General features: G+C 67.0%; 233 protein-coding genes and 5 tRNA genes (2 of these 238 only partly in view). 122 read left to right on the top strand and 116 right to left on the bottom strand.

Annotated elements, in window-relative coordinates; genetic code table 11:
* Positions 1–236: the 3' portion of a ferredoxin gene (locus LT970_RS12275; protein WP_232686764.1), read on the top strand. The gene continues 10 nt to the left of window position 1, outside the view; the window shows 236 of its 246 coding nt (coding positions 11–246); its start codon lies off the left edge, out of view; it ends in the stop codon at positions 234–236.
* A 303-nt stretch (positions 237–539) separates the two neighbouring features.
* On the opposite strand, the gene LT970_RS12270 is transcribed toward LT970_RS12275, so the two are convergent.
* Entirely contained in the window at positions 540–737 is a 198-nt protein-coding gene (locus tag LT970_RS12270) for a heavy-metal-associated domain-containing protein (protein ID WP_232686763.1), read from the bottom strand.
* Between the two features lie 327 nt (positions 738–1,064).
* Here LT970_RS12270 and LT970_RS12265 point away from each other — a divergent pair, with 327 nt between their 5' ends.
* Positions 1,065–3,800, top strand: a complete 2,736-nt coding sequence (locus tag LT970_RS12265) for a heavy metal translocating P-type ATPase (protein WP_232686762.1) — start codon at positions 1,065–1,067, stop codon at positions 3,798–3,800.
* A gap of 58 nt (positions 3,801–3,858) precedes the next feature.
* Here LT970_RS12265 and mdh read toward each other — a convergent pair whose 3' ends face one another.
* Positions 3,859–4,773, bottom strand: coding sequence for a malate dehydrogenase (gene mdh / locus LT970_RS12260; RefSeq protein WP_232686761.1), 915 nt, complete (start codon positions 4,771–4,773; stop codon positions 3,859–3,861).
* 162 nt (positions 4,774–4,935) lie between these two features.
* Here mdh and LT970_RS14680 point away from each other — a divergent pair, with 162 nt between their 5' ends.
* The 3 genes from LT970_RS14680 to LT970_RS12245 are packed head-to-tail and all read left to right on the top strand — an operon-like array spanning position 4,936 to position 6,721.
* Positions 4,936–5,661 (top strand): Sjogren's syndrome/scleroderma autoantigen 1 family protein, encoded by a 726-nt coding sequence (locus LT970_RS14680; protein ID WP_349292216.1) that lies wholly within the window; start codon positions 4,936–4,938, stop codon positions 5,659–5,661.
* A 24-nt stretch (positions 5,662–5,685) separates the two neighbouring features.
* On the top strand, positions 5,686–6,078 hold the full coding sequence (locus LT970_RS12250; protein WP_232686760.1) for a universal stress protein: 393 nt from the start codon (positions 5,686–5,688) through the stop codon (positions 6,076–6,078).
* Between the two features lie 16 nt (positions 6,079–6,094).
* Positions 6,095–6,721, top strand: coding sequence for a class I SAM-dependent methyltransferase (locus tag LT970_RS12245; protein ID WP_232686759.1), 627 nt, complete (start codon positions 6,095–6,097; stop codon positions 6,719–6,721).
* A 27-nt stretch (positions 6,722–6,748) separates the two neighbouring features.
* On the opposite strand, the gene LT970_RS12240 is transcribed toward LT970_RS12245, so the two are convergent.
* The 11 genes from LT970_RS12240 to LT970_RS12190 form a co-directional block, all read right to left on the bottom strand.
* Positions 6,749–9,232, bottom strand: coding sequence for a DEAD/DEAH box helicase (locus LT970_RS12240; protein WP_232686758.1), 2,484 nt, complete (start codon positions 9,230–9,232; stop codon positions 6,749–6,751).
* Between the two features lie 85 nt (positions 9,233–9,317).
* Positions 9,318–9,875 carry a diacylglycerol/polyprenol kinase family protein gene (locus tag LT970_RS12235; RefSeq protein WP_232686757.1) on the bottom strand — a complete coding sequence of 186 codons (558 nt, stop codon included), beginning with the start codon at positions 9,873–9,875 and terminating at the stop codon, positions 9,318–9,320.
* Positions 9,872–11,599 (bottom strand): glycine--tRNA ligase, encoded by a 1,728-nt coding sequence (glyS, locus tag LT970_RS12230; RefSeq protein WP_232686756.1) that lies wholly within the window; start codon positions 11,597–11,599, stop codon positions 9,872–9,874. The genes LT970_RS12235 and glyS overlap by 4 nt, the downstream gene beginning before the upstream one ends.
* Positions 11,592–12,449, bottom strand: a complete 858-nt coding sequence (locus LT970_RS12225) for a CBS domain-containing protein (RefSeq protein WP_232688706.1) — start codon at positions 12,447–12,449, stop codon at positions 11,592–11,594. Before LT970_RS12225 ends, glyS begins: the two co-directional genes overlap by 8 nt.
* A gap of 295 nt (positions 12,450–12,744) precedes the next feature.
* Positions 12,745–13,344, bottom strand: coding sequence for a DUF7529 family protein (locus LT970_RS12220; protein ID WP_232686755.1), 600 nt, complete (start codon positions 13,342–13,344; stop codon positions 12,745–12,747).
* A gap of 60 nt (positions 13,345–13,404) precedes the next feature.
* The gene (locus LT970_RS12215) at positions 13,405–13,842 is read right to left on the bottom strand and encodes a DUF7555 family protein (protein ID WP_232686754.1); all 438 of its coding nucleotides are present in this window, start codon (positions 13,840–13,842) and stop codon (positions 13,405–13,407) included.
* Positions 13,843–13,853: 11 nt separating this feature from the next.
* Positions 13,854–15,200, bottom strand: coding sequence for an ABC transporter ATP-binding protein (locus tag LT970_RS12210; protein WP_232686753.1), 1,347 nt, complete (start codon positions 15,198–15,200; stop codon positions 13,854–13,856).
* A complete protein-coding gene (locus LT970_RS12205) occupies positions 15,197–16,279 on the bottom strand; it encodes an ABC transporter ATP-binding protein (RefSeq protein WP_232686752.1) in 1,083 nt (360 codons plus the stop codon). The genes LT970_RS12210 and LT970_RS12205 overlap by 4 nt, the downstream gene beginning before the upstream one ends.
* On the bottom strand, positions 16,279–17,760 hold the full coding sequence (locus tag LT970_RS12200) for an ABC transporter permease (protein WP_232686751.1): 1,482 nt from the start codon (positions 17,758–17,760) through the stop codon (positions 16,279–16,281). Before LT970_RS12200 ends, LT970_RS12205 begins: the two co-directional genes overlap by 1 nt.
* A 3-nt stretch (positions 17,761–17,763) precedes the next feature.
* A complete protein-coding gene (locus LT970_RS12195; RefSeq protein WP_232686750.1) occupies positions 17,764–18,774 on the bottom strand; it encodes an ABC transporter permease in 1,011 nt (336 codons plus the stop codon).
* Between the two features lie 153 nt (positions 18,775–18,927).
* Positions 18,928–20,826 (bottom strand): ABC transporter substrate-binding protein, encoded by a 1,899-nt coding sequence (locus tag LT970_RS12190; RefSeq protein ID WP_232686749.1) that lies wholly within the window; start codon positions 20,824–20,826, stop codon positions 18,928–18,930.
* A gap of 229 nt (positions 20,827–21,055) precedes the next feature.
* On the opposite strand from LT970_RS12190, the gene LT970_RS12185 reads away from it, so the two are divergent.
* The 4 genes from LT970_RS12185 to LT970_RS12170 all read left to right on the top strand — a co-directional run bounded on the left by LT970_RS12185 (position 21,056) and on the right by LT970_RS12170 (position 26,504).
* Positions 21,056–21,229 carry a DUF7556 family protein gene (locus LT970_RS12185; protein ID WP_232686748.1) on the top strand — a complete coding sequence of 58 codons (174 nt, stop codon included), beginning with the start codon at positions 21,056–21,058 and terminating at the stop codon, positions 21,227–21,229.
* Positions 21,230–21,383: 154 nt separating this feature from the next.
* On the top strand, positions 21,384–21,803 hold the full coding sequence (locus LT970_RS12180; protein ID WP_232686747.1) for a PPC domain-containing DNA-binding protein: 420 nt from the start codon (positions 21,384–21,386) through the stop codon (positions 21,801–21,803).
* The gene (locus tag LT970_RS12175) at positions 21,803–25,894 is read left to right on the top strand and encodes a DNA-directed DNA polymerase II large subunit (protein WP_232686746.1); all 4,092 of its coding nucleotides are present in this window, start codon (positions 21,803–21,805) and stop codon (positions 25,892–25,894) included. The genes LT970_RS12180 and LT970_RS12175 overlap by 1 nt, the downstream gene beginning before the upstream one ends.
* A 271-nt stretch (positions 25,895–26,165) precedes the next feature.
* Positions 26,166–26,504 carry a TFIIB-type zinc ribbon-containing protein gene (locus LT970_RS12170; protein ID WP_349292215.1) on the top strand — a complete coding sequence of 113 codons (339 nt, stop codon included), beginning with the start codon at positions 26,166–26,168 and terminating at the stop codon, positions 26,502–26,504.
* 28 nt (positions 26,505–26,532) lie between these two features.
* Here the strand turns inward: LT970_RS12170 and LT970_RS12165 are convergent, their stop codons facing one another.
* Together LT970_RS12165 and LT970_RS12160 are read right to left on the bottom strand one after the other, a co-directional pair.
* The gene (locus LT970_RS12165; protein WP_232686745.1) at positions 26,533–26,892 is read right to left on the bottom strand and encodes a NifU family protein; all 360 of its coding nucleotides are present in this window, start codon (positions 26,890–26,892) and stop codon (positions 26,533–26,535) included.
* Positions 26,893–26,917: 25 nt separating this feature from the next.
* Complete coding sequence (locus tag LT970_RS12160; protein WP_232686744.1) at positions 26,918–27,250, bottom strand: DUF5783 family protein; 333 nt, start codon at positions 27,248–27,250, stop codon at positions 26,918–26,920.
* Between the two features lie 174 nt (positions 27,251–27,424).
* Between LT970_RS12160 and LT970_RS12155 the strand changes: the two genes are divergently transcribed.
* Entirely contained in the window at positions 27,425–28,159 is a 735-nt protein-coding gene (locus LT970_RS12155; RefSeq protein WP_232686743.1) for a plastocyanin/azurin family copper-binding protein, read from the top strand.
* A 671-nt stretch (positions 28,160–28,830) separates the two neighbouring features.
* On the opposite strand, the gene recJ is transcribed toward LT970_RS12155, so the two are convergent.
* The 9 genes from recJ to hemB form a co-directional block, all read right to left on the bottom strand.
* Entirely contained in the window at positions 28,831–30,237 is a 1,407-nt protein-coding gene (recJ, locus tag LT970_RS12150; RefSeq protein WP_232686742.1) for a RecJ family nuclease, read from the bottom strand.
* Positions 30,238–31,429: 1,192 nt separating this feature from the next.
* Positions 31,430–32,041 (bottom strand): hypothetical protein, encoded by a 612-nt coding sequence (locus LT970_RS12145; protein ID WP_232686741.1) that lies wholly within the window; start codon positions 32,039–32,041, stop codon positions 31,430–31,432.
* Between the two features lie 66 nt (positions 32,042–32,107).
* Positions 32,108–32,824 (bottom strand): uroporphyrinogen-III synthase, encoded by a 717-nt coding sequence (locus tag LT970_RS12140; RefSeq protein ID WP_232686740.1) that lies wholly within the window; start codon positions 32,822–32,824, stop codon positions 32,108–32,110.
* Complete coding sequence (gene cobA / locus LT970_RS12135) at positions 32,821–33,600, bottom strand: uroporphyrinogen-III C-methyltransferase (RefSeq protein WP_232686739.1); 780 nt, start codon at positions 33,598–33,600, stop codon at positions 32,821–32,823. Before cobA ends, LT970_RS12140 begins: the two co-directional genes overlap by 4 nt.
* Before the next feature lie 4 nt (positions 33,601–33,604).
* A complete protein-coding gene (gene hemC, locus LT970_RS12130) occupies positions 33,605–34,828 on the bottom strand; it encodes a hydroxymethylbilane synthase (RefSeq protein WP_232686738.1) in 1,224 nt (407 codons plus the stop codon).
* Positions 34,829–34,886: 58 nt separating this feature from the next.
* Positions 34,887–35,444 carry a hypothetical protein gene (locus LT970_RS12125; protein WP_232686737.1) on the bottom strand — a complete coding sequence of 186 codons (558 nt, stop codon included), beginning with the start codon at positions 35,442–35,444 and terminating at the stop codon, positions 34,887–34,889.
* Positions 35,445–35,867 carry a hypothetical protein gene (locus tag LT970_RS12120; protein ID WP_232686736.1) on the bottom strand — a complete coding sequence of 141 codons (423 nt, stop codon included), beginning with the start codon at positions 35,865–35,867 and terminating at the stop codon, positions 35,445–35,447. It lies immediately after the preceding gene.
* A 148-nt stretch (positions 35,868–36,015) separates the two neighbouring features.
* Positions 36,016–37,314 (bottom strand): glutamate-1-semialdehyde 2,1-aminomutase, encoded by a 1,299-nt coding sequence (gene hemL / locus LT970_RS12115; protein WP_232686735.1) that lies wholly within the window; start codon positions 37,312–37,314, stop codon positions 36,016–36,018.
* 84 nt (positions 37,315–37,398) lie between these two features.
* Positions 37,399–38,379, bottom strand: a complete 981-nt coding sequence (hemB, locus tag LT970_RS12110; RefSeq protein WP_232686734.1) for a porphobilinogen synthase — start codon at positions 38,377–38,379, stop codon at positions 37,399–37,401.
* Between the two features lie 132 nt (positions 38,380–38,511).
* On the opposite strand from hemB, the gene LT970_RS12105 reads away from it, so the two are divergent.
* From LT970_RS12105 to LT970_RS12085, 5 genes are all read left to right on the top strand, one after another.
* Complete coding sequence (locus LT970_RS12105) at positions 38,512–39,045, top strand: GNAT family N-acetyltransferase (RefSeq protein ID WP_232686733.1); 534 nt, start codon at positions 38,512–38,514, stop codon at positions 39,043–39,045.
* On the top strand, positions 39,045–39,638 hold the full coding sequence (locus LT970_RS12100; protein WP_232686732.1) for a GNAT family N-acetyltransferase: 594 nt from the start codon (positions 39,045–39,047) through the stop codon (positions 39,636–39,638). The genes LT970_RS12105 and LT970_RS12100 overlap by 1 nt, the downstream gene beginning before the upstream one ends.
* Positions 39,639–39,690: 52 nt before the next feature.
* The gene (locus LT970_RS12095; protein ID WP_232686731.1) at positions 39,691–40,269 is read left to right on the top strand and encodes a GNAT family N-acetyltransferase; all 579 of its coding nucleotides are present in this window, start codon (positions 39,691–39,693) and stop codon (positions 40,267–40,269) included.
* A 52-nt stretch (positions 40,270–40,321) separates the two neighbouring features.
* On the top strand, positions 40,322–40,957 hold the full coding sequence (locus LT970_RS12090; RefSeq protein ID WP_232686730.1) for a GNAT family N-acetyltransferase: 636 nt from the start codon (positions 40,322–40,324) through the stop codon (positions 40,955–40,957).
* A gap of 66 nt (positions 40,958–41,023) precedes the next feature.
* Complete coding sequence (locus tag LT970_RS12085; protein ID WP_232686729.1) at positions 41,024–41,392, top strand: spore germination protein GerW family protein; 369 nt, start codon at positions 41,024–41,026, stop codon at positions 41,390–41,392.
* Positions 41,393–41,452: 60 nt separating this feature from the next.
* On the opposite strand, the gene LT970_RS12080 is transcribed toward LT970_RS12085, so the two are convergent.
* Positions 41,453–43,588, bottom strand: a complete 2,136-nt coding sequence (locus tag LT970_RS12080; protein WP_232686728.1) for a (Fe-S)-binding protein — start codon at positions 43,586–43,588, stop codon at positions 41,453–41,455.
* 278 nt (positions 43,589–43,866) lie between these two features.
* Here LT970_RS12080 and LT970_RS12075 point away from each other — a divergent pair, with 278 nt between their 5' ends.
* The 3 genes from LT970_RS12075 to LT970_RS12065 all read left to right on the top strand — a co-directional run bounded on the left by LT970_RS12075 (position 43,867) and on the right by LT970_RS12065 (position 46,620).
* On the top strand, positions 43,867–44,577 hold the full coding sequence (locus tag LT970_RS12075) for a V-type ATP synthase subunit D (RefSeq protein WP_232686727.1): 711 nt from the start codon (positions 43,867–43,869) through the stop codon (positions 44,575–44,577).
* Between the two features lie 72 nt (positions 44,578–44,649).
* Positions 44,650–45,045 (top strand): DUF6276 family protein, encoded by a 396-nt coding sequence (locus LT970_RS12070; RefSeq protein ID WP_232686726.1) that lies wholly within the window; start codon positions 44,650–44,652, stop codon positions 45,043–45,045.
* Positions 45,046–45,087: 42 nt separating this feature from the next.
* A complete protein-coding gene (locus LT970_RS12065; protein WP_232686725.1) occupies positions 45,088–46,620 on the top strand; it encodes a DUF7282 domain-containing protein in 1,533 nt (510 codons plus the stop codon).
* Between the two features lie 530 nt (positions 46,621–47,150).
* On the opposite strand, the gene prf1 is transcribed toward LT970_RS12065, so the two are convergent.
* Positions 47,151–48,401, bottom strand: a complete 1,251-nt coding sequence (gene prf1, locus LT970_RS12060; RefSeq protein WP_232686724.1) for a peptide chain release factor aRF-1 — start codon at positions 48,399–48,401, stop codon at positions 47,151–47,153.
* Positions 48,402–48,484: 83 nt separating this feature from the next.
* On the opposite strand from prf1, the gene LT970_RS12055 reads away from it, so the two are divergent.
* Positions 48,485–49,642, top strand: a complete 1,158-nt coding sequence (locus LT970_RS12055; RefSeq protein ID WP_232686723.1) for a nucleotide-binding protein — start codon at positions 48,485–48,487, stop codon at positions 49,640–49,642.
* 192 nt (positions 49,643–49,834) lie between these two features.
* Here LT970_RS12055 and argS read toward each other — a convergent pair whose 3' ends face one another.
* The gene (gene argS, locus LT970_RS12050) at positions 49,835–51,592 is read right to left on the bottom strand and encodes an arginine--tRNA ligase (protein ID WP_232686722.1); all 1,758 of its coding nucleotides are present in this window, start codon (positions 51,590–51,592) and stop codon (positions 49,835–49,837) included.
* 95 nt (positions 51,593–51,687) lie between these two features.
* Positions 51,688–52,653 carry a WD40/YVTN/BNR-like repeat-containing protein gene (locus LT970_RS12045; protein ID WP_232686721.1) on the bottom strand — a complete coding sequence of 322 codons (966 nt, stop codon included), beginning with the start codon at positions 52,651–52,653 and terminating at the stop codon, positions 51,688–51,690.
* Positions 52,654–52,750: 97 nt separating this feature from the next.
* Between LT970_RS12045 and twy1 the strand changes: the two genes are divergently transcribed.
* The 4 genes from twy1 to LT970_RS12025 all read left to right on the top strand — a co-directional run bounded on the left by twy1 (position 52,751) and on the right by LT970_RS12025 (position 56,996).
* On the top strand, positions 52,751–53,728 hold the full coding sequence (twy1, locus tag LT970_RS12040) for a 4-demethylwyosine synthase TYW1 (protein WP_232686720.1): 978 nt from the start codon (positions 52,751–52,753) through the stop codon (positions 53,726–53,728).
* Between the two features lie 111 nt (positions 53,729–53,839).
* Positions 53,840–54,544, top strand: a complete 705-nt coding sequence (locus LT970_RS12035) for a CTP-dependent riboflavin kinase (RefSeq protein WP_232686719.1) — start codon at positions 53,840–53,842, stop codon at positions 54,542–54,544.
* On the top strand, positions 54,528–55,190 hold the full coding sequence (gene ribB, locus LT970_RS12030) for a 3,4-dihydroxy-2-butanone-4-phosphate synthase (RefSeq protein WP_232686718.1): 663 nt from the start codon (positions 54,528–54,530) through the stop codon (positions 55,188–55,190). The genes LT970_RS12035 and ribB overlap by 17 nt, the downstream gene beginning before the upstream one ends.
* Positions 55,191–55,304: 114 nt before the next feature.
* The gene (locus tag LT970_RS12025; protein ID WP_349292266.1) at positions 55,305–56,996 is read left to right on the top strand and encodes a Na+/H+ antiporter NhaC family protein; all 1,692 of its coding nucleotides are present in this window, start codon (positions 55,305–55,307) and stop codon (positions 56,994–56,996) included.
* An 11-nt stretch (positions 56,997–57,007) separates the two neighbouring features.
* Here LT970_RS12025 and arcD read toward each other — a convergent pair whose 3' ends face one another.
* Positions 57,008–58,462, bottom strand: coding sequence for an arginine/ornithine antiporter ArcD (arcD, locus tag LT970_RS12020; RefSeq protein WP_232686716.1), 1,455 nt, complete (start codon positions 58,460–58,462; stop codon positions 57,008–57,010).
* A 247-nt stretch (positions 58,463–58,709) separates the two neighbouring features.
* Positions 58,710–59,135: an OsmC family protein gene (locus LT970_RS12015; protein WP_232686715.1), complete on the bottom strand. Its 426-nt coding sequence runs from the start codon at positions 59,133–59,135 to the stop codon at positions 58,710–58,712.
* Between the two features lie 449 nt (positions 59,136–59,584).
* Here LT970_RS12015 and LT970_RS12010 point away from each other — a divergent pair, with 449 nt between their 5' ends.
* Both LT970_RS12010 and LT970_RS12005 read left to right on the top strand, forming a co-directional pair.
* Positions 59,585–60,517, top strand: coding sequence for a branched-chain amino acid transaminase (locus LT970_RS12010; RefSeq protein WP_232686714.1), 933 nt, complete (start codon positions 59,585–59,587; stop codon positions 60,515–60,517).
* Positions 60,518–60,585: 68 nt separating this feature from the next.
* Positions 60,586–60,918 carry a putative quinol monooxygenase gene (locus LT970_RS12005; RefSeq protein WP_232686713.1) on the top strand — a complete coding sequence of 111 codons (333 nt, stop codon included), beginning with the start codon at positions 60,586–60,588 and terminating at the stop codon, positions 60,916–60,918.
* Between the two features lie 37 nt (positions 60,919–60,955).
* Here LT970_RS12005 and LT970_RS12000 read toward each other — a convergent pair whose 3' ends face one another.
* The 5 genes from LT970_RS12000 to LT970_RS11980 form a co-directional block, all read right to left on the bottom strand.
* Positions 60,956–61,582, bottom strand: a complete 627-nt coding sequence (locus tag LT970_RS12000) for a DUF502 domain-containing protein (RefSeq protein WP_232686712.1) — start codon at positions 61,580–61,582, stop codon at positions 60,956–60,958.
* A gap of 114 nt (positions 61,583–61,696) precedes the next feature.
* On the bottom strand, positions 61,697–62,536 hold the full coding sequence (locus LT970_RS11995) for a proline dehydrogenase family protein (protein ID WP_232686711.1): 840 nt from the start codon (positions 62,534–62,536) through the stop codon (positions 61,697–61,699).
* Between the two features lie 443 nt (positions 62,537–62,979).
* Positions 62,980–63,681, bottom strand: coding sequence for a glycosyltransferase family 2 protein (locus tag LT970_RS11990; RefSeq protein ID WP_232686710.1), 702 nt, complete (start codon positions 63,679–63,681; stop codon positions 62,980–62,982).
* A gap of 46 nt (positions 63,682–63,727) precedes the next feature.
* Positions 63,728–64,084, bottom strand: a complete 357-nt coding sequence (locus LT970_RS11985; RefSeq protein WP_232686709.1) for a DUF7344 domain-containing protein — start codon at positions 64,082–64,084, stop codon at positions 63,728–63,730.
* Between the two features lie 97 nt (positions 64,085–64,181).
* The gene (locus tag LT970_RS11980) at positions 64,182–64,838 is read right to left on the bottom strand and encodes a helix-turn-helix domain-containing protein (RefSeq protein ID WP_232686708.1); all 657 of its coding nucleotides are present in this window, start codon (positions 64,836–64,838) and stop codon (positions 64,182–64,184) included.
* A 185-nt stretch (positions 64,839–65,023) separates the two neighbouring features.
* On the opposite strand from LT970_RS11980, the gene LT970_RS11975 reads away from it, so the two are divergent.
* The 9 genes from LT970_RS11975 (at position 65,024) to LT970_RS11935 (ending at position 71,045) form a co-directional block, all read left to right on the top strand.
* Positions 65,024–65,665, top strand: a complete 642-nt coding sequence (locus tag LT970_RS11975; protein WP_232686707.1) for a helix-turn-helix domain-containing protein — start codon at positions 65,024–65,026, stop codon at positions 65,663–65,665.
* Positions 65,666–65,780: 115 nt separating this feature from the next.
* Complete coding sequence (locus tag LT970_RS11970; protein ID WP_232686706.1) at positions 65,781–66,098, top strand: HalOD1 output domain-containing protein; 318 nt, start codon at positions 65,781–65,783, stop codon at positions 66,096–66,098.
* A complete protein-coding gene (locus LT970_RS11965) occupies positions 66,095–66,277 on the top strand; it encodes a hypothetical protein (RefSeq protein ID WP_232686705.1) in 183 nt (60 codons plus the stop codon). Before LT970_RS11970 ends, LT970_RS11965 begins: the two co-directional genes overlap by 4 nt.
* A gap of 125 nt (positions 66,278–66,402) precedes the next feature.
* The gene (locus LT970_RS11960; protein ID WP_232686704.1) at positions 66,403–66,948 is read left to right on the top strand and encodes a CDP-2,3-bis-(O-geranylgeranyl)-sn-glycerol synthase; all 546 of its coding nucleotides are present in this window, start codon (positions 66,403–66,405) and stop codon (positions 66,946–66,948) included.
* Positions 66,949–67,196: 248 nt separating this feature from the next.
* Positions 67,197–67,721 carry an orotate phosphoribosyltransferase gene (pyrE, locus tag LT970_RS11955; protein ID WP_232686703.1) on the top strand — a complete coding sequence of 175 codons (525 nt, stop codon included), beginning with the start codon at positions 67,197–67,199 and terminating at the stop codon, positions 67,719–67,721.
* A gap of 111 nt (positions 67,722–67,832) precedes the next feature.
* Positions 67,833–68,546 carry a phosphoribosyltransferase family protein gene (locus LT970_RS11950; RefSeq protein ID WP_232686702.1) on the top strand — a complete coding sequence of 238 codons (714 nt, stop codon included), beginning with the start codon at positions 67,833–67,835 and terminating at the stop codon, positions 68,544–68,546.
* Positions 68,547–68,761: 215 nt separating this feature from the next.
* A complete protein-coding gene (locus LT970_RS11945) occupies positions 68,762–70,201 on the top strand; it encodes an NCS2 family permease (protein WP_232686701.1) in 1,440 nt (479 codons plus the stop codon).
* 112 nt (positions 70,202–70,313) lie between these two features.
* Positions 70,314–70,559, top strand: coding sequence for a glutathione S-transferase N-terminal domain-containing protein (locus tag LT970_RS11940; RefSeq protein ID WP_232686700.1), 246 nt, complete (start codon positions 70,314–70,316; stop codon positions 70,557–70,559).
* A gap of 84 nt (positions 70,560–70,643) precedes the next feature.
* Positions 70,644–71,045 (top strand): DUF7347 domain-containing protein, encoded by a 402-nt coding sequence (locus LT970_RS11935; protein WP_232686699.1) that lies wholly within the window; start codon positions 70,644–70,646, stop codon positions 71,043–71,045.
* 45 nt (positions 71,046–71,090) lie between these two features.
* On the opposite strand, the gene LT970_RS11930 is transcribed toward LT970_RS11935, so the two are convergent.
* The 3 genes from LT970_RS11930 to LT970_RS11920 all read right to left on the bottom strand — a co-directional run bounded on the left by LT970_RS11930 (position 71,091) and on the right by LT970_RS11920 (position 73,792).
* A complete protein-coding gene (locus tag LT970_RS11930) occupies positions 71,091–71,798 on the bottom strand; it encodes an archaeal proteasome endopeptidase complex subunit alpha (RefSeq protein ID WP_232686698.1) in 708 nt (235 codons plus the stop codon).
* Entirely contained in the window at positions 71,798–72,553 is a 756-nt protein-coding gene (locus LT970_RS11925; RefSeq protein WP_232686697.1) for an Ntn hydrolase family protein, read from the bottom strand. The genes LT970_RS11930 and LT970_RS11925 overlap by 1 nt, the downstream gene beginning before the upstream one ends.
* Before the next feature lie 276 nt (positions 72,554–72,829).
* Positions 72,830–73,792 carry a transcriptional regulator gene (locus tag LT970_RS11920; RefSeq protein WP_232686696.1) on the bottom strand — a complete coding sequence of 321 codons (963 nt, stop codon included), beginning with the start codon at positions 73,790–73,792 and terminating at the stop codon, positions 72,830–72,832.
* Between the two features lie 241 nt (positions 73,793–74,033).
* On the opposite strand from LT970_RS11920, the gene LT970_RS11915 reads away from it, so the two are divergent.
* Positions 74,034–75,347 (top strand): tRNA(Ile)(2)-agmatinylcytidine synthase, encoded by a 1,314-nt coding sequence (locus tag LT970_RS11915; protein WP_232686695.1) that lies wholly within the window; start codon positions 74,034–74,036, stop codon positions 75,345–75,347.
* A gap of 156 nt (positions 75,348–75,503) precedes the next feature.
* The gene (locus LT970_RS11910) at positions 75,504–75,722 is read left to right on the top strand and encodes a DUF7511 domain-containing protein (RefSeq protein WP_232686694.1); all 219 of its coding nucleotides are present in this window, start codon (positions 75,504–75,506) and stop codon (positions 75,720–75,722) included.
* A 190-nt stretch (positions 75,723–75,912) separates the two neighbouring features.
* On the opposite strand, the gene LT970_RS11905 is transcribed toward LT970_RS11910, so the two are convergent.
* The 10 genes from LT970_RS11905 to LT970_RS11860 all read right to left on the bottom strand — a co-directional run bounded on the left by LT970_RS11905 (position 75,913) and on the right by LT970_RS11860 (position 84,471).
* Positions 75,913–76,344 (bottom strand): PTS fructose transporter subunit IIB, encoded by a 432-nt coding sequence (locus LT970_RS11905; protein ID WP_232686693.1) that lies wholly within the window; start codon positions 76,342–76,344, stop codon positions 75,913–75,915.
* Positions 76,341–78,038, bottom strand: a complete 1,698-nt coding sequence (gene ptsP, locus LT970_RS11900) for a phosphoenolpyruvate--protein phosphotransferase (protein ID WP_232688704.1) — start codon at positions 78,036–78,038, stop codon at positions 76,341–76,343. The genes LT970_RS11905 and ptsP overlap by 4 nt, the downstream gene beginning before the upstream one ends.
* A complete protein-coding gene (locus LT970_RS11895) occupies positions 78,035–78,313 on the bottom strand; it encodes an HPr family phosphocarrier protein (protein WP_232686692.1) in 279 nt (92 codons plus the stop codon). The genes ptsP and LT970_RS11895 overlap by 4 nt, the downstream gene beginning before the upstream one ends.
* Positions 78,310–78,774: a PTS sugar transporter subunit IIA gene (locus tag LT970_RS11890; protein ID WP_232686691.1), complete on the bottom strand. Its 465-nt coding sequence runs from the start codon at positions 78,772–78,774 to the stop codon at positions 78,310–78,312. Before LT970_RS11890 ends, LT970_RS11895 begins: the two co-directional genes overlap by 4 nt.
* Positions 78,775–78,813: 39 nt before the next feature.
* The gene (locus LT970_RS11885) at positions 78,814–79,950 is read right to left on the bottom strand and encodes a PTS fructose transporter subunit IIC (RefSeq protein WP_232686690.1); all 1,137 of its coding nucleotides are present in this window, start codon (positions 79,948–79,950) and stop codon (positions 78,814–78,816) included.
* 134 nt (positions 79,951–80,084) lie between these two features.
* Complete coding sequence (gene pfkB / locus LT970_RS11880; RefSeq protein ID WP_232686689.1) at positions 80,085–80,993, bottom strand: 1-phosphofructokinase; 909 nt, start codon at positions 80,991–80,993, stop codon at positions 80,085–80,087.
* Positions 80,990–81,757: an HTH-type transcriptional regulator GlpR gene (glpR, locus tag LT970_RS11875; protein ID WP_232686688.1), complete on the bottom strand. Its 768-nt coding sequence runs from the start codon at positions 81,755–81,757 to the stop codon at positions 80,990–80,992. Before glpR ends, pfkB begins: the two co-directional genes overlap by 4 nt.
* A 151-nt stretch (positions 81,758–81,908) precedes the next feature.
* The gene (locus LT970_RS11870; protein WP_232686687.1) at positions 81,909–82,427 is read right to left on the bottom strand and encodes an NUDIX domain-containing protein; all 519 of its coding nucleotides are present in this window, start codon (positions 82,425–82,427) and stop codon (positions 81,909–81,911) included.
* On the bottom strand, positions 82,424–83,515 hold the full coding sequence (locus LT970_RS11865; protein ID WP_232686686.1) for a threonine synthase: 1,092 nt from the start codon (positions 83,513–83,515) through the stop codon (positions 82,424–82,426). Before LT970_RS11865 ends, LT970_RS11870 begins: the two co-directional genes overlap by 4 nt.
* On the bottom strand, positions 83,512–84,471 hold the full coding sequence (locus LT970_RS11860) for a succinylglutamate desuccinylase/aspartoacylase family protein (protein WP_232686685.1): 960 nt from the start codon (positions 84,469–84,471) through the stop codon (positions 83,512–83,514). The genes LT970_RS11865 and LT970_RS11860 overlap by 4 nt, the downstream gene beginning before the upstream one ends.
* A 533-nt stretch (positions 84,472–85,004) precedes the next feature.
* On the opposite strand from LT970_RS11860, the gene LT970_RS11855 reads away from it, so the two are divergent.
* Positions 85,005–85,280: a DUF7536 family protein gene (locus LT970_RS11855; RefSeq protein WP_232686684.1), complete on the top strand. Its 276-nt coding sequence runs from the start codon at positions 85,005–85,007 to the stop codon at positions 85,278–85,280.
* 74 nt (positions 85,281–85,354) lie between these two features.
* A complete protein-coding gene (locus LT970_RS11850; protein WP_232686683.1) occupies positions 85,355–85,951 on the top strand; it encodes a hypothetical protein in 597 nt (198 codons plus the stop codon).
* Positions 85,952–85,987: 36 nt separating this feature from the next.
* On the opposite strand, the gene LT970_RS11845 is transcribed toward LT970_RS11850, so the two are convergent.
* Positions 85,988–87,208, bottom strand: a complete 1,221-nt coding sequence (locus LT970_RS11845; RefSeq protein WP_232686682.1) for a potassium channel family protein — start codon at positions 87,206–87,208, stop codon at positions 85,988–85,990.
* Between the two features lie 184 nt (positions 87,209–87,392).
* Between LT970_RS11845 and citZ the strand changes: the two genes are divergently transcribed.
* The 3 genes from citZ to LT970_RS11830 all read left to right on the top strand — a co-directional run bounded on the left by citZ (position 87,393) and on the right by LT970_RS11830 (position 90,967).
* Positions 87,393–88,529 carry a citrate synthase gene (citZ, locus tag LT970_RS11840; RefSeq protein ID WP_232686681.1) on the top strand — a complete coding sequence of 379 codons (1,137 nt, stop codon included), beginning with the start codon at positions 87,393–87,395 and terminating at the stop codon, positions 88,527–88,529.
* A 273-nt stretch (positions 88,530–88,802) separates the two neighbouring features.
* A complete protein-coding gene (locus LT970_RS11835) occupies positions 88,803–89,987 on the top strand; it encodes an ABC transporter permease (RefSeq protein ID WP_232686680.1) in 1,185 nt (394 codons plus the stop codon).
* Positions 89,987–90,967 (top strand): ABC transporter permease, encoded by a 981-nt coding sequence (locus LT970_RS11830; protein ID WP_232686679.1) that lies wholly within the window; start codon positions 89,987–89,989, stop codon positions 90,965–90,967. The genes LT970_RS11835 and LT970_RS11830 overlap by 1 nt, the downstream gene beginning before the upstream one ends.
* Before the next feature lie 3 nt (positions 90,968–90,970).
* On the opposite strand, the gene LT970_RS11825 is transcribed toward LT970_RS11830, so the two are convergent.
* Positions 90,971–92,284 (bottom strand): MATE family efflux transporter, encoded by a 1,314-nt coding sequence (locus LT970_RS11825; protein WP_349292265.1) that lies wholly within the window; start codon positions 92,282–92,284, stop codon positions 90,971–90,973.
* Positions 92,285–92,793: 509 nt separating this feature from the next.
* On the opposite strand from LT970_RS11825, the gene ilvA reads away from it, so the two are divergent.
* From ilvA to LT970_RS11800, 5 genes are all read left to right on the top strand, one after another.
* The gene (gene ilvA / locus LT970_RS11820; protein ID WP_232686677.1) at positions 92,794–94,023 is read left to right on the top strand and encodes a threonine ammonia-lyase; all 1,230 of its coding nucleotides are present in this window, start codon (positions 92,794–92,796) and stop codon (positions 94,021–94,023) included.
* Between the two features lie 52 nt (positions 94,024–94,075).
* Positions 94,076–94,459, top strand: coding sequence for a Rid family detoxifying hydrolase (locus LT970_RS11815; RefSeq protein WP_232686676.1), 384 nt, complete (start codon positions 94,076–94,078; stop codon positions 94,457–94,459).
* A 2-nt stretch (positions 94,460–94,461) separates the two neighbouring features.
* Positions 94,462–94,668, top strand: coding sequence for a DUF7981 family protein (locus tag LT970_RS11810; protein ID WP_232686675.1), 207 nt, complete (start codon positions 94,462–94,464; stop codon positions 94,666–94,668).
* 46 nt (positions 94,669–94,714) lie between these two features.
* Positions 94,715–94,796, top strand: a tRNA-Ser gene (locus LT970_RS11805).
* A 368-nt stretch (positions 94,797–95,164) separates the two neighbouring features.
* The gene (locus LT970_RS11800) at positions 95,165–95,446 is read left to right on the top strand and encodes a hypothetical protein (protein ID WP_232686674.1); all 282 of its coding nucleotides are present in this window, start codon (positions 95,165–95,167) and stop codon (positions 95,444–95,446) included.
* Here the strand turns inward: LT970_RS11800 and LT970_RS11795 are convergent.
* Positions 95,443–95,682 (bottom strand): DUF8593 domain-containing protein, encoded by a 240-nt coding sequence (locus LT970_RS11795; RefSeq protein ID WP_232686673.1) that lies wholly within the window; start codon positions 95,680–95,682, stop codon positions 95,443–95,445. The genes LT970_RS11800 and LT970_RS11795 overlap by 4 nt on opposite strands.
* Before the next feature lie 387 nt (positions 95,683–96,069).
* Between LT970_RS11795 and thsB the strand changes: the two genes are divergently transcribed.
* Positions 96,070–97,737 carry a thermosome subunit beta gene (gene thsB, locus LT970_RS11790; protein ID WP_349292214.1) on the top strand — a complete coding sequence of 556 codons (1,668 nt, stop codon included), beginning with the start codon at positions 96,070–96,072 and terminating at the stop codon, positions 97,735–97,737.
* A 423-nt stretch (positions 97,738–98,160) separates the two neighbouring features.
* Here thsB and lrp read toward each other — a convergent pair whose 3' ends face one another.
* Positions 98,161–98,619: an HTH-type transcriptional regulator Lrp gene (lrp, locus tag LT970_RS11785; protein WP_232686672.1), complete on the bottom strand. Its 459-nt coding sequence runs from the start codon at positions 98,617–98,619 to the stop codon at positions 98,161–98,163.
* Positions 98,620–98,743: 124 nt separating this feature from the next.
* Between lrp and glnA the strand changes: the two genes are divergently transcribed.
* Positions 98,744–100,111, top strand: coding sequence for a type I glutamate--ammonia ligase (gene glnA, locus LT970_RS11780; RefSeq protein WP_232686671.1), 1,368 nt, complete (start codon positions 98,744–98,746; stop codon positions 100,109–100,111).
* 62 nt (positions 100,112–100,173) lie between these two features.
* Here the strand turns inward: glnA and LT970_RS11775 are convergent, their stop codons facing one another.
* From LT970_RS11775 to LT970_RS11765, 3 genes are all read right to left on the bottom strand, one after another.
* Positions 100,174–101,040, bottom strand: a complete 867-nt coding sequence (locus LT970_RS11775; RefSeq protein WP_232686670.1) for a phosphatase PAP2 family protein — start codon at positions 101,038–101,040, stop codon at positions 100,174–100,176.
* Positions 101,037–102,209, bottom strand: a complete 1,173-nt coding sequence (locus tag LT970_RS11770; protein ID WP_232686669.1) for a YihY/virulence factor BrkB family protein — start codon at positions 102,207–102,209, stop codon at positions 101,037–101,039. Before LT970_RS11770 ends, LT970_RS11775 begins: the two co-directional genes overlap by 4 nt.
* A 171-nt stretch (positions 102,210–102,380) precedes the next feature.
* Positions 102,381–103,496: a tRNA (guanine(26)-N(2))-dimethyltransferase gene (locus LT970_RS11765; protein ID WP_232686668.1), complete on the bottom strand. Its 1,116-nt coding sequence runs from the start codon at positions 103,494–103,496 to the stop codon at positions 102,381–102,383.
* A 193-nt stretch (positions 103,497–103,689) separates the two neighbouring features.
* Here LT970_RS11765 and LT970_RS11760 point away from each other — a divergent pair, with 193 nt between their 5' ends.
* Both LT970_RS11760 and LT970_RS11755 read left to right on the top strand, forming a co-directional pair.
* Positions 103,690–104,028 (top strand): hypothetical protein, encoded by a 339-nt coding sequence (locus LT970_RS11760; protein ID WP_232686667.1) that lies wholly within the window; start codon positions 103,690–103,692, stop codon positions 104,026–104,028.
* Between the two features lie 255 nt (positions 104,029–104,283).
* Positions 104,284–104,481 (top strand): hypothetical protein, encoded by a 198-nt coding sequence (locus LT970_RS11755; protein ID WP_232686666.1) that lies wholly within the window; start codon positions 104,284–104,286, stop codon positions 104,479–104,481.
* A gap of 25 nt (positions 104,482–104,506) precedes the next feature.
* Here the strand turns inward: LT970_RS11755 and LT970_RS11750 are convergent, their stop codons facing one another.
* Positions 104,507–104,959: a GNAT family N-acetyltransferase gene (locus LT970_RS11750; RefSeq protein ID WP_232686665.1), complete on the bottom strand. Its 453-nt coding sequence runs from the start codon at positions 104,957–104,959 to the stop codon at positions 104,507–104,509.
* Between the two features lie 82 nt (positions 104,960–105,041).
* The gene (hisH, locus tag LT970_RS11745) at positions 105,042–105,698 is read right to left on the bottom strand and encodes an imidazole glycerol phosphate synthase subunit HisH (protein WP_232686664.1); all 657 of its coding nucleotides are present in this window, start codon (positions 105,696–105,698) and stop codon (positions 105,042–105,044) included.
* 224 nt (positions 105,699–105,922) lie between these two features.
* On the opposite strand from hisH, the gene LT970_RS11740 reads away from it, so the two are divergent.
* The 3 genes from LT970_RS11740 (at position 105,923) to LT970_RS11730 (ending at position 108,767) form a co-directional block, all read left to right on the top strand.
* Positions 105,923–106,888, top strand: a complete 966-nt coding sequence (locus tag LT970_RS11740; protein WP_232686663.1) for a substrate-binding domain-containing protein — start codon at positions 105,923–105,925, stop codon at positions 106,886–106,888.
* Between the two features lie 104 nt (positions 106,889–106,992).
* Positions 106,993–107,751: a phosphonate ABC transporter ATP-binding protein gene (gene phnC / locus LT970_RS11735; RefSeq protein ID WP_232686662.1), complete on the top strand. Its 759-nt coding sequence runs from the start codon at positions 106,993–106,995 to the stop codon at positions 107,749–107,751.
* Between the two features lie 2 nt (positions 107,752–107,753).
* On the top strand, positions 107,754–108,767 hold the full coding sequence (locus LT970_RS11730; RefSeq protein WP_232686661.1) for a PhnE/PtxC family ABC transporter permease: 1,014 nt from the start codon (positions 107,754–107,756) through the stop codon (positions 108,765–108,767).
* A gap of 26 nt (positions 108,768–108,793) precedes the next feature.
* On the opposite strand, the gene LT970_RS11725 is transcribed toward LT970_RS11730, so the two are convergent.
* The 3 genes from LT970_RS11725 to LT970_RS11715 form a co-directional block, all read right to left on the bottom strand.
* Positions 108,794–109,381 carry a uracil-DNA glycosylase gene (locus tag LT970_RS11725; protein WP_232686660.1) on the bottom strand — a complete coding sequence of 196 codons (588 nt, stop codon included), beginning with the start codon at positions 109,379–109,381 and terminating at the stop codon, positions 108,794–108,796.
* Positions 109,382–109,405: 24 nt separating this feature from the next.
* A complete protein-coding gene (locus tag LT970_RS11720; RefSeq protein ID WP_232686659.1) occupies positions 109,406–109,954 on the bottom strand; it encodes an endonuclease dU in 549 nt (182 codons plus the stop codon).
* A 96-nt stretch (positions 109,955–110,050) separates the two neighbouring features.
* On the bottom strand, positions 110,051–110,230 hold the full coding sequence (locus LT970_RS11715; RefSeq protein ID WP_232686658.1) for a DUF5786 family protein: 180 nt from the start codon (positions 110,228–110,230) through the stop codon (positions 110,051–110,053).
* A 74-nt stretch (positions 110,231–110,304) separates the two neighbouring features.
* Between LT970_RS11715 and LT970_RS11710 the strand changes: the two genes are divergently transcribed.
* On the top strand, positions 110,305–110,916 hold the full coding sequence (locus LT970_RS11710; RefSeq protein WP_232686657.1) for an MBL fold metallo-hydrolase: 612 nt from the start codon (positions 110,305–110,307) through the stop codon (positions 110,914–110,916).
* Between the two features lie 62 nt (positions 110,917–110,978).
* Positions 110,979–111,515 carry a GNAT family N-acetyltransferase gene (locus LT970_RS11705; protein WP_232686656.1) on the top strand — a complete coding sequence of 179 codons (537 nt, stop codon included), beginning with the start codon at positions 110,979–110,981 and terminating at the stop codon, positions 111,513–111,515.
* Between the two features lie 49 nt (positions 111,516–111,564).
* Here the strand turns inward: LT970_RS11705 and LT970_RS11700 are convergent, their stop codons facing one another.
* The 3 genes from LT970_RS11700 to LT970_RS11690 form a co-directional block, all read right to left on the bottom strand.
* On the bottom strand, positions 111,565–111,708 hold the full coding sequence (locus LT970_RS11700; RefSeq protein WP_232686655.1) for a 50S ribosomal protein L40e: 144 nt from the start codon (positions 111,706–111,708) through the stop codon (positions 111,565–111,567).
* Positions 111,709–111,959: 251 nt separating this feature from the next.
* Entirely contained in the window at positions 111,960–112,874 is a 915-nt protein-coding gene (locus LT970_RS11695; protein ID WP_232686654.1) for a glycosyltransferase family 2 protein, read from the bottom strand.
* 82 nt (positions 112,875–112,956) lie between these two features.
* Positions 112,957–113,457 (bottom strand): DUF367 family protein, encoded by a 501-nt coding sequence (locus tag LT970_RS11690; RefSeq protein ID WP_232686653.1) that lies wholly within the window; start codon positions 113,455–113,457, stop codon positions 112,957–112,959.
* 299 nt (positions 113,458–113,756) lie between these two features.
* Here LT970_RS11690 and LT970_RS11685 point away from each other — a divergent pair, with 299 nt between their 5' ends.
* On the top strand, positions 113,757–114,080 hold the full coding sequence (locus tag LT970_RS11685) for a nuclear transport factor 2 family protein (RefSeq protein WP_232686652.1): 324 nt from the start codon (positions 113,757–113,759) through the stop codon (positions 114,078–114,080).
* 38 nt (positions 114,081–114,118) lie between these two features.
* Here the strand turns inward: LT970_RS11685 and LT970_RS11680 are convergent, their stop codons facing one another.
* A complete protein-coding gene (locus tag LT970_RS11680) occupies positions 114,119–115,087 on the bottom strand; it encodes a TIGR03557 family F420-dependent LLM class oxidoreductase (protein ID WP_232686651.1) in 969 nt (322 codons plus the stop codon).
* Positions 115,088–115,340: 253 nt separating this feature from the next.
* Complete coding sequence (serS, locus tag LT970_RS11675; protein ID WP_232686650.1) at positions 115,341–116,729, bottom strand: serine--tRNA ligase; 1,389 nt, start codon at positions 116,727–116,729, stop codon at positions 115,341–115,343.
* Positions 116,730–117,285: 556 nt separating this feature from the next.
* On the opposite strand from serS, the gene LT970_RS11670 reads away from it, so the two are divergent.
* The 5 genes from LT970_RS11670 (at position 117,286) to LT970_RS11650 (ending at position 124,109) form a co-directional block, all read left to right on the top strand.
* On the top strand, positions 117,286–118,455 hold the full coding sequence (locus LT970_RS11670) for an inorganic phosphate transporter (RefSeq protein WP_232686649.1): 1,170 nt from the start codon (positions 117,286–117,288) through the stop codon (positions 118,453–118,455).
* Between the two features lie 70 nt (positions 118,456–118,525).
* A complete protein-coding gene (locus LT970_RS11665) occupies positions 118,526–119,440 on the top strand; it encodes an MBL fold metallo-hydrolase (RefSeq protein WP_232686648.1) in 915 nt (304 codons plus the stop codon).
* 5 nt (positions 119,441–119,445) lie between these two features.
* Positions 119,446–121,428, top strand: a complete 1,983-nt coding sequence (locus tag LT970_RS11660) for an AMP-dependent synthetase/ligase (RefSeq protein ID WP_232686647.1) — start codon at positions 119,446–119,448, stop codon at positions 121,426–121,428.
* A 447-nt stretch (positions 121,429–121,875) separates the two neighbouring features.
* The gene (locus LT970_RS11655; RefSeq protein WP_232686646.1) at positions 121,876–123,738 is read left to right on the top strand and encodes a cation:proton antiporter domain-containing protein; all 1,863 of its coding nucleotides are present in this window, start codon (positions 121,876–121,878) and stop codon (positions 123,736–123,738) included.
* Between the two features lie 80 nt (positions 123,739–123,818).
* Positions 123,819–124,109 carry a hypothetical protein gene (locus tag LT970_RS11650; RefSeq protein WP_232686645.1) on the top strand — a complete coding sequence of 97 codons (291 nt, stop codon included), beginning with the start codon at positions 123,819–123,821 and terminating at the stop codon, positions 124,107–124,109.
* Between the two features lie 59 nt (positions 124,110–124,168).
* Here the strand turns inward: LT970_RS11650 and LT970_RS11645 are convergent, their stop codons facing one another.
* From LT970_RS11645 to LT970_RS11635, 3 genes are all read right to left on the bottom strand, one after another.
* The gene (locus LT970_RS11645) at positions 124,169–124,660 is read right to left on the bottom strand and encodes a GtrA family protein (RefSeq protein WP_232686644.1); all 492 of its coding nucleotides are present in this window, start codon (positions 124,658–124,660) and stop codon (positions 124,169–124,171) included.
* Positions 124,657–125,421 (bottom strand): glycosyltransferase, encoded by a 765-nt coding sequence (locus tag LT970_RS11640; RefSeq protein ID WP_232686643.1) that lies wholly within the window; start codon positions 125,419–125,421, stop codon positions 124,657–124,659. Before LT970_RS11640 ends, LT970_RS11645 begins: the two co-directional genes overlap by 4 nt.
* 247 nt (positions 125,422–125,668) lie before the next feature.
* On the bottom strand, positions 125,669–126,811 hold the full coding sequence (locus tag LT970_RS11635) for a thiolase family protein (RefSeq protein ID WP_232686642.1): 1,143 nt from the start codon (positions 126,809–126,811) through the stop codon (positions 125,669–125,671).
* A gap of 364 nt (positions 126,812–127,175) precedes the next feature.
* Between LT970_RS11635 and LT970_RS11630 the strand changes: the two genes are divergently transcribed.
* From LT970_RS11630 to LT970_RS11615, 4 genes are all read left to right on the top strand, one after another.
* Positions 127,176–128,849, top strand: coding sequence for a flippase activity-associated protein Agl23 (locus tag LT970_RS11630; protein WP_232686641.1), 1,674 nt, complete (start codon positions 127,176–127,178; stop codon positions 128,847–128,849).
* A gap of 76 nt (positions 128,850–128,925) precedes the next feature.
* A complete protein-coding gene (locus tag LT970_RS11625) occupies positions 128,926–130,275 on the top strand; it encodes an ATP-binding protein (protein WP_232686640.1) in 1,350 nt (449 codons plus the stop codon).
* 174 nt (positions 130,276–130,449) lie between these two features.
* Complete coding sequence (locus LT970_RS11620) at positions 130,450–131,496, top strand: outer membrane protein assembly factor BamB family protein (RefSeq protein ID WP_232686639.1); 1,047 nt, start codon at positions 130,450–130,452, stop codon at positions 131,494–131,496.
* Between the two features lie 59 nt (positions 131,497–131,555).
* Complete coding sequence (locus LT970_RS11615) at positions 131,556–132,374, top strand: MBL fold metallo-hydrolase (RefSeq protein ID WP_232686638.1); 819 nt, start codon at positions 131,556–131,558, stop codon at positions 132,372–132,374.
* A 60-nt stretch (positions 132,375–132,434) separates the two neighbouring features.
* Here LT970_RS11615 and LT970_RS11610 read toward each other — a convergent pair whose 3' ends face one another.
* Positions 132,435–133,502 carry a DUF5787 family protein gene (locus LT970_RS11610; RefSeq protein WP_232686637.1) on the bottom strand — a complete coding sequence of 356 codons (1,068 nt, stop codon included), beginning with the start codon at positions 133,500–133,502 and terminating at the stop codon, positions 132,435–132,437.
* 39 nt (positions 133,503–133,541) lie between these two features.
* Positions 133,542–134,546 carry a lysylphosphatidylglycerol synthase transmembrane domain-containing protein gene (locus LT970_RS11605; protein WP_232686636.1) on the bottom strand — a complete coding sequence of 335 codons (1,005 nt, stop codon included), beginning with the start codon at positions 134,544–134,546 and terminating at the stop codon, positions 133,542–133,544.
* A 224-nt stretch (positions 134,547–134,770) separates the two neighbouring features.
* Between LT970_RS11605 and LT970_RS11600 the strand changes: the two genes are divergently transcribed.
* From LT970_RS11600 to rdgB, 10 genes are all read left to right on the top strand, one after another.
* Positions 134,771–136,009 carry a translation initiation factor IF-2 subunit gamma gene (locus LT970_RS11600; protein ID WP_232686635.1) on the top strand — a complete coding sequence of 413 codons (1,239 nt, stop codon included), beginning with the start codon at positions 134,771–134,773 and terminating at the stop codon, positions 136,007–136,009.
* A gap of 11 nt (positions 136,010–136,020) precedes the next feature.
* Positions 136,021–136,386 (top strand): type II toxin-antitoxin system VapC family toxin, encoded by a 366-nt coding sequence (locus tag LT970_RS11595; RefSeq protein WP_232686634.1) that lies wholly within the window; start codon positions 136,021–136,023, stop codon positions 136,384–136,386.
* Entirely contained in the window at positions 136,387–136,950 is a 564-nt protein-coding gene (locus LT970_RS11590; RefSeq protein WP_232686633.1) for a DNA-directed RNA polymerase, read from the top strand.
* Positions 136,951–137,148: a transcription elongation factor subunit Spt4 gene (spt4, locus tag LT970_RS11585; protein WP_232686632.1), complete on the top strand. Its 198-nt coding sequence runs from the start codon at positions 136,951–136,953 to the stop codon at positions 137,146–137,148. It abuts the gene before it with no gap.
* Positions 137,148–137,684, top strand: a complete 537-nt coding sequence (locus LT970_RS11580; RefSeq protein ID WP_232686631.1) for a GTP-dependent dephospho-CoA kinase family protein — start codon at positions 137,148–137,150, stop codon at positions 137,682–137,684. Before spt4 ends, LT970_RS11580 begins: the two co-directional genes overlap by 1 nt.
* A gap of 102 nt (positions 137,685–137,786) precedes the next feature.
* A complete protein-coding gene (locus tag LT970_RS11575; RefSeq protein WP_232686630.1) occupies positions 137,787–138,098 on the top strand; it encodes a 30S ribosomal protein S24e in 312 nt (103 codons plus the stop codon).
* Positions 138,098–138,229, top strand: a complete 132-nt coding sequence (locus LT970_RS11570) for a 30S ribosomal protein S27ae (protein WP_232686629.1) — start codon at positions 138,098–138,100, stop codon at positions 138,227–138,229. The genes LT970_RS11575 and LT970_RS11570 overlap by 1 nt, the downstream gene beginning before the upstream one ends.
* Before the next feature lie 8 nt (positions 138,230–138,237).
* Positions 138,238–139,827, top strand: a complete 1,590-nt coding sequence (locus LT970_RS11565) for a bifunctional N(6)-L-threonylcarbamoyladenine synthase/serine/threonine protein kinase (RefSeq protein ID WP_232686628.1) — start codon at positions 138,238–138,240, stop codon at positions 139,825–139,827.
* A gap of 48 nt (positions 139,828–139,875) precedes the next feature.
* Positions 139,876–140,145: a DUF5808 domain-containing protein gene (locus tag LT970_RS11560; protein WP_232686627.1), complete on the top strand. Its 270-nt coding sequence runs from the start codon at positions 139,876–139,878 to the stop codon at positions 140,143–140,145.
* Positions 140,146–140,226: 81 nt separating this feature from the next.
* Entirely contained in the window at positions 140,227–140,775 is a 549-nt protein-coding gene (gene rdgB / locus LT970_RS11555; RefSeq protein ID WP_232686626.1) for an RdgB/HAM1 family non-canonical purine NTP pyrophosphatase, read from the top strand.
* Between the two features lie 17 nt (positions 140,776–140,792).
* Here the strand turns inward: rdgB and LT970_RS11550 are convergent, their stop codons facing one another.
* The 4 genes from LT970_RS11550 to LT970_RS11535 form a co-directional block, all read right to left on the bottom strand.
* Positions 140,793–141,275, bottom strand: a complete 483-nt coding sequence (locus LT970_RS11550; protein ID WP_232686625.1) for a DUF7384 family protein — start codon at positions 141,273–141,275, stop codon at positions 140,793–140,795.
* A complete protein-coding gene (locus LT970_RS11545; protein WP_232686624.1) occupies positions 141,268–141,444 on the bottom strand; it encodes a hypothetical protein in 177 nt (58 codons plus the stop codon). The genes LT970_RS11550 and LT970_RS11545 overlap by 8 nt, the downstream gene beginning before the upstream one ends.
* Before the next feature lie 25 nt (positions 141,445–141,469).
* On the bottom strand, positions 141,470–142,237 hold the full coding sequence (locus tag LT970_RS11540) for a DUF6517 family protein (RefSeq protein WP_232686623.1): 768 nt from the start codon (positions 142,235–142,237) through the stop codon (positions 141,470–141,472).
* Positions 142,238–142,675: 438 nt separating this feature from the next.
* A tRNA-Thr gene (locus LT970_RS11535) sits at positions 142,676–142,747 on the bottom strand.
* Between the two features lie 176 nt (positions 142,748–142,923).
* On the opposite strand from LT970_RS11535, the gene LT970_RS11530 reads away from it, so the two are divergent.
* Entirely contained in the window at positions 142,924–144,066 is a 1,143-nt protein-coding gene (locus LT970_RS11530; protein ID WP_232686622.1) for a GNAT family N-acetyltransferase, read from the top strand.
* A 65-nt stretch (positions 144,067–144,131) separates the two neighbouring features.
* Here LT970_RS11530 and LT970_RS11525 read toward each other — a convergent pair whose 3' ends face one another.
* Entirely contained in the window at positions 144,132–144,785 is a 654-nt protein-coding gene (locus tag LT970_RS11525; RefSeq protein ID WP_232686621.1) for a DUF7114 family protein, read from the bottom strand.
* A 59-nt stretch (positions 144,786–144,844) separates the two neighbouring features.
* On the opposite strand from LT970_RS11525, the gene LT970_RS11520 reads away from it, so the two are divergent.
* Entirely contained in the window at positions 144,845–145,561 is a 717-nt protein-coding gene (locus LT970_RS11520; protein WP_232686620.1) for an enoyl-CoA hydratase/isomerase family protein, read from the top strand.
* Between the two features lie 40 nt (positions 145,562–145,601).
* On the opposite strand, the gene LT970_RS11515 is transcribed toward LT970_RS11520, so the two are convergent.
* Complete coding sequence (locus LT970_RS11515) at positions 145,602–146,408, bottom strand: NAD+ synthase (RefSeq protein ID WP_232686619.1); 807 nt, start codon at positions 146,406–146,408, stop codon at positions 145,602–145,604.
* 244 nt (positions 146,409–146,652) lie between these two features.
* Here LT970_RS11515 and LT970_RS11510 point away from each other — a divergent pair.
* Both LT970_RS11510 and LT970_RS11505 read left to right on the top strand, forming a co-directional pair.
* A tRNA-Gly gene (locus LT970_RS11510) sits at positions 146,653–146,723 on the top strand.
* Between the two features lie 156 nt (positions 146,724–146,879).
* Positions 146,880–147,284, top strand: a complete 405-nt coding sequence (locus LT970_RS11505; protein WP_232686618.1) for a DUF7988 family protein — start codon at positions 146,880–146,882, stop codon at positions 147,282–147,284.
* Positions 147,285–147,354: 70 nt separating this feature from the next.
* On the opposite strand, the gene LT970_RS11500 is transcribed toward LT970_RS11505, so the two are convergent.
* From LT970_RS11500 to LT970_RS11480, 5 genes are all read right to left on the bottom strand, one after another.
* Complete coding sequence (locus LT970_RS11500) at positions 147,355–147,618, bottom strand: glutathione S-transferase N-terminal domain-containing protein (protein WP_232686617.1); 264 nt, start codon at positions 147,616–147,618, stop codon at positions 147,355–147,357.
* A gap of 60 nt (positions 147,619–147,678) precedes the next feature.
* Positions 147,679–148,407: an Nmad3 family putative nucleotide modification protein gene (locus tag LT970_RS11495; RefSeq protein ID WP_232686616.1), complete on the bottom strand. Its 729-nt coding sequence runs from the start codon at positions 148,405–148,407 to the stop codon at positions 147,679–147,681.
* A complete protein-coding gene (locus tag LT970_RS11490; RefSeq protein WP_232686615.1) occupies positions 148,404–148,664 on the bottom strand; it encodes a DUF7577 domain-containing protein in 261 nt (86 codons plus the stop codon). The genes LT970_RS11495 and LT970_RS11490 overlap by 4 nt, the downstream gene beginning before the upstream one ends.
* A 146-nt stretch (positions 148,665–148,810) precedes the next feature.
* Positions 148,811–149,725: an acyltransferase gene (locus LT970_RS11485; RefSeq protein WP_232686614.1), complete on the bottom strand. Its 915-nt coding sequence runs from the start codon at positions 149,723–149,725 to the stop codon at positions 148,811–148,813.
* Between the two features lie 63 nt (positions 149,726–149,788).
* Positions 149,789–150,205 (bottom strand): hypothetical protein, encoded by a 417-nt coding sequence (locus LT970_RS11480; protein ID WP_232686613.1) that lies wholly within the window; start codon positions 150,203–150,205, stop codon positions 149,789–149,791.
* A 349-nt stretch (positions 150,206–150,554) separates the two neighbouring features.
* Between LT970_RS11480 and LT970_RS11475 the strand changes: the two genes are divergently transcribed.
* Positions 150,555–151,664, top strand: coding sequence for an aldo/keto reductase (locus LT970_RS11475; protein ID WP_232686612.1), 1,110 nt, complete (start codon positions 150,555–150,557; stop codon positions 151,662–151,664).
* A 189-nt stretch (positions 151,665–151,853) separates the two neighbouring features.
* Here the strand turns inward: LT970_RS11475 and LT970_RS11470 are convergent, their stop codons facing one another.
* The 3 genes from LT970_RS11470 to LT970_RS11460 form a co-directional block, all read right to left on the bottom strand.
* Positions 151,854–152,372, bottom strand: a complete 519-nt coding sequence (locus LT970_RS11470; protein WP_232686611.1) for a hypothetical protein — start codon at positions 152,370–152,372, stop codon at positions 151,854–151,856.
* An 80-nt stretch (positions 152,373–152,452) separates the two neighbouring features.
* Positions 152,453–152,989 (bottom strand): hypothetical protein, encoded by a 537-nt coding sequence (locus tag LT970_RS11465; RefSeq protein WP_232686610.1) that lies wholly within the window; start codon positions 152,987–152,989, stop codon positions 152,453–152,455.
* 258 nt (positions 152,990–153,247) lie between these two features.
* Positions 153,248–154,747: a heme-binding protein gene (locus tag LT970_RS11460; protein ID WP_232686609.1), complete on the bottom strand. Its 1,500-nt coding sequence runs from the start codon at positions 154,745–154,747 to the stop codon at positions 153,248–153,250.
* Positions 154,748–154,861: 114 nt separating this feature from the next.
* Here LT970_RS11460 and LT970_RS11455 point away from each other — a divergent pair, with 114 nt between their 5' ends.
* A complete protein-coding gene (locus LT970_RS11455; RefSeq protein ID WP_232686608.1) occupies positions 154,862–155,374 on the top strand; it encodes a PadR family transcriptional regulator in 513 nt (170 codons plus the stop codon).
* A gap of 303 nt (positions 155,375–155,677) precedes the next feature.
* Here the strand turns inward: LT970_RS11455 and LT970_RS11450 are convergent, their stop codons facing one another.
* From LT970_RS11450 to pyrH, 3 genes are all read right to left on the bottom strand, one after another.
* Positions 155,678–157,495 carry a site-2 protease family protein gene (locus tag LT970_RS11450; RefSeq protein WP_232686607.1) on the bottom strand — a complete coding sequence of 606 codons (1,818 nt, stop codon included), beginning with the start codon at positions 157,493–157,495 and terminating at the stop codon, positions 155,678–155,680.
* A gap of 360 nt (positions 157,496–157,855) precedes the next feature.
* The gene (lysS, locus tag LT970_RS11445; protein WP_232686606.1) at positions 157,856–159,502 is read right to left on the bottom strand and encodes a lysine--tRNA ligase; all 1,647 of its coding nucleotides are present in this window, start codon (positions 159,500–159,502) and stop codon (positions 157,856–157,858) included.
* Entirely contained in the window at positions 159,503–160,222 is a 720-nt protein-coding gene (pyrH, locus tag LT970_RS11440; protein ID WP_232686605.1) for a UMP kinase, read from the bottom strand.
* 118 nt (positions 160,223–160,340) lie between these two features.
* Between pyrH and LT970_RS11435 the strand changes: the two genes are divergently transcribed.
* From LT970_RS11435 to LT970_RS11420, 4 genes are all read left to right on the top strand, one after another.
* Positions 160,341–160,598 carry a hypothetical protein gene (locus LT970_RS11435; RefSeq protein WP_232686604.1) on the top strand — a complete coding sequence of 86 codons (258 nt, stop codon included), beginning with the start codon at positions 160,341–160,343 and terminating at the stop codon, positions 160,596–160,598.
* A 40-nt stretch (positions 160,599–160,638) separates the two neighbouring features.
* Complete coding sequence (locus tag LT970_RS11430; protein WP_232686603.1) at positions 160,639–161,403, top strand: molybdopterin synthase; 765 nt, start codon at positions 160,639–160,641, stop codon at positions 161,401–161,403.
* 233 nt (positions 161,404–161,636) lie between these two features.
* Positions 161,637–161,888 (top strand): DUF7123 family protein, encoded by a 252-nt coding sequence (locus tag LT970_RS11425; protein ID WP_232686602.1) that lies wholly within the window; start codon positions 161,637–161,639, stop codon positions 161,886–161,888.
* A gap of 300 nt (positions 161,889–162,188) precedes the next feature.
* Positions 162,189–163,298: a site-2 protease family protein gene (locus tag LT970_RS11420; protein ID WP_232686601.1), complete on the top strand. Its 1,110-nt coding sequence runs from the start codon at positions 162,189–162,191 to the stop codon at positions 163,296–163,298.
* Positions 163,299–163,376: 78 nt separating this feature from the next.
* On the opposite strand, the gene thiL is transcribed toward LT970_RS11420, so the two are convergent.
* Complete coding sequence (gene thiL / locus LT970_RS11415) at positions 163,377–164,237, bottom strand: thiamine-phosphate kinase (protein WP_232686600.1); 861 nt, start codon at positions 164,235–164,237, stop codon at positions 163,377–163,379.
* Between the two features lie 214 nt (positions 164,238–164,451).
* On the opposite strand from thiL, the gene LT970_RS11410 reads away from it, so the two are divergent.
* The 4 genes from LT970_RS11410 (at position 164,452) to LT970_RS11395 (ending at position 167,416) form a co-directional block, all read left to right on the top strand.
* Complete coding sequence (locus LT970_RS11410; protein WP_232686599.1) at positions 164,452–165,471, top strand: lysylphosphatidylglycerol synthase transmembrane domain-containing protein; 1,020 nt, start codon at positions 164,452–164,454, stop codon at positions 165,469–165,471.
* Between the two features lie 37 nt (positions 165,472–165,508).
* Positions 165,509–165,964: a 30S ribosomal protein S19e gene (locus LT970_RS11405; protein WP_232686598.1), complete on the top strand. Its 456-nt coding sequence runs from the start codon at positions 165,509–165,511 to the stop codon at positions 165,962–165,964.
* 501 nt (positions 165,965–166,465) lie between these two features.
* Positions 166,466–166,822, top strand: a complete 357-nt coding sequence (locus LT970_RS11400) for a DNA-binding protein (RefSeq protein ID WP_232686597.1) — start codon at positions 166,466–166,468, stop codon at positions 166,820–166,822.
* Between the two features lie 3 nt (positions 166,823–166,825).
* Positions 166,826–167,416, top strand: a complete 591-nt coding sequence (locus tag LT970_RS11395; RefSeq protein ID WP_232686596.1) for a DUF7411 family protein — start codon at positions 166,826–166,828, stop codon at positions 167,414–167,416.
* A 125-nt stretch (positions 167,417–167,541) separates the two neighbouring features.
* On the opposite strand, the gene LT970_RS11390 is transcribed toward LT970_RS11395, so the two are convergent.
* Genes LT970_RS11390 through ahaH form a run of 8 tightly spaced genes read right to left on the bottom strand, consistent with a single transcriptional unit; the run spans position 167,542 to position 175,482 of the window.
* Complete coding sequence (locus LT970_RS11390; RefSeq protein WP_232686595.1) at positions 167,542–168,960, bottom strand: V-type ATP synthase subunit B; 1,419 nt, start codon at positions 168,958–168,960, stop codon at positions 167,542–167,544.
* Positions 168,960–170,711, bottom strand: a complete 1,752-nt coding sequence (locus LT970_RS11385) for an ATP synthase subunit A (protein ID WP_232686594.1) — start codon at positions 170,709–170,711, stop codon at positions 168,960–168,962. Before LT970_RS11385 ends, LT970_RS11390 begins: the two co-directional genes overlap by 1 nt.
* Positions 170,708–171,043: a V-type ATP synthase subunit F gene (locus LT970_RS11380; protein WP_232686593.1), complete on the bottom strand. Its 336-nt coding sequence runs from the start codon at positions 171,041–171,043 to the stop codon at positions 170,708–170,710. The genes LT970_RS11385 and LT970_RS11380 overlap by 4 nt, the downstream gene beginning before the upstream one ends.
* The gene (locus tag LT970_RS11375; protein WP_232686592.1) at positions 171,040–172,098 is read right to left on the bottom strand and encodes a V-type ATP synthase subunit C; all 1,059 of its coding nucleotides are present in this window, start codon (positions 172,096–172,098) and stop codon (positions 171,040–171,042) included. The genes LT970_RS11380 and LT970_RS11375 overlap by 4 nt, the downstream gene beginning before the upstream one ends.
* Positions 172,095–172,682, bottom strand: coding sequence for a V-type ATP synthase subunit E (locus LT970_RS11370; RefSeq protein ID WP_232686591.1), 588 nt, complete (start codon positions 172,680–172,682; stop codon positions 172,095–172,097). The genes LT970_RS11375 and LT970_RS11370 overlap by 4 nt, the downstream gene beginning before the upstream one ends.
* Before the next feature lie 22 nt (positions 172,683–172,704).
* Positions 172,705–172,968: a F0F1 ATP synthase subunit C gene (locus tag LT970_RS11365; protein WP_232686590.1), complete on the bottom strand. Its 264-nt coding sequence runs from the start codon at positions 172,966–172,968 to the stop codon at positions 172,705–172,707.
* Between the two features lie 5 nt (positions 172,969–172,973).
* Entirely contained in the window at positions 172,974–175,163 is a 2,190-nt protein-coding gene (locus tag LT970_RS11360) for a V-type ATP synthase subunit I (protein WP_232686589.1), read from the bottom strand.
* Positions 175,150–175,482: an ATP synthase archaeal subunit H gene (gene ahaH / locus LT970_RS11355; protein WP_232686588.1), complete on the bottom strand. Its 333-nt coding sequence runs from the start codon at positions 175,480–175,482 to the stop codon at positions 175,150–175,152. The genes LT970_RS11360 and ahaH overlap by 14 nt, the downstream gene beginning before the upstream one ends.
* A 129-nt stretch (positions 175,483–175,611) precedes the next feature.
* On the opposite strand from ahaH, the gene LT970_RS11350 reads away from it, so the two are divergent.
* Positions 175,612–176,250 (top strand): methyltransferase domain-containing protein, encoded by a 639-nt coding sequence (locus tag LT970_RS11350; RefSeq protein ID WP_232686587.1) that lies wholly within the window; start codon positions 175,612–175,614, stop codon positions 176,248–176,250.
* Positions 176,251–176,439: 189 nt separating this feature from the next.
* Here the strand turns inward: LT970_RS11350 and LT970_RS11345 are convergent, their stop codons facing one another.
* Both LT970_RS11345 and LT970_RS11340 read right to left on the bottom strand, forming a co-directional pair.
* Positions 176,440–176,892 (bottom strand): type IV pilin, encoded by a 453-nt coding sequence (locus LT970_RS11345; RefSeq protein WP_232686586.1) that lies wholly within the window; start codon positions 176,890–176,892, stop codon positions 176,440–176,442.
* A 90-nt stretch (positions 176,893–176,982) separates the two neighbouring features.
* The gene (locus LT970_RS11340; RefSeq protein ID WP_232686585.1) at positions 176,983–178,188 is read right to left on the bottom strand and encodes a DUF7096 domain-containing protein; all 1,206 of its coding nucleotides are present in this window, start codon (positions 178,186–178,188) and stop codon (positions 176,983–176,985) included.
* Positions 178,189–178,289: 101 nt separating this feature from the next.
* Between LT970_RS11340 and LT970_RS11335 the strand changes: the two genes are divergently transcribed.
* The 3 genes from LT970_RS11335 (at position 178,290) to LT970_RS11325 (ending at position 181,343) form a co-directional block, all read left to right on the top strand.
* The gene (locus LT970_RS11335; protein ID WP_232686584.1) at positions 178,290–179,405 is read left to right on the top strand and encodes a helix-turn-helix transcriptional regulator; all 1,116 of its coding nucleotides are present in this window, start codon (positions 178,290–178,292) and stop codon (positions 179,403–179,405) included.
* Between the two features lie 107 nt (positions 179,406–179,512).
* Positions 179,513–180,313, top strand: a complete 801-nt coding sequence (locus LT970_RS11330) for an electron transfer flavoprotein subunit beta/FixA family protein (RefSeq protein ID WP_232686583.1) — start codon at positions 179,513–179,515, stop codon at positions 180,311–180,313.
* A gap of 58 nt (positions 180,314–180,371) precedes the next feature.
* Positions 180,372–181,343 carry an electron transfer flavoprotein subunit alpha/FixB family protein gene (locus LT970_RS11325; RefSeq protein ID WP_232686582.1) on the top strand — a complete coding sequence of 324 codons (972 nt, stop codon included), beginning with the start codon at positions 180,372–180,374 and terminating at the stop codon, positions 181,341–181,343.
* A 31-nt stretch (positions 181,344–181,374) separates the two neighbouring features.
* Here the strand turns inward: LT970_RS11325 and LT970_RS11320 are convergent, their stop codons facing one another.
* From LT970_RS11320 to LT970_RS11310, 3 genes are all read right to left on the bottom strand, one after another.
* Positions 181,375–181,722, bottom strand: a complete 348-nt coding sequence (locus tag LT970_RS11320) for a hypothetical protein (RefSeq protein ID WP_232686581.1) — start codon at positions 181,720–181,722, stop codon at positions 181,375–181,377.
* Positions 181,723–181,808: 86 nt separating this feature from the next.
* The gene (locus tag LT970_RS11315; protein ID WP_232686580.1) at positions 181,809–183,029 is read right to left on the bottom strand and encodes an acyl-CoA thioester hydrolase/BAAT C-terminal domain-containing protein; all 1,221 of its coding nucleotides are present in this window, start codon (positions 183,027–183,029) and stop codon (positions 181,809–181,811) included.
* A gap of 212 nt (positions 183,030–183,241) precedes the next feature.
* Positions 183,242–184,051, bottom strand: a complete 810-nt coding sequence (locus tag LT970_RS11310; protein WP_232686579.1) for a DNA polymerase sliding clamp — start codon at positions 184,049–184,051, stop codon at positions 183,242–183,244.
* Positions 184,052–184,227: 176 nt separating this feature from the next.
* On the opposite strand from LT970_RS11310, the gene LT970_RS11305 reads away from it, so the two are divergent.
* The 3 genes from LT970_RS11305 to LT970_RS11295 are packed head-to-tail and all read left to right on the top strand — an operon-like array spanning position 184,228 to position 186,462.
* Complete coding sequence (locus LT970_RS11305; protein ID WP_232686578.1) at positions 184,228–184,791, top strand: DUF8102 family protein; 564 nt, start codon at positions 184,228–184,230, stop codon at positions 184,789–184,791.
* Between the two features lie 54 nt (positions 184,792–184,845).
* On the top strand, positions 184,846–185,592 hold the full coding sequence (locus LT970_RS11300) for a class I SAM-dependent methyltransferase (protein ID WP_232686577.1): 747 nt from the start codon (positions 184,846–184,848) through the stop codon (positions 185,590–185,592).
* A gap of 27 nt (positions 185,593–185,619) precedes the next feature.
* Positions 185,620–186,462: a polyprenyl synthetase family protein gene (locus LT970_RS11295; protein WP_232686576.1), complete on the top strand. Its 843-nt coding sequence runs from the start codon at positions 185,620–185,622 to the stop codon at positions 186,460–186,462.
* A gap of 27 nt (positions 186,463–186,489) precedes the next feature.
* Here the strand turns inward: LT970_RS11295 and LT970_RS11290 are convergent, their stop codons facing one another.
* Positions 186,490–187,572, bottom strand: a complete 1,083-nt coding sequence (locus LT970_RS11290; RefSeq protein WP_232686575.1) for a DUF373 family protein — start codon at positions 187,570–187,572, stop codon at positions 186,490–186,492.
* A 112-nt stretch (positions 187,573–187,684) separates the two neighbouring features.
* Here LT970_RS11290 and LT970_RS11285 point away from each other — a divergent pair, with 112 nt between their 5' ends.
* The 5 genes from LT970_RS11285 (at position 187,685) to LT970_RS11265 (ending at position 191,105) form a co-directional block, all read left to right on the top strand.
* A complete protein-coding gene (locus tag LT970_RS11285) occupies positions 187,685–188,098 on the top strand; it encodes an SPW repeat domain-containing protein (RefSeq protein ID WP_232686574.1) in 414 nt (137 codons plus the stop codon).
* Between the two features lie 109 nt (positions 188,099–188,207).
* Positions 188,208–188,480, top strand: a complete 273-nt coding sequence (locus LT970_RS11280) for a hypothetical protein (RefSeq protein ID WP_232686573.1) — start codon at positions 188,208–188,210, stop codon at positions 188,478–188,480.
* Between the two features lie 170 nt (positions 188,481–188,650).
* Entirely contained in the window at positions 188,651–189,646 is a 996-nt protein-coding gene (locus tag LT970_RS11275) for a radical SAM protein (RefSeq protein ID WP_232686572.1), read from the top strand.
* An 87-nt stretch (positions 189,647–189,733) separates the two neighbouring features.
* Positions 189,734–190,297: a GrpB family protein gene (locus LT970_RS11270; RefSeq protein ID WP_232686571.1), complete on the top strand. Its 564-nt coding sequence runs from the start codon at positions 189,734–189,736 to the stop codon at positions 190,295–190,297.
* Between the two features lie 340 nt (positions 190,298–190,637).
* Positions 190,638–191,105: a TRAM domain-containing protein gene (locus LT970_RS11265; protein WP_232686570.1), complete on the top strand. Its 468-nt coding sequence runs from the start codon at positions 190,638–190,640 to the stop codon at positions 191,103–191,105.
* A gap of 16 nt (positions 191,106–191,121) precedes the next feature.
* Here LT970_RS11265 and LT970_RS11260 read toward each other — a convergent pair whose 3' ends face one another.
* Positions 191,122–193,206: a hypothetical protein gene (locus tag LT970_RS11260; protein WP_232686569.1), complete on the bottom strand. Its 2,085-nt coding sequence runs from the start codon at positions 193,204–193,206 to the stop codon at positions 191,122–191,124.
* A 117-nt stretch (positions 193,207–193,323) separates the two neighbouring features.
* On the opposite strand from LT970_RS11260, the gene LT970_RS11255 reads away from it, so the two are divergent.
* From LT970_RS11255 to LT970_RS11245, 3 genes are read left to right on the top strand one after another with little or no spacing between them, the layout of a single operon-like run.
* Positions 193,324–193,797 carry a Tfx family DNA-binding protein gene (locus LT970_RS11255; RefSeq protein ID WP_232686568.1) on the top strand — a complete coding sequence of 158 codons (474 nt, stop codon included), beginning with the start codon at positions 193,324–193,326 and terminating at the stop codon, positions 193,795–193,797.
* 56 nt (positions 193,798–193,853) lie between these two features.
* Positions 193,854–194,636 carry an SDR family oxidoreductase gene (locus LT970_RS11250; protein WP_232686567.1) on the top strand — a complete coding sequence of 261 codons (783 nt, stop codon included), beginning with the start codon at positions 193,854–193,856 and terminating at the stop codon, positions 194,634–194,636.
* A complete protein-coding gene (locus LT970_RS11245; protein ID WP_232686566.1) occupies positions 194,633–195,355 on the top strand; it encodes a Dph6-related ATP pyrophosphatase in 723 nt (240 codons plus the stop codon). Before LT970_RS11250 ends, LT970_RS11245 begins: the two co-directional genes overlap by 4 nt.
* On the opposite strand, the gene LT970_RS11240 is transcribed toward LT970_RS11245, so the two are convergent.
* Positions 195,347–196,393: a mannose-1-phosphate guanylyltransferase gene (locus LT970_RS11240; RefSeq protein WP_232686565.1), complete on the bottom strand. Its 1,047-nt coding sequence runs from the start codon at positions 196,391–196,393 to the stop codon at positions 195,347–195,349. The genes LT970_RS11245 and LT970_RS11240 overlap by 9 nt on opposite strands.
* Entirely contained in the window at positions 196,390–196,665 is a 276-nt protein-coding gene (locus LT970_RS11235) for a DUF7091 family protein (protein WP_232686564.1), read from the bottom strand. The genes LT970_RS11240 and LT970_RS11235 overlap by 4 nt, the downstream gene beginning before the upstream one ends.
* 134 nt (positions 196,666–196,799) lie before the next feature.
* On the opposite strand from LT970_RS11235, the gene LT970_RS11230 reads away from it, so the two are divergent.
* A complete protein-coding gene (locus tag LT970_RS11230) occupies positions 196,800–197,033 on the top strand; it encodes a SelT/SelW/SelH family protein (RefSeq protein WP_232686563.1) in 234 nt (77 codons plus the stop codon).
* Between the two features lie 29 nt (positions 197,034–197,062).
* Here the strand turns inward: LT970_RS11230 and LT970_RS11225 are convergent, their stop codons facing one another.
* Entirely contained in the window at positions 197,063–197,425 is a 363-nt protein-coding gene (locus LT970_RS11225) for a winged helix-turn-helix transcriptional regulator (RefSeq protein ID WP_232686562.1), read from the bottom strand.
* Positions 197,426–197,467: 42 nt separating this feature from the next.
* A complete protein-coding gene (locus LT970_RS11220; protein WP_232686561.1) occupies positions 197,468–198,382 on the bottom strand; it encodes a bile acid:sodium symporter family protein in 915 nt (304 codons plus the stop codon).
* A 304-nt stretch (positions 198,383–198,686) separates the two neighbouring features.
* Between LT970_RS11220 and LT970_RS11215 the strand changes: the two genes are divergently transcribed.
* From LT970_RS11215 to LT970_RS11205, 3 genes are all read left to right on the top strand, one after another.
* Positions 198,687–199,619 carry a replication factor A gene (locus tag LT970_RS11215; protein WP_232686560.1) on the top strand — a complete coding sequence of 311 codons (933 nt, stop codon included), beginning with the start codon at positions 198,687–198,689 and terminating at the stop codon, positions 199,617–199,619.
* The gene (locus LT970_RS11210; protein WP_232686559.1) at positions 199,620–200,243 is read left to right on the top strand and encodes an RPA family protein; all 624 of its coding nucleotides are present in this window, start codon (positions 199,620–199,622) and stop codon (positions 200,241–200,243) included.
* A gap of 91 nt (positions 200,244–200,334) precedes the next feature.
* Complete coding sequence (locus LT970_RS11205) at positions 200,335–200,739, top strand: DUF8146 domain-containing protein (protein WP_232686558.1); 405 nt, start codon at positions 200,335–200,337, stop codon at positions 200,737–200,739.
* 25 nt (positions 200,740–200,764) lie between these two features.
* Here the strand turns inward: LT970_RS11205 and LT970_RS11200 are convergent, their stop codons facing one another.
* The 5 genes from LT970_RS11200 to LT970_RS11180 all read right to left on the bottom strand — a co-directional run bounded on the left by LT970_RS11200 (position 200,765) and on the right by LT970_RS11180 (position 203,845).
* Positions 200,765–200,947: a hypothetical protein gene (locus LT970_RS11200; RefSeq protein WP_232686557.1), complete on the bottom strand. Its 183-nt coding sequence runs from the start codon at positions 200,945–200,947 to the stop codon at positions 200,765–200,767.
* Positions 200,948–201,014: 67 nt separating this feature from the next.
* Entirely contained in the window at positions 201,015–201,467 is a 453-nt protein-coding gene (locus tag LT970_RS11195) for a DUF5814 domain-containing protein (protein ID WP_232686556.1), read from the bottom strand.
* Positions 201,468–201,772: 305 nt separating this feature from the next.
* Positions 201,773–202,192 (bottom strand): arsenate-mycothiol transferase ArsC, encoded by a 420-nt coding sequence (locus LT970_RS11190; RefSeq protein WP_232686555.1) that lies wholly within the window; start codon positions 202,190–202,192, stop codon positions 201,773–201,775.
* A gap of 115 nt (positions 202,193–202,307) precedes the next feature.
* Positions 202,308–203,390: an ACR3 family arsenite efflux transporter gene (arsB, locus tag LT970_RS11185; protein ID WP_232686554.1), complete on the bottom strand. Its 1,083-nt coding sequence runs from the start codon at positions 203,388–203,390 to the stop codon at positions 202,308–202,310.
* Positions 203,387–203,845, bottom strand: coding sequence for an ArsR/SmtB family transcription factor (locus LT970_RS11180; protein WP_232686553.1), 459 nt, complete (start codon positions 203,843–203,845; stop codon positions 203,387–203,389). The genes arsB and LT970_RS11180 overlap by 4 nt, the downstream gene beginning before the upstream one ends.
* 154 nt (positions 203,846–203,999) lie before the next feature.
* On the opposite strand from LT970_RS11180, the gene LT970_RS11175 reads away from it, so the two are divergent.
* A tRNA-His gene (locus tag LT970_RS11175) sits at positions 204,000–204,072 on the top strand.
* Positions 204,073–204,456: 384 nt separating this feature from the next.
* On the opposite strand, the gene LT970_RS11170 is transcribed toward LT970_RS11175, so the two are convergent.
* Together LT970_RS11170 and LT970_RS11165 are read right to left on the bottom strand one after the other, a co-directional pair.
* On the bottom strand, positions 204,457–206,706 hold the full coding sequence (locus LT970_RS11170) for an AAA domain-containing protein (RefSeq protein WP_232686552.1): 2,250 nt from the start codon (positions 206,704–206,706) through the stop codon (positions 204,457–204,459).
* 80 nt (positions 206,707–206,786) lie between these two features.
* Positions 206,787–207,956 carry a CBS domain-containing protein gene (locus LT970_RS11165; RefSeq protein WP_232686551.1) on the bottom strand — a complete coding sequence of 390 codons (1,170 nt, stop codon included), beginning with the start codon at positions 207,954–207,956 and terminating at the stop codon, positions 206,787–206,789.
* A gap of 136 nt (positions 207,957–208,092) precedes the next feature.
* On the opposite strand from LT970_RS11165, the gene LT970_RS11160 reads away from it, so the two are divergent.
* The 5 genes from LT970_RS11160 to LT970_RS11140 all read left to right on the top strand — a co-directional run bounded on the left by LT970_RS11160 (position 208,093) and on the right by LT970_RS11140 (position 213,207).
* The gene (locus LT970_RS11160) at positions 208,093–208,359 is read left to right on the top strand and encodes a hypothetical protein (protein WP_232686550.1); all 267 of its coding nucleotides are present in this window, start codon (positions 208,093–208,095) and stop codon (positions 208,357–208,359) included.
* Positions 208,356–209,219, top strand: a complete 864-nt coding sequence (locus LT970_RS11155) for a beta-keto acid cleavage family enzyme (protein WP_232686549.1) — start codon at positions 208,356–208,358, stop codon at positions 209,217–209,219. The genes LT970_RS11160 and LT970_RS11155 overlap by 4 nt, the downstream gene beginning before the upstream one ends.
* Before the next feature lie 25 nt (positions 209,220–209,244).
* Complete coding sequence (locus LT970_RS11150) at positions 209,245–209,625, top strand: cupin domain-containing protein (protein ID WP_232686548.1); 381 nt, start codon at positions 209,245–209,247, stop codon at positions 209,623–209,625.
* 283 nt (positions 209,626–209,908) lie between these two features.
* Positions 209,909–211,069, top strand: a complete 1,161-nt coding sequence (locus LT970_RS11145) for a PGF-CTERM sorting domain-containing protein (RefSeq protein ID WP_232686547.1) — start codon at positions 209,909–209,911, stop codon at positions 211,067–211,069.
* An 83-nt stretch (positions 211,070–211,152) separates the two neighbouring features.
* Positions 211,153–213,207, top strand: coding sequence for a DEAD/DEAH box helicase (locus tag LT970_RS11140; RefSeq protein WP_232686546.1), 2,055 nt, complete (start codon positions 211,153–211,155; stop codon positions 213,205–213,207).
* 175 nt (positions 213,208–213,382) lie between these two features.
* On the opposite strand, the gene LT970_RS11135 is transcribed toward LT970_RS11140, so the two are convergent.
* A complete protein-coding gene (locus tag LT970_RS11135) occupies positions 213,383–213,652 on the bottom strand; it encodes a pro-sigmaK processing inhibitor BofA family protein (RefSeq protein ID WP_232686545.1) in 270 nt (89 codons plus the stop codon).
* A gap of 131 nt (positions 213,653–213,783) precedes the next feature.
* On the opposite strand from LT970_RS11135, the gene LT970_RS11130 reads away from it, so the two are divergent.
* Positions 213,784–213,856: transfer RNA gene (locus LT970_RS11130), tRNA-Pro, on the top strand.
* 704 nt (positions 213,857–214,560) lie between these two features.
* On the opposite strand, the gene LT970_RS11125 is transcribed toward LT970_RS11130, so the two are convergent.
* Positions 214,561–214,911 carry a hypothetical protein gene (locus LT970_RS11125; protein WP_232686544.1) on the bottom strand — a complete coding sequence of 117 codons (351 nt, stop codon included), beginning with the start codon at positions 214,909–214,911 and terminating at the stop codon, positions 214,561–214,563.
* A 172-nt stretch (positions 214,912–215,083) separates the two neighbouring features.
* Here LT970_RS11125 and LT970_RS11120 point away from each other — a divergent pair, with 172 nt between their 5' ends.
* The 7 genes from LT970_RS11120 to LT970_RS11090 form a co-directional block, all read left to right on the top strand.
* Entirely contained in the window at positions 215,084–215,806 is a 723-nt protein-coding gene (locus LT970_RS11120; RefSeq protein WP_232686543.1) for a HalOD1 output domain-containing protein, read from the top strand.
* A gap of 151 nt (positions 215,807–215,957) precedes the next feature.
* Positions 215,958–218,603 carry an ATP-binding protein gene (locus LT970_RS11115; RefSeq protein ID WP_232686542.1) on the top strand — a complete coding sequence of 882 codons (2,646 nt, stop codon included), beginning with the start codon at positions 215,958–215,960 and terminating at the stop codon, positions 218,601–218,603.
* Positions 218,603–218,881 carry a DUF7854 family protein gene (locus LT970_RS11110; protein ID WP_232686541.1) on the top strand — a complete coding sequence of 93 codons (279 nt, stop codon included), beginning with the start codon at positions 218,603–218,605 and terminating at the stop codon, positions 218,879–218,881. The genes LT970_RS11115 and LT970_RS11110 overlap by 1 nt, the downstream gene beginning before the upstream one ends.
* A gap of 47 nt (positions 218,882–218,928) precedes the next feature.
* On the top strand, positions 218,929–219,267 hold the full coding sequence (locus LT970_RS11105) for a DUF7855 family protein (RefSeq protein WP_232686540.1): 339 nt from the start codon (positions 218,929–218,931) through the stop codon (positions 219,265–219,267).
* Entirely contained in the window at positions 219,264–220,088 is an 825-nt protein-coding gene (locus LT970_RS11100; RefSeq protein WP_232686539.1) for a DUF7856 family protein, read from the top strand. Before LT970_RS11105 ends, LT970_RS11100 begins: the two co-directional genes overlap by 4 nt.
* Positions 220,089–220,114: 26 nt before the next feature.
* Positions 220,115–220,672, top strand: a complete 558-nt coding sequence (locus LT970_RS11095; protein WP_232686538.1) for a DUF7857 domain-containing protein — start codon at positions 220,115–220,117, stop codon at positions 220,670–220,672.
* Positions 220,669–221,194, top strand: partial view of a MinD/ParA family ATP-binding protein gene (locus LT970_RS11090; RefSeq protein WP_232686537.1) — the 5' portion only. It continues 146 nt past the right edge of the window; only the first 526 of its 672 coding nucleotides appear in the window; its start codon is at positions 220,669–220,671; the stop codon falls past the right edge of the window. Before LT970_RS11095 ends, LT970_RS11090 begins: the two co-directional genes overlap by 4 nt.

The raw sequence follows: 221,194 nt of genomic DNA, 5'->3' as shown, positions 1-221,194 counted from the left end.
AGTTCGACCGGGACACCTGCATCGGGATGTTCCAGTGCGTCGCGGAGTGGGACGCGTTCGAGGAGGACACGGACGCGGGGAAGGCAGTACTGGTGGACAGCGAGGAGGTCGAAGAGGACCTGTTCGCTCGCGAGGTGCCCGAGGACGCGGAACTGGACGCGAAGTTCGCGGCGCGTGCGTGCCCCGTGGACGCCATCACCGTCTACGACGACGACGGCGAGCAACTGATCCCCTGAGTCGGCCCGCTCCGCGTGTTCGCTGGTGACGCGGCCCAGCGGAGCAAACCTTTTGACGCCGAGGGGCGTATCGCGTGGTAGCATGTGTCATCCGTGGGAGGAGGTGCCCGTCTGGAGCGAGAGCGAGGACGCGGAGGCCGACGACGACGTCACGAGTGACGTTCAACAGGAGGTCGCGCCCTCGTAACTACTCGCCACGCCAGGAACCAGCACAGCGGCGGAGGGCACACCACGCGAGTAACGAGTCCGGAACGAGCGCTCGCAGAAGAACGAGATTCACAGCCGACGCGTTGGTTCTCGCCGTCAGGCCGACGCGTCGTACCCGGCGTCGTCGACGGCCCGGACGAGACTGTCGGAGTCCGCGTCCCCGTCGACTGTCACTGACTCGGTTTCGCGGTCGGCGTTCGCGCTCGTGACGCCGTCCACGCCCTCGAGTGCGTCCTCGACTGTCTGCTCGCAGTGCCCGCAGGTCATGCCTTCGACGGTGATTGTCTGCGTCATACGAGTTGTACGGGCGGCCGCTCTTTGTCACTTACTGCTTCGAAACCAAAGCCGAATGGCGCTGTAGGGTTCGAAAACCAACAGCGTTGGACAGTGGCGCCCGGTCTCGCGTTTCTCGGACGAAGCGGTCCACACGGCACCGACGCGACGGAAGCGTTTCTCACCGCCGCGGGCATCTCGACAGCGCAGATTCGAGGAGCGCAGCGGCACCTCGAAGCAAGAGGTGATAAGCCCGGATACGCTTTCGAATCCAAAATATATCTGGGGAAAACCACCGACATCGGAGTAGCAAACCCACTAAGGTAGGAACCCGTAGTACAGAACAAGATGGAATCGAGACGCGCGCACCTCGACATCACTGGGATGTCGTGTGCCAACTGCTCGGCGACGGTGGGGGACGCACTCGAGGCTCTCGACGGGGTTTCCGAGGCGAACGTGAACTTCGCCACCGACGAGGGCTCCGTCGAGTACGACCCCGAGGCGGTATCGCTGCAGGAGCTCTACGACGCCGTCGAGAACGCCGGGTACGGGGTGGTGTCGGAGACGGCGACCATCGCCATCACCGACATGACCTGCGCGAACTGCGCGGACACCAACGAGACCGCACTCGAGGCCGCGCCGGGCGTCGTGGACGCGGAAGTGAACTACGCGACCGACGAGGCACAGGTCACCTACAACCCCGCGGACATCTCCCTCGACAAGCTCTACGACGCCATCGAGGACGCGGGCTACTCGCCGGTCCGTGAGCACGCGAGTGGCGACGGTGAGGGCGACGGTGAATCGGGCGAGGACGCCCGTGACGCAGCGCGCCGAGCCGAGACCCGGCGACAGCTCCGGCTGACCCTGTTCGGCGCGGCGCTGTCGGCGCCGCTCCTGATCTTCCTCGTCGACTCGCTCCTGCTCGGCGGCGCGGTCGTCCCGGAGACCGTGTTCGGCGTCGAGTTCGGGTGGGTCGAGTTCCTGCTCGCGACGCCCGTCCAGGTCGCCCTCGGCGCGCCGTTCTACAGGAACGCGTACAACGCGCTCGTGAAGAACGGGCGCGCCAACATGGATGTCCTCATCGCGCTCGGCTCGAGCACGGCGTACGTCTACTCGGTGGCGGTGCTCGCGGGCCTGATCGCCGGGGGGCTCTACTTCGACACGGCGGCGCTCATCCTCGTGTTCATCACGCTCGGGAACTACCTCGAGGCGCGCTCGAAGAGCCAGGCCGGCGACGCGCTCCGCACGCTCCTGGAGCTAGAGGCGGACACGGCCGTGCTCGTCGACAGAGCGGCGTCGGAGACGCCGCATGCAGACGGCGAAGCCGTCGACGAGGACGGAGACGAGACGGAAGTCCCCCTGACGGACGTCGAGGTCGGCGACCGGATGAAGGTCCGGCCCGGCGAGCGGATTCCGACCGACGGCGTCGTCGTGGACGGGCAGTCGGCGGTCGACGAGTCGATGGTGACCGGCGAGTCCGTACCTGTCGAGAAGGCGGCCGGCGACGAAGTCGTCGGGTCGACCATCAACGAGAACGGCGTGCTCGTCGTGGAGGCGACGAAGGTCGGGGAGGACACCGCCCTCCAGCAGATCGTCCAGACCGTAAAGGAGGCCCAGTCTCGCCAGCCCGACATCCAGAACCTCGCAGACCGCATCTCGGCGTACTTCGTCCCCGCCGTCATCGCGAACGCCCTCTTCTGGGGCACCGTCTGGTTCCTGTTTCCGGAAGCACTGGCGGGGTTCGTCGGGTGGCTTCCGCTGTGGGGCCTCGTCGCTGGCGGCCCAGTGGTCGCGGGCGGCGCGGTCTCGGTGTTCGAGTTCGCCGTGGTCGTCTTCGCCTCGTCGGTGCTCATCGCGTGTCCCTGCGCGCTCGGGCTGGCGACGCCCGCCGCGACGATGGTCGGCACCACCATCGGGGCGCAGAACGGCGTCCTGTTCGAGGGCGGTGACGTCCTCGAGCGCGCGAAGGACGTCGACACGGTGGTCTTCGACAAGACCGGCACCCTGACCGAGGGCGAGATGGAACTCACCGACGTGGTCGTGTTCGGTGACGACGGCCAACCGGTTGCGGACGGTGGGGACTCCGCCGCTGATGCGGGTGAGCCGAGTGAAGCGAAGCGAGGCTCCTCGGACTTCCAGTCCGACGGAGGTCAACTGACTGCACGTGAGCGGCTCAGCGAGGACGACGTTCTGCGTCTCGCGGCGACCGCCGAACGCGGCAGCGAACACCCCCTCGCTCGCGCCATCGTCGAGGGCGCCGAGGAACGCGGCATCGACGTCTCCGACCCCGACGAGTTCGAGAACGTCCCCGGGCACGGCGTCCGGGCGACCGTCGACGGTAGTGAGGTCCTCGTCGGCAACCGGAAACTCCTCCGCGACAACGGCATCGACCCCTCGCCCGCGGCGGAGACGATGGAACGTCTCGAGAACGAGGGGAAGACGGCGATGCTGGTTGCTCGCGTGCCAGCCGACACGGACGAGGGCGTACTCGTCGGCGTGGTCGCCGACGCCGACACGGTCAAGGAGAGCGCGAAAGACGCGGTGAGCGCCCTCAGGGAGCGTGGCGTCGACGTGATGATGCTCACCGGGGACAACGAGCGAACCGCCCGGGCGGTCGCCGAGCAGGTCGGCATCGACCCCGGGAACGTCCGCGCTGGGGTGCTCCCCGAGGACAAGTCCGACGCGGTCGAAGCCATCCAGTCGGAGGGCCGCAAGGCGATGATGGTCGGCGACGGCGTCAACGACGCACCGGCGCTCGCAGTCGCGTACGTCGGCACGGCTATCGGGTCGGGGACGGATGTCGCCCTCGAGGCCGCGGACGTGACGTTGATGCGCGACGATCCCGTCGACGTGGTGAAGGCCATCCGCATCTCGGACGCGACGCTCGCGAAGATCAAGCAGAATCTCGTGTGGGCGCTGGGGTACAACACCGCGATGATTCCGCTGGCGTCGCTCGGCCTGCTCCAACCGGCGCTCGCCGCGGGAGCCATGGCGTTCTCGTCGGTGTCTGTGCTCACCAACAGCCTCGTGTTCCGGCAGTACACCCCGGACCACGACTACGAACTGCTCGGCCGGGTCCGCTGACCCGTCAGCCAGAACGTCCCGCGACCGCAGTGCCGCCCTGCGACCGCAGTCCGCGCCGCTACGCGATCTTGTCGTACTGCTCGCCCAGTTTCTCTCCCGCCTCGCCGAGCTGGTCGCGCTCGTACTCCGTGAGGTCCCACTCCACGACCTCCTCGACGCCGTTCGAGCCGAGTTTCACTGGGACGCCGAGGCCCACGCCCTCGAGGCCGTACTCGCCGTCGAGCACGACACTGCCGGGGAGCACCTCGCCGGTGTCCCGGAGGATGGCCTCGACCGTGTGGGCGACGCCCGTTGCCGGGCCCCACTGGGTCGCGCCTTTGCGCTCGATGACGTTCATCGCGGACTCCTGGAGGTCCGAGAGGATCTCCTCGCGCTCGCTGTCGTCGAACTCGGGGTCCACGCCGTTCACGCGCACCTTCGAGAACACGGGGACCTGTGCGTCGCCGTGCTCGCCGAGGATGGTCGCGTCGACGTTCTGCACGGGCGCGTCGAAGCGCTCGCTCAGCACGTACCGGAAGCGTGCGGAGTCGAGGCGGCCGCCGAAGCCGACGACCTTGTGGCGGTCGCGGTCGCCCGTCTCGTAGAGGTGGCGGTTCAGCAGGTCGACGGGGTTCGACGTGGTGACCGTGACGAAGTCGTCGTTGTGCTCGGCGATCGACGAGCCGATGTCCTCCATGATGGGGGCGTTGTCCTCTGCGAGGTCGAGTCGCGAGTCGCCGGGCGAGCGCGGAATGCCCGCAGTGATGACGACCACGTCCGAGCCCGCGGTGTCCTCGTACGAGCCCTGGTAGACCTCCGTGTTGGCGTCGTACGCGACGCCGTGGTTGGCGTCCGCAGCCTGGCCGATGGTCTCGTCCTCCTTGTCGGGGATGTCTACGAACACGAGTTCGTCGGCGACGTCGCGCAGCGCGAGGTTGTACCCCGCGGCCGCGCCGACCGTTCCGGCGGCACCCACGATGCTGACCTTCGTCATATCACGTAACAAACCACCTGGGAAGCCGTTAAGCGCTTCGATAGACCCCGTATTCCGCCCCTACGAGCCCACTACTACTGCCGACGCCCGCCGAACGTCACATCGACGAACGACGAACACGTCCCCGCAGGCTTTTCGACGCCGAAGCCCCAACCACTCGCCATGAGCGACACGGACGACGGCTTCGACGAGGAGGCCGCGCGCCGAGAACTCCGCGAGAAGTACGAGGACGAGCGCGAGGACCGCGAGCAGACCGCTCGCATGAGCGACCTCCTCCTGCAGGGCGCGACGATGACGAACCAGCACTGCGACCGCTGTGGCTCGCCCATCTTCCGGTACGAGGGCGAGGAGTTCTGCCCTACCTGCCAGCACGAGGCCGAGCAAGCCCAGCAGGCGGCTGGTCAGCAGTCCGAAGACCAACAGCCAGCGGACCAACAGCAGACAGCCCAGCGACCTGCGGAGCAGCGACCGGAAGCCCAGCAGTCGGCGAACCAGCAGCCCGCAGACCAGCAGTCGGCTGGACAGCAGGCAGACGGCCAGCAGTCGGCTGCGCGACGACCTGGTGGCCAGCAGACGACCGGCGAGTCGAACGCGCCGGCGGACGCTCACGTCTCCGCTGGCCGCCGCGCGCCCCCTTCGCAGGTCGACGCCGGGCAGTCGGACGCCGGGGCCAGCGACGCGCAGCGCGCGCCGTCCGTCGACCACACACAACAGCGCGGCGGCGGTCAGCGCCGGTCGGGAAGCGACGCCGAGGACGCACTCGAATCCTCGATCAGCGCGCTCGCGCGCCGCGCCGCCAGCGCCGACGACCCCCGGACCGCGACCGAGTACCTGGAGGCCGCACGGGAGGCCGCCGAAGCCCTCGCAGCGCTCCGCCACAACGCGTAAGCCCCCGCGCCCGGACACCCTATTATGCATATCCTCGTCCCCATCGACGGCTCCGACTGCAGTTTCCGCGCACTCGAGTTCGCCGCCAAGATGGCCGACCGCTACGACGGGTCGGTCCACGTCGTCCACTTCACGGACGAAGAGACCGAGGCGACGGACACCATCAAGCAGCGCGCCCGCAGCGTCCTCGACGCCCAGGGAATCGACGCCGACCCCGAGGTCAGCACCGACGTCGACATCGAGTTCCGGCCCGGCGACCGCGTCGGCGACGCCATCCTCGATCTCGTCGAAGCGGACGGCTACGACCACGTCGTCATGGGCCACAAGGGTTCGGGCACGGTCGAACGCGCTATCCTCGGCAGCGCCGCAGAGACCGTGCTGCGCTCGGAGCGCGTGCCCGTGACGATAATCCCCTGATTCGTCGACGTCACCCATGCGCGACAGACAGCACGTCCGGCGCGGCTACGACGAACTCGCGGGTACGTACGCCGAGAAACGCACCGCAGACGACCGCGAACTCACCGTCCTCGACCAGTTCCTCGACGATTCCACCCCGGAGCGCGTCCTCGACGCTGGCTGTGGACCTGGAACCCCGATTCTCCGCCAGTTGAGTGAGGAGACGACCGCGAGTGCTGTCGGACTGGATCTCTCGCGTGAACTACTCCGCATCGCCGCCGACGCGGTTTCCGCCGCGCCGCTCGTCCACGGCGACATGACACACCTCCCGTTCCAGGACGGCGCCTTCGACGTCGTGCTCGCGTTCGACTCGGTGATACACGTCCCGCTCGGCGACCACCAGACGGTCATCGACGAGTTCGCGCGCGTCCTCCACCCCGGCGGCCGAATCCTGCTCTCGGAGGCGCCGGAGGCGTTCGAGCGCTCGAAGGCGGACTGGCTCGGCGGCGGCGTCGAGATGGCGTGGCACATGGCCGGCGCGGAGACGACCCGCGAGCAGTTTCGGGCCGCTGGCTTCCGGGTCACGGACGAGTGGGAAGCACCGGCGGTCGAACCCGGCGAGAACCCGAAGCCGCCGTTCTTCGCCGCTCGTCTCGAGGGCTGACTTCGCCACGCACCCGAAGACCCGCCGCTACGGCTGGTAGTCGCTCGCGACGACTTCCCGAATCCGCTCGGCGGTCACGCTGCCGACGCCCTCGGCTTCGAGCAAGTCGTCCTCGGTGGCGGTCATCACGCTCTCGACGCTCCCGAAGTGGTCGAGCAGCGAGCGCGCGGTGACGGGGCCGATGTCTGCGATGGCCGAAACCACGTACTCCTGCTGTTCACCCAGCGTCTTCGCGGCCTTCTCGCCGTGTGAGCTCACTTCGCGGTCGTTGTCGGTCTGCTCGCGTTCCGCGATGGTCTCGAGCATGTCCGCGGTGTCGTCGGCATCCCGGGTGTGTACGATGCTGATACCCCAGTCCACCGCGAGGGACGCGAGCGCCGCGCGGATGGCGTTCGGGTGGACGTTCCGCTCGGCGTAGAGGTCGCCGTCGCCCTCCAGCAACAGGACGGGGCGCGTGTAGTGTCTCGTGAGGTCCTTGGCCTGCTCGAACAGCGAGCGGTCGCCGCCCAGCATCGTGTCGAGGAAGTCGCTGTGGGATTTGCGCTCGGCGGCGACGCGGTCCGAGAGCACGTAGTCCCCCACGTCGAGGGTCTCGAGGCGGGTGTCGACGCCGTCGCGCTTCGAGAGGTCGCGCGCGATGTGGCTGTCGAGTTCGCGCTGGTCGATGACGATTTCGACCGCTTCCTCCACGTCGTCCCCCTCGCCGGCGCGCGCGACGGTGGCGTCGTCCTCGGACTCCGTCCCCTCCACGTCGTCCGGGTCGGGCGCCTCGAAGTCCGAGAGCCCCGCTTGCGCGTCGCCCGCGTCGTCCACTTCTCCGCTCGCGCCCGCGGCCTCGCCGGTGTCGCTGGCGCTCCCGCCGTCCGCGCTCGCGGCGTCGTCGCTCACGCTGTCGGCGTTCGCTTCTCCCGCGTCCGCCTCGGCGTAGTCCCCGAGTGCCTGCTGGTCCTCACTCAGGTCCTCCTCGAGTTCGTCGGCGACGCCCTTCAGGGAGCGCAGTTCGTCCTCCATCTCCTGCTCGCGGCGGCGGGAGATCCAGAAGTACGCCTCGTCGCGCGTGTCCTCGGCCATCAACACGACCACGCGGCCCTCCGTCTGGCGGCCGGTCCGCCCCTTCCGCTGGACCGAGCGGATCGCGGTCGGCACCGGTTCGAAGAACAACACCAGGTCGACCTCCGGCACGTCCAGGCCCTCCTCGGCGACGCTCGTCGACACCAGCACCTCGAACTCGCCGTCTCGGAACTCGTCTAAGGTCTCGCGTTGCTCTTTTTGGGTCATCCCATCGGAGCCGTCGGCGTCGCCCTGCCCGACGAACCGCCGGGTGTCGAAGTGCCCACCGAGGAAGTCGGTGAGAGCCTCCGCGGTGTCCCTCGATTCCGTGAACACGATGATGCGCTCGCCGTCCTCGACGCCGAGGGTCTGGGCGAGCAACATCCGCGCGCGCCGGAACTTCGGGTGGAGACCGTCGAACTCCTCGGCGGTCCGCATCGCCTGCTTGACCTTCGGTTCGCTCACGAGGCGCTGGCTCGCCTTCGACGCGCCCGAGGAGCGCGCGGCGTTGCGCTGGCGCTCGAAGTACCGGCGAACCGACTCCACGCTCTGGGTTTCGACGAGTTCGACCGCGCGCCGCAACTTCATCACCTCCGCGTGGACGCTCATCCCCTGGTAGCCCTCGCTCTGGTCGTTGTCGATGAGCGACTGCAACTGCGCGCGCATCTTGTTCAGGTCCTTCTGGGAGACGTCCGGACTCGTCTTCCGCGTCACGCCGAGTTCCTTCAGTTTCTCCAGGCGCTCGGTGATGACCTCGTTCAGCGCGTCCCTGACCTCGAGAACGTCGTCGGGGAGGTCGATGCGCTCCCACTCGACGTCCGTGTCGTACGTGTACTCGCCGACGTCGGCGTCGTCCTCGGTCATCACCTCGACGTTCCGCACGCCGAGGTTCTCACACACCTGCTGGATGTCCTCCTCGTTCCCGCCCGGGGACGCGCTCATCCCCGTCGCGAGCGGCGTCGCGGCGTCCGCGTGGTAGCGCTCCGCGATGTACGTGTACGCGTAATCGCCGGTCGCGCGGTGGCACTCGTCGAACGTGCAGTGGACCACGTCACGCAGGCTGATGCGCCCGCCGACGAGGTCGTTCTCCACGACCTGGGGGGTGGCGACGACGACGCGCGCGCTCGACCACTCGGCCTCGCGGTCGTCCGGGCGCGTCTCGCCCGTGAACACGACCACCTCGTCGTCGGGCACGTCGAGGGCCTCCCGGTAGAACGCGGCGTGCTGCTCGACCAGCGGCTTCGTCGGCGCGAGCAGCAGGGACTTCCCGCCGATATCCTCCTCGAGGCGGTAGGCGGTGACGAGCAGGCTCACGGTCGTCTTCCCGAGACCCGTCGGCAGACAGACGAGCGTGTGGGTCTGTCGGGCGGCCGCCGCGAGCTGGAGCTGGTACTGCCGGGCTTCGATGACGTCCTCGGTCAGCATCGGATGGTCGACGTAGGACTGTTCGCCGGACGGCATTCGGTCGAGGGTTGGGCGCTCTGACGGTTAAGGGTTCGCGTGGCGCGGTGAAAGTGGAACCCGCTGTGCGGTCGTCACGGAACGGTCACACCGCGAGCGCCACCCACATCGCGACGCCCGCGCCGAGCGGAATCGTGAGGTTGTCGTCCACGACGTACCCCCCGACGACGGGCTTCGCGCCGTCAGCGAGCGTCGCCGCGAGCGCGCCGGCGACCGCCGGCAACAGGGGGACGGCGAGCAGGCTCGCGATGGCAAGACAGACGCCGAACGTCGCGAGCAACACCCAGCCGCGTTTCGTCCCGAGTTCCCCCCGCGACAGCAGGCCGCTGACGGGGTCCGCGATGGCGAGCATCAACATCGCGGGGACCGCGATGCCGGGGTCGAACAGCCACGCGGTCGCCGCCCACGCCACCGCGTACAGCGCGTAGCCCGCGGGGTTGTCCTGCTCGTACTCGCGTGTGAGCGCGTCGTAGATGCGCCAGTTCACGCGCCCGGAGAGCCGGAACGCCTCGAGAATCAGTGCGCCGACCGCGCCACAGACCAGCAGCCAGCGGAGCCACGTCCACGGCAGGACGCCCGCGAGGTACGCCAGGGGCACCACCGCGCCGCTCGCGTGCACCAGCCGCCGGCCGAGTTCGCTCACAACTCCTCGAAGCCCCGATCGCCGTCGACGAGCGCCGCCACCACGCTCGGCACGTCCTCGATGGCGATCCGGGCCTGCTCGGTGGAGTCGCGGTCGCGCAGCGTCACCGTGCCGTCCTCCAGGCTCTCGTAGTCCACGGTCACGCAGTACGGCGTGCCGACCTCGTCCTGCCGGCGGTACCGACGCCCGATGTTGCCCGAGTCGTCGTACGTCACGTCCAGGCCCGCCTCGCGCAGGTCACTCGCGAGGTCGCGTGCGGTCTCGCCCATGCCGTCCTTGTCCATCAGCGGGAACACGCCGACCGTCGTCGGCGCGACCGCCGGGGGCAACTGGAGCACCTGTCGCTGCTCGCCGTCGACCTCGTCGGTCTCGAGGCTGTGCGCGAGCGCCGTGTACACCGCGCGACCGACGCCGAACGCCGGTTCCACGACGTACGGGACGATGTGGCGGCCCGACTCGGTCTGCTCCTCCACCGAGAAGCCGGTCTGCTCGACGGGCACGGTGTACGCCTCGCCGTCGACCTCGACGGTGACCTCCTCGTCGTCAAATGCCGCCCTGTCGCGCTCTGCGAGCGCCTGGAGTGCGTCCGCGACCGCCGCCGCGTCGCCGCCGAACTCCGGCCCGAGGTAGCTCATGTCCGGGTCGACGGTCGCCCGCTCGACGGTCTTCGGCTCGTCGTACTGCTTGAACACGCTGAAGTTGCCGTCCGCGTGCTCGGCGTGCTTCGAGAGGTCGTAGTCCGTGCGGGACGCGATGCCCGCGAGCTCCTCCCAGTCGCCGCCGACCTCGCCCTCCGCGTCCCAGCAGTCCGCCGCGTAGTGCGCGAGCTCGCCGGAGAGGTGCTGGCGGAACCGGAACCGCTCTGCGTCCACGCCGACGCGCTCGAACCACTGCTTCGAGCGCGCGAGGAAGTACGCCACCCACTCGCCGTTCACGACGCCCTCGTCGAGGGCCTCCTGTGGCGTGAGGTAGACGTACTCCTCGCCCTCGGCGTTCTGGGCCTCGGCGCTGTACAGCGGCAACTCGACGTCCGCGACGGCCTCGAGGTCGGGCGCGTCGTCCTCGGGGTCCACGAAGTACTCCAGTTCCGCCATCGTGAACTCCCGGGTGCGCAACAGCGCGTTCCGCGGCGAGATCTCGTTCCGGTAGCCCGTACCGATCTGGGCCACGCCGAACGGCAACTGGTTGCGCGCGTACTCCTTGAGCCGCGGGAACTCCGTGAACATCCCCTGGGCGGTCTCCGGGCGCAGGTAGCCCGGCTGGCCGCTCCCCGGGCCGATCTCCGTCTCGAACATCAGGTTGAACTCCTCGACGGGCTGGCCGGCCAGCGGCGCGCCACACGACGGACACGCGAGGTCGTGCTCGGCGATGATGTCCTCGACCTTCTCCGTCGAGTACGTCTCGGCGTCCTCGATGTCCGTGTTGTCCTCGACCACGTGGTCCGCGCGGTGGCTCTCACCGCACTCCGCGCACTCCACGAGCATGTCGTCGAAGCCGTCGAGGTGGCCCGACGCCACGAACACGGGTTCGGGCGTCACCGTCGGCGCGTCGATCTCCATGTTCCCCTCGCGGGTGACGAAGCGGTCGCGCCACGCCTCCTCGACGTTGCGCTTCAGCGCCGCGCCCGCCGGGCCGTACGTGTAGAAGCCGGCGACACCGCCGTAGGCCTCGTTCGCCTGGAAGAAAAAGCCCCGGCGGCGCGCGAGTTCGCCTAACTCACTCATCTTGCAACCCCGCCAGCAGGTCGACGTCGCGCACGATGCCGACGAGTTCGTCGCCGGACACCAGCGGAATCTGCTCGATGTCGTTCTTGAGCATCGTCTGTGCGGCCTCGCGGGCGGTGCGCCGGCGCGTCACCGTCACCACCTCGTCGGTCATGAACCCGCGAACCGGCTCGACGGGAATCTCGACGTTCCGCGTCGGCAGGTAGCTGTTCCCGACGGCCTTGATGGACTCCCACTTCCAGTCGTCGTCGTCGTCCGCGATGGAGTCGCCGGTGTCGTCCTCGCCCTCCACGACGCGCGCGACGGCGACCACGTCGACCTCCGTCAGCATCCCCGACATCTCGCCCTCGTCGTCGAGCACGACCGTGTACGGCACCTGCGCGTAGGATATCTCGCGCTCCGCGACCGTCAGCGGCGTCTCCACGTACGTGGTGTTCACGTCCCGGCGCGCGAGTTCGCCGACCTCCGTGTCGCCGTCCTGCTCGCCGTCCGCTATCGCGCGCACCACGTCGGTCACCGTCACGATGCCCTCCAGTCGGCCGTCCTCCACGACCGGCACGCGCCGCGTCCCTGCTCGGACGATCAGGGCCGCGACCTCGGGGATCGAGGTCTCCGCGGTGGTCGTCGGGACGTCCCGCATCAGCATCGCGAGCTGGTCCTCCTCCGGGCGCTCGATGAGGTCGTCACGAGAGACGAGACCGCGGTACTTCTCGCCGTCGCCGTCGTCTTTCACCACGGGCACGGAGGAGAACGCCCGCTCCTGGAGGTATTCGAGGATGTCGTTCCTCGTCCCCGGAAGATTCACCGTCACCACGTCCTCGCGGGGCGTCATCGCGTCAGCGACGTTCATGTACCCACCGTACACCCCCACGCATTTGTAGGCTACGACACCACGTTAGAAGGTCTCACGTCCGAACGCGTCCGACTTCCAGACTCCCGAAGCCGGCTGTCCAGACCACTCTTCGTCCGCCTGCTCGCTCACGGTTCCCTACGGTCACCGCTCGCGTTCTCGTGGTTCTCACTCGCTCCCTGCGGTCGCTCGTTCCGAACCACGCACTCGCTCAGACCCTCGCTACTCGCGGCATTCGCCGCTCGCGTTCTCGTGGTTCTCACTCGCTCCCTGCGGTCGCTCGTTCCGAACCACGCTATTCGTCGAGCCACCCCTCCGGGTCCGGCATCCGGTCGGCCTCTGGGAAGAACTTCTCGTACCCGTCGTGGTGGATTCGGCCCAGCACCGTGCCGTCGAGTTTCTTGACGTGCGTGTACATCTCGCCCTCCTCACGGGCCGTGTACGCACACATCTGCCCGTCGTGCTGGAGGTACGCGCCGGCGATGAAGATGGCCTGCTCGGTGTCGGGGTCGCGTAGCTCCGTCACCATGAACACGTGCCCGAGTTGCGTCTGCCGATAGACGTCGTACACCGGGAACTCACCCTCCTCGAGCATCTCCTCGAACGTCGCGCCGTCGTCGGCGCCGACGACGTACGAGAGTCCGAACTCACCCTCGTCGTCCTGTGTGTCGCGCCCGATCGCCGCCGTGTCGCCCGCCGCAATCGTCAACACGTCCCATCCTTCGTCCTCGTACTCGTCAGCGAGCGCCTCCATGTCGTTCAGGGTGGCCTCCCACGCCTGCTTCTTATCGTCGGCCTTCTCGGCCTCCCGCTCCAGTCGTTCGGTCTGCTCCTCGAACTGGTCCTCCTCGCCCAGCAACTCGTCGTCGTCGTCTGTGATGCGTTTCTCTGGCATACCCGCGGGTTGGGTGTTCGCACTGAAGAAAGTTCCGCGCCGCTCAACCGTCTCACCGCGCTACGGGCCGATTCCGAACGCCTGCTCGAGGACGATGGAGGTCCCGAGCATCAGAAGCGACGCGAGGAACAGCCGAATGCCCGTCGGCAGGCGGTGGTTCGGCTGTATCCGCCTGAACCGCGCCGGCGGCAGGTCCTGCACGAGCGACTGGAAGCCGGTCTCTCCGTTCGGCGGAACGCCGAACGGGTCGCGGCCGTCGTCGTCGTCCTCCCACGCCTGCGTCGGAAACAGCAGGTAGGTCGCGTAGCCGAACGCCAACCACCCGAAGACGAACAGGCCGTACTTCACACCCGGCGCCACGCGTGATCCGACCGCGACGGCGAGCACCGCCGACGCCGCGACGAACAACAGCGTGGTCGCCACGACGTACGTCACGAGGTCGAACAACTGCCCGACCTGGTCGGCCTCCGCCTCGACGGACTCAGTCGCGGTGGACATCGAACGAGTGGTTATCGGCTGTACCCGTGCGATTTGAGGAACTCGCCGGGCTCCTCGTAGTCGTCCGTGTGCCGGTGGCAGTGACTGATTCGGCCGCCCTCGTCGACCACGTGGTTCTCCGGAACCTCCGTCTCGCAGACGCTCCCGAACGCCTCGCGCATCTCCTCGCGCGCGGCCTGGAAGTCGTCACGCTGGACGCACTCGAGAGCCGAATCGACGTGCTGCCTGACGTTCGTCGGCACGTCGTGGCCTTCGAACACGTCGTCGATGACCTCCTCGAAGTCGACGTCGCCGGTGTCAACCCCGAGCAGTTCCTTGACCCGTTCGGACACCGACTTCGAGGTGCTGCCGCGCTCGCGGAGCACCTCCCGCAGGATCTGGATGCCCTCCCAGACGCCGTCGTCCAAGTCGCGGTACTCCTCGGGGCGGATCTTCATCGGGCAGCGCGTCTGGAACACGCACCCCGATGGCGGATTCCGCGGACTCGGCGGCGTCCCGCGGAGCGTCATGCGGTCTCTCTCCAGCGTCGGATCCGGCTCCGGAATCGCCGACAGCAGCGAGTTCGTGTACGGGTTCGCCGGGTCCTCGAAGAGGTTATCCGCCGGCCCGAGCTCCATCACGTTGCCGAGGTACATCACGGCGACGCGGTCACAGATATGCTCGACGACCGAGAGGTCGTGGGCGATGATGAGGTACGTCAGCCCGAACTCCTCCTGGAGGTCGTTGAGGAGGTTCAGGATCTTCGCCTGCACGCTCACGTCGAGTGCGCTCACGGGTTCGTCGAGCACGAGGAAGTCGGGTTCGAGCGCGAGCGCGCGGGCGATACCGACGCGCTGGCGCTGCCCACCGGAGAACTGGAACGGGTAGCGGTAGTAGTGCTCCCGCTGAAGGCCTGCGGTCTCGAGCAGTTCTCGGACGCGGTTCCGGCGCTCCTTCGGCGTTTTCCAGTCGTGAACGTCGAGGGGTTCCCTGACGATCTCCCCGACGGTCATGCGGTCGTTCAGGCTGCCGTCCGGGTCCTGAAACACCATCTGAACGTTCTGGCGCCACTCCTTCAGGTCGGAGCCCGACAGCGTCGTGATGTCGGTGCCGTCGTACAGCACCTGACCGCCCGTCGCATCCTCGAGTTGCATCAGCGTGCGCCCGAGCGTGGACTTCCCACAGCCGGACTCGCCGACGAGACCGAGGGTCTCGCCGCGCTTGATGTCGAAGCTCACGCCGTCCACGGCCTTCACGGCGGACCCGCCGAGGAGTCCACCTTCCTTGCCGTAGTAGGTCTTCAGATCCTTCAACTCGACGAGCGTTTCGCCCGTACCGGCCGTCACATCGTCCTTCGTCTCCTGATAGAGCGTAGTCATTCTGACACCTCCTTCTCGGTGGTATCGGTGCGAGACTGATGCAACTCGACCGCCTCGTCCTGCGAGACGTCTTCCGGATAGAGCAGGCACGCCGCCGTGTGGTCGTCGACGCCCTCCGCAACCTCCACGTTCACCGGGTGAACCTGCTCGCAGTCGTCGAAGGCCTTCGGGCACCGCGGCGCGAACCGGCAGTACGTCGCCGGTTCGTTCGGCGTCGGCACCTCGCCCTCGATGGTCGTGAGCTCGTCGCTCTCGCTGTTTCCGGGGATGCTCTCTAGCAGTCCCTGCGTGTAGGGGTGCTTCGGGTTCTCGAACAGTTCCACGACGGGCGCGGACTCGACCATCTCGCCCGCGTACATCACGTTCACGCGGTCCGTGATCTCCGCGATCACGCCCATGTCGTGGGTGATGAACATGATGCCGAGGTCGTGCTCGGTCTTCAGGTCCTCCAGTAGCTCCAGAATCTGGGCCTGGATGGTGACGTCGAGCGCGGTCGTCGGCTCGTCGCAGATGAGCAGGTCGGGGTCGCAGGCCAGCGCCACCGCGATGACCGCGCGCTGGCGCATTCCACCGGAGAACTGGTGGGGGTACTCCTTCACGCGGCGCGGCGCGTCCGGGATGCCGACCGCTTCGAGGAGTTCGATGGCCTCTTCGGTGGCCTCCTTGCCCCGCATTCCCTGGTGGAGTCGCAGCGACTCCTTGATCTGGTTACCGACCGTGTACACGGGATTCAGGGAACTAAGCGGGTCCTGGAACACCATCGCGATTTCGCCCCCGCGGACGTTCTGCCACTCCTTCTCGGAGTTGTCGGTGAGCTCCTCGCCCTTGTAGCGGACGGACCCGCCGACGACCTTCCCGGGGTTGTCGATGAGCCCCGTGATGGAGCGCGCGGTCACCGACTTTCCGGATCCGGACTCGCCGACGATGCCGACCGACTCGCCGCGGTCGATGTCGAAGCTCACGCCGTCCACGGCGCGGATCGTCTCCTTGTCGGTGAAGAACGTCGTCTGGAGGTTCTCCACCTGCAGCAGCGGTTTCTGGTCTGTGCGCTCGTCTGCGGCGTATTCTTGCTGACTCATCAGGCACCACCCCCTGCGGCCGCGGTCTCAGCGGCAGCGTCGTCACCGCTGGACTGCGGGTCGATTGCGTCACGGATGCCGTCTCCGAACGCGTTGAACCCGAGCACGAGCAGCGTGATCGCGACGCCCGGGATGATGGAGATGTGCCACGAGCGGGTCTGGATGAGGCCCTGCCCCATCGCGATGGCGCGCCCCCACTCGGGCGTCGGCGGGAGGACGCCGAGCCCCAGGTACGAGAGGCCCGCCGCCCCGACGATGTACCCACCGAGGGACATCGAGAGGTAGATCAGCAGGTAGCTGATGATGTACGGCGCGACGTGCTTGCGCACGATGTTCCACGGGCGCTCACCGAACCCTTCGGCCGCGAGCACCCACTCGTTCTCCACGATCTGGAACGCGGGGCCACGGACCGCACGCCACAGGTACATCCACCCCCATATGCCGAACAGCAACGCGAGGAGGAACGCCCCACTGTAGATCTCCTTTATCCAGTGGTTCTTCAGCACCTCCAGGAGCATGATGAGCACGAGCAGCTGTGGCATCGCGGAGAACGCGTCGGCCGTCACGACCGCCGTCAGGTCAGCGAGGCCCTGGTAGTAGGCAGTGAGGAGCGCGAGCGAGAGCGCGATACCGCCCGCTATCGTCGACGCGAAGATGCCGATGAACAGCGATATCCGGGCGCCGTACGCCATGAACGTGAACAGGTCCTTCCCGGACGGTAACGTCCCGAACGGATGGAATCTGCCGAACTTGTCGGTCGTCCACGGCCCGACGTTGCTCTGTGCGCCCTTCGAGGTCGTCTGGATGTTCGCCAGACCGACCGTCACCGTGCGCGTGGTGTCGAGTTGGGCGTCGTAGTACGTAGTGTTGTGCCCGTACGGATTCATGATGTTCGCCTCCTGGGTGGTCGGGCTGACCGTCGGCGCGAACACCGCCATGATGAGGAAGATAGCGACGATGACGAGTCCGAACTGGCCCCAGCTGTGGCCGCGGAACCGGTCGACGATGTCGTCGGCGGGCGACCAGTCCGCGTACCGGTAGTGGCGGCGGAACACGAGGTAGCCGCGCCACGCCCAGTAGAGGAAGACGAACGCGTACACGTACACCAGTGCGACGCGGAGCATCCAGGCGTGCCGGGAGGACAGGCCGAGGAAGGTGTTCACCCAGCCCTGCTCGGGGTGGTAGTATCCCCGGTTCGGGATGAGCGACCGGTCGAGCAGCGTCGGCAGGTCGGCGAGTCGGTCACCGATGCCCGCGAACACCGACGCGATGGACGCGATGATGCTGCCGAGCACCGGAATCGCGTCCGCGATGGGGTTGACAATCGAACCCCACGGGACGGCCATCAACCCGCCCACGAGCGCGCCGAACTCGACGGCGATGAGGATGGCCATGACGGCCCCCCAACGCGCTGCGGGTCCGGGGTTGTTTCTGATTCGCTGTACGAGCGTCGTGTCTTCTCGTTCAGTCTCGTTTCGCATGTGTTATCCCTCGAACCCGACCCGTGGGTCGACGATGGTGTACAGGAAGTCCTGTGCGATGTTCATGCCCACGAGTAGGAGGATGAAGATGTACATCAGCGACCCTGCGAGCGGCAGGTCCCCACTCGTCACTGCGGTGAGGAACAGCCACCCGATGCCGTTGATACCGAACACCGTTTCGATGAGCACCGACCCGCCGATGAGCACGCCGGCCTCCGCGGTGATGACGGGGATCAGGGGCAGCAGTGCGTTCCGGAAGATGTGCTTCCAGACGATGGAGCGGCCGGGAACTCCCTTTGCGCGCGCCATCTCGACGTAGTTCGAGTTTCTGGCCTCGAGGAACGCGGTGCGCCCGATGCGCATCTCGTTACCCATCGACGCCGACCCGAGGACGAGCGCGCCGGGAATCACGAGCTTCGACGCCATGATGAAGTTCTTCGGTTTGAAGATGTTCTTCATGTCCGGCGCGCCCGCGACGTTCGTAGAGTAGATGAAACTCTCCCAGTCGAATCCGAAGAGGAACTGCTCCGAGCGGGACAAGATCATGAGCATCAGCACGGCGAGCCAGAAGTTCGGCATCGCCCGCCAGACGATGCCACCGAACGACGCGGTGTAGTCGCCGAGCGTGTTCGGATTGAGGCCCGCGTAGAAGCCCAGCGGGATACCGATGAACAGCGGCAGCAGGATCGCCCACGCGCCCATCAGGATCGTCCGGGGCGCGAACGCCAGAATGACCTGCATTGCGGGTGTGTCCGGGGAGATGACCCACGAATCCCCGAGGTTGAACAGGAACATGTCGATGACGTAGTCGATCCACTGCTCCCAGAGGGGTTGATTCAGGCCGAGTTGTCGGTGGATCCGAGCGACCGCTTCGGGCGTCGCTTTGATCCCGAGGATCGCGTACGCCGGGTCGATGGGACCCGCGTAGATGATGAAGAACGTCAGCGACGTTCCGAACAGTATCACCGGTATCGCGAGAACGAATCGCTTTGCGAAGTAGGTCCAGCGGCTCATGAGTATGTCCTACGAGTTGTGGTACTCGTTTGCATTCTTTTATGTCTGTTATGGTCGTTTAGGTCTTGCGTTTTGGGGGCTCTGCGCGTGGAAACTGGCTGGTTTCGTGTCCGAAAAAACGCCAGGGCGGCTGGTGGAGGGCTACTTAATTCGTTACTCGTACTGTCCGCGGTCGCCGATCTTGACGTTGTTCTCCTTCGACCGGGACGAGCCCATCGCACCGAAGCGCGGCGCCTCGATCCAATCGTAACTGTAGCTCTGGCGGATGCCGTGCTCGAACGGCAGGAGCACCGCGTCCTCCCAGTTCGCGCGCTCGATGGTGAGGTAGGCCTCGGCTCGCGCCTTGGCGGCCTCCTCGGAGAGACCCATGTTGTTCTCGATCTTCTTCCAGGCGTCCTTGGCGCGCTGGACTGCGTCGGTGTCGAGTGCGCCCCAGTTCGAGTAGGCCGACCCGTCGGGCGTCATCGTGTTCGGCGGGTTCATCAGCGAGATGAAGTTGTCTGCGCCGGGGTAGTCCGCGATCCACCCGAGGGTGAACATCTCGAAGTTCCCGTTGCGACCGCGCTGGAGGAACGTCGACCAGTCGGCCGTGCGGAGCTGCAGGTTGATGTGCGCCTGTGCGAGCTTGTCGCGGAGCAGCGTGTACGCCTGCTGACCCCAGCTAGACGCCAGACTGCTGTACATGTCGAAGTTCAGCGTGTACTGGTTGTCCGAGCTGTAGCCCGCGTCTTCCATGACCTGCCGGGCCTGCTGGATCTTGGCCTTCCCGCTGTACGGGTACTCGCTCTGGAGCTCGTTGTAGCGAGTCGCGCCGCCGGGGAACAGCGCCGGAGGCGTGAAGAAGTACGCCGGCTTGCTCGGCGTCGAGATGATCTGGTTGTTGATCGTCTCCTGGCTCATCGCGTACGCGACGGCCTTCCGGACCGGACCCGGGACCGCCGGGCAGTTGAACGAGTAGTAGTACGTGGACAGCGTCGCAACCTCGTAGTACTCCGCCGTCATGCCGTTCGGCTCGAAGGGACCGTAGGTGCCGTAGCGGCGGCCCTTGTCGTCGGTGCCCTCGAAGTTGCGGAGCTCGGGCTTGTAACGCGAGGACGGGATGACCGGGCCGTCCGCGTTGACGTTCACGGTCGCGTACGTGTACGCGGGGTTGATCTCCGTGAAGACGCTGACGTCCATCCCGGCGTTCATCACGTCGCCGCCGTGCCAGTCGTCGCGAGCGTCGATGCTGATGTTCGTCGCCTGCTGCCAGTCGGCGAGCGTGTACGGGCCCGCGCCGACCGGGTTCTTGGTGGCGAACTCGTCGTACGGCATCTTCGGGTCGCTGACCGACTCGAGGTCGCCGACGATGTTCTTCGGGACCAGCGCGAACGAGGAGTACGCGATCAGTTCGATGGCCGCGTAGAACGGCTGCTTGAGCTTGAGCGTAACCTCGTAGTCACCGTTGGGTTCGATGGCCAGCGTGCCCGGCTTGTACACCGTCTGGGGCTCGCTGCCGTCGTCGTCGTTGTCCGGCTGCTCCATCGTCTCGTGCTGGATGCCGAGGAAATTGAGCAGGAAGCCGGCGCGCCGCGAGTTGCTGGAGGCGGCGAGTCGCTCCCAGGAGTACACGACGTCGTCAGCGGTCACTTCGTCGCCGTTGTTGTACTTCGCGCCCTCCTTGAGCTTGAACGTGATCTGCTTGCCGTTGTTCGACGTGGTGTAGTCGGTGGCGAGCAGGTTCTCCGCGTTAGCCTCGCCGTTCGGATACGTGGTGAGGCAGTCGAAGATGTTCCGGATGAACCGACCGGAGGCGGTGTCGGTCGCCTTGATCGGGTCCATCGTGGAAGCCGTGCCGGTCATGACGCTGCGGTAGCGTCGGGACGGGTCGTACTGGAACTCCCCCTCGGTGGTCTGGTCGCCCCCGGTGGTCTGGTCGCCTCCGGTGGTCGGTTCTTCGGTGGTGTCGGGCTGGCTACCGCCATCGGTACAGCCGGCGAGGGCTGCGGCGGTCGCGGCGGCTCCCGTTCCTTTCAGGAAGCGCCGACGGGAAAGGTTGTCAGTGTCTGTCATCCATGCTCGGGTTACGAATCTATAGTGATAAACTTACCGCTCCTGACGGCCAGTCAAGAGAAATTTTCCTAACGACTGGGCCTGAACGCTTCCCTTTCGGCCTTCAACTGGTACTCAAGTCGCCTTCAACTGGGACCAGAATAGTTACCGCGTGCGCGCCACCCGGGTGCCGCGTGTGCGCATCAGTCCGGTGGAGTTAAGTACACGGTGTGATGTTATACCATACGTCATGGCGACTGATGCCGCGTGTCCGCCGACGCCGCGTGACTCCGGGACCGACGTGATGGCTTCCCTCGACGGTGACGGGTCGGATTCCCGACTCGTCATCGCCGACATCTCCCGCGACGAGGCGTGGGTATCGATGACGGCCAACGACGCCACACCGCTGCCGGCGTGGCGATAGGCCGACTCGCCGCCGCGTGCGCATCGACCCTTACTCCGTAGTTCTAACCGACCAGCGGTCCGCTTCGCTCGTCCGGTGACCGACCGCGCACTCGTTGCCGTCGCCCGCCGGTGAGACGGCAGGACTTTTCCTCCCTCGCAGCAATGACGTGGTCATGAACGTTCGCGAAGTCGAAACCGAACGCGAGTTCCTCGCACGCCTCGAGCACGGCGCCGACTGGCGCGAGGAACTCGAGGAACTGGCCGCCGCCGAGGACCTCGACGCGGCGTGGTTCACCGCCATGGGCGCGGTCCAGGACGCCGAACTCTGGTACTACGACCAGGACGACTTCGAGTACAAGGCCGCGCGCTTCGAGGAACCCCTGGAGGTCGCCGCCTGCGTCGGGAACATCTCGCTGCTGGAGGGGGAGTTGTTCGCCCACACGCACGCCGTTCTCTCGCGGCGCTCGGGGCAGGCGCTCGCCGGCCACCTCGACCGCGCGACCGTATTCGCGGGCGAGGTCTACGTGTGCGAACTCGACACCACACTGGAGCGCGAGCACGACGACGCCACCGACCTCGACCTCTGGCTCTGATGCGTCCGGAAGACGAGGCTTACTTCGAATCCCTGGAATCGCGACTCGAGAACGCCTTCGATGTCGCCGAGCGCGCGAAGTCCCGGGGAGAGGACCCGAACCCGGAGGTCGAGATTCCGGTCGCCCGCGACATGGCCGACCGCGTCGAGAACATCCTCGGCATCGACGGCGTCGCCGAACGCGTCCGCGACCTGGAGGGCGAAATGAGCCGCGAGGAGGCCGCCCTCGAACTCGTCGAGGACTTCGTCGAGGGCACCGTCGGCGACTACGAGACGAACGCCGGAAAGGTCGAGGGCGCGGTCCGCACGGCCGTCGCCCTGCTCACCGAGGGCGTGGTCGCCGCGCCCATTGAGGGCATCGACCGCGTCGAGGTGAACCAGAACGACGACGGGACCGAGTACGTCGCCGTCTACTACGCCGGTCCGATTCGCTCTGCCGGTGGTACTGCCCAGGCGCTGTCTGTCCTCGTCGCCGACTACGCGCGCTCGCTGCTCGACATCGAGGCGTTCCAGCCCCGCGACGACGAGGTCGAGCGCTACGCCGAGGAGGTCGCGCTCTACGACACCGAAACGGGCCTCCAGTACTCCCCGAAGGACAAGGAGACGAAGTTCATCACGAACAACTGCCCCGTGATGCTCGACGGGGAGGCGACGGGCAACGAGGAGGTGGATGGGTTCCGCGACCTCGAACGCATCGACACCAACTCGCCGCGCGGCGGGATGTGTCTCGTGCTCGCGGAGGGTATCGCGCTGAAAGCCCCGAAGATCCAGCGCTACACGCGGAACCTCGAGGAGGTCGAGTGGCCGTGGCTTCAGGACCTCATCGACGGCACCATCGGCGAGGACGACGGAAACGAGGACGACCAGGCGGAGTCGGCGGACGCGAGCGCCGACACCACGGGCGACGCGCCCGAGGCGGCCTCGGAGCCCGACGGACCGCCCCGCGTCGACCCCTCGAAGAAGTTCCTGCGGGACCTCATCGCGGGCCGCCCGGTCTTCGGGCACCCCTCACAGACGGGCGGCTTCCGTCTGCGCTACGGCCGCGCCCGGAACCACGGGTTCGCGACGGCGGGCGTCCACCCCGCGACGATGCACCTCGTCGACGACTTCCTCGCCACTGGCACCCAGATCAAGACCGAGCGGCCGGGGAAGGCGGCGGGCGTCGTGCCCGTCGACTCCATCGAAGGCCCGACCGTGAAACTCGCGAACGGCGACGTGCGCCGCATCGACGACCCCGAGGAGGCCCTCGAGGTGCGCAACGGCGTCGTGGACATCCTCGACGTCGGCGAGTACCTCGTGAACTTCGGGGAGTTCGTGGAGAACAACCACGACCTCGCGCCCGCATCGTACGCGCCCGAGTGGTGGATACAGGACCTCGAAGCAGCGGGCGCCGACGTGCAGGCGCTCCGGGACTCGCCGTACGCCGACCTCGAGAACCCGGACGCCGACCAGGCACTCGAGTGGGCGACCGAGTACGACGTACCGCTTCACCCCGCGTACACGTACCTCTGGCACGACGTCGAGATTCAGGGCTTCGTCGCGCTCGCAAACGCCGTCGCCGGCGCGACCGTCGAGGACGGAGCGGCGTCGTCGAGAGCGACCGACGAGTCCGCTGGCGACCTCGTCCTCCCGAATACTGAGGCCGTCCGCGAGGCTCTGGAGGCACTACTGGTCGAACACACGCAGAGCGAGCAGTCGATTCGCGTCCCCGACTGGCTCCCGCTCGCGCGCTCCCTGGGCGTTACGGAGAATCTCGACCGCGAGTGGGACGGCCTGAGCGACGAGGCCCGCGAATGGCCGAACGCGATGAAAGCCGTCCGTGAGGTGGCGCCGTTTGCGGTGCGGGAGCGCGCGCCGACCCGCATCGGCAATCGCATGGGCCGCCCGGAGAAGTCCGAATCCCGGGACCTCTCGCCTGCCGTCCACACGCTGTTCCCCATCGGCGAAGCCGGCGGCAGCCAGCGCGACGTCGGGAAGGCCGCGCGCCACGCCCCCGAGATGAGCGACACGCCCGGCGAGGTCGACGTCCGCCTCGGCGTCCGGGAGTGCCCGGACTGCGGCGAGGAGACGTTCGAACCCCGGTGTGAGGACTGCGGGACGTGGACCGACCCCCACTACGAGTGCCCGGACTGTGGCATCGCCGCGGAACCCGACGAGGCGGGGCGCGTCGAGTGTCCGCGCTGCGAGCGCGAACTCGACAACGTCGAGACCCAGACCGTCGACGTGCAGGCCGAGTACCGGGACGCCCTCCAGGCGGTCGGCGAGCGCGAGAACGCCTTCGACGTGTTGAAAGGCGTCAAGGGGTTGATGTCCTCGGAGAAGGCGCCCGAACCGATGGAGAAGGGCGTGCTCCGCGCGAAACACGGCGTCTCCTCGTTCAAGGACGGCACCGTGCGCTACGACATGACCGACCTCCCGGTGACGTCGGTGCGCGCGAGCGAACTCGACGTTACTGTCGACCAGTTGCGCGACCTCGGGTACACGGAGGACGTTCGCGGCGACCCCCTCGAACACGACGACCAACTGGTCGAACTCCGCGTACAGGACGTCGTACTCTCGGACGGTGCCGCCGAGCACATGCTCAAGACCGCGGACTTCGTCGACGACCTCCTCACGGAGTACTACGGTCTCGACCCGTTCTACGAGGTCGAGGACCGCGACGACCTGGTCGGCGAACTCGTCTTCGGGATGGCGCCCCACACGTCCGCCGCGGTGGTCGGACGAGTAATCGGGTTCACGAGCGCCGCCGTCGGATACGCTCATCCGTACTTTCACGCGGCGAAACGCCGGAACTGCTTCCACCCTGAGACGAAGGTGTGGTTCGAGGATGAACACGGTGAGTGGCACTACGACCCCATCGAGGCACTCGTGGAGGAACGCCTTGACCCCGAAACCGCCGACGAGGACGACTTCGGCACACTCGTACAGGAACTCGACGGCGACGTGCTCGTCCCATCGGTGACCGAGGACGGTGAGGAGACGCTTCAGCAGGTCGATGCCGTGTCGAAGCACGTGGCGCCCGACCATCTCGTCGAGGTTGAGACGAAGAGCGGGCAGGAACTGACCGTGACTCCGGACCACCCGCTCCTCCGCTGGAACGGGGAACAAACGGAGCGCGTCGACGCCCGAGACGTCGAAGCAGGCGATGCGCTGCCGGCGTACCCGGGGGAAGCTCCGGTGAAGACCGGAGCCTCGGCTTCTGCCATCACCGACGGTGGAAGCGTCGCCGCCGACGAAGTCTCGTCTGTGGAATTCGTTCGGAGTGATGTCGACGCGACCTACTCCATCACTGTCTCCGAGACGCACACGTTTGTAGCGAACAACCTGTACACCGCCAACTGCGACGGGGACGAGGACTGCGTGATGCTCCTGATGGACGGCCTCGTGAACTTCTCTAAGTCGTTCCTGCCGGACAAGCGGGGCGGCCGCATGGACGCGCCGCTGGTGATGTCCTCGCGCATCGACCCGACCGAGATCGACGACGAGGCGCACAACATGGACGTCGTCGAGCAGTATCCACGGGAGTTCTACGAGGCGACGCGGCGCATGGAGGACCCCGGCGACTGGGAGGACGAGGTCACCATCGCGGAGCAGAACCTTGGCACGGACCGCGAGTACACCGACTTCGCGCACACACACGACACGTCGAACATCGCGCTCGGCCCGGACCTCTCGGCGTACAAGACGCTCGGATCGATGATGGAGAAGATGGACGCCCAGCTCGAACTCGCGCGGAAGCTCCGCGCGGTCGACGAGACGGACGTCGCCGAGCGCGTCATCGAGTACCATTTCCTGCCAGACCTCCACGGGAATCTCCGGGCGTTCAGCAGACAGGAGACACGGTGTCTGGACTGCGGGGAGAAGTACCGCCGGATGCCCCTCTCGGGGGACTGCCGGGAGTGTGGCGGGCGCGTGAACCTCACCGTCCACGAGGGCTCTGTGAACAAGTACATGGACACCGCGATTCAGGTCGCGGAGGACTACGACTGCCGCCCGTACACGAAACAGCGCCTCGAGAAACTCGAGCGGAACCTCGAGAGCATCTTCCAAAACGACAAGAACAAGCAAAGCGGCATCGCGGACTTCATGTAGTACTTTTTGCTGCGGTCGTTCGGCGCTTACGCGCCTCACTCCCTGGCAAAAAGCTACGCCAAAAAGCGCTCCTCCCTCCTTCCGTCAGAGCAAGCTCTGACGACGTCACGTTCGCCTCCGGCCACGTGACTGTCGCGCTCACTTCGTTCGCGCGGTGGTCAGTCGTCGGCCCGCTCTCGCTCGCGGTGAGTTTCGTCGTCCTCACTGCACGAGACCGCACCCTCGCCGGTCGGCGATTGGATTTATGCCTGATGCCGGCGTAGTTCCCCGTATGAGTGGCCACGGTGAAACACCGTCGGAGGAAGGAGAGAAGGAGGCGAGCGAGGAGATCATGCAACTCGACCTCGGGCAGCCGGTCTACAACGAGGACGGCGAGAAGATCGGCAAGATACGGGGCTTCGAGCGCGGCGGCTTCTTCGTCACGACGCGTGAGGGCGTCGAGAGCCTGAGCGTCGAGCACGCCCGGGCGGGCCACGAGTACGGCGAGGCCGAGTTGATGTGGCGCTGTACGAACTGCGGGGAGATGGGCGAGATAGACGACGGGCTCCCGGATACGTGTCCGAACTGTGGCGTCGAGAAGGAAGAACTCTACTACTGGACCGAGGACTGAAGCGGACTAGGTCGAGGGCTGAGGCGGACTAGAACGGCGCCTGCGGGCCTTCGTCTTCGTCGCCACCGTCGTCGCTGGTCTCTTCACCGGGGAACGACGGGCTCATCCCACTGCTTCCCCCGTCGCCACCCATGCCGGCCTCGGCGTGGACGGTCTCGACCTCGGGGATCTCCTTGGTCATCCGGGACTTGATGGCCTGGATCGTCATCGGGGAGATGCCACACCCCGAACACGCACCGCCGAGCTGGAGGTGGACCTCCCCGCTCTCCCGGTCGATGCTCTGGATCGCGGCAGTGCCGCCGTGCATCTGAATCTGCGGGAAGTTCCGGCGCAGGAAGTTGTTGACGCGCTCCTCGAGGTCCGTCCCGTCCTGACTCTCGGTGCTCATAGGCGTGGGTTGGCGCTCGCGGTGCTTAGGCCTTTTCGTCGCCGACCCCGAAGATGCGACGGAGTTGCGTCCGGATCTCCTGGATGTACCGCTCGAGGACGGCGTCGACCTTCTCGTCGCTCGCGAGCACGCCGTCGAGTCGCTCGAGGGGGTCTTCGGGGAGGTCGACAGTGAACTCGCCGTCGCCCTCGTAGTGGGGTTCGCTCTCCGCGAGGATCTGCTGGTCGATGCGGTGGACGAGGTCCGAGTCGTACTCCTCGTTCATCTCGTTGAACGCGCGCTTGTACGCGGTCTGGAGCTTCGGGAAGTAGTCCACGTACTTCTCCTCCTCGAACGTTTCGGGCGTCAGGTCGGTCATAGATGGCGATTGGGTGGGCCGATTAAAGTCGTCGTCGGTCGGCACCGTCACTATCACCTTCCAGCCCCGGTATCACTCTGCTGACTTGTACGCCTTCAATCCACTACCACGCGACAACGAACCTGCACGTACGGTGCCACTATCCTTGTCCTTCTGTTGATAGTACGGTGTTCCATGGAACGACGCGCATTCCTCAAGAAGGGGTCACTCGTCGCGACTGCTGGTCTGGTCGGCATCGCCGGGTGTGGCAATCCGGAGGGCGACGGCGGTGGCGGAACCACGACTGGAGCGGGCGAGACGCAGACCACCACGGCCGGCACGACACAGGCTACGCAGACCACCCAGGCCACCGAGACGACGCAGGCGGGCACGACAGAAGGGGCGCAGACGACACAGGGCGAGACCACTCAGGGGAACCAGACGACACAGGGTGGGACGACGAACGAGACCGCTGGCGGAACCCAGACGGGGACGGCGGGCGGCGGCGCGGGCGCCACGAACACCGTACAGATGGTCACTGAGGGCGGGAACTACTACTTCAACCCGATCGGTCTGTACGTCGAACCAGGGGAGACGATTACGTGGGTGATCGATAGCGGAAGCCACTCGTCGACAGCGTACGCCAAGGGGACGGGTGGGGCGTCCGTGCGCCGCATCCCCCAGGACGCAGAACCCTGGGACAGCGGTATCCTGTCCGAGCAGGGAGCGTCGTTCGATCACACGTTCGAGGTGCCGGGCACGTACGATTACTTCTGTATCCCACACAAGTCACTCGGCATGATCGGTCGCCTCGTCGTCGGCGAACCTGGCGGCCCCGCGGAGGGAACCCAGCCTCCGGACGGCCAGGTCCCCGAGAGCCAGCGGATCGTCGAACAGGGCGCCATCTCGTACAGCGAGTTCCACGAGTAACTCTGTTCGCCGCTCGTCGACGAACCACCGCCAGAAAAATTCTATATCCCAAAATAGGATTCATTGACGTAATGTACTCGCCCCGACTTAAACGAAAGTGGGGTTCTCGATTCCGGTGTCGCGGGGCCAGTTCGGTGGAATGGTCCGGGCGGCCGCTCGGGGCCCTCGGACACTCCGCTGGAAATGGCCGACGTGCTCCCCAACGCGAGGCGCGTCGCGTAGCCTGCGGAGTCAATGGTTGCTGGGCTTCTGGATTCCTTCCAGTGTTGAGCCCAGCCCGCGGTAACATAGTGTCGTAGCGCTGGGCCGCGCGCACGTGATTGCTGAGTGAATCTTCTTCGGATCGTCCTCCTGAGAAGATCGATAGCTATCAGCACGAGAGGATGCTAGCACGAACTTCTACTGGTAACTGGCGACGCCTGGCGTCTCGGCGTCGCCGAATCACTCTTTCTCTCTTTGAACATCGGGATACCCCCTCCCTCTCGGATTCTACGGCTTCTAGTGCCCGAACAACTGATTTTCTGGCCCTCACTCACAATCGAAATCCGTCCCAATAAACTCTATGATGGGATATCAAAATCCAGGGGCGTGGCGAACTGTTGCCCACAGACGCCACGCTGTTCGCGGCTCGTCTACTGTATCAGCCACTTGCGCCGCCGAAAACGAGATTCTCAGCGCAGTTGGTCGTCGACGAGGTCGCTCGCAGCGTCGAGAAACGCTCGTTCCTGCCCCTTCGGCACAGTCGCCCCTGCAGCGACCGTGTGGCCGCCGCCGTCGCCGCCGACCGTCTGGGATGCTTCGCCCATCACTACCGAAAGGTCGAGTCCCTGCTTCACGAGCGCGGGTGTGCCGCGCGCGGACACTTTCACCTCCTCGTCGTTCTTGTTCCCGAAGCCGACGATCGGGCGGTCGCTCTCGACGCCCTCGGCGCCCATCGCCATCCCTGCGACGATGCCGACGATCGTCTCCCGGATGCGGTCCTCGGCGTGGAACCACTGGAGGTCCTCCTCGACGGTGACGCCCTCGTCTTTCACCCACGCCAGTCCCTCGGAGAGGTTTCGTCGGTGGGTCTGGAGCAGTTCGCGGGCGGCGTCGAGCGCCCCGTCCCGATTCCCGAGACAGACAGCTAACCCGACGTCTCCGCGCTCGTACCGAGCTGTCGCGTTCAGTAGCGTGGAGAACTCGCTCGCGTCACGGAGCTCGGTGCCAGGTGTCTCCTCGGTGAGCGTGTACGTCGTCCCAACGAGGTCCGTCACCTTGTCAGTAGACACGCCGTTCCGGACAGCGCGCTTGACGAGTCCGCTCACGACGGTCTGGCGCTCATCGACGTCGAGACTCGCCCACGTCCGCCAGTCCCCGCCGTCGTGCAAGTCCAGGTCGAGTGAATCGAGGAACCGCACCGCGCCGCCCTGGTCGTTCGTGATGCCGGGGACGTACACCTCGCTCGCGTACTCCAGCAGTTTCGGGAGCGGACGCGTCTGCGTGCCGTACAGCGCGAGGTCCTTCGCGGTGTCGAGAACGCCGGCTTCGACGCCTTCTGCGGCGATCTCGACGTTCGCGCCAACGAGCTCGCCTTCCTTTGTCTGCATGTCGCCGACGGCGCCGACCACCGCCAGCGCAGCGAGGTCGGTCGCGCTCTCGCCGAGCAACGCACGCGCGAGTACGTAACTCGCGCCGGCACCTGACAGCTCTTTCCCGCCGTCCACACCCTCCAGCAGCGGATTCAGGTGGAACTCGGTGTCCGCGTCCGCGGGCTGGTGGTGGTCTGCGATTACCGGCGTGAAGTCGCCGTCGTCCTCGTGTTCGGTGATCGTTTCCAGTTGCCCGCTTCCGAAGTCAGTGAACAGCACGGTCTCGTGGTCGTGGGCGGCGATGCCCGCGATCTCCTCGTCGTCCAGTTGCTTCGAGAAGACGACGTCGTGGGGGATCTCGGCGCGTTCGAGCGCCGTCGACGCGATGCCCGCGCTCGTGAGGCCGTCGGCGTCGATGTGCGAGGCCAACAGCACGCTGTCCGCGTCTTCGAGCGCGTCCGCGCAGGCGTTTGCGCGCGTTTCGAGTTCCGGAACCGGGGCGTCCATCGGGAGTGGATAGCGCGCTCTCCGGTATAAACTGCCGGCCTGCCGCCCGGACTCGTATCGAATAGCATCAGGTGTGCTGGCTGTCTCCTTCTGAGCACTGCCGTTCGAGAATTTTGTATCGCAGTATCTGGTTTATTCCTGTTGCGCGTTCTACTATGCCGGACACAGAGTTCGGCTAGACTCAGGCTGTATGATGCCCGGCGCGGACGTTTCCACATCACCTGGCCAGTAGAGCGGGCTCCTGCAGCTTATATCTCTTCTCGAGATCGAGACGGGGTCTTTTTCGTTCCTCCTTTGCGCTGATCGGTCTCTTCTGCCACGTCACTGGTTGCTGTGGTGTGTGGCGTACATTTTCGATTCAAAATTCGACTATCTCGGTCAATCCGGTCTCGAATCCGGGTTCGGCTGAGATCTAATCCCTGGTCTGTTCACGGATAGCAGCGTCGTCTGTTCAGCTGCCGAACCGCCACAGGAGGATAAATGGGTTGGTTCCGCCGAAATACCGGGTTTGGCGCTCTAACCGACACGTTTCTGTGTCCTCTACCTGCTCCACCACCACCTCCAATGAATCCTATTTCACTATACAAAATTCTGGCTAGTCGTCGTTGGGGCCTTCTGACTCTAACCCGGTCTTGTGCTGTGTTCTATGGGACTCCGGCCATTCGAGCATGTTCTGCCTTCGTTGACCGTGTGCTGTTTCTACCGACTCGGACACTCGACGGCCTCGCCGAGAACGAGGCCTGCACATCTAGCTTGGTGAGGGTGAATCCCCGTAACGGCCGATTGTTGTTCTTCGACTGCCACCGCCGATCCGAGAGTTCTCACCTCCATCATGGTGGCGACGACTGGGGCAGTCCGCCGAAGGATATGCGAGCGTAGCGATCGCGGAACAGTCGTTCGCTTCCGCGAATCTCGCCGCTGACCACTGACCAATCCACATCTGTCTGGCCGATCGTGAATTGCCATCGAACGAGCGTTTCCATTACCACTGATACAGCCCACCATCTGTGATTTGATATCGTGGTATAGGATTTACTGGCGTCGACATTCACCACGAAACCGGGTGCAAAAATCACGAGGCTGGCTTCTCAGAGCGCACGAGCGGCAAAACCAGGAAATGGTCTCTCAGAACACCGCTCTCTTCATCTACTGAACGCTCACAAACTCGCGCTTTACCCGCTTTTTACTTCACTCAAGGGCCGTCTGTCGTCCACAGCTGCTCGACGACGGCGTTCAGTACGAACACGGGATACTCCCGCGTGACTGACTTCCCGGCGATGGCGATGTCCGCGGTTACAGTGATACTGCTGGGCGTCGCTTCGACGAGTCGTGAGACGGATATCTCGGGTTCGTTGACGACGGTACCCGAATCATCGACTTCGGTACGGTGAACGACCTCGACGTAGGGCGTCGGTCGCTCGAAACTGCCGCTTCGGACCGACACGAACGCCGTGTTCTGCAGGCGCGTTTCGAGGAACTCTCTGGTTCCCCTCGCTGCGACGGTCTCCGCTTTGTTGTTGGCCCACTCGTCGAACGAGACGTAGTGATACTCATCGACGCTACCGCCAGAGGCTATCGCTGCGTATCGAACGGTGTCGTTCTCGGGGATGTACTCGTTGTCGGAGTCAGAGACAGTTCGCTCGACGCTGATCGGGTCGGCTTCGGCTCTCGCTCGTTCGTTGGCAGGGAGCGTCGTCGTGTTGGGGGTAGCGGGGTCACTACTAAAGTCAGGAGCAGCGTTGCAGCCAGCAGCTGCGGCCAGTGTGCTAGCGGCGAGACCGAGAACGCGACGTCTGGCGGACATGTGGAGCTAGTCCCTGCCAGCCGCGAAAAGTCTTCTGTGGGTTTGTGCCGTTCTCGAACGTAGATTTTACCGCTCGCCGCAGACTGCGCGCGCCAACTGCTCGAAGTCCGCGTCCTCGGGTACGACGTCGACGCTGACACCGCTCTTCTCGGCTGTCTCACGAGTCGGAGCGCCGATACAGCCGACGACGGCGTCGTTCAGGCCGGCGAGCGCCGCGTCCCGGACGCCGCGTTCGCTGGCGGCATCGAGCCAGTGTTCGACCGTGAGCGAGGACGTGAACAGTGCCGCGTCGAGGTCCCGGCCCACGGCCAGTTCGACCGATTCGCCCGCGCCGTTCGGCCGGACGAGTTCGTACAGCACGGTCTCGTGGACGAACGCGCCGGCGTCGTTCAGGCCGTCCGTGAGCACCACAGATCCGTGGTCAGAGCGCGCGACCTCGACGCGTCCGCCGTCGACGCGGTCTTCGAGCGCGGCGACGAGCCCCGAACTCGTGTACTCCTCGGGGACGAGGTCGACCGTCCAGCCGGCGTCGCGGCACGCCGCCGCGGTCGCGTCCCCGATGGCACAGAGCGTCGTTTCGCCGGGTTCCCACTCGGCGCCTGCGGCGAGTTCGCCGCCGGTCTTGCTCGTGAGGACGGTGAAATCGGCGTCGTCGCGGGGAACGGCTCCGGTGGGTTCGACAGCGAGCATCGGGTCGGCGATGGGGGTGGAGCCGAGCGATTCGAGGAGGGAGACGGCGTCCGCGAGGCGCTCGTCGTCGGGCCGGAAGACGGCGACGTTCATTCCAGCACCTCCGGCACGCCCGCGACGCCGCCGATGACCGTGACCGCGGGCGGTTCGATGCCGGCGTCGTCGCGCGCGTCGACGATGGTGTCGAGGGTGCCGCGAGCGACGCGCTGGCCGGGCCGCGTCCCCTTCTCGATGAGCGCGACCGGCGTCTCGGGGTCCATGCCGGCGTTCACGAGTTCCTGGGTGTACTCGGGGAGCTTCCCGACGCCCATCAGCACGACGATGGTGCCGCCGGTGTCCGCGAGCGCCCGCCAGTCCACCGCCGATCCGTCCTTCGTGGGGTCCTCGTGGCCGGTGACGAACGAGACGCTGGAGGCGTGCTCGCGGTGGGTGACCGGGATGTCTGCTGCGGCGGGTGCGGCGACGGCAGAAGTGATGCCGGGTACCACTTCGAACGGCACATCGTGGTCGGCGAGGTACACCATCTCTTCACCACCGCGACCGAACACGAACGGGTCGCCGCCCTTCAGTCGAACCACGTCCCTGCCTTCCTCGGCGAGCTCTACCAGCCGGGCGTTGATGTCGGCCTGCTCGGTTCGCTCGCCGCCGGCGCGCTTTCCGACGTCCTCGCGTTTGTCCTCGGGAATCGAGTCGAGGATTTCGGGGCCAGGGAGTTTGTCGTGGAGCACGACGTCTGCCTCCTCGAGGAGGCGCGTGGCCTTCACGGTGAGGAGTTCGGGGTCGCCCGGACCGCTCCCGACGAGGTAGACGGTGCCGAGCGATTCGTCGGTGGACAGTTCGTCGCCGGCTGGTTCGTTGGGCTCCGACATCGTCTCAGTCCTCCCGTTTGGCGGCCTCGATGAGGTCCGCGGCGCCGCGGTCGCGGAGGTCGTCGGCGAGGTAGCGAGCGTCGTCCGCGTAGTTCTCCACGTCCAGGTCGCGGCTCTCCCCGACCTGCTGGCCGCCGCTGCGGTCGAACACCTGCACGTCCGCGTGGACGGCGTCGCCCTGCACGACCGCGTGGACGCCGATGGGTGCGATGCAGCCGCCGCCGAGAGATTCGAGGACGACGCGTTCGGCTGTCACCTCGATCCGCGAGCGGACGTGGTCGAGCGCGTCCCGGATGGCGTCGGCAGTGTCGCTGTCGCGTTCGGCGGTCACACAGAGCGCGCCCTGGCCGGGCGCCGGGACGTGCGTGTCTGTCGGTAACTCCTCGGTGTTCACGTGGTGGATCAGGCCGGTGCGTTCGAGGCCGACCTGCGCGAGCACGAGCGCGTCGTACTCTGTGTCGATCTCGTGGCCGAGCGCGTTCCGCTGGAGTTCCGACAGCGAGTCGAACCACTCCTCGACGGTCTGGTCGTACTCGGCGTTCTGCCGGCTGCCGCCCTCCGAGGCCGACGTCGACGGCCCGTCGTTCGAGTCGTCCGCTTCGTTGTCGTCTGCGTCCGACGCGTCGTTCAGGTTCTCGACGCCGGCTTCGATGTCCGGGGTGTACTCGTCGCGTTGCTGTTCGCGCTCGTCGGCCTCACGTCTCTCGCGTTCGGCCTCCTGCCGGCGCTCGTGTTCGGCCTGGAGCGCGGGCGCGAGAAGTTTCTCGACGCGCGTGTCGACGTTCCCGCGGATGGGTTCGACCTCGAGGCTTGGGCGGTGCGCGCGGACCTGTGCGCCGCGACGAAGACTCGCCGTGCCGACGACGCTCCCCGACGGGAGGTCCTCGAGGCCGGTGCCGTCGGCCGTCACGAGCACGTCAGCGGGGTTCGCGCGCCGCGGCACCGCGGCGACGACGAGGTCGTTGGGCACGTCCGTTGGCACGTCCTTCATGGAGTGGACGGCGGCGTCCGCGTCGCCGTCGAGCACCTCGCGGTCGAGCGAGCGAACGAACGCGCCGGTCTTCCCGAGGTCCTGCACGAGCGCGTCCTCGAGGCGGTCGCCGGTCGTCTCGACCTCCACGAGTTCGACGTCGTGTCGCCGGTCCTCGAGCGCGGACCGCACTTCGCCTGCCTGCCGGAGCGCGAGCGCGGAGCCCCGTGTGGCGAGACGAATCGACTGTTTTGGCATACCTCTTACTCTGGGCGCGGGGTTGAAACCCCCTACGTTCCGCTCACGCCGACGCCGTTCACGCCGCCCGCAGTTCCTCGCGCCACTCCCGCAGCGACCGCGGCATCGCGACGTGTTCGCGGCGCTCGCGGACGTACCGCACGCAGACCAGGCTCCCGGCGGCGACGCCGACGAGGATGACCGCCATCCCGAGCAGGCGCTGTGGCGTCACGCCGAGCGGTTCGATATGCCTGACGCGCGGGCCGGTGAAGTCGAGCACCTCGAAGAACACCAGGACGCCAGCGACGATCACGGCGTCCGCGGCGGCCGCGAACTGCGCCGGCTGGCCGGGGTCCTCGGGCCAGTCGGAACCGGCGTCGCGGACGGCACGCGCGTCGACGAGGAGCGCGAACGGCAACACGAGGAACGCGACGAGCGCGGGCACGCCGAGGGCCACCGCGGGAATCGAGACGATGGCGCCGCCGGTGGTCGCGTTCGCCTGCGGGACGACGAGCACGACGCCGACGAGCCAGAGCGCGCTGAGCGCCCACAGCGCCGCGATTGTGGGGACGGCGACCACCCAGTACCACCACCGGGAGTCGACGTGCACCACGCCGTGGCGGACCGTCGACGACACTCAGGGCACCCCCACGGCCTCGTGGCGCTTGTAGAGGTAGTACACGCCGAGTGGAATCTGGAGGGGTTGAGCGACGACGCTGGCCAGGCCGAGCAGGCCGTACAGCGCGGGGTCGGGCTGCCAGGTCGTGTCGGCGTCCGCGAGCGCCTCCGCGTCGAAGTAGAGCGCGATGGGGAACGCGAGCGAGAGCACGAGGCCGACGAGCACCACCAGCAGGACGAGGCCGACGATGCCGACGACGCCGAACCCCACCGCAAGCTCCGAGCTCCCGGGGCCGCCGCCGACGCCACCAGTCACGCCGACGAGCGTGGCGACGAACGCGACGAACCCGACGACGAAACTGAGCACTGTCGCCAGCGCGTAGAACACCGGCACCGCGAGCACCAGGTACCACCACCTGCTGTCGGGAGCGGACGTTGACATGCGCGGACGTTGGGAGGGCGCGGGGAAAAAGCCACAGGAAGCCGGCGGCGCCGACGCGCGTCAACTCGTTCGCGTCGTTCCAGCGCGAGGTGTCAGGGATAGTGCGAGAGGGGTGACAGCGCGAAGTGGGCGTCAGTGCGAGGCGGTCCTACAGCACCGAACGGTAGGCGTCCAGCGTTCGCTCGACGTCCTCCTCGGTGTGAGCGTAGGAGACGAACTGGGACTCGAACTGGTTCTGGGAGAGCATCACGCCCGAATCGAGCATCTGCGGGCGGAACACGCGATTCCAGCGCTCGACCGCACCGGCGGCGACGTCGGCGGCGTTCCTCGGCCCTGGGTTGTCGTCACTACGGTCGGCATTCGCGCCGCGCGTGAACGCGACCTTGAACAGGCTGTCCGTGCCGACGACGCTGTACTCGGGCGCGCGCTCCGCGACGACGTCCTCGAGTCCCGTCCGCAACTGGCTGCCGAGGTCGTTGACGTGCTCGTAGACGTCGTTCTCCGCGGCGAACTTCAGGGTCTCGAGACCGGCGGCCATCGTCACGGGGTGGCCGGAGAACGTCCCCGCCTGGAAGACGTCGCCGACGGGCGTGAACTCCTCCATCAGGTCCGTGCGGCCGCCGATGGCACCCACGGGGAACCCGCCGCCGATGATCTTCCCGAACGTCGTGAGGTCGGGTGTGACGCCGTACTTCGACTGGGCGCAGCCGAGGCCGCCGACGCGGAAGCCCGTGATGACCTCGTCCCAGACGAGCAGTGACCCGTGTTCGTCGGTGAGGTCCCGGAGCGTCTCGTGGTAGCCCTCGACCGGTTCGACGATGCCCTTGTTGGCGAGCATGGGTTCGACGAGCACGCACGCGATGTCGTCGCCGTGGCGCTCGAACACCTCCTTCGCGGCTTCGGCGTCGTTGAACGGCACCGGGAGGGTGTGCTCCGCGAACGACTGCGGGATGCCCGCGCTGGAGGGGCCGGGGTGTTCGGCGTCGCCCTCCACGAGGGTGGATTCCTGGGCGCCGTGGTAGCCGCCCTGCATTACGACAATCTTGTTCCGGCCCGTCACGCCACGCGCGAGGCGCACGGCGGAGGTCGTGGCTTCGGTGCCGGAGTTCACGAAACGCACCATCTCCACGCTCGGGACGTGGCGCGCGAGGAACTCCGCGTGCTCGACCTCGAGTTCGGTCGGCATCCCGTACATCGGCCCCTCGCTCGCTCGCCGCTGGACGGCGGCCTGCACGGACTCGGGGAGGTCGTGGCCGAGCAGCAGCGGCCCGAGACCCATCACCCAGTCCACGTAGCGGTTGCCGTCCGCGTCCACGACGTGCCCGGCGTCGCCCTTCTCGACGAACGTCGGGTAGGGCTGCGGGGCGGCGCGCACCGAGGAGTTGACGCCGCCGACCAGCACGTCGAGCGCGCGGTCGTAGCGCTCCCGGGAGTTCTCGCGGTTCATGCCCCGCGCTTAGGGCGGTCCGTGAAAGAAGTTGTTGGGTCAGGCGTCGTCTGGACGGCCGCTCCGACGAGTGGTGTCGCGCGCTCAGAGCGACTCAGCCACGCTCTCCGCGAAATACGTCACGATGAGGTCCGCGCCCGCTCGCTTGATGGAGAGCAGCGACTCACGGGCCGTCGCCTCGACATCCAGCCATCCCTGCTCGCCCGCGGCGTGGAGCATCGCGTACTCCCCGGAGACGTTGTACGCCGCGACCGGGTGGTCGAAGTTCCGGCGCACGTCCGCGACCACGTCGAGGTACGGGAGCGCGGGTTTCACCATCAGCACGTCCGCGCCCTGTTCGGCGTCGAGTTCGACTTCGCGCATCGCCTCGCGGCGGTTCGCTGGGTCCATCTGGTAGTGCCGGCGGTCGCCGAACGCGGGCGCGCCGTCCGCGGCGTCCCGGAACGGCCCGTAGAACGCGGACTCGTACTTCGCCGCGTAGCTCATGATGGGCACGTCGGAGAAGCCCGCGTCGTCAAGCCCCTCCCGAATCGCGGCGACCATCCCGTCGGTCATCGAGGACGGCGCGACCATCTCCGCGCCCGCCTCGGCGTGCGAGACGGCGGTCTTCGCCAGCAGATCGAGCGTCTCGTCGTTTTCGACTGTGAGGTCGGGGTCGTCGCTGGCATCCGCTTCGAGCACCCCGCAGTGCCCGTGGCTCGTGTACTCGCAGAGACAGATGTCCGTGATGACGTAGGCGTCCGTTTCGCTCGTAATCTTCCGTGTGGCCTCTTGCACGACGCCGCTCTCGGCGTACGCGCGAGTGCCGCGCTCATCCTTCGATTCGGGGATGCCGAACAGCATCACGGCCTCCACGCCCGTCTCGAGCACCTCCTCGACGCGCGCCACCGCCTCGTCGAGCGGGACGCGTTCGTGGCCCGGCATCGACTCGATGGGCACGCGCTCGTCGGTCGTGGCGTCCACGAACACCGGCGCGACGAAGTCCGAGGGGTCGAGGCTCGTCTCCGAGACGAGGCCGCGCACGCCGTCCCGGCGCAGGCGACGCGGTCGGTTCGGCAGGTCCATGCCCGGGCCTCGGGGCCGCTCGACAAAAGGCTTCGCGGAAGCGGCCCGTGGCCGTCACGGGGAACGTATCGAACGCTAGACTGAAACGCGCTTTCGGGAACACCTATCCTGCTGTACGAGAAACCGCCGAGTATGCCCGGCCCCACGTTCGCGGAGGGCGACACAGTGACCCTCCGGACCGTCGAGGAGGAGGACCTCGAGTTCGTGCAGTCCGCCCGCAACGACCCGGCGGTGCGTCAGCCGCTCACGCTGAACCGCGCGGCGAACGCCGAACAGATCCACGAGTTCTTCGAGAACTCGTTCTCGAGCGCTGACAGCGTGAGTCTCCTCGCGTGCGCCGACGAGGAACCCGTGGGCATGGTGGTGCTCTTCGACGAGGACGACGTCACCGGCACCGCCACGCTCGCGTACTGGCTCGCGCCCGACCACTGGGGGAACGGCTACGCCATCGAGGCCGCCGGCCTGCTCTGCGAGCACGCGTTCGCGGACCGCCGCCTGAACAAGATCCGCGCGGACGTCATCGAGTCCAACGACGGCTCCCGCCGCGTTCTCGAAAAGCTCGGGTTCCAGCACGAGGGCGTGCTCCGCGAGGAGAAGTTCGTCCGGGGCGAGCACGTCGACGCCGACCGCTACGGCCTGCTCGCCGACGAGTGGGGTGGCGTCTGATGCCGGGCCCGGTCTTCGCGGCGGGCGAGAACGTGGCGCTGCACACCATCGAAGAGGACGACCTGGAGTTCATCCAGCGCGGCCGCAACCACCCTGACATCCGCCGTCCGCTCACGGACGTCGACCCGCAGAACGGCGAGCAGATACAGGAGTACTTCGAGAACGGCATCTCGGGCGACGGCGACGGGTTCGGCTTCCTGATCTGTCGAACGGACGACGAAGGGAGTGGTGCCGACAGTTCGAACGACGACGAAGCAGACCCCGAACCAGTCGGTGCCATCCACATTCCGTGGATTCGCACGAAACACGGCTCCGGAATGTTGATGTACTGGGTCGCGCCCGAGCACCAGGGCAACGGCTACGTCACGGAGGCGACGCGACTCGTCCTGGATTTCGCGTTCGAGGAGCGCCGCCTCGCGAAGGTGTACGCCGTCGTCCTGGAGTCCAACGTCGGCTCCCAGCGCGTCCTCGAGAACCTCGGCTTCGAGCGCGAGGGCGTCCACCGGAAGGAGACGTTCGTGGACGGCGAGCGCCGGGACAACTACCGCTACGGCCTGCTCGCCGAGGAGTGGCTGGACGCGTCGGGCGCCTGACTGAAACGCAGTTCAGCGAGCACATATGCTGCCTCGGGCCTGAGATTCGAGTATGCCTGGACCAGCGTTCACAGAGGGCGACACTGTTTCCCTCCACCCCATCGAGGAGGAGGATTACGAGTTCATCCAGCGCGGCCGCAACGACCCGAGCACGCGCGTCACGCTCGGAGACACGTCGATCCGTCGGCGCGAGGACGTGGCGGAACTGTTCGAGGAGGGCGCGGAGTACCACTTCCTCGTCTGCGTCGACGAGGGGGAGGCCGCGGAAGGAGGAGCGCCGACCGGAGAGAGCCGCGACCCCGAACCGGTCGGCGTCGTGGCGTTCGGGTGGGTGCGCGACGACGTGCGCATCGGGAGCCTGATGTACTGGATTGCCCCCGAACACCGGCGCGAGGGGTACGTCACGGAAGGGACCGCGCTCTTGCTCGACTACGCGTTCGCGGAGCGCAACTTCAACAAGGTGAACGCCAACGTCGTGACGTCGAACGAGGCGTCAATCAGGACGCTCGAATCACTCGGCTTCGAGCGCGAGGGCCACCAGCGACGGGAGTGTTTCGTGGACGGCGAGTGGGAGGACATGTTCACGTACGGCCTGCTCGCCGACGAGTGGCTGGACGCGTCGGATTCCTGAGTGAAACGCAGTTCAGCGAGCACATATCCTGTTGCGGTCCTAGGGTTCACTCATGCCAGGACCAGCGTTCACCGAGGGCGACACTGTTTCCCTCCACCCCATCGAGGAGGAGGACTACGAGTTCATCCAGTACGGCCGCAACCACCCCGACGTGCGGGTGCCGTTGACGGACACGACGATCCGGTCGAGCGACGACGTCGAAGAGATGTTCGAGGACGGCAACGACTACCACTTTCTGCTCTGCGCGGCCGAGCGAAGCGAGGACGTGGAAGATGCGAACGGTGAAGCCGCGAGCAGCGCGGCCGGAGGCTCGGAAGAGCGAAGCTCTTCCGGCGAAGCCGTGAGCAGCACTGACGACGGCGACGACCCGGAACCCGTGGGTGTCGTGGCGTTCGGGTGGATGCGCGACAACCTGAAGATTGGCAGTCTGATGTACTGGGTCGCGCCCGAGCACCAGGGCAACGGCTACGTCACGGAGGGGACCGAACTGTTCCTCGATTACGCGTTCCGAGAGTGCGGACTCCACAAGGCGAACGCTCGCGTGAACGCCTCGAACGGCGCGTCCGCAGCGGTGCTGGAGAACCTTGGGTTCGAGCGTGAGGGCACCCGACGGCAGGAGAGCATCGTCGACGGCGAATGGGACGACATGCACATCTACGGCCTGCTCGCCGACGAGTGGCTGAACTGACCCTCCGGAACTGGTTGGATGGGTGACTGGAAAACGGGTAAGCCGCTGGCCGCCGTAGCCAGCCCTATGGACGAAGACACCAGTAGCACGTTCAGCTCGATCGTCGAGCGCCTCGCGGACGCCGGCCACGTCGACTCGGTGTACGGAGAACCAATCGAACGCGGCGACCGTACCGTGATTCCGGTTGCGCGCGTCGCCTGGGGGTTCGGCGGCGGTGGCGGCGAGAGCGAACGCGAAGACGAGACGGCGGAGGGAGAAGAACGCGAACAGGGCGGCAGCGGCTACGGCGTGGGTGGCGGCGTCTCCGCGACGCCGGTCGGCGCACTCGAACTCGCCGACGACGACACGCGGTTCGTGCGCTACGGCGACAGGAAGAAATTCCTCAAGGCCGCCCTGCTGGCGTTCGTCGTGGGGTGGCTCGTGGGTCGGCGGTAGTCGCGTCCCGCCGATTTCCGCCGGTCGACGCCCCGCCGCTGTTCGTCGCGAGGCGCTGATTCAGTCCGCGGCGGCGGACGTGGTGTCGACCTCGCTGACACCCGCTTTCGCGTCGAGCGCCTCGACGACGAGTTCCGTGATGTCCACGACCTCGATGTCGTCCTCGTAGCCGCCGGTCTTCCGGCCGTCCTCGTACATCGTCATGCACATCGGGCACGCGACGACGAAGCGGTCGACGCCGTGGCCCGCGTCCGTGTCCTCTAAGGCCTCGCGCATGCGCTCCTCGCTGGGCTTCGGGTCCTCGTCGAACTCCATCCAGAGGCCGCCGCCGCCGCCGCCACAACAGAACGAGTCGTCGCGGTTGCGCGGCATCTCGTCGAGCGTGACGCCGGTCGCGCGGATGACCTCGCGGGGCGCCTCGAACTCGCCGTTGTACCGGCCAAGGTGGCAGGGGTCGTGGTACGTCACGGTGTCGTCGAGTTCGTTCCCGGAGAGGCCGAGGGCGCCCTGTCGCACGATGTCCTCGACGACCTGCGTGTAGTGGTAGACGGAATCCGCGTTCTCGAAGCCGAACTGGTCGTACTCGTTGCTGAACGTGTTGTACGAGTGGGGGTCCGTGCAGACGATCTTCTCGTAGTCACACTCCCGGAACGCCTCGATGTTGTCCTCCGCGAGCATCTCGAAGAGCCCCTCCTCGCCGACCCGGCGGATGTCGTTGCCGTCGTTCTGCTCGTCCTCGTAGAGGATGCCGTAGGAGACACCCGCCTCGTGGAGGACGCGGGCGAGCGACCGCGCGACGTGCTGATTGCGGTCGTCGTAGGAGGGGTAGTCGCCGACGTACCAGAGGAACTCGACGGACTCCTCGCGGGCGTCCGGAATCTCGAAGTCGAGTTCCTCGGCCCAGTCCGGGCGCTTCCGGTCTGGGTCGCCGAACGTGTTCCCCTTCTGGAAGACGTTCATCACGGCCTCCTCGACGTTCTTGTTCATCTGGCCGGACTCCGTGAGTCGGCGGTTCATCTCCGTGAACTGGGTGACGTGCTCGATGTCCACGGGGCAGGCGTCCATACACGCCATACAGCTCATGCAGGACTCCATGGTCTCCGCGTCGATGACGGAGGTGCCGCCGTCCGCGACGATGTCGACCTCCTCGGTTCGGCCGGCCTCCAGATCCTCTCGGTAGTTCTTCAGGTCGAGAATGACGTCACGCGGGTCGAGCGGGCGGCCCGACGCCTTCGCCGGGCAGACCGACGAACAGCGACCGCACTTCGTGCAGGCGTCGTGGTCGAGCAGTTGCTTCCAGGAGAAGTCCTCGATTTCGGAGGGGCCGATCTCCTCGGGGCTGGCGTCCTCCGGAACCTGCGGGAGGCGGACGCCGGCGTCCTCGTCGCGAGTGACGAGGTTCGCGTAACTCGATATCATGTGGAACGGCTTGGCGTACGGAATCGTGGCGACGAACGCCAGCGCGAGCAGGGAGTGACTCCACCACGTCACGGGGTAGACCGCGGCCGCCATCTCGGGCGTGACGCCCGCGACCTCGAGGACGTCCTTCACGAACCACCCGACGAACGAGACGGTCTCGAAGGAGACGGTCCGGGTTGCACTCGTTCCCAGGATGCGCACTCCCTCGGTGACGTAGCCGCCGACGCCAAGCAGGAACAGCGCCCACACGAACAGGCCGTCCTCGGCGCTCGTATGCTTTCCCCAGAGTCGGTCGTTGCGCTTCCAGTAGCGCTTGTACAGCGCCATCCCGACGCCGACGACGAACAGGAAGCCCATGGCGTCCATCACGAACGAGTACGCGAGGTAGAAGTCGCCGACGAAGAAGGACTCCTGGCCGAGGAGCTTCGTCCAGATGTCCATGTCGACGGCGAGGATGGTCGTCCCGATGAGCAGCGTGAGAAAGCCCCAGAGGATGAACGTATGCATCAGGCCGGCGGTGAGGTCGCGGTCGAACTGCTTCTCGTTCGACGCGACGAGTTTCGCGGCCCCGAGGACGCGTCCGGGCAGGTCGGTGAGACGGTCCATCGGGTCCTCGCTGCCCTTCGCGTACGTGGCGAACCGCTGGTAGACGCCGAACAGCAGGAATGCGATGGCGACGGCGGCGAGGTAGTAGAACAGGGCCTCCCCGACGTGGCCGATGCGCCAGAACGTGGGTCGCGTCGGCCCCTCGGCCTGCGCCAGCACGAACGGTTTCATACCAGAATGCCGGGGCAGGACGCGCTTAAAGGTTGCCAAGAACCGAGCGTGCGGCGCCGAGTGGCCGCCACTCGCCAGGCCCGACCTCGCGGTTCGCATTCGCTTTCCGCTCGCTCGTTCGCTTCGCTCACTGCGTTTGGGCCTCGCGGCTCACGGCTCGCTTCGCTCACCGTTCGCGTTAACGTGGTTCTCACTCGCTCCCTACGGTCGCTCGTTCCGAACCACGCACTCCGACTGAAAACGTTTACCTCCCTCCGACGACTAGCCACGACCAACAGATGGCCCAGGACGTCAAGCCAACCCGCAAGAACCTCATGGAGATCGAGGACCGCATCGAACTCTCCGAGCGGGGCCACGACACGCTCGAGCAGAAGCGAGACGGCCTCATCATGGAGTTCATGGACATCCTCGACGAGGCCCAGGACGTTCGCTCGGGCCTCGAGGAGGACTACGAGACCGCCCAGAAGAAGATCAACATGGCTCGCGCGATGGAGGGCGACATGGCGGTTCGTGGCGCCGCCGCGGCGCTCCAGGAACACCCCGAGATCACCGTCGAGTCGATGAACATCATGGGCGTCGTCGTCCCCCAGATCGAGTCCTCGAAGGTCAAGAAGAGCCTCGACGAGCGGGGCTACGGCATTCTCGGCACGAGCGCTCGAATCGACGAGGCCGCCGAAGCCTACGAGGAACTGCTCGACGCCATCGTGCTCGCGGCGGAGGTCGAGACCGCGATGAAGAAGATGCTCACGGAGATCGAGACCACCAAGCGCCGCGTCAACGCCCTGGAGTTCAAACTCCTCCCGGACCTCTACGAGGGCCAGGAGTACATCGAGCAGAAACTCGAGGAGCAGGAACGCGAGGAGATCTTCCGCATGAAGAAGGTCAAAGCGAACAAGGAAGAAGCCGAGGAGGAAGCGGAACGCGAGGCCGAGAAGCACGCCCTCGAGGAGGAAGGCCGCGCGGAGACGCAGACGCCCGGCGACGACTAACTGATTCCGTTCTACTGCAGTTCCGTCCTGTTCTCCGGGCCGCCTAAGTCACTCCCACCCACAGATACGGCCATGACGTGTCCGAACTGCGGGAGCGACCAGGTCGTCTTCCCCGTTCCCGACGCCGTCCACGACCACCTGCCGGACGACCGCCCCGCCGCCACGATCTGCACGCACTGCCTCTACGTCGGTCCGGCGGACGACGCGCCCGCGGACTACCCCGACCTCTCCTCGACGGTGAGCGACGCCTTCCCCGACGACGGCGAGACCGCCGCCGTTCTCGCGTCACTGCTCGCGCTCCTCGACCGTCTCGTCCTCCACCGCCAGGACGCTGATGCCGTCGCTACCGAAGCCGAATCTCACGGCGTCGACGTCCTCCTCTTCCTCGACCGTCTCGCCGCCGACGACACCCTCGACCCCCACTTCGACGTCACGCGACGGCGAGAACAACTTCAGCAGTTGATTTAGTCTGCCGAAAGCTTATCTCGGTTGTATCACTTTTCCGGAGTAATGTCCTCCACACGCTACTTTGCAGTGGCACTTGTCACACTCCTCACCATCGCTAGCTTCACCGCGAGCGGGGCCGCGATGGCGGGCGCGGACCGCGGGCAGCACTCGGTCGCGCGTTCGTCCCCCTCGACGTGTATCGGCTCAACGCCATCCTCGGTCGAAGACGGGAACATCTCCATGTCGGTGTTCACCGGGCCGACGGGAACGTACGCCGACTTGCAGAACGCCAGTGCCGTGAACGACGCGCGGGCAGCCGGCCGGCTCGTCCCCACCACGACAGGTACGGAGGACTCGGATTCCGTCGTCGCGATGGGTGACGTCGCGGTCGTCCGGATCGGTCTCGATGGCTCCGCTACGAGCCTGCTCGACCGCCTCACTGCACAGGACGAAGGGTCGCCGACCGCGAACTTCCGAGCGCTCGTCCAAGAGCGCGGCATCGAAGTAGAATTTGAGGGGCCGTCGGCGTGCCCGCCAACACTCGCGCTGAACGAGTCCATCGAGCAGGGTGCAATCCGCGCCGTGCCCGACGACCAGCGTGACACGCTGTATCTGGTCTTCGACACCGACCGGTTCCTCGTGGACCCGCCTGGGACGGATAGCGAACCGACCGCAACATCGTGGAAACTAGGTCGGAACCATCTCGATGTTAGGCTGAAGACGACATCTGGACTGGTCAGCGCGAGTACCACCTGGCAACTCTGGGATCGCGGCGTCGAGCTCGAAACAGACGTACACGAACTCGTTCGCGTGGGGGTTGCGAACGCCTCGCTAGATGGACGCACGGTGGCTGCGCCAGGAAACACCCTCACCGTCCGCCTCTATTCGCTCGATAGTAGTGTGACGCGAACGGTGTCGGCAACGGTCGACGGGAGTCGCGAGTTCACTGCGCCGGTGGAGCTTCCGCGCGGCGTCTACACGGTGAACGTGTTGAGCGCGTACAAGGGTAACTACTCTGTGAACGTCTCGAACGCGTACGATGGTGACACGCTGGTCGTCGCGGGCAACGCCACGGGCGCACTTCTCGGGTTCGCGGATCACGGACTGCACGAGGAAACGCTCCACGGGCTATCTACGACGACGACCGATGGCGGTTTCGTGGTCGTACAGAACGAGTCTGGGAGCACTGTCGCTGTGAGCAATCATTTCACCAGTGGTGGTCACGCTCCGAATCTTCGTCTGTCGAATCCGCTCCGAACTAACCAGACACTCACTGCTACGGTCTACCGCGACACAAACGGCAACGGAGCGTTCGACCCCGACGTAGACGAGCCGTATCGCGTAGACAGTGAGCCGGTGCGTGCGAGCACGAACGTTACTATCGACCAAACTCACCGGACAACCAGTGCACCGGAGCCGTCGACGAGTACGCTAGACGCGACAACCGACGTGAACGACCAGACAACACCGACGGACTCAGAGACACCGACGGATTCGACCACCGATGAAACCGGCGCATCCACGCCTGGATTCGGTGCGCTGACAGTGCTCGCGGCCCTGGCCGCACTGTCTGGACTCGCGGTGTGGCGTCCCTGACGCTTGCCAGTGTTCGACTGATTTCGGTGTAGTTGCGAACAGACGGCAACGATTCCCGGCAACTCGTTTCACTTCTCGATCCATTGCTCGGGAATCTCGTTATCGCAGGCCGGGTCGCCGTACTCGTGCCTCGGCCGACCTGCGCTGGCTATCAACTCACGGCCGGCGTTGGTCCCGCCCTCCTACTTGAACCTACGCCGCCGGTAGGGGTTGGCAGTCGACCCAGCCGGTAGCTACGAGCGTTCGTGGCGTGAGCGTTCACAAGAGCGAAGCTCTTGTGCAGCCCATCAGAACGCGAAGCGTTCTGAGGACGGTTCGAAGAACCCGAGACGCGCGATTCACCGCGAGCCTACGGCTCGCGGGCCGACGACTGAGGGGAGTGAGCGCAGCGAACGAACCGAAGGAGGAGTGCTTTTAGTGCAGGTTTTGCCGAGTTGAGCGGGACCTGTGGTCCCGCTAACCATGCGAACGGGCGCTACGCGCCCGTGAGCAGACGCGGCTTCGCCGCGCCGCAGCGCAAAACATGCGTTCTAGACGCCCGTGCTGTACCTGAGGAGTCCGGCGTAGCCGCCGAACGCCGTCAGCAGCTGTTCGCCTTTCTCGAAGTCCGTGGAGATGAAGTGGGTCTCGGTGCCTCGCTGGTCGGCGATCTCGATGAGGTGTTCGATGGCGTCTTCGCGCTCGACGACCTCGGCGTCTTCGCCGCATTCCGAGCACTCGTGGGCGGGGGTGTCGTGGCGCTGTTCGACGAGTTCACGTTCCTCGTGTTCGTTCGGGCATTCGTAGGTGACGACGTCCTCGCGGAGGTCCTCGGAGATGAGGAGGCGGTCGACGGCGCCCATGACGAGGTTCCTGCGCGTGGGTTCGAAGCCGTAGGTCGCGAGGTCGCCGCCGTTGAGCTCCTTGAAGAACTCGTCCATGTCGGATTTGTCCTCCATGAGCTCGGCGTCGGCGAGCGCCTCCTGTCCGACGTCGACGAGGTCCGAGAGGCCGGATTCGTCGGTGTAGGAGACGTCGAACTTCCCGAGGACTTTGTCCTGGAGTTCGTGGTGGAGGTAGTCGCCGTCGAGGAACTCGTCTTTCGTGGGCGAGGGGCCGCCGACGAGGATGCCGTCGAGTTCGTGGCGCTTGGGGACGAAGAGGTCGTCGGCCATCCCGGCGACCTCCTGGTAGAAGTTGTCGATGGCTTCGAGGCGGAGGCGCGCGAATCGCTGGGCTGACTGGCCGCCCTTGCGTTGTTTCCCGGGGACGAGCGAACTCGCTGACTTGACGGGTTCGACGCGTTTGCCTTTCAGCCAGCCGACGTTGGCTTCGCGGCGGTCGAGGACGATGAGTCCGTACAGGCCTTTGTCGCCGAGCATCTCCGCGAGTGGTTCGGTGAGGAACTCGCTGTCGCAGTGGTAGCGGAAGGACTCGATTGGCTGGGGCGGGGATTCGAGGACCTCGGTGACCATGTCGGTGCGGCCGCCGCCGGAGTCAACAGCACCGGAGAAGATGACGAGGCCGTTGTCCGGCGGGAACGTGTCGTAGTACCGGAGTCGGTCCTTGATGGACGTGAGGGCGTCCTGGACGTTCGTCCGGGTCTGCTTGGACTTGATGTTGGACGCCTCGGAGTGCTCCTGCGTGACGTGGGCGACGACGTCCGAGATCTGTTTGTCCGGGGGGACGTAGATGGTGACGAGTTGCGTGCCGCTCCCGGAGTATTCTTTGAGCTCCTCGATGAGCTTCTTGAACTCGTACTTGCGTTTGTCCTCGGACGGTGCGCCCTCCTGCTCGCTCATTACAAGGAAGTAGCCGACGGGCGGGTAAGTAACCTTTGACCCGTCGCCCAACGCTTTATACGCCGGTCTGTGTAGACGGGGATATGACAGGGCGCGTGTTCGCGGTCGCGAGCGGGAAGGGTGGCGTCGGGAAGACGACGACCGCCGTGAACCTCTCGGCCGCAGCGACGGAGGCAGAGCGGTCGGTGGTGCTCGTCGATTTCGACCTCGGGATGGCGAATCTCGGCGACGTGCTGGACGTCGAGGCGTCGTCGCCGACGTTACACGACGCGCTCGCGGGGGACGCCGACGCACTCGAGGCGACCCGAGAGGCGCCGGGCGGATTCGACGTGGTGCTCGGCGGGACGGACATCGAGGACTTCGGGCGAGCGGACCCGGCGGCGCTCAGGGACGCCGTGGACGCCCTGCGCGAGGAGTACGAGGTCGTCGTCGTGGACACGGGCGGCGGATTGACCCACGACACGACGGTGCCCCTGGGTGTCGCGGACGACGTGGTGCTGGTGTCGACGCCGACCGCGGCCGCACTGGAGAACACTGGGAAGACGAACGACCTCGTGGCGCGACTCGACGGTGAGGTACTGGGCGTAGTGTTCACGCGCGTCGGTGCCGGCGGCCAGGTGGACACGGCGGACGCGGGCGACGACATCGACGTGGACGTGCTCGGCAGCGTTCCGGAGGATCGCTCGGTGCCCGAGAGCGCGGCGGCCGGCGAACCGGTCGTGGAGCACGCTCCCGACAGCCCCGCCGGGGAGGCCTACCGGGAACTCGGCCACGACCTGCTCGGGGAGTCGGTGCCGTCGTCGTTCCGCGACGACGACGCGACCACGGACGAGGCGCCGGAACCGGCTGGTGGTGCGAACGAGGAACCAGCGCCGGTCGACAGCGAAGACGATGAGTCGGACCCAGCTGCCGGCGAAAGCGAGGAGCCGGACCCAGTTGCCAGCGGAAACGATGAGCCGGACCCAGCTGCCGGCGGAAACGATGAGCCGGACCCAGCTGCCGGCGGAAACGATGAGCCGGACCCAGCTGCCAGCGGAAACGATGAGCCGGACCCAGCTGCCAGCGGAAACGATGAGCCGGACCCAGTTGCCAGCGGAAACGAGGAAGCGGGGCCGGTTGGCGACGCGATCGTCGGAACGCTCGACGACGACGGTACCCAGGGCAGTGATAGCGACCAGAAAGACGGTGGCGACGGCGACCGGTCGCTCGTCTCGAAGCTCACGGGCGGCCTGCTCGGGTAGCGCCAGCGGCGGTTCGCCTGTCGCGACGCTCGTCTCGTCGCCTCGAACGGGAAGGACTAAGCGAACGGGCCGTCCGAGGGTTGCACATGGCAAGCGAGAACTCGATTTCGACCGGCTGGATACTCTTCTACGTCGTGCTGGTGCTCGTCGTGGTGTACGGCGCGCTGTCGTTCGTCGGCGCGTTCTGAGGCGTCACATCGACTCCGGCGCTTCGATACCGAGGACGTACAGCGCGTTCGCGAGCGTGTGCTGTGCGGCGGCGACGAGCGCGAGGCGGGCGTCACGCAGGTCGTCGTCCACGTCCTCGGCGAGCACCGGACACTCGCGGTAGAACGCGTTGAACGCGTCGACGAACGCGCGCGCGAACGTCGCGACCTGATGCGGTTCGAGGTCGTCTGCTGCCGCCTCGACGACCGCCGGGAAACGCGCGATCTCCTTCAGGAGCGCGCGCTCCGCGTCGGTGTCGAGCAGGCCCGCGTCGAGGTCGTCGAACTCGGCGGCCGCGCCGTCAGCTTCCGAGAGGATTCCGCTGGTCCGGGCGTGCGCGTACTGGACGTACGGCGCGCTCTGGCCTTCGAAGTCGAGTGCGTCCTCCCACTCGAAGGTGATCGCCTTCGTCGGCTGCTTCGAGACGATGTCGTAGCGGACCGCGCCGATGCCGACCTGGCGCGCGATGCGCTCGACGTCGTCTTCCGTGAGGTCGTCGTCGCGGATGCGGTCGTCCATGCGCGAGCGCACGGCGTCCTCGGCGCGGTCGACGGCCTCGTCGAGCAGGTCGTCGAGGTCGACGCCGGTGCCGGCGCGCGTGCTCATCTTCCCCTCGGGGAGGTTCACGTACGAGTAGACGAGGTCCTCGAGCTGGCTCACGTCGTTCCCGAGCAGGTCGAGCGTGGCGCGCAACTGGCCGGCCTGGAGTTTGTGGTCCTCGCCGAGCACCGTGACCGCGCGGTCGAACTCCTCGAACTTCCACTCGTGATGCGCGAGGTCTCGCGTGGTGTAGAGGCTGGTGCCGTCCGAGCGCAGGAAGACGAGTTTCTTCTCGAAGTCCTCGAGGTCGAGTTGCCACGCGCCCTCCTCGATGGCGGCGTTGTCCATCGCTTTCAGGCGCTCGGCGACGTCCTCGGTCGACCCGTCGAACATGAACCGCGTCTCCTTGACGAACTGGTCGAACTCCGCCGGGAGGCGTTCGAGGCACTCGCGCATCCCGCCGAGCACCTGGTCGACGACTTCCTCGACGCGCTCGTAGGTCGCCTCGTCGCCCGCCTCGAGGCCCTGGAGGATGGCGTCGACCTCGGCTTCCGCCTCCTCCACGTCCTCGGGGTCGCCGTCCTCGAGCACCTGATTCCCCTTTCTGTAGTAGCGCACGAGGTCGTACTCGATGCGGTCGCGCTCCGGGTCGCTGTCAAGGTCCTCCTCGTCGAACGTCTCGTACGCCCACGTGAACACCGCCATCTGGCGGCCCGCGTCGTTCACGTAGTACTCACGGGTGACGTCGTGGCCCGCGAAGTCCATGACGCGCGCGACAGCGTCCCCGAGGATCGGGTTCCGCGCCCGGCCGACGTGGACGGGGCCGGTCGGGTTCGCGCTCGTGTGCTCGACCACGACCGACTCGCCGGTATCCGGAAGGCGGCCGTAGTCGTCGTTCTGGCCCGCGTCGAGCGTTCCCTCGAAGTACGCCTCGCTCGGCGTGAAGTTCACGTACGGGCCCTGCGTGCTCGCGCTCGCGACGCGCTCGGCGCCCGCGAGGTCGATGGCGTCTGCAATTTCGCCCGCGACCTGCGGCGGCGGTGCCTGGGCCTCACTCGCGAGTCGGAACGCCACGCTAGACGCGAGCACTGCGGGTACGTCCTCGGGCGGTTCCTCGATGCCGAGGTCCCCGGTCGGGTAGCCGAGGTCGTCGAGCGCGGCCTCGATGGCCGCCTCGACTTCCCGGCGGAAGGCGATGAACATGTCCGAGCGGTGGACGTGGGCGGCAAAAGGTGTTCTGAATGTCTGAGAACGGACGGCACGGGCGACTCGGTGGTCGGCGGCGCCGACGCCGCGGCTTACGGCAGCGGCGCGGCCGCAATCGCCCGAATTTTGCCGTGCGACGGGCCGACCGGAATCCAGGTGTCGCCGCCGTCGTCCGTCGCGACGACCTCGCTCTCGCCGTCCTCGTCTCGCGCGTGGAACAGCGTGTCGCCGTGGGCCGCGAGCAGGTTACAGCCAGTGACCGAGACGTCCGGTACCCCCTCGAAGCGGTGCCACGAGTCGCCGCCGTCGTCGGTGTACGCGATGGTCGCGTCCGCCGACCCGCTGCCGGCGGTGGCGTCCACGTAGATTCGGTCGCCGACTTCGAGGAACTGCTCGACGTAGTCGTCCTCGAAGCCCACTATCCGGTCGAACTCTTCACCAGCATCGTCGCTCACCAGTAGGCCCTCGCCCGCCGCGACGAGCACGCGGTCGGTGCCCGGGACGACGGCGGTGTCGTGGACGTCGTAGCCCGCGAGCGAGTCGTCCCACGTCTCGCCGCCGTCGTACGTGAACACGAAGCCGCCGTGTTCGACGCCCGCGAACACGCGGTCCGGGTTTTCGGGGTCGATGGCGATGCCGTGGACGTGCCCCGCTTCGAACGGCTCGTGGAAGAACGTCCACTGGTCGCTCGATGGGAGGTCCGATATCGCGTCGAAGGATTCGAAGGATTCGCCGCCGTCCCGCGACCGGTACAGCATCGGCGGTTCGGTGCCGACGTAGACGGTGTCGGGGTCGGTGGGGTCCCGTTCGACGCCCCACACCCAGGACTCCTCGTACCCAAGCGATTCCCAGGACTCGCCCGCGTTCCGAGTGCGGTGCAGGCCCCACCCGCGGAGGCCGCACGCGACGAGCGCCTCCCGAGGGTCGTCGGGGTGGACCGAAATCTGTCGGACGGCGTTCCCGTCGAGGCCCGTGCCGACCTTCGTCGCTTTGCCATCCCGGAGTTCGTAGGCGTGGCATCTGGTGTCCGTGCCGACGTAGAGCAGGCAGTCGTCCATGCGTTCGTGTTCGGTGGCCAACACCCTAAGCGTTCAGTTGGCGGGACTGGCCCGAAGGAACGAACGTTTTAGGACTGGGACGCCTCGCGTTCACACGATGAGTGAGTCCGACGGTCCGAAGCAGGTGAGCGACCCGGACTACCACCACGAGAACCACACCGCGGCTCAGACCTGTGGGTGGACGGCGAACGCGCTCCGCGGCGAGGGGACGTGTTACAAGCACGCGTTCTACGGCATCCGCTCGCATCGCTGCATCCAGATGACGCCCGTTGTCCGGTGTAACGAGCGCTGCGTGTTCTGCTGGCGGGACCACGCCGGGCACACGTACGAACTCGACGGCGTGGAGTGGGACGACCCCGAGGCGGTGGTGGACGCCTCGATCCGCCTCCAGGAGAAACTGCTCTCGGGGTTCGGCGGGAACGACGAGGTACCCAGAGAACGCTTCGAGGAGGCGATGGAACCGCGGCACGTCGCCATCTCGCTGGACGGCGAGCCGACGCTGTACCCCTACCTCCCCGAGTTGCTGGAGGCGTTTCACGACCGCGGGCTGACGACGTTCCTGGTGTCGAACGGCACGCGGCCCGAGGTGCTGGCGGAGTGTGACCCGACACAACTCTACGTCTCCGTGGACGCGCCCGAACGCGCGACGTTCGACGACGTGGTCGGCGCGACGGAGGACGACGCGTGGGAGAATCTCGTGGACACGATGGACGTGCTCCGCGAGAAGGACGACACCAGAACGGTGCTCCGGACGACGCTCGTGAAGGGCGAGAACATGGCGAACCCGGACTGGTACGCGGGCTTCTTCGAGCGCGCGGACCCGGATTTCGTGGAGTTGAAGGCGTACATGCACGTCGGGCACTCGCGCGGGCGACTCGACCGTGAGTCGATGCCGAGCCACGAGGAGGTGGTGGCGTTCACGGAACGCGTACAGGCCCACCTCCCGGAGCACACTGTCCTGAAAGAACAGGAGGCCTCGCAGGTGACGCTACTCGCGCGCGAGGAAGACACCTGGGTGCCGAAACTCCGGCCGGACAGCGAGTTCTGGGCGGACGGGGCGGCAGACGCGGACTGACTGCGCGTCTGCCGTAGGCCGCCTCCTACCCGCCAGCAGACAGCAACTAACAGTTTTGGAACGCGTCTCACATCCGGAGGGCTTATGCGGGCGGCTCGAGTACCCCGAGATATGACACGCGCGACCGGCACGCGCGCGGTCGGGTTCGACGAACTCGCCGCGCTGAAACTGCTGGCGCTCGACGGCGCGCGACGCGGCGAGGTCAAGGTCTCTTGCGGGGACCTCGCCGACCGCCTCGACGCCTCCAACCAGACCGCCTCCCGGCGCCTCCAGGCCCTGGAAGACGCCTCGTTCGTGGAGCGGGATCTCGTCAGCGACGGGCAGTGGCTCACCATCACCGAGGACGGTGAGCGCGCGCTCGAACGCGAGTACGAGGACTACCGCCGCATCTTCGAACACGCCGGCGAACTCGACCTCCACGGCACCGTCACCAGCGGCATGGGCGAGGGCCGGCACTACATCAGCCTCCCCGGCTACATGCGCCAGTTCGAGGAGAAACTCGGCTACGAGCCCTACCTCGGCACGCTCAACGTCGACCTCGACGCCGAGAGCCAGCGCGCCCGCTCGGCCCTCGAGGCGATGGACGCCGTCCCCATCGAGGGGTGGGAGGACGAAGACCGCACGTACGGCCCGGCGTCCTGTTACCTCTGTACCGTCCACAGCGACGACGTGTCGTTCAGCCCCGTACACGTCATCGTCCCCGACCGCACGCACCACGACGAGAGCCAGGCGGAACTCATCGCACCCGAGAAACTCCGCGACGAGCTCGGCCTGCTCGACGGCGACGAGGTGACCATCAGTGTCGAAGAGCGATAGCGCGAGTCGCGTCGACGCCGCGGTCGCCGCGTTCCGCGACGGTGGCCCCGTGCTCGTCCACGACGCCGCGGACCGCGAGGGCGAGGTCGACCTCGTCTACCCCGCCGAGGGCGTCACGCCCGACGCCGTCGCGCGCATGCGCAACGACGCCGGCGGCCTCATCTGCGTTGCGCTCGCCGGGCAGGTCGCGGACGCCTTCGGGTTGCCGTTCGCGAGCGACGCCTTCGACCACCCCGCCGCCGACCACGACCACCTCGGGTACGACGAACGCTCGTCGTTCTCGCTCTCTGTGAACCACCGCGAGACGTACACGGGCATCACGGACAACGACCGCGCGCTCACCATCTCCGAACTCGGGCGCGCCGCCGCCGACCCCGACGCCGTCGAGTTCTCGGACGCATTCCGCGCGCCCGGTCACGTTCACTTGCTCCGCGCCGCGCCGTCGCTCGCGGACCGCCAGGGCCACACCGAACTCGCGATTGCGCTCGCCGAGGAAGCGGGCATCGCGCCCGCCGCCGTCGTCTGCGAGATGCTCGACGGCGAGACGAACGAGGCGCTGTCGGTCGCGGACGCGAAGGCGTACGCCGACCGCAACGACTTCGTCTACGTCGAGGGCAGCGACCTGCTCGACGCGTTCGGCGAGTAGAACGGCCGGCCGACCGTCTCCCCTCACTTTTTCACCGTCGGGTTACCACTCAGTGGCATGGCAGAGTACGGGCTGCTCGCACTGGCACCGCCACTCCTGGCCATCGTGCTGGCGATGACGACACGCCAGGTACTGGTGTCCTTGTTCGCGGGCGTCTGGGTCGGAGCATTGATCGTCGCCGACTGGAACCCGATTGCCGCGACCGCGTTGACGATGGACTGGCTCGTCGAGGTCGTCCGGTCGCCGTTCGACGCGAAGTTCATCCTGTTGATCCTGTTCATGGGTGCGGGGGCCGCGTTCATCTACAGGTCCGGCGGCGTTCTCGCCCTCCAACGCTGGATCGGTGACCGCGTGAACAACGCGCGCGAATCCCAGATTCTCGCCTGGCTCATCGGTGTGTTCATCTTCTTCGACTCCTACACCAGCACCGTCGTCACGGGGAACGCGACGCGTGAACTCGCCCAGGAGAACCACTCTTCTCGCGAGATGCACGCCTACGTGCTCGACTCGACGACGTCCCCGGTGACGACCTTCGGCCCGGTCTCGAACTGGATTGGGTTCCAGGTGTCGATGATCGTCGCGGGTTTCGAGGCGGCGGAGTTCACCGCCGCACAACTCGACGTGACGGCGTTCGGGCTGTTCCTGCAGAGCATCCCGTGGAACATCTACTGCTTCATGGCGTTCTTCATGGTCGGATTCATCGCGCTCACGCAACGATTCTTCGGACCGATGCTGGACGCCGAGTGGCGAGCGCGCTCGACCGGGAAGACGATCGACGAGGACGCGACGCCGCTGTCCGACGTCTCGGCCGACGTCGGTGAACCGAGCGAGAAGAACCCGTCACTCGTGAACTTCTTCGTCCCCATCCTCGCCCTGCTCGTGGTCGGTCTCGTCTCGATGTGGTGGCTCGGCGGCGGCTACCGACCGGGCGTGGGCGTGGCCACCGCCTTCCAGGAGACCGACGTGGCACTCGGCCTGCTGTACGGCGCGTTCGCCTTCATGGTCACCGGCTTCGCCGGCGCGCTGGTCTACCGGACGATGGACCTGGAGGAGGCCAGTGACACCATCATCGACGGTTTCAAGACGATGAACATCGCCATCGCCATCATCGTCCTCGCGTGGGCAATCGGCCTCGCCGCCGAGCGGGTCGGCACCGCGCAGTTCATCGTCGACACGATGGTTGGCAGCGGCGTCCCCGGTAGTTTCCTCCCGCTGATCATCTTCATCGCCGCGATGTTCGTCGCGTTCACCACCGGGACGTCGTGGGGGACGATGGCGATACTCACCCCGCTGGCGATTCCGCTCGGCTACCGGCTCGTCGGTCCGTCGATACTTCCCGTCCTCGTGGGAGTGTTGTTCAGCGGTGCCATCTGGGGGGACCACAGCTCGCCGATCAGCGACACCACGGTGATGTCCTCTATCTTCGCGGGGTCGGACCACATCGACCACGTCACCACGCAGATTCCGTTTGCGGGGACCGCCGCCGGCGTCACCATCGTCGTGCTGGTGTTGTTCGGACTTGGCCTGCAGTCGGCGTACATCGCGCTTCCGCTCGCGTTCGTTCTCACGCTCGTGGCGGTGCTCGCGCTCAACAAGTTCGACGCCAACCGCAAGGGACTGCCCGAAGTGATGCCCACGGCCGAGCAGATCGAGAGTGACGCGTTCGACGTCGAACGCGTCAATAACGGCGAGGCCGACGCGAACGAGGGGAGCTACGACTTCCTCTCGCTGGTGCCTGTCGTCGCGGTCGTCGTCGTCGTCGCGTATCTCGCGCTCGTGTTCGCGTTCGCGACACTCGGCGGATAGCCCTCCCCGCGTCAGTCGTCGGCGGGCGCGGCGGCGTCCGTGGCCGGGTTGCGCCGCGTGACGGCGTGCCCGCTCGCCGCCATGGCGAACAGCACGAGTGGGGAGAGGAATCCGAAGAAGTAGAACGGCGCCCACCACCACGAGATGGCGCCGGTTGCCTGCGGGTAGAGCACGCCGGTCATGTACACCGCGCCGGCGTGCCACGGGAACAGCGGCCCGGTCGGGGTGCCCGCGGCCTCCACCGCGCGCGAGAGGTCGCTGTTCTCGAGGTCGTACTCGTCGTAGAGGTTCCGGAGGCTGACGCCGGGGATGACGATGCTCATGTACTGCTGGGCGGAGAACGCGTTCGTCGCTATCGCGGCGGCGCCGGTGCCCGCGACGAGCGATCCGGGCGACCAGACGGCCTGCGTGAGGTGGTGGGTGAGCGTCGGGAGGATGCCGGTGCGCTCGAGGAGGCCGCCCAGCGAGAGCGCGGCGACGACGACGGCGATGGTCCACGCGGACCCGGAGACGCCGCCGGTCGTGAGCAGGCCGTTCACGAGTTCGTTGCCGGTCTGCGGGCTGGTACCGTTCAGGAACGCGTTCCACGTCGCGGTGAACGAGACGCCCTGTGCGAGCATGGCCGTGAACGCGCCGGCGAACACGCCCGCGACGAGCGACGGAAGCGCCGGGTAGCCCCGGACCGCGAGGCCGAACGTGACGACGAGCGGCAGGAACACGACCGGGCCGAGCGCGTACGTCGCGGCGAGCGGCCCTCGGATCGCGGCAGTGCTCGCGCCTGACCCGCTGACGGCGAGCACGCCGAGCGCGGCGTACGCGAGCACGGAGAGCCCGAACGCGATGGCGGTGCCGACGCGCATCGCGTTGATGTGGTCGTAGAGGTCCGTGTTCGTGACGGCGGCCGCGAGGTTCGTGGTGTCCGAGAGCGGACTCTGTTTGTCGCCGGCGTACGCCCCGGAGACGATGGCACCCGCGGTCATCGCGGTGGGGACGCCGAGGCCGTTCCCGATGCCGATGAACGCGACGCCGAGCGTGCCGACGGTGGTCCACGAGGAGCCGATGGCGAACGCGACGATGGCGGCGAGCACAGCGGTGACCGGCAGGAAGACGGTGGGCGAGAGCACGCCGAGGCCGTAGTACATCAGGCCGGGGATGGTGCCGGCGCTGGTCCACGTCGCGATGAGTCCGTAGATGATGAACAGGATGAGGATCGCCTGCAGGCCCATGTGGAGGCCGCTCTCGGCGGCGTCGTAGACGTCGCGCCAGTCGTAGTCGAGGTGGTATCTGGCGAACAGTCCGGCGAACGCGATGCTCCAGAGCAGCGGTGCGTGGGGCGCGAGGCCGAGGTAGCCCGAGCCGACGGCGAGGAAGACGACGACGGCGGCCACCGGCACGAGCGCCTCGAGGAGGCTCGGTCGCTTCGCCTCCTCGATGTCCTCGTACGCGAGCGGTGCGAACTCACTCATCACCTCCGTCTAATTCCCTCGAGTAATTAAGGGGCACGATTAAATTATCGTAGGAAATTCCTGCCGCGAGTCACGGCTGCCGGCAACGCTCGCCACTACTCGGTTCGCGGTCGAGAACGCTCGCTCTCGAGAACACCCGCCGTCGAGAACGTCCGCTGCCGAACTGTTCGCCGTCGGCAATCTCCGCCGCCGATAACCAACTCGTCGGTACTCCACCGACAGTTCGAGGGCGAACTGCGGCGTGGAGTTACCGTAACTCCGCGTCGAGGGTCTTCTCCACGCCGCCGAGCGCGCGCGACACCGGACACGTCTCCTTCGCCTGCTCGGCTATCTCCTGGAACTCGTCGTCGTCGACGTCCTCGATCTCCACGGTGGTGTCGAGGTGGCTGCGCGTGATGGTCCACTCGCCGTCCTCCTTCTCGAGGTAGACCGTGGCCGCCGTCTCGACGGAGTCGGGGTCGTAGCCCGCGCGCCCCAGGTCTCCCGCGAGCGCCATCGAGAAACACCCCGCGTGGGCCGCGCCGATGAGCTCCTCGGGGTTCGTCCCCTCGCCCTCCTCGAAGCGCGACTGCGCCGAGTACGCGCCCTCGAAGGCGCCGCTGCCGAACGCCATCGAGCCGTCTCCGTCGGAGAGCGAGCCATTCCACGTCGCCGTAGCGCTGCGTTCTGCCATCGGTGGTGTCACCACTGTTCTATTCGACAGCTAACTATTTCGGCGTTCGGGCTAGGAGTGGTGTCCGCCGCAGGCATTGGTACGCGGGTCAGTTACGGAACCACCTGAAAGCCCTCGCGCGGCTCGCGCACGCTGCGCGACATCCCACTCGCTCCCGCTGGTCGCTCGCGGGAACCCTGCCGCGCAGCGAGCAGGTAAACGCGAGCCGCGCTCGTGGTTCGGGAGCGCGAAGCGCTCTCGTCACCTCGGGAGACCAAGCGAAGCGACGGTCTCCCGGTGGCTCTTTCAATCCGCCAGGGTAGCGGTTGGTCAGTCAGCGGAGCGTTGCCGGCTGGCCAGGCGCGAACCGATTCGTGGTCGCGTCTCTCTTCGACCACCACCTTACGACCTGCACATTCGTTCGGGACCGACTGGGAAAACTGATTAGTCGGGCCTCCGTTGCCACACGTATGCCCGGCTTCGAGGACATGGACGTGGACACCATTTGGATGGACGGCGAGTTCGTAGACTGGGAGAACGCCCAGGTGCACGTGCTGACGCACGCGCTCCACTACGGTAGCGGCGTCTTCGAGGGTGTGCGCGCCTACGACACCGACAACGGCCCCGCCATCTTCCGCTGGGAAGAACACCTGGAACGGCTCTACGAGTCCGCCAAACCCTACGACCTGGACATCGAGTACACGCCCGCGGAACTCACCGAGGCGACCACCGAACTCCTCCGTCGCGAGGACCTCGCGTCGTGTTACATCCGCCCCATCGCGTACTACGGCTACCACGAACTCGGCGTCTCCCCCGGCGACTCCCCCACCGACGTCACCATCGCCGCGTGGCCGTGGGGCGCGTACCTCGGCGAGGAGGCTCTCGAGAACGGCGTCGAAGTGATGGTGTCCTCGTGGCGCAAGCACGCCTCCAGTCAGGTCCCCACGAACGCCAAGACCACCGGCCTCTACGTCAACAGCATGCTCGCCGGTGAGGAAGCCCGCCGCAACGGCTTCACGGAAGCCATCGTCCTCAACAAGGAGGGCAACGTCGCCGAAGGCCCCGGTGAGAACCTCTTCCTCGTGCGCGACGGCGAGATATTCACGCCCGGGCTCTCCGAGAGCATCCTCGGCGGCATCACCCGCGACACCGTCATCACGCTCGCCCGCGAGCACGGCTACACCGTCAACGACGACGTCTCCATCTCCCGCGGCGAACTCCACACCGCCGACGAACTGTTCTTCACCGGGAGCGCCGCCGAGGTCACGCCCATCCGCCAGGTCGACAACGTCGAGATCGGTTCGGGCACTCGCGGCCCCGTCACCGAGGAACTCCAGTCCGCGTTCTTCGACCTCGTGGAAGCCGGCGAGCGCGAGGAGTGGTTCCACTACATCGAACAGTAACACGCCCCCCGCCGAACAGTAACGCACCCACCCAACTGTTTTCTCGCTGTCCGCGAAACCATCGACCGATGTTCGTCGTGCACACGACAGTCCCGCTCGACCCCGACCACAGGGACGACGCGCTCGAACTCGTCGACGACCTCACGGCCGCCGCCCGCGACCTCCCCGGGGTCGTCAGGTACCGGCCGGCGGTGTCCCTCGAGGAGGACTACACACTGCAGTTCTTCGAGCAGTACGAGGACGGAGCGGCCGTCGCCGCGAAAGAAGGGCTCCCCGAGTACGAGGCGTTCGCGACGGCGCTCCCCGACCTGACCGACGGGCGAATCGAGACCGTCCAGGCCGAACTCGACGAGGCGCCAGCGGCGGTGCAGTTCGACGCCGAGGACGCCGTTCCCGAGTGAGGACGACGGCCACGCCAGTTCCGGGCTGACCCTGCCGTCAGTCCTCCGCCGTAACCCCGCGGTCGGGTTCGGACTCGTCGTCGACGAACTCCTCGACCGACGCTTCCTCCTTGTTCTCCCCGAATCCCGCGCTCAGAACGCGCGTCAGTGCGTCTTCGACCTTCTCGTCGGTGTCGATGAGGTCCTCGGACTCGACTTCCATGACGAACCCCGTGGTGATGTTCGGGGACGTCGGCATGAACACCACCTCGCGGTCGTCCTCGGTCGTCTTCCCGGTCTTGAACGCGGTCATCCGCATCCCCTCCCAGGGCTCGACCTTCACGGGCTTCTGGAACTCGCCCGTCCCGTCGGAGAGCACCGTCTCCACGGCCATCTTCGAGGCGTTGTAGATGATGCGCAGCACCGGGAGGCGGTTGATGAGGCCGTCGATGAGCCCCTCCGCGAAACTCCCGACCGCCGTCCGCATCACGTACCCGACGGAGAACACGAGCAACACGAACACCAGCAGCGTCAGCGTCACTGCGAGCACCGGGTCCTGGATGTTGGTCGCTATCAGGGCGAACCCCGCGATCTGAACGAACAGCCAGTAGATGACGTACAGGGTCACCAGAATCGGGACGAGCACCACGAGTCCGCTGGCGAAGTCCCGCTTCCACGAGCTCATGTCAGGACCCATTGAGCGAGGGATTATGAGCCTTCGCTATCGTCGCAGAACAAGCGAAACTGGCCGTCATCTGGAAACAACCGAAATGACCGGTCGCCGAGAGTAACTGAGCGCCTACCGCCCGAGCACCGCCCGCAACGCGAACAGCAGGTTCTCCTTTCGCTCCATCGCGCGCCGGTAGAAGTAGGAGAGCCACTTCCCGCCGTAGGGCACGTACTGCCAGACCTCGACGCCCTCGGCCGCGAGATCGTACTGCGCGTCGTCGCGCACCCCCATCAGCATCTGGGCCTCGTAGGGCGTGCCGTACTCGTCGTGGAGTTCGCGCGCGTACTCGAGCATCTCGGGGTCGTGGCTCCCCACTGCGACGCCGTCCTCGAACTCCCGGAACATGAACTCGAGGTAGTCGCGGTACGCTTCGTTCACGCGGGACTTCTCCTGGTACGCCAACTCCGCGGGTTCGTCGTACGCGCCCTTCACGAGTCGGACCTTCCCCGGCAGGTCAGACAGGCGCTCTAAGTCCTCGCCCGTCCGCTTGAGGTTCGCCTGCACGCAGATGCCGACGCCGCCGTCGTGCTCGGTCGTCAGGCGCTCGAAGGCGTCGAGCGTCGCGTCCGTCGTCTCGTGGTCCTCCATGTCGACCCACACGAACACGTCGTGCTCGTCGCCGGTCTCGACGACGTCCGCGAAGTTCTCCGCGAACACCTCCTCGCCGATGTCCAGTCCGATCTGGGAGGGCTTCACGGAGACACAGGCGTCCACGCCGCTCTGGTCGATGTCCTCGATCAGTGTCTGGTACGCCTGCGCGTCCTCGTCGGCGGGTGGCCGCTCGTGGTAGTGCTCTCCGAGCAGATTCAGGATGGCGTTCACGCCTCGCTCGTTCAACTCCTCGACGTGCGCTATCGCCTCCGCCGGCGTCTCTCCCGCGACGAACCGACTGGCGATGGGCGGTATCATGTTCGCGTGTGCGTCCTACCCTCCCTTAAGCGACGTGTCTCTCGGCTCGAGCGTGTCTAAGCCCTCGTTCTCTGGTACCCGTAGCTAAGAACACCCAGAAAGCCCTCGCGGCCATTGACTGAACCACTCCTGTGGACGCCCAGAAAGCCCCGAGTGGCTGCGCTCCCGCGGCTCGCTGCGCTCCTCACTCCCTCCGGTCGCTGTGGTGCTTGCGTCGTCCTCAGAAACGCGAAGCGTTTCTGATGTGCGAACGAGACGCCGGCGGCGTCTCGTTAACGCCGGGGTTCGCGCAGCCACCCGCCCCTTTCAGTCGCGCCCGCTACCGGTTTATCAGCCGGTGCGAGCGCGAGTGAGCTTTCTGAGTGGTACAGAAGCGACTGAGGTTACGACAGCCGGGGCTTTCCGGGTGTCGACAGAACGAGCACAACCCAAAACAGTCGAACTCAGTACTCGAAGAAGCCGTCCTCGTCGGGGTCGCGGCCGAGGAGATAGTACGAGACGTACGCACCGACGTAGGTGACGAACAGCGAGAGATACCCCTCACCTTCCTCGCGGCGCGCGGACGTCTCGACTTCCGTGTCTGTGTCGTAGACGACATCGCCGGCGTGGCGCACGCGCATAGAGAGTTCGGTGTCCTCCATCATCGGAATCGTCTCGTCGAAGCCGTCGTGCTCGTGGAACACCGACGTCCGGTAACTGCAGTTGAACGTCGGTTGCTGGACGAGGCCGAGCGGCCAGGAGACGCGGTACCACCAGTCCGAGAGCACCTTGAACAGGACACGATTCTTCAGGTCGTCTTCGATTGGCCGCGCCGGCCCGCCGACGCCGACGACGTTCCCGTCCGCGTAGTGCCGCAGGTGATTCCGCATCCAGTCCGACGGAACGACGGTGTCCGCGTCGGTGAACAGCACGACGTCGCCGCTCGCGGCGTCGACGCCGCGGTTCCGCGCCGCGCCCGGGCCGTTCTCCTCGTCCCGGACGAGCACGTCGACGGCGTCGTGGGCAGCCGCGAGTTCTCGGGTGCCGTCGTCGCCGCTCGCGACGACGACGAGTTCGGCGTCCTGGCCCGCGAGCGAGGAGAGGCAGCGCTCCAGCATCGCTGCCTCGTTGTGCGCGGCGACGACGACAGACGCTGAGCGTGTCACGCGCTTCTCTGGTCGCTCCTCGTAGAAAAGCCCCGCTATCGACAGTCTACTCGCGCGCTTCGTGAGCGGCTAGCACCGCCAGCAGTTCACGGCTCAGGTCGCCAGTCTGACTCTGAACTGTGTCGGTTTCGGGGTCACGGCGCACCATCCCGCACGACTCGAGTTTCGGGATGTGGGTGTGGTGGAGTGCGGTGCGGACTCGTCGCCGGTGTCTCCCGTCTGCTGGTTCGCCGTCCCGGACGCGTTCGGCGACTCGTTCCGTGAGTTCGTCGAACTCGAGTGTGTCGTCGTCGGCACGGTCGAGTGCGTTGATGACCGCCCGCTGCTGTTCGTTGGCGATGACCGAGAGAACCACGCCGGGAGCCACCGACGACTCGTTCTCGTACTTACCGTTCAAATCCACGTCCCCGTCCGTGTCTTGCGTCCGGCTTACGATTCACGCTGGTCTGTAATTGCGCAGTTCTTGTGGGGGTTTGGCCTGGTGTGCCAGGGTAGAATGCTTATCTCTCCTGCTCGGGCGGATCGAGTGTCGAGGTGGCGAGCGATACGATGGCGCGGCGGAGTCGCTCCGTCACGGCCTGGTCTGAGATCCCGAGTTCGGCGGCGAGTTCCTCGGTGGTGCAGCCTCGCGGGATGTCGTAGTACCCCATCTGCACGGCGAGGGTCAACGCTTCCCGCTGGCGCTCGGTGAGCCCGTACCAGGGTCCGGCGTCTGGTTCCGTCGGGTTGTACACGCGCTGCACTTCCAGTGAGATCTGTGCGTCCTCACAGTGCGTCCTGAACTCGGTGAGCGCGCCGTGACTCGGGAATCGAAGTTCGAACTCCCACCGTTCGGGCGTCCCGATGGCGCTCAACAGTTGTCCCTCGTGCTCTCTGATTCCGCGGAAGACGTGGTCCTGGTTCGCGTCCCAGTCGAGCGTGAACAGCGTCCGGTCCTCGAACACGTCCACCTCGGAGGCGCTGTTGACGGTCGGGTGGCGCTGGACGGAGTCGACGAACCGGTCCCGCGTCGAGTTGTGGATCCAGAACAGCGGAACGGTGGCACCACCGATCGGGACGAGACTCTCGAGTTCGATGGACGACATCCCGTCGACGCCGAGAATCCGTCCGAGTTCGAAGTCGGCAGCCGATATCTCCACCTCTACAACCACGCTCATTGTTCGGTTGGGGGAGCATGGTAAGCCATGCCCGTACAAAACTGGTGAGCCTGATACACCATGCCCAGCGGACTAGCCTTCCCCATTTCCGCCAGTAGTCCCCTCGGTCGGTGAGAACCAGCACCTCGTCGAAGCCTGGTTCACCACCCACGCCGATTATTGGTTTCCGGGGCGAAACTAGCGACATGAGCACTGTAATGGAGTTCACCAGTCCCGCAGACGAGTTCCCACTGGGGACGGTGTTCGAGAACCTGCCGTCGGTGACGGTGGAACTCGAGCGACTCATCCCGCACGAGACCCTGGTGATTCCGTACTTCTGGGTGCGCGGAGCGGAGGCCGAGGACATCGAAGCCGCGTTCGAGGCCCACGCCGGCGTAGTCAACCTCGAACTCATCGACAGCGTCGACGACGAGTATCTCATGCGTGCGGAGTGGGAGGGCGAGTACTACGGCATCCTGACCGCTCTCGCCGAGTCGAACATCTCCGTTCTCTCGGGCGTCGGAACGAAAGACGGGTGGAACTTCGAGGTCCGGGCAGAGGATCGGTCTGCCGTCAGCGAGTTCCGAACTGACTGCCAGGCCCACGGCATCCCCATCGAGATCACCGGCGTTCACCAGTTGCTCGCGGTGCACGGTGACGACTACGAACTAACCGACACTCAGCGAGAGGCCCTGGTGTTGGCCTACGAACGCGGCTACTTCGACTCGCCACGCGAGGCGTCACTCGAAGACGTCGCCGCGGAACTCGGCATCACCCAGCAGTCGCTCTCGTCGCGGCTTAGACGCGGCCATCGACGCCTCATCGCCGAGACGCTCGCCGATCCGTAGCCAGTTACGTATTAATACCTTCTGTACTATCAGTACCCTCGTTGAACCGGCGCAAGCCGCTACGACACTGTAGATTACTTTGATTGCTACACAGGTTGGTGTCGGGTTGGAGTCAGTGGAGTACTACGGGCAGCCGGAGACGCACCGGTTCAAGTTCGACCAGGGCGGGACGCCTCCGAGTCTGGCCGTCGTGGCGTCCCTGTCGGAAGTGACGGAACGGGACCCGATCGACATCGAACCGCTCAACACGGCTGTGGACCCCGACGCGCTCGACTCGCTGCTCCACTTCGACGACACGCCGGACGAGGGCGTCTCGGTTTCGTTCACCCTGGAGGCGTACACGGTGGCGGTGTACAGCGACGGCGTCGTCGAAATCACGCCCCCGGGATTCGACCGACTCGACGGTCCAGACGGAGGAGGTCGACACGAATGACCACCGAGGAATCGACGATGACGACTTCAACGGAGTTACACGCCGAATTGAAGTCGCTGCTCCGTCGAGCGCACACCAACGGAATCGACGTCGAAGGCGGGTGGGCGTGCCGGAACGATGCCGAACACCCGGACTGGGATATCGTCGTCACCGAAGTGCAAAAACAGGACGAAGCGTAACCGACGTCCACTCTGAAGCCCGTCCGACGAACCTGCCGCGCGTTCTTTTCGGGCACGTCGCGCCGTGTCGCGCTCGCTGTACAGAACCCGCGCCCTTTTTATTTTGAACGCGTGCACCGGCGTATATGAACCTCGTGGCCACCATCGCCGTCGCGTTCTGGGCGATGCTCCCGGCGTACGTCCCGAACAACGCCGCGGTGCTCGCGGGCGGCGGCCGCCCCATCGACGCGGGGCACACCTGGGGCGGTCGGCGCGTTCTCGGCGACGGCAAGACGTGGCGCGGCACGGCGGTCGGCATCCTCGCGGGCGTCGCGCTCGCCGTCGCGCTGAACGCCATCCGGCCCGCCGCCGTCGACGCACTCGGCGTCCCACTCCCCGAGTTCCCGATCGCCGCGATGCTCGCGCTCCCCGCCGGCGGGATGCTCGGGGACATCCTCGCGTCGTTCCTCAAACGCCGCACCGGCCGCGAGCGCGGCGCCGCGTTCCCCGTCGTCGACCAACTCGACTTCGCCGTGCTCGCACTCGCGCTCACCGCGCTCGCCGCCCCCGCGTGGTTCGCGGCGACGTTCACGCTCGGCGTGCTTCTGGTCGTCCTCGTCCTCACGCCGATTCTCCACGTCGTCACGAACGTCGCCGCCTACTGGCTGAATCTAAAAAGCGAGCCCTACTGAGGGCGCTTTTACTCTGCGGCGCGGCGAAGCCGCGCCTCGGTAAAAGCGACACCAAAAGCACTCCTCCCTCAGTCCGCTTCGCGTCCTTCGGTCGTCGGCCCGAGCGCTCGCTTTGCTCGCGCTCGGTGAATCGGCGACCTACCGGGTCCTTCGGACCACTCGGTCGCCGAATGCTCGTGTCGGTCGCTCCCCGGTCGTCGCGACAGAACGCGAATCGTTTAACAGCGCGTCCCGAGAGTCGAACAACGATGGCGAACGACGACCTCATCCAGTCCCTGCGGGACGCGGACGCCGTCAAGTACGGCGAGTTCGAACTCTCCCACGGCGGCACGTCGGAGTACTACGTGGACAAGTACCTCTTCGAGACGGACCCGGAGTGCCTGTCGGCCATCGCCGAGGCGTTCGCTGAGCGCATCGATGACGACACCAAACTCGGCGGCGTGGCGCTCGGCGGCGTGCCGCTGGCGGCGGCGACCGCGACCGAGGCCGGGGTACCGTACGTCATCGCGCGCAAGCAGGCCAAGGAGTACGGGACGGCGAACCGCATCGAGGGCCGCCTCGAGGAGGGCGAGGAGGTCGTCGTCGTGGAGGACATCGCGACCACCGGACAGTCCGCCGTGGACGCCGTCGAGGCGCTTCGCGACGCGGGCGCGGAAGTCAATCGCGCGCTGCTCGTGGTGGACCGCGAAGAGGGCGGCCGGGAGTTGCTCGCCGAGCACGGCGTCGAGATGGAGGCACTGGTGACGGCGAGCGACCTGCTCGACGCGGAGTGAGTGGCCTGCGAATGCGATAGGCCCGCAGGTCGTCCTGATGCGCTCGTTTGTGGTTGGTTCGCATGGAAACTGATTCGGGATATTCAAGTTTGTGGAAACGTGTGTACCGACATGAACCGAGCCGAGAAGGCCGCTCTGCAGTTGCAGGCGGTCGCCGTCCTGCGGACGCTGAAGGAGACGCGAACCTACGACGAACTCTCTGCGGACACCGGACTGCCCGCGGGGGACCTGAACCGCTACGTGAACGGCCACGTGCTGCCGAGCGCGGACCGCGCAGAGGCGGTCGTGGAGAACGCCGGTGCGGACCTGCTCCGGGAGGAACTGCGCTCCCGCGTCACCCTCGACGACGAGGGGTACGTGGACAACTCCAGCGTCGTCTTCGACCAGTCCTTCCTCGACCTCGTCGCGCCCGTCGCCGCCGAGACGTTCGACTTCGAGGTTCCCGACGTCGTGCTGACCGCGGCCACCGACGGCATCACGCTCGCCGCGGCGCTGGCGTCGTACTACGGCGCTCGCTGTGCGTACGCGAAGAAGTCCAAGGAGACCGCCGTTGAGGAGTTCATCGAGGCCCGCCAGCGCCTCGATTCCGGCATCGAGATCACGTACTACCTCCCGGCGTCCGCCGTCGATTCGGGCGAAACCGTGCTCGTCGTGGACGACCTCATCCGCTCCGGGGAGACCCAGGAACTCCTCCTCGACATCGCCGACACCGCAGACGCGGACGTGACCGGCGTGTTCACGCTCATCGCGGCGGGGGACGAAGGAATCGACCGCGCCCGCGAGCGCACCGACGCGCCGGTGGGCGCGCTCGTCGAACTCGACTGACGCCGCCGCGGACTCGTTCAGGTAGCGAACTCAACTGCAGTGACGGACCGAGCGAGGCCGCCACGACGTTGATCACGTCGCTCCCGACCCGAGATAGCCGATTTCTGTGCACGTCTGTGACTCCTCGACGAATCTCGAACCTGTTTCTCCACACGAAATTCGAACGTGCATAACAAGCCTTAATGTACTCTCTCATCTGTGCTCGGACGTGCATCATGGGGCTCGCTGACTACTTCGCACTCGACGAACACGACACCGACGTCCGCACGGAGGTCGTCGCCGGCATCACGACGTTCCTCACGATGTCCTACATCGTCGTCGTGAATCCCTCGGTCATGACCCAGATAACGCGGAACGGCGAGGTGGTCAAACCCGGTATCTCGCTCGCGAACTACAGCCACGACCAGACGGTCCAGATGCTCGCAGTCGTCACGCTGCTGGCCTCGGCCGTCGCGATGCTCGTGATGGCGTTCTACGCCAACCGGCCGTTCGGCCTCGCGCCCGGCCTCGGTCTCAACGCCTTCTTCGCGTTCACCGTCGTCGGCGCGCTCGGCATCCCGTGGCAGACCGCGCTCGCCGCCGTCGTCACGGAGGGCGTCCTCTTCATCCTCCTCACTGCCGTCGGCGCCCGCGAGTACGTCATCCAGTTGTTCCCTGAACCCGTGAAGTTCTCCGTCGGAACCGGCATCGGCCTGTTCCTCGCCATCATCGGCCTCCAGGCGATGGGCGTCGTCGTGGACGACCCGGCCACCCTGCTCGCGCTCGGAAATCTCGCGCAGAGCCCCGTCGCCGTGCTCTCGATCCTCGGCCTCCTGTTCACGTTCGCGCTGCACGCACGCGGCGTCACGGGAAGCATCATCCTCGGCATCCTCGGCACGGCGGCCGCCGGCGCGGTACTCACGCTCGCTGGCGTCGTCGAACCCGGCGTGCTCGCAGGCAATTTCGTCCGTAACGGCGGCTTCGCGCCGAGCAGGCTCCCGCAGGCCCAGTACGACATCACCCCGCTCGTCGGCGCGTTCGTCCAGGGCTTCCAGAACGCCGAGGCGTTCAGTTTCGCGCTCGTCGTCTTCACGTTCTTCTTCGTGGACTTCTTCGACACCGCCGGGACGCTCGTGGGCGTCGGCCACGCGGGCGGCTTCCTCGACGAGGACGGCGACCTGCCCGACGCCGACGAACCCCTGATGGCGGACGCCGTCGGCACGCTCGTCGGTGGCATGCTCGGAACCTCGACTGTCACCACGTACATCGAGTCCGCCGCCGGAGTCGAGGAGGGCGGACGCACCGGGATGGTCGCGCTCGTCGTCGCACTCCTCTTCATCGCGTCGCTCGCGCTCGTCCCGCTCGCCGCCGCCATCCCCCAGTACGCGAGCCACATCGCGCTCGTCGTCGTCGCCATTCTGATGCTCTCGAACGTCACCGCCATCGACTGGGACGACCTCACGCACGCCATCCCCGCCGGCCTCACCATCCTCGTGATGCCGTTCACCTACAGCATCGCGTACGGCATCGCCGCCGGCATCGTCTCCTACCCCGTCGTGAAGGCCGCCACCGGCGAGTACGACGACGTGAGCGCCGGCCAGTGGCTGCTCGCGGGCGCGTTCGTCGTCTACTTCTACGTCCGCACCAGCGGCGTCCTCCAGTCCGCTGTCGCGTAGCCGGCAGCGTCCGCCCTTCCGAGCCCTCCACTGTCGCGCAACGACCGACGCCTTCCGGACGACCTCGCCTGTTTCCCCGGCGCTCTTTAGGCAGAAGTCCCAACGAACTCACATGGCACTCGAACTCTACCGACTCGACGGCTGTCCGTACTGCGCGAAAGTCGAGACCAAACTCGACGAACTCGACATCGACTACGAACAACACGAGGTGCCGAGTTCCCGCGCCGAACGCGACGAAGTGAAGGAAGTGAGCGGTCAGGCCGGCGTGCCCGTGCTCGTGGACGAGGAGAACGGTGTCGAGGGGATGCCCGAATCCGACGATATCGTCGACTACCTCGACGAGCAGTACGGTTCGTAAGCATTCGCGCCCGCAGCACTCCCTGGATTCGAGTCCTGCCGGGACCTGTACGCTTTTTGGGTCGGCTACCTGATATCCGGAGTGATGACCGAGTCGAACCGCCGCGACGACGCGCTCCGCGGCCCGGCCGAGGCGCTGTCGATCTCGGCCACGGGCGGCGTTGACGACGCGGTCGACTACCGAACCGGCGGGGAGATGGCCCCGAGCGAGGCGTTCAAGACGCTCGCCAGCGAGGTCCGCGTCGCGGTGCTGGTCTCCCTCCTGCGGGCGGAACGCAGCAGCGACGACCCGCTCTCGTTCTCGGAGCTACAGTCGACCGTCGGCAGCGACAGTTCCGCCGGGTTCGCGTACCACCTCCGACAGCTCTCCGGGCACTTCGTCCGGAAGGAAGCGGACGGCTACGTTCTCACTGCCGCCGGCCGTCGCGCGGCGGCGGCGGTACTCGAAGGAACGTTCACCACCAGCGGCGACCAGCGGGCGAGTTAGAGACCGCCACAACCGCCCAGGTAGGGCCTATAGCCGATTACGGCGCTATTCTCGATCCTCGAAGACCGCCCGGAGTCGGTCCGCCGAGACGGGGCTGTGGCCGTCCTCGTCGACGACCACCGCGTCGACGTCCGCGACCGTCAGGTCCTCGACGGCGGCGGCGAGTCCGTCGAGTGCCAGTCCGAGTGCGTCCCCCACGGTGAGCGATGCGCGATACGACTCCTCGAAGTGTTCGAGAGCCGCGTCGGCGCCGCTACCGACGGCGTTGGCTTCCCACTCGCGGGTCGCGCCGGACGGGTCGATCTCGAAGAGACGCGGGTCGTCGTCGTGGCCGGCGACGAGCAGCGCCGTGCCGTACGGGCGGGTGCCGCCCGTCTGCGTGTACTCCTGGAGGTGGTCGGCCACCGCCGTCGAGAGCGATTCGACCGTCGCGGGTTCGCCGTACTGGAGTCGCTCGCGTTGTGCGCGCTCCCGGGCGAGGTCGACCAGGCGGCGGGTGTCGGCGGCGTGGCCGGCACTCCCGACGGCGACGCGGTCGTCGACGGTGGCGAGTTTCTCGCCGCGGCGCGTGTCCACGAGCGGCGACCGCCGGGAGCGGTGGGTCGCGAGCACCACGCCGTCGTCGCCGCGGACGCCGACCACGGGCGCGCCCTGCTTGACTGCCTCGCGAGCGTACTCCACCTGGTAGAGGCGGCCGTCCGGCGAGAAGATGGTGGTGCCGCGGTCGTAGGCCTGCTGGTCGGTTCCCTGCATCACGCCACCTCCTCTGTGGTCGCGTACTCGTCGGTCTCGACGCCCTCGGCGGTGACCGTGGCGATGGTGACGCCGTTTCCGCTGGCGGTGTCGCGTTCGCTCGCGCTGCCGATGGCTTCGGCGGCGACGGTCCGTGCCTCGGGCGCGGTGAGGCCGTCGTCGTACTGGCGTTCGAGCACGCCGTACGCGAGTTGCATGCCGCTCCCACCGGCCGCGTAGTCGTCCGAGAGCACGCCGCCACCGCCGTCGATCGAAAAGACGCGTGGTCCCGTCTCGCCGACGCCGCCGAGCACGGGTGTGATCTGCATCGGCGTGCTTCCGAGGACGTTCCCCGCCAACGTGGCGAGAGCGTCCATCGAGAGGTCCTCGCCGCGCCGGTCGCTGTAGAGGCGGGTCTCGGCGCGCATCGTCCGGACGAACTGCTGGATGTGGCCGACGGCCCCCGAGAGTGCGACGGCGGCCGTCGGGTGGATCTGCTCGACCTTCTGGACGGACTTGTTCGTCACGAACCGGCCGCCGAGGCTCGCGCGCTGGTCGGCGGCCACGACGACGCTGTCGTCCGCCTGGAGCGTGACGATGGTGGTTCCGGTCTCGACGACCTGCCCGTCTGCGGCGTCGCTGGCCGACTCGCCCGCCTGGGGCGCTGTTCTATCGTGCGGTGTTGCTCCGTGATCCGGTGTCGTCTCGTGGAGCGGCGTCCATCCCTGTCGATTCGCTGTCGTTCGCTCGGCGTTCGGCCGGCGGTCAGACACCATGGTGGATGCCAGGCACGCCACACCGAAAAGTGTTAGCTAAATAATATTTTAGCTGCTGGCTCCCGACACCCGTCCGAAGTAGTGAAACCCAGTGTAACCCCTTGACACCCGGTGCTGCACCCAGTCCCGTGCCCAGACAACTGTTGGCTGGGATGTGGTCCTATCGAACTTGTCAATACTGTAGGTGTTTGCTGTGCCGGTCAGGGAGCCAGGGCTGGCGGCGTACAGCAGCACAGTCCCGCGGTCAGACGTCTCGAAAATGGCGCTGGTCGGAAGTCAGGCTTCTTGTGGGTCGCCTCTGCCCTTCAGCAGCTCGCGGAGGTCCTCGGGGTCGTCGACGTTCTCGAGTTCCTCGCGCTCCACGATGGCGGTCGCGTCCACGGAGTCGCGCTTCGCCTCGTCCACGACGTAGACAGCGCGCGTGCGTGTAATCTCACCGAGCGAACTCATGATGCGAGCGCGCTTGAGCGCGGCCTCCGTGAACGAGGAGTGGCCGGTGAGCAGGTGGTCGGCGCGTGCGACGTCCTCGCCGACGGCCTTGAACGGCGCGCGCACCGTCGGATGCACCTCGAACCCGACCCGGGCGAGCACCGACAGCACGGGCACGTCCTCCGGGTCGGCCTCCGGGTCCTCCGGCGTCGGGTCGGCGTCCCGGACCTCCTCGGCGCCGTCCATCACAGAGACGGGCGACGTGAGGTCATCGCCGAAGCGCTCCTCGAGCGTGATTGCGACCTCGATGCTGGCGTTCATGCCGTCCTCGTACTTCGAGACGGTGCGCCGGGAGACGCCGAGTTCGTTCGCCAGTTGGCCGAGGCTCATCTCCTCCTCGTCGCGGCGGTCCGCCAGCACGTCGCCGTCGATGTTCACGTAGAGACCACCCGGCGCCGCGTAGATGAGCGGCGGCACGCCCTCCACGAAGAAGTTCATCGCGGTGTCCGGACTCATCACCGGGACGCCGTGCCGGAAGTAGACCACGCCCGGTTCCAGGTCCTCGTCGCGCGTCCGCAGTCCGATGACGATGGGGGTCGCCCGCAGGTACGTGCCGAGGCGTCGCATCTCCGCGCCCGTCGGCCCGTCCAGCGCGTCGATGTTCCCGAGAATCTTCACGAGCACGACGTCGTCCTCGCGGCGGGCCGCGACGTCGAAGCTCTTCGGCCGCGTCGCACAGCGGTCGCTCACCGAGAAACCCGCGTCTGACAGCATCGCGGTGACGTTGTCGATGAGAGCCGACCGTGACATACCACCACCTAGGCCGGTCGGTACATATATGCGTTGTGACGCCACGGCCGCGCTCGCCGGTGGTTTCGGGTTTGTGGGTCGTATGAGCTGTCCTGCGATGGTCGTGGCCAGACAGTGAGCCTTGGCTAACGAGCGTTCTACTCGTTCTGGGTGGTCACAGTAGGGGGCGCAGGATTGTTGCAAGCCACTCCTTCTAGCGACCGGAAGCGCGAAAAGCCCGTAACTCTAACCGCCACCCAGCATGACCGTCGTGGCGCTGGACGACACGGATTCCCGCGACCGCGGGATGTGCACGACGTACGCTGCGCACCTGTTGGCAGAGCGTCTTCGGGAGCGCGGCGCGAGCGTCGAGCGCCTGCTGCTGGTGCGCCTGAACCCCGCGGTGGAGTACAAGACTCGCGGGAACGCGGCGCTGGCGGTCCACACCGACGTCGACCCGGCAGTGGGGATGGAGACCGCTCGGGAAGTCGTGGGGGATGCGGCGGAGACCGCCGACCCCCGGACGAATCCCGGAGTCGTGGTCATACCCGGCGCGCCCGAGACACCGATTCCCGACGCCGTCGCCGAGTTCTCTCGACGCGCAATGCGGGAGGACCTCGACGCCGGGGAGGCGGAGTCGCTCGCGGCGGCCCACGGCTACGAGACGACGGCGTGGAAGAACGGGCGGGGCGTGGTCGGGGCGCTCGCCGCCGTCGGCGCGTGGGCGGCGTTCGAGGACTGGACGGTCGAGCGCATCGACTACCGGGAACCCGAGCGCTGGGGGACCGAGCGCGACGTGGACGACGCCAGCGTGTTCGCGGCGGCGGACGCCGCGTACCCGGATGCGTGGGACACCGTCGACCGCGTGGAGCGCGAGACCGTCTGCGTGCCCCATACGCCCGGCCCCATCCTCTACGGAATCCGCGGTGACGACCCGGAGGCGGTCGATTCGGTCGCCGAGGGCATCGAGAGTGAAACCGTCCACGCGAGCGAGCAGTTCGTCACGAACCAGGGCACCGACGCCCACGTTCAGCCTGCCGACCTCGCGGACGTCATTGACGGACGCGCGTACCGCGTGGACGTCACGGTGGCTGGCGACCCGGAGACCCGCCGCGGTGGGCACGTCTTCGTCCCCGTACGGGACGCCGAGAGCGCGCGCAGTGGCGGCGATACGGGTGCCGACGAGGGCGACGCCACGATGGAGTGTGCGGCGTTCGAGCCGACGAAGCGGTTCCGGGACCGCGTGCGGGCGCTCCGTCCGGGCGACCGACTCACCGTCTGTGGCGAGGCCGCGAGTGGGACGGTGAAACTCGAGAAGTTCGCAGTCCGCGAACTCGTCGAGTCCGAGCGCGTCACGCCGACGTGCCCGGACTGCGGGCGGCGCATGGAGAGCGCGGGCGCAGACCAGGGCTATCGCTGCCGGGACTGCGGAACGACCACCGCGGGGAAGGTAGAGCGCGGCCTCTCCCGGGACCTCGAACTGGGCTGGTACGAGGTGCCGCCGTGCGCGCGTCGACACGTCGCGAAACCGCTCGTCCGCGGCGAGTGGGACGCTCCCATTCATCCCGAGCGGTGATCGGTCGGCCCGCCGCCATCCTCGGGCGGTGGCCGGTCGGCGACCCTCCGTCTCGCCTGGCCGATGACCGGTCGGCGAACCGCCCACCCACGAAACACGTTATCACTTAACACTGTCGCACAATATTTTATTACTAATCGTGTCGTACTCTGAACCATGACCGTTGGCGACGACCCACGGCGCTCCGACACCGCCACCGCCTCCACGAACTCGGTCACGTTCGTCGAGACGAAACTCGACTGCCGGATCGAGGAGTACGACGACCGCGCGGAGTGCACACTGTTCCCGGCGGACGTCTCCGAGGACGACCTCGTGACGACGTGGGTCACCGCCGCGAACGACGACGCGTTCGTCGACCTCGAGACTGTCCGGTAGTTGGTCACTCCGATGGCCGGCCAATCCGACAGTCGGTAATCCCCGACAGTCGGTAATCCCCGACAGTCGGTCACCCTATTTTCCGGCCGGTGGCGTCGACCGAACACCGCCGCAGACAGCGCCAGACGACCCGCGAATAGGTGCTCGAAGACCCGCGGGCGTGGGTCACAGCACTCCCCCCTGTAGAGGGCTACGAGAACAGTCGCTTCAGGCGCGCGAACAGGCCCTTCGAGCGGTCACCGCCGCGCGACCGCGTGCTGGCGTTCTGGCGACTGCTCCGGGTGTCGCCGTCGGTCGCCTCGCCGTCTGTCTGACCGTCCGATTCGGCGGCGCTGGCCTCCTGGATGAGGTGTTCCGCGTCGTTCACTGCATCCTTTACCGTCCCCTTCATGAGCGGTTTGCCCTGGAAGCGGTCGCGCTTCACTGACGTGTCCGCCGCGATTATCACGGCGTCCGCGTCGTCGATTTCGTCCGCGGTGAGTTCGTTCTCGGTGCCCATGGCGCCCTGCACCTCGACCTTGATGTCGTGGCCGAGGCGGTCGGCGGTCTGTTCGAGGTTCTCTGCTGCCATCTGGCTGTGTGCGATACCTGTCGGACAGGACGTGACTGCGACGAGATTCATTGTGTGTTTGTTACGATGTCGGTTACTTGGTCTTTCGTGCTGGCCGCGAGCGCCCGCGCTGCGAGGTCGCTCGCGTCCTGACTGTCGGTCGCCGCCACGCCCGCCTTGACGGCAGGCGCGGTCACGGCACTCATGCTCAGTTCGTCGAGGCCGAGTCCCACGAGGAGTTCCGTGTAGGCCGGGTCGCCCGCCATCTCCCCGCACATGCCGACCCAGCAGTCGTGGGCGTGTCCCGCTTCGACGGTCCGCCGGATCGCCCGCAGGACGGCCGGGTGCGCGGGGTCGTGGAGCGCCGCGACGCGGTCGTTGTCCCGCGCGGCGGCCATCACGTACTGCGCGAGGTCGTTCGTGCCGATGGAGAGGAAGTCGACGCGCGCGCCGAGTTCGTCTGCGACCAGTGCGCCCGCCGGCGTCTCTATCATCGCGCCCAGTTCGGGCGTCGCGTACTCGATTCCCTCGTCCTCGAGGTCCCCGGCCACTCGCTCCACGGCGTCGAGTGCCGCCTCGAGTTCCCCGACGGTCGAGACCAGCGGGAACATGACGGCCAGTCCGTCGCCGTGTTCGCTGCCGGCGGCGCGGAGGAGCGCGCGGAGTTGCGTCTCGAAGAGGTCGGCGTCCGGGCCGAGCGAGCGGCGAACCCCGCGCTCCCCGAGGAACGGGTTCTCCTCGTCGGGCGCGTCGAGGTAGGGAATCGGCTTGTCGCCGCCGACGTCGAGCGTCCGGACGACGACCCGGTCGTCCGGGAACGCCGACAACACCGACTCGTACGCTTCGCGCTGTTCGTCCTCGGACGGCGGCGCCTCACGGTCCATGAAGAGGAACTCCGTCCGGAGGAGGCCGACGCCGTCAGCGCCGCGGGCGACGGCGCCCTCGATCTCCGCCGGCGTCCCGAGGTTCGCGGCCACCTCGACCGGTTTGCCGTCCGCGGTCTCCACGGAGCGCTCGATGACGTCCGCAGTGTCGGTTTCGGCGGCACGGGCGCGGGTCTCCTCGTCCGGGTTCGTCGTCACGAGGCCCCGCTCGCCGTCGACCACGACCGTCGCGCCGTCCTCGATTCCGTGCAGGTCGTCGCCAACGCCGACGACGGCGGGGATGGCGAGTGACCGAGCGAAGATAGCGGCGTGAGAGGTCCGTCCGCCCGTTGCGGTCGCGAAGCCGGCGACGCGCTCCGGGTCGAGGGCGGCGGTGTCGCTCGGCGTGAGTCGCTCCGCGAGCAACACCGCGTCCTCTGGGAGCGCGCCGAGGTCGACGCGCTCACCATCAGTGAGGATGCGGACGAGTCGGTCCCGGACGTCGCGCAGGTCGTCAGCGCGTTCTGCCATCCGGCCGTCCATCGACTCGAAGCGATCGACGTGCTCGCCGAGCGCCTCGTAGACGGCGTGTTCGGCGGGAAGACCGTCGTCGATGGCCGCTTCGACGCCGTCCGCGAGCTGGGGGTCCTCGACGAACTGCGCGTGGGCGTCGAACACTGCGGCCTCTTCCTCGCCGACGGCGTCGGCAGTCTGCTCGCGCTCGCGTTCGAGCTCCGCGACCGCCTGCTCCTGCGCCGACGCGAAGCGCTCGCGCTCCGTCTTCGGGTCGACGGTCGCCGGGTCGGGCGGGTCCCCAAGTTCACCGTCGTCCTCGTACCACACCACCGTCCCGACGCCCGCCAGCGGCGTCGTTCCGACGCCCTCCAGGGACCGCACCGTCAGTCGCCACCCCCGTTCTCGGGCGTGGAGAGGACGCCCTCGAGCGCGTCGATCGCCGCCTCCGCGTCCCCGCCCTCGGCGCTGATGCGGACGTCCTCGCCGGACTCGACGCCGAGGCTCGTGACGCCGAGCATACTCCGGGCGTCCACCGGGTCACCGTCGCCGACGGTCGCGATTCGGATGTCGCCGTCGAACTCGTTGGCGGTCTCTACAAACTCCGAGGCGGGCCGGGCGTGCAGGCCGGCCTCCGGGACGACGGTGACGACGCGGTCGGTCACGCCACCACCTCGCCGAGCGCGGCGCGCACGTCGGCCGGAGACTCGGTTTCGTGGAGTGATTCCCTCGTCTCGTCGTGGACAAGTGCGCGCGAGAGCGAACTGAGGATAGAGAGGTGTCGTTCGCCGGCGTCCTCGGGCACGAGAATCATGAACACGAGCGTTGCGGGTTCGCCGTCCATCGCGCCGAAGTCGACGCCCTCACTCGAACGGGTGAACGCGACGGACGGTTCGTCGACGCCGGCGGTCTTCGCGTGTGGGATGCCGACGCCGTGCCCGACGCCGGTCGTCGTCTGGGATTCGCGCTCCATGAGGTCCGCGAGCGCCTGCTCCCGGTCAGTGACGCGACCGGCGTCCACGAGCAGGTCGAGGAGGTACTCGATACACGCTGTCTTTTCGGCCGGTGGTTCAGCGAGCGATACGTGGTCGTCGGCGAGAATCTCCTGAAGTTCGGCGTCGTCCATTGTCGTGTGAATTTACGGGGAGCGGTAAGGGAGTGACGTTCAGTCGGTGGCTTCAGCGTCGGCGGCGACTTCCTCGGAGGCGACGCGGGCGTCGTAGTCGGGCTTGACGGCCGTTGCGACGACGGCGGTCACCAGGGAACCGAGGAGGATGCAACCGAGGAACACGAACGGCTTGTTCGAGAGCGGCACGACGAAGATGCCGCCGTGCGGGGCGGGCATCGTGACGCCGAGCGCCATCGACAGCGCGCCACCCACCGCACTCCCGGCGACGATGCTTGGGATGACGCGAAGGGGGTCGGCGGCCGCGTACGGGATGGCTCCCTCGGTGATGAACGAGGCGCCGAGGATGACGCCGCTCTTGCCGTTCTCGTACATCTCCTCAGCGTACTTGTGGGGCGCGACGAAGTTCGAGATGGCCATCCCGATGGGCGGAATCATCCCCCCAATCATCACGGCGGCCATCGGTCCGGCGACGCCCTCACTGAGGAGGCCGACCGCGAACACGTACGCGACTTTGTTGACGGGGCCGCCCATGTCGAAGGCCATCATCCCGCCGAGGATGGCGCCCACGACGAGCGCCTGTGAGCCCTGCATCCCCGAGAGGAAGTCGGTGAGTGCGGCGTTCGCCATTGCGACGGGAACGCCGAGCACGAACAGCACGATAGGGAACAGGATGGCCGTCGTCGCGACGGGGATGATGAGTACCGGCATCATCGGTTCGATGGCGCTCGGAACGTCGAGGTTCTTGATCGCGCGTGCGACGTATCCGGCGAGCAGGCCGGCGACGAGCGCGCCGAGGTAGCCGGCGCCCGCCTGGCCGCCACTGATGCCGACTACTTCGCCGGCGGCGGCGACGACGTTGCCCTGTTGGATGATGTACGCGAGCAGGAAGCCGGGTGCGAGGCCCGGTCGGTCCGCGATGGCGTACGCGATGTACGCGCCGAGGATGGGCACCATGATGGTGAGGCCCGCGACCCCCATCTGTGCGAGGAACCAGCCCAGCGAACCGGTGTTCGAGAACACCTGTTCCGTGTTCCCGACCGCGTAGCCGAGGGCCAGGAAGATACCGCCGATGGTGACGAACGGTATCATGAACGAGACCCCTGTCATGAGGTCCTCTTTCACTGACGTTACGTGTGAGGAAAGCGCGCTTTCCGCGGTGTCTCTCGCTGCCATTGATGCTCTATCACGGTAATTACTGACACATTCAAAAATACTTTCGAATACGTTTGTTTTTGACCGCATACGCTCGTAACATCGCCAAAAGCAGGTGGTTTCCAGTAGAAAACAGGAACCAGGCAGCCGTCTACTCAGTACTCAGAAACGGACACGCGTTCGACATCCCGCTCGATGCCGCCGAGTGTCGGCACGACTGTTCCCGGCACCGAGACGGCGCGCGCGGCGACGGCGACGCCGGTTTCGAGCGCCACCCGGTCGGACTCGCCCGCCACGAGCGCCGAGAGCACGCCTGCGAAGAGCGAGTCTCCCGCGCTCACGGTGTCCACGACGTCGACGTCGAGGGCCGGCGCGTAGTACGTGGCCGTCGGCGTCACCATCACGGCGCCGTCGCCGCCCAGGGACGCAACGACCCGCTCGAACCCGCGGGACTGGAGGTCCCTGGCGGCGGCGAGACAGCCCTCCAGGTCGTCGACGGCGCGGCCAGTCGCCGCCGCGAGTTCCTGCCGGTTCGGCTTACAACCCGCGTAGGACGCGTCCAGAGCCTGCATCGTCTCGCCGTCCACGTCCACGAACGTCTCCCAGTCGCCCGCGGCCGCGAGATGGTCGACGTCACTCGGGCTGACGCCCGGCGGGAGCGACCCCGCGACCACGACAACGTCGGGCGCCCACTCGGTCATCGTGTCGAGGAGGTCGTCGACCGCGTCTTCAGAGAGCGTCGGTCCGCGGTGGTTGAGTTTGTACTCCTCGCCGTCCGCGAGAACAGTCGTGTTCAGCCGCGTTCGGCCGTCCACGTCGACGAAGTCCGTCGGAACGCCGAGTTCCGCGAGGTTGCTCCGGAGGAACTCGCCCGTGAACCCGCCGACGGGACCGGTCGCCACGGTTTCGGTGCCGAGTTCGAGCAGGTACTCGGAGACGTTGATGCCCTTGCCGCCGGGGTCGAACTGGGCGTCGTCGGCGCGGTGTATCGCGTCCGGCGTGAGCGCCTCGTCGACGCGCGCCGTGTGGTCGACGGCCGGGTTGAGCGTGAGCGTAAGAATCACGGCTGGACCTCGTCGGCGATGGTCACGCCTGCCGATTCGAACGCCTCGCGTCGTTCGCCCGTGAGCGTCGCGTCGGTGACGAACAGGTCGAGGTCCGCCAGATTCGCGAACTGGACGAAACTCCGCTCGCCGAGTTTCGTCTCGTCGGCGACGAGGACGACGCGCTCCGCGCGTTCCACCATCTTTGCCTTCATCTGGGCCTCCTCTTCGTTGGGGGTGGTACATCCGGCGTCGCAGTCGACGCTGTTCGTGCCGAGGAACAACTGGTCGAAGTGCATCCGCTCCAGGAACCGCTCGGCGGACGGCCCGACGAGCGACTGGGTCTTCGGCCGGAGCGTTCCGCCGGTGAGTTTCACCGACGCGTCCGCCAGGCCGACTTCGAGCGCGAGCGGCGGCGAGTTCGTCACGCCGAGGAACGACCCGTCTTCCGAGGCGCGCTTCGCGACCTGCATCGTCGTCGTGCCCGCGTCGAAGAACACGACCTGTCCCTCCGATATCTCTTCGACGGCGCGGCCGGCGATGGCGCGCTTGATCTCCAGATTCTGGACCTCCTTCTGGCCGTACGTCTGCTCTTTCCCGATGGTCGTGACCGGGACGGCGCCGCCGTGGGACCGTTCGATGAGCTCGTCGTCCTCGAGTTCCCGGAGGTCGCGCCGGATGGTCGCCTTCGAGTATTCGAGGTCGTCCGCGAGGTCATCGACGGAACAGCCGTCGTGTTCTGACACCAGTTCGACGATCACCCGCTTGCGCTCGGCTGGAAGCATGTGTCAGTTGGTCTTCGCGAGTGTGATTGGTTCCCCCGCGTATGTATCTTCTCGTGCCTGCTGGTGATTGTTTCTGACCGATGTATCTGTAAATTCTGGGTGTTCGTGTAGTCTCCGCGGTTCTACGGGGGACGGTGGCCCGACCAGTCGCTCATTCAGTCTCGCAGACCGCGGCAACCGCCGCGTCCACTCGCCGCTCGACGTGCTGCCTGGTCTCCCGGCCATCGAGGTCCCCGCGTGCCACCCACTCGACTGCAGTCGCGTCGGAACCGGCGATAGCCGTCCCGCGCACCGCGTCCGCACCGACGGCGTACGCAGTCGACACGACGTGTTTCTCCCCGTACGGCTCGAGTTGTGTCGTCTCCAGAAGCGTCAGCGCGTCCGGTTCGGCGACCACACCCGTCTCCTCGCGCAACTCGCGGGCAGCACCGACGCGCGGTTCCTCGTCGACTTCCAGGTGGCCGCCGGGAATCGACCACTCGCCCTCGCCGGGCGGCACACCCCGTTGGACGAGCAGCGCACGCTCGCCGTCGACTACGGTGACGTCCCCGCACGGCACCGCGTTCCGGTACACCGGCCGCTCGCACGTCGAACACCACTTCCGCACGCGGCCCTCGACGTCCCGTTCGCCGAGTTCGGTCCCGCAGTGCGGGCAGTAGTCCGGAATCACGTCTTCAGTCCGCTCCCCGTGAGCGCCACGGAGACGTCCTCGTCCGGGTCGATGGCGCCGCGCTCGCGGTACGCCTCCAGGCCGGCGACGGCGACGGCGCTCGTCGGTTCGACGTAGAACCCGCGTTCCCCGAGCGCGGCGAGCGCGTCCTCGGTTGCCGCCTCCGAGCACGCGATGGCGTCGCCGCCAGTGTCCTCGATGGCGTCGAGCACCTGGTCCAGACGCGCCGGCTTCCGGATCTGGATGCCGTCCGCGGCGTCGTTCGCTGCCTCGTCGCTCCCCCGCCCCGCGCCGCCGTCGCGCGCATCGACGATGGGCGCGACGCCCTCGGCCTGCACACCAAGCAGTCGCGGCATCGAGTCCGTCCACTCGGCGTCGTGGAGCGCGCGGAATCCGCGGTACGCGCCGAGGAACAGCGTGCCGTGGCCCAGCGGCAACACGACTGCGTCCGGCACCGACCAGTCGCGCTGGGCCGCGAGTTCCAGCGCGAACGTCGCCGTCCCCGCGTAGAACGCCGGGTTCCACGCGTGGCTCGCGTACCACGCGTCCCCGCCGACGGATTCCTGGATGCACGCGTCCGTCACGTCCTGCCGACTCCCCTCGACCCGGACCGGTGTGGCGCCCGCCGCCTCGATGGCGTCGAGTTTCGAGGACTTGACCGACGCGGGCACGTATATTTCGGCGTCGATGCCGGCGCGCGCGGCGTACTGGGCGATGGCCGCGCCCGCGTTCCCCGAGGAGTCCTCGACGACGCGCTCGACACCCAACTCGGCCGCACGGGAGAGCGTGAGCGCCGCGCCGCGGTCCTTGAAACTCCCCGACGGGAACACGTAGTCGAGTTTGAACTGGGCGTCCCACTCCGGGGCGTCCGCGAGCGGCGTCCACCCCTCGCCGAGCGTCACCTCCTGGCCGACCGGCAGGAACTCGTCGAACGCCCACAGGCCGTCGCGTGGGTCGACGTTGGGTTCGCTGTCTGCTGGCAATGGACGCTCCGCGAAGTCGAGTGCGTGCCCGCACTCACAGCGCCACGGCTCGTCCGTGCCGGACTCGTACGTCCGACTACAGGCTCGACACTCGAGAGCGTTCATTCTACCCTGTCCACGTCCGTTCCGACCGAGCAGACGTACTCGCCGGTCGCGACCTGGGGCTTGCGGCGCGTCCGCCAGAAGATGCCGTCGTCGTCCGCGGTCACGGTTGCCTTCAGCGTCCCGAACACGTCGGTCACCTCGAACAGCGTGTCGCCCGCCTCCACCCAGTCCCCCAGGTCCGCATGGAAGTCGACGAGGCCGCCGACCAGCGAGCCGTACCGGTCGAAGTCCGTCGCGCGCGTCTGGGGTGCGGGCTCGGCGTCGCCGTCGAGGAAGCCGTAGTGGTGCAGGACGTTGAACACGCCCTCGACGCCGTACTGAATGGACTCCTCGTCCCAGCCCACCGCGCCGCCGAGTTCCGGGTCGATGGTCGGGACGCCGCGGTCCGGCGCGACGCGCGCGAGTTGGCCCTCCGGCCCCTTCTGGTCGAGGACGTACCCACAATCGAACACCCGCGCGAGTTCGAGGCACTCGTCGTGGAGTCGGTGGCGGCTGCCACACCGCACACGCACCTCGTTTATCATGCGCGACGTCGACCCCTGGTGGAGGTCGAGCACGAGGTCGGCGTCCTTCGCCACGGAGAACGTCGCGTGCGCGATGCGCTCGGAGGACGACCCGTTCGCGTTCCCCGGATACGCACGATTCATCTTCGTGTCGTCGATGGGGTTGCGGTGTTCTGCGACCTGAAAGCCGTAGAAGTTCGTGATGCCGACGACGAGTATCTCGCCAGCGATCTCCGCGGGGTCGAGTTGCGGGACGACGCGGCGAACCACGCCCACGCCGTTGAGTTCGTCGCCGTCGCTGGCTGCCTGCACGTAGAGGGTCTTCCCGTCGCGCTCGCCGTTCACGACCGCGACCGGAAGCCCGGCCGTGGTGCCGTCGCGCGTCTCACCGACCGTCAACCGCCCGGTGTCGAGTTCACCGGGGGCGGCCGACGCCGTGCCCAGAGTCGTCATTACGTACACAGGACGTGCCGGACGCCTTGAGTGGTTCGCTCCGAGGGTGCGCTTTCGATTGTTGGAACATTCTACAGGCAGTGGGATGGTGCTGGAAATTCCGGCTGACGGTAACTATACAACATTGAGAATACCCAGAGGGCCTCGCTGTCGTTGATACCACTGTTCCTGCGGACACCCAGAAAGCCCCGGACCGCTCGCGTCCGCTCGCTTGCTGCGCTCCTCACTCCGTTGCGGTGCTTACATCGCGAGCGAACAAGCATGCGCGAGCGGGCCGCCCCTTCCAGTCCACCCGGTAGCCGGCTGACCAGCCGGCATGAGGTGGGATTGAAAGGGGCAAGCGTCTCGACGAAGGCAGGCGACGTAAGCACTGCAGGCCACGAAGTGGCCGAAGCGCGCCACGAGCCTCCCGAGTAGAGACGCTTGGGGCTTTCTGGGTGTTCTCAGATGTGCTTTCGTCGTGTACGCCCTCTCTAACAAACCACACCACTAGAACCGACGAGGATTTGCGTTCCCCGCTCCAACGCTCGCGCATGCCAGAGCGTCCGGGAGTGGACAACCTCGTGGCCGCGCTCGACCTGCGAACGCAGGCGCTGCGCGGGTTCGCCGTGGGCGTGCTCGTCGCGGCAGCGGCGTACTACTTCTTCGTGGTGATGTCCGGCGGGTCACTGTACGACCCGTTCCTGGTCGCGCTCGCCGGCGTGCTCGCGTTCACCGCCGGGTTGCTCGCAACGCTCGCGTTCGCTATCGGTGCGGCAGTCCGCCTCGCGCGCAGTCTCGACCAGCCGCCAGCGCGAAACGTCGACTAGCCAGTGACCCGAAACGTCGACTGGTTGGCGCTCCGAAAAAAAGTACATACGACCGGGATTCCTGCGTCCGACGAATGGCGGGCGACGACTTCCCGACGCGACTCGCGGCGTTCACGGGCGACGACGACAGCGATAGCGACGGCCTGCCGTCTCCTGGTGCGGTGCTCGCGGGCGTGCTCTCGTCGCTGCGGGGCGCCGACCGATCGAGCGCGTCCGAGCGCTTCGACCCCATCGAAACCAGCCACGAGAACCACCGCTACGCGTTCGCGTGCCTGGTCGAGTTCGCGGGCAGCGAGTGCACCGCGCGCCTCGTCGTCCGCCGCGAGGACGGCTACGTGTACGCCCGATTCACCGTCCAACCACCCGACACCGGTGGCCTACTCGACCGCGTTCGTCGACGCACCGGGTACGACGCGCTGGGTGTGGACGCTTCCCTCGTCGACCGTCTCGCCGCCGTGCGCCGTCGGGTCGTCGCCCGCGGGATGGACACCCGCGTGACCACTGCGCGCACCACCGAGGATCCGGTCGGGTTCGAACTCCGCTTCGAGACCGCAGAGACCGGGCCGTCGCTGTCCGCGACCGACTACGACGACGGCCGGGACTACCTCGAGACGCCGCTGCCGGACCTCGCGTTGCGCGCCGTCGACGCCGAACGGAAGGTGCTCGACTGACGGCCCGCGCTACGCCTCTGAACTAGTCGTCCCGTGCTACGTCTCCGAGCCGGCCGCCAGTTCTCGGAGGCGGCCGGCGCCCGCCCGCGTTCCCTTCGCCAGCAGCACGTCGCCCGCCCGAATCTGGGTGTCCGGGCCGGGGTGGACGACCCACCGCTCGTCGTCGCTTGCGTGCTCGCCGGCACGTTCCGGGCGGCGCACCCCGATGACGCGCATTCCGGTCTCCGTCTTCACGGCGTGCCCGCCGAGCGTCGTGTCGTCGAGGCTACTTCTCTCGTCGACCGCGACGCGAATGATGACCTCGTCGGACTCCTCGACGGCCTCCTGGACGACAGCGTGCGTGTCCAGCCCCCGAAGCACGCCCTCGCTGATCTCGAGGGCGGCGTCGCTGATGACCTCCGTCGCGTTCGCAATATGGACGAGGCCGCGCAGCGACACGGGGTCTGGCACGTCCGCCGCCGCCCTGAGCGTCCACGCCTCGAAGCGCGACTGGAGCGCGTCGACCTCCGCCTCGAGTTCCAGCACCTCCTCGGCGAGGTCCGTGGAGTCGAACAGCACCGCGCCGTACGCGAGGTCGACCGCGAGCTCGCTCATGTTCTTCATCAGCACGACGGAGTCGACGGCGCGCTCCAGGTCCTCGATTTCGGGTTCCGGGACGTCGGGTGGTTCGTAGCGCTCGCCCGTCGCCGTCTCGTAGACCCCGCCGATAGCCTGGTCGGGGCCGCGCAACAGGAGCGCGTCGTCCGCCGCGAGTTCGGTGTCCGGGCCCGGGTTCAGGATCCAGTCGCCGCCGCGCCGGATGGCGATGACGCGCACGCCAGTCTCGGTCTCCATGTTCACGTCCTGGAGCGTGCTGCCCGCGTACGCCGAGTCCGCGGCGAGTTCCGCGCGCACCAGCGTCTCGACGGCCTCGGGGAGCGCCGCGCGCATCGCGTCCGGCACGCCGATGTCCTCCAGGACGACCTTCGCGATGTCGCCCGCGGCGTCGCTGACCTTCTCCGCCGCGCCGACGACGCCGAGCACGGGCGCGAGCGCCTCCGCGTCCTCCGTGGTTCGGGCGGCGAGCAGGAGGCTCATCCGCGCCCGCAACTGGAGGACGTCCATGCGTTCCTCGAGTTTCAACACTTCCTCGGCCACGCCGTCGCTGCCGTGGAGTACCGCCGAAAACGAGAGGTCGATGAGGAGTTCGGCGGTGTCCTTCATCTCCGCGAGCAGTTCTTTGACGCTCGCGGGTTCGTACTCGACGCGGCCTGCCATACCTCTCGGTTCTGCGCGCCACCCGAAAAACGTTCGCGTCAACCTGCCGTCCCGGCGCTGGTTCGTCGTCCCATCGACAGTTCGGTACTCCGCCGACGGCTCCCTGCGCGCGGAGGCGAGTTTTGCTGGTTCCGCGGTCGGTAAATCGATACCCATTAGGGACGACCGTGAACAACCGAACTGTATGGCTGACGAACTCAAGAAGGGCCTCGAGGGCGTGCTCGTCGCGGAGTCCGACCTGAGCTACATCGACGGCGACGCCGGGAAACTGGTGTACCGCGGCTACACCATCGAGGACCTGGCTCGCGACGCGAGCTACGAGGAGGTTCTGTACCTGCTCTGGCACGGCAATCTCCCGAATCGCGGGGAACTCGAGGACTTCGAGTCCGAGATGGCGGCCCACCGTGCTGTGCACGACGACGTGCTCTCGCTGGTGCGGGACCTCGCCGAGGCCGACGAGGAGCCGATGGCCGCGGTCCGCACCGCCGTCTCGGAGCTGTCGGCGTTCGACGACGACGCGGACGCCGACCCGACCGACCGCGAGGCGAACGTCCGGAAGGGCAAGCGCATCACGGCGAAACTGCCGACCATCGTCGCGGCGTTCACGCGCCTCCGCAACGGCGACGACGTGGTCGAACCGCGCGAGGACCTGAGCCACGCCGCGAACTTCCTCTACATGCTGAACGACGAGGAACCGGACGACGTGCTCGCGGAGGTCTTCGACCAGGCGCTCGTGCTCCACGCCGACCACGGCCTGAACGCCTCCACGTTCTCCTCGATGGTCACCTCCTCGACGCTCGCGGACCTCCACTCCGCGGTCACGTCTGCCGTCGGCACGCTTTCGGGGAGCCTCCACGGCGGCGCGAACGCGAACGTGATGCGGATGCTGAAGGAGGTCGACGACAGCGATAAGGACGCCCTGACGTGGGTGCAGGACGCCCTCGAGCGCGGTGACCGCGTGATGGGCTTCGGCCACCGCGTCTACAACGTCAAGGACCCGCGCGCGAAGATTCTCGGCGAGCAGTCCGAGGAACTCGGCGAGGCCGCGGGCGACACGAAGTGGTACGAGATGAGCGTCCAGATCGAGGAGTACATGCAGGAGGAAAAGGGCCTCGCGCCGAACGTGGACTTCTACTCGGCGAGCACCTACTACCAGATGGGCATCCCCATCGACATCTACACGCCCATCTTCGCGATGAGCCGCGTCGGCGGGTGGATCGCGCACGTCCTCGAGCAGTACGAGGACAACCGCCTGATTCGGCCCCGAGCCCGATACGTCGGCGAGGAGGACCAGGAGTTCACGCCGCTGGACGAGCGGTAGTAACGTAACGTCTCACCGAGCGCGAAGCGCTCGGGTCGACGACCGACGAAGTCGTTCGAGAGTTTTACTTTCTCGGCGTAGATTTTTGCCAGGAAGCGAGGCGCGTCAGCGCCGAGCGACTGCGGTTTCGAGGGAGTACGACCCACGCTCACCACGAAAGAGCGCGTAGCGCTCTTTCGAACGACAGCAAAACGGGGCGACCGAGCCACGAGACGTTGTACCTGCGATACATTTATCGTCCGTGACACTGATTGGCAGACGAATTTCGGACAGATGCCCTCCACCGACACCGACGTCCCCCGGTTCACCGCCATCGACTGGGACGACGAGTCGAGTCGCACAGTTCCGCTGCGCCCTCGCACCGTCGGCTTCGGGCTGGCGTTGCTCGCGGTCGCCGCGTTGTTCGCGTACGACCACGTGTACGTCACGACCGCGCTCATCGGCACCTGGAACCCGACGCGGATGGACTGGCTGTTCCTCGTCGCGGCGATGGTCACGGTCCGGTACGGCGTCGTCCCGCTGGTCTTCGACCGCGACCGGACCGCGACGTACGTCCGGGCGTTCCTCTCACACCCCCTCGGCGTGGCGAGTTTCGGCTACCTCCTCGTGCTCGGCGTGGTCGGTCTCGTCGGTCCGGACGTGTTCGGGATGGCCCGCGTCGACTACGCGGCGAAGATGCAACCGCCGGCGTTCACGAGCGTGTACGCGGAGAACATCCCGCTGCACAACTGCGTCGGCAGGGTAGTCGGTGAGTACTGCCACGGCACCCTGGCGTACCCACTCGGCACCACGAAGGTCGGCGAGGACATGGTGCGAGTCATCGTCTACGGGATGCACATCGGCTTCAAACTCGGCCTGAGTACGGCCGTCCTCCTCGTCCTCGTGGCAACCGCGGTGGGCACCACCGCGGGCTACGCCGGCGGGTGGGTCGACGACGTGCTGATGGGGTACGTCGACGTCCAGCAGGCCATCCCCGCCATCGTGCTGTACATCATTCTGGCGACGCTGTACCTCGGAAAGGGCCTGTTCGCACTCGCGCTCGTCTTCGGACTGTTCGACTGGGGCGGCATCGCGCGCCTCGTGCGCAGCGAGACGCTGAAGCGCCGCTCGTCGGGCTACGTGCGGGCGGCGCGCGCCGCCGGCGCGAGCGACCTCCACGTCGTCCGGCGACACGTCGTGCCGAACTCCACGGCTACCATCGTCACCGCGCTCACGCGCCAGATACCCGTGCTCATCCTCATCCAGGTCGCACTCGCGTACCTCAAACTGAACCGGGTCAATGTCCGGTCCCTCGGCGAGGTGTTGCTCCGAGGACTCGCGTCCACCCCGGTTCCCTGGTACCGGCGGTGGTGGGTCACCGTGTTCGTCGTCGCCACGCTGGCGGTGACGGTTATCGCGTTCAACGTCTTCGGGGACGTGCTGCGGGACGTCCTCGACCCCCAGGAGGGCGGTAACTGATGTCGCTGTTCACGTACGCGGTCCGCCGGGCAGTCGTCGGCGCCGTCGCGGCGTTCGTCGCGGTGTCGGTGACGTTCCTGCTCGTCGCGACCCACCGCTTCCACCCGGTCGAGGCCCCACTCTACGAGCAGTTCCTCGGGCACGTGGTCGGCATCCTGCAGTTCCAGTGGGGGTACTCCGAGTCGCTCGGCCGGCCGGTCGGTGACGTGCTCGCAGCGGCGATTCCGCGGACGCTTGCGTACGTCGTCCCCGCCATCCTGTTCACGTACGCGCTCGGCATCGCTGGCGGACTGATCGCGGCGTACGGCACCGACAACGTCGACGCGGGTGTCCGCGTGTTCGCGTACGCGCTGCTCGGCGTGCCGACGATGGTGCTGGGGAGCATGATCGCGTTCCAGTTGATGGGCCACGTCGACTGGGTCTCCGGCCCCATCTGGTGTACGAACCAGGGAATCGACCGCCGGTGCTGGCCACCATTCACCGCGTACAACAGCCCGTTCCTGCAGCCCGTGTACTGGGGGATTGCCGGGGCGTACGGGTGGCCGAACACGGTGCCGTGGCGCCACCTCAGCTACCGATACGTGCTCCCGGCGGCGGTGCTCTCGGTGGGCCTCGCCACGGGGCTGTTCCGACAGGCGCGCAGCGCGGCGCTCGAACACCAGTCCTCGCCCGTCTCGAAGATGCTGGCCGCGAAGGGCGCCCCGGACGTCGTGGACGCCCGCCACGCGGTGCGGAACGCCGCGCTCCCCCTGCTCTCGGTGTCGTTCGCGGAACTCATGTCGGTGTTCGCCATCTGGACGTTCGTCGTGGAGTCCGTCTTCCACGTTCCCGGCATTGCGGCGTTCGTCCAGATAGCGGTGCGCACGCGAGACCTCCCGCTGCTCGTCGGGACGACGACCGTGCTCGCGCTCGTCGGTGTCGCGTTCAGTTTCGTCCAGGACGTCCTCTACGGCGTCCTCAACCCGGAAATCGGGGAGTGATCGTCACTCGCCCGCCGCATCCGGGTCGCGTTTGGCCATCATGTCGGCGGCACGGGTCGCCCAGTCGCCGCTGTGAAAGCCCCCCAGAACGACGAGCGCCATCCAGACGTTCGTGAGCGCGACGCCCCAGTACGCGCCGGTGACGCCCCAGCCGAGGAGCACGCCCGTGACGTAGGAGAACCCGAGCAGGAACAAGCCCAGCGCGGACGCGCGGGCGACGAGCGGAACGCGCGTCTCGCTGGCGCCCTGGAGCGCACCGGAGAGTGCGACGAACACCACGAGAAACGGCGCGCTCAGGCCGTACGCGCGGGCGAACCAGACGCCGTACCGGATGGTGTCGAGGTCGCTCGCGAGGAGCGCAACGAGCGGGCGTGCGAACGCCGCGAGCAGGACGCCCACGACGCCGACGGTAGCGAGGCCGAGAGCTGTGACTGCCCAGCCCTCGAAACGCGCGCGGTCGGGGTCGCCCTCGCCGAGCGCCTGCCCGACGACGACGTTCGCGGCGACGCTGTACCCCCGTGAGAGTGGGCCGGTGACCTGCTGGTAGGCGCGTCGGCCGATCTGGAAGCCCGCGTTCACGCTCGTGCCGAACGCGAGCAGGAGCGCGTTGAACGGGAACTCCGCGAGCGCCGACACCATCCCCTCGGCGACCTTCGGTGCGCTGACCGCGAACAGTTGGCGGGTGATGACCATAGACTGCGGGCGCGCGAACCCGGCGTCGGTGTACGACGTCGCGGTGGCGGCGACGAGCGCGCTGGCGGTGAAGACGTTCGCGCCGGCGGTGGAGACGCCGACGCCGAACACGCCGAGCTCCGGGAGGCCGAAGTAACCGAGGCCGAGGCCGACGCTGCCGAGAATGTTCCCGACGTTCGCGACGGCGTTGACGTACATCGGCGTGCGGGTGTCGCCGGTGCCTTGGAGCGCGCGAGCGGCGATGAGCGCGACGTGGCGTGCGGGCGCGGTGGCGAGAATGACGCCGAGGTAGGTGGCGCCGAGGGCGACGGTGTGGGGGTCGGCGCCGAGCAGGCGGATGGCGGGCCGGCCGAACAGCAGCCCGAACGCGGCGAACGGGACGCCGGCGAGCGCGCCGACGAGGACGGCCTGCGTGATGGCTTCGTCTCGGGTACCGGCGGCGCCGCGGCCGGTGTCCTGACTGGAGAGGCTGATGGCGCCGCCGCCGAGGCCGAGGCCGACGCGCAGCGGGAAACGCGCGTAGAGGTCCGCGATACCGACGGCGACGACTGCGGCGGGCGAGATGGCGGCGGTGACGACCACGTCGACCGTCCGCATCAGCGTGCGGAGGGTCTGTTCGGCCATCACCGGCCACGCGAGGGCGAACACCCGTCGCCAGACGGACCGGAGTCGAGAGCGCACACCTCAGACTCATCGCGGCCGGGGACGGGCGTTTCGGTTCCGGCAGCCCGCCTCACCTCGCTCCGCCCCAGCCCACCTCGCCCTACTCCACTCCGCGCCAGCCTGCTCCGTTCTACTCCGCGCCAGCCCGCTCCGTTCTACTCTGCGCCAGCCCGCTCCGCTCCACCCTGCCCCGCCCGCCTCGCTTCACCCCGTTCCCCCTACCCGCCCTGCCCAGCCGGCCAGTTTCACTTTCACCACGCTTTGCTCGGTTTTATGTCCACGGGGTGTGTATTCGCAACTGTCACACGCTCCCTTGGCCGTTTCTTGGGAGTGTTCGTACCCGAGCAGCCGTCGGTCCGTCGACCGAATCGTCGGACTCCGGTCCGCCGAACGGCCGCCGGTGCTCGGCGAGGCGTCGCTGTTCTCCGGCAGTATCAAGCGTTAACACCACCAGCCACCTATCCGCGAGCATGCTCCAACTCGACGACGTTCTCGCCGCCCGCGACCGCGTCGACGACGTCGCTCGGCACACACCGCTCGACTACTCGAACACGTTCTCGGCCATGACGGGCGCGGAGGTCCACCTCAAACACGAATGCTTCCAGCGCACCGGGTCGTTCAAGATCCGCGGCGCGACCAACCGCATTCGCACGCTCACCGACGAGGAACAGGCCGCAGGCGTCGTCACCGCGTCCGCCGGCAACCACGCCCAGGGCGTCGCGCTCGCCGCGAGTCGATCCGACGTCGACGCCAAAGTCGTGATGCCCGAGACCGCGCCCATCTCGAAGCGCAAGGCGACCCAGAGTTACGGCGCCGAGGTCGTCCTCCGCGGCGTCGACTACGACGAAGCCCAGGAGTTCGCCCACCACCTCGAGGCGGAGGAAGGGCGGACGTACGTCCACGCGTTCGACGACGAGTACATCATGGCGGGGCAGGGTACCATCGGCCTCGAGATCACCGACACACTCCCGGAAGTCGACACCGTCGTGGTCCCCATCGGCGGCGGCGGCCTCATCTCCGGCATCGCGACCGCGGTGAAGGCCCACGATCCCGATATCCGCGTCGTCGGCGTGCAGGCCGAGGGCGCGTCCTCCGTGGCAGGAGCACTCGAGAAGGGCCAACCGACGGCCGTCGACTCCGTGGACACCATCGCGGACGGCATCGCCGTGCGGAAAGTCGGCGAACAGACGTTCCCGGTCGTCCAGGAGCGCGTCGACGAGGTCGTCACGGTCTCCGACGACGAGATCGCCACCGCGGTGGTGCTCTTACTCGAGCGCGGGAAGACACTCGCCGAGGGCGCCGGCGCGGTCCCGCTCGCCGCGCTCCTCGAAGGCAAGTTCGACTACGAGACCGACGAGGTCGTCGCACCCGTCCTCTCCGGCGGCAACATCGACCTCAACCTCCTCAGCACCGTCATCATGCGCGGCCTCGTCGACCAGGGCCGCTACGTCAAGGTCCGCACCGTCCTGAAGGACCGCCCGGGCGCGCTCAACCACCTCCTCGACGTCGTCGCGGAGGAGCGCGCGAACATCTACGCCATCCAGCACGACCGCACGAACCGCGACATCGCGATGAACGCCACCGAGGTGGAACTCGACCTCGAAACCCACGACGCCGACCACGTCGACCGCCTCCTCGAACGAATCCGCGAGGAGGGGTTCGAGGTCACCGTGCTGAACGGCCCCCGCCAGTACCAGTAGCGCGCCGCCACCGGACGGCGGCTTTAAGTCCGCGGGCCGAGTCCGCTCGGTCATGAAGCGCATCATCGAGACCCCCGACGCCCCCGCCGCAGTGGGCGCGTACAGCCAGGCAACCACCGACGGCGACACCGTCTACACCGCCGGCCAGATCCCGATGACGGCCGACGGCGAACTTCTCGACGACGAAGCAATCGCCACCCAGACCCGCCAGAGCCTCGAGAACGTCAAAGCCATCCTCGAGGAGGCCGGCCTCACCATGCAGGACGTCCTCAAGGTCTCCGTGTTCATGGACGACATGGACGACTTCGACGAGATGAACGACGCGTACAGCGAGTACTTCCAGGACAACCCGCCCGCACGCTCCGCCGTCGAGGTCGCGAACCTCCCGAAAGGTGTCGGCGTCGAGATCGAGGTCATCGCCGCGAACCGCGACTGAGGATGCCCGCACGCGGGACTGTCTCACACCGAACGAAAGCGAGCGCGCTCTGGGGACTCGTCGGCGCGCTCTCCTTTCTCGTGCTCGCGCAAGCCGCCCGGCTCCTCGACGGACCCAGTGTCGGCTTCCTCCCGCTGCTCGGCGTCGCCATCGTCGTCGCGCTCGGCACGACCGCCGTCACGTACCACGCCGCCGACCGCCTCCCCTGACCCGAAGAGAAGGGTTTAAACGCACCACGCGGGTACGACCAGACAAGCCGGGATGGCCGAATGGCAAAGCGCACGCCTGGAAAGCGTGTCCCCTTACGGGGTTCAGGGTTCAAATCCCTGTCCCGGCGTACCTTTTTACTTCGGCGGGTTCGCGCTGTGCGCGAACCTCGCCTCGCAAAAAGCTACGCTAAAAACTTCCTCGCACTCACTTCGTTCGTGCGAGTGAATCGCGCGGCGAAGCCACGCGAATGCTGGTGCTCCGCCTCCGCCTCCGCCTCCGCCTCCGCCTCCGCCTCCGCCTCCGCTAGCACTGCACAGCACCGCAACCGCACTGCTCCGCGACTGCACAGCATCGCGCTCGCCGCCTCGTACTCCTCCACCGCCACCGCAACATCTGCCGTTACCTCTAGGTAGCCCCTCTTTACCGGTGGAAAAAAGCCGTTACTGCCTGATTAGCTACCTTGTACTCAAACCCCTGTACGAATTGGGGGCGGATATGGCAGAAGAAGCAACCGTGGAGACGCTGACCGACTTGGGGATGCTCGAGGCGGTGCGTCTGCGCGTCTGTGAAGAGGAGATTGTGGGGTTCTCGAACGAGAAGGTCGTGGAGGACGACCGCGTCCTCGTGACGGTGCGGGAGGCCGACGGGGAGCGGTCGTTCCGCATCGAGACCCAGTGGGCCCACGGCTGGCTCGAACCCATCGTGGACGAGTTGCGGGGCGACGAGCGCCGCCCCATCGGGTCGCTGGCGGAGGTCGAGGCGCTCGGGTACAGCTAGAGGTCGCGGCTGACGCGGACCTCTTCGTCGGTGACGGTGTCGACGGCCGCCGGCGGAACCTCGAGGTCGTCGGCGTCTGCGTCCCCCCAGCCGAATGCCTGGATGATCGCTTCTGGGATGCTGGGGTCCGGTTCGACGTAGGCGGTGCCGTCGTCGACGGCAGTGATAACGCCGAGCTGTTCGCCCTCGCTGTCGACGAGGAACTTCCCCTCGTCCTCCGTCGTGAGCGTGGCCATACCGCTACGTGCGTCCGACGAACTGAAACCGTTAGTGGCCATAAATCGTGGGTCGCATCGTTAGTGGCCACAGACCGCAGTCGTCGGGCTCCTGCCGGCGGTGGAACTCGGCGAGCGCACACTCATCCGCATCGCAGAGGTGGTAGGCGATTACGTGGTGGCCGACGTCGTCGAATCGGAGTCGAACGTCGGAGGACCACCTGAACACCGACGGGTAACTTAAACGCCGCCACGCGAGCAAACTTCGGTGTCGCCACGACATCCCGTAGCTGGGTGCGTACCGACGTGCCACGCCCGAAACTCGCAAAATTATGTGTCTCTTTCACACGGTAACTCCTCTCTTGGAGCAAACCTTTATATAGAAGCACAATCAATCGTTGGGTAGCCATGTCGCAGCAGCGTATGCAGGGACAGCCCATGATTATCATGGGGGACGACGCACAGCGCGTAAAGGACAAAGACGCCCAGGAGCACAACATCTCGGCCGCTCGCGCGGTCGCAGATGCCGTGCGCTCCACCCTCGGCCCGAAGGGCATGGACAAGATGCTCGTCGACTCGATGGGCGACGTCACCATCACGAACGACGGCGTCACCATCCTTCAGGAGATGGACATCGACAACCCGACGGCCGAAATGATCGTCGAGGTCGCCGAGACCCAGGAAGACGAGGCTGGCGACGGCACGACCACGGCTGTCGCCATCGCGGGCGAACTCCTCAAGAACGCCGAGGACCTCCTCGAGCGCGACATCCACCCCACCGCCATCATCAAGGGGTACAACCTCGCCGCCGAGCAGGCCCGCGAGGAAGTCGACAACGTCGCCATCGACGTCGACCCCGACGACGAGGAACTCATCCGTAACGTCGCCGAGACCTCCATGACCGGCAAGGGCGCGGAACTCGACAAGGAACTCCTCTCGGGCATCATCTACGACGCCATCAAGCAGGTCTCCGTCGAGACCGTCGACGACGACATCGTCGTGGACGCCGAGAACATCAACATCGAGACCCAGACCGGCCGCGCCGCCAGCGAATCCGAACTCCTCAACGGCGTCGCCATCGACAAGGACCCCGTCCACGACAACATGCCTTCGAGCGTCGAGGACGCGAAGGTCCTCCTCCTCAACGAGGCCGTCGAAGTCGAGGAAGCCGAAGCCGACACCTCCGTCAACATCGACAGCCCCGACCAGCTCCAGTCCTTCCTCGACCAGGAGGAAGCGCAGCTCAAGGAGAAGGTCCAGCAGATCGTCGACACCGGGGCCAACGTCGTCTTCTGCCAGAAGGGCATCGACGACATGGCCCAGCACTACCTCGCCAAGGAGGGCATTCTGGCGGTTCGCCGCACCAAGAAGTCCGACATCGAGTTCCTGAAGAACGTTCTCGACACGTCCATCGTCACGGACCTCGACGCCGCCACCGAGGCCGACCTCGGCTACGGTAGCGTCACCCGCGACGAGGAGGACGAACTGTTCTACGTCGAGGGCGACGCCGACGACGCCCACGGCGTCACCATTCTCCTGCGTGGCTCCACGGACCACGTCGTCGACGAACTCGAACGCGGCGTCACCGACGCCCTCGACGTCGCCGCACAGACGCTCTCGGACGGCCGCGTCCTCCCCGGCGGCGGCGCCATCGAAGTCGAACTCGCGGACCGCCTCCGCAACTACGCGGACTCCGTCTCTGGCCGCGAACAGCTCGCCGTCGAGGCCTACGCGGACGCCCTCGAACTCGTCCCGCGCGTCCTCGCCGAGAACGCCGGCCTCGACTCCATCGACACCCTCGTCGACCTGCGCTCTGCGCACGAGGACGGCGACCAGCGCGCCGGCCTGAACGTCCACACCAACGACGTCGTGGACACCTTCGAGGCTGGCGTCGTCGAACCCGCACACGCCAAAGAACAGGCCGTCACGAGTGCCAGTGAAGCCGCGAACCTCGTGCTCAAAATCGACGACATCATCTCCGCCGGCGACCTCTCCACGGACAAGGGCGACGACCAGGGCGGACCCGGCGGCGCGGGCGGCATGGGCGGCATGGGCGGCATGGGCGGCGCCATGTGAAAGTAGGCGATCGCCTGCTTTCCATGGGCCGTCAGAGCCCTGCTCTGACGTAGCCGATGTAGGACGTTTTGCCCTGCGCTCGGCGCGCTTCGCGCGCCGTCGCTCGGCAAAACCTCCACTAAAAGCACTCCTCCGCTCACTACGCTTCGTGGTTCGAGAGACGCCGGAGGCGTCTCTCGTCATCACGAAAGAGCGTGCGCGCTCTTTCGAACGACTCCGTTCGGTCGCCGGCCAGCGCGCTTCGCGCGCTGTGAACCGCGACCCTTCCGGGGCCTTCGGCCCGCTCGGGTCGCGGACGCTAGCCTGGCGGCTTTGCAGTTTGCCGATTCTCGCACCGCTCGCTTACCAACGTGCGATTTCTTTCGAGAACAGCGTTCGGATAGCGGTGGCGCTACACAGTGGTCTGGTGGCCGTGGACGCGCGTCACTGCTCGACTTCGAGTTCGAACTGCTCGTTCTCGACGGGCGCGGCGAGCACAACACTCGTATTGGACTCGTTGATGTCGACGTCAGCGAGCAGTTCCTTGATGAGCGTGTTCATGTCGTCGGTGTCTCGGAACTTCCCGACCGCGATGACGTCGTAGTCGCCGGTCACCTCGTAGACGGAGATCATCTGCTTGTGGCCGTGCAGGCGGTCCGTGATGTCGGGGAGGGCGCCGCCGTCGACCTTCAACTGGACGATGGCCGTGACGTCGTAGCCCGCAGCGTCGTAGTCGACGACCGGCGAGTAGCCGTCGATGATGCCCTCCTCCTCGAGGTCGTTCAGGTGATTCGAGACGGTGGTGACGGAGACGTCTAAGTCTTCCGCGAGGCTGCGGAGGCTGGCGCGTCCGTCGCCGAGCAGTTCGTTCACGAGTTTCGCGTCGAGGTTCTCGTAGGTCACACCTCCCCGTTCCATCTCCTTCGTATAGAAGTTTACGAACGTCCAGTTATAGTCGGAGTATGGATGATTGCGGCAAGCAGCAACCATTTATAATTGGATGTCGTCTTACCTCTCGTCCCAACAGATGACGAACGGAAACCCAGATTCGGACGGCGGTCTCACTCCGAGCGAGCAGGCGGTACTCGACGACATCGAGGAACAGAACATCGACTTCCTGCGACTCCAGTTCACCGACATCCTCGGTACGGTGAAGAACGTCTCTATCCCCGCACACCAGGCGAAGAAGGCGTTTACCGAGGGAATCTACTTCGACGGCTCCAGCATCGAGGGGTTCGTCCGCATTCAGGAGTCGGACATGCGCCTCGACCCCGACCCCGACACGTTCGCGGTGCTGCCGTGGCGCTCGAACGGCGAGGGCGGCAGCGCACGACTCATCTGTGACGTCGTCGACCGCGAAGGCAACGCGTTCGACGGCGGCCCGCGCCAGGTCCTCAAATCCGTCCTCGACCAGGCGGCAGAGATGGGGTACACGGTGAGCATCGGCCCGGAACCCGAGTTCTTCCTGTTCGAGAAGGACGAGGACGGCAACGCCACTACGCGCCCCCACGACACGGGCGGTTATTTCGACCTCGCGCCGAAGGACCTCGCGAGCGACATCCGCCGCGAGATCATCTTCACGCTCGAGGACATGGGCTTCGAGATCGAGGCCAGCCACCACGAGGTCGCCGACGGCCAACACGAGATTAACTTCAAATACGACGACGCGCTCACTGCCGCGGACAACATCGCGACGTTCCGCGCGGTCGTGCGCGCCGTCGCCGAACAGAACGACATCCACGCGACGTTCATGCCCAAACCCATCGGCGAGATCAACGGGTCGGGCATGCACAGCCACATCTCGCTGTTCGACGAGGACGGGAACAACGCGTTCGCCGACGACGGCGACGAGTTCAACCTCTCCGAGACCGCCTACCAGTTCATGGGGGGCGTCCTCGAACACGCGCCCGCGTTCACCGCCGTCACGAACCCGACGGTGAACTCCTACAAGCGCCTCGTCCCCGGCTACGAGGCGCCCGTCTACATCGCGTGGAGCGACGTGAACCGCTCCGCGCTCATCCGCGTGCCCGACGCCGCGGGCGTTTCCGCGCGCTTCGAGATTCGGTCTCCGGACCCCTCGTGTAACCCGTACCTCGCGCTCGCCGCGGTCATCGCGTCCGGCCTCGACGGCATCGAGCGCAGCGTCGACCCCGGGAGTTCGGTCCGTGAGGACATCTACGAGTTCGACGAGGCCAAGCGCGCGGAGTACGGCATCGACACGCTCCCCGGCAGTCTCGGCGAGGCCGTCACCGCGCTCGAAAACGACGAGGTGGTGTCGGACGCGCTCGGCGAACACGTCGCCGAGAAGTTCGTCGAGGCCAAGCGCCAGGAGTTCGGGGAGTACAAGGCGTCCGTCTCGGAGTGGGAGGAGGAGCGCTACCTCGAGACGTTCTGAACGGCACTCCGGCCGACCACGCTTCTTCTCGCATCAGACCAGGAGCACTCTTCTTTCTCGCGTCAAACCGACACCGCTTCGCCCCGCCAGTGGTCCTGTATCGCGGGCAGCGCGACGAAGGACGCGCCCGCCACGACGTGGACGGCGGCGACGACCGGAACGGCGGCGTCCGTCGCCAGCGTGAACGCGGCCGCGCCGCCGAGCGCCGCGAGCGCGACCGCGCCGGCGACCGGGTGAACGTGGGCCTCGAGGGCCTCCCGACGGCCGACGATCTCCCACCCGGCGAGCGCGCCGAACGTCGCCGCGAGCGCGCCGACCGCGTCCTCGGTCGGTCCAGCGACAACGAACCCGGCGAGCGCGATGGCGGCGGCGAGCGCGAACCCGTAGTCGACGCGGCGCTTGGTGAGCGCGAGCGCGGCGGCGAGGAACACCGCGCCGACGGCGAACCCCGCGAGCACGTCGACGAGATAGTGGACGCCCAGCGCGAGGCGCGTGAACCCGACGAGCAGGATGAACGCGACCGCGACCGCCCAGCGACGCGCCCTCGACCACAGACCGGTGAGCGCCGCGAGCGCTCCGTAGAACACGGTTGCTCCCGTCGCGTGGCCGCTCGGGAAGCCGTTGCCCTCCTCGGGAATCAGCATCACCGTCTCGGGCGGACGCGGCAGCGAGAAGAACGACTTCGCGGCGACGACGAGCGCGAGCGCGCCGAGCGTCACGGCGAGCAACCGCGCGCCGTCGCGGCGCGACAGCCAGTTCCGAGTCGGCCCGAACCAGTAGACCGCGGGGCCGACGGACACGAGGAAGAACGTGCCGCCGAGGAACGTCAACGCCAGCAGCAGGGGCACCACGCTCTCCGGCATCGCGCCGGCGATGGCTCTGGTCACGTCGAGGCCACGGTCGCTTGCGGCGGCCCCCGGCACGCTCATGAGCGCCACGAGCGAACGCGGTCGGCCACGCGACCTGGCAGCCCCACGGCGTTCATGCCCAGTCCGAACAGCACCATCAGCGTGTAGAGGCCGAGCGTCGAGAGCCACACGACGACCATCCCGAGGATCGCCCACCCACCGCCGAGGTAGGCGAACGCCCCGATGGTCATAGCGGTTCCGTAGAGCAACACGAGATACGGCCCCCAGCCGCGGGCCTTCCCGCTACGGATGCGTCTGCGGACGTACTGCTTCAACTCGCCCTCCAGTTCGTTCTTGCTCACCGTCTTGGCGTCCAGTTCCTCGCGGAGCGCCCTGACCTCGGCGCCGAGTTCCGCGACGTCCGGTGCTTCCGTCGGTGGCGCCGGGCGCGTCTCGTCGGCGTCCTCGTCGTCTCGTCCCGCCAACACAGCGTTGAGTATTGCACCGAGCGTGATAACGATGCCGCTGAAGTAGAGCCACGTCACCAGCAACAGCGCCGCACCGAGCAGCCCGTACACTTCGAAACTGCCGACGGTCGCCGCGTACACCCGGAACGCCTGGGAGAGCACCGTCCATCCGACGGCCGCGAACATCGCCCCCGGGAGCGCCGCGCTGACTGTCATCGGGAGGTCCGGGAAGACGTAGTACATCGGGAGGAAGACGAGCGTGAGCGTCACCAGCAGCGTCCCGATGCTCGCGGCGTTCGCGAGCGGACCAGGTCCGAGAACGGGAACCACGATGCCGACGACGAGCGACGCCGCCAACGCCAGCGGAACGGCGAGCAGGACGACCAGCGCGTCGGCCAGCTGGCGGGGCAGCGACTCCGCGGACCGGACGCCGTATATCTGCGAGAACGCGACGTCGAGCCCCCGGAACAGCTTCAACCCCGACCACGTCAGCAGTGCGATACTCACGACCGTGGCGCCGGTTCGACCCCTCGCGTTCGTCAACGCGTCCCGTATCGCGTCCCGCCCGCTCGCCGTCAGGAACTGGTCGAGGTAGCCGACGACGGCGTCCGCGAGTTCCGGCCCGCCGACGGCCGTGCCGATGGCGACGCCGAGCAACAACAGTGGGACGATGGAGACGAACGCGTAGTACGCGACGGCGGCCGACAGGAACGTGATCTGTTCGTCGCGCGCCGCCGCGAGTACGCTCCTCGCCACGCCGACCGCGGACCCGATTCGTGTCACGGACCCGACTTCGACGTGAGATGGTATAAATTCGGTCGCCGAACCGGAACCACGCTACCGCGCATCATTGTCCCCACGCTACCGCCCACCACCGTCCGCTACACTACCGCGCATCACTGCCCGCACGCTACCGCATGTCACGGTGGACTCTCTATCGCGTGACGCGCCGCACTACGCTATCGCGTCCTCGACGTCCGCAAGCGTCCCGTCCGTCTTGAACGTCGTGCCACCGAAGTGCGTCCGGGTCGCAGCGAGGCCGGCGTCCCGCAACTGCGCCAGGAACTCGTCCATCCCGATGGCGGGCTCCGATAGCTGCTTGTAGACGCGATGCTGGTCGAAATGTGTCGGCTCGTGGAGTTCGCCCTCGATAGTCCTCAGGAGCTTCCGTGCGCGCTTCGCGGACCCGGCGTCGTCCGGTATCTGTTCGTGCACCGCGGCGACGAACTCCCGGTCGTGGGCCGGCCCGAGCCAGAGCGGCCCCGCCGTGAGGACCTGCGGGCCGCCGCAGTGCGCGCACGTCTCCGGCGCGTCCGCGAGCAGGCCGTACTCGTGCTCGCGGTGCAGACACTGCTGGCAGTGGTAGACGTAGCCGAGTTCCTCTACGGCTTCGTTTGCGTCAGTCGCGCGGTGCGAGAGGTCGAGATACGTTCGCACATAGTGGTCGCTTACGTGGCTCAGAATCGGCGTTACGCCCACGTCGTAGCGCGCCGCCGTCCGCGCGAGCGCCGACAACAACACCCGCAGTCCCATCTCCGCGTGGTACTCCGTGTTCCGCGGGACCGCGGAGTACTTCCGCACCCCGGACTCGAAGTGCGCGCCACACAGCGGCGCGGTGTCCGTCGCCGTCACGCAGACCAGATTCCGGGCGTTCGCGAACGCCGCGTCCGCGAACGGTATCGGCGACCCGAACGGGTCGATGTCGACCACGTCGAACACCCGGTCGTGGTCGTGTAGCAGGCTGTTCGCGTCCCGCTCGACCACCTCACCGTCCAGGGTGTTGCGCGCGAGGTTCTCTCGCGCCAACTCGACCGCGTCGGCGTCCAGGTCCGCGAGCGTCGCGTCCCACCCGTTCGCCGCCGCTCGTGCCCCGCGAATTCCCGACGCCGCCATCGCGTCGAGGTAGGACTCGGCGCGTGGCTCGCGCTCCCGGTACGCCGCTAGCGCTGCCACCGTCACGTCCCGGTTCAACTCCTGCGTCGGATTGAAGAACACGCCCGACGCCGCGCCTTCACCGCCGCCCGACTCCTCGGGCACCTCTACGGTGACGCCGCCCTCCGTCACGTCCATGGTCTGGGCTAGTTCTGGACGCGAGATAAACCCCGGGATACGGGGCTAGAGGAAATCACTGTACCACCGCTGAGGATACGCAGACGAGCCAACCTCGGGCCAATTGAGGATTCGAACAGCAATGGCGTACCACCCCACGAGCACACTACTAGCGACCGAACGCTACTTTGCACAGCAGTCGCAAGGTGTACGCGTGCCCGAGGCCGACGACTGGCGGCCAGCGCTCGCGGACACCGGGGATCTCACCCCGGACATCGTCGAGTCGCTGCTCGCCGAACACGGCGACCGCGGCCAGCGAGCCATCGAAGCCGCCAGCGAAGGCCGCGTCAAACAGTACAACGACTTCACCGTCGTCGTCGGCCACGAGGACGAGTACATTATCGAGGACGGCGGCTGTAACTGCCACGACAGCCAGTACAACCTCGCGCCCGAGGAACACTGCTGGCACGCCATCGCCGTCGACATCGCCGAACGCGTCGGCGAAGTCGACCACCACGACATGTTCTACAGCGACGTCCGGGACTTCATCTAGGAGCTTTTGCGTTGCGCGCTGGCTTCGCCAGCGCTCGGCAAAAGCTCCGCCAAAAGCACTCCTCCCTCGGTTCGTTCGCTTCGCTCACTCCCCTTGGTCGTCGGCCCGAACGCTCACTGTGTTCGCGTTCGGTGAACCGCTTCGCTCGGGTTTTTCAAGCCGCTCGCTCGCGGACGCTGGTGCTGCCGGTTGTGTAGCTAGCGGAGCGCGCCGCTCCACGGTGTTCTTTTGGCGTTGTGGGTCTGACGCCCGGGTATGCAACCGAGAGGGGTGTTCGGGATTCCCCACGGCGTCCTGTCCTCGACCGACGAGCATATCGCGTTCGCGATCGGCCTCGTCGCGCTCGTCGGGTCGTTCGCGGCGCCGGCAGCGGTGTCGAACGAGTGGCACATCCCCGTGCTGGTCGTGGTGCTCGTCGTCGGGAGCGTCGCGTTCGCCCGACACCGCGGCTGAGACACCCCGTGACCGCATTTGCTGCTCACTCTCGGGAGTGCACCAGCCACGACAGCGACTCCGGGTCGCCGTCCGGGTGTTCGATGTTCTCGTCCATCACCTCGAAGCCGCAGTCCTCGTAGAACGGGACGAGACCCTCGCGCGCGAGCAGCGAGGGGTTCACATCCTGCAACCGGGGGTGGTCGCGGACGGCGGCCATCAACTCTTCGCCGACGCCCTCACCGCGGCGGTCCTCAGTGACAATCACGTCGTACACCATCGCGTAGAACGTGTAGTCCGTCAGCACGCGAGCGGCGGCGACCGGGTGGACCGAACCATTCTCGGCGTCGCTGGCGTCACTCTCGCGCAGGAGCACCGTCTCGTCCGTGTGCCGGAGCGACCGGCGCACGTCGGCCTCGTCGCGGTCGCTCCACCAGTCGTACTCGCGGTAGAGCGCGCACAGTTCCTCGGCGGTCGCGCCGTACTCGACCGTGGTCATGCGGTTGCGTCGGCCCGAGAGCGGGAAAAGCGTTCGCGGGGTGTGCGAGTCGGTCGCGAAGGAGCGATGGGAGCGCGGTCGACTACTGGGTGGCGCAGATGTCCACGAAGTTCCGGAGGATCTCGAGACCGGTCTCGCCGGACTTCTCGGGGTGGAACTGGGTGCCGAAGACGTTGCCGGCGTCGTTCGCGACGATGGACGGGAAGGTGACGCCGTAGTCCGTTTCGGTGACGACGTGACCGCTGTCGTCGGGTTCGGCGTAGTACGAGTGCACGAAGTACGCGTACTCTCCATTCACTCCCTCGACCAGCGGGTGGTCGCGAACGACGTCGAGGTCGTTCCAGCCCATGTGCGGGACCTTCACGTCGCCGCGGAAGCGGACGTTCCGGCCGGGAATCAGGCCGAGTCCCTCGACGTCGCCCTGTCCCTCGCGGTCGGCCTCCTCGCTGGACGTGAGCAGCATCTGCATCCCGAGACAGATGCCGAAGAGGGGCCGCCCCTCGTTTGCAGCGTCCGTGAGCGCGTTACGGAACGGGCCGGCGTTCTCCATGCCGTCGCCGAACGCGCCGACGCCCGGCAGGACGATGCCGTCGGCGTCGTCGAGCGCGCCTGGGTCGTCGGAGACGCTGACGCTCGCGCCGGCGCGTTCGAGGCCGCGAGTGACGCTGCGGAGATTCCCAAGCCCGTAGTCCACGACGACGACGGACGCCGCCGTCTGGTCGGTGGCGGTCGTGCTCATAGACGTGGGTAGGGCGTGACTGCGCAAGTCGTTTTCCTTCCACGCCCCGGCCGTTTCCATCTGCGTCCCCGGCTGTTTTCCTTCACGTTTCCGGACACCCCTCTCCCGTCCCGGACTACCGCTGTTTATGTATCACTACCCTCACCACCGGTGGTATGTGTACACGTCTATGCAGAGTATAGAAAGGTTTTTTACTTGTCTATCGAATTTCCAATTGGATTCCCATGGACCGACGGAAGTTCCTCAAAGTGGCGGGTGCGACGGGCGTAGCCGGCATGAGCGCCGGTTGCATCGGACAGTTCGGCAGCCAGCCGTACGTGGACGGCACGATGCAGTTCCTCATGTCGCCCACCGAGCCCCAGGACCAGATGCGGGCACAGTACTCGCCGGTCAAGAAGCGGCTGAACAGCTACGTCGACTCCGTCGACAAGGTCACCATCGACTACGCCGCAGACTACTCCGCGACCCTCAACGCGATGAACTCCGGCACCGCGGACGTCGCGGAGACTGGCCCGTTCGCGGCGGCCCTCGGCGTGAAGACGAACAAGGCCGACATCATCCTCCAGCGGAAGGCCTACGGCGGGTGGACGTACAAGTCCGTCATCGTCACCAAGGAGGACTCAGACATCCAGAAGACCTCGGACCTCAAGGGCAAGACCGTGGCGTTCGCTGACCCGCTCTCCGCGTCCGGGTCGCTGTACCCCCTGTACATGATGAAGAAGGCGGGCATCTCGATTCCGAACTCGCCGGGCAGCGAGGCGGGCGCGAACTTCACCCCGCAGTGGTCGACCCACGCCAGCGCCATCGAGGCGCTCAACACCGGCCAGGCCGACGCGGCGGGCGTCGGCTACTTCATCGCCTCCGGCGACCAGCCGGACGGATACGCGAAGGGGCTCCGGGAGGTCGAGGCCACGGACGGTATTCCGCGCGCACCGATAATCGTCAGCCCGAAGCTCTCCGACGAGGAGAAGGACAACATCGCGACGGCGTTCACCGAGGCGCCCCAGTCGATGTACTACGGCGCCGACGGCAAGGAGGACACCGACAAGAAGTCCGACAACCCCGACGACGACCTCTGGTTCAGCGGCGTGCGCAAGCGCGGCGTCGAGACCTACCAGCCCGTCATCGACGTGGCGAACGAACTCGGCTACGGTCAGGACGTCTTCAAGAGCGGCACGTCCTCCGAGTAATCGCCGTCGGAGCGCGAGTACGCCGGCAAAACACCGAACTACTGCCGGCGAGAAAGCACAACACTTTGGCCATAGCAGTTTTATCTCTCGGATAGACCCAGAGAATGGCGACAGTAACCGCAGCGGACGTCACCAAAATCTACGGCGAGAACACGGTGGCGCTGAACGACGTTTCGTTCGAGATACCCGACGGGGAGTTTGTCGTCCTGCTCGGACCGTCCGGCGCCGGCAAGTCCACGCTTCTCCGGATTCTGAATGGCCTCACCGCGCCGACCGAGGGGACGCTGTCCATCGGCGACGAGGAAGTGACTGGGACGCGTTCGGACGTCGCGATGGTGTTCCAGATGCACTATCTGGTCGAGTCGATGAGCGCGTACCGGAACTCCCTCACGGGCGCGCTCAGTCGGACCGAGACCGTCGACAGCGTGCTCACGAACTACACGGAGGAGGACAAGGAGATGGCCCTGAATGCCCTCGACACGGTCGGTCTGCTGGATGAAGCCGACCAGCGCGCGGGCTCGATGTCCGGCGGCCAGCAACAGCGCGTCGGCATCGCGCGAGCGCTCACTCAGAACCCCGAACTCCTGCTCGCGGACGAACCGGTCGCGAGCCTCGACCCCAAGGCAGCGCAGGAGGTGATGCGCTACCTGAAGGTGGCCGCGGACGAGCGCGACCTCACCTCCATCGTCTCGCTCCACCAGGTCAACATCGCGCGCGAGTTCGGTGAGCGATTCATTGGCCTCCGCGACGGCGAAGTCGTCTTCGACGGCGAGAAGGAGGACCTCACGATGGACGTCGTCGACCGCATCTACTACGGCGAGGACGGCGGCGAGACCGGCGTCGAACATCTCGCGGAGAGCTAACAATGGCGACAAGCAACATCCAACAAGTGAAAGACCGGATCGAGCAGAAACAGCGAATCCGCCGTATTCTCGGCGCTCTGGGTCTGCTGTTTGTCCTCGGACTCACCGGCCTGGGGATGTGGTACGTCGGGTTCACGCTCGCGGAGTTCGTGCGCCAGTTCCCCATCTGGCTCAACAGCGTCGTTCGCTTCTTCGCTCCGAGTTTCGTCGACCTCACGCTCGCCACGCAACGCGAGGGTGTCGGCGGCCTGCGGGCCATCTGGTGGACGCTCATGCATCCGAGCACCATCCTCGAGGCCGCGATGGCGGTCGAGCGAAGCGGGAGCATTCTCATCCCCGCGGCCATCACCACTATCATCGTCGGGTTCACGGGGACCGTCCTCGGCTTCCCGCTCGCGCTGGTCTTCGGCGTGCTCGGGTCCGAGCGCGTCACGCCGTTCCCGTTCAACTTCATCTTCCGCGGCACGATGTCGGCCATCCGGTCGGTGCCCGCGCTGGTGTGGGTGTTCATCTACATCGCGCTGTTCGGCATCTCCGAGAAGTCCGCCATCATCGCCATCGCCACGGACACCATCGGTAACCTCGGTCGCCTGTTCACGGACGAACTCGAGGAGATCGACGACGGCCCCATCGAGGCTATCAGTTCGACCGGCGCCGCGCGAGCGCAGACGGTCATCTTCGGTATGCTGAGCCAGGTGTCGACGTCGTTCATCGCGTGGACGCTGTACGTCCTCGAGATCAACACCCGCATCGCCATCTCGCTGGGCGTCGTCGGCGCGGGCGGTCTCGGCCAGTACATCAAGCTGAAACTCCAGTTCGGGAGCGCTGACGCCTACGCGCAGGCCGCCGCCGGCCTCATCGTGGTGATGCTCATCGTCATCAGCGTCGAACTCGTCTCCTCGCGGGTGCGCGCTCGACTCCGACCCGGCGAGAACGAGGGGAAGTCCCTCGTGGACTCCATCAGCGACCTGTTCGACTCGAGCAAGTGGCTCGGCACCGACACCGAACGCGTCTAACACCCGCCGACGTCCCTGCTCGTCCCCTAGTAGTCCTCTAACTGGGACTGACCGCCTTCGACGCCCGCCATCATCGCCGCTTTCGCTATCGTCTCCTCGAACGCTTCCTCCTGACTTCGGTCGTACAGCGTCGCCGCCGGGTGGAGGCAGACGAGGACGTTCCGCTCGTCGCCGCCGAGTTCGACGCGCTCGACGCTCCCCGACTCCTTGGTCACCGCGACGTCCCGCTCTAAGAGATGTTCGCCGGGCACCTTTCCGAGCGTCACGACGACGTCGGGGTCGACGAGGTCGATCTCGTGCTCGAGGTAGCCCCGGCAGTTCGCCAGTTCCTCTTTCGAGGGGTCGCGGTTCTCCGGCGGACGGCACCGCACGCAGTTCGTGATGCGAATGTCCGCCCGCGAGAGGCCGACCGCTTCGAGTTCCGAGTCAAGGACGCTGCCGCTCCGCCCGACGAACGGTTTCCCCTCCTCGTCCTCGTTCTTGCCTGGGGCTTCCCCGACGAACAGCACGTCCGCGTCCTCGGGGCCGTCGCCGTTCACGATCTGGGAGCGCGACTCCACGAGTTCCGGGCACTTCGTGCACTCGACCACCTCGAGTCCCTCCATCTGATCCATGCCGGAGTGTCCACGCCCGCGCTGTTAAGCGTAGTCGTCGCCGGCGCGCGCTGCCAGCCTCGCCACCCGCAGCGGTTCGGGCCGCCCGCCTTCTGGCGTGAACGCTCGCGTGACTTCCAGCGGGTTCTCGCAGCCGACGTTCCGCACGAACACGCGCTCGCCGTTCACCTCGACGGGGGTGCGCGCTGGCTGCTGTTCGTAGACCGCGAGTCGCTCTTTCCTCGCCTCGCCCTCGAACTCCCGCTCGATGGCGTCCTCGAGTCCGGGGCTCTCCTCGAAGGAGACCGAGAGAACGGGGCGCTCGACGCGCTCGTGTATCTCGTGCAGGTCGAGGACGCTGAACCACGCGGGCGCGATGCCCGAGACGAGCACGTATCTGACGTCCTCGCGGTCGAGCGCGTTGTAGAGCGCGCAGACGGCGTCGGTCGCGTCGCTGCCGCCGACGGTACACGAGTCGAAGGAAAAGCCGTCGACCACGCGGTCGGCGCGAACGACCGCACCCGCGAGCGTCGAGCGGTCGGCGTCGTGCGCGTAGGACTCCGCGACGCCGAGCGCGCGGGTGCCGGACTTCACGTCACCACCCGTCGCTTCGTTCGCGCCACTACTCGTCGTCCTGTTGGCGTCACCGACCGTCGCCCCGTTCGTCGGCGCTGGGGCGGCGACACGGCGTCAGTCCTCTTTGATGTCCTGCAGGCGGTCTAAGAGTTCGTCGTTCGACGCGCCGATATTGTAGTTCACGTCGCCGTCGTGTTCGTGTTCTTCGGTGTCGACGTTCTCGTCCGTGTTGATGTTCTCGGAGTCTACAGACTGCCGCTCCTGTTCGGATTCGTCGTAGCTTCCGAAGCCCATGTACTCTATCCATACGGGAGACGGCCACTAAAGTTCCGTGCCGGTTTAAGGCGGTGGCGCGCGTCCACGGACGCATGGACGTGCACGTCGTCACGGCGGACGCGGAGACGTTCACTTGCAACGCATTTCTCACGCTCGGCGACAGTCCGACGCTCGTGGACGCGGGCGCGTACGACGGCGTCGTCGACGAGATCCGCGAACACACCGACGAACTCGATCAGGTGGTGCTCACGCACCAGCACGGCGACCACGTCCAGCAACTCGAGGCCGTCGTCGAGGCCTTCGACCCGGACGTGTACGCGTACGCCGAACACCCGCTCCGCACCAACGAACTCGCGGACGGTGACCACGTGACCATCGGGAGCGAGGCGTTCGAGGTGGTGTTCACGCCCGGGCACGCCGACGACCACGTCTCCTTCGTCTCGGAGACGGCGCTATTCTCGGGGGACGTCGTGGTCCACGACGACGGCGCGTTCGACGACGGGAGTTTCGGCCGCACCGACATGGCCGGGCAGTCCCGCGAGCGCCTCGTCGAGAGCATCCGGGAACTCCTCGCCCGGCTGCCTGAATCGGTCGCGGAAATGTACTCGGGACACGGCGGCGTCTACGAGGGAGACGTGGGGAGCATCGTCGAGCGCGCCTTGGCGCGAGCGGAGCGCCGCGAGCCGAAGTATCCCGACGAATAGCGGTTGTGGGGCGATAACGCGGGCCTGAAAGAGTTAAGCGCTCGCCGCCGCCTGTTTCGAGTATGCCCGGTCCCGCATTTCTCGCCGGCGACGGCGTAACGCTGCGCACCGTCGAAGAGGAGGACGTCGAGTTCTTCCAGACGACCATCAACGACCCCGCCGTCAGAACGACGCTCGGGATGCGCACGCCCATCAACGGCGAGCAGGAACAGGAGTGGTTCGAGGAGCACGCGAGTGGCGACGAGCACGCGGACTTCGTCATCTGCGACGGCGAGGAATCCGTCGGGAACGTCGGCATCGGCCCCGTCGAACACCCGGACGGCAAGGCCGAAATCGGCATCTACGTCGCCGAGGAGCACTGGGGGAACGGCTACGGCACCGAGGCGGGGCGCCTCATCACGGACTACGCGTTCCGCGAACTCCGCAAGCACCGCGTCGTCGCGCGCGTCTTCGACGGGAACGAGGGCTCGCGGCGCGTCTGGGAGAAACTCGGCTTCCGTCACGAGGCCGTCCACGAGGAGGCCCAGTTCATGGACGGCGAGTACGTGGACGTCCACTTCTACGCCGTGCTCGAAGACGAGTGGTTCGCCGAGAATTGAGCGACCGCTCTCCGGACTGACATCGCGGAAAAGCGAGTACTCGCGAACGTTACGCCGAGCGGGTCTCCTTGGCCTTCGGGCGGAGGTTCTTGTAGCCGCACTTGCGGCACTCCGTCGCTTCCTGGGCGTTGCGGGCGTTACACCGCATACAGACCATCTTGCCGAGGAGTCGGTCCTCGATACTCTGAGTCATGTCCCCCGCTTCGCCCGGGGCGCGTTTAAGCGATTCGGAACGAGCGCGTGGTTCGGAACGAGCGATAGCGTCGTTCGGAACGAGTGTAGCGAGTGAGAACGACGAAAACGCGAACGGTGTCCACGGGAGCGAAGCGACCGAGGGCTCGGAAGCGCGAAGCGCTTCCGGTGAACGAAGTGAACCGTGAGCAAACGAAGTGAGCAAGTGAGAACCACGTTGTGGCGCGCGTCGACTGCGCGGCGTCGACTGCGTCACTCAACGAGTTCGACGTCGAACTTGCTCCGCCAGCGGTACCGCCGGCCACCCCACACGAACGTCCGGCGGGCGTACGCGTACGCCAGCAACGGCACCGACGCGAGCAGCGCTGGGTACCCGAGCACCGCCGTCCATCGCCGAATTCCGAACGCCGCGTAACACCCCGCGAACAGGAGCGCAGCGACGACGAACGCGTACACCGGCACGAGCAGGCTGGCGGTAACGAGACCCGTGATTCCGACGCTGCTCACGGACATGCCGACCGGGTCGTGGGCGTACGCGATCTTCGTGAACCGGACGTGGCGTTCCAGTGACTCACGGACCGTCCCGCCGATTTCGACCCGGCGCGTCCGGCGGACTGCAGTCGCGTCCAGGTGCTCCGAGAGCAGACCGTCGTCGCTGACGGTCCGTCGCAGGTCCGCGAGGAAGGCGTCGACCTCGAGGTCGTCGCGCTCGAACAGCACGGCGCCACCCCACACCATGTCGCCGGCGTACACGGACGCGGTTCCGCCGAGCACGTAGACGGGTTCCAGAAGCATCGAGAGTGGGTCGCGTCCCACGAACGCCGGCAGCTCCGACACGGGGCCGTGTCGCTCGTAGTCGGCGTGGAGTCCCGCCAGCCAGTCCGGCGGGTGGCGGAAGTCGTCGTCGGTCCACGCGACGCGGTCGTGGCGGGCCGCGTCCATCCCCGCAGCGATAGCGTTCGCCTTCCCGGAACAACCCGACGGCTCCCCGGCGACGACGAGTCGGACGTTCTCCGGCTGGTCGCGCACGTGGTCGGCGACGGGGTCCGTCTCGGCGTCGCAGACGACGAGCAGTTCGTCGTCTTCGGCCAGTTGGGCCGCCACCTCGTCGCAGGCCGGAGTCCACCTCGTCGTCGGGAGGAGAACGCTCGTTGGCGGGGGGCTCATACGCGGCGCTACTCCGAAGCGATTGAAAAAGATGCCTGAAACGTCAATCGCCCACCACGTCCGTTCCGGGAGATCGGCCGACCTACTCCTCGCCGGCGTCCAGATACTCCTGTTGGACCTCGACGACTTCGCTGGAGTCCGCACACTCGCTGTACCGGCGCAATGGCTCCTCGTTCAGTTCGAGGAAGGTGTGCCCCCAGCGGAACTTCGAGAGGATGTCCTCGGCGTGTTCGCGCTCCCCGAGAATGCAGAGCGCGCCGGCGAACGCCTCCACGGTGTTGAGCTGGAACGGCTTCCCGTAGTTCACGGGGTTCGCGGCGACGAGGAACGGCAGCGCGCGGTGGTCGCCGCCCATCTCGAACATCGCGCGCCCCGCCGTCTCCCACGAACAGTCGAGGGCGACGACCTTCGAGGCGTCGGCGTCCGCGGGCGAGAGTGCCTGCTCCGCGTGCGGGTTCAACACGACGCCGTACGGCGTTGCGCCCGCTGATTCGTGGAGGGTCGCCATGTCGAAGCGCGCCAGCTTCCGGGCCGTGCACTTCTTCGGGTCGTCGTCGCCCTCGTACCGGACGTGGAGGTCCACAGTGTGAATTGCTCGCTGCGGGGTAAAAGCGCCTCGCTCGACTGATGTCGCGTTCGTCGATTCTGGTCGTTCTACCGCTGCTACCGCGTAGAAAGCCCCGGCACGCTCGCGTCCGCTCGGGAGCATATCGACTCCCTCCGGTCGTCGATAGTGGCTCCCGACCGAACGAGGGCTTCGCCCGCGAGCGTGCCGCCCCTTTCAGTCCCACCCTGTCGGTTGGTCAGTTCTGAATTCGATACCGGTTGGTCAATCGGCGATTCGTCCACCGGTTTCTTGTCCGGGCGTCCCAACTATCTGGTATGGACGCCGCCGGACTCGCGCAGGCCTACTACGACGCCATCGACGACGGCGACTACGACGCACTCGCCGACCTGCTGGCTGCTGACTTCGTGCAGGTCCGCCCGGACATGACCCACGAGGGTCGCGAGGCGTTCGTCTCGTTCATGCGCGAGGAACGCCCCCGGAAGGACACCCGGCACGTCGTCGACGCGATGTACGACGGCGCCGAGGGGGTCGCGGCGCGCGGCCGACTGGTCGCGCCCGAGGGCCCGCTGTTCTCGTTCGTAGACGTGTTCGAGGTCGGCGACGAGCGAATCGAGCGAATCCAGACGTTCGCGGACTGACTGCTCGCCTGTCGCTGGCCGCTCGCCTGCCGTTCCGCTCACCCGAAGTCTGCGTTTTCGACGGCGGGGAACACCTCGTTCTCGTAGAATTCGAAGCACGCCTCCTGATCGGGACCGATCTGGTGGACGTAGACGTGGTCGTAGCCGGCGTCGACGGCCGTTTGGATGCTCTCGACGTGGGCCTCGGGGTCGGGGCTGGTGACGATGCTGGACTCCGCGATGTCCGCTTTCTCGACCATCTGGCAGGCCTGCTCGAAGTGGACGGGCGTCGGCAACTGGGCGCTGAGTTCGCCGGGGAGCGCGGAGTTCGGCCACCACTCGTAGGCTGTCTCCACGGCCTCGTCCTCGCTCTCGGCGTAGCACACCTGGAGTTGGGTGTAGCGCGGGCCGTCGCCGCCCGCGTCCTCCCAGGTGTCGACGGTGTCCTGCGGGCCGACGCTCCAGAAGCCGTCGCCGATGTCGGCGGCGGTCTGCGCGGAGCGTTTGCCGTACGCCGAGACGAGAATCGGCGGCGTCTCCTCGGGGAGCGTGAACAGCCGCGCGTTCTGCACAGAGTAGTGTTCGCCGTGGTGGCTCACCTGGTCGCCGGTCCACAGTTTTCGGATGATTTCGACGGACTCCTCGAGCATCTCCAGGCGGACCGCGTGCTCGGGCCAGTGCTCGCCGACGACGTGTTCGTTGAGCAACTCGCCGGTACCAACGCCGAACACGAATCGGCCGTCCAGCATCGCGGCGACGGTCGCCGTCGCCTGCGCGACGATGGTCGGATGGTAGCGCATGATCGGACAGGTCACGCCGATGCCGACCGGAATGTCGTCGGTGGCGTGGGCGACGCCGCCGAGCGTCGACCAGACGAACGGGCTGTTGCCCTGCTGGCTCGTCCACGGGTGGAAGTGGTCCGAAATCGAGAGGAAGTCGAACCCCGCGTCCTCGGCGCGCGTCGCGTGTTCGACCAGGTCGTTCGGCGGATGTTCCTCGCTGGAGAGCGTGTAGCCGAGTTCCACCATTCAGCGCCACCTCCCGAACTGTCCGTTCTGGGGCATAGGTTCGAAAATCGACACGAACCCGCAAAAGCGTACTTTCCAACTACTCGCGTGCAGCGCAGCCTGACGTCGTCAGCGGCCTCGCTGCTCACGGCTCACTACGTTCGCCGCTCGCATTCCGAGCGTCTTCACTCGTTCCCTCCGGTCGCTCACGGTTCACTCCGTTCACCGCTCGCGTTTCCGTGGTTCTCACTCACTTCGTTCGTTCCGAACCACGCTATCGCTCGCTCCGACGCTCGCCGTCCCCGAGCGCCGACTCGCCTACCTTCTGGGTGCCTTCGATGACCTCCTGGCCGCCCATGTACGACTGGAGGGCGTCGGGCACGTCGACGGTGCCGTCCTCGTTCTGGTAGTACTCGAGGATGGCGACGACGACGCGCGGGATGGCGACGCCCGACCCGTTGAGCGTGTGGAGGTACTCCGCCGACTCGTGGCGCTCCGGGCGGTATCGGATGCCCGCGCGCCGCGCCTGGAAGTCCTCGAAGTTCGACACCGACGAGACTTCGAGCCAGCGACCGCCCTGCTCGGGGCCGTCGTCCATGTCGTCGCCGGGCGCCCATACCTCGATGTCGTACTTCTTCGCCTGCGTGAACCCGAGGTCGCCCGTACACATCTCGAGGATGCGGTACGGGAGGTCGAGTCGCCGGAGCACCTCCTCGGCCTCGTCCACGAGTCCCTCGAAGCGCTCGTCGCTCTCCTCGGGTTCCACGAAGTTCACCATCTCCACCTTGTTGAACTGGTGGACGCGCACGATGCCCCGCGTCTCGGTGCCGTGCTCGCCGGCTTCCCGGCGGAAGTTCGGGGAGTACGCCTGGTGTTTTAGCGGGAGGTCATCCTTCAGCAGGATCTCGTCGCGGTACATGTTCGTCACCGGGACCTCCGCCGTCGGCAGCAGCCAGAGGTCGTCGTCAGTGTACTCGGCCTCGTTCTCGCCGCCGACGCGGTAGGCGTCCTCCACGAACTTCGGGAACTGGCCGGTGCCCTCCATCGACTTCGAATTCACGGGAATCGGCGGGAACACGTCCACGTACCCCTGCTCGCGGTGGACGTCGAGCATGAACTGGATGAGCGCGTGCTCGAGGCGCGCGCCGGCGCCCTTCGTGAAGTAGAAGCCGCCGCCCGACACCTTCGCGCCGCGCTCGAAGTCGAGCACGTCGAGGTCCTCGCCGAGGTCGTAGTGCGGAACGACCTCACCCGGAAGGTCGCGCAGGTCCTCGAAGCCCTCACGCCGGCGCTCGACGTTCTCCGATTCGTCCGCGCCGACCGGTACGTCCTCGTGGGGGACCATCGGGAGCGTGAGCAGGCGCTCCTCGAGTTCCGCCTCGAGTTCCTCGGCGCGCTCCTCGATGGCCTCGAGTTCGTCCTTGAGTTCCTGGGAGCGCTCGATGGCCTCCTGGGCGGCTTCCTCGTCGCCTTCCTGTTTGAGTTCGCCGATCTTCGAGGACACCTCGTTTCGCTCGTGTCGGAGGCCGTCGCCCTCGCTCTTGAGTTCGCGCCACTCCTCGTCCACTTCCAGGATCCGGTCGAGGTCGGCGTCCACGCCCTTCTTCTCGAGGGCGTCGCGTACCGCGTCCGGATGCTCCCGGACGAACTGTCTGCTCAGCATTTTCCTGTTCGTTCACCCGGATACGGCAAGAACGTATCGCATCCCCGGGGCGGTTTCACAGCCCTGGTGGTGGGCGGTGGCCAGCCGGTCGCCTGGTGGATTGCAAGGGCGAGGTGGTCTCGGCGAACCCCGGCGTTCGGAAGACGCTACGCGTCTTCCGCAGTCGCCCGAGAGACGCAGGGCGTCTCTCGGGATGACGAGACGGCGAAGCCGTCTCGAACCACCCATCAGAACGGCTTCGCCGTTCTGAGGACGACGCAAGCACTGGAACGAGCAACGCGAGTGAAGTCGTTCGAAAGACGCCGGAGGCGTCTTTCGTGATGACGAAAGTGCTACGCGCCTTTCGAACCACGCGCAGCGAGTTCGCCGGAAGACCGCTTCGCGGTCTTCCGAGATGATGGAAGACGCCGGAGGCGTCTTCCAGACCACGCGGGAGTCGAGACCGCCGAGGGCTTGCAGGTGTTTCCGACGACCCGCCTGCTCTAAACTGCCCATCTGAATACTACCCACCACGCCGACCCAGAATCTATACCGTAGAGCGCACAAACACAACAACATGGTCTCTATCCTTCTACTGGTTGGCCTCTTTGCCGCCGCGTTCGTCGGGTTCAACATCGGCGGGTCTTCGACGGGCGTGGCGTGGGGGCCCGCGGTCGGCGCGCGCGTCACCCGGAAGACGACCGCCGCGGCGCTGATGACGTTCTTCGTCTTCCTCGGCGGGTGGACGGTCGGCCGGAACGTCATCGCGACGCTCGGCAACGACATCGTCGCGCGGTCAGCGTTCACCATCGAGGCGAGCATCGTCGTGCTGGTGTTCATCGGTCTCGGGATGGCCGTCGCGAACGCCTACGGCGTCCCTGTCTCCACGTCGATGACCGCGGTCGGCGCTATCGCGGGCCTGGGGCTGGCGACGGGAACCCTGGACCTCGCGGTGCTCGGCGAGATCGTCGTCTGGTGGCTCGTCGCGCCCGTCGTCGGGTTCTGGTGTGGTGGCGTCATCGGGCGGTACTTCTACCCGCACCTCGACCGCATCGTCGCCGTCAAGCAGTCCCCGGGCGCGCTCGTGGAACTCGACCGCTCCCGTATCGTGCCGACGCCGAAACTCGGCCCGGGAACGACGCCACGCGAGTTCGTGAGCACCGCGCTCGTGCTCGCCATCGCGTGCTACATGTCCTTCAGCGCGGGCGCGAGCAACGTCGCGAACGCCGTCGCACCGCTGGTCGGCGGCGGCCTGATAGAGCCGGAACCGGCAGTCGTGCTCGCGACGGCGACCATCGGCGTCGGCGCGTTCACCATCGCGCGGCGCACCATGGAGTCCGTCGGCAGCGGCCTCACCGACCTGCCGTTGCTCGCGGCGATGGTGGTGATGGTGGTCGCCGCCTCGATCACGACGTTCGCGTCCTGGCTCGGCGTCCCCATCAGCCTCGCGCTCTCGACGGTGATGACTATCGTCGGCCTCGGGTGGGGGCGAGCCACCCGGAGCGCGACCGCGAGCGAACTCGCTCGCGGCGAACTCGAGACCGAGATTTCCGTCGACGCGGTCACCGTCCAAGGCAACGACGATGTCCCGAAGATCGGCGAGGAGCGCGCGCGAGACCTGCAGTCCGCGGACACCCTCTTCGACCCGTCGATCGTCGTTCGGTTCGTCTTCTTCTGGATCATCGGGCCGTCGGCCGCCACGCTCCTCTCGTACCTGTCGTTCGTCCTGTTGCCCATCGCGGGATAAACGGCCGGCGGCGTGCATCTCGCGTGCCGGCACGCGAACCCTTTTGGCCGCGCGAGACCCGTTCGGACACATGGCACCCGGCGACACATTCGACGTTCCCGACTGCGAGAACGTCACCTACGTCGACACCGGCATGTACGACACCGCGGAGTACGGGTCAGTGTACGTCATTGACGCTGACCGCCCCGCAATCGTCGACACCGGCATCGGCACCAACTACGAGCGGATTCTCGACGCGCTCGACGAGGCAGGCATCGAGCGCGAGGACCTCGCCGCGATTCTCGTCACGCACGTCCACCTCGACCACGCGGGCGGTGCGGGATTCATCGCGGACGCCTGTCCGAACGCCGACGTGTACGTCCACGAGCGCGGTGCACGCCACATCGCCGACCCGTCCCGGCTCGTCGAGGGCACGAAGCAGGCCGTCGGCGACCAGTGGCAGTACTACACCGACCCGAAGCCGGTTCCCGAGGACCGAATCGTCGAGTTGACGGACGGCGACAGCGTCGACCTGGGGTCGCGGGAACTCACTGCTCACCACGCGCCCGGGCACGCTCCCCACCAAGTCGTCTACGAGGACCACGCCGACGACGCCGTGTTCACCGCGGACGCCGCCGGCATCTGGATCCCTTCGAAGCAGCGCATCCGGGAGACGAGTCCGCCGCCGAACTTCGACCTCGAGCAGTGTATCACGGACGCCGAGATGATCCGTCGCCTCGACCCCGAGGTGTTGCTGTTCCCGCACTTCGGTCCCGGTCCAGAGGAGACGGACGCCGTCCTCCGGGAGTACGAGCAGGTGCTCCGCGAGTGGGTGGACGCCGTCGAACGCGAGGTCGTCGAGCGCGGGGACGAGGAGGTGACGGCCGAGCACTTCGCCGAGACCAACGACGTGGCGGACGTCTGGGGCGACCACAAGGCGCAGGCGGAAACGAAAATGAACGTCCGAGGGGTTTTGAACTATCTTAAGGGCCGGGCGGGAGAGTGACACGCATGAATTGGCGCGACGCCGAACGAGAATACGAGGACGAGACGGCGGCCGCGGACACGATTCCGGAACTGTTCGAGACGGCGGCCGCCGCACACGTCGACCAGCCAGCACAGGGGTACAAGGGCGGCGTCCACGACCGCACGCTCACACCCGACGTCGTGCCATCCGCGCCCAACGGCAACTACGCCCATCTCACGTACGGCGAGATGCGGGAGATCGTCCACAGCCTCGCCGCCGGCTTCCGCGACCTCGGCGTCGAAGCCGACGACCGCGTCGGCATCTTCTCGCACTCCCGCATGGAGTGGGCCCAATGTGACTTCGCGCTGCTCGCCGCCGGCGCCGCCGTCACCACCGTCTACGCGAGCTCCAGCCCCCGGCAGGTCGAACACCTGCTCGGGGACTCCGGCGCCGTCGGCGTCGTCGTCGAAGGCGAGGACGAACTCGAACGCGTCCGCGCCGTCGAGGACGAACTCGACCTGGAGTTCGTCGTCACCATGGACCGCGTCGCAGACGACCGCGCGCTCTCACTCGAAGACGTCTACGAGCGCGGCCAGGACGCCTACGACCGCGACACCTACGAGGACTGGGTCGACGCCCGCGACGCCGACGACCTCGCGAGCCTCATCTACACCTCCGGCACCACCGGCCAGCCGAAGGGCGTCACGCTCACCCACGAGAACTTCCGCGCGAACGTCACGCAGAGCAGGCAGCGGTTCGGCCCGCGGCCCGACAAACGAGACACTCCCACCGTCTCGGACACCGACCGCCACGTCTCCTTCCTTCCGCTCGCACACGTCTTAGAGCGACTCGCCGGCCACTTCCTCATGTTCGCCTCCGGCGCGCACGTCTGCTACGCGGAATCCCCGGACACCGTCCAGGAGGACTTCTCGCTCGTCCAGCCAACCATCGGCACGAGCGTCCCGCGCGTCTACGAGAAACTGTACGACGCCGTCCGCGAACAGGCCACCGAATCGCCGGTCCGCGAACGCATCTTCGAGTGGGCCGTCGACGTCGGCCGCGAGTACTACGCCGCCGACGACCCCGGACTCAGCCTGCGCGCGCGTCGCGCCGTCGCCGACAAACTCGTCTTCCAGAAGGTCCGGGACGCCCTCGGCGGCCAGATAGAATTCTTCATCTCCGGCGGCGGCTCCCTGTCTCCCGACCTCTGTGCGCTCTACCACGGCATGGGTCTCCCCATCCTCGAGGGGTACGGCCTCACCGAGACCAGTCCCGTCGTCTGCGTCAACCCCCCGGAGGAGCCGAAGGTCGGCACCATCGGCCCCGCGCTCCCCGACACCGAACTCGACGTCGACGAGACCATCGCCAGCCCCAAACAGCGCGAGACCGCCGACGGCCGCGCCGGCGAACTGCTCGTCCGCGGCCCACAGGTGTTCGACGGCTACTGGAACCTTCCCGAGGAGACCGAGAGCGCGTTCACCGAACGCGGCGGCCGGGAGTGGTTCCGCACCGGCGACGTCGTCGAACTCCGCGAGGACGGCTACGTGCGCTTCCTCGAACGCGCGAAACAACTGCTCACGCTCTCAACCGGGAAGAACGTCGCGCCCGGCCCCATCGAGGACGCGTTCGCCGCCAGCCAACTCGTCGAACAGTGCATGGTCGTCGGCGACGACCAGAAATTCGTCTCCGCGCTCCTCGTCCCGAACGTCACCGGCATCCGCAAGTGGGCCGACCGCGAGGAGATCGACCTCCCCGAGGACGCCGTGGAGCATAGCTCCACGAGCCCCCGTTCGCACGCTCCCGAGGACGTCGACGCGATCTGCCGGGACGACCGCGTCCGCGAACGCATCCAGGCGGAGGTCGACCACGTCAACCAGAACTTCGAGAGCTACGAGCAGATCAAGCAGTTCCGCCTCGTCCCCGTCGAATTCTCGGAGGACAACGACATGCTCACCCCGACGATGAAGAAGAAACGCCGGAACATCCTCGACCGGTACGCCGACCGGATCGGCGAGATGTACGGCTAGCACTTTTTGCGCTGCGGGGGTGGCCTGCGGCCACCCCCTCGGCAAAAACTTGCGGAAAAAGCACTCCTCGCTCGCACGTTTTGCTGCACTCGCGGCCTTTGGCCGCTCGCTGGCAAAACCTGCACTAAAAGCACTCCTCCTTCACTTCGCGCTACGCGCTCCGTTCAGTCGTCGGCCCGCGCTCCCTCCGGTCGCGCGGTGAACCGCTTCGCTCGGGCTTTTCAAGCCGCTCGCTCGCGGATGCTTCTGTGTTGTTTCGTCAGTCCGCCACCGCGTCCTCGACAATCTCGATCTCCTCGTCGGTCAATCCATAGAGGTCGTACACGATTTCGTCGATGAGGTCGTCCATCTACTGGATTCTCGAAACGGCAGCCCCGACCGCAACCCACGCGCTTTATACTCCGCCCCCGGAAACCAACGCACAATGCCGATACTGGAGGTGAGTCCGTGAGCGCGTCGACGATTCCGCTGGTCGCCATCATCGTCGCGCTCGGCGTCGCCGCGCAAGTGCTCGCAGACCGCCTACAGGTGCCCAGCGTGCTGTTTCTCATCCTCGCGGGCATCGTCGTCGGCCCGGAAGTTCTCGGCATCGTGACCCTGGAGGCGTTCGGCGGCCCGGGCGCGCTCTCCGGAATCGTCGGCCTCTCGGTCGCCATCATCGTCTTCGAGGGGGCGTTCCACCTCAAACTCTCGAAGCTACGGGAGGCGCCGGGCCCGACGCTTCGACTCGTCACGGTCGCCGCAGCCATCTCCCTGCTCGGCACGGCGGTCGCCGTACACTTCTTCCTCGGCGCGGACTGGGACATCGCGTTCCTCGTCGGGAGCCTGCTCGTCGCCACCGGCCCGACGGTCATCACGCCCATCCTCAACGTCGTGCCGGTGCGCGACCGCGTCGAGGCGGGCCTGGAGACGGAGGGCGTCGTGAACGACGTGACCGCCGCCATCCTCGCCATCGTCGTCTTCGAGGTGGTCATCAACCCTGACCTCACGCGTGCGGAGATCGTCCAGCAGTTCGCGGCGCGCCTCGGCATCGGCGTCTTCTTCGGCCTCGTGGTCGCCGCCGTGGTGTGGTACTTGCTCCGCGAGGTCAACCTCTCCCGGGGGAGCGCACCGCAGAACGCCCGTCTCATCGTGCTCGCTGGCGCGCTTGTCGCGTACGGCGCGGCGGACGCGCTCCGCGGGGAGGCAGGCATCGCCGCGGTGGCGACCGCGGGCGTGGTGCTCGGGAACGCGAACCTCCCCTACGAGGAGGACATCGAGGCGTTCAAGGGCGATATCACGTTGATCGTGCTGTCGTTCGTGTTCATCGCGCTCGCGGCGCTGTTGACGTTCGGCGACCTGCTCGCCCTCGGCCTCGGCGGCCTCGCCGTGGTTGCGGTGGTCGTGTTCGTCCTCCGTCCGCTCGGGGTCTTCCTCTCGACCCGCGGCGGCCGCTACACGCGCTCCGAGCAGTTGTTCATGAGCGTGGTCGGCCCGCGCGGCATCATCCCCGCGTCGGTCGCCACGCTGTTCGCCATTCAGTTGCAGGCCCTCGGTATGGGCGACGCCGCGAGCCTGCTCGTCGGCGTCGTCTTCCTCACGATTCTGCTGACAGTCGTCTTCGAGGGCGGTCTCGCCCGACACATCGCGGAATACCTCAACGTCATACCAATGCGTGTCATCATCGTCGGCGGCGGCACCGTCGGTCGCGCGCTCGCAGAGCGCCTCGCGGACCGCGGTGAGAACGTCGTCATCGTCGAACGAGACGAACAGATGGTCGAACGAGCCCGGAACGAGGGATACACGGTCCACAAGGGTGACGGGACGGACACCGAGGAGTTGCGGTCGGCGGGCGCGGACAACGCCCGCATCATCGTCGCCGCGACCGGCGACGACGACGCGAACCTCCTCGTCGCCCAGCTCGCGGACTCGAAGTTCGACGTGGAGACGATCATCGCCCGGGCGAACAACCCGGACAACGTCGACGCCTTCGAGGACCTCGGCGTGCGCACGGTCTCCTCGTCGCTCGCGACGGCGTGGGGCATCGACAACATCATCGAGCGCCCGGCGCTCGCGAACTGGATGACCGAGATCGGTCGCGCGGGCGACGTTCAGGAGGTCGAGGTCACCGCTGACGCGCTCGTCGGGAAGACCATCGACGAACTCGACGAGGAGATCCCGAACGGCTGTATCATCGCACTCGTCGGCCGCGACGGCGACAACCAGGTGCCCAGCGGCGACTTCACGCTCCAGCGCGGCGACCACCTCACGTTTCTCGGACGGAAGGACGCCGTCCGCGAGGCCCTGGAGTGGTGTCACCCACACGACTGACCGCCACACCTTCGTCGTCGGCTCGTTCACCGCCGTCGAGCGCCTGAACGCTTATTCTCACTGAATGCGTAGCGCCACGCATGCTCCGCGACGTCCTACGTCGACTCGCCGCTCGCATCCCTGGCCGCGAGGCCGGCGAGAGGGGAGTCAGCGGAACGGACGCCAACGACGGAACGGACACCGGCTACGGAGCGGACGGCAACGACGGAGCGAAGACTGACGATGAGGGCGACGAGTCGCGGTTTCGTCCGTCCGTACTCGACGCGTCGGTCCGATACGCACACGGGATGGACGACGGCGCACTCGAGCGCGAACTCGCCGACATCCAAGAACAGGCTCAGGAACGACGTGACCGACGTCGCGGCCGGTGACCGACGGGCACTCCGCTGCTCGGCCCGTCGCGTACTCCCAGAAACGCCGACGTCCGGCGCTACCGCGGGGCGTCCTCTTCGTGGACGCGCCAGGTGAACAGGCTCTCGAAGACGTAGTTGACGAGCATCGCCACCGCGATGGCGCCGCCCTTCACGACCACCAGCCAGAGGTCCACGCCCGCGACGGCGAGTTCGACGGACACGCCGTAGAACACGGCCACGAACAGCGCGTACTGGAGCGTCGACCCGCCCGCTCGGACGACGTGCGAGCGGAGCAGGCGGCGCCCGACCGAGCGACTGTCGCTGTCGCCCTGCCCGGCGAACGTCCACGACTCGTTGACGGCGAACATCACGAGAATCGCGGTCTCGATGCTCGCGACGTTCGCGACGGCCGCCGGAAGCCCGACGACCTCGGTGAGCACCACCAGCGTCGTGATGTCGAAGACGGCGCCGATGGCGCCCACGGAGACGAACTGCCCGAACCGCACGGTCGACACCAGCGACTCGAAGCGGTCGGGCACGGCGCGCCGGAGTCGGTCGTCGATGCTCATCGTTCCCGCTCCACGAGCGACGTCGGGTTCTCGCGGCGCGCCGCGATGGCCGCGTGCAGTCGACTGTCACTGAGCAGTTTCGCGCGGTGCCGCGCCGCCAGCAGCGCGCTGAACAGCGCGAACGGCGTCCGAATCGGCGACACCGTCGACCCGGGCTTGTCCTCCCAGGTCAACGGCACCTCCGCGACGCGCTCGCCGAGCGCGCCGGCGATGGCGACCAGTTCCACGTCCCACGCGAACCCCGGCTCGTAGAGGTGCTCGCGAACGCGCCCCCAGGAGTCGGCCGTGATGGCTTTCGCGCCACACTGGTAGTCGTAGAGGTCGACCGCGAGCAGCCTACCGGCGAGCCACGCGAACCCGTCGCCGAGGAACCGGCGCGCGAACGTCTGATGGCTCGTCACCTCCGCGTCGGGGTGGCGCCGCGACCCCACCGCGAGGTCCGCGCCGCCGTCCACGACCGCGTCTACGACACTCGAAAGCGACTCGGCGTCCGTGCTGCCGTCCGCGTCCGCGAACACCAGCACGTCCGTGGAAAGCGCCTCGAAGCCCGCGGTGACCGCCGCGCCCTTCCCCCGGCGCTCGGACGCCACGTGCACAGTCGCGTCCGTCTCCCGGAGCGCGTCGACGGTCGACGCCGGCGCGGCGTCGAGTTCCACGCGGAGTTGCTCCGGGTCGAGTGTCTCCCGGAGCGAATCGAGGTACTCGACCAGCACCTCGACGTCGGGCTCGTATGCGGGAACCACGATCCCCACAGATTCCATTACTCGATGCGAGTCGACCGAACGGTATGAGTTTCGTGGTATCGCTGCGGGAAGTTGTTAGCGTTGGCGTCGTTGTTGACGGCAACACCTGAAAGCCCTCGCGCGCCTCGCGCACGCTCAGCGACCACGGGCTTCGCCCGCGAGCCACGCTCGCCCTTTCAATCCGCCAGGGTAGCGGTTGACGAAGCGGTTGAAACGTCGGTGGCTGGCTAATCAGTAGAAAATTCGGTGGCCGCTCAGACTCTCGCTACCGTTCGAACGTGATCGCGCCGCCTTGTCCGAAGCCGACGCAGAGCGTGGCGAGACCCTTGTCGGCGTCGCGCTTTTCCATCTCGTGGATGAGCGTGACCGGGAGGCGCGCGCCGCTCGCGCCGAGCGGGTGGCCGATGGCGATGGCGCCGCCGTTCACGTTGAACTTCTCGGGGTCGACGCCGAGTTCGTCACGGGCGTAAACGGTCTGGGACGCGAACGCCTCGTTCAACTCCACGAGGTCGAACTCGTCGATGGACTCGCCCGTGCGCTCGAGGAGGCCGCGGGTCGCCGGCACCGGACCGATGCCCATGACCTCGGGGTTGACGCCCGCGACGTTGTGGTCGCCGACGTACGCGAGCACGTCCAGGCCGTGGTCCTGCGCGAACGCCTCGCTCGTCACGAGCGTCGCGGACGCGCCGTCCGAGATCTGACTCGAGTTCCCGGGCGTCACCGTGCCGTCGCTCTTGAACACGGTGGGGAGCCCCTGCAGGGCCTCCATCGTCGTGTCGCGGCGGATGCCCTCGTCCTCCTCCACGAGGCCGTCCTCGGTCTCGATGGGCACGATCTCGTCGTCGAAGCGCCCCGAATCGGTCGCCTCCGCGGCGCGCTGCTGGCTCTGGAGCGCGTACTCGTCCTGTTGCTCTCGGCTGATGTCGTAGCGCTCCGCGACCTCCTCGGCGGTCATCCCCATCTGGAGTCCGGGGACGTTGTACAGCTCCGCGAGCCCCGGGTGAAGGTGCTGGTAGGAGTCACCGTCCATCGGCACGCGGCTCATGTTCTCCACGCCGCCCGCGATGATGGCGTCGCGCTGGCCCGCGCGGATGGCGTCCGAAGCCCGCATGATCGCTTCCATCGAGGACGCACACCAGCGGTTGATCGAGGCCGCGGGCACGTCCTCGCCCAGCTCGGAGAGCAACGCGATGACGCGTGCGACGTTGTTGTCCTGCTCCTTGCGCTGTTGGGCGACCCCCCACTGCAGGTCGTCGACGTGGTCGCTCGTCAACCCGGTCTCGTCGAGGATGTGGTCGATGAGCGGCACGGAGAGGTCCTCGCTACGGGTGTCGGCGTAGACGCCGCCGTCTTTCCCCTGCGGAGTTCGGTACGCCGCTGCGATGACCGGAGTGGTGTCGCCTGCCATACCTCACACTCACGCACGCCGACCTATAAACCTCTCACAACCGGACGCCCGACGCTCGCTGTTTACTCGTTGGCGCTCGCATTCCCGAGAGTCTCGCTCGCTACGCTCGCTCACGGTTCACTACGTTCACCGTTCGCGGTTCCGTGGTTCTCACTCACTCCCACCGTCAGAGCAAAGCTCTGACGAGCTCTCGTTCGCCTTCGGCTCACGAGAACTGCGGTCGTTCGCTCCGAACCACGCACGCTCCAACTCTCGCTGCTCGCGGCTCACTGCGTTCGCCGCTCACACATTCGGAGGCTCCTCGCTCTGCTCGGAGCCTCCCGTTCCGGAAAGCGTTTACCCTCACCCCTCGCTAACCCATGATATGTCTCGGTCCCGGGACGCCGGCCGGGAACGCGCGTTCACCGCGCTCGTCGGCGTCACCGCGCTCGCCCTCCTCGCGCGCCTCTGGAACCTCGGCTGGCGGGTCGCCCACCAGGACGAGGGACGGGTCGCGCACTGGACGCTCCACTACATGGACGTCGGCGTGTGGGAGTACCGCCCCATCATCCACGGGCCGTTCCTCCCGCACGTCAACGGCGTCGTGTTCAGCCTGCTCGGTCCGTCGGACTTCACGATGCGCCTCGTGGTGGCGCTCATCGGCGGCCTGCTGCCGCTGTCGGTGTGGCTCTACCGCGAGCACCTCCGGAACGCCGAACTCGTCGGCGTCGCCGCGTTCCTCGCCGCGAACCCCATCCTGCTGTACTACTCGCGGTTCATGCGCAACGACCTCCTCGTCGCGGCGTTCATGTTCGTCGCCGTCGGCCTGTTCGTGCGCGCCTACGACACCGGGAAAGCCAGGTATCTGTACGCCGCCGCGCTCCCGTTCGCCCTCGCGTTCACCGCCAAGGAGAGCGCGATGCTGTACGTCGTCTGCTGGGTCGGCGCGCTCGCGCTGATCCTCGACGGCCGACTCTCGCTCGCCCGCGTCCGCGACGCCTCCCGAATCGACGCCGCCACGGAGTACGCAAAGCGCACGCTCCGGGCGGCCTGGAACCGGAAACTCCACGTCGCGCTCGCGTCCGTCGAAGCCGCCATCGTCGTCGTCGCGTTCTACGCCCCGAAACCCGACCTCTACCGCGCGCTCTCGAACCCCGAGCGCCTCCCGGCGGTCGTGAGCGCGGCGACCCTCGGCACCTGGGAGAAGTTCCTCGGGCGCTGGGGGTCGACGAACCACCAGGCCCACTCCTACATCGCGTACCTCGAACACGACCTGAACGTGCTCGTTGCGGGCGCGCTCGCGCTCACCGCCTTTGCCGTGCTCGGCTTCCTCCACGAGCGCTACGCAACCGAACGCCCGCGCGCCGTCGTCTTTCTGTCCTTCTTCTGGGGGCTGTTCGCGCTGTTCGGCTTCCCGGTGGTGATGGACATCACTGCGGGGTGGACGCTCGTCAACTCGGTCGTCCCGCTCGCGCTCCCCGCCGGCGTCGGCGTCGGCGTCGTGGTCTCCTACGGCCGGGACGCGGTCGCGAACGACAACGCCGCGGGTGCGCGCGCCGCCGCAGTCATCCTGCTCGTCGCCGCCGCCGGCACCGGCGCCGTCGCCGCCCAGACGACGTACGTGAACGCTCAGGGACCGGACAACCCGCTCGTGCAGTACGCCCAGCCTGCCGGCCACATGAAGCCGACGCTCCACGACATCCGGGACCTGTCGGCGAGCAACGAGGGCGTCGACGTGATGTTCTACGGGTCGAACTGGAACGCCGACGACGACCTCCGGCGCGACCTCGAATTGAACAACACGTACGGCGGGTACGCCGGCTGGTTCGACCGACTCCCGCTCCCGTGGTACCTCGAGGTCTACGGGTCGAACGTCTCCAGCACCACCCATACGGAGGAGATTCTCGAACACGACCCGCCCGTGGTCGTCCTGGTCGCGGACGAGACGAACGACCTCGAGGTCGACCTCACGGAGCGTGGCTACCGGCGCGTCGTCCACCAGGGCTTCCAGTACGCAAAGCCCGTCGTCTTCTACGTCCGGGAGAACGCGTCGGCGTGAGCGCTCCGTCCTCCGGCCCGCAGACCTGTCCGAATGTCGACGCGCTTAAGCGGTAGCGGTGGGTAGTTCGCGGCTAGTGACTACCGAGGCGCTCGACGTGGTGGAATTCCTCCTGACCGCTCGCGTCTACGACCGCCACCCCGAACTCGACGAGAACGATCTCCCGCCAGCCCACCGAAGCGCGCTCTGGGGCGACGACGGCGTCCCCCGGCCGCCGACGGTGAACGAGGAGTCGGCGAGCGAGGCGACCGGCCTCACCGACCCCTGGGAACCGGTCTCGGGGCTGATGTTCACCGACCGGGATTCGTTCTCCGGGCAGTTGAAACTCGTCGACGACGACATGGCCGTCGACTGGTACGTGGAGCACGCGGACGCCGAGCGGGTGTTCCAGAACCCCGCGATGGCGTTCGTGCTCGACGACGAGTTCGACGTGGACTACGAGGACGCCCGAGAGGCGAATCGCTCGGTGCAGGCCGACCCGCAGTGGATCGACGGCCTGCTCGCGGAGTACTTCGACGAGGAGGACGAGGAGATGCTCGACCTCGTGGAGGTTCGGTCGCCCGCCGACATCGAGGTGACCCTCGACGACATCGTGCTCACCGAGGAGCAAGAAGAGGAGATGTCGAAGGTCGCGAAGGCCATCGAGCACCGCGACTACCTCGCCACCATCGGCCTCAGCGAGATCGGGAAGCTGCTGTTCGTCGGCCCACCGGGAACCGGGAAGACCTCGACAGCCCGTGGACTCGCCCACCAGCTCGACCTGCCGTTCGTGGAGGTCAAGCTCTCGATGATCACGAGCCAGTACCTCGGCGAGACCGCGAAGAACGTCGAGAAGGTGTTCGAGGTGGCCAAACGGCTCTCGCCCTGTATCCTGTTCATGGACGAGTTCGACTTCGTCGCGACGACGCGCACGGGCGACGAGCACAACGCCATCAAGCGCGCCGTCAACACGCTCCTCAAATCCATCGACGAGGTGAGCCTGGTGAACGACGACGTCCTGCTCATCGGCGCGACCAACCACCCTGACGAACTCGACGCGGCGGCGTGGCGGCGCTTCGACGAGATTCTCTCCTTCCCGCGTCCGGACGAACTGATGCGCGCGGACATCCTCCGCATCGTGATGCGGGACATCGAGGTGGAGAACTTCGCCCCCGAGGAACTCGCCGCCGAAACCGAGGGACTCACGGGCAGCGACCTTCGTCTGGTGCTCCGGGAGGCCGTCCTGGACGCGCTCGTGGAGGACCGCCGCACGCTCACCCAGGACGACCTGCTGGCGGCCATCGAGGACTTCGAGGACCGCGACCACCTCCGCAACCTCGACACCCTGGAGGACGCGCTGAACGGCGACGGCGAATCCTCGGACGCCAGCGGCCACGCGGACCACGACCACGCAGGGCACGCGGACGGCGGACACGAGCACGAGTAACGGATAGACCAGTCTGACACGGGCACCCGTTCTGCATCTGCTCTCGAGGCGGTCAGTGATTCTTGTTGCCGGTGGATGACGGACTCCTGTCTCCGGACTGGTAACGCTGCCCCGCCACGAACGTTTCATCTGAACAATGATAACTGTAAACTTGGCTGGCCTGAATTCCGTACCGTGAACAACCCGGTAACGCGACGCGAGGCGCTCGCCACCGGGGCCGTAGCGGTTGGTTCAGTCGCCGGTCTCTCGGGGTGTCTCAGCTGGGGCGACTCCCGCGTGCAGTGGACGTTCGAGATGGGACTCCCAGTTCCGGGCCGTGCGATGGTGGTCGAGAATTTGGTGTACGTCGCGTCGCACGACGGCTTTGTTCGTGCCCTCACGGTCGACGATGGAACCGAGCGTTGGCACTTCGATACCGACACGGACCTTCTCGGTGGGCCCTCCGTGGTTGGCGATTCACTGTACATCGGGACGTACAATGGAACGCTGTACGCTATCGACGCCGGAGCGGGGACGCAGCAGTGGCGGACATCGACGGCTGGGAAGATAACTCATGAACCCGGGGCGACACCGACGCGAATCGTCCTCGGCGGCGGTCCGGTCTACTCGTTCACGTCTGGCGGCGACCGAGAATGGACGTTCGACCGAACGCACGGCTACGCCGCGCCACACATCACTGAGAACCGAGTTATCATCGGGACGGCGAAAAGTGGGACGTTCGCGCTCGACGTTGCCACCGGGACACTCGATTGGCACGTATACGAGTCTACCTACGTGACGCCGAAACTAACGGTGGCTGGCGACCTCGTGGTGATCGGGTATCGGAGTAGTGGCGTCGTGGCGGTCGACCGCCAGACCGGGGAGCGCCGCTGGGAGGTGCCTGAGGTTGGCCACGTCCGCGCTCGTCCAAGGGTCATGGACGGGGTCGGTTACGTTGGCGATGCGTCCGGTGTGCTGTACGCGATAGACCTCCAGGAGGGGGAGGTACAGTGGCGACACGAATCGAGGGGTCCCATCCCGTCGACACCGACGATTGGCAAGGACGGCCGCATCCTGTACTTCTGTAGCGATCAGCGAGTTGTGGCGTTCGACATCCAGAAGCGGGAGGTGGTGTGGAAGTCGGGTCGACTCGGTGCGTTGTTGTTCACACCGCCAGTGCTCGTCGAGGACGGATTGCTGGTCAGTGGGGGTGGCGAGAAGTTGTACAAACTCTCCCGGTGAACTACTGGGGCCGCGGCAGACCCCACTGCTTTAGATGCCGCCGGCCGTCGCGCTACCTGATGCAGGTCACGCTGCTCGGCACGGGCGACACCACCGGGACGCCGACGCCGAACTGCGATTGTGCCACCTGCGAGGCCGCCCGCGAGCGCGGCATCGAGCGCACCCGATTCTCCGTCCACGTCGAGGACGAGTCCACGGGAGATTCACTCCTGCTGGATTTCAGCCCGGACTTCCGCCGACAGTTCCTCCGCGAGGACGTCCCGCTGCCGGACGCGGGCGTCGTGACGCACGTCCACTTCGACCACCTCGACGGCCTCGGGAACGCGAATCGATTGTTCGACGACCTGCCGGTGTACGCCGCGAACGAGACCGACCCGGAGACCGGCGAGAGTGTCGCGGAGACGGTCGCCCGCAAGTTCGACTACCTGGGCGCGCTGGACGCGCGTGGCGTCGCACCCCACGAGACATTCGAGGCGGCGGGGTTCGACGTGACGCTCGTGCCCGTCGACCACCCGCCGCTGCTCTGCTACGGCGTAGTCGTCGAGCGGGACGGGGCAACACTCGCGCTCTCCGGCGATACGACATACAATATTCCTACGCAATCGCGAGACGCGATGCGGGACGCCGACCTCCTGCTCGCGGACGGCATCGTCCCGGCGAGCCTCTGCGAGCATCACCCGCTGGGCGGCAAACACGAGGGCTCGGACGGCGTCCCGCGAACGTTCGGCACGAAACACATGACCCGGGAGGGCGCGCTCGCGCTGGGTGAGGACCTCGACGCGAGTGAGACGCGGGTCGTCCACGCCGCGCACTTCTACCCCGGGGCGGAGGCGTTCGCCGACGAGATCGCGGTAGACGGTGAGACGTTTCGTCTCTGACCGGTGCACGGTGGGGCGTACCAGCTACGACGTTCGCGGCACATCGACGCCGTCGACGACCTACGTGAACCGGCCGAGTCCCGACTGCCGACGGCGGCCGCCGGCGTCGGCGCGCCACGCGGTGTTGCGCTCGCGTTCCGCGTCGAGGTCGGTGACTGGTGCCTTCTCGTCGTCCACCGGGTTGTAGCCCGGACACTCGGGTCCGCACTCTGCGGCAGCGTCGACGAGGCGGTCCTTGTACGCGCAGAACGGAAGCGTCTCGGTGTCGGCTTCCGCTGCGGACTCGTGCTCGGTACACGCCGGCAGGTCGTACGTTCGCCATCCCTTCCCGAACGCGCGCTCGGCGATACGCAGACGCTGGCGGGCCTTCGCGTCCGCCGTGACCGGTCGGACGTCGGTCCGCCCCGGTTTCGAGTCGAGCACCTCGAGGCCGGGTCCAGCCGAGTCGAGTCGCTCGGGTTTCCGAATCACCTCGATGGGGCTGTCGACCGGGTCGTCGGCGCCGCTGGTCGAAGCGTCCTCGTTCTCGAAGTTCACGCGCCACACGCCGACTGCGTCGGGAAGGCGGTTCAGATGAGCGCGCGTGACGTGGGACTCCGTGGCGACGACGGCGTAATCCAGCACCCCGAGGCTGGCGTCGTGGCGGGTCTGCCACTCCAGGTCGCCGGGGCGCCCGAGGTCGGGTTTGTTCTCCACGCCGACCAGTCCGCCGACCCAGTCTGGGTAGCGGCCGGTCTGCCGGACGACCGTCTGGCCGTTCTGTCTGTCGAGTTCGAGGAAGCCCGCTTCGCGGCCGCGCTCCGCGAGTCGGCGGGCGCGCTCCGGCGGGTCGTCGAAGACGCTCGTGACGCGCCGGAACCGGCCGACGCCGACCTCGGCCTCGATGGCGGGCAGCGGGATAGCGTCGCTCGCGAGCGCCACGCGCGTTTCGAACTCCGGCCCGGGGAGCACGCAGACGGTGTCGACGATGCGGCCGCCCGCGGCGTGTACGCTCGTGCCGAGTTGCCGGGCGACGACGCCCGCGTCGGCGTTGCCCGGTTCGCCGGCGCCGTCGTCGCTGGCGAGTCCCGGCACACCGCCGGCTTCGAGGCGCGCGCACAGTCGGAGTTCGAACCCGAACTCTCGCATCACCCGGTGGTAGGCGCGTCGGGGGGAAAAGCGGCGCGCTCAGTCGGTCGCGATGACGGCGGCGACGGCGCCGCCGAGCACGATGGGGAAGAGGTAGGTCGCGCCGCGGTGGACGAGCACCGCAGCGGCGACGGCGCCGGCGGACACCGGCGTGAGCGTGGCGAGGACGAGCACGTAGAGGGCCTCGACGCCGCCGAGGCCGCCCGGGAGCGGGGCTGCCGCGGCGAGGTCGCCGACCGGAATCGCCACCAGCACGACCGACAGCGGGACGACGTAGCCGAGCGCGAACAGCGACGACCAGAGAGAGGCCACGAGCGCGAGCCACCCGAGCGCCGAGTAGCCGACCGCGACCGCGAGTCCCCGGCGGTCGGCGGCGACGCGGTCGATGGCGACGAAGAACCGATCCACACGCTCCTCGATGCCGCTCGCGTCCGGCGCGTCGAACTGCGGAACGACGCGACCGACCGCGTGGACGATGGGCGTGACGACCCGCGCCACCCCCGCTTCGACGCGCTCCCGGTTGCGCCACCCGAAGTACGCCGCGATGGGGAGGCCGACCGCGAGCACGCCGACGACGCCGGCCACCATGGTGAGGCGCCGAGTGAGCGCGGCGGTCGCCCCGACGTAGCCGATTCCGAGAACGCCGAGCGTGAGCGACGGCACGAAGTGGATGGCGTCCACGCTCGAGATGGCCGCGAACCCGGTGTCGTACTCGATGTCCGTCTCGTTCGAGATGAGGTACGCGCTGAACGGTTCGCCGCCGGCCTGGCCGAACGGCGTGACGTTGTTCGCGAACGTCGTCGACGCGTAGACGGCGATGGCCCGCGGCACGCTGAGGTGTTGGCCGAGCACGCCGAGCACCGTCCGGAGCGAGAGCGCCCACGAGGTCAGCCAGACGATCGCCGCGGCGGCGACGAGCAGAATGCGTTGTGGGTCCGCGCGCCCTAGTGCAGTGATGACGTCGTTCACGCCCACGACGTAGACGAGTCCGGCTGTCACTGCGATCGCCGCGACGAATCCGACGACGACCGCCCGAACGTCCACTGGTCCGTCCACGGCCCCAGTACCATCCCGACGACGATGTACCTGATGGGCGAACACTGGTCTGGCCGTCCCGACTGGCTGACTCGGGTGGCTGCACGCAGGATGGACCCACCGGGCCAGCGTTCGAGCCGAGTCTGTCGAAGCGACCGGTGTTCGAGACGAGCCTGTAACAGTAGGTTTATCAGTCGCTCGGGGCGAAATTCACGCAAGATTACTCTGTGAACATGGCAGACAACAACCGACAACCGGAGGTGAACATCGGACTGGTGGGTCACGTGGACCACGGCAAGACGACCCTGGTCCGCGCACTCAGCGGTGAGTGGACCGACCAGCATTCCGAGGAGATGAAACGCGGCATCTCTATTCGCCTCGGGTACGCGGACGCGACGCTGCGTCGCTGTCCAGAGGCCGAGGAGCCCGAGTGTTACACGGTCGAAGAGACGTGCTCCGAGCACGACGTCGAGACGGAGGTGCTCCGCACCGTCTCGTTCGTCGACGCGCCCGGACACGAGACGCTGATGGCGACGATGCTCTCGGGGGCATCCCTCATGGACGGCGCGGTGCTGGTCGTCAGCGCCAACGAATCGGTGCCCCAGCCCCAGACCGAGGAGCACCTGATGGCGCTCGACATCATCGGCATCGAGAACGTCGTCATCGCCCAGAACAAGGTCGACCTCGTGGACGCAGAGCAGGCCCGCGAGAACCACGAGCAGATACAGGAGTTCGTGGAGGGCACCGTCGCGGAGGACGCGCCGGTCGTCCCCGTCTCCGCGGAGGAGGAACTCAACCTCGACCTGCTCATCGACGCACTCGAGCGCGAGATTCCGACCCCGGAACGCAACCCCGACGCGGACGCCGAACTGTACGTCGCGCGGTCGTTCGACATCAACCGCCCCGGGACCACCTGGGAGGGGCTTTCGGGCGGCGTGCTCGGGGGCAGCCTCGTGCAGGGCGAACTCGAGGGCGGCGACGAACTCGAACTCCGTCCCGGCCGCGAGGTCGAGGAGGGCGGGCAGTCCGAGTGGCGCCCCATCACGACCGACGTCCGGAGCCTGCAGGCCGGCGGTGAGACCGTCGACACCGTCTCGCCGGGCGGCTTGCTCGGCGTCGGGACGGGTCTCGACCCGAGCGCCACGAAGGGCGACGCGCTCGCCGGCCAGGTCGCCGGTCCGCCGGGTTCACTCCCGCCGGCGTGGGACTCGTTCACGATGGATGTCGACCTGCTCGAGCGCCTCGTCGGCGCCGAGGAGGGCGAGGAGATCGACCCCATCAACACCGGCGAACCGCTGATGCTCACGGTCGGCACCGCCACCACCGTCGGCGCGGTGACGAGCGCCCGTGACGAGGAATGCGAGGTCGAACTGAAGCGGCCGGTGTGCGCTCGCGAGGGCGCGAAGATCGCCATCAACCGCCGCGTCGGCGCGCGATGGCGGCTCATCGGCGTCGGCACGCTCACGGAGTGATGCGGGTCGCCATGGACGCCAACGCGCTGATGATGCCGGTCGAGTTCGGCGTGCGGGTCTTCGAGGAGTTGGAGGACCTGCTGTCGGACTACGACCCATTCGTCCCCGCCGCCGTCGTCGCGGAGCTGGAGAAGCTCGCGACTCACGGCGGCGAGGAGGGGACGGCGGCGAGCGTGGGGGCGGACCTGGCGGCGCGCTGCGAGACCGTCGAGACGGACGCATCGTACGCTGACGACGCGCTGCTCGAACTCGCCACGACCGGCGAGGTCGACGCCGTCGTCACGAACGACGGCCCACTGAAAGACCGGGTGCTCGACGCGGGCGTTCCGGTAATTCATTTAAGGGGTCGGAATCAACTCACAACCACTCAACCATAGATGTACAAGCGAGCACGCCTGAAGGACACGATCGAGGTTCCGCCAAAGCACCTCGGAGACGTGGGTACGGACCTCGTCAAGCGCCTCTTGCAGGACAAACTCGAGGGCCGGATGGACGAAGACATCGGGAGCGTCGTCACGATCACCGAAGTTCACGACATCGGGGACGGTGCTGTACTGCCGAACCGCCCCGGCGTCTACTACGACGCCGAGTTCGACGCGGTCACGTTCGACCCCGAGATGCAGGAAGTCGTCGACGGCGAGATCGTCGAAGTGGTGAGCTTCGGCGCGTTCGTCGGCATCGGGCCGGTCGACGGACTCCTGCACGTCTCCCAGATCTCCGACGAGTACCTCGCGTTCGACGAGGAGAACCAGCAACTCGCGTCCCGCGAGTCGAACAACGTCATCGGCACCGACGACGCGGTCCGCGCCCGCATCGTCACGAAGAGCATCGACGAGCGCAACCCCCGTGAGTCGAAGATCGGACTCACCGCGAAACAGCCCGGGCTGGGCAAGCACGGGTGGCTCCGGGAGGAGCGCGAGCGAGAGCAGGAGGCCGAGTAGATGGCGTCGAACCGACTCGCCTGCCGGGACTGCCACCACATCGTCGAGCCCGACGAGGACGTCTGCCCCCACTGCGGGTCGAACACGCTCACGGAGGACTGGGCCGGCTACGTCGTCATCACGCACCCCGAGACCTCCGAAATCGCCGAGAAGATGGAGGTCGAGGAGCCGGGCGAGTACGCGCTGAAGGTCAGATAGTGCCTCGCGCGGTCGCCACGCTCCCCGAGGACGCCCGCGCGGCGTTCCGGGAGCCACTCGGCCCCGTCTACGAGGACGCGGAGCGACTGCTTTCTGCCGCCGGGAGCCCGGTCATTGCGGTCGGTGACGTCGTCACGTACCACCTGGTCAACGCGGGTGCGCCGCCGGACGTCGCGGTCGTAGACGGGAAGACCGAGCGCGAGGCGGTCACAGAGGCGGTCGCCGGTGGGATGCCCGAGGCGGACCGCGAGGTGGCCGTCGAGAGCGATGCGGCGACCGTCTCCGCGGCACTGCTGTCGGCGCTCGTCGACGCAATCGGCGCCGACGGCACGACGCTCATCCGGGTGACGGGCGAGGAGGACCTCGCGACGTTGCCCGCCGTGCTCGCTGCGCCCGTCGGCGCGAGCGTCGTCTACGGCCAACCCGGGGAGGGGATGGTGCTCGCGAACGTCACCAGCGAGCGCACGGAGCGAGTACGGGAGCTCTGTGAACTGCTGGAGACCACCGAGGAGTTCTGGTCGCTGCTGGAGAACTGACCGGGCTCGTCGGTTCGCGAGTGGTGAGTTGGCTCGAAACTGCCGTGACGGGTCGTTCGAAATCCTTTTACTGATTTCGCGTTCATATACGAACAACTGACCATGGAAATCGAAATTCTGGATCAGGAGGGCAACCCCCTGCTCCACCGGACGGAGGTCAAGTTCGAGATCACGCACGAGGAAGCAACGCCGTCGCGTCTGTCGGTTCGAGACAGTCTCGCGGCGAAACTCGACAAGGACTCCGAGGAGGTCGTCGTTCACGAGCTCGGCACGAAGTTCGGGATGCGCACGACCGTCGGGCGCGCGAAGGTGTACGACTCCCCGGAGGAGGCCACTGAGGTCGAGCAGGACTACATGCTCGAGCGCAACAAGATCGGCGCCGACGAGGACGCCGACGCGGAGGAGGCCGAATAATGCCCCGGAGCGACTACTACGAGGACGGCGAGGTCGCCAAGGAGACGTGCCCGCGCTGTGGCGACACGTTCCTCGCGGACCACGGTGACCGCCAGCACTGCGGCCAGTGCGGTTACACCGAGTGGGAGTAAGGCCGTAGATGCGCGTTCTCGGAATCGAGGGCACGGCGTGGTGCGCGAGCGCGGCGCTGTACGATTCCGAGGCAGACACCGTTTCTATCGAGTCCGACGCTTACCAGCCAGAGAGCGGCGGCATCGACCCGAGCGAGGCCGCCGAGCACATGCGCTCGGCGATTCCCGCCGTCGTGGAGCGGGCACTCGAGCACGCTGACGGCGAACTCGATGCAGTTGCGTTCTCCCGGGGGCCGGGTCTCGGCCCCTGCCTGCGAATCGTCGGGACGGCCGCGCGAGCGCTCGCCCAGGCCCTGAACGTGCCGCTGGTCGGCGTGAATCACATGGTTGCGCACCTCGAAATCGGGCGCCACCGCTCGGGATTCGACGCGCCGGTCTGCCTGAACGCGAGCGGCGCAAACGCCCACGTCCTGGCGTACCGGAACGGCCGCTATCGCGTGCTCGGGGAGACGATGGACACCGGCGTCGGGAACGCCCTGGACAAGTTCACGCGCCACGTCGGGTGGAGCCACCCCGGCGGCCCGAAGGTCGAGGAGCACGCCGAACGCGGCGAGTACGTGCCGCTGCCGTACGTCGTGAAGGGAATGGACTTCTCGTTTTCCGGCATCATGAGCGCCGCCAAGCAGGAAGTCGATTCGGGAACGCCGGTCGAGGACGTCTGCCGGGGCCTCGAAGAGACAATCTTCGCGATGCTGACGGAGGTCGCCGAGCGCGCGCTCTCGCTGACGGGCCGCGACGAACTCGTTCTCGGCGGAGGCGTCGGGCAGAACGCCCGCCTGCGTGGGATGCTCAGGGAGATGTGCGAGGCCCGCGGCGCGGAGTTCTTCGCCCCAGAACCCCGGTTCCTGCGGGACAACGCTGGGATGATCGCGGTGCTCGGCGCGAAGATGGCCGACGCGGGAGACACCCTCGAAATCGAGGATTCGGCGGTCGACTCGGACTTCCGCCCGGACCAGGTGCCCGTGACGTGGCGCGCGCCCGACCCGCCGCCCGTCCGCGACGGTGAGACGGTCCGCGGCGCGGAGGCCACCGTCACTTTCGACGACGGCACCGTGACGAAAGCCCGGATTCCCAAGCAGTACCGCCACTCGGACCTCGACGCGCGCCTGCGCCGCGACCGCACCGTCCTGGAGGCCAGGTTGACGAGCGAGGCTCGCCGGCACGGCGTCCCGACGCCGCTCGTCCGCGACGTGGACCTGCCCGAGGCGACCATCGAGTTCCAGCGCGTCGGGGACAGTGACCTCCGGGACGCCGTCGACGAGGCGGGCGTCAGGGCGGTGGGACGCCACCTCGCGACCATCCACGACGCCGGGTTCGTCCACGGTGACCCCACTACTCGGAACGTACGGGTGACCCAGTCAGATGCGGACGACCGTGTGTTCCTCATCGACTTCGGCCTCGGCTACTACACGGACGACGTCGAGGACCACGCGATGGACTGTCACGTCTTCGAGCAGAGTCTCGTCGGCACCGCCGACGACCCCGAATCGCTCGCGCTCGCGTTCGAGGACGCCTACCGCGCCGCCGGCGACGACGCAGTCCTCGACCAGTTGCGCACCATCGAGGGCCGTGGTCGATACCAGGCAGGCGCGAACTGACGGTGCCCGCCCAAACTGATTTGACGCATTACGACGAACGGTTACCACATGCCTGACAGACCCACCAGCGGCGAACTGTTCGGAATTCCGTACAACTTCGACCGCCCGAAACTCAGCCGGGTGCTCTCCTCGTACTGGCAGCCCGGCGAGGGGATGCTCGTCGAGAAACCCTTCGGCATCGGTTACACGCTGAACCTGGCGAACGCGCGGTCGTGGATAGTGCTCGCGGTCGCCGCGGCGCTCCTCTGGCAGGAGAGTGAGAGCGAGTCGCGCGAACAACACGACGACGAGTCCGTCGAGGTCGTCGTCGACGACTGAACGACGCCTCGACCCGTTCCGCCGGCTCTCGGCCGCGCCGCAATCGACGCACCCAACTCGCGGGAGCGCGAGCATCTGGACGTGCAACCGCTTCGCTTCGTCACCACCAACTCCGGGAAGGTGCGGGAGGCAGAGGAGTACCTCGAGGGCCGCTACGACGTCGAGCAACTCGACTACGACTACACGGAGATACAGAGCGACAGCCTCGCGGACATCGCGGCCCACGGCGCGCGCGAGGCCTTCGACGCCCGCGACGACGACGTCCCGGTCATCGTCGACGACGCCGGTCTGTTCGTGAACGCCGTCGGCGGGTTCCCCGGGCCGTACTCCTCGTACGTCGAGGACACGCTCGGCGTCGAGCGCGTCTGGCGGGTCGCGGAGACGCTCGACAACCGCCGCGCAGCGTTCCGCTGTACGGTCGCGTTCACCGACGGCGAGACAACGGAGACGTTCGACGGCGCGGTCCAGGGCCGCATCGTCGCGCCGCGGGGCGACGGCGGGTTCGGCTACGACCCCATCTTCGAGCACGACGGCGAGACGTTCGCGGAGATGAACACCGAAGCGAAGAACGCGCTCAGCCACCGCGGCCGGGCGCTCGCGAAACTCGCTGACTGGCTGGCCGAGCGCTGAACGCCGACCGAGAACAGCTACTCGCGGGGGTCGCGGTCCGGGCCGGGGTACTCCCCGCCCACCACCTCGGGGTAGAGCCGTTCGGGATCGAACAGCGTCGCGAACCCGTCAGGTGGTTTCACGCTGACGTCGACGCGCTCTTTCAGCTTCATCCCAGTTCTGGCCGAGCCGAGCGCCTCGTCGTACGTGAGGACGTGCGCTGCGTCGCCGTGGTACGCCGCGGCGAGCGCCGGATGGTCGCCCTCCGGGTGTTCGACGAGCGTCGCGAGCGACTCGACGCGCTCGCGCCAGTCGGCGGCGAGGCCGGCGTCGCCGAGTGCTTCGACCACCGACTCGGCGTCGTCGAGCAGCGGTTCGCTCACAACGAGCTCCACCCACGAGTGCGAGCGCACGCAGTCGAGCGCGCGCCGCGCGTCCCCGTCCACGAAGACGTCCGCGGCGAGCACGTCGGCGTCGGCAGCGACGCGCGCCGGATGCACGTCTGCCTCGCGGTCACCCATCGCTCTCGCCTCCGGTTTCATCGCTTCCGGTCCCGTCGCTTCCTGTCCTGCTGCTTCTGGTCCCGCCGTTTTCGGGGTCTTCGCGCCGGTCGTCGAGCGCGGCGCGGACGTCCTCGACGCTCGCGCCGCACTCGCTCGCGCGCTCGAATAGGTTTCTCCAGGTCGTCATCGGGGACACGTTCGGGTTCGCGCGCCTACTCTGTTGTGGCGACGAGGCCCCGAACCTCCTCGCGGTACGCCTCGGGCGTCAGCCCGAGGTCGATGTTCACCGTCACCGAGATGGCTTCCGAAAGCTGCTTCGTCGTCGTCTTCGCGACGTTCTCCGCGGGGTACGCGCCGCCCGCGACGACGACGTAATCGCCCTCGTTCCACACCGCGAGGTCGCCCGCGACCGAGATGGCGTCGACGTCGAGTGTGAGCGTCTTCCCGCCAGCGTCGTAGGTCATCTCCTCGACGGGGAACGACGACTCGTACGTGGTGAGACTCGCTGTCGCGCCGGAGTCCGTCTCGAAGTCCTGCTCGCCCGTCTTCGTGACCTCGACCAGGCCGGCGTCTCGCATCCGCGCCTCGAACTGGTCGCGCGCTGCCGTTTCCGTCCGATTGAGAACTTCCTTGCGGCCGATGGCCGCCGGGAGGTTGTTGAGGTCCGGCGAGAAGTTGATGTGGGACGCCGCGAAGATGGCGAGGTCGCCCTGGATGCGGCCGAGGGTCTTCTCCTCGACGGACTTCGCGAGTTCCGCGTCCGTGTACGTGAGCGTCGTCGACTTCCCGGTGACCGTCATCGGGCCGTAGGACTTCTCGAACACCGTCTGCTCCGTGCGGTCGGTCTGCTTCCAGCCACCGTCCGACAGCGCCTGTTCGGGGATGCTCGGCGGCGCGACGCTGCCGGCAGCGGTCGAACATCCGGCGAGCGCGCCGAGTCCGGCGATGCCCGCTGTTCCGAGAAATGTGCGACGTCTCATGGACAGTACTGTACATTCTCGTGGTTTGTGTCTTCCGCTACGTGGTAACTGTCCAACGTGAACCGGGCTGGCGGACTGCGTCGGCGCTCTGTCTGACAAATCTTTATGGTCGAACCGCGAGTTCTGCCGACTGGACGCGCGGAGTGTACTCCTCCCCACTCCCGCCGCGCGTTCTGCACTCCCCACTCCCTTTCCGTACTTTCGTTCGCGAGCGAGCAGCATAGAGGCGGACCTCTGCGTTCGACATTGCTGTCGCTCCGCAGATGGCCACTCGGAAAAAGCCTAGGCCGGAATTTGAATCCGGAGCGGGACGGTTCTGCTCGGCTCACTGCGTTCGCCTGTGCGGACTGCGACTCGCAGGGATTCAAATCTCGGTCGGCGGTTCTTTCACTCGGGAACGCGGAGATGAAACTCCGCGTTCGATGCCGTTCGAGAAAGAGCCTAGGCCGGAATTTGAATCCGGGGTCTCGTCCTTACCAAGGACGCGCTTTACCGCTAAGCTACCCAGGCACGCATTCATAGCAAGGCGGGGGTTCGTCTTTATTCGTTTCGATTCGGTGGCCCGGCCGACGATGCCTGCCGGATGAAGACGCGGACCTTCCCACAAGGTATCCAGAACCGTGTAGCAGGTATCTACTGCCCGTAGGCCGTTCATTCTTAACCCGGTGTCGGGCGCAGTCGAAGGTATGGCGGCGCAGAAGGCGATACAGTCGAGGGGGACGGAAACGGGAGCGTACCGGATTCGGTGGTACGAGAACCGGGACCGGGCGGCGTTCCTCGACCTCTACCGGTTGGCGTTCAGCGACTGTTCGGACTCGTGGTTCGCGTGGAAGTACGAACAGAACCCGTACGCCGACGACGTCCCCGTCGTGGTCGCCGAACGCGACGGGGAGATCGCCGCCGTCCGCCCGTACGTCCCGCTCCCGCTGCGACTGGGCGACCGAACGGCCACCGTTCACCAACTCGTCGACCTGGTCGTCCACCCCGACCACCGCCGCAACGGCCTGATGGCCGACCTCTCCCGCTGGCTGAAGACCACCTGCTGGGACGACGCCGCGGCGACGATCACGTACGCCACGGAGGCGGCGCGCCGGGGCGTTCTGAAGATGGACACCGAACGCTGGACCGACCACGGTCTCGGCGAGTTCGTGAAGTACGAGCGAATCAACGATATCGAGGCGTTCGTCGGGACAGACCAGTCGCTTCCGGTCCGGGTCGGCGCGACAGCGGCGACCCCTGCCTACCGGATGCGGAACCGCCTCCGGGACCGCTTCGCCGCCGGCGATTCGACCGTCACCGTCACCCGCCACGAGGCGGTTCCCGTCAACCTGCTCTCGGAACTGTACGAGGCGACACAGCCCGCGACGGCGCACGTGGAGCGCGGCGCCACGTTCTACGGCTGGCGTTTCGCGGAACCCGGACGGGAGTTCGTGACCTACGTCGCGGAGCGCGACGCGAAGCCGGTGGCCGCGGTCGTGGTCAGCACCGACCACGACCCTGGCACACCGTCGACCGCTAACCTCGTCGAGGTGCTTCCGCTCGATGGTGGTTCCGAGTCGGCCGACGCCTTCTCCGCGTTGCTCTCGCGGATCACGGCCGACTACTCGTGGATCGACCACCTCTGCGCGGCGGGCGGGACGATTCCGCCCTCGGTGTTCGCCGCGCACGGCTTCGAGCGCGCCGACACCTTCCCGATTTCACGGTTCGTCGACCCCATCTATCGGCTCGTCTGCCCGCTCGGCGCGGTGGCCGACGACCCCGGCGCTACCGCACGTCTCACCGGCGAGCACGACTGGATGACGTCGCTGTGCATCCGGCTGCTGGGCTGACGGTTGGGAGTCGACACTCGCCGGAGTGAGTATCGAAAACGACTGTCGTGGGTGTTCGTTCCGCGTCAGTAGTCGCCGACTGACGTCGGACTGACGGGGTCGTCGGCCGTGGGGCCGGCGACGCGGGAGAGCACGTCCTCCGCGTCCCGAGGGAGCCCCTCGCTGGCGTCCGGGAGCGGCGGCGCGTCGCTCGCGGCAACGAGGCCGACGACGTACTGCCGGAGCGCGGTCGGCGTCTCCCCACCGTCGGCGGTGCTGCCGGCGATGGCGGCGAGTTCGAAGACGTTCGACTCGAGGCCGCTGACGTCAGCCGGATCGGCGGTCTGCTCGCGCCCGAATTCGCGAACGGTCTGGACCGCCTGGCTGGCGGCCTCCGTGCGCGCGAGCGTGCGGAAGCCCCGGGCGACGAGTACGTCCGCGGCGAGCACGTCGAGGTCGTCGTCGGGGTCAGCGGCGTCGGTGTCCGCCCACGGCTCGTCCTCGACGAGGCCCCGCGTGACGCGTAGTCCCTCGTAGATCAACTGGACGCCGGCGGCGCGCTCGGAGACGGCTCTCGAGGTGGCGCTATTGGCGGCGACGCGGGCGGTGAGAATCACGAGTGCCCCCGGGAGCATCGAGGACGACGCGACGTGGTCGTCGATGACTGCCCGGAGTCCGTCGGGTTCGATGTCGCCGACGGCGTCCCGGGCGGCGGTCCGCGCCTGCTCGGCCTCCTCCATCGAGCGGAGGTTTCGGCGGGAACGGCAAAGACCTTTGGAAACCGCGAGCACACTCCGGTATGCTCCGAATCGAGGACGAGAACGACGTCCGCGTAATCGCGCTCGACCGCCCGGAGCGCCGGAACGCGCTCACGCCGGCGGGACTCGACGACCTCCGGGACGCGGTTACAGACGCCGACCAGCCGGTCGTGTACGTGCACGGCGTTGGCGACGCGTTTTGCGCCGGCGCGGACCTCGACGCGGTTCGCGGTCTCGCTGGCGGCGACAGCGAGACGGCGGCGGCGTTCGCGCGACGCGGCCAGCGGACGATGAACGCCATCGAGGACGCGGACAGCGTCGTGGTTGCGGGCGTCGACGGCGCGGCCCGCGGTGGCGGGGTGGAACTCGCGCTGGCCTGCGACCTCCGGGCGTGCACGCCGGATGCGACGTTCGCGGAGACGGGCGTGGCGCTCGGGTTGTTCGGCGCGTGGGGCGGGACGCGTCGGCTATCCCGGGCGGTCGGTGACACGCACGCTGCAGACCTCTCGCTGTCCGGGCGGACGGTCGACGCCGAGGCCGCCCGCGGGATGGGGCTCGTGTCCCGCGTCGTCCCCGCTCCCCGCGAGGTCGCAGACGAGGTTGCTGGCAACGACGCGGCGGCGCTCCACGAACTGAAGCAGTTGCTCGCGGGGGGCGACGACTCCGGCGTGAAGGGCAGCGAGCAGGCGGACCGCGAGGCGTCCGACCGCGCGGAGGCCGAGGCGTTCGGCAGACTGCTCTCGAACGACCCGTTCTAGTCAGCTAGACAGTCCGGGTGTATTCCGTAAATTCGACCGCTCAGGGCGCTGGCGGCATCGCGCGCTTGTGCTCGCTGCGCTCGTAGAGCTCCCGAACCCGCTGCACGACGGATTCCTCGACGCCGAGGTGTGTGGCGGTCGCGGCCGCGGGAACGCCGCCGTCGACGTGGATGGCGAGCACCGCGTCGATGGTGTCGTAGCCGACGCCCATCTCGTCCTCGTCGGTCTGGCCCTGCCAGAGGCCCGCAGTCGGCGTCTTCGCCACGAGGTCCTCGGGGACGCCGAGGTCGCGGGCGAGCTGTCGGACCTGCATCTTGTAGAGGTTCCCGATGGGGTTGCAGTCGACGGCCTGGTCGCCGTACTTCGTGAAGTAGCCGGCGAGCGCCTCCGTGCGGTTGCCGGTGCCGAGCACGAGACCGTCCTCGTGGTTCGCCACGAGGTAGTTCAGCACCGCGCGGGTGCGCGCTCTCGCGTTCCCGACGGCGAGTCGGTCGCCTTCGGCGGCCGGGTACGCCTCGGTGAGCAGGTCGACGAACGGGTCGATTTCGACGACGTCGTACTCGATGCCGAGGTCCTCGGCGACGCGCTCGGCGTCGCTCATGTTCTCGCCCCTGGACGCCGACCCCGGCATCACGAGGCCGTGGAGCGCGTCAGCCCCGAGTTCGTCGACTGCGAGGTGTGCGACGGTCGTGGAGTCGATGCCGCCGGAGAGGCCGAGCACGCAGCGCTCCGCGCCCGCGCTCTCGACGGTGTCACGGAGGAACGTCTGGATGCGGTCGCGGCGCTCGGCGAGTTCGTCCTCGGAGAACCGAAGGTCGAGTGGCTCGACGGTGTCGGGGCCGGTCATGCCGGACGTTCGCCCGGGCGCGACTAAAAGCCACGCGCTCCCCCCGGATTCGTGGACGAGCGTTCAGTTCGGGGAAGCGCTACGTTCAAGTGTCGCCCCGGATAAATCGCAGACGAAGCACCTCTGCGCCCGCGCTGGTGGTGAGGCGAACTACGTTCGCCGATGCACAGCGCAAGTGTGGCGAGCGCTGGTGGTGAACAAACCCAACGGGTTTGCGAGCCTCAGCGCGCGAGCGAAGCGATGCGCGCTGGTGGTCTAGTGGTAGGACATGAGCTTCCCAAGCTCATAGCCCGGGTTCAATTCCCGGCCAGCGCATTTCGCAGTCTCACTCCGTTCGACAGCTCGTGCGCTGGCCGACCTCACGTTCGCTACACTCACGTGAGTCCCGGCCAGCGCATCTCCCGGTCTCATTTCGTTCGTCTGCCTGCCGCGTTCAGAACGCTTTTCGTCGTCGTCACGCACCTCCCGACAGTGAGTTCCCTGGACCTGGTCGCCGCTCGTGAGTTCGTCCGCGAGGAGCACACCGGCGTCGTCACGCGTTTGGATTCGTGCGCGGACGCGGTCGCGGCGTCGTGGGGCGCCGACAGCGTCGAGGACGCCGGGGCGATAGCGACGCCGCTGGAGGGCTGCCTCGACGAGGCGGGTGTTCTCGACCGACTACCCGACGTGCTTGCAGGCGCGGTGGACGCGGCGGGCGCGGAGTTGGCGGCCTCGCCGGTGGCCGCGCCGCCGTACGTGGTGGTGACGAGTCGCGGGGTGGTGCTCCGTGCAACCGTCGACGCCGGCCGTCTCGTGGTTCGGGTCGACGCGTTCCGCGTGACCGAGGACGGGCGCTACGAGCGCGCGGAGACGACGGTGCGGGCGGCGGTGCGGTAGTCCGTGTACACAGTCCGTCAGTGTCGACGCGCGCCACAGTACGGCGGCGGCACAGCGGGCGGTCGGACGGCTACGCGTAGTGTTCGTCGAGGTACGCGATGATGTCTTCTGCCTCGTACACGCTCTCCTCGCGGTCAGTGTCCACGAGGAACGGAATCTGGTCCTCGCCGCCGATCGCCGAGAGCTCGTGGTGGGTCTGTTCGTTCGTGACGTCGCCGCCTTCGTCGCCCGGGAACCGGGGGTTGTGCGCGACGTACGAGAGGCCGAGTTCGGAGAGCCTCGCTCTCGCCTTCTCGGAGTGCGGACAGCTCTCGGACTGGTACAGTTCCAGCATGGTCGAGCGTACGCCGGCGAGTCACGTAACGGCGACGGCCGCACCGAGCGACGAACGACGTCAACGGACGGCTGGATAGCGCTCTCGGTGGACCCACTCGCGGAGGCGCTCGGCCCCGCTGGCGTCGTACCGGAGCGGTCGCCGCCACCAGGGTCCCTTCCCGGAGTCCGCCGACCACTCGGTGACGGCACGATTGGCGTCCGTCCCGCTCGCGCTACTCAGCGGAACCGCGCGGTCGTACAGCCGTGAGCTTCCGGCCCCGGCGAGCACGACGGCGGCGTCGAACGACTCTCGTGCGAGGTGTGCGTTCCCCGCGTACCGCTCGCGCTCGGCTGTCGGCAGGTCGCGGAACGCGTCGCCCGAGACGGGGTCACGGGCGAGTTCGAACTCGCCGATGACGTACGCGCCCCAGTCGGCGGCCATCCAGTCGGCGCGGTCCGCGGGCGCGTCGAGCGTGGCGTAGAAGTACACTCGGTCGCCCGCCGAGAGGTCCAGCAGCGGCCGGGCCTTCACGCCGTACGGGTCGCCGTAGGTGTAGCGGTCACAGCACGCGTACTCCGCGAACGTCGGGTCGAGGTGGACCGGCGTGTCGCGGCGGTCCGCTGGCACCGAGAGCGGCAGGTCGAGGTCGGCGTACGTCGGCACCGGTTCAGTGGTGGGTTCAGTTTCGGGTATTGGTACGTAGACGAACGACCCGTCGGCCCGGAGCGGGCCGCGAAACCCCGGCTGGTTGGTGTTCGCGCCGACGTTGACGGCGACCGCTCGCGGCCCCGCGTCGTTGTCCGTCACAGGTACAGGGTCTCCGCGCACTCCCGGCAGAACCGGTATCCGGTCTCGTTGTCGGCGCCGCAGCTCGGGCACGTCGTCACGCCCGGGTCGTCCTGTTCGCGCTGGGGCGGCGTCTCGGGAGGCAGTAGTCTGTCGCTTTGGACCGCCGACTCGGTCGCGTCCGCGGTGTCGACGTCGTCGCTCTGGAGGCGCCGCCAGACGGCAATCTGGAGGAGCGCGACGAGCGCGACGGCGACCACGAACAGCCCCCACTCCATGGTTCGTGTTAGCACGCGAATCCTATTCAGCCTTGCCCACGCCGGGTCAGAATCAGGGCACCACAGGGAGAACTCGGGCTGGGTGTCGGGCGGCGAGAACACGGACCGGGTGTCAGGCGACAAGCGGTCGAGCGTACCGTCGGGCACTACGCGTCGGGCGGGGAGAGGTCGCGCTGGAACTCGTCGTAGGCCTCGAACTCCTCGGGGAACTCGTCCTCGATGCGGCGCTCGGCCTGCCGGTTCTCGTTGGCGTCCTCCACGGACTCCGCGACGGACTCCCAGCCGGGCTTGATCTTGACGCTCTTGGCGGGCATCCCGACCGCGACGTGGTGGGGTGGCACGTCGTTCTGCACGACGGAACGAGCGCCGACGATGGCGTTCTCTCCGATGCGGACGCCCGCACGAACCAGCGCGCCCTGCGTGACGCGAGCGTCGTCGCCGATCTCCGTGCGGAAGTTCGTCACCTCGGTCTGGTCGACGACGTCGTGGTCGTGCGTGTAGACGTGCGCGCCGTCCGAGACGCTCGCGCGGTCCCCGATGCTGAGGTAGCCGCGGTCGTCGAGGTGCACGTCGTCGTGCACGACGGTGTTGTCACCGATTTCGATGTTGTGGCCGTACGTCATCGAGATGTCCTTGAACAGGCGGACGTTCTCCCCGACGTCCGCGAACAGGTGGCCGGCGAGCATCTCCCGGAACGCCAGCGCGAACTCCACGTTGTCCGCGAGCGGCGTGTTGTCGAACTGTCGCCACAGCCACTGCAGGGGCTTCGAGCGCGCGTACTGTTCCTCGTCTTTCTCCGCGTAGTACTCGGACTCGAGGGTGGCGTTCCGCGGGTCGAAGTTCTGCAGGCGCGCCTCCTCGACCGGCGAGACGTGCTCGCCGTTCTGCCACGACTCGTAGGCGTCCCGGTCGCCGTGCAGGTCCACGACCGTCTCCGTCACGGCGTCCGCGAGCGCGTCAGGGTCGTCCCCGGCTGTCGTGAGCCTGTCGTCCACCTCGTCGACGAACCCTCGGAGCGTGGCCTCCGCGGACTCAGGGAGGGAGACGTGTCGCTTGGTCATACCTGAACCTCGTCGGCCCGCGCCCAAAGGGGTTTCCGTACCGACGGGAACCCCCGCAATCGGTCAGGCGTCGTCGGTGTACTCGCCGTGGTCGCGGCGCAGGTCGGCGGTGAGGAAGCCGAGGAAGACGACGAGCCCGCCGCCGACGACGAGGACGAACAGGAACCTCAGGAAGTACTCCATGCCGAAGAAGGCGTACCCGAGTGCGAGCACCGCGGCGAACAGTCCAGCGAGCAGCGCGACGGCGTAGTTCAGTCGTCTCTGGAGGGCGGCGTTCATGCTCACGTGCTCGCACGCCACAACTTCAAGATTGCCGGTACTCGGCACGTAGGAGAGTTTCACGATGCTATACCAGTTGATTTTGAGAACACCCAGAAAACCCCGGACGTCTCGACTCGGGAGGCTCGCTGCGCGCGTCGCTCCCTCACTTCGTTCAGTCGCTTCCGTGCTTACGTCGCCCGCCTTCGTCGAGACGTCCACCGGGAGACCGAAGGTCTCCCGAGCTAACGGGCGGCTTCGCCGCCCGTGAACGCCCCTTTCGTTCCCACTCCCTGTCGGTTGACCAGCCGGTAGGGTGGGTCTGAAAGGGTCAGATGGCTACGCGAACCCCGACGACGTAAGCACTGGAGCGAGTGGGACGAGCGAAGCGCGCAGCGAGTCGCGGGAGTGTAGCCATCTGGGGCTTTCTGAGTGGTCACAAAACGGGATTCCCTCGTGCCGGTCGATGCTTTCTGGCAAGCCCCGGGAGATGTCCTGGAGAGAACCTACGACATTCGATACGTCTACTAGAACCGCACGCGCTAAGTGACGCACGCCCCAACCCTCGCGCATGCAGCACCGCGAACTCGGAGACTCCGGTGTCGAGGTGAGCGAGGTCGGGTTCGGCGCGTGGGTCGTCGGCACCGACTGGTGGGGCGACCGCGACGAGGACGACGCGCTCGATATGGTGGAGTACGCGCTCGACCAGGGCATCACGTACTTCGACACGGGCGACGTCTACGGCCACGGCCGCAGCGAGGAACTGCTCGGCGAGGTGCTCGCGGAGCGCGGCGACGAGATGACCGTCGCCACCAAGGTGGGCTACGACTTCTACAACAACCCGCAGGCCGGCCACGGCGAACTCCCGAAGGAGATGGACGCCGAGTACCTCCGGGACGCCGTCGAAGGAAGCCTCGACCGTCTGGGCGTGGACAGCGTGGACTACCTCCAGCTCCACAACCCGGACGTCGCGGAGTTCACGCCGGACGTCCTGGAACTGCTGGACGAACTCCGGGAGGACGGACGCGCGGACGCCATCGGCGTGGCGCTCGGCCCCTCCATCGGGTGGCTCGCGGAGGGCGAGTTCGCCATCGAGGAGGAGTTCGACGCGGTCCAGTACGTCGGGAACATCCTCGAGCAGGACGTCCACCAGCACTTCGTCGAGAAGATCCGCGAGGAGGACGCCAGCACCTCGCTCATCCCGCGCGTGCCCCACTCCTCGGGTCTCCTGAACGAACAGGTCACGCCCGAGACGGAACTCGGCGAGGGCGACCACCGCGGCTTCCGCCCGGACGAGTGGTACGAGACCGGCTGGGAGAAGATCGAGGAACTGCGCTTCCTGGAGCGCGCGGAACGGAGTTCCGCGGAAGGCTCGAGCGGCGACAAGCCGCGAGAGCGAGACGGTGAGCGCACGATGGGCCAGGCGTCCCTCCAGTGGCTCCTCTCCTTCGACGAGGTCGCCACGGTCACGCCGACGTTCCGCTCGAAGGACGATATCGACGAGTGGGCCGCCGCGCCCGAAACTCCGGCGCTCAGCGACGAGGAACAGGCCCGCGTCGCCGACCTCTACGAGACGAACTTCGGTATCGACCGATTCGACGGCATGGAGAAGGAGGACTACCGGACGAGCGTGGACGGCGACGACCTGCGGGACGCTGGGCTGATCGGGTCGGCGGACTGACGAGCAGCATACCCGAACGAAGTGAGGGTTTCAGCGCGCCTCTGGCGCGCGCCCTTTCTTTACGGGACTTTTTCGAGGAGTGGTGCGCGGAGCGCACCCGACGACGAAAAATTTCCGTGAGCGACCTGCGGGACGCTGGCCTCATCGGGTCGGCGGACTAGTCGTTCCAGCGTTCGCGGACTAACTGTTCTAGTGCTCGACGACGTTGCCGCCGTTCGTACGGGGGTTGGTCGTTCGGTTCTCTGGGTAGGCGAGTCTGATAACGGTCGTCTCGTTGACGAAGTAGTTGGTGTGGAGCCACACGTCAGCAACCGAGTGCGCGCCGTTGGAACACGCGCTGTACGTGGCGCTTCCGTCGAGTTGAACGACGTATCCGGTGTCAGTCTCGTTCACGGCTCTGACGCGTGTGTTCACCTGAAATTCCGTCTCCGCCTGCTCCTCGTGCTCGTTCCATACGAACGCTTTTTCGTACGCCGCGGCGAACTTGGCGGCGGTTTCCTTCGAGAAGTTTGTGGGTTTCTCCGGAAGCGACTTTTGCTCGTAGTCGGTCGCTGCCGGGCACTCGTTCTCCGAGAGTTCCGTCGTCGTCGGTGTCGTTCCGGTGGAACTCGGCGGTGGTGTCGTCTCTGTAGCGGACGGCACGAATCCACTACATCCCGCGAGCAGGACACACGCGAGAACTGCGAGGTGGAGTGCGGTGGAGGGCATCTACGGCTCAAGTGGGAACAAGCCACAAAATATGTTTGGGTGACCTGAACTGTCGGACGGAGCAACCTGTTCGTGATAACCTACTCTGCAACGGTGAACTCGACACCGACCCCGTCGGCAGCCTCTTCGTTCGACGTATTCTCATCATTGCTGGAGACGCCCCAGTAGACGAACCGGTAGGTGCCGGGAGTGACCGTTGCGCAGGCATTGAGATTGTTTGGCGCCGACGAGAACCCGGGCTTGGACGCCGTCACAGTCCACGTGAAGCCTTCTCTCGGTTCATGCTCGAAGGCGATGTCGGGCCACCCCATGTGTTCTGTGGTGGCGTAGACAGATTGCCAGCCAGAGTCCGCTTGTTCGTGAATTGTGAACTTATGCCGATTTCCAGTTATCTGGTCGCTTTCCGTGGCGTTCTCCATGCGGATGGTGATCTCTTCTCCCTTGGCGACAGTCTCCGGTGACGCCGTCATCGAGAACCCGCCGAAGCGACCCAACTCGGCCGTGTCCACGATTTCCGTCCGCTCGCAGTCTTGACTCCCGGACAGGGCCGGTAATGACGCACACCCCGCGAGCGCCGTCGACGCACCCGCCGCCGCAACGAACTCGCGCCGTTTCATACTGCTGTCTTCTGTAGCCCCCGTGGGAAAGTTTCCGGGCGGTGAAATCGGGGTTTCAGTCTCGGTTATCGAACTCACACACCACTTGCAAGTCGGTAATTAGACTCCGACTCGAAGCATACGCCGAGCGAGCGGTTCGAAGAACCCGAGCGAGGCGTTTCACCGCGCGAACACAGTGAGCGCGGGACGTTTTTAGCGTAGCTTTTTGCGAGGCGGGTTCCCGTAGCGAGCGAGGAAACCCGCCGAAGTAAAAAGGTCCTACCGGAGGAAGACGTGGCGCGGCCGGTCCGCGAGCACGTCGCGGCCCCAGTCCACAGTATCGCTGAAGGCGTCCGAGCGGAAGAACGCCATCGCGTCGTCCTTGGAGGCCCACTGGCTGGCGATGAACATATCGTTCTCGTCTTCGACGTTCACCATGAGGTCGGTCTCGTGGTGGCCGTCCATGTCCGCGAGCACGTCGGCGACGGTGTCGAACTTCTCGACGAAGTCCTCGGTGTGTTCGGGTTTGGTCTCGTAGAACATCCCCATCGTGCCGAACCCGGACTCCTCGCCGGCGCGGGAGACGACCTCGGGGAGTTCGGCGAGGAAGCCGGCGGCGGTGTCGGCGGCGCTCTGGGTGTCCCAGATGGAGACGACAGCGGCGCGGTCCGTCTTGCGGCCCCGATAGACCGCAGTCTTGACGTGCGTGTCGTAGTGGTCGAAGTTCCCGCGGAGGCCGTCGACTTCCTCGAACAGTTCGTCAGAGTCGGCCTCGGAGTAGAGCACGGTGGCGTAGACGTCCTCGCCGTGGGGCTGGCCGGCGTAGATGTCGAGGTCTTCGAGATCGCCGCGGATGTCGCCGTCCTCGCTCTCGTCGCCGCCGCTTCCGTGGTCGTGGTGACCACTGTCGCCACCGTGGTGGCCGTCGCTCTCGCCGTGGTGTCCCCCGGAATCGCCGTGGTGGTGACCGCCCTCACCGTGGTGACCGCCTTCGTCCTCGGGTGTCGGCACTTCCTCGCCGGCCATGTACGCCGGGAGGTCGGCGGGCGGGAAGCGCCGGCCGACGAAGAACTCGCCGAACTCGCCGTACTTCGAGGACGCCTCGTCGAAGCGCATCTCGTAGACGATGTCCTTGATGTCCGTGAGGTCGTCCGCGAACAGCGTGACGCCCCATTCCCAGTCGTCGAGACCCACACTCGAAGCGATGACCTGCTTGATCTTGCCGGCGTACTGCTTGCCGACCTCGCCGTGGCCAGCCATCAGGTCTGCGCGCTCCTCGAAGTCGAGGTCGTACCAGTTCTGTTCTGGTTGGCGGCGCTTGCTCATCGGGTAGAACGAGACGTACGTGTCCTCGGGGATGTCGGGCGTGAGTTTCCCCTCCATGTAGTTCCGGAGGCCGGCGTCCACGCTCTCCGGGTCGTCGAAGTACTCCGGAGAGGTGTATCCCGAAATTTCGGTGACGGAGACGTAGGAGTGGGACTGGTCGGTGTAGCCCGCGAACGCGGTCTGCTCGAACTGCCGCTCGATGCGGTCGACTTCGTCGAGCGTCTCGCGGAAGTGCACGAACAACAGGTCGGCCTTGTGGCCTGTGATGGAGAAGACGGCAGAGTCCCCTTCGTCGGCCTGCGCGAGCGCCTCGCGATGTGTGAGATACGATTCGACCTCCTCGAGTGCGGCGTCGCGGTCGCGCTCCGGGGCGTCCCGCCACGCGTCCCAGTCGACGGTGCGGAAGTCGTGGAGCGCGAACCAGCCCTCCTCGGTCTGCGGGGCGTCTACCATGCGCGAGGGTTTGGCGTCCGCGTAGAAGGGTTTTCCTGAATGGGTATTGGACGGGAACCGCCCGCTCGCCCCGACCGAAACGCTTTCCCGCCGCTCCCGGAAACGTTCGCGCAGATGCGAAAGAGCGGCCCACCGAAGGGACTCGTCTCCTACCTCGTGCTCGAACTTCTGGAGGAGAAGCCCCGGTACGGCTACGAGATCCTCAAGGAGATCAAATCCATCAGCGGCGGCCACTGGGAGCCGTCCTACGGCTCTGTCTACCCCATCCTGTACAAGTTCGAGGACAACGGCTGGGCCGAGCGGATCGAGGTCGAGGACGAACCCGACCGGAAGTACTTCGAACTCACCGACGACGGCCGCGAGGAACTCACAGAGAAGCGCGCGGAGGTGGGTGAGACGGGCCACGACTTCGCGGATGTCATCCTCGGGTTCTACCACGTCTTCGCGGCGCTCGGAACGGACGAACGCTTCGAGGTGGAGAATCCCGAGGAGGGGTGGCGATTCGACGAGACGTTCTCGGCGTGGATCGTCGAGCAGGTCGTGCGCCACCACGAGTACTACTACGAGGAGTTCGAGCGCATCCCCGACACGCCCGAGGAGTTCGCAGAGCGGATGGACATCGAGTAGGTTTCTACTGGTTCGCGGGCCGCGTTTTAGTCGGTACTGCTCGGTGTGCAGTTTCCGCGACGGATGACTGAAACTGAAAGCCTTCGACGGTCTCGCGGCCGCTCGCTCGCTGTGCTCCTCGGCCACTCCGTGGCCTGCGGGTGCTTACGTCGCGAGCGACCACGCAAGCGCGAGACCGTCTCGCCCTTTCAATCCGCCAGGGTGCCGGCCATGTGGGCTGTAATCGCTATCGGCTGTGTACCCTGCTGAACAGTTGCCGGCTGGGTTGATTGCAGATACTCGTATCTGATGTGCTTCACAGCCTCAGTTGAGCAGTTGCGGGCCGAACAGCATCACGACGAGACTCGTCAGCATCAACAGTCCGACGCTCGTCGTGATGGCTCGCGTCACGGCCTGTCGGTCGCCGAACGGCAGTCGTGACGTGACGGCTTCCGCGCACGTCCGGAGGAGGTGGCCGCCGTCCAGCGGGAACGCCGGGATGCAGTTGAAGAACCCGAGGTTGAGATTGATCCACCCCGTCCACAACAGCAGATTCGCGACCACGAACACGACGCTCGAGGGGAGCACGGACAGCGGTCCCTCGACGGCGTAGAACCCGGCGTTCGTGCCGGCGATGCCAGCGAAGTTGAACGCTAGCGTCGGGTCCACGATCGCGATGAACGGCAGGTAGAGCGCGCCGAAGACGCCCTGCAGGAAGCCGACGAGCACTCCGGCGCCCGTGCCGAACAGCGCGGCGAGGTACGCCGACCCGCTGACGTCACCGGAGACGAGCGAGAGGAACCGGTCGGCGGGGTAGAGTTGCGCGCCGAACCCGGTGGCTTCGACGCCGGAGACGCCGTCCGCGATGAGACCGCCGAAGTAACTCGACCCGTCGTCCTGCTCGCCGAGCGTCATCTCGTAGGTGTCCCGCGTCCCGTTCACGTACGCCACGAACTCCACGGTGGCGCCGGGGTCGTACTCGTCCAGGGCGTCCCGGAAGGCGTCGCCGCTGGCCACGCGCTCACCGCCGAACGAGACGACGATGGCGTTACCGCCCGCCGGCAGACCGCTTGCTGCTGCCGGAGCGCCCGGAATGACGGTGACGAACGCGCCAGCGGGCGCGGTTACGGTCGTGCCGTTCTGCGTCGTGAACGTCGCTGTCGTCCGGTTCTCCACTGCGTTTTGGAGGCCCGATTGCGTGTACACAGGGGTGCCGTTCACTGTCGCCAGTCGCACGGCCCCGTCGTCGTTCTCGGGCGCGAGCGCGGCGAGCGGGGAGTTCGCGGCGACGCCCGTCACGAGCAGGTGGCGGTCCACCGTCATCTGCTCGCCGCCGGCGAGCGTTACCGACACGGCGCGCTCGTCCGCGGCGCGGAGCGCGTTCCGGAACTCGGTGTTGTTCGCGACCTGCTCGCCGCCGACGGCGACGACGCGGTCGCCACCCTCGATGCCCGCCTGGGCGGCCGCCGAATCACTGTACACGTCGCCGACGAGGCCGCCGTCGGCGACCGCGAGCGCGCCCGCGACCGGCCCGAACAGCAGGCCGAACGCGAGCACGACGACGAGGAAGTTGTTCGTCACGCCCGCCGCGAACATCCGCGCCTTCGACCCGCGGTCGGCGTTCTCCTGGCTCTCCTCGTCGGGTTCGACGAACGCCCCGATCGGCAACACCGCGAGGAACACCGCGCCCATCGACGCCACCTCGATGTCCTCTACGCGGGACATGATGCCGTGCCCGAACTCGTGGACGACCATCCCGACGAACAGGCCGGCGACGATTTCGGGCGCGACCGACAGCGGCAGGAAGTCGTTCACGCCAGGGATCACGAGCGCGTTCCGCGGCTGCGTGACAGCCGAAGGTTCCGGCGGGTTCGCGAGGGTCAACGTCGCGCTCATCAGGAGCACGAACACCGTGCCGACGAGCACCACGAGCGCGACGCCCAGCCCGAAGTTCCCCCACGCACGCCACGCGCGCTTCGGCGTCGCCAGCCAGTTCAACAGCGCCTTCCCGCGCTTCGTGTGGAGGGTCAACACCGGCCCGGTCGTAGAGACAAACGACGGCAGCCAGCCGCGAGCGCGGGCGAACGCCACGCCCGCCCAGTAGACACCAAGCGCGACCAGCAACACCATCCAGATATCCATCAGTACCGGATATCAGTGCTCGTCCGGCAAAAGCCGTTGGGGTTGCTAGGAGGTGGATGCGCTTCTGGTGGTTTCTACTTCACCGACTGCATTTAGAAAGCCCCGGCGCGCTCGCGTCTGCTCGACATTCACGAGAGCGAAGCTCTCGTGCAATCCATCAGAACGCTCCACGTTCTGAGGACAGCATCCCATTCGCTCACTCCGTTCACTCGCGGGAGCCCTGCTGTCGAGCGAACACGGGCTTCGCCCGCGAGCAGTGCGGATGGTTACACCGTCCGCGAGTTCGGCGGCGCTACGCGCCGCCCACGGCCCCTTTCAGTCCTTCCGGTGGTGGCCGGTGTCGATGGCAGAAACAGCGGGTTATCGTTCTCGCCGTAGCCGGGCAATCACGAAGTCACGGTCGAGTTTCGCGAGGAATGGGCCAAGTTGCGGGCCCTGGTCCTCGTCGAAGAAGAGGCGGTAGCCCGCCGAGAAGAACTCGCCGACGTCGAGGTCCGCGCGCTTGGCGCTCTCGTAGATCTCTCCCTGGAGTTCGTCACCGTCCGGGGATTCGCGCTCGATGAAGTCGGCGAGCGCGTCGAGGGCGTCCTCGGTCGCAGGGTCGAAGTCGTGGGCGGGCAGCTCGGTGCGCTTCAGGTCGTAGTTGAACTCGTTGTCCGTGCGGCGCGCCCACTCGCGGGCGAGTTCGACGCGCGCCAGTGCCTGCTCGACGGCCCAGTCGGGGGCGTCGTCGGGGATGTGCCCCTCCTTGCGAGCGATTTGCTCGCGGAGGTCGGGGTCGTCGGTCATGCCGAGCACCGCCGCGAACGTGAACGGGATGCGGATGCGCTCCTCCCGTGGGTCGTCGACGACGAGCGGGTAGGCGCGCTCGGCGAGTTCGCGTTCGTCCTCGGTGACGTCGACCTCCCCGAAGTAGGTGGCTTCGAAGCGGTCGAACTCGTCGACCAACTGGTCGAGGCGCTCGATGGAGAAGTCCCGCGCCTTCTTCGGGTCCTTGCTGAAGAAGTATCGGACAACCTCTGGTTCGAGCATGCGCAGGACGTCCTGCACGAGAACGACGTGGCCCGACGACGAACTGAAGGCTTCGCCGTTGAGCGTGAACCACTCGTACACCATCGGGACCGGCGGAACGTTTCCGAGGACGTTCCGCGCGACGTCCGACCCCGAGGGCCACGACCCCTCCGCGTGGTCCTTGCCGAACGGTTCGAAGTCGACGCCGAGGACTTGCCACTGCGCCGGCCACTCGAAGCGCCACGGAAGTTTGCCGTCGCGTAGCGTCGCCGTTCCCTCGTGCCCACAGCCCTCGATGGTCTGGTCGCCGGCCTCCATGTCCGTGCACTCGTAGTCGACGGTGCCGGCCTCGGCGTCGACCGCAGTGACCGTCTCGGTAACCTTCCCGCACTGCTCGCAGATGGGGTTGAACGGGACGTAGTCGGCGTCCACCTTGTCCTGGTACTCGCTCAGCACCTCGCGCCCTCGTTCGCGGTTCGCCAGAAGGAACCGCGTGACGTCCTCGAAGTCGCCGTCCTCGTACAGGTCGGTGTTCGACACCATCTCGACGTTGACGCCGAGCAGGCGCGCGGACTCCTCGATGAGGTTCGAGAAGTGGTCGCCGTAGGAGTCACAGCAGCCGAAGGGGTCGGGGATGTCGGTGTACGGCGCGCCGAGGTTCTTCCCGAGCGCGCCCGCGTTCACGTCGCCCAGGTCGACGATGTTGCCGTCGAGGTCTGCGAGTTTCCGGGGGAGTTTCCGGAGCGGGTCGCGGTCGTCCGAGGTGAATAGCTGCCGGACGTCGTACCCGCGCTCCCGGAGCACCTCGGCGACGAAGTAGCCCCGCAGAATCTCGTTCATGTTCCCCAGGTGGGGAACGCCCGAGGGCGAGATGCCGCCCTTCACGACGATTGGCTCCTCGGGGTCGCGTTCGAGAATGCGGTCGGCGACGGTGTCCGCCCAGAATGCGTGGCCGTCCGCGTCGCCGAGGAAGTAGGGGTCGTCGTCGGGGTGCATCTATTCCTGGACCCAGTACGTCATCTCGTCGTCGGTACCGTCCGGGATGATGTCCGTGCCGTCGTGCTCGCCATACAGCACGGCGTCCACGATGCGTTCGGGGTCCGTGCCGTCGAGGACGATAGAGCGCACGCCCGAGCGCTCGATGAGTTTCGCCGCGAGCAGGTCCACGGGCGCGGAGCTGCCGGCGGCCATCTCGATGTCCGCGATGACGTCCACGAGTTCGCTCGCGGTCATCTGCTCGTAGTGCTCGGCGTCCGGGTTCTCGTTCGGGTCCGCGCTGAACACGCCCGGCACGCTCGTCGCGTAGAGGAGAAGGTCGGCGTCCGTGTACTCTGCGAGCGCTGCGCTCACTGCGTCCGTCGTCTGTCCGGCGACGACGCCGCCCATCACCGCGACGTCGTCGCGGCGCATCGCCTCGCCCGCCTCCTCGTAGCTTTTGGCGGGACTCGGCGCGGCGCGACCGTCGAGGGCCGCGATGAGCAGGCGCGCGTTGAGGCGCGTGACGTCGATGCCGATGTCGTCCAGTTCAATCTCGTTCGCGCCGAGCGACCGGGCGGTGTGGATGTATTCGCGTGCGACACCGCCCCCGCCGACGACGGCCCCAATCTCACAGCCGGCGTCGGACAGGCGCTCGATGGCGGCCGCGTGGTCCTCCACTCGCTCGTGGGCGAGGTCGGGCGCGAGAACACTGCCGCCGATAGAAATCACGACTCGCATACTACAGCGGAGTAGCTCGGTTGCAGCCTTAAGGGTTGTCAACTCCCGTGGTGTAGGCGGACGCGTTTCCGCTGCGAGGTGACAGAACCACTATCCACGCGGTCTCCGAGCGGCCCGTATGGTTGCACTCGTCTCTCCGCTCGTCCTCGTCCCATCCTTCGTTTTGCTCGCGGTGTTCGTCGCGGGCTGGAACTACCAGTTCGGCGACCTGCCGCCGGCCCGCGCTGTCGTCGTCGGACTCGCCGCCCTGTGGACGGTCTACTCGGTCGCGTCACTCCTCGTCCTGCCTTCGGAGCCAGTGGCGTCACTCACGGTCGTCGTTGCGTTCGCGCTCCTCGCGGTGGGCCAGCGCGTCTGGCGTCGCGTTCGGGCGTAGCGCCGACACCTACAAGCCCCGAGACGCCCCAGTTTCAGGCATGCAACTGCTCGGTATTGTCGGCCCCGAGGCGGACGCGTTCGCGGACGCTCTTGCCGACCGCCTCGCAGACCGCGGCCGCGTCGGCGTCGTTCGGCCCGGGGAGACGGACGCGCCGGACTGGACCGCGTACGTCGTCGGCGACGGGTGGACCGGCGTCGGCGGCGGGCGCTCGGTCGACGACGTGCTCGACGAACTCGCGCGCGACCACGACTACGCGCTCCTCGTCGACCGGCCGGAGGCGCGCGTCCCCCAGATTGCGGTCGGCGACGCGGACGTCGACTCTCCCGCGCTTCGCGTGGAACCAGCCGACCCGAATCTCGACGCAGCGGTCGAACTCGCAGACAGCGTCGAGCGGTTCGCGACGCTCCAGTCGCTCGTCGCGGACCTGAAACGCTCCTCGATGGCGGAGTACGCGGGCGCTATCGCCACGTTCACCGGCCGCGTCCGCGAACGAGACGAGGAAGACGACGAGCGCACAGAGGCGCTCACGTTCGAGAAGTACGACGGCGTCGCGGACGACCGCATGGCGACCATTCGCGAGGAACTCGAGGCGCGCGACGGCGTGCTTGAGGTGCGCCTGCACCACCGCGTCGGCCGGGTCGAGGCGGGCGAGGACATCGTCTTCGTCGCCGTGCTCGCGGGCCACCGCCGCGAGGCGTTTCGTACCGTCGAGGACGGCATCGACCGCCTGAAAGACGAGGTGCCGCTGTTCAAGAAGGAAGTCACCATCGAGGACGAATTTTGGGTTCACGACCGTTCGTAGCCCGCCGAAACGGCGGTTCGAACGATTAGCCGTCGTCTACACGTCTGACGATAATTCTACAACTAGTAATCCGAACGGAACGATTTGCAGGCTTTATAAAATGTCTAAACGAATTTCGAACGGTATTGAAACGTCCAAGAAACGTGAGCCTAGGGTGAAATTGCCCGAAGTAATCCTAACGTTCACCGCTTTATAACCCCCCGGCGCCGGTAGGGTGGAGCGAGGCCAGACAGATGAGCGCAACCCAGCAGTCCTCCACCGCTACCGAATCGCAGGACAAGGAAAGCCGCCTGAAGACGTTCCTCCGCGAGAAGGCCGAGGACGGCGAACTGTACTTCAAGAGCAAGTTCATCGCCGACGAGGTCGACCTCTCGCCCAAGGAGATCGGCGCGCTCATGGTGAAACTCTCGAAGTCCGCCACGGACCTCGAGATCGAGAAGTGGTCGTACACGAGCGCGACCACCTGGCGGGTCCAGCCAGCCTGAACTCGTATCTAGCCCGTCTTCGCCCCTGGATAGCCCGGTTGAGTCTGTGGCCCGGGCCGCTCGGGTTCCTGCTGGAACCGTTTTCCCCCGAATCCACTCGATTTCCGGGAATATCACACGCTCTACACCCTCATCTCGCCGCTCTGAGGTCCCGAATTCCACTACTCTGTTGCTTCTTTACTTCCGCCTCCTTTCCCACCACTCTCTTCGCTTCTCTGTCACCCCGCTCCGCTTCGCTGTCGCCTCGCCGTCCTCGTCTCGTCTAAGTATTTAAACGGCTGGCCGCGTTACACAACTGTGATGTCGGTTCAGTCGCCCGATGGTGCACCGGAGCCCGCGGCCATCGACTCCGTCTTCCAGGTGTACGAGGTCCGCAAGGACGGCGACGACGTGCTCTACTACGGCGATCCGACGACGGACCACCAGACCCTCGTCGAGACGGTCTGGCCGACGTTCCGCGACCACGGCTACGAGGTCAGGGTCGCGCGTCGCACCGGAGAACTCGTGCTCGTCGCCGAACCCCACGAGACCGGACGCGACGGCGTCCCCTGGAAGAACGTCGCGCTGTTCGTCGCCACCGTCCTCTCCACGCTGTTCGTCGGAACTGCCTGGTACTACGTCCAGGACCCACTCTCGCTCGACGTGCTCCGCGCGCTCCCGTTCACCGTCGCCGTACTCGGCGTGCTCGGCACCCACGAGTTCGGCCACTACGCGATGAGCAAGTACCACGACGTGGACGCCAGCCTCCCGTACTTCATCCCCTTCCCGTCGCTGTTCGGCACGATGGGCGCCGTCATCCGAATGCGCGGCCAGATGCCCGACCGCGACGCGCTGTTCGACATCGGTGCCGCGGGACCGCTCGCAGGCCTCGTCGCCGCCGTCGTCGTCACCGCTGTCGGCCTACTCTTGCCGCCGGTGCACGTGCCGCCCGACGTCGTCTCCTCGAGCAGCGCAGTGCAGGTAAAATTCGCGTACCCACTGCTGCTTCGCGCTGTCGCCGCCGTCGTCGGTCAACCACTCTCCTACAGTGACCCGTCGCTGTCCGTCAATCCGGTCGTGATGGGTGGGTGGGTCGGGATGTTCATCACGTTCCTCAACCTCATCCCCGTCGGCCAACTCGACGGCGGCCACATCCTCCGCTCGATCCTCGGCGAGGGCGCAGAGCGCCTCGCTCCGCTCGTCCCCGCAGCCCTGTTCTCGCTCGGCGGCTACCTCTGGGTGGTCGGCGACGCCGGCAACGCCGCCGGTATCTGGATCATGTGGGGGTTCCTCACGACGATCGTCTCGTACATGGGGTCGGCCCGCCCTATCGACGAGGAACCTCTCGACCGGAAGCGCGTCGCACTCGGACTGCTCACGTTCGCGCTCGGCGCGCTCTGCTTCATGCCCATCCCCATCAGAATCGTGTGATGACCCGGCTGGCGTCGACCGGGCGCCTCGGCGACACCGCCGGAATCTCGTCGTTCTGATTCTCGCCGTCCGGTCGGACTAGTGCGTCCACCCGCGGTCCGCGAGCGGTTCACCGTCGAGTGTCACGCCGGAGTCGGTGACCTCGCCGACGACAGACAACGGCGTCGGTGACGCCGCACGCGCGGCCGTCACGCTGTCCGCAGGCAGGGTCACGACGAGTTCGAAGTCCTCCCCGAACGTCACGGCAGTGTCGAGCGGGTCCGCTGTCACCTCGCGCACGCTCTCGTCGACCGGCACGCGGTCGCCCTCGACGGCGAACCCGCAGTCGCTGGCCGCGGCCAACTGGTGGAGCGAGCGCGCGAGGCCGTCACTCGAATCCATCATCGCGGTCGCGTGCTCGGCCAGCGCGCGCCCCGCGGCGACGCGCGGCTCGAAGCAGAACAGGTCGTTCGCGCGCTCCGTCTCGCCCGCATCGAACAGCGCGACCGCCGTGGCGCTCCGGCCGAGCGTCCCCGTCACCGCGACTTTCTCGCCGGACGACGCGCCGCCCCGGCCGACGGGCCGCTCCACGTCACCGATGGCCGCCGACGCGACCGTGAACTCGTCGTGTCCGTCCAGGTCACCACCGACGTACTCCGCGCCGACGCCCTCACAGACGTCGCTCGCACCGTCCAGAAACGCCGCCAACTCGTCGTCCGCAAACTCGGGTGCGCCGTACACCGCGACCGCCGCCGACGCGTCGCCGCCCATCGCCGCCACGTCCGAGAGGCTCGCGCCGACCGCGCGCCACCCCGCCGTGTAGCGGGTCGTCCCCGGCGGGAAGTCCGTCGTCTCGTGGAGCATGTCGATGGTGAACGCCGTGCCGTCGACCACTGCCGCGTCGTCGCCCGCTGCGTCCACGAACCCGGACACGATGTCCAGCGCCGCCTGTTCGTCCATGCACCGACGTTCGCGGCCACCGCCTAAAACGCCCGGGATGCGCTCGCAGACTCCCTGTTGCCGGCGCACCCCACGGGCCCCGGGCCCGACACGACCGACCAATGCTCTGGCCCCGCCACGACCGACCAACGCCCTGGCTCCGACCCCCCTGCCGACGCCTGCTTCGAGTCATCCCGGTGGGTTTACACTGGCGCCCCGTCTCCACCCGGACAGCATGGACGTCGACGAGACGAAGGTCGCCGTCGGATTCGTCGGCTCGCTGCTCGTGCTCGCGCTGCTCGTGTTCCTCGTCGGCATCGAGGACGTTGCGAACGCGCTGGCACTCCTCGACGCCACCACCGCCGCCACCCTCGCCGCCCTCGGAGTCGGCTGGCTCGTCGCGTGGGGGCTGTCGCTGCGCGCCGTTCTCGCCGCACTCGGCATCCCGGTCTCGCGGACCACGGCGATCTTGTTGTACGCCAGCGCGGCGTTCGCCAACAACATCACGCCGTTCGGCCAGGCCGGCGGCGAACCGTTCAGCGGCTACATCATCTCCCGTGCGACCGACGCCGAGTACGAGAGCGGCCTCGCCGCCATCGCCAGCGTCGACTCCATCAACCTCGTCCCGTCGCTCGCGTTCGCGCTCCTCGGCCTCGCGTACTACGCACTCCAGTACACCGTCCTCGACCGCGTCAGGGACATCGCCCTCGTCGTCGTCGCACTTGCGTTGGCGCTCCCCCTCGCCGTCTACCTCGGCTGGCGGTTCCGCGAGCGAGTTCGCTCGGGGCTTGTCGGCGTTCTCACCCCGCTGTTCGGCGCCGTCAGTCGCGTCATCCCGGGCTTTACCGCCCCCGACCGCGACCAGATACGCACGCACGTCGACGGGTTCTTCCGCGCCATCGGCCGCGTCGCCAGCGACCGCCGCCGGATTCTCGTCGCCGCCGCGTTCTCCGCCGCCGGCTGGTTCGTGATGTGCGTCGCGCTCTGGCTCTCTATCCGTGGGCTCGGTCACTCCGTCCCGTTCGCCATCGCGTTCGTCGTCGTCCCCGTCGCAACCATCGCCAGCATCACCCCACTCCCCGGCGGCACCGGCGGCGTGGAAGCCGCCATCATCCTCATCCTCGTCCCCACGACCGGCGTCTCCACGGCCACTGCCGGGGCTGCCGCCATCGTCTTCCGCGCGGCAACCTACTGGCTCCCCACCGCCCTCGGCGGCCTCTCCGTCGTCGCCCTCGAGAGCCGCACGGCCTCCTAACGATGGCTTTAAACGAATCCGACGAGAAATCTCGCCAATGGCAACCCTCTACGACGCTCCTGCTGACGAGTTCATCGACGAGCTCGCCGCGGAGCTCGAGGACCGACTCGAGGAACCCGACTGGGCGCAGTTCGCGAAGACCGGCGTCGGCCGCGAACTCCCCCCGAAACAGGACGACTTCTGGGCGCGCCGCGCCGCCAGCATTCTCCGCAAGGTGGCCATAGACGGCCCCGTCGGCGTGAAACGACTCGCCAGCGCCTACGGCGACACCAAGGACGGCTCCACGCGCTACGTCGTCTCCCCGCCCTCCAGTGAAACCGGCTCCCGGAACGTCGTCCGCACCATCCTCCAGCAACTCGAGGACGAAGACCTCGTCATGCAGCAGGGCAGCGAAGGCCGCATCGTCACCAGCGACGGTCGCAGCCTCCTCGACAACACTGCCAACACCGTCATCGAGAATCTCGACCGCCCCGAACTCGAGCGGTACGCCTAACTCCCACTTTTTCCTGCGCTCACGGCCTTCGGCCGTTCGCTTGCAAAAACTTGGGGAAAAAAGCACTCCTCCTTCACTCTGCGCTCTGCGAGCGCGCCGTTCAGTCGTCGGCCTGAGCGCTCGCTCCGCTCGCGCTCAGTGAATCGCGGGCCTCGGGCTTTGCAAGCCACTCGGTCCGCGAATGCTACTACCGGCTGGTTCGACTGCCGATTGCTACCGGCTACACAGATTCAAATAGGAGGGCGGGACCAACCCGGGGCGTGAGTTGACGAATCGTGCAGGCCCGGTCGAGGCGGGAGCGCGACGAACCGGCCTGTCATCGCGGCGTCGCCTGTAAGCCCCAGGAATCCACGCATCTTCTATCGCTCCACGAACGGGCTCTGTGGTGCGCAAATACCTCTACTGACGCGCCACAGTCTCTCCATTCGGTGCCAGCCCGTAGCGCCACGCTCGTCCCGGGGCGTTACAATTAACCGGATTCGACGACAACCTTCGAGCAACATGAGCGAGAACCCAGACGACGAGCGAATCGAGGAGCTGCGCAAGCAGAAGATGGAGGAGATGAAACAGCAACAGGGCGGTGGCGGCGAGGACGGCCAGGCCGCGCGGCAGGCCCAGCAGGAGCAGGCCGAACAGCAAAAGCAGGCGATGCTCCGCCAGCACCTCAGCGACGGCGCGCGAAAGCGCCTCAACACCATCCGCATGAGCAAGCCCGAGTTCGCGGAGAAGGTCGAACAGCAGGTGCTCGCGCTCGCCCAGTCCGGCCGCCTCCAGGACCAGATCGACGAAGAACAGATGAAGTCCATCCTGCGCGAGTTGAAGCCCGACTCCCAGAGCTTCGACATCCAGCGCCGGTAGTCGATGGACCTCGCGTTACTCTACAGCGGCGGAAAGGACTCTACGCTCGCCGCGCTCGTTCTCGAGCGGTTCTACGACGTCACGCTCGTCACCGCGCACTTCGGCGTCACCGACGCCTGGCAGCACGCCCGGGACGCCGCCGACGCCGCCGGCTTCGACTTCCGCGCGCTCGAACTCGACCCGGACGTCGCGGACGACGCCGTCGAGAAGATGCGCACGGACGGCTACCCCCGGAACGGCATCCAGCACGTCCACGAGCACGCGCTGGAGGCCGTCGCGGCCCTGGACGTCGACGCCGTCGCCGACGGCACGCGCCGCGACGACCGCGTCCCCACCGTCTCGCGCGCGCAGGCCCAGAGCCTCGAGGACCGCCACGACGTCGACTACCTCTCCCCGCTCTCCGGATTCGGCCGGGGCGCCGTCGACCGACTCGTGAACGCCGAACTCGACGTCGAGGTCGGGCCGAGCGAGGAGATCCCGCGCTCGGACTACGAGGCGGAACTCCGCGCAGTGCTCGCCGACGAGGACGGCGAGGACGCCATCCGTGACGTGTTCCCCGACCACGACCAGACGTACGTCCACGGCCTCCGGTAGCCAGTCGATTCTTCTCTCGGGGGTTCCGCGCTGAACGCTCAGTCAGCCGTCACGCGTCTACCGCGCAGTGGCTGTCCAAGTGCGTTCTCGAACGAAGCGAAGAAAACAGAACTCGAAGAGCGGCGTTACGCCTCGGCTTCGACGCTCTCGCGGTAGTTCTCCTCGATGAGTTCCTCGTCGACGCGGTTGAGTTCCTCCTTGGGCAGCATCGAGAGGAGGTCCCAGCCGGCCTCGAGGGTGTCGTCGATGGAACGGTCGGTGTCGAAGCCCTGGTCGACGAACTCGCTCTCGAAGGCGTCTGCGAAGTCGAGGTACTTGTTGTCGCGCTCGCTGAGCGCCTCGCGACCGACGATGTTCACGAGGTCGCGGAGGTCCTCGCCCTCCGCGTACGCCGCGTACAACTGGTCGGAGACGTCGCCGTGGTCCTCCCGGGTGAGCCCCTCACCGATGCCGTCGTCCATCAGGCGGGAGAGACTCGGCAGCACGTCCGTCGGTGGCTGGACGCCCTGGCTGTTGAGGTCCCGATCCATCATGATCTGGCCCTCGGTGATGTACCCCGTGAGGTCCGGAATCGGGTGGGTGTCGTCGTCGCCCGGCATCGTGAGGATGGGAATCTGGGTGACAGACCCCTCGACGCCCTCGATGCGGCCGGCGCGCTCGTAGAGTTCGGCGAGGTCGGTGTACATGTACCCGGGGTAGCCCCGGCGTCCCGGCACCTCTTCGCGGGCCGCGCCGATCTCGCGCAGTGCCTCACAGTAGTTCGTCATGTCCGTGAGGATGACGAGGACGTGGTAGCCCTTGTCGAACGCGAGGTATTCGGCGGTCGTGAGCGCGAGTCGCGGCGTGACCGTCCGCTCGACGGCGGGGTCGTCCGCGAGGTTCATGAAGACGACCGAGCGCTCGAGTGCGCCGGTGCGCTCGAAGTCCTCCATGAACTCGTTGGCCTCCTCGGCGGTGATACCCATCGCGCCGAAGACGACGGCGAACTCGCTGCTCTCCTCGTCGTCGTCCTCGTCGACCTCCTCGCTCGCTTCCTCGGGCACCGTCGCCTGCCGCGCGATCTGGAGCGCGAGTTCGTTGTGCGGCAGGCCCGACGCGGAGAAGATCGGGAGTTTCTGTCCGCGCACGAGCGTGTTCATCCCGTCGATGGAGGAGACGCCCGTCTGGATGAACTCCTCGGGGTACTCCCGCGCGTGCGGGTTGATCGCCGCGCCGATGATGTCGCGGCGCTCCTCGGGGACGATGTCGGGACCGTCGTCGATGGGGTTGCCCGACCCGTCCAGCACGCGACCGAGGAGGTCCTCGGTCACGGGCATCTTCAGGGTCTCTCCGAGGAATCGCACGGAGGCGTCCTGGCCGATACCTTCGGTGCCCTCGAAGACCTGGATGGCGACGAAGTCGTCGCTGGACTCGAGCACCTGGCCGCGCTTCACCTCGCCGTCCGGCGTCTCGATCTCGACGATCTCGTCGTACCCGATCGGTTCGTCGATGTCGACGTACACCAGCGGGCCGCTGATCTCGGTGATTGTCTGGTACTCTTTCATCAGTAGAGGCTCCGTAGTTCGTCAGTGATGTCTTCCTTGAGGTCCTCGATGTAGGACTCCCACTCGTCCTGTACGCCCATGCGGTTGAGCTGCGGCGCGGCGTCGATGTTCTGGATCTCGGTCACCGGGACGCCGGCCTCGAGCGCCTCGAAGGCCTCGTCGTTGAACGTCTTGATCGCCGTCAGCATCGTGTACGTCTTCGCCGGCGGACAGTTGGTGTCGACGTCGTGCAGGGCGTTCTGCTGGAGCCACGCCTCGCGCAGGTAGCGCGCGATTTCGAGCGTAAGCTGCTGGTCGTCGGGGAGCGCGTCCTTCCCGACGAGCTGGACGATCTCCTCGAGTTCGGCCTCCTCGTCGAGGACGTCGACGGCCCACTGCCGGACCTCCGGGAAGTCCTCGGCGACGTTCTCGCGCCACCAGTCGTCGAGCTGGTCCTTGTAGAGGCTGTAGGACTCGCTCCAGTTGATGGCGGGGAAGTGACGGCGCTCCGCGAGGTCCGCGTCGAGCGCCCAGAACGTCTTCACGATGCGCAGCGTGTTCTGGGTGACCGGCTCGGAGAAGTCGCCGCCGGGCGGGCTGACCGCGCCGACCACGGACACCGACCCCTCGTCGTCGTTCAGGGTGGTGTAGAGGCCCGCGCGCTCGTAGAACTGCGCGAGGCGGGCGGCGAGGTACGCGGGGTACCCCTCCTCGCCCGGCATCTCCTCGAGTCGGGAGGAGATCTCGCGCATCGCCTCGGCCCACCGCGAGGTGGAGTCGGCCATCAGCGCCACGTCGTAGCCCATGTCGCGGTAGTACTCCGCGATGGTGATGCCCGTGTAGATGCAGGACTCGCGGGCCGCGACCGGCATGTTCGACGTGTTCGCGATGAGGCAGGTGCGGGCCATCAGCGGGTTGCCCGTCTGCGGGTCTTCGAGCTCCGGGAAGTCCTCGATGACTTCCGTCATCTCGTTGCCGCGCTCACCGCAGCCGATGTAGACGACGATGTCCGCGTCAGACCACTTCGCCAGCTGCTGCTGGGTGACGGTCTTCCCGGAGCCGAAGGGCCCCGGAATCGCGGCCGTCCCGCCTTTCGCGAGCGGGAACAGGCCGTCCTGGATGCGCTGGCCGGTCACCAGCGGTGTCTTCGGCGTGTGCTTGTCCGCGGTCGGTCGCGCACGGCGGACCGGCCACTCCTGATGCATCGAGATCTCCTCGCCGGTGTCCAGGGTGACGACGGGGTCCTCGACCGTGAACGAACCCGACTCGACGTCGGTGATTTCGCCGCCGTCGCTGCGCGGCGGGACGAGGACCTTGTGTTCGATGCTGATTGTCTCCTCGACCGTGCCGAGCACGTCGCCGGCCTCCACTTCGTCGCCCTCGGAGACGGTGGGTTCGAACGCCCACTCCTTCTCCAGGTCGATGCCGGGCGCGTCGACGCCGCGGTCCAGGAACGACCCCATCTCGTCCTCGAGCACGTCGAGGGGGCGCTGGACGCCGTCGTAGATGGAGTCCAGCATGCCGGGGCCGAGGTCGACGGTCAGCGGCTCGCCCGTGTTCTCGACGGGGCCGCCCGGGCTGATGCCCGACGTCTCCTCGTACACCTGAATGGTCGTGATCGGTCCTTCGATTTCGATGACCTCGCCCATCAGCCCTTCGTCGCCGACGTAGACGACGTCGTTCATCTGGGCGTCGAGGTCCGTGGCGGTCACGACGGGACCGCTCACGCTCTCGATTTCGCCTGTGTCGATGATTGTTTCTGCTTGGCTCATTCTCCTTCGTCCTCCGCCATCAGGTCGATACCGATGGCTCGCTTGATCTGGTCGCGCAGTCCGCTCCCGCCGGCGGCGCCGCCGCCGATGGTTACGAACGTCGGTTCCACGCTGGTCTCTACCTCGTTCCGGACGTTCCGGGAGAGGAACTCGAGGTCGTCGTCGTGCATCACCGCGATGCCGACGTTCTCGTTCTCGAGGACAGCCTCGACGGCGTCGTCGAGTTCCTCGTCCTTGGCGTCCTGGGGGACGTTCTCGAACGCGCGGACGCCCGCCAGGCGGAACCCGGTCGTGAACTCGGGACTGCCGATGACTGCAATCTCCTGGCTCATAGGATGACGAGTTCCTCCTCGATCTCGTCCTCACTCAGGCCGGCCTCGCGGCCGCGAGCGATGGCACGGATGTTGTCGACTTCCCGTTCTTTCGCGAGCACGTACGCGAGCACCGGACAGACGGACAGCGGGAAGACGTGCGAGAGGTGGTCCGAGTACTCCAGGAGCGCCCGGTCGAGCGCGTGCTCGAACCCGATGAGGCTGTCCGCGGCCTCGAGGTCGTCGAGCGCGTCGGTCAGCTCGCTGCCGTACTGGCTCTCCCGGATGCGAGAGACGAGTTCGTCGCGGTTGTCGACGAGCTGCCCGAGCTCCGAGGCCGAGAACAGCGTCCCGCCCTCGATGAAGTACTCCGCAGGGTCGACGTCCGCGCCGGAGCGCGCGAGTCGCAGCGCGTTGCGCACGTTACGGAAGTCGATCTCCGCGTTCAAGAACTCGGCGTACAGCGCTTCCGGGCTGTCCGCAGCGGCGCCGGGAGCGGTCTGTGGCACGAGGTTCTCGTAGTACGCGCGGTCGAGTGCGTTCTCGAGCGGGACGAGCGCGCCCGTCTGCTCGTACGTCTCGAAGGCGTCGACGAGCGACGGCCCGAACATCGTGCCCTCGAGGGTCTCGACGACGTCCTCGATGCCCTCTGCCACGACGAGGCGGTCGAGCAGTTGCTCGTCGAACTCGCCAGCGCCGATGAGGTCCTCGCGGATTTCGTCCTCGGTTGCGCCCGAGTACTTCCCGCGGATCACGGTCTTGGCGTTCCACACGTCGAACTTCCGGAGGTAGCGGACGACCTGTTCGTACAGGCGGCCGTTGCTCCACCGCAGGAGGTCCTCGAAGTTGTTCGCGAGGTTCAGGTTCAGCGCGTACTCGATGAGGTCGACGCCACTGTACCGGGAGCCGAGCGCGTTCACCGCGTCCTCGTACTCCGTCTCCTCCATGAAGCGGGCGATCTCGCCCGGCCCCATGCGGAGCAGTTTGCGGTACTCGTCGTCGCTGAAAAGGGTGGCTCGGCGGTGTCGAACGCGGGCGACCACGTACTCGTAGTTTGCCGTGCCGGACGCGCTCATTGCTCCTCGTCGAACAGTCGGGCGCTGATCTCCTTCAGATTGTTCTCCCAGACGCTCGCGAGAACCGAGTCGAACGTGTTGTTCACTCGGACGCGTGACGTCTCGCTCTCGACAACGACGCCGCCGAGACAGTCGTGCTCGCCGGCGTACTCGTAGCCGTCGTAGTCGTCGAGGATGTCGGAGACGAGGCCTTCGTCGGAGGCGCGAGCGTAGACGCGAACGTCGCTGCCGTCCTCGAACTCGGCCGCGGCGGCGTCGAGGAGTTCGCGGGTGAGCTCCTCGCGCTCGTCGCCGTCGAGTTCGGCGATGCGTTCCTCGACCTGCTCGCGGACGCGCTGCAGGGCGTCGCGGCGGGCTTCGAGGCGCATCTGTTTGGCTTCGAGTTTCGCACTGGAGAGCTTCTGCTCGCGCTCCTGTGCGATTTCGCGTTCGGCGTCGGCCTCCGCTTGCTCGAGCGTCTGCTCGGCGTCGGCCTCGGCCTCCTCGAGGAGGTCGTCCGCTCGCTCCTCGGCGTCCGCGCGAATTTCCTTCGCGCGCTCGCGGGCTTCGTCTCGAACGTCCTCAACTACTGTTTCCAGACTCATGGAATGGGGGAAAAGCGGCTGTTTAGATGACGAACACGACGACCAGCGCGAGGATGACGAGCGTCTCCGGGAGGACCGTCAGAATGAGGCCCGTACCGAAGAGGTCCTGGTCCTCGGCGATGGCGCCGACCGCCGCGCTACCGATACCGCGTTCCGCGTACCCCGAACCGAGTGCTGCGAGGCCGACGGCGAGCGCCGCTGCGGCCTCCTTGGGGATCGCCGGTGCAGTTGTTGCCTGTGCGCCTTCCTGGAGAATCGTACCGAGTTGAACGAGTGTGTCGAGCATGTTATTTAGTCCTCAGTGGTGTAGTTTCGCTTGTAGCCGAACGGGTTGTACTTCTCGCCACCGCCTTCATAAAACTTGTTAAAGAATTCCACGTATTCGAGGCGTAGAGCCTGTAAGCCGGCCGATGTGACACCGAGTGCCAACACCAGCGCGTGCCCGAGGAGCAGGACGAGGATGCCGCCGATGACACCCACTGGGCCCTGCCAGAGCAGGCCGGGGAACAGCACTTCCGCGGCCTGCGGGAAGTGGCCTCCGAGCGCGAAGTGCGTCGCGCCGTGGTGGTGGTACGCGCCGAACACGAGCAGATTCACGACGTACGCCATGCCGGCCTTCGCCAGCAGAACTGCCGCGATCCGCGTGTACGACACCGTGTGGACGAGCGCGTACGTCGGGCTCTCGACGAACCCGACCGCACCCTCACCGATGGTGAGGAGCACGAGGCCGACGAGCGCCACGACGAGGGCGGCCATCCCCACCGTGGGGGAGAACTGCGCAACTTCGTAGAGGAACGGCGGGCGTGGTCCGCCCCCGCTCTGGATGTGCGTGCTGAACAGCCAGACGGTGACGCCGGCCATCAGCATGAGCTTCGCGCCCGACTCCGTGATGGCGGTCGTGATGCCGTGGGCGCGGCTCTCGTTTATGATGCCGAAGACGTACCCCACCGCGAGGTGGAGTGCGCCCGCGACGAGGCTGAGTGTCAGCCACAGGTTCGCGAACTCAGTGGAGTGAAGCCCCTTCTTGATGGGCGCGTGCTCGAGACCGACGACGCCCTGCCACAGGTACTCCGTGACGAGATGGAGACCGAACACTTCGCCGTACAGCACGCCGAAGATGGCGGTCGAGACGCCCGCCCAAACGGCGACCGCGCCGATGGACCGGAGCGTCTCGCTCTCGAAGCTCGAGTACACCCAGTAGCCGAGCGCGGTGTACAGGATGCCGTACCCGAGGTCCCCGATCATGAACCCGTAGAACAGCGGGAACGTCAGGAACAGAATGATAGTCGGGTCGATCTCCGTGTACTTCGGTCGGTTGATGACCTGGGTCAGCGCCTCGAAGGGCTTCGCCGGCCCGGGGTTGTTCTGGATGACGGGCGGGCTGTCGTCGCTGTCGAACTCGGCGTTCGTCCCGCCGTCCGTCTCGGCCTTCGGGGCCTCCGTGTCGTCGTCGGCCGCGGCCTCGCTGACCGCCGGACCTTCGCCGTCGTCTTCCGCGGCCTCCGCGGCCTCGTCGTCCGAGGGCGCGTGGTGGCCGTGACCGGCCGGCTCGTAGGCCGCCTGTTCGAGCTCCTCGACCGCGGCGTGCTCGCCGACCGCGCTCTGCACGCTCTCGACGAACGCGCTGTACTCCCCACTGGGGAGCCAGCCCTCGGCGACGAACGCGTGTTCGGTCGTCGCGAACTGGAGGGGAATCTCGGTCTTCTGCACGTCGATCGCGAGTTTCTCCTCGGCGGCGAGCAGGAAGCCCGCGTGCTCCAGTCGGAGATCCTCGAGTTCGTTCTCGATGCCGCCGAGTTTCGACTCGAGCTTCTGGCGCTCGTGTTCGAGTTCCTCGACGTACGCTTCCGGACTCGTCTCCGCGTCCGGAACCTCGAGCCGAGCGAAGTCCACGCCGACGAGCGCGTCGTCGAGTGCGTCCTCGTCGTCGTCTCGGGGACGCGCGAACGCGGCGACGGTGTCGTCGCCCGCGAACACTTCGAAGAACTCGATGGACTCGGACTGTGCGAGTTCGTCTCGGACGTCCTCGGGGTCGGCCTGCCCGACCGCGACCTGCAGGTTATCGTAGCCCGAGAGCAAGTCGAGGTCGATGCCCAGGTCGGCGAACGGCTCGACCGCGTCGATCCGCTCCTCGGTCGCGCGCAGTTCGTCCTCGAGTTCGTTCCGTCGGTCGTCGAGCTCGTTGACTTCGACGCGGATCTCCTCGAGTTCGGTCTCGAGGGCGTCCTCGGTGACGATGCGCGTCGGGCCGGCGTCGTCGTCGGTGACGCCGAGCATCGATTTGAGTGACCGTACCGTGACGAGCTTGTCCGAGGCGTCGTCGGCGCCCTCGAGCGGGTCGCCGTTCTCGAACCCCTCGATGGAGCCGTCGTAGTCCGAGAGGTGAACGAGGTCGAGTTCGTGAATCGCCTCGATGACGTCCCCCAGCACGCGCCGGGAGCCCGTCACCGAGACCTTGCTCATCTTCTCAGGTCTGAGCATGTACCGCCTCCGTGAACCGTTCGAGCGCGAACTCGACCGCTTCCGCCTCGTTGTCGGCGGCCTGCGCTTCGAGTTCCTCGCGCTCTGTTTCGCCTTCCTCGAGGACGCGCTCGCGCTCGGCCTCGATGTCCTCGCGGGCGTCCTCGAGTCGTTGTTCTTTCAGTTCAGTCGCTTCCTCGTCCGCCTCCTGACGGATCTCATCGGCTCGCGTCCGGGCCTCGGACAGCCGCTGTTCGCGGTCCTCCTCGGCCTCGGCCACGATGTCGTCGGCGTCCGATTCTGCCGATTGTATCCGTTCGAGAACCTCTGGCCTTGCCATGCGCTCTTACCGGGAAAATCTTGGAACAGAGCCTATTTGGTAGTTGCGAAAGGCGTCGCTCCCGCTACCGACGCCGCCGACGCGCCACAAAGCAAGGGATTATGCGGGTCCGGTAGAAACCCCGCGCCGATGGGAGTCCTCGAGAACAAGGCGCGAGCGCGCACCTTCTACAAGTACCTCTCGAAGGTGTACGACCGCGTGAACCCGTTCGTGTGGAACGCGGAGATGCGCGACGAGGCCCTCGAGATGCTCGACGTGGGCCGCGACGACCGCGTGCTCGACGTCGGGTGTGGAACGGGCTTCGGGACGGAGGGACTGCTCGAGCACACCGACGACGTGTACGCGCTCGACCAGAGCACCCACCAACTCGAGCAGGCGTGGGCGAAACTCGGGAAGCACGACCCGGTCGCGTTCCACCTCGGGGACGCCGAACGCCTCCCGTTCCGCGACGGGAGTTTCGACGCGGTGTGGTCGTCGGGGTCCATCGAGTACTGGCCCAACCCGGTGGTCGGCCTGCGCGAGATCCGCCGGGTCCTGGAGCCGGGCGCCACGGCGCTCGTCGTCGGCCCGGACTACCCGAACTCGACGCTGCTGCAGAAGCTCGCGGACGCGATCATGCTGTTCTACGACGAGGAGGAGGCCGACCGGATGTTCGAGGAGGCGGGGTTCGTGGACGTCGAGCACCGCGTCATGCAGGCTAAGCCCGGGAGTCCGAAGGCCATCGTCACAGTTGCCCGTGCTCCCGAACGAAGTGAGGGAGCAGACTGAGAGAACGGCGAATGCCGTGAGCCGTGCGCCTGAGCGTAGCGAAGGCGCAGACTGAGCGAGCGGTGACCGGAGGGAACCGCGAGCCGTGCGCCTGAGGAGTGAGGGAGCAGACTGAGAGAACGGCGAATGCAGTGAGCCGTGAGCCGTGCGCCTGAGGAGTGAGGGAGCAGACTGACCGAGCGGAACTGCTCAGGCTCTGTCAGTGGCCACCGCGACGACCTGCCCGCGGACGAGCAGCCTGATTTTCACGGTGTCGCCGTCGCGGAGCACGGGGTGGTTGGTCGAGGCGACCCGGAAGCTCGCGGTTTCACCGACCGACCAGGTCGGGTCGGCGGCGACGTTGAACGGGCCGGTCGGGCCGCCGCGGAAGCCGTGCGCGGCGAAGAACGGCACTGGTGGCTGGTGGCGGAGCGCTCGCCCGTCGACGGTGACGCGCACGTCGAGGTTCCGAACGTCGACGCTGGGGCCGGAGAGCAGTGTGAGCGCGACCGCTCCGTCCGGCGTCGCGTCCGCCGACACGGCGCGATGTGGTTCGGGGTCGCTCGGGAGCGCCGGCAGCGCGGTGGCGAACCCCGCCGCCGCGACAACCGTGACGGCGACGAGGAGCGCGACGGCTACCGGCGTCGTTGAAGCACGAGCCACGCGATGGGTTGGTCGCGTTCTGGTACAAGAACCTTCGGCGCGGCGCAGTGCTCGGTCAGCGGGCGGAATCGACGGTTCTGCGAGGACGAGTTACGGCACCGGTCGCGCCGTGACGTTCACCTCGGCGCTCACCGGACTCTGGCCGGCCGTGACGTTGTACGTGCCGGCGGGGCTGATGGTCCACAGTTCGCCATCCGACCCCGTCGACCCGACGAGCGTGCCGTTCACGTATATCCGGGTGTCCGTCGGCGCGCCACTCCGGTTCTGGGTAGCGACGTGCAGCGGGCCGCCGGCGTACGTCCGGGAGACGTTGAGCGTCGTGTTACCTTCGGTGGTTGATTCGCCGATCTCGAAGGGGAGTTCGGCCAGCGTCTTCCACTGGTACTCGGCGTAGACGTCGTTCGTGGTGGCGTCCATGTACACGGAGATGCGACCGTGGCCGTGGTTCGTGGTGTAGTAGTAGGCGTAGCCGCCGCGGAAGAAGATGCTCGGCCCGAACGAACTGTTGTCCAGCCACGGGTAGATGGTGTTGAACTTCTGGATGATGTCGTTCGAGAAGTCCTCCGCGAGTTCGGGGTCCGCGTTGCCCGGACGGATGGTCTCGCGGACGTACTGATCGCCGTCGATGGTCGAGAGCATCACGCCGTTGCCCGTGGTGACGTGGACGCGAATCGCCTCGCGGTCGCCGCGAACGACCGTGGCGACGCGTTCCCGGACCGGTCCCCGGACGAGCGCGGTCTGTGCGCTGATGCGACTCACCTCGGAGCGGATATCGCTGTAGCCTCTCGCGTAACTGTACAGCGTCCCCTCGTCCGACGAGCCGTCCAGGAACGCTGCCAGTTTCGCGGCCTCGGCGTGTATCATGCCGAGCGTGAGCACGTACTCGGCGGCGGTGATGTCGCCGGACGCGAACGCGGCGCGGGCGGTCCGCTCGCGCTCCTGGAGCGCGGCGAGACGCGCGGCCGCCCAGTCAGTGGCGTTCTCCAGGATTGCGTGCTCGATTGCCTCGCTGTCGACTCTCGATAGCTTCCGGTCTATCTGTTCTCGCTTGAACTCGATGCTGAGGCTCGCGTGCCCGGCGGCGAGCGCCTTCGTGACGGTGGGGCTCGCATCCTGGAACGCCGCGGCGTCGGCGTCCGTCAGGAGGAGCACGCGGGAGGTGTTCTCGGAGACGCCGACGACTGGGTCGTCCGCGGGTTGAACGGGCGCGGACATCGTCCCGGTGGCGACGGCAGCGGGCGCCACGCCCGCGATGACGAGGAGGAGGGCGGCGAGGGCGGGAGTGGCGCGAGACATGTCGTTCGATTGAACGCCCCCCGATAAAAACGATGCGGACCCACGTTGCCCGTCACGTTGGATGGAAAATACTTTGCCCGAGCGCGGTGCACCTTCGGGGTATGCGGCAGGTCGCCCTCCTGGTCGCCGTCGTCTGCGTGCTCGCAGCGCCGGTTGTCGCGGCCGCGGATCCGACGTCCGGGCAGGCGGCGCGAACGCTCGACCTCCAGGAGTCGCCGGACCAGGAGGGCGTCGACATCACGATACAACTCCAGCCCGACGGCGACGCCCGCTGGAACATCTCCGCGCGGTACGCACTCGAGACCGCGAACGACTCGGCGGCGTTCGCGAGACTCGCAGAGCAGTTCAAGGCGGGCGAGACGAACACCGGGTTCTCGGTCGGCGTCTTCGAGTCGGTGGTCTCGTCGGTGAGTGACGAGGTGGGACGGCCGATGCAGATCCGGGCGACCAACCCCCGGACGGCCAAGACCATCGACCACGGGAACAACTCGACGGGCGTGCTCTCCATCCAGTTCACGTGGACGAATTTCTCTCGCGTGGAGGGCGAGCGGTTCGTCGTGGACTCGTTCACGGGGACGTGGTTCGGGGACCTGGAGCCCGGCCAGACGCTCACGATACAGCCGCCGTCGGGGTTCGAACCGGAGCAAGTGCGGCCGGAGGCGACCGTGGTGAACGGCGGCTACCAGTGGACAGGTCCCCAGAACTTCGAGTCCGGGCAGCCGAGCGTCGTGTTCACTGACGACGGCCTCCAGGAACAGCCGTTCGCGACGTCGCTTCTGACGCTGCTCGGCGTCGGCGCGCTCGCGCTGGTGGTCGGCGGCATCCTCGTCTGGGCGTACCAGTACTCGGGCGACGCCGGTCGGAGTTCGACCGACGACCAACTGCCGAACAACTCCAGTTCGCCGAACGGCGGAACGACGCCCGAGGCGGCGGCCACTGCGGGGTCGAGTGACGACTCGGCGTCGGGGGGTGGGGCCGCCGTCGACAGCGAACTGTTGAGCGACGAGGAGCGCGTCGAGCAACTGCTCGCGGACAACGGCGGACGGATGAAGCAGGCGAAGATCGTCGATGAGACGCGGTGGTCGAACGCGAAGGTCTCTCAGTTGCTCTCCTCGATGGCCGACGACGGCCGCGTGGAGAAGCTCCGCATCGGGCGCGAGAACCTCATCTCGCTACCGGGCGAGGGCGTCAACGACGAGGAGCACGCGGACGAGTAGGGGGCGGTGTCCGGCGGAACTGTCGGACGGCGTCCGGTTGACAACTCCGAGCGCGACTCCCCGAGTTCCGAAAACGTTTACCGCCGCGACGGGCGAGTTACGCGGTGATGAAGGTTCTCGTCACTGTCAAGGAGGTGGCCACGGTCGAGGAGGACTTCGAGATCTCCGGCACGGAGATCGAGGACACCTACCTCGACTACGACCTGAACGAGTGGGACGACTACGCCGTCGAGGCGGGCGTCCAGCTTTCGGAGGCGGGCGACGACGTCGAGGTCGTCGCCGTGACCGTCGGCCCGGAGCGCGCCGAGGAGACCATCCGGATGGCGCTCGCGAAGGGCGCGGACCGCGCGGTCCGCGTCTGGGACGACGACCTCGCGGACGCCGGCCTGCTCGACGTCGGGTCGAAGGCCGAGTTGCTTGCGGCGGTCGTCGAGGCCGAGGACCCCGATATCGTGCTGTCGGGCGTACAGGCGAGCGACGACAACTTCGGCGCGACCGGCGTCGCGCTTGCCGAGACCGTCGGCTTCGAGTGGGCCGCTGTCGTGAACGCACTCGACACCGAGAAGGTGCTCGAGGAGGGCGTTGCCTCGGTTCACCGCGAACTGGAGGGCGGCGTCGAGGAGCTCACGGACGTCGAACTGCCGGCGGTGCTCACCATCCAGACGGGCATCAACGAGCCGCGGTACGCGAGCCTCCGGGGCATCCGGCAGGCCCAGTCCAAGGAGATCGACGTCCAGACGCTCGCGGACCTCGGCCTGGACGCGTCGGTCGCGGACAGCGACCTCGAACTCACGGCGATGTACGAACCGGAGAGCGAGAGCGACGCGCAGTATCTCGAGGGCGACGCGAGCGAGCAGGCCGCGGCGCTCGCTGACGTACTCCGCGAGAAGGGGGTGGTCGGCGAATGACTTCCGTCGGACGCTGCGCGCCCGACGACGTCATCGTTCTCACCGGGGGTGAGAGCCGATGACCGTTCTGGCCGTCGCCGACCACCGACGCGGAGAACTCCGTGACGTGAGCTACGAACTCCTGACGGCGGGCCGCGAACTCGCGGACGCCGCGGGCACGGACCTCCACGCCGCGGTCATCTCGGGGGACGTGGACTCCCTGGCTGACTCCCTCAACCGCGAGGGCGTCGACCAGGTCCACGCCGTGCCGAACGGCGAGGAGTTCAACCACGACGTCTACGTGCAGGCCATCGAAGCACTCGCCGCGGACATCGACCCCGAGGTGCTCGTGCTCCCGAACAGCGTGAACGGCCTCGACTACGCGCCCGCTGTGGCGAGCCGGCTGGGCTACACGTACGTCTCGGACGCCGTCGACGTCGATTACGACGGCGGCACGCTCGAGGTCGCCCGCGAGATGTACGCCTCGAAGGTCGAGACCACCGTGGAGGCCGACGAGGGGCCGTTCGCGGTGTCCGTGCGCGGCGGCGAGTGGCCGGCCGCGGAGGGCGTCGGCGACGCCGACGTCTCGACGTTCGAAGTCTCCATCGACGAGGACGCCGTGCGGTCGACCGTGCGGGGCTTCGAGGAGGTCGGCGGCGGCGACGTCGACATCAGCGAGGCGAACTTCCTGGTGTCCATCGGGCGCGGCATCGAGGAGGAGGAGAACCTCGAACTTATCGAGGCGCTGGTGGAAGCGACCGGCGCGACGCTCTCCTCGTCCCGCCCCATCGTGGACAACGGCTGGCTGCCGAAGAACCGCCAGGTCGGCCAGTCCGGCAAGCAGGTGACGCCGGACGTCTACCTCGCCATCGGTATCTCCGGCGCGGTCCAGCACGTCGCTGGGATGAAGGGCGCCGAGACCATCATCGCGGTCAACACGGACCCGGACGCTCCCATCTACGACATCGCGGACTACGGCGTGGTCGGCGACCTCTTCGAGGTCGTGCCCGCGCTCATCGAAGCGTTCGGCGGCGAACCGCCGAACGTCTGAGGCAACAGACGCGGCCAACCGCAGCGTTCAGTCAATTTTCGGTCGTGTCCTCTCGGGTGTGCCAGGGCAATGGAATGTTCCACGGCGCCACCCCGATGACAGCGAGAATAAGCGGGGACAGTACTGTGGCGAGCGCCCCGACAGGCCACAGAATCACCATGAGCAGCCTAGATAGTTCTCCTGGAAGAACGGGTATCAGCACGTAGACGCCCATCACCGCGAGGGTGGGAAGGAACGACCAGACCGCCAGTATGCAACCCGTCTCCCGGGTCGTCGACCAGCCGCCCACCATCCCGACCACGTACGCGAGGGCGCCGAGCACGAGGTAGCCGGCGGAGAACACACCCGCCACGGCGCCGAGAGGAATTCCCATGGTCATGAACCGGCCGACACATCAACCAGGGATAAGTTCTGGGTGGTGGGTGGAGTTCCGGCAGCAGATCGGCTCGGGCGGTTTAGGGGTTGTCAGTCCTCAGAGAGCCCGGTTTCCAGACACTCCAGCACTGCGGGCCAGGCGTCCTCCCCGGCGCGGACGGTGCCCTGAGGCGTTCCGTGCGCGTGGTCGATGTCGTTGATGCCGGTGAGCGGGGCGTATGGCCGGCCGATGAGGTGGCCGCAGTCGTCGTAGGTGCGGTGTTCGTAGTCGTGGTCGAAGTCGTGTTCGTCGAGACGGTCGACGACGACGTCGGAGAGCCGACTGGCGTTCCAGGTGTTGTCCTCCTGACCAGAGAGCAACAGGATGGGGGCGGTGGCGTTCTCGACCGGCGGGACGTTGCCCGCGAGGTCGCGCTCGTCGAGATCCGTGACGGTGGGATGCTCGTCCGCTTCGATATGTGGGACTGGGTCGCCGTTGTGAGTCCACGCGGGCGCGCTGCTGGGGGTGTCCCACGGAACGCCGCTGCCGGCGAACGAGACGACGGCGCCGACCCAGTCGCAGTGCGCGGCGAGCAGCAGGGCGAACTCCGCGCCACGGGAGGCGCCGACGACGCCGACGTGTCCGGCGGCAACCTCGGGGCGGTCGCGAAGCCAGTCGATGGCGTCGTCGGCGTACGATAGCGGGATGTGCTCGAGTTCGTCCGGGAGCACCTGGTCGTCGTCGCCGAAGTACGTGAGCGCGAGCGCGGCGTACCCGTTGCTGGCGAGGAACTTCGCGGTGCCGTCGCCCCGACGACCGCCGGAGCCGTGGAGTTCGATGACGCTGGGGTGCGGGCCGTCGTCGGTGGGGAGGTACAGCGTGCCGACGACGCCGTCTGCGTCGACGGGGATGGCTTCGATGCCGTCGTCGAACAGGACGCGCGTGAGCGTCCGGTCGGCGATTGCGCCCGGTGTTTCGGCGCGGAGGGTGACGTCGACTGTGTCCCAGTCACCGAAGCGCGCGAACGGCGCGTCGGCGTCGCTCTCCATCGCCCACAGCCATCCCATCGGTTCGACGCCGTCGTAGCTTCCGGAGTCGGGCGCATGCTCGGTGAGGTCGACGACGCCGTCTTCGCCGGCGGTGAACGTCGCTTGTGAGAACCACTCGACGCCCTCCACGTCCGTCATCGTGGCCGCGAGTTCGACGGATTCACCGGGATCTGCGCCCGTAACGCGGACGGTGATCGGTTCGTCGTTCTGGCTGGTCTCCGGGGCTTCGATGGTGAGCGTGCTCGCGTCCGCGACCTGTCGTGTTTGATTGTCGTCCGACATGGATGGGGCTGTGGCTGGTTGGCGCGCAGTTCGTTCAGCGTCGAACAGGCAAGTCAGTATCTCTGTGGCGACTCTGGAGGATAGCTGCAGCTACGCAAAAAGAATTGTGGTTTGGATTAAGCTTACTCCTTGCTTACATATTCGCGGACCGGGCTGAAAGCTGTTTTCCCGGGTTCGGGGACAAGTCAGATGTCTGTCGGTAAGGAAAGCAATCAGTTCTGCGTGAGTCGCGGCGAGATAACGTACCGGGCGGTTCCGTCGCTGTCGGCTATCCCAAACTCGACCTCGATAGGCGCTTCCTCGCCGAGTCGGAGTCGAACACGGTGGTCCGCGGGCACGGCGCGCTCGACCGACGAGAGGTACTGCAGCGAGAACAGTGAGCGTGCCACACCGGGGTCGAAGGTGGAACAGTCCTCCTCTGGGACCTCCACGGAGACGGTGTCGGTGTCGCCGTCGGCCCTCGCGTACAGGTGGGTTGCCTCCTCGTCGACGCCGAGTTCCAGGTGGTCGGAGACCATGTCCGCGGCCTCGACGGCCCGCGAGAACGCCGCGCCGTCGGCGGCAACGGTCGCGGTGAACTGGTCGGCGAAGTCGATCTCGTCCGGCGGGGAGCGGATGGCGTCGGGGTCGATGAGCGCGAGCGTGTACGAGAGTTGACCGACGCGAACGTGGAGTGTCCGGGTCTCCTCGTCGAGCGCGAGCCGGACCAGTTGGTCGCGGTCGGCCATCCCGACGACGTCCCGGAGGCGCTCGAGGTCGACGCCCATCGACGTTCCGGCGGCGTCGTAGGCTTCGAACGCGTCAGCGCCGAGGTCGAGTTCCACCAGGCCGACGGTCGCCGGATCCATCGCGGTCGCGGAGAGACCATCTTCGTCGGCACGGAGGACGCACTCGTCGACGAGCGCGTCGAGTGCGTCGAGGGCGGTCTGGAGCGTTCCGGCGGGGGCGATTGCCGAGAACGTGGGGTCGCTGGGTGATTGCGGGTGATTCGCCGCTCGCTGTGTGGTAATGTTCTGGGGCATGGTGTTCGTTGGTGCGCGACTCGCTGGTCGAGTGCGTGCCACTCGCGTGTCGAGTTCGGTCGTGCATTCCACCAATAAAGCCTTTGTCGGATGGTTGCCACTAAAACGGGGGAATAACCGAAAACAGATTATATTTATATGCATGTGGGGAAAGACGTAACTGAATATGGATTATGATGGGTGACGATGAACGCGACCGCGGTGTCCTCTCCGCGGCCGACCGCGAGTACCTGCGAGGCGACCGAGAACTGGCGAGCGTGCAGGCCGAACGGAACGCTCGCGCGAGGATCCGCGACCGAATCTACGACGCGCTTCTCGACTTCGAGGTGCTCGTCGAACACCTCTCCGAGCGCGACCTCGAGTTGGTCTTCGAGAAGCGCACCGCCGAGGCCGACGGCACCGAGGCGTTCGACGCGCTCGTCTCCGCGGTGGCGTTCCTCTACCGCGGCCTCGGCCGCACCGACCTCGACTTCGAGACGGTGCTCCGTGAGGGTGTCAACCTCGCGGAGGCCGCCGACGACCGCGGCGCGACGGTCTCACTCGACGTGACTCACCACGCCCTCGACGCCGACCACCTCCGGCAGAAACTCGCCGAGGACGAGTCGCTCTCGCTCACCGAAATCGCGTACCTCTACGAGTCCGACGACGTCACGCCCGAGGAACTCGCGAAATTCTTCGGGGACTCTCGAATGTCGGAGTTGGACGACGGTCGCGTGCAATCGAAGGTCACGGACTACTGACGGGCGTCGACGACCGCGAGCTTTTTGCTCGGTGTTGTGCTACGCACGCAGTCTATGCCCGACACGGACTCCCCGGTAGCGCTCGCGGCCTACGACGCGCTCGCCGACGACTTCGCCGAAAGCGCGCCGGAGAAACCGTACAACGCCGACCTCGAACGACCCGCGACGCGCGACCTGCTTCCCGACCTGGACGGACTGGACGTGCTCGACGCGGGGTGTGGCCCGGGAATCACCACCGAGGAGTTGCTCGACGCGGGCGCAACTGTCGTCGCTGGCGACGTGAGCTCGGCGATGCTTGCACACGCCCGGGAGCGAGTCGGTGCGCACGCCGACCTCGTTCGACTCGACTTCGCGCAGGGCTTTCCATTCGCCGACGACGCGTTCGACCTCGTGCACGCCTCGCTGGCGTTCACGTACGCTCGCGACTGGGGCACGCTGTTCGCGGAGGTGGCGCGTGTGCTACGACCCGGCGGTCGCGTCGTGTTCTCGACGCAGCACCCGATGGACGACGCAATTCGTCTCGACGTCGAGGATTACTTCGAGACGGAAGCGGTCTCGGAGACGTGGGACGGGTTCAGTGACTCCGTCGAGATGCACTTCTTCCGGCGGCCACTCGAAGTCACCCTGAACACGGTGCTGGACGCGGGCCTCCGAATCGAGCGCGTCGTCGAACCCGAACCAACCGACCGATTCCGCGAGAAGGCGCCTGCGGCCGCCGAGCGGATTCGCGTCCAGCCGCCGTTTCTCTGCGTTCGAGCGCGACTGCCGCCGGCGCCTGGAACCCGGAAGCCGACGGAGTGAAAACCCCGTAGCCCCGAGTCGGGCGTAATGGAGTACGTGGAGTCGCGGCGCGCGGCCATCGAAGAGCGACTCGGCGAGACGGTCGCGTCGGTGGAGCCCGCCGAGCTCGCGGCCCAACTCGAACACGTCTCGCTGGCGGGTGGGAAGCGTGTGCGCCCGACGCTCACGGTGCTCGTCTGCGAGGCGGCGGGCGGGGAGGCCGAGGACGCCCTGGACTTCGCGGTCGGCGTGGAACTCGTGCACAACGCCTCCCTGGTGGTGGACGACATCATCGACAAGTCCGCGGTGCGTCGCGGGACGTCGAGCGCGTGGGCGGAGTACGGCCACGGGCCCGCCATCGTCGCCTCTGACGGCCTGCTCGGGGAGGCCTTCGACATCTTCTCGCGGAACCCCCGGGCCGTGGAGTGCGTGACGGACGCGCTCGTCGAACTGGGGGAGGGCGAGGCGACCGAACTGGTCGACCAGCCGGAGACGGAGGCCGAGTACATGGCGCTCGCGCGCCGGAAGACGGGCGCGCTGTTCCGCGCGGCGGCGGAACTCGGCGCCATCGCGGCGGACGCTGACGGTCGCACGGTCGAGGCGCTCGGCGAGTACGCCGAACGCGTCGGCGTGGCGTTCCAGATTCGGGACGACGTACTCGACGCGACGGCTGAATCCAGTGACCTCGGGAAGCCCGCGGGGCGCGACGAGGAGATGGACCGCCCGAGCATCGTGCGCGTCACCGACCGGTCGCCCGCGGAACTGGACGACCTCGCGGAGGCCGAGGCCGACGCGGCGATGCGCGCGCTGGACAGCCTCGACCTGCCGGCGGGCGAAGCGCGGGCGTACCTCGAGGATCTCGCGGAGTTTGTCGTCTCTCGGGAAACCTGAGAAACGCCAGCACTCGGAATCCGGGGGCTACGCGGCGTCGGCGCGCCACGTCTCCACGACGGCGAACGTGAGCGTGGAGAGCACGCTGACGAGCGTCCCCGCCGTCAAAACGGCGGCGAGTTCGGTGAGCGTGACGTACTCGAGGAAGTACGCCGAGAGCATGTGGAGCACCGCGGCGATGGAGAGCACGTAGAACGGCGCGTTGAGGTAGCGCCACCGGAACTGGTCGGCGAGATACTCGTCGGTGATCTGGCCGAGGCTCGTTGTGAGGCCGGCGGCGGCGAACCACCGAACGGCGCCGAAGGTGAGCGCGGCGACGATGGTCTGTGGCGCGAGGTTGCCGTCGGTTGCGGCGCGCACGGCGGTGAGTTCGTTCGCCGCTTCGACGCCGCCGACGACGAGCAACGCGGCGGCGACGACGTACGTGATGAGTGTCACACTCCCGGTGTACAGGCTCGAGCGGACGCGCTCGACGGTGTCGTCGACGGTGCCCTCGAGGCCGAGGCCGCGGAACAGCGCGTACAAGCCGACGAGCGCGGAGGATAGCCCGAGTACGGCGCCCGGCAACCCGAGGAAGTCGGCGACCACCGCTAGCGGGTAGATGAGCAGCAGGACACCGAGGGGGACGAGAATCGTCCCGCGCGTCTCGGGGTCGTTCATCACCTGCTTGAGCGTGTAGTACATCGACTCGAGGTCCTGGGCCTGCCGCACGACGACGCGCTTGACGGCGTCGATGGGGACTCGCGAGCGGATGACCGGGACGACGGACTCGTCCTGTGCGCCGTCCGTGACGATGACGGCCCGCACGGGGTCGTCGGTCTGGATGGTCGCGAGCACTTCGTCGACCTCGCGTCCGACCCTGCGGTTCGCGGTGACGTCGCCGCGCTCGACGCCGGTGACGGCGGCGACGACGACGTCCTCCTCTTCGGTGCTGTGCTCGTCGTGGATGTGGATACCCTCGAAGAGGACGTTCACGTCGCTGTCCTCGGGGTCGGCTTCCGCCAGCGAGACCGCTGCGTGCTCCACTTCGTTCCGGCCGACGACGGGCGTGGGGATGCCGGTCTTTCGGCCGAGGTCGTCGTCCAGGTCGACGCACAGCACGAGCAGCATTCGCCTGTGGCTACGCGCGACCGGTTTATTTGCTTTCGGGACAGTGTTGTCCCCAACTGGCCACTACTCCTACTTATACAGCGGACGTTACATTCCAGTGAGGTGAACTAACATGACAAGCACAGGCCGTTGGCTCGCCGGAGTGAGCGCGTTGATCGGCGCCTGGATATTCGTGTCGGCATTCCTGTACGAACTACAGGTAGGCCACTTCTGGAACAACGTGATCGTCGGCGCTGCCATCGTCGTTCTCGCCGCCTACAGCGGCTACCAGGCCATGGAGATGTCCGCGAGTCGCGGGGCATCCGGGCTGGCGGCGTTGCTCGGCCTCTGGATGATCGTCACGCCATTCGTCTACCCGGGCGTAGAGGTGACGTGGCTCTGGGGGAACGCTCCGACAGGGGCCAACACGGCTATCCTCTGGAGCGACCTCATCAGTGGCGCACTCGTCGCCGTGTTCTCGGGCTACAACGCCGCACAGGCGGGTCGACCCGAGCGCACGACGGAAGCCGAGCGCGAGACGATGTAGGCAACGTACCGTAACGTGACGTTACGCCACTCGACGCCGGGCGTAATGTTCTCGTTACCACTGAGAGCGAAGCGTAACGGTCATCAACCAGCGGTCTATAGCTATCGGCGTGACGCGGACCGATTCGCCCACGGCGGACCCGTCCGTCGTGGACATGTTCCGGGCGCTTCCCGTCCGGAGTCTCGTGCTCTCGGTAATCCCGGCTTTCATCGCACTGCTACAGGGTGTGAACGTCGCAGTCAACGGACTCCCGCTCCAGTACGGCGCACCGTTCGCGCTGATGATGCTCACGTGTTCGGCCGCAGCGACGCGTCAGAATCTCGCGTCGTTCCGGACGCGGACCCTCGAGGACCGCTGGATGGACCAGCGGGTGTCCCGGTAAGTAACGCGTCGGTCAGTGCGGACCCGACAGCTGGTCAGAGCAACGACCGCCGGTGACCGGTAACTGCTCGTGAACGAGCGAGCGCTACCGGTGTGTGTCGCGACGGGGACCTGGGCGCTCGAGGAAATTCACACGCTTTTTCAGCCTCGGGCGAGTAGACGGCTCACTGAATGATCTCCGAGGGCTGCGAGCAGTGCGCGAAAGGCGGGAAGATGGTGCTGTTCGTCTACGGCTACTGCGATCAGCGCGATTGTTTCTACTGCCCGCTCGGGGAGAACCGGAAGAACGTCAGGCAGGTGTACGCGAACGAGCGCCCGGTCGAGGAGGACGAGGACGTCATCCGGGAGGCAAAAGCGATGGACGCTCTCGGCACCTCCATCACGGGCGGCGAACCCCAGGAGGCGATGGACCGGACGTGTCGCTACCTCCGCCTGCTCAAAGACGAGTTCGGCGAGGACCACCACACGCACCTCTATACGGGCATCACGGGCGGCCGCGAGAACATGCGCCGACTGAGCGAGGCCGGTCTGGACGAGATCCGGTTCCATCCGCCGTTCGAGCAGTGGGGCGACCTCCACGGCACGGAGTGGGAGGACATCCTCTACATCGCCCGCGAGGAGGGACTCACACCCGCCTTCGAGATTCCGGGCATCCGCGCCGAGGATGAGTTCTTGGAGTTCTTAGATGAGGGCGCGGCGGACTTCTGTAACGTCAACGAGTTCGAGATGAGTCAGGGGAACTACGAGCGCATGCAGGAGGCCGGGTTCGAACTCCAGGAGGACCACATGAGTGCCGTCGACGGGTCGAAGGACGCCATCCTCGAGGAGATGGCGGACCACGAGAAGGTGTACTTCTGCACGTCCGTATTCAAGGACTCCGCCCAGCACCGCTCCCGACTCAAACGCATGGCCAAGAACGTGCGCCGCGAGTTCGACGAGGTGACCGAGGACGGCACGCTCGTCTACGGAAAGACCCGCGTCGACCCCGACCGAATCGTGAACCTCGGCGTTCCAGAGGAGTTCTACACGGTGAAGTCGGACCACGTCGAGGTGGCGTGGTGGCTCCTCGAAGAGATGGTCGAGGACGGCGACGTGGCCGACGGGGAAATCGTCGAGCAGTACCCGACGTACGACGGCCAGGTCGTCGAGCGGACGCCGTTGGCGTAACGGTCTTTTCACTCCTAATCAGTGCCTGTGGTCCGGTAGCACCCGTCAAACAGAGCGAAGTGCGTATGTCAGGTCTGGAGACGTATCGTGGACCCTCGCGAGGAATCACTCGAACTCGTTTCGTCCCGGCACGACGACTGGCTGGAGCGTTTCGCTGCGGAGCACGACCGTGTCGCGTTCGTGCTCGCGGACGCCGGGCTCGCGGACGACCTGGTGCGCATCGAACACGTCGGTTCGACAGCGGTGCCAGATCTCGCGGCGAAGGACATCGTCGACCTGGACGTCGTCGTCGCCGATAACGCCGTGTCCGAGGTGTCGAGCGCCGTCGAGGCGGCGCTCGGCGGCAGCAAATTCGAGAACAGCGACGCGTGGCACCCGGTCTTCCGAGAGGACGATGGCCAGCGGTTCAACGACCACGTGTTCGCGGCATCCAGCGAAAGGTGGAAGATCAGCGTGGCGACTCGCGAGATATTTCGGGAGCGCTCGGACGTGCGCGAGGAGTACGAGCAGTTGAAGCGCCGACTCGCCAACGAACACGACACCCTCGCGGATTACTCGCAGGGAAAGACGGCGTTCATCGAGGACGTACTGCGCATCGCCAGCGAGAGCAAGGATGTGACACTGCCGTTCGACGCGCCGGACGACTGGTAGTGGTCACGTGTGGGATGGACGCTGTTGGGGTAGTCCAGCATTCGCGCCACAGGCGCGATTCACTCCGCGAACGGAGAGCAGAGGCCGAGGAACCCCCGGGGTTCTCGTGAGCGAAGCGAACGAGGGCTCGTCAGAGCTTTGCTCTGACGGTGGGGGTGACGCTGTGCTTTTGGCCGAGCTTTTGCCGAGGCGCGGCGAAGCCGCGCCCGTGGTCCGAAAGACGGCTTTGCCGTCTTACGTCATCTCGACAGGCGCGAAGCGCCTGTCGGCGACAGCGCAAAAGGTCGCTAGTGAAAGGTCGTTCGCAAAGATTTAGACTACTGAGCCGTAATCGGGTCGTATGCCCGAGTGCCCACTCGCGGACGAGTGCCCCAGTTTCCAGGAACAGATCGAGGGGATGGGGTGTCAACATTACGGCGACCGCGGTGGGATGGAGTGGTGTAACCACTACAGCCAGCCCATCGAGGACCTGAAGACGGCGCCCGTCGTGCCCGGCGAGGAGGTCGTCGTGGAGGTCGACGACATGCACGAGAGCGGCGCTGGCGTTGGTCACCACGCTGAAACCGGTTTCATCATCATGGTCGACGGCGTGCTGCCGCCCGCTCGCGTGAAGGTCGAAGTGTCGAAGGTAAAGTCGAATTTCGCCCGCGCGGACCTCATCGAGAAACTCCCGGAGGTCGAGGACGAGGACGAGGGGGACGAAGAGGACGAGGCGGCCGAGGATGACGACGACGAGGAGGAGGAGTCCGGAGACGACGGCCCGGAGCGCGAGCGCCTGGGCAGTCGCGAGAACTTCTGGGGGAGCTAGGGCGCTCCACCGGGCGTTACTGGAAGTCCTCGACCGTGAGGTCGGTGGTGTGACGGAGTTCTCCGTCCACGACGACCGGGACTGATTCGTTTTCGAGGTATTGTTCGAACTGCTCACGAGGAAGTCGTTCTGTCCGCGTTGTCCAACCAGACAGCATCGCCTCCTCTCTCGAGTACATTGTTGTGATGAGAGCGCCGAGGCCGTTCTCAGCCTGGGGATAGTACCGGGCTGTCGCCGGAACTGGATCGGTGTCGGTGTCGATGTGAGTCGTATCGTACGAGTAGAGCACCGCTGAACCGTCGACGCTCTTCCGGAGCGCGAACGCGTCGTTGCCGAGAATCGTGTACCGGTCGCGGTCGATGCGCGTCGCTTCGAGCGCGTCGAGGGCGGCGTACAGCGGGAAACCGGCGTCGAGCAGGAGGGAGAATGCGTTGCCGACCCGACTGGCTTCGACGTCGGTCACGTCGTCGACGGTGACGATGCCGCCGAGGCTGCCGGCGGTGAGCAGCGCGCGCCCCTGTTCGTAGGAGCGACAGCCGTTGAGGAAGAACGCGTCGACGCCGGTTCTCGCGACAGTACGGGTGTCGAGTTCGCCGTCCGCACACACCATACCGGCGTCGGTGACGTGGCCGACGAAGTGGAGGAAGTCGGTGTCCTCGGCGAGCGCCGCGCGGAGTTCGCTCGTGGAGAGGTTCTCTGAGACGCGGACATCGGTTTCGTCGAGGGCATGGCCGCCGTAGCCGCTGATTTCCGAGTCACGGAAGCGGGCGTCGTTGTAGACGACGTGGATGTCGAGAGGGTCGGTGCTCGCCGTTCGTTCGAGCGTGCGGGCGTACGAGCCAACGGTCGGTTTCGCGGCGCCGACCGGGAATCCCTCGGCGATCCAGGCGTGACCCGGCGTGTCGGTGTACTCGGGCACGACGACGGGTCGTGAGTCGGGTCGCGGAGCGGTCTGATTCGACGATGAGCGGGCCACGCTGTGCTCGTCGTAAAACGCCCGGAGTGCGTCGGGTTCGGGGGTAAGCGACCGCGTGTTACGGGCGGGCGCGGGGCTCCGGACGAGCGGTAGTCCCCTGAGCACGTACGGGAGCGCCGGGGCGTACTCGGGGTTGGGGTCGACGTCGACGGTCCGGTGCCAGTCGAGTAGCCCCCGCGTCGCTTCGCGCGGGATGTCGAGGTACGCAGCAGTTCGCTCGGCGAGTGATAGGTCGTACAGTTTGCCGTAATCGATGTCGACGCGCTCGTCGAGTTCGTCCGACGCGGGCGTACGCATCGGGTAGAGGCCGGCGGACCGGATCACGCAGTCGAGCGTGAACGCGTGTTGGAGGAAGTTACGAACGCCGTCGCCGAACGAGTCGCGGTCGAACTCGCGCGTGTGGCCGTCCGCGACGAGTCGCGGCGTCGACGCGGGAACGAGTGTTGCGCCGAGGTAGAACGCGAGCGGCGCGGCGGTGTAGATGGCGCTGTACTCGGGCGGCAGTTCGAGCGTAACGCCCGTGTCCGGTGGTTCGGCGGCCGCGGGGACGTCGAGTTCGGCGCCGAATTCGAGTGCGGGTGGGTGGCCCCGGAGCGTCGGCCAACTGCGCTCGGGACTGGTGGTCTTGAGCGCAGAGCCGAACGTCGAGACGGCGCGTATCAGGTCGCGTGGGTCGTCGGTGGTCGTCACCGTCGCGGCGGGTTGCTCGTGGTGTGACCGGAGACCGAGTTCTACGTGGACCGTGGACCCGAACTCGAGGTAGATGTGGTTCTCGGCGTACCGAGCAGCGACGCTCGTGTCGCTCACCCGGACGTACAGTTTCACCGCGGGTGGCGAGACGTCCACCTCGTAGCGTGCTGGCTCGAGACGCTCGACGTCGTCCTCGGACGTGACCCGGTGAACGACGTCGCCGTCCTGCCAGAACGTCGCGGTGGTGAACAGCGGTAGGTGGAGCTCGGACGTTTCGATGGCGACTGCGGTGTCCACGGGCATCTCGAAGCCGTCCGTCGAGACGGACGTTGGCTCGACGGCGCGGTCGGTGTACAGGTCGAACTGCTCGCCCTCTACGGTGTCGCTGACTTGGACGCCGTCCTCGTCGCCGAGCGGGTCGACTTCGATCGTCACGACCGACCACCTCGTCCGGTCGTCGGCCGTAGTTCCATGTCCGTGAACTACCGGTGGTGGGGCAAAAGGGTTCGGACCGCCCCGGGGTTTTTGCGGGGGCGCGACGTTTCCGCGGGTATGAACGGGGACGTTCCGGACGCCGACGCGGTGCTCGCGCGGACCGGGTTCGACGCCGCGGACAGCGCGCTGACGCGCCGACAGGCGGAGGTGCTGGCGCTCCGAGAGCGCGACGTGACCCAGGCCGACGTCGCCGCGCAACTCGGCACGTCGCGAGCGAACGTCTCGAAGGTGGAGGCGAGCGCCCGCGAGAACGTCCGGAAGGCTCGTGAGACGGTGGCGTTCGCGGACGCGCTGGGGGCGGCGGTGCAGGTCGAGATACCGCCGGGAACCGACCTCTACGACGTGCCCGGCGCGGTCTTCGACGCGGCGGACGAGGCGGGCGTGAAGGTGTCGCTGCCGGCGCCGGAGTTGCTGGCCCATGTGGGTGACGCGGCGGATAGCGCGGTGGCCGACCGAGAGGTCCGGACGCGCCTGCTGGTGAGCGTCACAGCGTCCGGCGATGTCCAGGTACGGGTTGCACCCGAGGAGTAGCGGCTGGACCCTCGGGCGACGAATAGGCTTTGAGGCAGGCCACCGACCTTCCGGACATGGACCTGGAACTCGACGGCGACGCCGCGCTGGTCACGGCGTCGACCAGTGGCCTGGGGAAGGCGAGCGCCGCCGCACTCGCCCGCGAGGGCGCGAACGTGGTCGTCTGCAGTCGGAGTGAGTCGAACCTCGACGCGGCGCTCTCTGACCTCCGCCCGGAGGCCGTGGGCGACGTGGAGGGCGTCGTCGCGGACGTCACCGACCCGGACGACGTGGAGGCAGTCGTCGAAGCGGCCGTCGACGCGTTCGGCGGCCTCGACCACGTCGTCACGTCGGCGGGTGGGCCGCCGAGCGGGTCGTTTCTCGACACCCGGGAGCGCGACTGGTACGAGGCGTACGACCTGCTCGTGATGAGCGTCGTGCGCACGCTGAAGGCCGCACACTCCCACCTCGTGGACGGCGGCGGCACCGTCACCTGCATCGCGTCGACGAGCGTCGAGGAGGCCATCGACGGCCTCGTGCTGTCGAACGCGGTGCGGCGCGGCGTCGTCGGACTCGCGAAGACCATCGCTCGCGAGTGGGCGCCCGACGTGCGCGCGAACGTCGTGATGCCCGGCACGCACGAGACGCCGCGCATCACCGACCTCGTGGAGCAGGGCGTCGAGCGCGGCGAGTACAGCAGTTTCGAGGCGGGGCTGGCGGACTGGACCGACGACGTCCCGCTGGAGCGCGCCGGAAACCCCGAGGAGTTCGGGAACGTCGTGGCGTTCCTCGCGAGCGAGCGCGCTGGGTTCGTGAACGGCGCGAGCGTTCCGGTGGACGGCGGTCGCATGCGCGGATGACGGTCGACGAGTCTGGGCCGGCAGCTGACGAGTCCGAATCGGTGGCCGACGCCCCGGAGACGACGGCAGTCTCCTGGAGCGGCGGGAAGGACTGCGCGGTCGCGCTACGGGAGTTGCGCGACGACGCCGAGGTGGCCGTGAGCGAGTTACTGACGACCGTCCGCGCGGACGTCGACCGATCCTCGATGCACGGCGTGCGCCGCGAGCACCACGAGGCGCAGGCCGACTCGCTCGGGCTACCGCTTCGCGTGGTCGAACTCCCCGCGGACGTCGAGAACGACGAGTACGAGCGGACGATGCGCGAGACGCTCGACGCGATGGCGGGCGACGGCGTGGCGTCGGTGGCGTTCGCTGACCTGTTTCTCGAGGACGTGCGCGAGTACCGCGAGGCGAACGTGGCGGACAGCCCCGTGTCGGGCGCGTGGCCGCTCTGGGGGCGCGATACCGACGAACTCGCCCGCGAGTTCGCCGCCGAGTTCGACGCCGTCGTGGTCTGCGTGGACGACGACGCGCTCGACGAGTCCTTCGTCGGTCGGCCGTTCGACCGCGAGTTCCTCGCGGACCTCCCGGAGTCAGTCGACCCCTGTGGCGAGTACGGCGAGTTCCACACGTTCGTGCGCGATGGCCCCGGATTCGAGTACAAGGTGGACGTGGAACCAACCGACCGCGTCACGAAGACGGTCGGCGACGGCGAGTTCCACTACTGCGAGTTAGAATAACCCCTCGCTGCGGAGTTCTGCGACGAGGTCCCGGACGCGCTGGGCGTCGTCTTTCGGCACGACCAGCACGCGGTCGTCGAACGCTGCGACTACGAGGTCGTCCGCGCCCACGACCGAGACGTGCTTGTCGTCGCTCGCGATGACGTTCCCGGTGGCGTCGAGCGTGAGCGCGTCCCCGAGCGTGGCGTTTCCGCCCCCGGCTTCTGTGTCCTCGTTCAGCAGGCGGGCGAGCGCGTCCCACGCGCCGACGTCGTCCCACTCGAAGTCGGCGGGTACGACGCGCACGTCGCCTGCGCGTTCCATGACTGCGTAGTCCACGCTCACGGGGTCGACGGCGGTAAACGCGTGCTCCGGGTCGCCCGCGTCCAACCCCTCGACGACCGGCGCGAGCGGGCCGTCGCTGGCGGCGTCGAGGAACGCGCTGGGCGTCCACGCGAACATCCCCGCGTTCCAGAGGCAGCCCCGCTCGACCAGTTCCTCGGCGGTCTCCGCGTCCGGTTTCTCGCGGAACTGCTCGACCTTCCAGTGGTCGCCGTGGTCTTCGCCGCGCTCGATGTAGCCGTACCCCGTCGCCGGGCGGTCTGGTTCGACGCCGAGCGTGACGAGCGCGCCAGTCTCGCTGGCGACCGAGACAGCCGTCTCCGCCGTCTCCCGGAAGCCGTCGCCGACGACGTGGTCGCTCGGCAGGCAAAGCATCGTCGCGTCTGGCGCTCTCGTTTCGACTTCGCTAGCGGCGTACGCGAGCGCCGGACCGGTGTCTCTCCCCTTGGGTTCGACGAGCACCGTCGCCTCGGGTACCTCCTCGCGCACTCGGTCAACGAACTCCTCGCGGGTGACGACGAACAGGCCGTCCGCGAACGCGGCGCGGTCGGCGGTGCGGCGGAGCAGGCTCCGGTCGTCGTCGCCGAGCGCGAGGAACTGTTTTGGCCTGTTGCTCCGGGACGCGGGGTAGAGCCGAGTGCCAGTGCCGCCCGCGAGCAGGACCGCGGCGGTCGTCGGTGTGTCGTCTCCGCCGCTGTCCGCTCCTGAATCGTTCACCACGTTTCTACGCTCCCGTCGCGGACGTCCCGCAGGCACCCCTCGCAAGCGGGGTGGTCGGCGTCGTAGCACGCCGGTTTCATGTCGTCGTCGAGTTTCACGGCGCGCCGCTCGGCGTAGCGCCGGCAGACGATTTTCGCGCGTCCCTGGTCGTCCTTCGGGATGTCGGCGTCCACGCGCCCCTCGCTGTACGCGCGTTTCGTCTCCTCGAAGCGCCGGCCGGCCTTCCGCGCGACCCGGCCGACGAAGGAGTCGTCGCCGTCGTCTGTCATCAGACGTGCGTTGGGCGGCGCGCGTTATAGGCCTGTTCCGCATCTTCGCGACCCTCGGACGAGATTTCTCGCCGGTAACCTGGTGTGCCGGCGCGTACAACCCAACCAAGGCTACGGAGCCCCACGTTCGAGATATGACGCACGTGACAATCGAGTACTGCGTGCCGTGTGGACTGCTCAGCAACGCCGTCGAGACGCAGCGAACGCTCCTCGAAACGCACGGGCAGCGCCTCGACGGCGTGACCCTCGACACCGGTGACGGCGGCGTCTTCGAGGTGCGCGTCGACGGCGCCACGGTGTACGATAAGAGCGAGGAGGGGTACGACCGGGACGCAATCGTCGAGCGGGTGGGGGACCGCCTGGACTGACTGACGGTCACAGCGACCTCGTTCTCGCCTCAGCAGTCGTCGGCCAGGTGGTCCTCGCCCCAGTCTTCCAGCGCGCCGACGACCGGTTCGAGCGAGCGACCGCGCTCGGTCAGCGAGTACCGCACGCGGACGGGTTTCTCATTCTCGACCGTGCGCTCGACGACGCCCCGGTCCTCGAGATCCTCGAGGCTCTCGGAGAGCACCTTGTTCGTGACGTCGCCGAGTTCCTCGGCCAGTTCGCCGAACCGCAGCGAGTCGCGCTCGAGGAGGCGGTGGACGACCACCGGGTTCCACTTCCTCCCGAGCACCTCCATCGTGCACGTGACGCCACACCAATCGTCGTCGGCGCACCACGACGCGACGCAGTCGGACGCGCTCGACGCTGTGTTCATCTGCGGCGGTTCTCTCTCGCGGCGCATAGTCGTTGTCCCGTACTACCGAGAAAAGACACGCGCCAGCGCCGCACTCGACAGCATCTCCACGACGCCGAACGCGACCGCCGGCAGCGACGCGACCGCCGGGAGGCCAGCGGCGAGCACGAGCGCTGCCGCGACGGCGAAATCCCGCATCCCCACGGAGAGCGTGGTCGCGACGCGCGTCGGCCGTTCGGTTCCCGCCCCGAGCGCGTAGCCGACTCCGTACCCGAGCGCGTTCAGCGCGACAGCGCCGACTGTCACGGTGGCGAGCAGGCCGGTGTTCGAGCGCACGAGGTGGGCGTTCGCGGCGGCGACGCCCGCCAGTATCAGCACCACCATCGCGGCGCTCACGCCGGGGTAGACCGCGTCGTGCTCGCCGACGCGCTCCGGGAAACGGGCGCGGAGCGCGATGGCGACGGCCATCGGCGCGACCACCGCGAGCGCGAGCTGTTCGACGACGACCCCGGTCGGAACCGAGAGACTGCCGGCGGCGAACGTGGCGAGCGCGGCGGGGATGAACGCGAGGCTGCCGACGCCCGTGACCACGAGCACGGTAGAGGCGAGCGCCGTGTCGCCGTCCGCGAGTTCGGTCATCACGGGCGTGACGAGTTCGGGCGTGACCGCGCCGAGCACGACGAACCCGGTGACGACGGCAGGGCGGAATCCGAGCGCGGTCGCCACGCCGAACGCCAGCACGGGCATCAGGAGGTGGCCGGCGAGCGGGCGAGCGAGCGCCGAGGCGTCGATTCGCCGGAACTCCGCCGGGGAGAGCGTCAGCGAGACGCTGCCGACCATCACGGCGAGAATCCCGGTCGAGTAGCGCGTGATGCCGGCGAGCGCGGGAAACGCGACGCCCGCGAGGACGGCCGCCAGAATCCACGCGAGGAGGTAGTCCTCGACGAGTGCACTCGCGCGGCCGATAGTTCGGTTCACGCCACTTCCCCATCGAGCGTTCCGCCGCCGAGTGTAAGCGAGAACCCACCGCCGGTCGACTCCTGCATTGCCGATGCTACTCATCCGGGGAACGTCAGTGTACGGCCTTCGAACGGTAACGACGTTACTCCGGGGAAATCAGAGCGGTCGTCAACGCCGGCTGGAAAGCATCCAGACGATTGCACGACGGCGACCGAGAGCCACCTGGTTCTTCCACTTTCAACCCACTCACGACAATTTAAATAGGATCGCGCACCAACAACGATACGTCTCCCACCGAAACACACGCGGAGACAGAAACCACATGAGCGACGTTTCAGACACCGCTCAGGAGATCCACGACGAGTTCTCCGAGCACCTCGACGTGTCCGTCGAGGACGTAGAAGAACGGCTGAACCGACTTGTCAGTGACTACAAGGTCCCGCTCGACGAGGCCAAACGCTCCGTCGAGAACCACTACCTCGAGGAGGCGGGACTGGACCGCGACGACTTCGCCGGTGGCGGCGGCAACGAGACCGTCCAGGTCGAAGACGTCGAGGAGGACGAACAGTGGGTGGACATCACCGCGAAGGTCGTCGAACTTTGGGAGCCGAGAAGCGACTCCGTCGCGCAGGTCGGCCTGCTCGGCGACCCGACCGGCACCATCAAGTTCACGAAGTGGGCCAAATCCGACCTCTCCGAGATCGAGGAGGGGAAGGTCTACCGCCTCGGGAACGTCGTCACCGACGAGTACCAGGGCCGGTACTCCGTGAAACTCAACAGCACCACCTCCATCACGGAAGTGGACGAGGAGATGGAGGTCGGCGACAACGAGGACGAGGTCGAGGGCGCACTGGTGGACATCCAGTCCGGCAGCGGCCTCATCAAGCGCTGCCCGGAGGAGGACTGTACGCGCGTCCTCCAGAACGGCCGCTGTTCCGAACACGGCGAAGTGGAGGGCGAGTTCGACCTCCGCATCAAGGGCGTGCTCGACGACGGCCGGGACGTCCACGAGGTCATCTTCGACGAGGAGGCGACCGAGAACCTCACCGGCATCGGCCTCGAGGAGGGCAAGGAGATGGCGATGGACGCCCTCGACACGACGGTCGTCGCGGACGAGATGCGCGACCTAGTGCTCGGGCACTACTACCGCGTCCGCGGGCCGACCCTCGGTCGGTACGTGCTCGCCAACGACGTCGACGAACTGGACGCGCCGACCGACCCGGAAGCCGTCCTCATCAAAGCGAGGTCGATGTAGATGAGCCAGGCACCCACCCGCGAAGTCGCGCGACGCGTCTTCGCCACCGAGTTCAACGACGCACAGTTCACGTTCAAGGAGTCCGACGACGAGCGAGCGCCGCTGTACGCGCTCCTGCCGACCGGCGAGTCCGCGAACCGCGTGTTCGTCGTCGGCACCCTCACCGAGACCGAGGACATCGGCGAGGACTCCGAGTACTGGCGCGGCCGCGTGGTCGACCCCACCGGGACGTTCTTCATCTACGCTGGCCAGTACCAGCCCGACGCCGCCTCGATGCTGCGCGAACTGGACACGCCGACGTACGTCGCCGTGGTCGGAAAACCGCGGACGTTCGAGACCGACGACGGGTCGGTGAACGTCTCCCTGCGCCCGGAGTCCATCACCGTGGTCGAGGAGTCCACCCGCGACCGCTGGGTGGTGGAGACCGCCGAGCGCACGATGGACCGCCTCGCGGCGTTCGACGAGGAGGGCAACGAGTACGCCGAGCGCGCGAAACAGGAGTACAGCGAGGATGTCTCGCCGTACCGCCGCGCCGTCCTCGAAGCGCTCGAGGACTTCGACAGTGAGAGCGCCGACGGTGGCAACGCCGACGACGCGGAAGCGGAGCCGACGCCGGACGCGTAACCACCAACGGCGGCGGCCCCCGGCGGAGCCGCGTCGGACGCTGCGCGTCTGACGAACCCTTAAGACGCTCCGCTCTCGTTTTCCCGGTAACATGGGCAACAAGAACAAGACAATCTCGTTCCGCGTGAACGAGGACGCGTTCGACGCGCTCCGCGACATCGCGGAGGAGCGCGACCTCTCGCTCTCTGCGGTGTTCCGCGACTACGTCGACTCCCTGGTCGCTCACGACGGCCAGGTGCGGGTCGTCCCGGAGAACGAGGCGTCGGAGACCGACGGCGAGGCGTTCCCGCCGAAAGTCGAGGTGCCCAAGAGCTTCGTGCGTGAGCACGAGCGCCTCGAACTCGAGGCCCAGCACCTCCGCGACCAGCTCGACGAACACAAGGGGTACATCAATCAGTTGCGCGAGCAGGTCGACTCCCAGGACGACGTGGACGACGTCGTCCACCTCGACGACCTGGAGGACGACACCGACGACGAGCCCTATCAGCTAGGCTGATCGCTCAACGCGTTTTCTTCGTTCGTCACGAGTACGCCGTCCGGTTCGCCGCCTTCAGCGCGACGGCGCCGAACAGCACGAACGCTCCCGCGCCCAGCAGCACCGACACCCACCAGTTCCGGGGCGACGCGAGATACGCGCTCGTCGCCGCCGCCACGCAGAGAAACGCGGTCCCGAGCGCCATCGCAGAGAACGCCTCGAACTCCATTTCGTGTCAGCGATTCCGCCGGAATTGTAAATAACTATCTACTGTCCGACACGGAGCGGTAATCGCGTTACCGAGTGAGTTCCCGTTTCTGCTCGGTGGCGCGCTCGGCGGCCTCGCGGTTCCCGTCCACTTCGGCGAGGTCCTCGACCGCTTCGAGCGTGCGCACCGAATTGTCGAGGAACGAGTAGAGGTCGCCGGGGTACGCGTACACCATGTAGTCGTCGGTCATCACGGACACCATCGACTCCGGGTCGAGGTCCTGCGCGCGCAGGTCGAGCAGGTACCGGATGAACTTCCGCTCCGGGTGGCCGCAGTACGGGTTCGAATCGCAGCCACAGTCGAGGAAGTCCGTCGCGAACTCCAGGACCTTCTCCTGGGTCGCCTCGTTCAACTCCGAGAGGTCGCCCTGGAACAGCACGTCGAGGGTCGCACCGCTGAACGCCCCTTTCGGGAAGCGCGTCCCCAGTTGGGAGGCGATCTGGCGGTGGTTCTTCACGTAGATCTTGTCCGTGACGGCCACAGTCGACTCGGTGTAGGGGTGTGCGCTGGAAAAGCGTGTCGCGTCTAGGCGTGGTGTTCGTGGTTGACCGAAACTGAACCGCTCTCTTCGACGCCCCCGAAAGCCCCTGGCCGTCTCGCGGGCGCTGCGCACCATCCCGCTCGTTCGCTACGCTCCCTCGCGGGAGCCCTGATGCGCAGCGAGTGAGGGCTCCGCCCGCGATACGGCCAGCCCCTTTCAGTCCCACCCCGGCCGCTGGTCAGTCTGAGAGATGCCGGCTGGTCGGCCGGCAGTAACGCGCCGAGAGGTCGAATAGGAGAAACTGCCTACTCCGCTTCTAGTTCGTCGAAGAGGTCGCTAACTTGGTGTTCAACGTCGTCTCGGATTCGGGCGACCTCGTCGGGAGACCGGCCGTCCGGGTCGTCTAAGTCCCAGTCGCGGTTCTCGCCCGCCCAGCCAGCGGGGCAGACGTCCTCGGCCGAACAGCCCATCGTAATCACGTAGTCGGCGTCCCGGACTTCCTCGAACGTGACCTCACGGGGCATGCGCTCGGAGACGTCGACGCCGGCGTCGCTCATAGCGTCGACGACCTCCGGGTGGACGTGGTCGGCGGGCCGGGTTCCGCCGGTCACGAGGTCGATGCTGTCTTCCAGACCTCGGGCGGCGCGCTCGCGCTCTGCGAAGGCGTGAGCCATCTGGGAGCGGCCCGCGTTCTGCACGCAGACGAAGGCGACGGTGGTGGTCACGTGACCACCTCTCGGCGGGCGTGCAGAGCACGTCGCGCCGCAGGTGCGACGGCGTTCTGGACGCAGACGAAGGCGAGGGTGGTCGTGGTGGAGGCGGTGGCTGAGGACATGGGTGTCAGTCGGTGGTGGCGTAGCCGGCGGTGGACTGCTGGTCGGCGAACAGGCTGTCCCGCGTCGCGAGCGCGACGCGGACGAGCGCGAGCATCACTGGCACCTCGATGAGCGGGCCGACGACGGTGGCGAGCGCGACGTTGCTCCCGATACCGAAGACGGCGACCGCGACGGCGATAGCGAGTTCGAAGTTGTTCGACGAGGCGGTGAATGCGAGGCTCACGCTCTCGGCGTAGTCGAATCCGAGGACCGCGCTGACGCCGTACGCGATGGTCCAGAGGCCGACGAAGAACACGAACAGTGGCGCCGCGACGAGCAGTATCTGGCCGGGGTTCGAGACGATGTAGTCGCCCTTCAGCGCGAACATCACGACGACCGTGAACAGCAGGCCGAGCAGCCCCAGGGGGCTGATGCGCGGAATCACGCGGTCGTAGTACGCCTCCCGGCCCATCGTGTTGAACGCCGCCTTCTGGACGAGATAGCCCAGAAGGAGCGGGAGGCCGAGGAACACGCCGACCATCTGGGCGATGAGCCCCATCGACACGTCGACGGCGGTGTCCCGGAGCACCGTGAGGAAGAAGAAGGCGTAGGGCACGAACAGCGCGATCTGGAGCAGGCTGTTGACGCCGACGCAGACCGCGCACATCTCCTGGTTGCCGGCGGCGAGTTCGTTCCACACGAGCACCATCGCGATACACGGCGCGATGCCGACGATGATGAGGCCGGTGACGAACCCAGGGTGGCCGCCGAGGAAGAGCGTGGCGAGGCCGTACATCAGGAACGGTGCGACCAGCCAGTTGAACGCGAGTGTGACCGCAATCTCGCTGCTCGCGTTCCGGGTGACCCGGGGGATGCGCTCGTACTCGATTTCGGCCATGATGGGGAAGATCATCACGAACAGCCCGACCGCGATGGGGAGGCTGGTGCCGTGCCAGGTGACGGCGTTCAGCGCGTCCACGACCCCGGGTGCGAACCGCCCGAGTGCGACGCCGAGCACCATCGCTAGCCCGATCCAGAGCGTGAGATAGCGGTCGAGCAGCGGGAGGGAATCGTCAGTGGAACTGGCGGACGCGGCGTCGGTGCTCACGCCGACCCCTCGCTCATCGTCGCTCCGTCCGTCGTTCCGCCGTCTGCGACGGCGAACAGGCTGTCCGCGAGGCCGGTGCTCTCGTAGTACCGCCAGTTGCCGTCCTTCCGGCGGGCGACGAGGCCGGCGTCGACGAGGTCCGAGAGCGCGTGGCTGACCGCGCTCTCGCTGACGTCGACGAGCGCTTCGAGTTCGCAGACGCAGCGCTCGTCGCCGGCGACAGAGAGCACGCGGGCGAGGCGATACCGCGTCTCGTTCCCGAGGACCGCGAACACGGTCTGGGTGTCGTCATCGGACTCCGTCCGACTGCCTGAGGGACTCCGTTCCTCACCGTCCGCGAACGCGGTGGCCGCGAGCCCCTGCAGTTCGTCGAGTCGTCGCTCCACGTCCGCGTCACAGCACTCGCCGAGTTCGTCGGCGAGCAGTCGGCGCAGGCGAGCGGTGGACTGGCTCATTGCGAGCTACTTGAAAACTTGCTCAGATAGGCGTTTCGAGTTGAATGCGCGTTCAGATAGACTGGTAGTGTGCGGGAAAGCGGCGGGCAGTCCGACCGCCACGCCCCATGTCGTAACGTATTTGAATTTCACCGCGCTACGGTCGAGTGCAGTGTCCGGGGTAGGGTAGTGGACTATCCTTCAGCCTTGTGGAGGCTGAGACGCGGGTTCGATTCTCGCCCCTGGACCTCGTTCTTCGAGCGACAACGTGGCGAGCGACCGCTGTGGGTGTCGCTCGTCCGCGTCGTGAGCTGTCGAGCGTCCGGCGAGAAACGAAGCACGAGAGTCGCAGCGCGAACGGAGTGAGCGACCGTCTTTCGGCGGTTCGATTCTCGCCCCTGGACCTTCTCACACCCGAACCGCGCAGCGACCGCTTTGCGTGTCGCAAGCGTTCGGTCGGTTAGTGAAGTCCAGCAGGCGAGATCGAATCCTGCCAGTGGCAGCCCGCGCAGCGACCGGCGGGAGCGAGCAGGAACCTCTGGACCCGGTTCGATTCTCGCCCCTGGACCACCTTTCCTCGAACGTCAGCCGACCAGCGCCGCGTAGCGTTGCACGCGCTTGATAAGCGATGGTTACTGCTCGGCGCACTCGGTGTCGTCTAGTCCGGCGAGTTTGTCGCGGAGCGCGGCGTAGGTGTCTGCACAGCTCTCGGCGGGGTCACGGTGGGCGGCGCGGGTCGCGAGGGTGTCCCAGTCGCCGACGAGCGCGAGGTGTTTCCGGGCGCGAGTGAGCGAGACGTTGAGGCGGCGCGGGCCTTCCTCGGGGTGTTCGAGGAAGCCGGCGTTGGCGTCGGGGTTGCTCCGCGCGAACGACACCACGATGGCGTCGCGTTCGCCGCCCTGGAAGGAGTCGACGGTGTCGACAGTGAGGCCGTTCGTATCGCGGTCGAGGCCGCCGAGCCGCGACCGGATCTCCCGGACCTGTCCGCTGTACACGGCGATGACGCCGACGTCGGCGGGGGCGACGCCGGCGTCCAGGAGGGTTTCGACGCGGTCCGTGACGACGCCGGCTTCCCGGGGGTTACGGACGGACGCGCCGCGCTCCTCGCGGCGTTCGTTGCCGGCCACGTCCACGAGGGAGACGGCCGGAAACCCGGGAATCGTCCAGTCGGCGTTCGCGCTCGCGGTCTCCAGGCGGCCGCCGTAGAACGCCTCGTTCGGGAACGCGGCGATGGCCTCGTGCATCCGGTACTGGCGGCCGAGGAGCACCGCGACGTCGTCGCCGTAGCGCTCGACGAGTGTCTCGAAGAGGGACGGCCGCATCTCGCCTTCGCCCGACTCGGTGACGCTGAACGGCGGTAACTGGCGGTGGTCGCCCGCGAGCACGAGTTTCCCGGCGGCCCGGAGCGCGATGGCGGTTGCGGCGCGACTCGCCTGCGTGGCCTCGTCGACGACGGCGACGTCGAAGTCGTTCGCGTCGAAGGCCGCCGCGCCGCTGGTCGTCGCCGCAACCACGTCGGCGTCGTCGATGGCCGTCTGCCGGTAGTGGTCGGCGACGACGCGATTCCGGGAGTGACGGCCGTATCGAGCCACGCGAACGTCAGGGTCGTCCGCGACGGCGGCGTGTAGCGTGCCCTCCTCGCGCTCGTCTGGCGTGCTGTCGCCGACGAGGAGGTTGTCGACGGCCTGGTTCGAGTGTGCAGTGACGAGCACGCGTTGGCCGCGCGCGACAGCGTGGGCGACGAATGCGGTGAGCGTGCGCGTCTTCCCGGTGCCGGGCGGCCCGTGGATGCACGCCACGTCGTCGGCGGCGACGGCCCACGCGAGCGCGCGGCGCTGGTAGTCGTTGAGTTCGACGCCGGAGCGACGCGTCGACGGAAGCGCGCCGAACGACAGGTCGCGTTCGCCGGTGAGCAGGCGGCGTTTTGGTGGTGTTTCCCAGACCGCGTCGATGGCGTCCCGCCGCCGGTCGTAGGGAACCGGGTTCAGGAGCGCGCGGAGCCAGAACGGGCCGGCGTCCTCGAGCGCGGCGGCGACGCGGCCCGGATTCTCGACGCGCTCCCAGGACGGCTGGAGCGTGACGACGGGACCGTCGATGGAGTCGATCCGCGCGGGAATCGGGAACGCCGCGTCGAAGGCGTCGAGCACGACGCTGTTGTCCGGGTAGAGGTCGAGACTCGCGACGAGGTCGACGTCCGCGGGAACGCCGTCGTCGGGTGCGTACTGCACCGTCAGTTCGGCGGGACGGCTCGCACCGTGGGATTCGGTGGCGACGAGCACGAACGGGCCGTCGACAGCGCGCTCGTTCACGAGGCGAGCGAGGTCCGCTTCGGCGTGGTCGGTCCAGTTCGCGCGTCGTTCGGCCGCGCGCTCGTCGGCGACGGTGTCCCGAAGGCCGTCGAAGAACGCCCGGCGCTCCCCGCCGGAGAGCGGGTCTGTGGACGATACGCTCGCGGGCGGCGCGTCGACGTGACCGAACGGGTCGTCGCGGGGCGCGTACTCGGGATGCCAGAACCGTACCCGCCACGCCAGTTCGGTCGCGAACAGGTCTTCAAGTTCCGTGTAGCGGGCCGTCCCGCTGACGCCGAACTCCTGGTCGTGCCAGCCCACCGTGTCAGCGTCCGGGTTCCAGCGCACGTACTCGTCGGTGGGCGCGGGGTCGTCCTCGCGGTGGAGCGGGACCACTCGGCCGCGGCCGTCCGGCGCGTCCACGTCGACGACGCTCGCGGCGTTGTCGAGGGCTGCTCGCGTGGCCGCGACGTCAGGGCCGTGGTACGCGCTCGTCGAGCGGAGCGCGTCCTCGGTACCGGCAAAGAGGTCGGCGTCGTGGAGCGACCACTCTCCATAGAGGCGGTCGGTGTCGGGCGCGGACGCGTCGGACATCGGGACTCGCGAGGTAGCGCCCGGACGGGCAAGAGCGTGCTGGTTACTGGCCGAGGCGGTACGCCACGGTCGGGAACCGACTACCGACTGCTCGCGCGTCGGGCCGGCGTGTCGGCGTCCGTCCCGCCGGACTGGATGATGTTGAACGCGGTCATCAGGTCGGTGCGGGAGATGAGGCCGACCATGCCGCCGTTCGCGTCAACGACGATCAGACGGCCGACGCCGTGTTCCTGCATGGCGTCGAGGGCGTCCATCGCCTCCGAGAACTGCGGGATGGTGTACACTTCCGGAGTCATCACGTCGTCCACGCGGAACGCGTCGCGCTCGACCTCGTCGACCCGACGCGCGTCTTCGAGGGTGACCATGCCGGCGAGCTCGCCGTTCCGGACGACCGGGTAGCCGGTGTGGCGCTCCTCGAACATGCGCTCTATCAGGGTTGTGACGGAGTCCTCGGCGTCGACGGTCTTCACATCGCTCTCGGGTGTCATCACGTCTGCCACCTCGACGCCGCGGAACGCGGCGTCCATGACGGTCCGCTGGGCTTCGCTGGACGCGCCGATGTAGATGAAGAAGGCGATGCCGATGAGGATGAGGTTGAACCCGAGCAGGCCGACGATGCCGAGGATGACCGCGAACACCTTCCCGACCTCCGCGGCGAGCTGGGTGGCGCGGGCGAACGACCGGTTGCGCGCGAGGAGAGCGCGCAGCACGCGCCCGCCGTCCATCGGGAACCCGGGGAGGAGGTTGAACGCGGCGAGCGCGAAGTTCATCAGCGCGAGGTAGCCGACGAGGAACCGGACGAGGTCGAACGCGCCGGGCAGCAGGCCGAGGCTGGCGTACGCAACCACGCCGATGAGGATGCTGACGACGGGGCCGGCGACGGCGATGAGGAGTTCGTCACTCCACTTCTCGGGCTGCTCGGAGAGGCTGGCGATGCCGCCGAGAATCCACAGCGTGATGGAGTCGATGGGGAAGCCGAATCGCATTGCTACCACGGAGTGCCCGAGTTCGTGGAGCACGACGGTGACGAACAGGCCGACGGCGGCGACGCTGCCGAGGTACCATTCGGTGTTGCCGTCCGTGAGCGCGGCGGTGTCGAGTTCCAACAGGAACGGCGCGTTGTTCAGGGTGTTCGCCCACAACTCGACCTGCGTGCCGATGAGGTACGCGAACACGGGCAGAATAATCAGAAACGTGAGGTCAACCTTGATCGGAATGCCGAACGCGCTCCCGACCGTGAAACTGCGCATACGTCCTGTTGGACCGACCGCCGCTTAAAGTCGGGGTGTCGACTGGGGGTGGTCTGGCTCCGTCCGGTGACACGGGTGTCGCCACGCGACAGCGATGCCAGCGAACTGTTAACACGCCTGGCAGCCAATCCGGGGTATGGCCTGCCCTTTCCTCTCGTACCGACGCGAGGTCGGCGAGCAGTCCTTCGACACGGAGCGGGCGTACTGCACCGCCGCCGGGGAGTTCGTCCAGCCGATGCGGGCGGACATCTGCAACGACCGCTACGACCTCGAACACGACGAGGACTGCGAGATCTATCTGGAGCACGCTGACGACGCCGACGAAGCGAGCGGCGACGCCGACGCAGCGACCGAGGACGACGGCGCCGCGGACAACAGTACCTCGGAGGTCGACGAATCGTGACCTACGCGGAGTACCTCGCGAGCGACCCCGTGGTCGTCACTGCAGCGCTCACCGGCGGCGTCCACGGGAAGGAGGCGAACCCGAACCTCCCCGAGACTCCCCAGGAGATCGGACGCGCCGCCGCCGAGGCCGAGGACGCGGGCGCGGCGGTCGTCCACGTCCACGCCAGAACGGACAACGGCGAGCGCTCGTTCGACACCGAGCGCTTCCAGGAAATCGACGACGCCATCCGCGAACACGCCGACGACGTCGTCATCCAGCACTCCACGGGCGGTACCGCCGCACCCGCCGAGGTCCGCCACCAGCCACTCCGGACGGATCCGCCGCCGGAGATGGCGAGCCTCGATATGGGGCCGCTGAACCGCTACCAGCACCTGACGAGCGAGAATACTCGCGCGCTCGTCGACTCGCTGTACGACGAGATGCGCGAGAAGGACATCAAGCCGGAACTCGAGGTGTTCAACGACGGCCACCTGAACGAAGTTCACCAGTTCATAGAGCGCAGGGACCTCGCTGACCCGGTGTACGCGACGCTCATCTTTGGGGGCGGCACGCTCACTCAGCCCCGTCCCGAGAACCTCCTACACTCGGTGTCGAACCTCCCGGAGGGCGCGGTGTTCAACACGCTCGGGTTCGGCCAGCACCAGTTGCCGTTCGCCACGATGGGCGTCCTGCTCGGCGGCCACGTCCGCGTCGGCCTGGAGGACAACGTCTACTACGAGGCCGGCGAACTCGCGGCGAGCAACGCCCAACTCGTCGAACGCGTCGTTCGCGTCGCCGAGGAACTCGGCAGGCCCGCCGCCTCCCCCGACGAAGCCCGCAACGTCCTCGGCCTCCGTGGCCGCGACGACCAACCCTAAATCCCGGGACGCCCAACGCTCGTCCATGACCACGACCGAGTCGACTGACGCCGTGATTCGCCGCGCCGACGACGCCGACTACGAGGACGTCGGGGCCGCCGACGGCATGCGGAAGGGAGTGTTGCTGGACGAGTCGGACGGCGCGCCGAACTTCGCGATGCGTCGGTTCGTCCTCGACCCGGGCGCGAGCGTCCCCGAACACACGAACGACGTCGAACACGAGCAGTACGTCCTCGAAGGCGAGTACACGGTCGGCATCGACGGCGAGGAACACACCGTTTCGGCGGGCGACAGCCTCCTGATTCCCGCCGGCGTCGTCCACTCCTACGAGAACGACGGCGACCAGCAGGGCGCGTTCATCTGCGTCGTTCCCAATGGGGACGACGAAATCAAACTGGTGGAGTAGGTCGTTTCTGCGGTCAACGTTCGAACTCGCCGTCGACGATGCTCGCGGTCACCGACGCCGTGTAATCAAGCAACGGCGGCCAGTCGGACCCGGTGCCCGCGTCGGAACCGACCTGCCGGGAGTGGATGTCCTCTCAGACCGTCGCGGTGCCGAACGCAGCGAGCGCGCTCGTACAGCGGTTGCCGTCGGGTTGGCACGCCCCGAATACGTCCCTACAGGGGCTTGGTTGTTCGGAACTTGCGTAACCGAAACCATTTACTCACCGCTTTCTCGCACCAATTCTATGTCACTAGCGAGGATCGTGCTGGCTCTCGTCGCGCTACTGGTCGGTGCGACCGTCGCTACGCCGGTGGCCGCGGGAGCGAACTCGCAATCCGACTCGACGAACTGGCAGACCCTCGAATCCGAGCACTTCCTCATCAAGTACCAGTCCGGCTATCAGGCCGACGCCGAGCGCACGCTACAGTACATGCGCTTCGCGCGGAACCACACGCTGGATGTGTTCGACACCCGACTCGAGAACAAGGTCGAGGTGTACGTCCACCCGTGGGACGAGTACAGTCGCTCCAAGTGGGCCGTGTACACGGAGACTCAACAGGCGGACGACGGGAACGGACTCGACGCTGACGTCCACCTTATGGCACCGTCCGAACGACCCTCCCCGACCCAGGAGGAACGCCGGCGGTTCTTCCGGCACGGGATGACCCACGAGTACGCGCAGACTCACATGTACTACGGGATGCTCCAGAACGGCAACTGGGTCTCGATGCCGAGTTGGCTCAACCAGGGCATCCCGGAGTACGTCGCGATGTACCACACTACCGACGACATCCAGAACAGCCAGTTCGAGCAGACCGAGGTGGTTCGGGAGATGATCACACAGGACAGCGGCTACCTGATGTCGATCTCGCAGGAACCGTACAAGAGCGGCCCGCTCGTCGTCAAGTACATCGTTGATGAGTACGGCTGGGACGCGGTGATGGGCGTCCTTCGCACCGAGCACTCGAACGCACTCCTCGCGTTCGAGTCGAATCTCGGCGTGTCCGTCCGGGAGTTCCAGGATCGGTGGTTAGTCCACGCGAGCGAAGAGTACGGCGGTGACTATCCACAGGCCGAAGCACGCCTGGCGGACACGAACGCACACCGAACTGAGGACCTGCTGGTGCGCCTCGATTCGAAAAACGAGACTATCGACGAACTCCGTGCGCGACTCGCAGCGCAAAAGGAGACCATCGAGGAACAGGACGAGACGATAGCTTACCTCCGCGACGCCCTCCAGAACCAGTCTGACGGTGCATCCACAACCGACGCCGCAGACCCCGCGGAAACCACCGATACGTCGGCGGGTTCGTCCGGAGTGTCCAGTCCAGGATTCGGCGCTGGCGTCGCGCTGTTGTCCTTGCTGGCCGCGGGTGCCATCGCAGTCAGACGTCGCGGCGGCTGACCGGGCCGACACGACCCCCGCGGTTCGTCCCCGAAGGCCAGAAGCCGAACCGCTGAAATACCGTGGTCGACTAGTCACTCGCAGTGTCTGAGCAGGTCCAGCGCGTGGATACGCTCTTCTTGCACGAGGCGCGCGACCACTACCTCGCGGTGGCGCGCCGGGACGAGGAGCGACTGTTCCGCGCGAAACTCGAGGTCGCGGAGAAGGACGCCGGCCCGCGACCTGGTCGATTCCGCACCAAGACCGATAGTGGGGAGGAGCCACGCAACCCCGACGAGTTCGTGGACATCGCGCGGCGTGCGGGCCGCATCCGCATCAGCGAGCAGACGTCCCGGAGCGGGCGGGCGGAACTCCAGGAGCTACTCGACGCCTACCAGTTGGACGCCAAGGTGGTGCGGACGTGCCGACTCTGCGCCGGGAAGGGACGGTACTCGCCAATCACGTCCGAAACCGCTATCGAGGCCGACGGGGAGTCCATTTGCCCCGATTGTGCACTCCGGGAACTGGAGCGCGAGATCGCGTTCTCCGGGCAACTCACGGGGACCGCCCACGACCGCCTCGAGGAGTTGCTGCTCGACGTCCAGGACTTAGACCGCATCACGGGACTGCTACAGGGGAACCTCGACCCCGACCTGACGAAGTTCGACGAGGTGAGCGCGACCACCGACGACATCGACCCGGTGCCCGTCACGGACCTCGACCTCCACCCCGGGATTCAGGGTCTCCTTGAGGACCGATTCGAGGATTTGCTGCCGGTGCAGAGCCTCTCCGTCGAGAACGGCCTCGTGGAGGGCGACGACCAGTTGGTCGTCTCCGCGACGGCGACCGGGAAGACGCTCGTCGGGGAGATGGCGGGACTGCATCGCCTGCTCTCCGGGAACGGCAAGATGCTGTTCCTGGTGCCGCTGGTGGCGCTCGCGAACCAGAAACACGAGGACTTCGAGGACGAGTACGGCCACCTCGCGAACGTCACCATCCGCGTCGGCTCCTCCCGCATCCGGGACGACGGCCACGCCTTCGACCCGACGGCGGACATCGTCGTCGGCACCTACGAGGGCATCGACCACGCGCTCCGCACGGGGAAGGACCTCGGCGAAATCGGGACAGTCGTCATCGACGAAGTGCACACGCTCAAGGAAGACGAGCGCGGCCACCGCCTCGACGGCCTCATCTCGCGGCTCAAACATTACTGCGAATCCCAGGCGGAACGCAAGCAGGACTACACGGGCGCGCAGTGGGTGTACCTCTCGGCGACGGTCGGCAATCCAGGAGAACTGGCGCGCGGCCTCGACGCGAAACTCGTGGAGTTCGAGGAGCGCCCGGTGCCCATCGAGCGCCACGTCACGTTCGCGGACGGCCAGGAGAAACCCGACATCGAGAACAAACTCGTCAGGCGGGAGTTCGACCAGGAGTCCTCGATGGGGTACCAGGGACAGACCATCATCTTCACGAACTCGCGGCGGCGCTGCCACGAGATATCCAGAAAACTCGACTACCCGTCGGCGGCCTACCACGCGGGCCTCGACTACGGCGAGCGCAAGTCCGTCGAGCGGAAATTCGGAAATCAGGACATCGCGGCGGTCGTGACCACCGCGGCGCTCGCGGCGGGCGTCGACTTCCCCGCGAATCAGGTCATCTTCGACTCGCTCGCGATGGGCATCGAGTGGCTCTCCGTCCAGGAGTTCGAGCAGATGCTCGGACGCGCAGGCCGCCCGGACTACCACGACAAGGGCAAGGTCTACTTGCTCGTCGAACCGGACGCCGCGTACCACGGTTCCATGGAGGGGAGCGAGGACGAGGCCGCGTTCAAACTCCTCAAGGGCGAGATGGAGGACGTCGTCACGCACTACGACGAGACGGCGGCCATCGAGGAGACGCTCGCGAACGTCACCGTCGGTGGGAAAGCCGCCAAGCGACTGAACGACCGCATGATCGGCGACGTGCCGACGAAGCCGGCGCTCAGCAAACTCATCGAGTACGAGTTCATCGACGGCTTCCAGCCGACGCCGCTCGGGCGCGCCGTCACCACGCACTTCCTCGAACCCGGCGCTGCCTTCCAGATTCTCGACGGCGTCCGGAAGGGCGCGGACCCCTACGACGTCGTCGCGGAACTCGAGTTGCGTGGGGAAGAGGAGTAGCGTGGTTCGGAGCGACCGCAGGGAGCGAGAACCACGTTATTGCGAGCGGTGAACGTAGAGAACCGCGAGCGACTGTAGCGAGTGAGAACCACGAAGTAGTGAGCGGCGAGCGAAGCGAGCCGTGAACAGCGAAGCCGCTCGGAAGAGGCGAGTGGCGAAGCGCGCCGCGCTGTTCTCACACCAGCAGGAGCGCCGGCAGGAACGCGACGCCGGCGTACGCGAGCAGGATGACGAGTATCGCGCCGGGAATCCCGCCGACCGCGACCACCAGCAACGCGAGCGGCGTCACCGCCACCTCGGCGCCGAGGTACTGCGCGAGCAGGATGACCAGGAGGCCGAGCACGGCGTTCACGATGAACGGTTTGATGGCGCGAATCACGGCGTACGCGCCGAACAGCGCGACGAGCACGACGGCCAGGATTCCGATTTCGAATCCAGTCGCCATACTGCGTGGTCGTCGCCCGCCTCGAAAGGCGTTGTGGCGGCCAGCGTCACTGCCAGGGCGACTGTGAACGCTTCGCGGTGGGCCGAGCGGAACGAAACCCTTACGCCGAACGCCGGGGTACGTGTGTCTGCGGGACCGTAGGGTAGCTTGGTATCCTTCAGCGTTTGGGACGCTGTGACCCCGATTCAAATTCGGGCGGTCCCACTTTTCGCGACGCGAAAATGGGAGCACGAGAGACGCTCGTCTCTCGGCGGTCGCACTTCTCTGCTGGGCTAACTCGGCGAACATCCTCTCCGGGCGTACAACATTAAGTCGTCTTGAAGAGAACCGTCTCGTAGTGAATCAACATTCCCGCCGTGGCCTGTTGTCGGCAGCGCTGGCTGCGACAGTACCGGTCTTCTCGGGGTGTACAGAGATTCTACCTGGGCCTGATGGCTCTCGAGTCCCTCGTCACGATATGACTGTCATCAATCAGGGTGAGCGAGCAGTGTTCGACATCGTCGTTTCGGGGAGAGATGATACTCCACTTGTTCAGAAGCCACTGGAGATCCCTGCGAGTAAGACTGACACCTTCACGTTCGAGGGGAGTCCACAAACGGTCGAGGTGCGCGTGAACGGCCTTCACCAGATCGAACAGTGGCCAACGGTGGTCAACGAGGGTGGTTGTGATGGTGGTACCACCAGCGCACTAACGCTCACCTTGGGTCCTCATGGGGAACTGTATTTCCAGTTTGGGTGTGAGTCTCCCGCTTGAACCCGTCTGCGAACAGTTCCGCCGTGTGGTTGGTGTTCTTCGTCTCCGAGACGGCTCTGCTCCGTAGAGCTACGACTCAGCGACATTCTGTAGTCTCATCTCCGGTCGAATGCGCTCCGAGAGTTTACAGTCGAAAGCGTCCGTCACACGCTTCCTACCCGTCAGTCAGGTTGGAGTCCGCGGACGCACCACCACCGCCGAATCGCCGCCGAACCGGGCCGACGACACTCACCAGTAGAATCGCCCAGCCGAGTACCGTCATCACGACGCCGAACACCTGGTAGAACAGGTGGTTACAGCAGTAGTAGCCGCCCCCGGTCGCGCGGAGGAACTCGCGGAGTCCGTAGGCGACGAAGACGCTGCCTGCGGCGGCGCCGGCGGCGTGCTGGAGGAGGTCGGTTGGCGAGTCGAATTGCCGGCGCGCGAGGACGAACGCGGCCGCGCCGAAGACGAGGAGAACGATCTCCTCCGCGAACGGGAACACACCGAACTGGGCGATAGACATGCAGCAGCCAAAACAGGTCGAATATGTAAATACTTCCCTACTTACCAGACAGGCCGGGACACGTTACCGGTGATTCACTCGGCGTCCGTACCGAGCGCGGCGGGTTCGATTCATAGCCGATTCGCGCGAAACAGGTGCAGAACGTTATGTACACGGCCGTAGACGTCGGGACATGCACCGATGCTCGCGGTTATGGTGGAGCGAGCACACTCTCCCGGTGCTCACCACTGGGCTTGCAGTCGCGTCACTCGCGTACCTTCCGTTCAGTTACGCGCCGGGACTGTCGGACGTTCCGAGTATCATCGTTCCGTTCGTCCTCTCTCTTGTGGTCGGCGCCTTCACGTTTCAACTGCGGGAGCGAGGGTACGAGACCACGCAGATCGAACAGATCGGTCGATTCGGGTGGTTGGGGGTAGTTATCGCGTCGGTCGTCGGTGGCTGGTGGGCGCTGAGTTCGGTCCGCCGCGGGGCGTCGTTCGTCTCCGTGAGCGACCAACTGCTCACCGTCCTGAGCGTCGGCCTCGGCGCCGGAGTGCTGCTCGGCAGTTCCACCGCTCGACAGGAGCGCGTTCGGCCGTACGAGGGACACGACCGCGTTCTCGCGGAGGGAACGTGGACCAACTACTCCGGGCCGAACCCCGTGTTGGTCGCGGTCGTCGAGCAGCTCTCGGAACTCGAAGGAAGCGATCCGATGGACGTGGACACTCCGTTACACGACTACATCGACCCAGATGTCCTCGAGAAACTGACTGCGCGCAACGACAGCCAGTGGCAACTGCGGTTCTACACGGACGGGTACCAGATTCGGGTCAGTGGCCAGGGCACCGTGACGGTGTACGACGCTGATTCGTGGGCGGACGACCGCGTCGTAGGAGACGGCCGGGCGCTCCGATGAGCGGTCCTGCCACTCGTCCCGCTCTCCACTGACTGGTGGCGAATTCGAGCACACCGCAGAACGGACGTTCTCAGCTGGTGGCCAGTTCTTCTACTTTCGATGGGGTTTGCGAACCTTCATAGGCGAGAGGGCGTAACCTACTCAGGACAGAATGGCGCAGGCCGCAAACCAGGAACTCGTGGACAGGTTCGAGGAGTTCTTCCGCCGGTACTACAGCGACGACATCGGGGAACTCGCCCGCGAGTACCCGCGGGAGTCCAAGTCTCTCGAGTTGGACTGGCGGGACCTCTACCAGATGGACCCGGATCTGGCCGACGACTTCATCAACCACCCGGACCAGCTCACGGAGGCCGCCGAGGAGGCCCTCAGGCTGTACGACCTCCCGGTGGACGTCAGCCTCGGTCAAGCCCACGTCCGCCTGCACGGCCTCGAGGAGCACACCGAAATCCGGGACATCCGCGCTGAACACCTGAACACGCTCATCAGCGTCAAGGGGATGGTGCGGAAGGCGACCGACGTCAAGCCGAAGATCGAGCGCGCGGTGTTCGTCTGCCAGCGCTGTGGCGCCGAGACCGAGGTGCCACAGGGCGACGCGGGGTTCCAGGAGCCATACCAGTGCGAGTCCTGCGAGCGCCAGGGGCCGTTCAAACTCGACCCCGAGCGCTCGGAGTTCGTGGACGCCCAGAAGCTTCGCATTCAGGAGTCCCCCGAGGGACTGGCGGGCGGGGAGACCCCACAGAGCATCGACGTTCACATCGAGGATGACATCACCGGCGAGGTGACGGCGGGCGACCACGTCACCGGTACGGGCGTGCTCCGTCTCGACCAGAGCGAGGGGACCAACGAGTCCCCCGTCTTCGACCTCTACATGGAGGGTGATTCCATCGTCATCGAGGACGAGGAGTTCGAGGAGATGGACATCACGGAGGAGGACAAGGAGCAGATCGTGGAGATCTCCGAGCGCGAGGACATCTACGAGCAGATGGTGGACTCGATGGCGCCCGCCATCTACGGCCACCGGGAGGCGAAACTCGCGATGATGCTGCAGTTGTTCTCCGGCGTCACGAAGAAACTCCCCGACGAGTCCCGCATCCGCGGCGACCTCCACATGCTCCTCATCGGGGACCCCGGTACGGGGAAGTGCGTTCGCGGGAACACGACGGTCACACTCGCGAACGGGACCCAGCACGAAATCCGGGACCTCGTCGAATCGAATCTCGATGACCCACAGCCAATCGACGACGGCGTCTGGGACGAGGCCGACCTGAAAGTGCCGTCACTCGCGCCAGACGGTACACTTACGCAGCGGCGCGCGACGAAGGTCTGGAAGCGAGAAGCACCCGATAAGATGTACGAGGTGCGGACGGCAAGCGGTCGTGAGGTGACGGTGACGCCGAGTCATCCACTGTTCGTACCCGGTGCGCTCGGCCACGAGGCAGTTCGCGCCGACGAACTCAGTGAGGGGCAACCTATCGCGGTCGCACCTGACACCGTTAGCACTGAGAAATCGTTGAGCACAGACGGTGGGGTCGTTGCAAAGAGTTCCGGCGAGTGCAGTCCGGACGTACCCGTGGAAATCGAATGGAGTCGCATCGAATCCATCGAACCAGTCGAACCCGAGGACGACTGGGTGTACGACCTCGAAATCGAGGGGACGCACAACTACCTGACGAACGGCGTCATCTCGCACAACTCCCAGATGATTTCCTACGTGCAAAATATCGCACCGCGCTCCGTCTACACCTCCGGCAAGGGCTCGTCTTCTGCCGGTCTCACGGCGGCAGCAGTTCGCGACGACTTCGGGGACGGCCAGCAGTGGACCCTCGAAGCGGGCGCGCTCGTGCTCGCGGACCAGGGCGTCGCGGCGGTGGACGAACTCGACAAGATGGCCGCAGAGGACCGCTCGGCGATGCACGAGGCGCTCGAACAGCAGAAGATCTCGGTGTCGAAGGCGGGCATCAACGCCACCCTCAAGTCGCGGTGTTCGCTGCTCGGCGCGGCGAACCCGAAGTACGGGCGCTTCGACCAGTACGAGCCAATCGGCGAGCAGATCGACCTCGAACCCGCGCTCATCTCGCGGTTCGACCTCATCTTCACGGTGACGGACGAACCCGACGAAGAGGAGGACTCGCGGCTCGCCCAGCACATCATCCAGACGAACTACGCGGGCGAACTCCAAACCCAGAACAATCGCCTGGCGAACGCGAATCACTCCGACGAGGAGATAGAGAGCCAGACGGAGGCGGTCGCGCCAGCCATCGACGCGCCGCTACTCCGGAAGTACATCGCGTACGCCCGGCGGTCGTGTTACCCGACGATGACCGACGAGGCGAAGTCGGCCATCGAGGAGTTCTACGTCGACTTGCGCTCCCGCGGCCAAGACGAGGACGCGCCTGTCCCCGTCACGGCCCGGAAACTCGAAGCACTGGTGCGTCTCGCGGAAGCGTCGGCGCGCCTGCGGCTCTCCGACACGGTCGAGATAGACGACGCAGAGCGCGTTATCGGTATCGTGCGCTCGTGTCTGCAGGACATCGGCGTCGACCCGGAGACCGGTGAGTTCGACGCCGACGTCGTCGAGACGGGGCGCTCGAAGACCCAGCGCGACCGCGTGAAGAACGTCAAAGCGCTCATAGAGGAGATCGAAGAGGAGTACGACGAGGGCGCACCGATCGACGAGGTCCTCGACCGCGCCGAAGAGATCGGCATGGACGCGGAGAAGGCCGAACACCAGATCGAGAAGCTCAAGGAGAAGGGAGAGCTCTACCAGCCGAACAAGGATCACCTGCGTGGTATCTGATGGACCGTATCTCAGCCCTCCGGAACGTGGAGGACGCACTCGCGGATTTCGAGGAGGGCGACGCCGCGCTGGGGGACGTCGAGGACCGCGTGCTGGGGGTGCTACGAACGTATGCGACGGAGTTCGAGGACGAGAGTGCGGCGGCGTTCCGCGCGACGGGCGACCCCGCGGTCGAGGGCGTGGTGGTCGCCGCGCCGAACGCCGAGGCGGCCCACGAGCGGGTTGCCGAGCGATTCGAGGGTGCCGTCCCGGAGTTCGACGTCGAACGCGCTGATTGATTCACATCTCCGAAAGTAATTTTTAGCTGCGGGGATACGCGCAGGTAGTGCTGCTCGTCGTCACGTACTCGCAGGCCGCACGCCAGAGCCTGCGGAACGTCTGTCAGACCCACGGGGACTGCGTCGTGCGCCGGTTCGGGCGCGCCGCGCTGCTGGAGGCGACGGAGTTCGGCGCGTTCCAGGCACTGCGTTTGCGGGAGAAACACGCTGGCGACGTGCAGGTCGAGCGAACTGTCCCGTTGAACGAGTTCGCGGACGTCCCCGAGCGCGTGCGGGACGCGGCAGCGGCCTACGGGTCTCGGGAGTGTGCGAGCACGCCGTACACGAAGTTCGCGACGGGCACCGACCATCCGAGTCCGGAGTCGATGACTGACGCGGAGCTATGAGGGTGGCGTTCGACGGAATCACAGAACAGGGTCCGGCGGTCGACCTCCGAGACGCCGACGTCGACGCGAACGAGGTGCTCGCGGCTGTACGCGACCCGGACGACGACCGCGTTCGGTGCGCGCGACCCCGCTCCCTTCACGAGCGTGTCGGCTTCCTCCACTGTGACGCCACGGTGTCCCCGGTGGCCGCGCTCGCGGCGGCGGCGCGGTCGCGTGGCACTCGCAGCGAACACGACGACGCGATTCTCGAGACCGAGGACGCACTCCAGTCACTCGACGTTCCGGACGTCGACCTGGCGTCGGCGCGCAGACGCGTCGCCGAGACGGAGGCAGACGTGACGGCGCTCCGGGAGCGGGTGGCGCGAGCGAGCGGCGAGGTCGCTGCGCACCGTTCGCTCGACGCGGACGAAGGCGACGTGGAGACGGCCCACCGGACGGCGGCGCGGGAGCTCGCAGTCGCGGAGACGGAACACCACGCCGCCAGGGAGGCGCTCGCCACGGCCAGGCGGCGTGCGCGTGACGCTCGAGACGCTCGGGAGCGCCGTCTCGAACTCGAGGACCGACGCGAGAACCTCCGGCGGGGGGCTCGCCGGGAGCTCGCGGCGGCGTTCACGCCGTCGTTCGAGCGGGCCCTCTCCGCGCTGCCGGTGCCGGGCGAGCCTGCTCCCCTCGGCGAGTTCGACGGCCCTGCGTGGGCGGCGGTGGCGGCGATAGCGCGCGTGGCGCGGTTGAGTGCGCCGCTCGTCGTCGCCGACGTCTTCGAGCGCGCGCCCCGAGCGCGAGCGGCCCTCGACGCGCCGGTGTTGCTGGTGGAACTTTAAGCCCGATAGCGCCACCACCCTACGCCATGCGACTGGAGACGGAGGCGTTCCGGCGCGGTGGGGTGACGCTCGTCGCGGCGCGCGTGACCAACGACAGCGACGACCCGCGGCGAGTCAGGGTCGCGGACCGCTGTGGTGGGTCGGTGCTGCCGCCGCGGACGAACGGATTACCGATCGCCGGCTGGGACGACGGCGGCTGGGAGGGCGTCGTCGACGCCGGGGAAACCCGGCCCGTGGGGTACGCGACGCGAGCACCGCCCACAGACCCACCAGCAGATGTCGTGTGGAGCGAGCGCGCGGCGAGCGACCCGACGCCCGCGGCGACACTCGACGACCTCGGCGACCCGCGGCCGCCCCGGGACGCGGTGACGCCGCCGGCGACCGACCTTCCCGACGGCGTACGGGAGTGGCTCGATGGGGTTTCTCGGCGCGCGAGCGACGGCGAGAACACGCGCCGCGACCGCGAAGGACTGCGGGCGCTCGCGGCGCGAACGAGCGTGCTCCGTGAGTCGGTCGGCGGCGAGGAGGCGGCCGCCGCCGAGGCGGGGCGCGGCGAGGGCCGTGAATCGAGGCGAGATGGGTGATTCTCGCGGTCTGCGGCGGGAAAGGCGGCGTGGGGAAGACGACGACGGCGCTGAACCTCGCCGCCGAACTGGGCGCCGTGCTCGTGGACGCGGACCTCGGGATGGCGGACGTGCCGGCGGGACGCGGCCCGGACCTCCACGACGTGCTCGCGGGCCGCGCGACCGCCGTCGAGGCGGTGCAAGACGAGGGCTACGAGGGTCCGTCGGGCGTCCGTCGGTTGCCCTGCGGGCGAACGCTGGCGGGGGCGCGCGAGGGTGACCCCCGCGAACTCGTGGGGGTTCTCGAGCGCGTCGACGAGGAGTACGGTGACGCGGTCGTGGACTGTCCGGCGGGGTTGCGCGCCGACGTCGGCTTGCCGCTGCTCGCGGCGGACGCCAGCGTGCTCGTGACGACGCCGGACCGCGCGGCCATCGCGGACGCGCTGCGGGCGCGGTCGCTCGCGGTGGAACTGGACGCGGGGCTCGCAGCGGTCGCGTACAATCGCGCGCGTGGGTCGAGCGAGCGCGTCGCGGAGACGCTGG

Origin of the sequence: Halobacterium zhouii, from assembly GCF_021249405.1 — an archaeon.
GTDB classification, from domain to species: Archaea; Halobacteriota; Halobacteria; order Halobacteriales; family Halobacteriaceae; genus Halobacterium; species Halobacterium zhouii.
The sequence above is the reverse complement of the archived record's forward strand: the minus strand, read 5'-3'. Positions and strand labels throughout refer to the sequence as shown.

What these genes read in the sequence shown, in the direction of transcription:
- LT970_RS12270 (WP_232686763.1), bottom strand. Translation starts at nt 737, where the DNA reads ATGACGCAGACAATCACCGTCGAAGGCATGACCTGCGGGCACTGCGAG.
- LT970_RS12265 (WP_232686762.1), top strand. Translation starts at nt 1,065, where the DNA reads ATGGAATCGAGACGCGCGCACCTCGACATCACTGGGATGTCGTGTGCC.
- mdh (WP_232686761.1), bottom strand. Translation starts at nt 4,773, where the DNA reads ATGACGAAGGTCAGCATCGTGGGTGCCGCCGGAACGGTCGGCGCGGCC.
- LT970_RS14680 (WP_349292216.1), top strand. Translation starts at nt 4,936, where the DNA reads ATGAGCGACACGGACGACGGCTTCGACGAGGAGGCCGCGCGCCGAGAA.
- LT970_RS12250 (WP_232686760.1), top strand. Translation starts at nt 5,686, where the DNA reads ATGCATATCCTCGTCCCCATCGACGGCTCCGACTGCAGTTTCCGCGCA.
- LT970_RS12245 (WP_232686759.1), top strand. Translation starts at nt 6,095, where the DNA reads ATGCGCGACAGACAGCACGTCCGGCGCGGCTACGACGAACTCGCGGGT.
- LT970_RS12240 (WP_232686758.1), bottom strand. Translation starts at nt 9,232, where the DNA reads ATGCCGTCCGGCGAACAGTCCTACGTCGACCATCCGATGCTGACCGAG.
- glyS (WP_232686756.1), bottom strand. Translation starts at nt 11,599, where the DNA reads ATGAGTGAGTTAGGCGAACTCGCGCGCCGCCGGGGCTTTTTCTTCCAG.
- LT970_RS12225 (WP_232688706.1), bottom strand. Translation starts at nt 12,449, where the DNA reads ATGAACGTCGCTGACGCGATGACGCCCCGCGAGGACGTGGTGACGGTG.
- LT970_RS12220 (WP_232686755.1), bottom strand. Translation starts at nt 13,344, where the DNA reads ATGCCAGAGAAACGCATCACAGACGACGACGACGAGTTGCTGGGCGAG.
- LT970_RS12215 (WP_232686754.1), bottom strand. Translation starts at nt 13,842, where the DNA reads ATGTCCACCGCGACTGAGTCCGTCGAGGCGGAGGCCGACCAGGTCGGG.
- LT970_RS12210 (WP_232686753.1), bottom strand. Translation starts at nt 15,200, where the DNA reads ATGACTACGCTCTATCAGGAGACGAAGGACGATGTGACGGCCGGTACG.
- LT970_RS12205 (WP_232686752.1), bottom strand. Translation starts at nt 16,279, where the DNA reads ATGAGTCAGCAAGAATACGCCGCAGACGAGCGCACAGACCAGAAACCG.
- LT970_RS12200 (WP_232686751.1), bottom strand. Translation starts at nt 17,760, where the DNA reads ATGCGAAACGAGACTGAACGAGAAGACACGACGCTCGTACAGCGAATC.
- LT970_RS12195 (WP_232686750.1), bottom strand. Translation starts at nt 18,774, where the DNA reads ATGAGCCGCTGGACCTACTTCGCAAAGCGATTCGTTCTCGCGATACCG.
- LT970_RS12190 (WP_232686749.1), bottom strand. Translation starts at nt 20,826, where the DNA reads ATGACAGACACTGACAACCTTTCCCGTCGGCGCTTCCTGAAAGGAACG.
- LT970_RS12185 (WP_232686748.1), top strand. Translation starts at nt 21,056, where the DNA reads ATGGCGACTGATGCCGCGTGTCCGCCGACGCCGCGTGACTCCGGGACC.
- LT970_RS12180 (WP_232686747.1), top strand. Translation starts at nt 21,384, where the DNA reads ATGAACGTTCGCGAAGTCGAAACCGAACGCGAGTTCCTCGCACGCCTC.
- LT970_RS12175 (WP_232686746.1), top strand. Translation starts at nt 21,803, where the DNA reads ATGCGTCCGGAAGACGAGGCTTACTTCGAATCCCTGGAATCGCGACTC.
- LT970_RS12170 (WP_349292215.1), top strand. Translation starts at nt 26,166, where the DNA reads ATGAGTGGCCACGGTGAAACACCGTCGGAGGAAGGAGAGAAGGAGGCG.
- LT970_RS12165 (WP_232686745.1), bottom strand. Translation starts at nt 26,892, where the DNA reads ATGAGCACCGAGAGTCAGGACGGGACGGACCTCGAGGAGCGCGTCAAC.
- LT970_RS12160 (WP_232686744.1), bottom strand. Translation starts at nt 27,250, where the DNA reads ATGACCGACCTGACGCCCGAAACGTTCGAGGAGGAGAAGTACGTGGAC.
- LT970_RS12155 (WP_232686743.1), top strand. Translation starts at nt 27,425, where the DNA reads ATGGAACGACGCGCATTCCTCAAGAAGGGGTCACTCGTCGCGACTGCT.
- recJ (WP_232686742.1), bottom strand. Translation starts at nt 30,237, where the DNA reads ATGGACGCCCCGGTTCCGGAACTCGAAACGCGCGCAAACGCCTGCGCG.
- LT970_RS12145 (WP_232686741.1), bottom strand. Translation starts at nt 32,041, where the DNA reads ATGTCCGCCAGACGTCGCGTTCTCGGTCTCGCCGCTAGCACACTGGCC.
- LT970_RS12140 (WP_232686740.1), bottom strand. Translation starts at nt 32,824, where the DNA reads ATGAACGTCGCCGTCTTCCGGCCCGACGACGAGCGCCTCGCGGACGCC.
- cobA (WP_232686739.1), bottom strand. Translation starts at nt 33,600, where the DNA reads ATGTCGGAGCCCAACGAACCAGCCGGCGACGAACTGTCCACCGACGAA.
- hemC (WP_232686738.1), bottom strand. Translation starts at nt 34,828, where the DNA reads ATGCCAAAACAGTCGATTCGTCTCGCCACACGGGGCTCCGCGCTCGCG.
- LT970_RS12120 (WP_232686736.1), bottom strand. Translation starts at nt 35,867, where the DNA reads ATGTCAACGTCCGCTCCCGACAGCAGGTGGTGGTACCTGGTGCTCGCG.
- hemL (WP_232686735.1), bottom strand. Translation starts at nt 37,314, where the DNA reads ATGAACCGCGAGAACTCCCGGGAGCGCTACGACCGCGCGCTCGACGTG.
- hemB (WP_232686734.1), bottom strand. Translation starts at nt 38,379, where the DNA reads ATGGACCTGCCGAACCGACCGCGTCGCCTGCGCCGGGACGGCGTGCGC.
- LT970_RS12105 (WP_232686733.1), top strand. Translation starts at nt 38,512, where the DNA reads ATGCCCGGCCCCACGTTCGCGGAGGGCGACACAGTGACCCTCCGGACC.
- LT970_RS12100 (WP_232686732.1), top strand. Translation starts at nt 39,045, where the DNA reads ATGCCGGGCCCGGTCTTCGCGGCGGGCGAGAACGTGGCGCTGCACACC.
- LT970_RS12095 (WP_232686731.1), top strand. Translation starts at nt 39,691, where the DNA reads ATGCCTGGACCAGCGTTCACAGAGGGCGACACTGTTTCCCTCCACCCC.
- LT970_RS12090 (WP_232686730.1), top strand. Translation starts at nt 40,322, where the DNA reads ATGCCAGGACCAGCGTTCACCGAGGGCGACACTGTTTCCCTCCACCCC.
- LT970_RS12085 (WP_232686729.1), top strand. Translation starts at nt 41,024, where the DNA reads ATGGACGAAGACACCAGTAGCACGTTCAGCTCGATCGTCGAGCGCCTC.
- LT970_RS12080 (WP_232686728.1), bottom strand. Translation starts at nt 43,588, where the DNA reads ATGAAACCGTTCGTGCTGGCGCAGGCCGAGGGGCCGACGCGACCCACG.
- LT970_RS12075 (WP_232686727.1), top strand. Translation starts at nt 43,867, where the DNA reads ATGGCCCAGGACGTCAAGCCAACCCGCAAGAACCTCATGGAGATCGAG.
- LT970_RS12070 (WP_232686726.1), top strand. Translation starts at nt 44,650, where the DNA reads ATGACGTGTCCGAACTGCGGGAGCGACCAGGTCGTCTTCCCCGTTCCC.
- LT970_RS12065 (WP_232686725.1), top strand. Translation starts at nt 45,088, where the DNA reads ATGTCCTCCACACGCTACTTTGCAGTGGCACTTGTCACACTCCTCACC.
- prf1 (WP_232686724.1), bottom strand. Translation starts at nt 48,401, where the DNA reads ATGAGCGAGCAGGAGGGCGCACCGTCCGAGGACAAACGCAAGTACGAG.
- LT970_RS12055 (WP_232686723.1), top strand. Translation starts at nt 48,485, where the DNA reads ATGACAGGGCGCGTGTTCGCGGTCGCGAGCGGGAAGGGTGGCGTCGGG.
- argS (WP_232686722.1), bottom strand. Translation starts at nt 51,592, where the DNA reads ATGTTCATCGCCTTCCGCCGGGAAGTCGAGGCGGCCATCGAGGCCGCG.
- LT970_RS12045 (WP_232686721.1), bottom strand. Translation starts at nt 52,653, where the DNA reads ATGGACGACTGCCTGCTCTACGTCGGCACGGACACCAGATGCCACGCC.
- twy1 (WP_232686720.1), top strand. Translation starts at nt 52,751, where the DNA reads ATGAGTGAGTCCGACGGTCCGAAGCAGGTGAGCGACCCGGACTACCAC.
- LT970_RS12035 (WP_232686719.1), top strand. Translation starts at nt 53,840, where the DNA reads ATGACACGCGCGACCGGCACGCGCGCGGTCGGGTTCGACGAACTCGCC.
- LT970_RS12025 (WP_349292266.1), top strand. Translation starts at nt 55,305, where the DNA reads ATGACGACACGCCAGGTACTGGTGTCCTTGTTCGCGGGCGTCTGGGTC.
- arcD (WP_232686716.1), bottom strand. Translation starts at nt 58,462, where the DNA reads ATGAGTGAGTTCGCACCGCTCGCGTACGAGGACATCGAGGAGGCGAAG.
- LT970_RS12015 (WP_232686715.1), bottom strand. Translation starts at nt 59,135, where the DNA reads ATGGCAGAACGCAGCGCTACGGCGACGTGGAATGGCTCGCTCTCCGAC.
- LT970_RS12010 (WP_232686714.1), top strand. Translation starts at nt 59,585, where the DNA reads ATGCCCGGCTTCGAGGACATGGACGTGGACACCATTTGGATGGACGGC.
- LT970_RS12005 (WP_232686713.1), top strand. Translation starts at nt 60,586, where the DNA reads ATGTTCGTCGTGCACACGACAGTCCCGCTCGACCCCGACCACAGGGAC.
- LT970_RS12000 (WP_232686712.1), bottom strand. Translation starts at nt 61,582, where the DNA reads ATGAGCTCGTGGAAGCGGGACTTCGCCAGCGGACTCGTGGTGCTCGTC.
- LT970_RS11995 (WP_232686711.1), bottom strand. Translation starts at nt 62,536, where the DNA reads ATGATACCGCCCATCGCCAGTCGGTTCGTCGCGGGAGAGACGCCGGCG.
- LT970_RS11980 (WP_232686708.1), bottom strand. Translation starts at nt 64,838, where the DNA reads ATGAGCGTGGTTGTAGAGGTGGAGATATCGGCTGCCGACTTCGAACTC.
- LT970_RS11975 (WP_232686707.1), top strand. Translation starts at nt 65,024, where the DNA reads ATGAGCACTGTAATGGAGTTCACCAGTCCCGCAGACGAGTTCCCACTG.
- LT970_RS11965 (WP_232686705.1), top strand. Translation starts at nt 66,095, where the DNA reads ATGACCACCGAGGAATCGACGATGACGACTTCAACGGAGTTACACGCC.
- LT970_RS11960 (WP_232686704.1), top strand. Translation starts at nt 66,403, where the DNA reads ATGAACCTCGTGGCCACCATCGCCGTCGCGTTCTGGGCGATGCTCCCG.
- pyrE (WP_232686703.1), top strand. Translation starts at nt 67,197, where the DNA reads ATGGCGAACGACGACCTCATCCAGTCCCTGCGGGACGCGGACGCCGTC.
- LT970_RS11950 (WP_232686702.1), top strand. Translation starts at nt 67,833, where the DNA reads ATGAACCGAGCCGAGAAGGCCGCTCTGCAGTTGCAGGCGGTCGCCGTC.
- LT970_RS11945 (WP_232686701.1), top strand. Translation starts at nt 68,762, where the DNA reads ATGGGGCTCGCTGACTACTTCGCACTCGACGAACACGACACCGACGTC.
- LT970_RS11940 (WP_232686700.1), top strand. Translation starts at nt 70,314, where the DNA reads ATGGCACTCGAACTCTACCGACTCGACGGCTGTCCGTACTGCGCGAAA.
- LT970_RS11935 (WP_232686699.1), top strand. Translation starts at nt 70,644, where the DNA reads ATGACCGAGTCGAACCGCCGCGACGACGCGCTCCGCGGCCCGGCCGAG.
- LT970_RS11930 (WP_232686698.1), bottom strand. Translation starts at nt 71,798, where the DNA reads ATGCAGGGAACCGACCAGCAGGCCTACGACCGCGGCACCACCATCTTC.
- LT970_RS11925 (WP_232686697.1), bottom strand. Translation starts at nt 72,553, where the DNA reads ATGGTGTCTGACCGCCGGCCGAACGCCGAGCGAACGACAGCGAATCGA.
- LT970_RS11920 (WP_232686696.1), bottom strand. Translation starts at nt 73,792, where the DNA reads ATGTCACGGTCGGCTCTCATCGACAACGTCACCGCGATGCTGTCAGAC.
- LT970_RS11915 (WP_232686695.1), top strand. Translation starts at nt 74,034, where the DNA reads ATGACCGTCGTGGCGCTGGACGACACGGATTCCCGCGACCGCGGGATG.
- LT970_RS11910 (WP_232686694.1), top strand. Translation starts at nt 75,504, where the DNA reads ATGACCGTTGGCGACGACCCACGGCGCTCCGACACCGCCACCGCCTCC.
- LT970_RS11905 (WP_232686693.1), bottom strand. Translation starts at nt 76,344, where the DNA reads ATGAATCTCGTCGCAGTCACGTCCTGTCCGACAGGTATCGCACACAGC.
- LT970_RS11890 (WP_232686691.1), bottom strand. Translation starts at nt 78,774, where the DNA reads ATGGACGACGCCGAACTTCAGGAGATTCTCGCCGACGACCACGTATCG.
- LT970_RS11885 (WP_232686690.1), bottom strand. Translation starts at nt 79,950, where the DNA reads ATGGCAGCGAGAGACACCGCGGAAAGCGCGCTTTCCTCACACGTAACG.
- glpR (WP_232686688.1), bottom strand. Translation starts at nt 81,757, where the DNA reads ATGCTTCCAGCCGAGCGCAAGCGGGTGATCGTCGAACTGGTGTCAGAA.
- LT970_RS11865 (WP_232686686.1), bottom strand. Translation starts at nt 83,515, where the DNA reads ATGAACGCTCTCGAGTGTCGAGCCTGTAGTCGGACGTACGAGTCCGGC.
- LT970_RS11860 (WP_232686685.1), bottom strand. Translation starts at nt 84,471, where the DNA reads ATGACGACTCTGGGCACGGCGTCGGCCGCCCCCGGTGAACTCGACACC.
- LT970_RS11855 (WP_232686684.1), top strand. Translation starts at nt 85,005, where the DNA reads ATGCCAGAGCGTCCGGGAGTGGACAACCTCGTGGCCGCGCTCGACCTG.
- LT970_RS11850 (WP_232686683.1), top strand. Translation starts at nt 85,355, where the DNA reads ATGGCGGGCGACGACTTCCCGACGCGACTCGCGGCGTTCACGGGCGAC.
- LT970_RS11845 (WP_232686682.1), bottom strand. Translation starts at nt 87,208, where the DNA reads ATGGCAGGCCGCGTCGAGTACGAACCCGCGAGCGTCAAAGAACTGCTC.
- citZ (WP_232686681.1), top strand. Translation starts at nt 87,393, where the DNA reads ATGGCTGACGAACTCAAGAAGGGCCTCGAGGGCGTGCTCGTCGCGGAG.
- LT970_RS11835 (WP_232686680.1), top strand. Translation starts at nt 88,803, where the DNA reads ATGCCCTCCACCGACACCGACGTCCCCCGGTTCACCGCCATCGACTGG.
- LT970_RS11830 (WP_232686679.1), top strand. Translation starts at nt 89,987, where the DNA reads ATGTCGCTGTTCACGTACGCGGTCCGCCGGGCAGTCGTCGGCGCCGTC.
- LT970_RS11825 (WP_349292265.1), bottom strand. Translation starts at nt 92,284, where the DNA reads ATGGCCGAACAGACCCTCCGCACGCTGATGCGGACGGTCGACGTGGTC.
- ilvA (WP_232686677.1), top strand. Translation starts at nt 92,794, where the DNA reads ATGCTCCAACTCGACGACGTTCTCGCCGCCCGCGACCGCGTCGACGAC.
- LT970_RS11815 (WP_232686676.1), top strand. Translation starts at nt 94,076, where the DNA reads ATGAAGCGCATCATCGAGACCCCCGACGCCCCCGCCGCAGTGGGCGCG.
- LT970_RS11810 (WP_232686675.1), top strand. Translation starts at nt 94,462, where the DNA reads ATGCCCGCACGCGGGACTGTCTCACACCGAACGAAAGCGAGCGCGCTC.
- LT970_RS11800 (WP_232686674.1), top strand. Translation starts at nt 95,165, where the DNA reads ATGGCAGAAGAAGCAACCGTGGAGACGCTGACCGACTTGGGGATGCTC.
- LT970_RS11795 (WP_232686673.1), bottom strand. Translation starts at nt 95,682, where the DNA reads ATGGCCACGCTCACGACGGAGGACGAGGGGAAGTTCCTCGTCGACAGC.
- thsB (WP_349292214.1), top strand. Translation starts at nt 96,070, where the DNA reads ATGTCGCAGCAGCGTATGCAGGGACAGCCCATGATTATCATGGGGGAC.
- glnA (WP_232686671.1), top strand. Translation starts at nt 98,744, where the DNA reads ATGACGAACGGAAACCCAGATTCGGACGGCGGTCTCACTCCGAGCGAG.
- LT970_RS11775 (WP_232686670.1), bottom strand. Translation starts at nt 101,040, where the DNA reads ATGAGCGTGCCGGGGGCCGCCGCAAGCGACCGTGGCCTCGACGTGACC.
- LT970_RS11765 (WP_232686668.1), bottom strand. Translation starts at nt 103,496, where the DNA reads ATGGACGTGACGGAGGGCGGCGTCACCGTAGAGGTGCCCGAGGAGTCG.
- LT970_RS11755 (WP_232686666.1), top strand. Translation starts at nt 104,284, where the DNA reads ATGCAACCGAGAGGGGTGTTCGGGATTCCCCACGGCGTCCTGTCCTCG.
- LT970_RS11750 (WP_232686665.1), bottom strand. Translation starts at nt 104,959, where the DNA reads ATGACCACGGTCGAGTACGGCGCGACCGCCGAGGAACTGTGCGCGCTC.
- hisH (WP_232686664.1), bottom strand. Translation starts at nt 105,698, where the DNA reads ATGAGCACGACCGCCACCGACCAGACGGCGGCGTCCGTCGTCGTCGTG.
- LT970_RS11740 (WP_232686663.1), top strand. Translation starts at nt 105,923, where the DNA reads ATGGACCGACGGAAGTTCCTCAAAGTGGCGGGTGCGACGGGCGTAGCC.
- phnC (WP_232686662.1), top strand. Translation starts at nt 106,993, where the DNA reads ATGGCGACAGTAACCGCAGCGGACGTCACCAAAATCTACGGCGAGAAC.
- LT970_RS11730 (WP_232686661.1), top strand. Translation starts at nt 107,754, where the DNA reads ATGGCGACAAGCAACATCCAACAAGTGAAAGACCGGATCGAGCAGAAA.
- LT970_RS11725 (WP_232686660.1), bottom strand. Translation starts at nt 109,381, where the DNA reads ATGGATCAGATGGAGGGACTCGAGGTGGTCGAGTGCACGAAGTGCCCG.
- LT970_RS11715 (WP_232686658.1), bottom strand. Translation starts at nt 110,230, where the DNA reads ATGGGCTTCGGAAGCTACGACGAATCCGAACAGGAGCGGCAGTCTGTA.
- LT970_RS11710 (WP_232686657.1), top strand. Translation starts at nt 110,305, where the DNA reads ATGGACGTGCACGTCGTCACGGCGGACGCGGAGACGTTCACTTGCAAC.
- LT970_RS11705 (WP_232686656.1), top strand. Translation starts at nt 110,979, where the DNA reads ATGCCCGGTCCCGCATTTCTCGCCGGCGACGGCGTAACGCTGCGCACC.
- LT970_RS11700 (WP_232686655.1), bottom strand. Translation starts at nt 111,708, where the DNA reads ATGACTCAGAGTATCGAGGACCGACTCCTCGGCAAGATGGTCTGTATG.
- LT970_RS11695 (WP_232686654.1), bottom strand. Translation starts at nt 112,874, where the DNA reads ATGAGCCCCCCGCCAACGAGCGTTCTCCTCCCGACGACGAGGTGGACT.
- LT970_RS11685 (WP_232686652.1), top strand. Translation starts at nt 113,757, where the DNA reads ATGGACGCCGCCGGACTCGCGCAGGCCTACTACGACGCCATCGACGAC.
- LT970_RS11680 (WP_232686651.1), bottom strand. Translation starts at nt 115,087, where the DNA reads ATGGTGGAACTCGGCTACACGCTCTCCAGCGAGGAACATCCGCCGAAC.
- serS (WP_232686650.1), bottom strand. Translation starts at nt 116,729, where the DNA reads ATGCTGAGCAGACAGTTCGTCCGGGAGCATCCGGACGCGGTACGCGAC.
- LT970_RS11670 (WP_232686649.1), top strand. Translation starts at nt 117,286, where the DNA reads ATGGTCTCTATCCTTCTACTGGTTGGCCTCTTTGCCGCCGCGTTCGTC.
- LT970_RS11665 (WP_232686648.1), top strand. Translation starts at nt 118,526, where the DNA reads ATGGCACCCGGCGACACATTCGACGTTCCCGACTGCGAGAACGTCACC.
- LT970_RS11660 (WP_232686647.1), top strand. Translation starts at nt 119,446, where the DNA reads ATGAATTGGCGCGACGCCGAACGAGAATACGAGGACGAGACGGCGGCC.
- LT970_RS11650 (WP_232686645.1), top strand. Translation starts at nt 123,819, where the DNA reads ATGCTCCGCGACGTCCTACGTCGACTCGCCGCTCGCATCCCTGGCCGC.
- LT970_RS11645 (WP_232686644.1), bottom strand. Translation starts at nt 124,660, where the DNA reads ATGAGCATCGACGACCGACTCCGGCGCGCCGTGCCCGACCGCTTCGAG.
- LT970_RS11640 (WP_232686643.1), bottom strand. Translation starts at nt 125,421, where the DNA reads ATGGAATCTGTGGGGATCGTGGTTCCCGCATACGAGCCCGACGTCGAG.
- LT970_RS11635 (WP_232686642.1), bottom strand. Translation starts at nt 126,811, where the DNA reads ATGGCAGGCGACACCACTCCGGTCATCGCAGCGGCGTACCGAACTCCG.
- LT970_RS11630 (WP_232686641.1), top strand. Translation starts at nt 127,176, where the DNA reads ATGTCTCGGTCCCGGGACGCCGGCCGGGAACGCGCGTTCACCGCGCTC.
- LT970_RS11615 (WP_232686638.1), top strand. Translation starts at nt 131,556, where the DNA reads ATGCAGGTCACGCTGCTCGGCACGGGCGACACCACCGGGACGCCGACG.
- LT970_RS11610 (WP_232686637.1), bottom strand. Translation starts at nt 133,502, where the DNA reads ATGCGAGAGTTCGGGTTCGAACTCCGACTGTGCGCGCGCCTCGAAGCC.
- LT970_RS11600 (WP_232686635.1), top strand. Translation starts at nt 134,771, where the DNA reads ATGGCAGACAACAACCGACAACCGGAGGTGAACATCGGACTGGTGGGT.
- LT970_RS11595 (WP_232686634.1), top strand. Translation starts at nt 136,021, where the DNA reads ATGGACGCCAACGCGCTGATGATGCCGGTCGAGTTCGGCGTGCGGGTC.
- LT970_RS11590 (WP_232686633.1), top strand. Translation starts at nt 136,387, where the DNA reads ATGTACAAGCGAGCACGCCTGAAGGACACGATCGAGGTTCCGCCAAAG.
- spt4 (WP_232686632.1), top strand. Translation starts at nt 136,951, where the DNA reads ATGGCGTCGAACCGACTCGCCTGCCGGGACTGCCACCACATCGTCGAG.
- LT970_RS11575 (WP_232686630.1), top strand. Translation starts at nt 137,787, where the DNA reads ATGGAAATCGAAATTCTGGATCAGGAGGGCAACCCCCTGCTCCACCGG.
- LT970_RS11570 (WP_232686629.1), top strand. Translation starts at nt 138,098, where the DNA reads ATGCCCCGGAGCGACTACTACGAGGACGGCGAGGTCGCCAAGGAGACG.
- LT970_RS11565 (WP_232686628.1), top strand. Translation starts at nt 138,238, where the DNA reads ATGCGCGTTCTCGGAATCGAGGGCACGGCGTGGTGCGCGAGCGCGGCG.
- LT970_RS11560 (WP_232686627.1), top strand. Translation starts at nt 139,876, where the DNA reads ATGCCTGACAGACCCACCAGCGGCGAACTGTTCGGAATTCCGTACAAC.
- LT970_RS11550 (WP_232686625.1), bottom strand. Translation starts at nt 141,275, where the DNA reads ATGGGTGACCGCGAGGCAGACGTGCATCCGGCGCGCGTCGCTGCCGAC.
- LT970_RS11545 (WP_232686624.1), bottom strand. Translation starts at nt 141,444, where the DNA reads ATGACGACCTGGAGAAACCTATTCGAGCGCGCGAGCGAGTGCGGCGCG.
- LT970_RS11540 (WP_232686623.1), bottom strand. Translation starts at nt 142,237, where the DNA reads ATGAGACGTCGCACATTTCTCGGAACAGCGGGCATCGCCGGACTCGGC.
- LT970_RS11530 (WP_232686622.1), top strand. Translation starts at nt 142,924, where the DNA reads ATGGCGGCGCAGAAGGCGATACAGTCGAGGGGGACGGAAACGGGAGCG.
- LT970_RS11525 (WP_232686621.1), bottom strand. Translation starts at nt 144,785, where the DNA reads ATGGAGGAGGCCGAGCAGGCGCGGACCGCCGCCCGGGACGCCGTCGGC.
- LT970_RS11520 (WP_232686620.1), top strand. Translation starts at nt 144,845, where the DNA reads ATGCTCCGAATCGAGGACGAGAACGACGTCCGCGTAATCGCGCTCGAC.
- LT970_RS11515 (WP_232686619.1), bottom strand. Translation starts at nt 146,408, where the DNA reads ATGACCGGCCCCGACACCGTCGAGCCACTCGACCTTCGGTTCTCCGAG.
- LT970_RS11500 (WP_232686617.1), bottom strand. Translation starts at nt 147,618, where the DNA reads ATGCTGGAACTGTACCAGTCCGAGAGCTGTCCGCACTCCGAGAAGGCG.
- LT970_RS11490 (WP_232686615.1), bottom strand. Translation starts at nt 148,664, where the DNA reads ATGGAGTGGGGGCTGTTCGTGGTCGCCGTCGCGCTCGTCGCGCTCCTC.
- LT970_RS11485 (WP_232686614.1), bottom strand. Translation starts at nt 149,725, where the DNA reads ATGACCAAGCGACACGTCTCCCTCCCTGAGTCCGCGGAGGCCACGCTC.
- LT970_RS11475 (WP_232686612.1), top strand. Translation starts at nt 150,555, where the DNA reads ATGCAGCACCGCGAACTCGGAGACTCCGGTGTCGAGGTGAGCGAGGTC.
- LT970_RS11470 (WP_232686611.1), bottom strand. Translation starts at nt 152,372, where the DNA reads ATGCCCTCCACCGCACTCCACCTCGCAGTTCTCGCGTGTGTCCTGCTC.
- LT970_RS11465 (WP_232686610.1), bottom strand. Translation starts at nt 152,989, where the DNA reads ATGAAACGGCGCGAGTTCGTTGCGGCGGCGGGTGCGTCGACGGCGCTC.
- LT970_RS11460 (WP_232686609.1), bottom strand. Translation starts at nt 154,747, where the DNA reads ATGGTAGACGCCCCGCAGACCGAGGAGGGCTGGTTCGCGCTCCACGAC.
- LT970_RS11455 (WP_232686608.1), top strand. Translation starts at nt 154,862, where the DNA reads ATGCGAAAGAGCGGCCCACCGAAGGGACTCGTCTCCTACCTCGTGCTC.
- LT970_RS11450 (WP_232686607.1), bottom strand. Translation starts at nt 157,495, where the DNA reads ATGGATATCTGGATGGTGTTGCTGGTCGCGCTTGGTGTCTACTGGGCG.
- lysS (WP_232686606.1), bottom strand. Translation starts at nt 159,502, where the DNA reads ATGCACCCCGACGACGACCCCTACTTCCTCGGCGACGCGGACGGCCAC.
- pyrH (WP_232686605.1), bottom strand. Translation starts at nt 160,222, where the DNA reads ATGCGAGTCGTGATTTCTATCGGCGGCAGTGTTCTCGCGCCCGACCTC.
- LT970_RS11435 (WP_232686604.1), top strand. Translation starts at nt 160,341, where the DNA reads ATGGTTGCACTCGTCTCTCCGCTCGTCCTCGTCCCATCCTTCGTTTTG.
- LT970_RS11430 (WP_232686603.1), top strand. Translation starts at nt 160,639, where the DNA reads ATGCAACTGCTCGGTATTGTCGGCCCCGAGGCGGACGCGTTCGCGGAC.
- LT970_RS11425 (WP_232686602.1), top strand. Translation starts at nt 161,637, where the DNA reads ATGAGCGCAACCCAGCAGTCCTCCACCGCTACCGAATCGCAGGACAAG.
- LT970_RS11420 (WP_232686601.1), top strand. Translation starts at nt 162,189, where the DNA reads ATGTCGGTTCAGTCGCCCGATGGTGCACCGGAGCCCGCGGCCATCGAC.
- thiL (WP_232686600.1), bottom strand. Translation starts at nt 164,237, where the DNA reads ATGGACGAACAGGCGGCGCTGGACATCGTGTCCGGGTTCGTGGACGCA.
- LT970_RS11410 (WP_232686599.1), top strand. Translation starts at nt 164,452, where the DNA reads ATGGACGTCGACGAGACGAAGGTCGCCGTCGGATTCGTCGGCTCGCTG.
- LT970_RS11405 (WP_232686598.1), top strand. Translation starts at nt 165,509, where the DNA reads ATGGCAACCCTCTACGACGCTCCTGCTGACGAGTTCATCGACGAGCTC.
- LT970_RS11400 (WP_232686597.1), top strand. Translation starts at nt 166,466, where the DNA reads ATGAGCGAGAACCCAGACGACGAGCGAATCGAGGAGCTGCGCAAGCAG.
- LT970_RS11395 (WP_232686596.1), top strand. Translation starts at nt 166,826, where the DNA reads ATGGACCTCGCGTTACTCTACAGCGGCGGAAAGGACTCTACGCTCGCC.
- LT970_RS11390 (WP_232686595.1), bottom strand. Translation starts at nt 168,960, where the DNA reads ATGAAAGAGTACCAGACAATCACCGAGATCAGCGGCCCGCTGGTGTAC.
- LT970_RS11385 (WP_232686594.1), bottom strand. Translation starts at nt 170,711, where the DNA reads ATGAGCCAAGCAGAAACAATCATCGACACAGGCGAAATCGAGAGCGTG.
- LT970_RS11380 (WP_232686593.1), bottom strand. Translation starts at nt 171,043, where the DNA reads ATGAGCCAGGAGATTGCAGTCATCGGCAGTCCCGAGTTCACGACCGGG.
- LT970_RS11375 (WP_232686592.1), bottom strand. Translation starts at nt 172,098, where the DNA reads ATGAGCGCGTCCGGCACGGCAAACTACGAGTACGTGGTCGCCCGCGTT.
- LT970_RS11370 (WP_232686591.1), bottom strand. Translation starts at nt 172,682, where the DNA reads ATGAGTCTGGAAACAGTAGTTGAGGACGTTCGAGACGAAGCCCGCGAG.
- LT970_RS11365 (WP_232686590.1), bottom strand. Translation starts at nt 172,968, where the DNA reads ATGCTCGACACACTCGTTCAACTCGGTACGATTCTCCAGGAAGGCGCA.
- LT970_RS11360 (WP_232686589.1), bottom strand. Translation starts at nt 175,163, where the DNA reads ATGCTCAGACCTGAGAAGATGAGCAAGGTCTCGGTGACGGGCTCCCGG.
- ahaH (WP_232686588.1), bottom strand. Translation starts at nt 175,482, where the DNA reads ATGGCAAGGCCAGAGGTTCTCGAACGGATACAATCGGCAGAATCGGAC.
- LT970_RS11350 (WP_232686587.1), top strand. Translation starts at nt 175,612, where the DNA reads ATGGGAGTCCTCGAGAACAAGGCGCGAGCGCGCACCTTCTACAAGTAC.
- LT970_RS11340 (WP_232686585.1), bottom strand. Translation starts at nt 178,188, where the DNA reads ATGTCTCGCGCCACTCCCGCCCTCGCCGCCCTCCTCCTCGTCATCGCG.
- LT970_RS11335 (WP_232686584.1), top strand. Translation starts at nt 178,290, where the DNA reads ATGCGGCAGGTCGCCCTCCTGGTCGCCGTCGTCTGCGTGCTCGCAGCG.
- LT970_RS11330 (WP_232686583.1), top strand. Translation starts at nt 179,513, where the DNA reads ATGAAGGTTCTCGTCACTGTCAAGGAGGTGGCCACGGTCGAGGAGGAC.
- LT970_RS11325 (WP_232686582.1), top strand. Translation starts at nt 180,372, where the DNA reads ATGACCGTTCTGGCCGTCGCCGACCACCGACGCGGAGAACTCCGTGAC.
- LT970_RS11320 (WP_232686581.1), bottom strand. Translation starts at nt 181,722, where the DNA reads ATGACCATGGGAATTCCTCTCGGCGCCGTGGCGGGTGTGTTCTCCGCC.
- LT970_RS11315 (WP_232686580.1), bottom strand. Translation starts at nt 183,029, where the DNA reads ATGTCGGACGACAATCAAACACGACAGGTCGCGGACGCGAGCACGCTC.
- LT970_RS11310 (WP_232686579.1), bottom strand. Translation starts at nt 184,051, where the DNA reads ATGCCCCAGAACATTACCACACAGCGAGCGGCGAATCACCCGCAATCA.
- LT970_RS11305 (WP_232686578.1), top strand. Translation starts at nt 184,228, where the DNA reads ATGGGTGACGATGAACGCGACCGCGGTGTCCTCTCCGCGGCCGACCGC.
- LT970_RS11300 (WP_232686577.1), top strand. Translation starts at nt 184,846, where the DNA reads ATGCCCGACACGGACTCCCCGGTAGCGCTCGCGGCCTACGACGCGCTC.
- LT970_RS11295 (WP_232686576.1), top strand. Translation starts at nt 185,620, where the DNA reads ATGGAGTACGTGGAGTCGCGGCGCGCGGCCATCGAAGAGCGACTCGGC.
- LT970_RS11290 (WP_232686575.1), bottom strand. Translation starts at nt 187,572, where the DNA reads ATGCTGCTCGTGCTGTGCGTCGACCTGGACGACGACCTCGGCCGAAAG.
- LT970_RS11285 (WP_232686574.1), top strand. Translation starts at nt 187,685, where the DNA reads ATGACAAGCACAGGCCGTTGGCTCGCCGGAGTGAGCGCGTTGATCGGC.
- LT970_RS11275 (WP_232686572.1), top strand. Translation starts at nt 188,651, where the DNA reads ATGATCTCCGAGGGCTGCGAGCAGTGCGCGAAAGGCGGGAAGATGGTG.
- LT970_RS11265 (WP_232686570.1), top strand. Translation starts at nt 190,638, where the DNA reads ATGCCCGAGTGCCCACTCGCGGACGAGTGCCCCAGTTTCCAGGAACAG.
- LT970_RS11255 (WP_232686568.1), top strand. Translation starts at nt 193,324, where the DNA reads ATGAACGGGGACGTTCCGGACGCCGACGCGGTGCTCGCGCGGACCGGG.
- LT970_RS11250 (WP_232686567.1), top strand. Translation starts at nt 193,854, where the DNA reads ATGGACCTGGAACTCGACGGCGACGCCGCGCTGGTCACGGCGTCGACC.
- LT970_RS11245 (WP_232686566.1), top strand. Translation starts at nt 194,633, where the DNA reads ATGACGGTCGACGAGTCTGGGCCGGCAGCTGACGAGTCCGAATCGGTG.
- LT970_RS11235 (WP_232686564.1), bottom strand. Translation starts at nt 196,665, where the DNA reads ATGACAGACGACGGCGACGACTCCTTCGTCGGCCGGGTCGCGCGGAAG.
- LT970_RS11230 (WP_232686563.1), top strand. Translation starts at nt 196,800, where the DNA reads ATGACGCACGTGACAATCGAGTACTGCGTGCCGTGTGGACTGCTCAGC.
- LT970_RS11225 (WP_232686562.1), bottom strand. Translation starts at nt 197,425, where the DNA reads ATGAACACAGCGTCGAGCGCGTCCGACTGCGTCGCGTCGTGGTGCGCC.
- LT970_RS11215 (WP_232686560.1), top strand. Translation starts at nt 198,687, where the DNA reads ATGAGCGACGTTTCAGACACCGCTCAGGAGATCCACGACGAGTTCTCC.
- LT970_RS11210 (WP_232686559.1), top strand. Translation starts at nt 199,620, where the DNA reads ATGAGCCAGGCACCCACCCGCGAAGTCGCGCGACGCGTCTTCGCCACC.
- LT970_RS11205 (WP_232686558.1), top strand. Translation starts at nt 200,335, where the DNA reads ATGGGCAACAAGAACAAGACAATCTCGTTCCGCGTGAACGAGGACGCG.
- LT970_RS11200 (WP_232686557.1), bottom strand. Translation starts at nt 200,947, where the DNA reads ATGGAGTTCGAGGCGTTCTCTGCGATGGCGCTCGGGACCGCGTTTCTC.
- LT970_RS11180 (WP_232686553.1), bottom strand. Translation starts at nt 203,845, where the DNA reads ATGAGCCAGTCCACCGCTCGCCTGCGCCGACTGCTCGCCGACGAACTC.
- LT970_RS11170 (WP_232686552.1), bottom strand. Translation starts at nt 206,706, where the DNA reads ATGTCCGACGCGTCCGCGCCCGACACCGACCGCCTCTATGGAGAGTGG.
- LT970_RS11165 (WP_232686551.1), bottom strand. Translation starts at nt 207,956, where the DNA reads ATGCGCAGTTTCACGGTCGGGAGCGCGTTCGGCATTCCGATCAAGGTT.
- LT970_RS11160 (WP_232686550.1), top strand. Translation starts at nt 208,093, where the DNA reads ATGGCCTGCCCTTTCCTCTCGTACCGACGCGAGGTCGGCGAGCAGTCC.
- LT970_RS11150 (WP_232686548.1), top strand. Translation starts at nt 209,245, where the DNA reads ATGACCACGACCGAGTCGACTGACGCCGTGATTCGCCGCGCCGACGAC.
- LT970_RS11145 (WP_232686547.1), top strand. Translation starts at nt 209,909, where the DNA reads ATGTCACTAGCGAGGATCGTGCTGGCTCTCGTCGCGCTACTGGTCGGT.
- LT970_RS11135 (WP_232686545.1), bottom strand. Translation starts at nt 213,652, where the DNA reads ATGGCGACTGGATTCGAAATCGGAATCCTGGCCGTCGTGCTCGTCGCG.
- LT970_RS11125 (WP_232686544.1), bottom strand. Translation starts at nt 214,911, where the DNA reads ATGTCTATCGCCCAGTTCGGTGTGTTCCCGTTCGCGGAGGAGATCGTT.
- LT970_RS11120 (WP_232686543.1), top strand. Translation starts at nt 215,084, where the DNA reads ATGCACCGATGCTCGCGGTTATGGTGGAGCGAGCACACTCTCCCGGTG.
- LT970_RS11115 (WP_232686542.1), top strand. Translation starts at nt 215,958, where the DNA reads ATGGCGCAGGCCGCAAACCAGGAACTCGTGGACAGGTTCGAGGAGTTC.
- LT970_RS11110 (WP_232686541.1), top strand. Translation starts at nt 218,603, where the DNA reads ATGGACCGTATCTCAGCCCTCCGGAACGTGGAGGACGCACTCGCGGAT.
- LT970_RS11100 (WP_232686539.1), top strand. Translation starts at nt 219,264, where the DNA reads ATGAGGGTGGCGTTCGACGGAATCACAGAACAGGGTCCGGCGGTCGAC.
- LT970_RS11095 (WP_232686538.1), top strand. Translation starts at nt 220,115, where the DNA reads ATGCGACTGGAGACGGAGGCGTTCCGGCGCGGTGGGGTGACGCTCGTC.